Here is a 227,762-nt window from a genome sequence, read left to right as displayed (position 1 = left end):
GAGTTTGCCCGGAGCCCGCACCCGGACGACGTCTGTGCGAAGCGGCGCCGTCACGAGTCCGAGGGATCCGCCCAGATCGGACCCGACGGCGAGAGATCGACGCCGTCGGTGAGAGCGTCGATCTGCTCGAGCTCCTCGGTGTCGAAAGCCGGGCCCGCGATCGCTGCCAGGTTCTCGTCCAGCTGATCGGGACGCGATGCGCCGATCAGCGCCGAGGTGACGACCGGGTCCCGCAGCACCCACTGGATCGCCATCTGCGCGAGGCTCTGGCCCCGCTGCCGGGCGATCTCGTTGAGACCACCCAACAGCGAGCGGCCGTGCTCCGACACCCGGTCGGCGGGAACCGAATTGCGGTTCTGTGCCCGGTCGGCGGCCGCACCGCTGAGGTACTTGTCAGTCAGAAGCCCCTGCGCGAGGGGCGTGAACGCGATAGCCCCCAGACCCTCCTGACGCAGCACGCCGGTGAGGCCATCCTCGACCCAGCGGTTGAGCATCGAGTACGACGGCTGATGGATGACCAGCGGAGTACCGAGACTGCGAGCCACCGCAACCGCGATCGCTGTCTGCTCTGCGGAGTACGACGAGATGCCGACGTAGAGGGCCTTCCCCTGGCGCACGAGCGTGTCAAGCGCCGCGATCGTCTCTTCGACCGGAGTCACCGGATCCATCCGGTGCGAGTAGAAAATGTCCACGTACTCGAGGCCCATGCGCCGCAGCGACTGATCGGCGCTGGCGAGGATGTACTTGCGCGAACCGTAGTCGCCATACGGGCCCGGCCACATGTCGTACCCGGCCTTGGACGAGATGATCAGCTCGTCGCGGTACGGCGCGAAGTCTTCGCGCATCATCCGTCCGAAGTTCGTCTCGGCAGACCCGTACGGGGGTCCGTAGTTGTTTGCGAGATCGAAGTGCGTGATCCCGGAGTCGAAAGCGTGCCTCAGTAGCTTCCGCTGGTTGTCGAACGGGATGTTGTCTCCGAAGTTCCACCACAGTCCGAGCGAGATCGGCGGGAGGTAGAGGCCCGACGTGCCCACCTGGCGGTAGTCGGTGATGGAGTAGCGGTCCTCGGATGCCGAGTAGGGGCGGTGGATGTCGTTTCGGCTGCGCGAGAATCGCTGCTCGTCGGTCATGCTTCGAGGCTATCGCGCAGGCGCCGGGGTTGCTCTGGCGATGCGCAGGAACTGCCCAGCCGTCAACTCCTCGCCGCGGGCAGTCGGGGCGATTCCAGCACGTTCGAGCACGGCGGACGCCTCGAGCGCGCTTCCGCCGAGCACCGCGGCGAGCGCTTGGCGGAGCATCTTGCGACGCTGCTGGAAGGCAGCGTCGATGATGCGGAAGGTCAGCATCCGCTCGTCTTCGGAGCCCAACGGTTCGGAGCGTTCGAAACCGACGAGCACGCTGTCGACATTCGGGACCGGCCAGAAGACCTGCCGCGAAACTGTCCCCGCAAGGCGCCACGATCCCCACCAGGCGGCCTTGGCGCTGGGCGCCCCGTACACCTTCGACCCGGGCGCAGCGGCAAGCCGCTCCCCCACCTCGGCCTGGACCATCACGACCCCCCGGGCGATGGAGCGGAACGTCTCGAGGAAGTGCAGGAGGACGGGAACCGACACGTTGTACGGCAGGTTGGCCACAAGCACTGCGGGGTCGCCGGGGAGGTCCCTCACCCGCAGGGCATCCTGATCGATGACCCGGAGCGCACCGTCTGGAACACCATGAGCGGATGCCGTGGCGGGCAGTCGCTCCGCGAGTCGGTGGTCGATCTCAACGGCGGTCACCTTGGCGCCGGCCTCGAGGATCGCGAGCGTCAGCGAGCCAAGCCCAGGTCCGACTTCGACGACATGCTCCCCGGCCTGGACGCCCGCGAGGTGCACGATTTTTCGCACCGTGTTCGCGTCCACGACGAAGTTCTGGCCGAGCTTCTTGGTCGGGGTGACGTCGAGGTCGGCGGCCAGCGCCCGCACTTCCGCGGCGCCCAGGAGGGTGACGGGCATGCGATCACTGTAGTTGGCTGCAGGCGGGGACTTCGTGAATCGGATGAGGCGAATCCGTCACACGGCGCCGCGGCGGGAGTACGGTGAGTCGCGTGACATCCTCATCTGACGCGCTCCCCACAGGGACGTTCCATCTCAACAGTCCCTATGGTCGCCGTGCCGTCGCCCTGTCCATCGCCGCTGCTGTCGGTGGATTCCTCTTCGGCTTCGACTCCTCGGTCGTCAACGGCGCGGTCGAGTCCATCCAGAGCGATTTCGCCCTCAACGATTTCGTCACCGGATTCATCGTCGCCATCGCGCTACTCGGTTGTGCACTCGGTGCGCTCATCGCCGGCAACCTCGCTGACCGGTGGGGGCGCCTGCGGGTGATGTTCCTCGGCGCGATCATGTTCTTCGTCAGTGCGATCGGAACAGGTCTCGCCTTCTCGGTGTGGGACCTCGGTCTCTGGCGTGTGGTCGGCGGTATCGGGATCGGTATCGCGTCAGTGGTCGCCCCCGCCTACATCGCGGAGGTGGCTCCCCGGCAGATCCGCGGATCGCTCGCGTCGCTGCAGCAGCTCGCGATCACGATCGGTATCTTCGCCGCGCTCCTCTCGGACGCCCTGCTGGAGGGCATCGCCGGCGGCGCGGACAACGTGTTGTGGTGGGGGCTGGAGGCGTGGCGGTGGATGTTCCTGGTCGGCGTCGTTCCGGCCGCCGTCTACGGCATCCTGTCGTTCACGGTTCCCGAATCTCCCCGCTTCCTGATCAGCCAGGGCCGCAGCGACGAGGCCCGCGCCGTCTTCGCACGCCTGGTTCCCGCGGTCGATCTCGACAAGACGATGAACGAGCTGACCCTCGCCATCGAGACCGACAAGAAGAACGCGGGGGTATCGATCCGCGGCAAGGCTCTCGGACTGCAGCCGATCGTCTGGATCGGCATCATCCTGTCGGTGTTCCAGCAGTTCGTGGGCATCAACGTGATCTTCTACTACTCGACGAGCCTGTGGAACTCGGTCGGCATGACCAACGCACCGCTGATCAGCGTGATCACGAGCGTCACGAACGTGCTCGTGACGCTGATCGCGATCTTCCTGGTCGACCGCGTCGGACGAAAGCCGATCCTGCTCACCGGTTCGGTGCTCATGGCACTGTCGCTCGGGACGATGGCGCTGGCCTTCTCGTTCGCTACCGGTACGGGTAAGGACGTCCACCTGGACGGCGCGTGGGGACCCATCGCTTTGGTCGCAGCGAACCTATTCGTCATTGGATTCGGCGCCTCGTGGGGACCGCTCGTCTGGGTGCTCCTGGGAGAGATCTTCCCCAGCCGCATCCGAGGTAAGGCCCTCGGTGTTGCTGCCGGCGCTCAGTGGATCGCGAACTTCCTGATCACCATGACCTTCCCGGTGATGTCGAGCTGGTCGCTGCCGCTGACCTACGGCATGTATGCGACGTTCGCCGCGCTCTCGTTCTTCTTCGTGTTGTGGCGGATCCCCGAGACCAAGGGGATGGAGCTCGAGCAGACCGAGACCCTCTTCACCCGCCCTAAGGCCAAGGCCTAAGACGGGTCAGGCGCGGGCGGATGCTGCGGCGCGCGCCGCGGCGGGGAGGGCGTCGACGATCCGGGCCAGCGCCGCATCGTCGTGCGCGGCGGTGAGGAACCACGCCTCGAACGCCGACGGCGGGAGCGATACTCCCGCATCGAGCATCGCGTGGAAGAACGCCCGATACCGGAAAGACTCCTGCCGCACGGCAGTCTCGTAGTCAGCGACGCCGGTGGCGACATCCTCGCCCCAGAACACGCTGAAGAGATTCCCCGCCCGCTGGATGCCGTGAGCAACGCCCTCGCGTGTCAGAGCGTCCCCCACCGCGGCCGAAAGCTCGTCGGCGGCGCTACCGAGTCGCGCGTAGACCGCGGCATCCGCGAGTCGGAGCGTCGCAAGCCCCGCAGCCACCGCTACCGGATTCCCCGACAGCGTGCCGGCCTGGTACACCGGGCCGAGCGGCGCGAGGAGCTCCATGACCTCTGCGCGGCCCGCGACTGCCGCGACGGGGAGGCCGCCGCCGACGACCTTGCCGAACGTGAACAGGTCGGGCGCGTAGGTCTCGCCCGCGGCATCCTGCAGTCCCCAGAACCCGGCCGGGCCGACCCGGAAGCCGGTGAGCACCTCGTCGAGGATGAGGAGCGCACCGTTGTCGCGACATGCGCGGGCAAGCAGGGCGTTGAAGCCCGGATGCGGCGGGACGACCCCCATGTTCGCAGCGGCGGCTTCCGTAATGACGGCAGCGATGCGCCCCGGGTGCTGGGCGAAGACTCCGGCGAGCGCATCGGGGTCGTTGTAGGGGATGACGACAGTCTGAGCCGCCACGGCCTCTGGCACCCCCGCTGAACCGGGCAGCGCGAGGGTTGCAAGTCCCGAGCCCGCCTGGGCAAGAAGCCCGTCGGAGTGCCCGTGGTAGTGGCCCGAGAACTTCACGACGAGATCTCGCCGCGTGAAGCCGCGGGCGAGGCGAATGGCGGTCATCGTCGCCTCGGTGCCTGTCGAGACGAGCCGCACCCGGTCGACGGCACCTACCCGAGCCGTGATCTCCTCGGCGAGTTCGGTCTCGGCTGGCGTGCTCGCGCCGAACGAGAGACCGCGGGAGGCGGCCTCGGTGACTGCCGCAACGACCTCCGGATGCGCGTGACCGAGGATCGCCGGCCCCCAGCTGGCGACGAGGTCGACGTACTGGCGGCCATCGGCATCCGTCACGTAGGGCCCTCGGGCGGATACGAAGAACCGGGGTGTGCCGCCGACCGAGCCGAAAGCCCGCACCGGCGAGTTGACGCCCCCGGGCATTGCCGCTTGCGCGCGGGCCAAGAGCTGATCGTTGTGGGTCATCGCGCACCCCCCGCGTTGTGCCCGTCGCGCAGTGATCGCCCGACCTCCAGGGCCCAGTACGTCAGGATCGCGTCTGCTCCCGCCCGACGGATGCCGACGACAGACTCGATGATCGCGCGGTCACGGTCGATGGCACCCGCCGCAGCTGCGAGCTCGACCATCGCGTACTCCCCCGACACCTGGTACGCCCACACGGGGATCGGCGAGTGCTCGGCTACGGCCGCGAGAACGTCGAGGTAGGGGCCCGCGGGTTTCACCATGACGATGTCGGCGCCCTCCTCGATGTCGCGGGACGCCTCCAGCAGCCCCTCCCGGCCGTTCGCCGGGTCGAGCTGATATGTCTTGCGGTCACCGACGAGCGTGGATTCCACGGCGTCGCGGAACGGGCCGTAGAACGCAGACGCGTACTTCGCCGAGTACGCCAGGAGCACGACATCCGTTCGCCCCGCCGCATCGAGCGCTTCGCGAACCGCGGCGACCTGACCGTCCATCATTCCCGACAGACCCAGGATCTCGGCTCCGGCGTCAGCCTGGGCGAGCGCCATTGCCGTGTATCTCTCGAGCGTCGCATCGTTGTCGACGCCGCCGTGCGCATCGAGCACCCCGCAGTGCCCGTGGTCGGTGAACTCGTCAAGGCACAGGTCGGCCTGCACGGTGAGCCGGCCCGCAGCTGCAGTCCGGGCAACGCGGATGGCCCGGTTGAGGATGCCGTCGGGGTCGGCGGCCCCGGATCCGACGGCATCCCGGGCAAGGGGCACACCGAACAGCATGATGCCGCCAAGGCCCGCGTCGGCTGCGGCATCCACGACCTGCGGCAGCGTCTCGAGGGTCTCCTGCCGAACACCCGGCATCGTCGCGATCGGTTGCGGTTCGTCCCGCTCTGTCACGAAGACCGGGAGCACGAGCGCGGATGCCGACAGCGCGTTCTCGGTGACCAAGCGCCGCATGGCGGGGGTCTGCCGCAACCGACGTGGGCGGTGAGAGGGAAAGGTCGTCATGCTCGAGTCTCCAACGATCTGTGGGGAAGGGCGGCGATCAGCGCCTCGATGCTCTGTTCGGGGGAAGTCAGCGACACGGTGAGCCCGCGACGCTCGGCATCCCGGGTTGTACCGGGGCCGAGCGAGGCAAGGACCGTGTGCTCGGGGAGGGCGCCGACCTGATGGCTGAGCTCTCGAACGACGCTCGTCGAGGTCAAGAGAACGGTGTCGATCCGCCCCGATCGAAGATCGTCGACGATCGCCTCAGCGAGGTCGACACCGACAGTGCGGTAGGCGATGCAGACGTCCACGTCGTAGCCGCGGATCTCGAGCTCGTCGCTGACCACAGCCATGGCGAGGTCAGAGCGCAACACGAGGCACCGCCCGACGCCCGCCGGATCATGGGCCGAGCACCACTGCTGGGTGAGGCTCAACGCCGACGAGCGCCCGGCAGGAACGAAGTCGACCTCGAACCCGGCATCCACGACGGCGCGGGCCGTCGCACGCCCGACCGCGGCGACGCGTGTGGCAGCAGGAATCTCGACGTCCGCCACGCGGAGGTGTTCGAGCGCGGCGGCACTGGTGATGAACACCCAGTCGTACTCGCCGGCGGCCAGCGCTGCGAAGGAGCGGTCTCGGGCCTGCAGATCCCGCGGGGGTTTTGTCTCGATCAGCGGCGCGATGACAGCCACCGCGCCGCGGTCGGTGAGCAGGCGCGCGACGCGCTCCCCCCACGCTCCGCCGCGCGGCACCAGCACGGTGCGTCCCGCCAGTGGTTCACTCATCGAGTTCATCGACCCCGCGGTCTCGGAGCACCCGCACGACCCGTTCAGCAAGCGCCGCCCGGCCCGCCGGTTCGGCGACGACGGCGACTGGCGCGGCGTCCTCGACACGGATGCTGCGCGACCCGTCACTCCGGTAGACCGTCGCGGCGACCTCCACGCTCTCGCCGTTCTGGATCGCAGAGATACCGACAGGCGCAGCACAGCCGGCTTCGAGCTCTGCGAGCACCGCCCGCTCCACGAGCGCGGGGATCGCGGCGGCTGGATCGTTCAGGCCCCGCAGGGCGCGGCCCAGCTCGGTGGTCGTATCAGCCGTGCGGATCTCGATCGCCAGTGCCCCTTGACCTGCCGAGGTCGGCCACGCGTGCAGGTCGAACAGCTCGGCGATCTCGCCGTCCCGACCGATCCGGCGAAGGCCCGCTTCGGCGAGGACGATCGCGTCATACTCGCCGTCTGTGACCTTGCGCAGGCGCGTGTCGACATTGCCGCGGATGTCGGCGACAACGAGATCAGGCCGCCGCTCCAGCACCTGAGCGGCCCGGCGCGGGGAGCCGGTCCCCACGCGCGCGCCGGCGGGGAGCTCCGCAAGGGTCACGCCGCCGCGCGAACACAGGGCATCGCGCTGACCCTCGCGCTCGGGAACCGCGATCAGCGTGAGGCCCGGGTAGGCAGCGTTCGGCAGGTCCTTGAGGGAGTGCACGATCAGGTCGCACTCCCCCGCGAGCAACGCTTCGCGCAACGCCGTCGCGAACACACCCGTGCCGCCCAGCGACGCGAGAGAACCGGTGGCGACATCGCCGTGCGTCGTGAGGGGGACGAGCTCGACCTCGAGGCCCGACGATGCTGTCAGCATCCGGGCTACCGTTCCGGACTGCGTCATCGCCAGCGTGCTGGCCCGGGTCCCCAAGCGCACGGTCACGGCGTCAACCCCGCGAGTGCCGGGCGGAAGCCCAGCCTGGCGTTCTCGCAGCATCCGGGCCGGCACACGTCGAACCAGGGACCGAGGGACGTGACCCGCTCGCGCTGCGACGCGGGCGTACCCTGCAGCCGCTCCTCGATGAGGTCAACGAGGCCCGCGACGTAGGTGGGCGATGTTCCCGGGGTCGCGGTGCGTACGGCGACAAGACCGAGCTCGGTGGCGGTCTCGATGGCTTCGGTGTCGAGGTCCCACATGACTTCCATGTGGTCGCTGACAAACCCGAGGGGAACGATCAGCACTCCGCGCCGGCCCTGCGCGGGCAGCGCGGCGATCGCGTCATTGACGTCGGGCTCGAGCCACGGCACCGACGGCGGCCCTGAGCGGCTCTGGTACACCAGCTGCCAGGGGCTCTCGGACCCGAGCGTTCGCATGATCTGCTCCGCGACGGCGGTGTGCTGAGCGGCATAGGCGCCGCCCGGCCCGAAGTCGCGGTCGCGCGGACCGGAGCGTTCGGCATCGGCGACGGGAATCGAGTGCGTCGAGAAGAGCACCTCGATCTCGTCCGGCTTCTCGATGCCGTGCTCTCGCAGCTTCTCCAGCCCCGACCGGATGCCATCGACGAAGGGAGTCACGAAGCCCGGGTGATCGAAGAACTGGGCGACCTTGTCGATCTGCAGCTGCTCCCCGACACCCGTCGCCTCGAGCGCATCGGCGAGGTCCTCCCGGTACTGCCGGCACGACGAATAGGAGCTGTAGGCGCTCGTTGCCAGCGCCAGGACGCGCCGGTGATCGTCGGCGTGCAGCTGCTGCACGGCGTCGGCGACGTACGGCATCCAGTTGCGATTTCCCCAGTACACCGGCAGGTCGATGCCGCGCGCGCGAAGCTCGGCATCGAGGGCGGCGACCAGGTCGCGGTTCTGCTGGTTGATGGGTGAGACCCCACCGAAGTGGCGGTAGTGGTGCGCGACCTCCTCGAGGCGCTCGTCGGGGATGCCGCGGCCGGCCGTGACGTTGCGTAGAAACGGGATGACGTCATCCTGCCCCTCGGGTCCACCGAACCCGAGCAGCAGCAGCGCGTCGTACGCGACGGGTTCTTCCACGTGTGCCGGGCCGGATTCCGCCGCGGGCGTCGCACCGCACACCGCAGCCCCCGGCGCGCAGTAGGCACCGGTCGCGTGCGGGGGCTTGGGCCGGAAGTTCTCGGCGGTCACGACAGGACGTCCTCGAGCTCGCCGACCTCGACGCGTCTCCCGGTGAAGAACGGGACTTCCTCACGCACATGACGGCGGGCATCCGTCGCGCGAAGATCGCGCATCATGTCGACAAGGCTCAGCAGGTTGTCGCTTTCCAACGGCAAGAGCCACTCGTAGTCGCTGAGCGCGAAAGTCGAGACCGTGTTGGCCACGACATCACGGAAAGCGCTGCCTTTGCGGCCGTGCTCGGCGAGCATCGCTGAGCGCTCCTGCTCGGGAAGCAGATACCACTCATAGCTGCGCACGAACGGGTAGAGGCAGAGCCATTCGCGGGGTGCCTCCCCGCGCAGGTATCCGGGAACATGTCGCTTGTTGAACTCGGCCTCGCGGTGAACGCCCATGGCACTCCACGTGATGCTCGCCTCGCGCAGCGCCGAGGTGCGACGAAGCCTGCGCAGTGCAGCCTGGAGTGCCGCCGGGTCCTCGCCGTGCAGCCACACCATGAGGTCGGCATCCGCGCGCATGCCGGTGACGTCGTAGAGCCCGCGCAGGGTCACGCCGGCGGCGGGAAGCTCTGCGACCTCGCGCTCCAGGTCACCGAACTCCGGCGCCGCCACACGCGGCACCTCAAGCACCGTGAAGAGGGTGTAGCCAGCGGGCGTCGACTCAGCCTCGGGGCTCGAGGCGGTGGGGGTAGCGGGATCGATCACGATTCCTCCAGTCAGAAGCGGCGGTGCGGGTCAGGAAGCGGTGGATGCGAGCGACGGCGCCGCGAACGCGTGGATCAGGGTTGCGGCGAGCTCGCGCGCGTGCGGCACCACCGAGGCAAGGCCGGTGCCCGCCACGGCGGCGCCGGCGAGGTGCAGGCGGGGGTCAGCGGCGATGACGGGCGTCGTGGACGACGACGAGGACGCATCCCAGCGGCGCACGTGCAGCTCGCGCACGTCCTGCGGCGCCACCGAAACTCCCGTGACGGCGCTGATCGCCGCCGCGACGGATGCCTCATCGAACGCGCCTGTGACGCCGTCGCGCGCCGAGAGCCGGACGACGTGGTGGTGGGGCTCGAGTTTCTCATCGAGCCACTGCCACTTGGCGTTGGCGTGCGTGAGCGCCTTCGCACCGATGGGTGCAGCGTCGGCGATCAGCGCTCCCGTGCCGACCGGGTGAGCATCCAGGCCCGGCGAACGCACGAGCGCGATCGCCAGCTCGACCGGCGTTTCGTCACCATCACTGTGCTCGCCGAGGAGTCGGAGCGCCTCGTCGCGACGGGTGGCGATGACAACGGTTCGGGAGCGGGTCGCGGTGCTGCCGGCATCCACGCTCAGCACCTCGTCGCGTGCCCCGTGGCCCACGCTTTCCCGCGTGCTTTCGGCACCATGGATGCGACGAACCGGGGTATCGAGCAGGATGGTCGCCCCGGCGGCGCGGGCGCGGGCTGCCAGTTCGACGGGCAGCCGCCACATGCCGCCGACGATCCCCGCGACAGCGCTGCCGGGGCGGGGCCCCGCGGCAAGCTCGGCGACGGCATCCGTCAGCGCGCCGGTCTGCATGAACCGCTGCCAGAGCTGCGGGTGCACCACCGAGAGCTTCAGGTCGCGGGCAGAGCGCGAGTAGACGCCGCGGCAGACGGTGTCTACCACCGCGCTTGCCAGGTCATCACCGAGTCGTGTGGCGACGAGGTCGTAGAGCGAAGGCTCCTCGGCGGGCACGGGCAGCACCTGCTCGGCGCGGGGCGGTACGAGCGCCAGGATGTCGGCAGCGCTGGGATCGGCGGGGATCCCCAGGACGCTCTGTCGCGGGAGCGGGGCGCGACGGATGCCGGAGTCGCCGCCGGCAACGAGCCACGCCCCGGCGGGGTTCGGGGCCGTGACAGTGACGGGAAGCTGCCAGCGGTCGATGAGATCTGTCACGCCGGCCGTTCGGGTTGCGAACGACTCGGCACCGGCATCCACAGCGACCTGTCCCGCACCGTCGATGATGACCGGCGCGAGCATGCCGCCCACCCGGTCGGAGGCGGCCACGACGACGGTCCGGAGCCCCGCGGCGGCGGTCTCAGCGGCAACGACCAGGCCAGCCATCCCCGCGCCGACGATGCAGACATCCGCGGGCGACGGTGCTCCCGACGTCTCAGCGGGCATCGTGCACCATCGCGACAAGATCCGTGAGCACGTCAGGATCGGTCTCGGGCGGAACCCCATGCCCGAGGTTGAAGACGTGTGCGCGGGCCGCGCGGCCCGCCGCGATGATCCGAGAGACCTCGGCGGCGCGGACCTCGGCCGGGGCGAACAGCATCGCGGGATCCAGGTTCCCCTGCACGGTGACCGCTCTCCCGATCCGCGTCACTGCCTCGTCGAGATCGATCCGGTGGTCGATGCCGACAACGTCGAGATCCAGGCCCGCGATGTCGGCGAGAAGGTCGGAGGTGCCGACGCCGAAGTGCGAGAGCGGAATGCGCGGCATCCCCGAGCCCGCGGGAGGTTCGATCTGCCGCGCGTGAGCGAGCGCCCTTTCGGAGGCCGGGAGTGCTGCCCGCCGGTACAGGCGCGGTGACAGGGAGCCGGCCCAGGAGTCGAACAACTGCGCGGCGCTGGCACCGGCCTCGATCTGGAGGGCGAGGAACCGCCCGCTGATCTCGGCAAGCCACTGCGTGAGCGCGGCCCATCCTGCCGGGTCCTCGTGGATCAGGCGGCGGGCGGCGAGGTGATCCTTGGAGGGCCCGCCCTCGACGAGGTAAGCCGCGAGCGTGAACGGGGCCCCCGCGAAACCGATGAGCGGGAGGGGCGTGTCGCGGGCGGCAGACTCGTCCCCCAGCATCTCGGTCGTGCGGCGCACGGCGTCGATGATCGACGCGCCCCGCTCGGTGACGGTCTGCGGGTCGATCGCGGTGACCCGCGCGATATCGGCGGCCGTGCGGACGGGCTCGGTGAAGACGGGGCCACGACCAGCCACGATGCGCACATCGACCCCGGCCAGCACCAGCGGCACAACGATGTCGCTGAAGAAGATGGCAGCGTCCACACCGTGACGGCGCACCGGCTGCAGCGTGATCTCGCTGGCAAGAGCGGGGTTCAAGCAGGCGTCGAGCATCGAGCCGGTCTCACGCAGCGCGCGGTATTCGGGAAGGGAACGGCCGGCCTGCCGCATGAACCACACGGGGGTGGTGGCAGGCCGGTGACCGAGGAAGGCGCGGATGAGATGCGAGTCCTTCGTCGCGTGCGCAACGAGCGGATGCTGATCGGAGAGCTGCATAGTTAATCGATATACTAACCAGTCGACGCGAGGAGGAAGCGATGCTGGTCTGCCTATCGGCCAACCACCGGGCTACCCCGTTTGCCTCCCTCGAGCGTCTCGCGGCGGTGGGCGACGACGTCCGCCGCGATATCCCCCTCGCCCACGAGTCGATCGGCGGCGCCGTGGTGCTCGCAACCTGCAACCGGTTCGAGGCCTACCTCGATATCGACCCCGACGAGGGCCACTCGGCTGAATCCGCCGTCACTGCCGCGCTCGGCGAACTGGCCGACGCCTCGGGAATCGCCTACCGAGAGCTGCGCGAGACACTCGATGTCACTGTCGGAAATCGCGTCGCTCATCATCTGTTCGCCGTCGCGTCGGGCCTGGATTCGGTCGTCGTCGGCGAAGACGAGATCGCAGGTCAGGTCACCCGCGCTTACGAAGACGCGCGCGGCGAAGGGATGACGACGCGCGCCCTCGAGCATCTCTTCGAGCGCGCGAAAGAGACATCGCGAACGGTCAAGAACTCGGCGCGGGTGGGTGAATCCGGCCGCTCCCTGGTTCGCCTCGCCCTCGAACTCGCCTCCTCGCGGATCACCGACTGGTCGAGCGCCCGTGTGCTCCTCATCGGAACCGGTCAGTATGCCGCGGCGGCGTTGGCGGCCCTGCGCGTGCGCGGTGCGCGCGGCATCCGTGTTCATTCGGCATCCGGTCGTAGTCCGGAGTTCGCCCAGCGACACGGCCTGATCCCGGTCGACCCTGATTCGTATCACGCCGAGATCGCGTCGGCTGATGTCATCGTGACCTGCACGACCCGGGTCGTGCTCGGCGGCGACGAACTGGATGCCGGTCGCGCCGCGGTGACGGTCGCAGCGGAGCGGCTCCTGGTGATCGACCTCGGCATGCCTCGGAACGTCGCTGCCGACGTTGCGGAACGTCACGGCGTCGAGGTGCTCGACCTCGAGACGATTCGCCTACACGCACCGCTCGACGAATTCGCCTCGCTCGCCGACGCGAAGGCGATCGTCGCCGATGCAGCGCTACGCCACGCAGGAGCGGGGAGGGTCCACGATGTCGCGCCCGCCGTTCGGGCCGCGCGGGCGTGGGTACAAAAGCTCTTGGATGCCGAGATCGCCCGCCTCCCCGAGAACTCGTCCGAGAGTTCCCTGAAGACCGAACGGGCGCTCCGGCATTTTGCCGGCGTGATCATGCATCACATCGTTGCGCGCGGCCATACACTGGCCTCCTCCGGGGAGGGCGAACGCTGGTCAACGGCGGTCGGAACAGTTTTCTCGGAGGCGCCGAATCCCGGCACGTGAGTGAGCATGACCCAGCATCCCGACCAGACACCGATCCCGTTGCCGCGCGCGCGAGTCACGGTGAAGGATGTCGCAGCCAAAGCCGGCGTATCCACGGCGGCGGTCAGTCAGGCACTCAATGGCCGGGGCGCGCTCAGCGCCGAGACGAGGAAGCGGATCCTCGGTGCCGCAACCGACCTCGGGTACTCCCCCGATCGGTACGCCGCAGCGCTCCGGCGCGGGCGGACACTCTCGATCGGGTACGTCGCGTCGCCGCCGCTTGACCCGGTGCGCGAGGCGGCTCAGGCGCAGTACGCCATGCGTCAGCTCAGTGCCCTCGTTGACGCTGCGGCCGCGCACCAGTTCACGGTCACCGTCATCCCCACAGCACGCCCGGAGCTGCTGCGCAGCGCACGGGTCGACGCCGTGTACGCGCCCGACGCGCGTGAGAGCGACCCGCTGCTGGCGATCGCGGCAGCGCAGAGCATCCCGGTCATTACCAACGACCTGCCCCTTCCGCCGGATGCGGGGATGTGGATCCGCACCGGATACGAGGATGCCGCGACCGCAGCCCTCGACCTGCTTGCTGCAAGCGGCGCGGCAAACATCGGGCTTCTCACCGGCGAGCCGGGGCTCCCCCGTCTGGAGATCGGCGAGACCGTCTACGCGCAGTGGTGCGCGGACCGCGGGCAGAACCCGATCGTTGCGCGAGTGGATGCCGCGAGCCTGGAGCTTGCCGGGAGCATCCGCGAGCTCCTCCTGCGCGGGGTTGACGGACTGTTCTCCTTCGCTCCGGAGGGGCCGCGCCTCTTTCTCGACCTCACCGCGCTCGATGTCGTGCTGCCGCGCGACCTTCAGCTTGTCGCCCTGTGCCTGCACGACTGTGCTCTCAATCGACGACTGAGCGTCACCCACGTGTGTGTGCATCCCGAGCACGCGCCGGCACTGCTGTTTCCCGAGCTGGTCGCGGCGCTGGAAACGGCAAGCACGCCGACCTCCCCCGTGGTCCTGCCGTGGGAGCTGGTGGGCGGATCGACCACCCGCGCGGCACCGAGTCACGTTCGTCTGGTCGCCACCTCAGCGGGCGTTGCAGCTCACTCGAACGTGCCGTAGACCTCGATCGTGTTCGCGGCAACCTGAGCGGCAAGCTCATCGACCGGCACGCCCAGTTCCGCGGCCATGAACCGCAGCGTGATGGGCACAAGATAGGGCGCATTCGGCCGCCCCCGGTGAGGTACCGGGGTGAGGAAAGGCGCGTCGGTTTCGACGAGGATGCGCTCCAGCGGGGTCACGGCGAGGGCATCGCGCAGGTTCTGCGCGTTTTTGAACGTGATGTTGCCGGCGAAGGACAGGTAATAGCCACGGTCGGCGGCAACGCGCGCCATCTCGGCGCCCCCCGAGAAGCAGTGGAACACGGTCTTTTCTGGGGCTCCCACGCTCTCGAGCACGCGAAAAACCTCGTCGTGCGCATCCCGGTCGTGGATCTGCATCGCGATGCCGTGTTTCTTGGCCAGTGCGATGTGAGCTTCGAACGATCGGTACTGGGCCGGCTGGCCCGCGGCATCCGTGCGGAAGAAGTCGAGCCCCGTCTCGCCGATTGCGCGCACCCGCGGGTGGGCGGCAAGCTCGTCCATCACCGCGATAGCGGCATCGAGTTCCCCCGCCGCCTCGTAGGTCGGCGCCTCGTTCGGGTGGATCGCGACTGCCGCGAGAACCTGCGGATGCTGCTCGGCAGCCCACACCGCCCAGCGCGAGGACTCCACGTCGCCGGATGCCTGCACGACCCCTGCGATCCCGGCCGAGGCCGCCCGGGCGAGTTGCTCGTCGAGGCTCAGCGGGTCGTCGCCATCCATGATCTCGAGGTGGCAGTGATTGTCGTATACGGCCACCGCGAGCGGCTCGGGCAGTTCAGGATAGGTGAGGTCCCGCCTGCCCGACGCCGACCGCTCCCGCACGTAAGCGCTCGGGTCGTCAGTCATGTCGTTTCGTCTCCTCGCCGCGCTCGTCGCTCAACGAGCGCATGTCGCGTCCGCCCGTTGAGCGAGCGTAGCGAGTCGAAACGCCCCGAGCTGCCGCATCACGCCGGCTGCTCGACCCGGGGGAACAGCGGCGCCAGGCCATTGACCGAGGTGCCCGGCTTCAACTGTCCCCAGGTCCCAGCCTCGCGAAGCGGCTGGTCCTGCAGGCGGCCGATGGTCTCAGCGGCCCCCAGAGCAATCCAGAGCCTCTCGGTCGCGATCGGCATCACCGGCGAGAGCAGCTGTGCGAGAGCGCGCAACCCCTCGGCCGCGGTGTAGAGAACCGTCTCCAGGCGCGGTCGAAGCGCGTCATCCTTTGCGAGCGCCCACGGCTCGTTCTCGGTGATGTAGCCGTTGAGCTCGTCGACGATCGTCCAGATCGCCCCGATCGCCTCGTCGATGCGGAACCGCTCGATCGCAGCATCTGCGTTCGCGGCAGCGTCCGCAACAACCCGCTGGATCGCGAGGTCGGCATCCGTGTACTTCGCGGGCGGCGGCACGATGCCCTCGAAATACCGCTCGATCATCGCGACAGTGCGCGAGGCGAGGTTTCCGAATCCGTTCGCAAGCTCCGCCTGGTAGCGCGCCGACAGGTCCTCCCACGAGAACGAGCCGTCCTGCCCGAACGCGATAGCCGAGAGGAAATAGAAGCGGTAGGCGTCGGAGCCGAAGACGTCGGTGATCTCGGTCGGCGCGATGCCGGTGAGCTTGGATTTCGACATCTTCTCGCCGCCCACCAGCAGCCAGCCGTGCGCGAACACGCCGCGGGGAACCTCGACGCCGGCAGCCATGAGCATCGCCGGCCAGATGACGGCGTGGAAGCGCAGGATGTCCTTGCCCACGACGTGATAGGCCGGCCAACGGCGTGCGAACTGCTCGGGGTCGGATCCGTAGCCGACAGCCGTGGCGTAGTTCAGGAGCGCATCCACCCACACATAGATGACGTGCGAAGGATCCCAGGGCACCTTGATGCCCCAGTCGAACGTCGACCGCGAGATCGAGAGATCCTTCAGGCCGCTGCGAACGAAGGATGCCACCTCGTTGCGCGCCGACTCGGGCCTCACGAAATCGGGCACGCTCTTATAGAGGTCGAGCAAGCGGTCCTGGAACTCGCTGAGCTTGAAGAAGTAGTTCTTCTCCTGCAGCAGCTCCAGCGGCTTCGAGTGGATCGCGCAGACCTTGAGGCCTTCGAACGCGCCAGTGCCGTCCTGGATCTCGGCCTCGGTCTTGAACTCCTCACAACCCACGCAGTAGAGCGCTTCGAACTCGCCGGCGTAGATGTAGCCGTTGTCGTAGATCGCCTGAACGAACTGCGTCACGCGTTCTTCGTGGCGCGCCTGCGTCGTGCGGATGAAGTCGTCGTTGGCGACATCGAGCGTCTTCAGCAGCGGAAACCACGATTCGCCCACGAGCCGGTCGACCCACTCCTGCGGGGTAGCACCGTTGGCGGCTGCAGCCCGCAGCATCTTCTGGCCGTGCTCGTCGGTTCCGGTCAGCATCCAGGTGTCATCGCCTGACTGTCGGTGCCAACGCGCGAGTGTATCCACGGCGACCGTCGTGTACCCGTGCCCGATGTGCGGGACATCGCTCGGGTAGTAGATCGGCGTCGTGATGTAGAAGGAACTGCCGGAACTCACCCGAGAAGTCTAGTTCGGGCCGATGCCGCCCCGCGGGTCTATGACAGCGACGCGTTGTAGAGCTCACGCGAGGAGTGGCCGGATGCCGCGGCGACCTCCGCGCAGGCATCCTTCAGGCGCTTTCCCTGCGCGAGGAGATCTGAAACGTAGGCCACCGCGTCGTCGAACGACATCGCGGGACCGGCGGCGCCACCGACGACGATGACGATCTCTCCCCTGATCCCCTCAGCTGCCCAGGCGGCCAGATCCTCAAGCGGTCCCCGGCGTACCTCCTCGTGGAGCTTGGTGAGCTCCCGGCACACGACGGCGGCGCGGTCGACGCCGAAGATGCCAGCCATGTCAGAAAGGGTCTGCGCGCACCGCGCCGGCGACTCGAAGAACACCATTGTGCGCGGCTCAGCGCGCAGCGCCGACAACGCGCTGCGCCGCTCCCCCGACTTACGCGGCACAAACCCCTCGAACGTGAATCGATCCGTCGGAAGGCCCGAGACTGCCAGGGCCGCGAGAACCGCGCTCGGACCCGGCAGCACACTCACGGCGACCCCGGCCGCCGCCGCCGTGGCAACGACCCCGAATCCCGGGTCACTGATGGTCGGCATCCCGGCATCCGACAGCAGCAGCACGTCGGTATCTCGTGCGAGCTCGACGAGCTCAGCCGCGCGCGCCTTCTCGTTGTGGTCGTGCAGGGCAATCAGCCGGGGCCGGTTCTGGATGCCGAGAGCTGCAAGCAGCCGCTGTGTCGTGCGGGTGTCTTCGGAGGCGACCACCTGGGCGCTTTCCAGCGCTTCGACAAGGCGCCGAGAAGCGTCGCCGAGATTACCGATGGGCGTGGCGGCGAGGATGATCACGGCCCCAGCCTAGGGCTGACGCCTCAGGCTGGGGCCGTGCCCACTCGGCTGACTCAGCTGTTGCCCGAGCGCCGCTTGTTGTAGACGTCGAAGGCGACAGCAAGCAGCAGCACGAGCCCCTTGACCGCCTGCTGCCACTCGATACCGATACCCATGATCGACATACCGTTGTTGAGCACACCGATGATCGCACCACCGATGAAGGCTGCCGAGATCGCCGAGATCGTCCGGCTGCTACCGACCCGACCGACAGGTCGATGTGACCCGCGATGATGACCATCACCGTGCCGATTGCGAGAACCAGGATGTAGCCGTTCTGGACGATCAGGTTCGAGATGTTCTGCGGGCGCAGCAGGATGCCGTCGGTCGTGATCGTGAAGAACACCACGACCGCGATGAGGGCGATGAAGATGCCGTTCTTGCCGAGGTCGCCGAGGATGTTGCTGAACCACCGGGTGAACTTATTGTCGGGCGGGTTGACGAGCGCTCCGGCTGCCGGGGATTCCGTGGCGAGCGCGCTCGTGCAGCGCTGCAGCGACGGTGTCATCGAGCGGGCCAGACTGGGAGACCAGAAGCGCGTGGCGCGCTGCGACCTCGAGAGCGGATGCGACCCGCATCGCCGCGCGCAGATCAGCGCCGACCGCGAAGACGCCGACGGCGCGAACGAGAGCAACCGAGCCCTCGGGTCCCAGCACCCGCGCTACTGCGTCAGCCAGCGCTTCGGGATCGGCACGATCCGTGACCGTGACCGGAACCGGTCCGCCGAACTCTTCGGCGGCAGCGACGGTGAGGCACGGCAGCGAGTCGGCGCGCGCCGCCCACGCCAGCGCATACGGCGAATCTTCCTGCGAATTCTCCCGCTCAGTGGCAGATCACGCCAGGACGAGGGCCTCGTCTCCAGCGATCGGCGCCCAGAGCTCGATGCGCTGCCGTCGAGCCTGGAGACACTCACCGACGTGCCGGCAACATGGGCGGCGTTCGCGACGGAAGCCGGGCTCGCGGGTCCCTGGCGGGCATCGGACGGAACCGTCGCCGGCTTCCGGACTGCCGTTCTCGCACAACGCCGCGGCATCCGTGTGCTGTCTCGAGCACTCGCTGCAGCTCTTCGAATCACCGCCGACCTGGGCCTTGATCTCGTCGTGGACCCGATGACCGCTGGCGCCGTGGCCTTGCACGCACAGGGAGCCGGTCCGTTCGAACGTCGAGCGGTCGTGGCCGGACACACGATTCGGGCGACGGATGCCGACTGAGCATTCGGTAGCGGCCCTGTCCTGGAAGGCGGCGCGCTGCAGATCGCCGGCTTCCTGCTCGGTGTCACCGACGATCCGCCCCGGCCCCCGGCCGCGGCCTCGGCGCCGCCGGAACTCGCAGTCCCGCCCGAATAGGCTGTCACCGTGACCACCATCGTCGACAGCCCCGCGCGTCCGACGGTGTACGACCGTGTCAGCACCCGAATCGCGGCTTCCCCCCGGCTCCAGATCGCGGTGCCGGCGGCGGTGACTGCGATTGCCGGCATCCTGCGCTTCTGGAACCTCGGACACCCGCACGAACTGGTCTTCGACGAGACCTATTACGTGAAGGATGCCTGGTCGCAGTGGAACCTCGGGTTCGCCGCGAAGTGGCCCGATGAAGCCGACGCGCGCTTCGCGGCCGGCGAGACCGACATCTTCCTCGACGATGGAAGCTACGTCGTCCACCCGCCGCTGGGGAAGTTCCTCATCGGCGCCGGGATGGCGTTGTTCGGCGCCGATTCGTCAGTCGGGTGGCGCTTTGCCACGGCACTGTTCGGCACGCTCGCCGTGCTCCTGCTCTATGTCGTTGCTCTCACGCTTACCCGGTCGATCGGTGTGGCGACGGCAGCAGCCGGGCTGATGGCGATCGATGGCCTCGCGATCGTGCTGAGTCGAGTCGCGTTGCTGGACACCTTCGTCATGTTCTTCACCCTGCTGGCGTTCTGGTTCGTGCTGCTGGATCGACGATGGCTTCGCGAACGGGAGTGGCCGCGCCGATTGGCGACGGGACGCTGGGGATCGGAGTCTCGCTGGGGTCCGGTGTTCTGGGCACGGCCGTGGGTTGTCGCGGCGGGGCTTGCCGCAGGAGCCGCGACAGCCGTGAAGTGGTCGGGCCTGTACGTGCTCGCCGGTATCGGGATCTACCTCGTCATCGTCGACGCACTGGACCGCCGCCAGCGCGGCGTGGAGCACTGGCCCGCCGATGCCGCGGTGCGGCAGGGGCCGGTGACCTTCGTGCTGCTCGTGCCGCCGGCACTCCTTCTTTACCTCGCGACGTGGACGGGGTGGCTTCTCACCGACGGCGGATACGACAGGCACACCGTCGACGGCTCGCCGGCTACCGGCTTCTGGTCGTGGGTGCCGCTGTCGCTGCAGAATCTGTGGGCCTACCACCAGTCGATGTACGGCTTCCACGTGGGGCTGTCAGCAAGCCACAGCTACGCGAGCCCCGCATGGCAGTGGCCGCTCCTGGCCAGACCGACCTCGATGTTCTATCACAGCGATGCTCTTGGCGAGGCTGGCTGCACGGCAGCTTCGGGGTGCGTGCAGAATATCTACTCGATGCCGAACCCGCTCGTGTGGTACGCCGCCATCGCAGCCACCGTCTACCTCGTCATCCGGTTCATCCGACGCCGCGACCTCGCCTCGGGCTTCGTCCTGACCGGCGTCGCCGTCACCTGGGTGCCGTGGCTGCTGTATCCCGAGCGAACGGTGTTCCAGTTCTACACGGTCGTGATGCTGCCCTTTCTGCTGCTGGCGCTGGGGATTGCGCTGCGTGATCTCGCCCATCCGGCCGGGGCCAGTCCCGACAGGCGCGTGACGGGTCAGCGGGTGGTGGCCGTCTTCGTCATCGTCGCGGTGGTGCTCTCAGCGTTCTGGTACCCGATCCTCACGGCGACGACCGCACCGTACGACTTCTGGCGACTCCACAACTGGTCGCCCACCTGGATTTGACGCGTAGCGCTCAGTTGACCTCGTCGGGATGCGCCGAGACACGCCCCGAACCATCGCCCGGGTCGATCGCGTCGATTGCGGCGATCTCGGCATCCGTTAACGCGAAATCGACGATGTCGATGTTCTCGGCCAGCCGCTCACGTCGCACCGACTTCGGGAACACGATGTTGCCCTTATCGAGGTGCCAGCGCAGCACGACCTGCGCCGGGGTCTTGCCGTGGGCAGCTGCCGCGTCCGCGACCGCGGGGATCGAGAACAGGTCGTACTTGCCCTGTCCGAGCGGACCCCAGGCTTCGATCCGGATGCCGCGAGCGAGTGCCCACTCGACGACCTCGCGCTGCTGATAGGCGGGGTGAAGCTCGATCTGATCGACCACCGGGCTGACACCGGTCTCGGCGATGATGCGCTCGAGATGGGGCACGAGGAAGTTCGAGACCCCGATGCTGCGGGTAAGTCCCGCATCGCGCAGGTCGATCAGACGCTCCCACGCGTGAACGTAGTTGTCGCGTGCGGGGGTCGGCCAGTGCACGAGGTACAGGTCGACGGCATCGAGCCCAAGCTTGTCGAGGCTTTCGCCGAGCGCGGCGCGAGGCTCGTCGCCGTCGTGGCGGTCGTTCCAGAGCTTGGTCGTGATGAACAGGTCCTCACGCGGGATGCCGCTCTCGGCGATCGCGGCGCCGACTCCCTCTTCGTTGCCGTAGATGGCAGCCGTGTCGATATGCCGATAACCGAGTTCGAACGCCTCGAGCACGGCCCGACGCGTGTCGTCGGCCGGAACCTTGAACACGCCGTACCCGACCTGCGGAATGCGGTTGTCATCGAGAAGCTGCACCGAGGGAATCGTCATGTTCCCAGCGTATGCGGCATGGCACAGCCCGGGAGGCCGTGCATGACGCGAAGAAGACCGCACCGTCGCGCAATATGCTGTGCGCATGTTCAGCTATACCCCAGCGGCTGCCGATCGGGACGCCTGGGGTCTGATCACCGATCGATTCGTCCTGACGATCGCGACCGACGCGGGCCATGCACTGGAGCTGTGGCGGACGATGACCACCCAGGATGCGACGCTGGAGAGCATCCTCGAAGCCCTGGTCACCCGCGGGGTGCGAGTGATCCCCGACTTCGCACTGATCGAACTGCTGGATGCCTCGACCGGCTCGGCTTCCCTCGCCCTGCGCGGTCGAGGACGGGCCGAGGTCGGCAGCTCCCAGCAACAGCGCTACTCGGGCAAGGGCGCGGCCACGTGGGTCGAAGCATCGACGCAGCAGATCGCCGAGCTGACGATCGGCTTGCGCGGAGAGCCCCCCGGGCCGGCGCGACTACCCGTTGAGCGCGGGGTCGTCCGCACCGAGCAGGTCCACTGGGGCATTCCACTTCCGGAGCTCGACATGGCTGTCGAGCAGTCGTCCGAGCCTCGCTGGGCAAGCGGTGTGGTGCCGAGCACCGACCCTGAGGACGGCGAGATCGACGACCGCACGGTGATCGGTTCGCGGGCGGCCGCCCGCGCGGATCTCGACGATGCCACCGTCCTCGGGCAGCGCCGAGTCGAGCCTCGCCTGGCTCTGCACTTCAGGAATGGCCCGCTCATTCCGATCGCAGGGACTGTCGTCTTCGGCCGCTCACCTACGCGCGCGGGCGCGACGACAGTGACCCTGGCTTCGCCGCGACACGAGGTGTCCGCAACCCACGCCGAGGTGGTCGCCGAGGGCGTTCAGCTGCGGCTCCGAGACCTCCGGTCCACGAACGGCACGTTCGTCACTGCAGGAGACGGCCCGACGATCGAGGTGCGCGACCGCGAGATCACGCTCGCCCCCGGCGACCGCGTCGATTTCGGCGACGGCAATATCGCCGAGGTGACCCTGGCACGCAAGGGCCGCCCCTCGGCCGGCGTTGCACGGTCGTGATTCGCATGTGATAGGAAATATTCGAACGGCCAGGGGGAACAAGGGCAGTCACGCATTTGAGCGCGGTACACGCACCCGACGGGGCCGCGCTCACTTCGGGGGGGAAACAATGGCAGGGCGCCTACCAGCGGCGCCGCCGATCCTCAGCGGATTCACCTATGTGAGACCGCTGGGCACCGGCGGCTTTGCCGACGTGTTCCTGTTCGAGCAGAACATGCCTCGCCGCCCCGTCGCCGTCAAGGTGCTGTTGCAAGACATCGTTGACGACGGCCTGCTGCGGATGTTCAACGCGGAAGCCGACGTCATGGCGCGCCTGAGCGCCCACCCCTCCATCCTCACGATCTACCAGGCCAGCGTCTCTGCGGACGGTCGCCCCTACATCGTGATGGAGCACTGCCCGAACTCGATGACCAACCGCTATCGACGCGAGCTCATACCGGTCGCCGAGATCGTCGCTCTCGGCGTGAAGATCGGGTCTGCCCTCGAAACCGCCCATCGCGCGGGTCTGCTGCACCGCGATATCAAGCCCTCGAACATCCTCATGACTGCCTTCGGGGCTCCGGTGCTATCGGACTTCGGGATCGCGGCCTCGATCAATGCCCGCGGCGACGGTGAGGTCTTCGCGATGTCTGTCCCGTGGAGCGCCCCAGAGGTCGTCGACGAATCGATCTCGGGCTCGATCCCTAGCGAGGTGTGGAGCCTCGGAGCGACGATCTACACGCTGCTCGCCGGCCGGAGCCCGTTCGAGATCGCCGGCAGCGGGCAGAACGGGCGGGATCAGCTCAAGGGCCGGATCCGCAAGGCTCAGTACACCCCGATAGGCCGATCGGATGTGCCCCCCTCGCTCGAAGCGGTGCTGCAGCGGTCGATGAGCAAGGACCCCGCACGGCGCCAGGCCTCGGCGGCGCAGTTCGCCTATGAGTTGCAGGTCGTCCAGCACGAGATGGGGCTCCCCTCGACACCCCTCGAGATTGCCGTCGACGAGTGGGCGGCCGCGGGAGCCGCGATCGACTTCCAGGACAACTCGCTGCGCGGCCCAGTCCGCCCCACCGTCGAGCACGCCTCCCGCCGGCCGCAGCGCGCGTCGCGCTCCACCGCGCGCCGGGTGAGTCTGGACGGCACAGTGCTCGCCGGGTCCTCGCCCTCACGACCTGCACGGAGCCGCTGGCTCATCCCGACGATCATCGCGGGCGCGGTGGCGGTCGGCGCCGCAGCGACGGTGACAGTCCTCGCCCTCACGGGGGTGTTCTGAGCGGATGACATCCACCCCGACGAGCCCGACAAGGCCCCGCTGGCGCGCACTCGTAGCCGGTGGGGCAACGGTCGCGGTCGTCGGCCTGGTCGTCGCGGCCGCAGCAGTCTGGCCAGGATTCGATGCACAGGAGACGCCGCTGCAGGATTCGTCCGTGTGGGCGCTGCAGACCGGCGACGGGCGGAACTATGCACGGGTGAACACGGCACTGGGCGAGCTCGTCACGGTCAAGCAGGTCGAGAACCCCAGCAGTCTCGCCCAGACGCAAGGGCATCTGTTCGTCTTCACCGATGGCGACAGCAAGTACGCGGATGTCTCGCTCCCCTCACCTCCCGACATCGACGCCGATGCCGCAGACGTCCTCCAGCCGACCCCGTCCGGAACCAGCGACGTGTCTTCGGCGGGCGACTATCTCGCCTATCTGACCGACACGGGCGACGTCTACGCCGCCCGCCTGTCGACCGGCGGTGCCGCGACGATCATCGACCCGTACGCCGACGTCGTGGTCGAACAGGGGCAGACGCGTCCGCGCATCGGTGCTGATGCGGTGACCGTGACCGACACCGGGACGGTGCTGGCGCTCTCGCTCGCGAGCGGGAGGATGTTCACCGCGGACGCCGCCACGGGCGAGATCACCGACGAGGAGGACGTTGAGATCCCGGCCACCGATGACGTGCAGCTCAGTCGGGTCGGCGGGCGGTGGGTCGTCTTGGAGCCCGCCAGCGGAACACTCTGGATCCAGGGCGTCGATGGTCCGATCTCTCTCGATGTCGATGAGAACGCGCGTCTTCAGAGTCCAGACCCGTCCGCTGCCGAGGTCTCGATCGCCGACGGAAGCGGTCTGGTGACGGTCGCCCTCGACGGTCAGAACACGCAGCGCATTGTCGAGGCCCAGGGTGCGCCCGCGCAGCCGACCTCCGTCGGGGGTGTCCTGTTCGGCGCATGGCTCACAGCCGAAGCTGGCACGCTGTGGTCCTCGGAGTCCGGAGCCACCGACCTCGACTACGCCGGAGCCGCCCTGGACGAGCAGCTGACGCCGGTCATCGCGGCCAACTCCGGACAGGCGATCCTCAACGAGACGACCTCCGGCTGGGTGTGGACGCTGCCCGATGGTGCGCTGGTCGCCTCGTCGCAGTCCTGGCGTGGCGAAGAGGCCGCCCGTCAACAGGAGCAGGACCAGAATGTGACGCCCGACCGCGTCCTCGACCCGCGACCTCCGGTCGCCGAGCCCGACTCCTTCGGCGTCCGTGCGGGGCGGGACGTTGTCCTGCCCGTGCTCCTGAACGACCACGACCCCAACGAGGATGTCCTGAGCATCATCGGCTCGTCGGTGACGGGGCTTGATCCGTCCTTCGGCACGATCCGTGTCGCAAATAAGAGTCAGCAGCTCGTCATCGAGGTCGCAGCGGGAGCCTCCGGCTCCGCGACCTTCTCGTACCGGGTGACGGATGGGACCACGGCCGACGGCCTCAACTCCGAGCCAGCCAGCGTGACCGTCAGCGTCGTCCCGGAGGATGTCAACAACGCGCCGATCTGGTGCGGTGGCGATCCGGGGTGTCTGGCCACGTGGCCCTCGCCCGATGTCCTGCCCGGCGGTACCGTCTCGGTGGACGTGATGGAGGCCTGGGTCGACCCGGACGGCGACCCCGTCTACCTCTCGGACGCCACCAACGGCACCGGCGTGGGAACGGTCGCCGCCGACCCTGCAGGCACGGTCACCTACCAACACCCGGATCCCAACACCACGACGGCGCTGAGCGTGCAGGTCGATGTCACCGTCTCGGATTCCCGTGGCGCGTCAACGAGCCAGCCCCTGTTCATCTCCGTCACCCCGTCGCCACAGCTGTCCGCCGACTCGTTCGCGTTGACCGGGGAACTCGGCCTGCCGATGTCGGTCACCCTGGATGACCGCGTGCACGGCACGAAGGGCGCGGTGTCGTTGACCGCCGTCAAGACGCTCAACGGTTCGACGGCCACCGTCGTCCCGAACTCCTCCGGGCTGTCCTTCACCTTCACCGCCGACCAGCCGGGCTCGCATGTCGTGCAGTACACCGTGCGCGATGACACCGGCGAGATGTCGGCGACCGTGCGGATTACGGTGCTCGATCCCGCGGAAGTCCGCATCTCGACGCCGCCGCTGACCGCCTTCGTCCGACCGAACGAGGATGCCTCGATCGACGTGCTCACCGCAGTCGAGAACCCGTCGGGGCGCGTCCTGCTGGTCAGTGATCTTCGCCCGGAGCCCGCCTCTGGCGCCTCGCTGAGCGTGGACGTCGTCGCACAGAGCCTGATCCGCGTGTCCGGTACCACCGCCGACGGGCAGCCCGGGCAGTTGGGTACGGTCCGGTACACGGTCTCGGACGGGACCGGGGATCCGAACGCCACCGCAACGGGCGAGCTGACCGTCATCCTGCTGCCATCCCCGAGCGCCAAGCCGCCGATCGCGACCGATGACACTGTCACCGTGCGCGTCGGCTCTCTCATCGACATCCCGGTTCTAGCCAACGACACCGCTCCCGCCGGCGCACTTGTCTCAATCGATCCGTCCCAAGTCATCAACGAATCCACTGCCGGACTCGCCTTCGCGACGCCTCGGGTGGTGCGTTACCTCGCCCCCTCCGAGCCGGGCACCTATTCCGTGGCGTATACGATCTTCCGCCTCGGGTTCCCCGAGATGACCGACAGTGCGCGCATCTTCATCACGGTGCTGCCCTCCGATACGAACACCGCTCCCCTTCCCACCGACCTTTCGGGACGGGTGCTGAGCGGTCGTGCGGTGTCGATCCCGTTCGACAGCTTCGGTGTCGACCCCGACGGCGACAGCGTGGTTCTCGACCGCATCGTCACGCAGCCCGCGCAGGGTTCGGCAGCGATCTCGGCCGAGTCGAATGCGATCGTCTACACGAGCAACCCGGGCGCCCGCGGCCAGGATGCTTTCACCTACCAGGTGCGAGACTCCCGTGGCGAGACCGCCGCCGCGACGGTCCGCATCGGCATCCTGGACGAGGCCTCCGACCCGAGCCCGGTGACCTACAGCGACTATGCCCAGGCGCAGGCCGGCGCGTCCAACACGGTCGTGCTGTTCCCGACCGACAATGACGTCGATCCCACCGGGAGCGAGCTGCAACTGGTCGATGTGCGTCCCAACGCCCAACCTGACACCGACGAATACGCGAAGCTCGAGGCGATGATGACCTCGGTGGATACCGAGACGGGGCAGGTCGTGCTCGCGGCGGGGACGGAACTGGGCACCTACTCCTTCTTCTACACCGTACGAAATCGCAGCGGTGACACCGCCCAAGGACTGATCGTCCTCAAGGTCGTGCGCACTCCGGTACCCGACTACCCGGTCGTGCAGGACACAATCCTGACCGCCGAGACCCGTGAGGATCTGCCCATTGGCATCGACGTCGTCACAGGCCGGGTGACCTGGAGCGGCGGCGACATATCGAACCTCACGATGGCTCTCTGGGGCGACTCGACGGCCTTCAGTGCCCAGGGCTGGTCGATCTCGGGAGAGATTCCCGAGGACTCCACACTTGTGCCCTTCCAGCTCTCGGGCACCGCCTTCAACGGGACCGAGGTTGTCACCTACGGGTTCCTCCGCATCCCCGGCGACAACGACATCGAACTGGCGCTTCGTGCCGGATTCACACAGATCGAGGTTGACGAAGAGGGGTCGGTCGACGTCGACATGGCGCAGGCCGTGGCAGTCCCCAAGGGAGAGGAGCTTGTCGTTGACGGCGCCGGCGTCACCTCGACCGGTGCCCGGGCCGGGCAGTGCTCCCTCGAGCGCGGCACGACGATTCGCTATGACGCGGGCGTCGGCGGCCCCTGGACCGACACCTGCACCGTGCCGGTGCGGCTCGCCTCGCAGGAGGATCCCACCTATCTCGCGCTGCGGGTCTCGATCATTGCGAAGGCACCGCAGCCCGAACTGCGCGCCGCATCCCTCAGCGTCAGCCCCGGCGCCGAAGCCGTGTACGACCTGCAGTCGATGACCACCTGGAACGGGGCACCCGACTGGGCCTCGGTCGAGTACGGCATCGAGTACTCCGGCGATCAGTTCGACGTGACGCAGTCCGGCTCCTCGTTGACCATCGTTGCGAAGGATGCATCGCGGCCCGCACGCGAGGAGCCGGTGACCGTGCGCATCCTCAGCCACCCGGATGCCGCGGCAGCGACCCTGGCGCTCACGGTCGGGCCTGCACCCTCGACCCTCCCGAAGGGCGGGACGGCGACCCAGCAGTGCTCCCAGAGCGGTGGCACGACATCCTGCACAATCCAGGTGATCGGCGTGGCAGGCGAGGTCAATCCGCTTCCGGGCACGCCGCTGATGCTGGTCTCGGTGACAAACCCCGAGAACTGCCCCGACGTCACCTTCACAAAGGCCAGCGCCACCGCGGTGACCGCGAGCTGGGCCTCCGATGCGCCGGGCGCTGCCGACTGCACTGGAAGCTTCTCAGTGCAGGATGCGCAACAGCGCGTATCCAGTGGGGATCGCGACGGCACCGTGATCCTCGACCTGCAGGGACTGCCTGCAGATCCCGCACGCATCAACTGGACCAACTACACCGGCGACACAGTGACCCTGCGGGTCAGCTCCGAATCCACGTCGTACCCGGCGGTGAGCGGCTACCGAGTCTCAGGCAGCAACGGTGTTGAAACGACCTGCTCTGCCACGGGCGAGTGCGCCCCGATCTCGGCGACCAACGGTGAGAAGGTCACCTACCAGGCGTGGGCGGTCAATTCCACGGGCGAGTCGCGAACCAGCTCGAGCATCGTGGCCTGGGCGTATCAGGCCCCCGTCGCCCCCGGCGGGATCGAGGCGACTCCTGTGCCGAACCCGCCCGACGGTCTCATCGCAAAGATCACCGTGACCGGGATCGGTCCGACCACGGGCGCCATCCGTCTGACAAGCCCTGTCGGCGAGACCGTCACGGTTTCTGTCCCGTCTGGACAGAACAGCGTCGAGTTCCCCGCGTTCCTTGTCGGCTCGAACACCGCCACGACCGTGACAGCGACGCCTGTCACCCGGTTCGAGGTGCCGCCCGAATCCGTCGTAGCCGGCGGCAGCTCGGATGGGACCTCGGTCTCGGGCGAGGCCTGGGGCATCGGTGCGCCGCTGATCACCGACCCGACTGTCACCGCGAGCACCGACGGCTCCGGGCAGATCCAGGTCGCCGCGACGGTCACGCCCAACGGCGCGGGCGCCACCGTCAAGGCTCGGGCCGTTCTGGCCGGCACGACTTGCACTCCCTCGGGGACGGTCACAGGATCCTCGTTCTCGACGACGCTCGCCGGCACGGTGTGGGAAGCGACGACTGTCGATCTCTGTGCCGAGACCTGGTACGACGGAGTGTCCTTCGGCACGACGAGCTGGACCAGCGGCACCGTCCGCCCCAGCGAGACGATCCCTCCCCCGACCGGGGATACGACCTACTCGATCGCTGCCTCCACTACCGCCGAGGCTCGGGTGCGTGAGTGGAACGACATCACGGCCCCGGCGCTGTCCGCAACTGGCACCTATCAAGTCGTCTTCTTCACGGGTGGGACACCCGTCGCCTCCTTCGACGATGCCTTCCGATACGGTGTGGCACCGGCGCCGCTGACCGCGAAGGCCTGTCTGGCGGGTGGCACCGAGACGTGTTCCGAACCCGTGACGATCTCCCCCGCTGCTGGATCACCGGCCTACCCGGTGCGGATCGAGTTCCCCGCGACCTGCGTCACCGGCGAAGTCTCGGCCGATCAGATTGTCGTTGCGGCTGAGGCAGGTCAATACTCGACGTCCGCGTCAGAAGACACTGAGGCTCACGCAACGTACTCCGTCGAGTTCAGCGGGGCTGTCGTGGCTCTGAGCACCCAGGCCTACACCATCAACTGCACCGCCCCGGATCCGCCGCCCGCTGACTCCGGAACAGAGGGGAGCACCACCCCGTGAGCACCGCACGCCCGAAAGGATCCGCATGACCCTCTCCGCCGAACAGACCAACTGGTTCCAGGAGTCCTTTGACAGCCTGGTCGCCAACGTCGAACAGGTCGTGCTCGGAAAGCGCCATGTCATCGAGCTGGCCTTCACGGCGATGATCTCCGAGGGCCACCTGCTGCTGGAGGATTACCCCGGTACGGGCAAGACGTCGCTTGCCCGCGCCATGGGGCGCACCGTTCAGGGCACGAGCAGCCGCATCCAGTTCACCCCCGATCTGCTTCCCGGCGATGTCACCGGCATCACGGTGTACGACCAGAAGAAGGGTGAGTTCGAGTTCCACATGGGACCGATCTTCGCCAACGTCGTCCTCGCCGACGAGATCAACCGTGCAAGCCCCAAGACCCAGTCGGCCCTGCTCGAGGTGATGGAGGAGGGTCAGGTCACCGTCGACGGCGTGACCCGCCCGGTCGGTACCCCGTTCCTGGTGGTCGCGACCCAGAACCCGGTCGAGCAGGCCGGCACCTACCGGCTGCCCGAGGCGCAGCTCGACCGCTTCCTGCTCAAGACCTCGCTCGGCTACCCCGATCACGCCGCGACCCTCAAAATCCTCGAGGGGACGGCGACAGCCAAGCGCGAAGTCGCCCCCGTGATCACTCCCCAGGGTGTGGTGACGATGGCCGACATCGCCCGCGAGGTGTACCTCAACCCGCTCGTGCTCGACTACATCTCGCGCCTGGTTGAGGCCACTCGAAACGCGACGCAGGTGCGCCTGGGCGTGAGTGTGCGCGGCGCGCTCGCGCTGACAAAGGCCTCCAAGACCTGGGCCGCAGCCCACGGCCGCTCGTACGTCACCCCCGACGACGTGAAGGCGCTGGCCGAGCCGGTCCTCGCCCACCGCCTCATCCTCGACCCCGAGGCGGAATTCGACGGGGTCACCGCGAACGCCGTCATCGGACAGGTGCTTCTGGACACCGTGCCACCTAGCCAGCGCGAGTCCGCGTGAGCTCACACACCGATTCCCGGATCACGCGAACGAGTGGATCGACCGGACGGTCCACCACTCGAACGCGCTATGCCACGGGGGGAACGACGACGGTCGTCGTCGTTCAGGGAATCAAGTTCTGGCGGCGGCTGAGGCAGACGATCACGCGCGCGACACGGGCGGTGACCGAAACGGTCACCGCTGGCGGGTGGATGCTGCTGGCCGCCGCCGCGGTCGGGCTCACGGCCGGACTCATCCTCGGCTGGATCGAGTTTGTCGCCGCCGGCACCATCGCTCTCAGTCTTCTGCTGCTCGCCTCGGTGTTCCTCTTCGGCGGGCGCGCCTACGAGGTGGACCTCACGCTCGCCCATGACCGGGTCGTCGCCGGCGCCGAGGTCAGCGGCGCGATCACCGTGACCAACATCGGCCGTCGACTCGCCCTCCCCGGGGTCGTCGACGTCCCCGTCGGCGAAGGTCTTGTCGAAATAGCCGTGCCCCTGCTGCGGCCCGGGGCAGTCTTCAGCGAACAGGTCGCCATTCCCACCCACCGCCGCGGTGTCATCGCGATCGGCCCAGCCCGCACGGTCCGCGGGGACCCGCTCGGACTGCTGCGACGTGAGACAGCGTGGCAGGACCACCACACCCTGTACGTGCACCCGGTGACCACGGTGATCCCCAGCACCGCCACAGGCTTCGTCCGCGATCTCGAGGGCAATCCCTCGTCTCTCATCGTCGACTCCGACATCTCCTTCCATGCCATCCGCGAATACGTCCCCGGCGATTCCCGCCGCCAGGTGCACTGGAAGTCGACTGCCAAGACCGGCACGCTCATGGTGCGCCAGTACGAGGAATCCCGGCGCTCGCGCATGCTGATCGCGCTCGCCACCGCCGAGACGGAGTTCGCAAACGAAGACGAGTTCGAGCTCGCGGTGAGTGCCGTCGGCTCGCTCGGTGTGCGCGGCATCCGCGACGGCCGTGACGTCGACGTCGTCGTCGGGCAGGAGATACCCGAGTTCGCCAGACGCATCACCCGCGCCGTGCACGAACTGCCGACGGTGAGCGCCCGAACGCTGCTGGATGCCCTGTGCGAGGTCGCCGAGCGCACGTCCGTAAACCCCCTCCTGGATGTCGCCACCTTCGCTGTCGAGGCCCATCGCGATGTCTCGGTCGGATTCCTCGTGTGCGGCTCGACAGTCACCGCGCATACCATCCAATCCGCGGCCGTCGCCTTTCCCCTCAACGTCAGTGTGATCGTGATCGTCTGCGACCCGGCCGCCGAGCCCGGCTATCGGCAATTGGGTGATATCGCCGTGATCACGATCGGACTCCTCGACGACCTTCGCCACATCCTTGCCCGGCGGTCCGCGGCATGAGCGCGCCTGCCGCCCCGATCCGCGACCGTGCGCGCCGCAGAGCGCGCACCTCCGCCCTGCCACGAAGACTGTGGGTCATCGACGTGGGGCTGTTGATCGCACTCGGCGGCGTCGCCGCTGTGGCCGCGTGGCCGATCTACCGCGACCCTTGGATGTATCTCACCGTCGGAATCGGGGTTGTGACGGGAGTCACGATCGCCGTCCTGGCTGCCCGCAGCCGGTGGTCGTGGTGGATCGTCGCCCTCGCTACCGTCGCCGCCTACCTCGTCCTCGGTATCCCCCTCGGGGCGCCGCGGGCACTCACGGATCTCAGCGAACTTCCCGCCGCAGTCGTCGATATCGCCACCGCGCCGGTTACCGGGTGGAAGAACATCCTCACCCTCGACGTGCCTCTCGGCACCTACCAGGCAGTGCTCGCCCCGCTCCTGCTGGTCTGTCTCCTCGCGCCTGTGATCGCTCTGAGCACGGCGTGGCGCACACGTCACTGGGTGTTCGCCGCTCCGCTCGCGCTGACGATGCCGGTCTTCGGCATCGTCTTCGGCTCAAGCGCGGTGCGCGGCATCCTGGAAATCGGACCCGTCACCGTTCCCGGAGTGGTGGAGCTGTCCACGGGCCTGTTCTGCCTGCTCGCATGCGTCGGCTGGTTCGTGTGGCGGACCAACGCCGCGCGCTCCCTCGAGCTGCGCACGGCCGAAACAGCGACCGGCGTGCGCGCCAAGCGCCCCCGCGGCGCCGCGACCGGCAAGTGGCTGCTCGCCGGTGCGATGGCGACCGTCGCGACCGTCGTCGGGCTGATCGTTGCGCCGCTGGCCGTGGCGGGGCAGGTGCGCGAGGTTCCCCGCACCGTCATCGCCCCGGAGTTGCGGATCCGCTCCGAACTCAGCCCCCTCATCACCTACCGCGAGAACTTCGATGACGACATCGTGGACACCGAGCTCTTCCGTATCACCACCGATCCGTCGGTGGACCGCGTGCGCCTTGCCACCCTCAGCTTCTACGACGGGGTCGTCGCGCGCGTCCTTGCCCCGGACGGGCTGGATCCGCTGGCCACCGCGTTCGTGCGACTTCCGACATCGTCAGGTACGGGGACCATCCGCTCGGTGATCGAGATCGGCGCCTACTCGGGGATCTGGGTGCCGATCACCGCCGGGCTCACCTCCGTGGGATTCTCCGGTGCCGATCGCAACCTGCTCGCAGACGGCTTCTTCTTCAGCCCCAACGCCGACATGGGCGTGCAGCTGTCAGATCCGGGCCTTGCCCCGGGCGTGTCGATCTCCCAGACCGCCACGCTGGCCGCTGCCGACGCCCAGGATCCGCTCGTCGGCGAGCCCCGGCTCGACGAGGATGTCATCCCGGATTCGCTCACCCAGTGGCTCGAGCTCCAAGACGTCGCCGATGGCTACGACGGGCTGGTGACTCTCATCGAGCGCCTGCGCGCCCGCGGGTATCTCAGCCATGCACTCACGATCGATGAGGACGTCCCGCCGTTGTGGATGACCCAGCTGGACGACTACTCATTCGAGCCCAGCCGGGCCGGGCATTCGACAGATCGGATCGGGTCGCTGTTCAGCGCCCTCAATGAGCGCCAGAATGACGTCGGCGGCGACGACGACGTTCTGCTGGTTGCCGCTGTGGGTGACGACGAGCAGTTCGCCGTAGCCGCGGCCCTCATCGCCGATCGACTCGGCTTCGAGAGCCGTGTCGTCCTGGGCGCCCGGCTTCACAGCGAGGACGACACGCTGAGTGTCTGCGAAGACGGCAGCTGCGTCGGCGGTGACATCGCCGCCTGGATCGAGATCCGCGACACCGCAGGCGGCTGGATCCCGATCGACACGACGCCCCAGCACGCGAACCCGATCGCGCCCGAGATCGATCAGCGCAACGACCCCCCGATCCCCACCGACGTGCGCCCGCAGCAGGCGGATGCCGTCCCGCCACCGGATGCCTCACCCGCGGATGCCGGCACAGCCGACGACACGGCCGCGCCAGAGAGCGTGGACCTCTCAGACCTCTGGGCAGCGCTGCGCGTGTCAGGAAGCGCCCTGCTGGTCCTCTTCATCCTGCTGGGCCCCCTGCTGGCGATCATTACGGCCAAGACGGTGCGGCGACGCTCCCGCCGTCACGCAGCCGACCCCGCAGACCGGGTGATCGCCGGCTGGGACGAGTATGTCGATGCCGCGGTCGACCGTGGGTTGCCGCTGCCGCACGCGCAGACGCGCTCCGAGCTCGCTGCGCTGTACGACGCGGAAGGCACCGGCGCCGCGGTCGCGCTGGCCTCGTGGGCCGATCGGTCGGCCTTCGCTTTCGAGCAGCCCACCGAAGCCGAGAGCGACGCGTTCTGGAGCCTCGTCGACGCAGAGCGTGCGCATTTGCGAACGGGGCTCGGTTGGTGGGCCAGCCTGCGTGCTCGCATCTCGCTTCGATCCTTCCGCCGCGGCATCCAGACAGCGACCGCGCAGGCAAGAGCAGAGCGCGCCGCCCGCCCGCGCACCTCTGATACCCACACCACCCGGATGACGCGCACGGCGTCGCGGAAGGAGCAACGTTCATGAACGATGGATCCGGCGCAGCCGCCGGGCTGATGGGAGCGGGGATCGTCGTGATCCTCATCGCGATACTGATCCCTCTCGGCATCTATATCTGGACAGCATTGGCACTCGGCGCTGTCTTCACGAAGGCCGGCGAGCCCGTCTGGAAGGCGTGGGTCCCTGTCGTCAACACGTGGACGCTGTACGAGCTTGGCGGCAAGCCCGGGTTCTGGGCGCTGTTGGCCTTCCTGCCAATCGTCAACATCGTCGCGTTCGTCTTCCTCATCATCTCGATCGATACCGTGAACAAGCGATTCGGACGAGGATCGGGGCTGACCGTCCTCGCGGTGTTTCTTTTCCCCATCTGGGCCAGCATCCTCGGGTGGGGAAGCTCGCGGCTGCTCTCAGGGCCGCTGCGCCCGGCATACCCGACGGGTCAGATGCCATCAGACACCCCGACGGCGCCGCCCGCGCCGCCGACCAGTCCGTTCTCACTTGCGGGCGGCGCGGCGGTTACCGCGGCACCTCCGCCACCTCCGGCTCCCCCCGCGCCTCCGGCGCCTCCGGCACCCCCGCGTGGACCCGCGCTTCCCCCACCCCCACCCCCGCCCCCGAGCTCCTCATCGCCCTTCGACGCTCGCCCCGCGTCGCCCTGGCCCGCACCTCCCGCCCCGGCGCCAGCTGCTCCCGCTGCGGCGCCGACCGCCTTCATCCCGCCGCCGCCGCCGTCCGCCCCGAATCCTGCGGAGCAGCCCAGCAGCCTGTGGGCTCCCGCGCCGGCAACGGCACCCGACGTCGCTCCTGCGCCCCCTGTGCCCGCCGCCCCGACTCCCCTGCACATCGACGAGGATGACGAGCGCACCGTGATCTCGCGCTCCAAGCGTCCCTCGTGGCTGCTGACCCTGCCCGACGGCAGCGATGTGGCCATCACCGCAAGTACCGTCATCCTCGGGCGCTCACCGGCGGCCCCGGCCGGGTCGGACGCCCAAGTCATCGCGGTGGTAGACGGCACCAAGACGGTCTCGAAGTCGCACGCTGTGCTGCGTCTGGTCGGCGACACCTGGGTCATCGAGGATTCGGGTTCGACCAACGGCTCGATCGTGCTCGACGAATCCGGCGCCGAGATCGAGGTCACCGCGACACACACTCTCATCGAGACGTTCCAGCTCGGGGACGCGACATTCCGCATCCGCAAAAGTTGAAGGCCACCACGCGCATGACGACGCTGACGATCACCACCGGGGCGCAGACCGATACCGGTCGACGCCGCACGATGAACGAGGACTCGCTCCTCGCCGCATACCCGGTGTTCATCGTCGCCGACGGCATGGGCGGCCACGACGCCGGCGATCGCGCGAGCGCCGCGGTCATCGATGCGTTCCGGCCCCTCGTAGGGGTCGATGATCTCGCACCCCACGATGTCATGGCGGCGGTCCAGCGCGCCCACCACAGTGTCGCGACGATCGCCGACGCTCTCCCCAACGGAGCCGGGTCAACGCTCACAGGGATCGTCGTCGTCACCCAGAATGAGAACCGCTGGTGGCTGGTGCTGAACATCGGCGATTCGCGTGTGTACCGGCTGATCGGCAACACGCTCCAACAGGTGACGGTCGACCACTCGGTCGCGCAGGAACTCGTCGACGGGGGCAAGCTCCGCCGCGAGGATATGGCGACCTACAGCGGCCGCAACGTCATCACTCGGGCCGTGGGAGCCCCCGACAGTGAGGCCGAGTACTGGTTGCTGCCCATCGTCACGGGCGAGCGGCTGCTGATCTGCTCCGACGGGCTGACCGGCGAGCTCCCCGACGAGAGTTTGCGCGCCGGTCTCGCTCTCGGTGGCAGCACCCAGCAGACGGCGACCACTCTGGTGATGCAGGCGGTCGAGCGCGGCGGGCGCGACAACGTGACGGCGATCGTGGTGGACGTCGTCGCCGGCGGCGCGAGCCCCGACTCCGACGACGTCACTGGCGGCATCGGCGCAACCAGCGCAGTTGTCGCCGATCTGCTCCCCGACGAGGACACAGTCCCCTCGAGCAAGCAGCGGGCGCGCGGATGACAGGCTGGACGTACATGCGGGGCGATCATCCCGCGATCATCCAGGGATCGACCTGCGTCGCATTCGGCGGTGTTCACGGCGAGGACCGCGCCCGCGCGGTGCTCCCCATGATGACGGCAGACACGTCCCTCGAGGATCTGCTGGATATCGTGCTCCAGACTGGGATCGGCGCGCTACCGGACTTCTTCGTCGGCAGGGTAGAAGACGGCACGCTGACGGCGATGCTGCGCGGCGCGGCGGTCCTCACAATCGAGGATGATCGGTGGCGCCGCTCCACGGTTGACGGCCTCGGCGCACGGACGTGGCGCGAAGTGGCGTTCGACGGCGTCACACGCCTGGCCGTCTGTTTCGACAGGCAGCTGGTCCGCGCGGATCTGCGCGCGATCCCGGACGACGAGCGCACGGCCCGGCCGGGCGCCCTGGCGATCAGCGAGATCGTCTTTCGCCGGCCGGATGCCCCGCTGCGGCTCATGACGGTCACGGGCGCAGCGCGGGGAGGGCTCAGCGCCGAGACCGAGGACTTCCCCGCGCACCTCTTCGACGACGGATCCAGCGCATCCTCCCCGACTGAGCAACCTGCGACCGTGGCGCAGCACAGCGCTGCACCGGCGCCAACCTCCGCTGGCGACCCCGAGCCGACCTCTCCACCGCAATCGCAAGAGGAGGCCGAGACCGACCGCTACCGGTTCGACGATCTCTTCGGGTCCACGAGATTCTTCGGCGTCGAGGCAGCCGCGGTTCGCGCAGAAGAGGTGGAGGACGAGGTCGCATCCTCGCCCGCCGCCATTCTCCCGACCCCGTCTTCCACTGCTAGAGGACACGCGATGTCACCCGCAGCGTCGGACGAGATGTCGGCCGAGGTGTCGGGCCTTGTCTGCGCGACCGGCCACCCGAACCCACCCACGCGGGCGACCTGCGTCGTGTGCGCGATCCCGCTGACGGGAGCCCAGCCGGCGCGTACGAGTCGACCTCAGGGGATGCTGCGCCTCCCGGACGGACGCCGCCTTCCCATCGACGCGCAGATGATCATCGGCCGCAGCCCCCGCGCAGAGCGGTCGGATAGTCGCACTCTTCCGACCTTGGTGAAGATCGAAGGCGCCTCGACCGACGTCTCGCGCAACCACGCGCGCATCGGTGTGGAGGGGTGGAACGTCGTCATCGAGGATCTGGGGTCCACCAACGGGACGGTGATCCTTGCGACGGATGGAACGATCCGGCGCCTGCGCGGCGGCGAGACCGCACTGCTGACCGCTGGAGTCGTGGTGGATCTGGGAGGCGTGCGCATCCACGTGGAGGATGTGCCGTGATGCCGGGCTACGGCGGGGTGGACATCCCGGGGCTGACGTTCGAGCGGCACCTGGGTGCCGGCGCGTTCGCAGACGTACTGCTCTTCCAGCAGGAGTTCCCCCGTCGCCGGGTCGCTGTCAAGGTCATGCGCGAAGCGGTCACCGATCCCCGCACGCAGGCCTCGTTCGAGAGCGAGGCGAATCTGCTTGCAACCGTGTCCACCCACCCCTCGATCGTCACGGTGTATCACGCAGCGATCACGACGACCGGCCGCCCGTATCTGGTAATGGAGTACTGCTCGCGCCCGGGGCTGGCCGAACGCATCCGCGACCGGCCGCTGAGCGTCCCGGAGATGCTGCAGACGATGATCCGTCTGTCTGGCGCGGTCGAGACTGCACACCGCCACGGCATCCTGCACCGCGATCTCAAGCCCGCCAACGTCCTGACCACCGACTACGGGTGGCCCGCCCTCGGAGACTTCGGCATCTCTGTCGTGGCGGGGCACCCGACCAACAGCGGCGGCGCGATGTCGCTGCCGTGGGCGGCCCCCGAGGTCGTCGGGGGGCACTCCTTCGAGCCGACAGCTGATGTGTACGGGCTGGCGGCCACGGCCTACACGCTCCTCGCCGGCGCCTCGCCGTTCGAGCTCACCGGAGCGCGTGACGTTCCCGCCCTCATGTCGCACATCATGTCCACTCCCGCGCCGAGAATCCCCCGCGACGATGTTCCCGAGGCGGTTCAGCAGCTTCTGGGGATCGCGCTGGCCAAGCATCCGACCGAACGCCCACAATCGGCCTCGGAGTTCGCGCGCGGACTCCAGCGCATCGAGCAGGACATGGGACTTCCGACGACGCACCTCGACATCCCGAGCGCGCAGGACATGCCTGACGACAGCGCCGAGCTCACCCGGCTCTCTCCGCGCGAGACGGCGGTTGTCGCGGGCGCCGTCGCACCGTCCCCTACGCCTCCGGTGGACGACCGGACCGCTATCGCCGGGGCGCGGACAACGATTTCTGACCCCGAGCGCGCCGAGCCCACCGAGCCCACCGAGCCCACCGAGCCCACCGAGCCCACCGAGCCCACCGAGCCCACGATCGCACGCCCGCGGACGCCGGCGGTGCCGGACGAGGCAACGACGATCGCGCCACCACGGGCGCTCCCCGAGCCGATCGATGACCGCACGGCGATTGCCCCCGCGCGCGAACCCGACACCGAGCGCACGGCACTCGCGTCACCACGGACGTCCGATCCGGATCGCACTGCGCTTGCCGGGCGGCGCGCCGACCCCGCCGATCAGACGATCCTCCGCTCCCCCGCCAGTCCGGCTGCTCCGCAAGCTCAGGCGTGGACGCCGCCTCCGGGAGCGCGAATCGCCTACGACCCTGGCGCGGAGTCCGCTGCCCGGACTACGTATAGCATCCGGGAGTCGCTACCGACACCGGCGATCACCCGTCGCGCTGCGCCCGCGCCGCAGGTCGCCCCGACGGGGGGCTCCGCGGCCGCACGCCGTGCCCGTCGGCGGCGGACGACATGGCGACTGATCGTCATCGGCGCCGGAGCGCTGCTCGTCCTGTCCGCCGCCGCCGTCGCTGTGGCACTGCTGCTGGGCGCGGGCTGATGAAGGCGAGAAGCAGGGTGGAGCAGAGGACGCCTCTAGGGGGACGAGACGATGGATGACGACACGACAGCGTCGACGCTGACGATCGACTTCTGCGGCGAGCGCCACGCCTGCACGCCAGGGAGGACCTTCAGCGTCGGCCGCGATGCCGATCTCTGCATCGACGACAACCGCTACCTGCACAGGCGACTGCTGGAATTCGAGTGGGCGTCCGGGATGTGGTGGATGACGAACTGCGGCCAGTCGATCACCGTCGGGGTGGCAACGGCGGACGGCACCTACCAGGCAATGCTGGGTCCGGCCGGCCGCATGCCACTCGTGTCATCGCCGCTGAGCGTCGTGTTCAGCGCGGGCCCGTTCACGTACGAACTCGGGGTCATCCTTGACGGCTCCTCGGCAAATCCGGCGCCGGATGCCGCCTTGCCGGTCTCCACCGTTGCCGACACCGCACTGTCGGCAACGCTCGGCGCCACCACCTTCACCCCGAGCCAGCGGCTGCTGATCATCGCGCTATGCGAACCGATGCTTCGCGACGGGATGGCAGGCGCAAGCCGCATTCCCTCGTCCGCCGAAGCCGCAGAGCGTCTCGGGTGGCCGATCACGACCTTCAACCGCAAACTCGATAACGTCTGCGACAAACTCGACCGCGACGGCGTCCCAGGTCTGCGTGGCGGGGTCGGGAAGCTCGCCCGCAACCGCAAGTCACGCCTGGTCGAACACGCGATCATGGCACGGCTGGTGACACCGACAGACCTGGCACTGTTGGATGCCGGTCAGCCGAGGGATTTCCCACAGACGGCTAGTGGCGGGAGCACGCGATGAGAACGAAGTTGACACTGATCCGCCCGGACGCCACCTACACCGACCTGACCATATTCGTCGACGCGGGCGCACACGTGGCAGACGTCGCTGACGCAATCGCCTCCCGAGACCCGCAGCACTCGACCCTTGGCCCGCAGACGATCACGGTCAACAGAAGCGGAACGTGGAACGCCATCGATCCCACGATGCCCTTTCAAGATGCGGGCATTATCTCGGGATCTCACATCAGCCTGATCGACGCCGGCTCAGAACCCGCACGTCTTGCGATGGCGGCCGGGCAACCGACCGCTCGGTTCCGGGCATCAGGCGGCACAGACGACGCGCGAGTATTCACCGTCACCGGTCGAACGACCTCGATCGGTCGCGGTGAGGCAAACGGCATCGCTCTGACAGACCCATCGGTCTCAAAGTCCCACGCCGTCATCGACATCCTCGATGACGCCGTCACGATCATCGATCAGCAATCGGCAAACGGTCTTGTCATCGACGGAGGCATGCTCTCGCGCGCGACGTTGCGGCCGGGTTGGAGCGTCGCGCTCGGCGACGTGACGCTCACACTCATCGACGTCGTCGGCGTGCCCGGACGCACCCCGCGCGAACCAGCGTCGATTCCGTTCAACCGGTCACCACGCGTCGAGGCACGGTTTCCGGGAACGGAGTTCCCCTCCCCGGAGCCACCCATCGAGCAGGACCGCCAGCCGTTCCCCTGGCTCATCATGATCGCGCCGCTCATCATGGGTGCCGTCTTGTTCTCGATCACGCAGTCGCCGCTATCGATTGCTTTCGTCGCGCTCTCCCCGGTCCTGATGCTCGCAAACTGGTTGACCACTCGTGGAACACGGCGCCGACGCATGCGCGACCAGATCCGCCGATTCGGTGCACAGATGGAATCTCTTCGCACCAAACTCGCCACGTCGCTCACTCTCGAGCACCAGATCCGCCTCAAAGAGGCCCCCTCGACTGACGAGGTCGTCGCCGCGGCCCTCGGCCGGACCGAACTGCTGTGGACACGCCGACCGGAGCACTGGTCGTTTCTAAACGTTCGGATCGGAACGGGGACCCTCGCCAGCCGATCACGCATCGCCGACATACCCGGTCAGGAACGCGCGCTACCCGAGTACGTGGACGAGCTCCGTTCCCTGGCCGACGAATTCGCACTCGTACCCGCAGTTCCTGTGTTCGAGAACCTGCACGACTCCGGCAGCATTGGTGTCGCGGGACCACTCGGAGCCGCGGAGGAAGCCGCTGCCGCCCTGATCACTCAGCTCACCGGACTCCACTCCCCGGATGAGCTGGTCGTCTCGGCAATCGTCGGTCCAAGTACGGGGAACTCCTTCGAGTGGATGCGATGGCTTCCCCACACATCCTCGCCTAGCAGCCCGCTCAACGCTATCCCGCATCTGACCGACAGCGAATCGAGTACGCGTGTTCTCATCGCCGCGCTCGAAGAGCTCGTCGATGCACGTGCACCGGAGTCCAAGCGGGACCCGTACTCCAGGCGCGCCATGGCAGTGTCGGACTCCGCGGTTGCGCGCGCGGCACAGGTCGGCGAGGATGACTCGGCCGCGCTACCACCGTCGATACCCCTACCTGCGATCGTTGTGTTGATCGCGCACGATTGCATCGTGGACCGTGGCCGTCTCGTCCAGTTGATGGAGCGTGCACCGGATGCGGGTGTCTACGGGATCTGGCTCGAAGCCTCGTCGGCTCAGTTGCCAGCGGTGTGTCGCACGTTTCTCGAGTTCTCCACCATCGGGTCCCTCGACGCGCGAATCGGCCACGTGCGCCAGGGAGAGCAGTTCACCCCTGTCCAACCCGAGCGGATCGACCATGAACGGTGCGCAGCATTCGCGCGTTCGCTCGCGCCCGTCACGGATGCTGGCGCCTACTCAGCCGAGGAGTCCGACGTTCCGAGGTCGGTGTCTCTCGTAACCCTTCTGGACTCAGAGCTACTCACGTCCACCGCCGCAGTGATCGACCGCTGGGCGCAGAATGAGTCGCTGATCGATCGCTCGGCAGCGCCCTCCGGTCGCCATCGTCCTGGCAGGCTGCGTGCAATCATCGGGCAAGGCGGGACGGATGCCATGCACCTCGATCTCAGGGTCCAGGGTCCTCACGCACTCGTGGGTGGGACCACCGGATCCGGAAAGAGCGAGTTCCTGCAGACGTGGGTGCTCGCCATGGCTGCCGAGTACAGCCCCGATCGCGTGACCTTTCTCTTCGTCGATTACAAGGGCGGTTCAGCGTTCGCCGACTGTGTGTCCCTGCCGCACTCGGTCGGCCTTGTTACTGATCTCAGCCCGCATCTCGTCCGACGCGCTCTGACAAGTCTGCGCGCAGAACTGCACTATCGCGAGCACTTGTTCAACCGCAAGAAGGTCAAGGACATCCTCGAGATGGAGGGCCTTCGTGACCCCGAGACCCCGCCAGCGCTCGTCATCGTCATCGATGAGTTCGCGGCACTCGTAAGCGACGTTCCAGAGTTCGTGGACGGTGTGGTCGACATCGCCCAGCGAGGTCGTTCACTCGGCATCCATCTCATTCTCGCAACGCAACGCCCTGCCGGAGTGATCCGAGACAATCTGCGTGCGAACACGAACTTGCGCATCGCTTTGCGCATGGCCGACGAGGCAGATTCTGTCGATGTGCTCGGCACGCCAGCCGCAGCTCACTTCGACCCGAGTATTCCCGGCCGCGCGAGCGCGAAGACGGGCCCCGGACGGCTCACGCCCTTTCAGGCCGCCTACGCGGGAGGGTGGACAACCGGCGAGAAGCCCGCTCCGTCGATAGACGTGGCCGAGTTGCGCTTCGGCTCACCCGTGCTGTGGGAAGTGCCCGACACGGAAGACGCTCCACGCGTCTCCGACCCTGGCCCGACTGATCAGACGCGACTGGTACGTAGCATCGGCGAAGCGTTCATCGGCGCCCGCCTACCATCGCCCCGGCGTCCGTGGATGCCCGAGTTGGCGCAGATCTACGATCTGGCACGACTCCCCCAGCGAACGGACACAAAGCTGGTCCTCGGCGTGGCCGACCTCCCCCACCGCCAGGCTCAGGAGCCGGTCTCTTTCCTGCCGGACATCGACGGCCATCTCGCGATCTACGGCACGGGCGGCTCAGGAAAGTCCACAGCTCTACGCACGCTCGCGATCTCCGCAGGCATCACTCCAAGAGGCGGGATCGTCGATGTCTACGGTCTTGACTTCGGATCTGGCGGCCTACGCATGTTGGAACCGCTCCCCCATGTCGGCGCAGTGATCGCAGGTGACGACTCCGAGCGCGTTGTGCGCCTGTTCCGAATGCTCCAAGCGGAACTGACCCGGCGGGCAGCGCTCTTCGGCGAAGCACGCGCGTCGACGATCGACGACTATCGCGCATCCACGGGCAGCGAAGACCTCGCGCGAATCTTGCTCCTCGTCGATGGATTCCCTGCCTTCCGTGCCGAATACGAGGTGGGAGCGGGGCGCGCAGAGTGGTATGCCGCCTTCCTCCAGTTACTCTCGGATGGGCGGCCTTTCGGCATCCATATCGCACTGACTGCCGACCGTGCAGCGAGCGTGCCGTCAGCTGTGGGGGCGTCCATCTCTCGTCGGGTCGTACTCCGCCTGGCCGAGGAGACTGGATACACCCTTCTGAACGTGGAGGACGACATCCTTTCTCCGACCTCGCCGTCAGGCAGAGCGATCATCGACGGGTGGGAGACGCAGATCGCAGTGCTCGGAGGCTCTCGGAGCACGGTTGATCAGGTACGTGCGATCGCCGACCTCGGCGCGACGATCGCCGCGCGGCGACGACCCGCCGAGCAGGTGCGCGCCCTGCCGAGAAAGGTTCTGCTCTCGGAACTCCCGACAGCAGTGGAAGGAGAGCCGGTTCTCGGGATCTCGGATGAGACGCTCGAACCGGTAGGATTCGAGCCAGTTGGCGCAATGCTCATCGCCGGGGCGCCTTCGAGCGGTCGGACGAACGCGCTGCTTTCACTGGCCTCGGCACTGAGCCGAGCTCAGCCGGAGTCTGAACTGTACTTCATCGGCGGTAAAAGATCTCGGCTCGCTGGTCTGGCCCTCTGGACTCAGACAGCACTCGACATTGATGAAACGACCTCGCTTGCCAGAGAGCTCTCAGCTCGGGTCGGTGGCGAGCCTGTCCCGCACATCGCAGTCTTTGTTGAGGGGTTCTCAGACTTCCTCTCGACGCCCGCCGACGCAGCTCTCGTCGAACTCATCAAACTGATCAAGCGCTCCGACCACTTCTTCGTCGCCGAGGCAGAGACTGCGGGCTGGGGCTCCTCCTGGCCACTTCTCGGAGAAGTGAAATCCGCCCGACGCGGCATCATCCTCCAGCCCGACCCGATGGATGGCGACCAGATCATGCGCACGCCGTTCCCAAAGGTCTCTCGCGCGGAGTTCCCGCCCGGCCGCGGCTACCTCGTCCGGGGCGGACGAGTGACGCGGGTTCAGATGCCTTTGGTCGATGGGGAGGACTCCCCATCGACCAAAGGCGGAGGACGTCGCTAGCGTGAGGGACAGACACCGGGGACAGCAGCTTAGGGAGACGACGTGGCGGATCTGAGAATCGATCTCGACGGTCTGGAATCAGCGGACCTGCAACTCGGGCGAGTCGAGCGCGCCTTCGAGCACTCGGACTCGATCGCCGCCGGAGTCGCCGACCTCGTCGGGCACTCGGGGCTGGCAGGCAAGCTCAGCGAATTCTCCAACGCCTGGGACCTCCACCGCGACGACATGCTCACCGGTGTGCGGGCCGTCCGCAAGACGGTGAGGAAAGTTCACGATGAATTCGCGGCTGTGGACCGCGAGCTCGCGTCGAACTTGAACGGGGACGGCAGCTGACATGTCATGGATGAGCCCCATCCCGGGAGATCCCGCAGGCGTGAAGAACGCGGCAGCACGTTACCTGAGCACGGCCGACAGCATCGATGAGGCTGCCAGAGAACTGCTCCGTGTCGCCAACGAGATCCGAACCATCAGCCTGGCTGTCGACCAGGTACGCAGCCAGTCGGCCGAACTGGCCGGCGTGATCGAACGCGCCGAGACTCGCTACCGCGGGACAGGCGACGCACTGCACACCTACGCGGTGGCGCTACAGGAAGCACAGCGGAAGCACGATAGCGCGATGGCGAGCGCTCGAAGCGGCAGTTCCGATCTTGACAACGCCTCGTACTACCGCGACTACTACCGCGAGCTGGCGGAGACACCTGGTCCCGAACAGCTCGAGATGATCGAGAAGTATCGGCACTGGCGCGAAAAGGCAGAAAACGCTCAACACGACGTCGATGTCGCGCACCAGCAGGCGGCAGCCGCCTACGAGGAACGGGATTCCGCCGCGCTGGTTGCCATGAGCTCCATCGTCACGGCCATGGAGGCCTCGGGGCTCAACGACACTCTGTGGGACCATCTGGCCGCAGTCTGGGACGGAATAGTCGAATTCTGGGTGACCGTCGTAATCCCCGCGCTCGAAGCGATCGTCGCCTTCATCGACGAGTACGGCTGGATTCTCGACGTCCTGGCAACGATCTTTACGATCGCCGCAGTCTTCTTCCCGGCTCTCGCGGTCGTCTACGCGGCTCTGCGTCTCATCTCCCTCGCGGTCAACGCACTTGCATTCGTTGCGACGCTTGCCCTCACTTTGTCCGGGCGGAAGTCGCTGGGTGATCTCATCGGCGCGAGCATCGGCCTCGCTCTTGCATTCACGGGAACCATCGGGAAGGGCGCATTCGCCAACGGCTTGCGTAACGTGACCGCGGACTTTCGTTTCGTTACCAGCCCGGCGAGCTGGTCGACACTCGCGCAGCCGCAGCTTGCCTTCCGCACAGTGTTTCAGCTGGAGGGGCTGCACGCTGCGAGCGAGCTCGCGAGCAGCGGGGCTCGGAACGTGCTTACGCACGACACGATGCAGGCGATCATCGATTCGGCAGGGCGCGAAGCGCTCGCCGATGGCCTCAAGGACGCCGCTGGCGGGATCGTCCACGACTACGTTGTAACCAAGGCGATCGAGAACGTGAGTTCGGGGTGGACGGACATGATAGTGGGGGTGTTCGAGAATGTCTGAGACCGCATCACAACATGCCGATGACGTACTCGGCCTGTTCTGGCTGTCCGAACACTACACACCCGAAGCCTGGGCAACGGCGGTCATCGCGGATGAGTTCTCAGCGCAGTACCGCGGACCAAGAGAATCCTTGGAGTCGCTCGATCGGGCCGGCTCTGTTGACGTCGACAGAATCGTCGATGTCCTCGAGCCGATCATGGCGCGTTCCGTGGCCGAAGGGCGCACACTGGCCTCGATGGCGGAGGAAGAGCTGTGAACCTGCCACGTCCTTTCGTCTTCAGCCTGCCAGGAGAGTGGATTCAACTCGCGTCGATCCGCGACGTGAATCTGCTCTCGACCGGCGACTCGCATGTATCCCCCGCGAGACAGCGCAGGCTAAAACGTGAAGTCTCAGCCATGCAGGCCTGGGCTTCCGACACGGCCGCGGCGAGCGTCTGGCTGCAGGTTGTCGACGGTGGTGCGGTCGCGATCGCCGAACTCGCGCTTCGCCCCGCCTCGGCTCCCTCCGCTGCGGCACTCGTGGAGTCCCTTGCACTGAGCCAGCCTGTCGGGTATCGGCGTCAGCTCGTCTCGACGCGGAGCATTAACGTGGCTCCAGGCGTGAGCGTCGCTTACGGTCGGGAGATCATCGCGGGTCCGACGCCGCCTCATCGGCTCGTTGCCTGTTTCAGTGCGTGGCTTTTCGATGATTCGACGCCGGGCGAAGTCTGGAACATGCGAGTGTCTACGCCCCATCTGGACCGCGAAGAACAGATCGCCGAAGCTGGCCTCGCTTCCCTGGCCAGGCTCGCGGAAACCTACCTGGGGGTATCGTGACGACCACTCATGCCGGTGAGGACGTACTCACCTTCATTCTTCCCGGGTCTTGGCTGCGAATCCCGCTCGCGGAGCCGGACGCGCGCAAGGAAGCAATCTCACGCGCTGCCTTGGTCGCCTTTGGGCGCTCCGATGAACACGCCAGCCTCCGGCAAGCGTTTCGGCAAGAACTCACCCGAGCCGCGGTGGCCTCCGCAGATGCCGGAGCCTCCGGCTGGTACATAGCCTCGCAAATCATCGAAGGCGTCCCGCTGCCGGCGACTCTCACCGTCACACTCTCGGAGCCGATCATCGCGCTCTCGCGAAACAATGAGCGCAACCTCCTGCTGCTCCAGACGACAATGAGCCATTTCGAGAAGTCCGGATGGGTTGAAGATCCCTGGCACGACGAAATCGGCAGCTCGGTTGTGGCGCGTCGCGCCAAGACCACCGCGCCTACCTCCGAAGTCAGCGATCTCACGACACTGCCGACATCGCCGACCTATACGGTGATGTATTGGTTGACGGTGCCGCACGAGTCACGGATCGCGACCCTCGCCTTCGGAACAACGCAGCCCACGCTCCGATCAAGCCTACTTGAGCTGTTCGATGCGGTCGTGTCGAGCGTACGTTTCCCCCACTCCGAAACGCAGCCGGACACGCTCCCGCTCGACGGTGAGCGATAATCAAGGGATGACGGTCGCCTTCGACACGGGCAGGGCCCTCACTCTCGGAGAACGCCTCCTGCTGTTCAGCTTCCGACCCAACGGCGGAAAGGTAGCACGGCTCAAATGGGCAGGCGTTGCTGCTGCGATCGCGGGTGGCGCTATCGTCGATCTCGCCCTCCACGGGCTTGTCTCACCCAGTGGCGGTGGCCGCCTCGTGCCGAGATCTGCCACGCAGCACAACGGCAGGCAGGAAGTGCTCAAGGTGATCCAGCGCGACTCGCTACCTCGCGCGGACCGGGATCGGCCCGAACGGTGGATGCGGGACTGCACCCTCATCGCCCGATCAGTGGGACGAGGTCTCGCGGCGCAGGGCATCGGGCGAACGACATGGGCCGGTGGCTATCTTCCGCCCTCGTCTGCCACTGACGTGGCCGGCTGGGCAGCGGTGCGCGCAGCTCTGCTCGATGACATCCCGGCGGACAGCGAGACCGCACTGATCCTGTGGATATTGACGCTTGACGGACTGAACGCGGACTCCGTCTTTTCGAGAGATCCCCTCTCGCACGACGACCCCCACTGGTGGAAACGGGCGTATCGCGTTGCCGCGCCGACCTGGGAGTCCCTCGAGACTGCCGGCGCCGTTCGCGCCGCGTTGTCCGGCATCGCCCAGTACACGCGCTGGAGCCCAAGCCGCGCGTAAGCTCCGTGGGGAGTTCTCCCCATTGGAAGTTCCTCAGCCTCTGGATACTCTCGACTCACAACCCACGGGTGAGCATCATTCCGGGGGCGGAGTGATCGAAAGAATCGGAGACAGCAGTGGCCAACCTCAATGTCACATATGACGAAATGCGTCAGGCCGCGGGGCGCCTGCGCCAGGGCAAGGATGACATTCACAACACCCTCGGCGAGCTGAAGGCTCTCGTGGACAACCTCGTGAGCAGCGGGTACTCGACCGATCTGTCGAGCCCGGCGTTCCGCGACACCTACGACAGCTTCACCACCGGCACCAAGCAGGCGGTTGACGCTCTCGACGGACTCGCGCAGTACCTCGAAGTCGCTGCGCAGACCCTGGAGGAGACGGACTCTTCACTGGCCAACGCGATCAACAGCTGACAGCACCGCCCGACGACGTCTGACGGCGGGGTGGGGGCACTTCGCACCCCACCCCGCCGTCAGACCGTCCACTCGGGCAACAACCCGCAGTAGGTTCACGACACAATGACAATCGCCGATTCCGTCCCGGCGCAGCAGCGGATCGTACGATTCTCGCGCGTGCTGTGGGCGATCGGCATCCTCGCCATCACCGCCATCGTCACATCGACCACCTTCACGTACATGCTCGGCGACGCTATGCGCGTGAACACCTATGCATGGATGCAGACGGAACCGCGTGTGGCAGCAGAAACCGACGCGTCAATGTACGCAGGGAGCGGCGCGATGCTCGTCCCCCTGCCGGAGAGTCTGGTCTCCCGCAGTCCCCTCGTCGTCACTGCGGACGAAGAGGTCGACTATCTGCGCTTCTACGTCACCGGGCCATCGCCCGCGGCAGAACCCGGGGCGGCGCATGCCACCGGCTTTGTGGACGCCTACCGACGAACCACCGTGCTGATGATGGCTCCCGACTCGCTGCTGTGGACCGCGGGCCAGGGGAACTGGACATTGACCTTCGACCAGCTTGATCCGATACGCGTCGACGGTTCGTACAGCGGCAGCGGTTCGCAGTTCCTCATGTATGAGGGACCCGCCGCGAGCGCGACGGCGACCTCGGACGGCGACGGGACCTTCAATATCGAGGTCTTCAGCGACGAGGGCTACGAGTGGGTCGTGAACGACAGCGACTCCGTGCAGACCCGGTTCTCGTGGAATCCGAACCCTCGCATCGTCATGTCGGTACGCACCGAGCACTCGTCGACTCCGTGGACGATCGACTTCGACACACCAGCGGTCTCCAAGTAGGTCTCGTGACAGCTGTCCCTCCCCGTATCCGCACATACTCGGCAGTCCTCTGGATCGTCGGCGCGATCGTCATCGGGGCCATTGCGACGACCACCGTCGTTTCCGCGTTCTCCGGTCCGCCGCGATGGCTCACTGACTTCCCCTGGGAGCAGGATTCCCCGGCCATCGCCGCGCAGAACGGGTCGACCTGGTCCGCGCCGGGGAACGCGATGATCGTCCTCCCCGACGCACTCGCTACCGGCAGCGCCATCGAGGTGCGCCGCACGTCCGGGCAGGGTGAGCTCCTCTTTCTCGGGCAAAGCCCCTCCGCCGAGGCGGCACGCGAAGAGCTCCCGCAGAGTCTCGGCATCCTGGATGCTGTGAACACCGACACCGCGACGTTCGCATCTCCCGGTACCGTGCTGTGGGTGCGCACCGACGGCCCCTGGACCCTCGTCATCGAGCCGCTGCAGGCCGAGACGGTCGACAGCGCCGTCTCGGGCACGGGAACCCGCTACGTGCGCTACGACGGACCGTCGAACACAGCCGAGTTCCGCCACGAGGGCGATGGCACGATCACGGTCGAAGTACTCACCGCCGCCGAGCGGGAAGCGCCCGTCATCTCACTCGGCGTGATCGACCAGCAGCTGACCTGGTCCTCGTCACCGGAGGTCGTCTTCCATATCATCGCCGAACCCGGAGCCGTCTGGAGTCTCTCCATCGATGAGGGGACCCCCTGATGACCATCTTTGCCGCAGCCCCTGCCGGCCCCGCGGCAGCGCGCATCCGTGGCTACAGCATCGCCCTCTGGGCGGTCGGCGTCCTTGCCATCGGCGCCATCATCGGCCTCACCGCTTTCTCGGTCGCGCTCGCCCCCGGCGGCGACTCCGTCTACGCGTGGGAGTCAGACAACCCGCTCGCGGCCACCACGACGGACGGGGGAACGACCTGGGGCGCCGAGGACTCCGCCTATATCGAGGTTCCGGCATCCCTCGGCGACGCTCCCCTCGTCATCACGCTGACGGCGGGCGGTCCGTATGCGACGGTAGGCCTCAGCGCGCCGGGGGCGACGACGGCCGACGGCTACCCGCCACTGGTCGCGGTACTGACCATCGACAAGGACGGCGTTCCCGTGGCGAGCACGCCCGGCAGCCGGCTGTGGGTGACATCCGAGCTCTCCTCCGGCGCTGAGGGTCCCTGGACGGTCACGCTCACCCCACTCCCGGTCACCGACCTCGACGACGGAGAAACAGCAGGCTCCGGCAACGTTGACCTGCGCTACAGCGGCTCCGCGACGACCGCGACGCTCACGCAGACCGGGACCGGACTACTGGCCGTCGAGCTCATCACGCCGACCACGGAGCCCGAGGTTCTCACCGCGGTGGATGCATCCACACTCACGGTGGCGTGGTCACCGGGTGAGAGCGTGGTCCTGCGCATACGATCGGAGAGCACCACGGCATCCTGGACCGTCACGGTCGGCTCCGCTGCCGCCGGTGCCGGGGAGTAGGGGGAAGAGCATGGATGCCGCACGCATCGTTGTGACCGTCCGCGTCGACGGGACGATCGAGGCCGAGACGCACGGGGTGACCGGCGCCGCGTGCCTCGACTACATCGCCCGACTCGAGGACCTCATCGACGCCGGCACGGTCGCGTCGCGCTTCACCGAGGACTACCACGTCACCTCGAGCAGCGCCTCCGTTCACACCGCCACAACCGACGAGGTGAGCGCGTGAGCGTATCGCTGCTGCTCGTGCCCGCGGTGATCGCCGCTGTCGCAGGCTCGACCGCGGCCGGCGCTGCCGGCGCGATCGGCACCCTCGCCTCGGGTTCTGCCGCCCGGAGCGACCGCTCTCTCGTCGTCGCCACGCGCATGCGCGACCTGGGCCTGCTCAGCCAGGCCGTGGTCGACATCCACGGCACTGTCGCCGTCGCCGACGACGGGAACCTGTCGGCGATCGTCGGTGACCTGCGACTGGACATGACGCGTGGGGCTGACGGGATCTGGGCCGCGCACATCGACGCGGCCCGAACGGTCGACGTCGACGAAGCGAATGCCCTCATGCTCGCCCTGGACCGCGCCTATCTCGCGCGCGTGCAGCAGGCCGTTGCCGAACGCATCCGGCAGAACGCGGATGCCGCGGGCTTCCACGTGATCTCGGACACGGTCGAGGCGGACGCCAGCGTGCGCCTCGTTCTGCAGGCGACCACCTCAGTAGGGGGATCATGAGCGCCGACTGGCGGCCCGCGGCGGCCCGCATCAGCGCCGCCCCCTCGATCGGATGGCTGCTGCTCATGAGCCTGTGGCTGCTGCCGATCCTCGGCGGATTCGGGCGGTTCACCTGGCTCGGGTTCGCCGTGATCGGCGCCCTCACCGTACGCACGTCCTGGATCATCACCTCAGGCATCTATGCGCTGGCCGCTGCCGCGATCCCCTTCCTGCCATGGAGCGAGGCCGTCACGTGGGGCTACCCCGCCCTGTGGATCGTTGGCATCATCCACGCGCTTATTGTCAGCCCCTCATGGCTGAACGAGGCCTGGCGACGCAGACAGGGCGGGCTCCCGTGGTTCCGCCCCGCCCCGAGGACATCTCGTCCCGCGCCACCTATGTCGACGCAACCGCCTGGTCCCCGCGCGGTGGATGTCGACACGGGCGTCTTCGGCGTCAGCACCGCCGACTACCTGGCACCCACGCCCGCCCCCGCAATCGGGCCGGCAGCCGCCGCCACGGAGACACACTCGGGGCCGGTCCCGGCGGTGAACGCGCAGCTCGATCCCCAGACCGCCACGGTCGACCAGCTCGCCGCACTGCCCTTCATGGGGCAACCCCGCGCGCAGTACGTCGTCGCGCATCGCGCCGCGCACCCCGTGCGCACGCTCGATGAGCTGATCGCGCTCCTCGCCCTGCAGCCCCATGAGGCGGCCGCGATGCGCGGCTCGCTCACCTTCGCGTCGACGGCCACCGCGACCCGACAGCCACCCGCTGCCGGGGGAAGGATCCTGGATGTCTGAGCACCGCGCATTCCGCGACGAGCTCGCCCTTCTGCTTAAGGCGCGCTTCCCGCTGCTTTACATCGAGTCCTTCGAAGAGGGTCGGGTACTCGCGGAGATCCGCGCGGTAGCCGCAGACCCGGAGCGCATCCGCACTCCGCGCCCGGTGTGGGTGTGGTCGGCGACCTCGGGCCTGGTTGGGCCGGACGGCTCCGCGGTCGCCGCATCCACCGACCCGGGTCGCGCCCTCGATCATGTGGCCGGCCACGATGACCCCGCAGTGTTCGTCTTCTGCGACTTGCATGCCTCGCTCGGCGCCGGTCAGCGTCCCTCAGACCCGGCCGTGGTGCGGCGCCTGCGCGAGACGGCTGCGCTGTTCCAGACCGGCGCCCTCGCCCGGACGCTGGTCATCGTCGCCCCGGAGCTATGCATCCCCACCGACCTCAGCAAGGACGTGACGATCGTCGATTTCGCGCTGCCGACGTCCGAGGAGATCCGCGACACGCTCGAGGCGATGATCGCAGCGAACACCCAGAGCGGCCGCATCCATGTTGACCTCGACGAGCAGGGCCGCGAGCGCCTCGTGAGTGCGGCCCGCGGGCTGACGCTCCAAGAGGCCGAGAACGCGTTCGCCCGCGCCATCGTGCAGGACGGGAGCCTCAGCGCCGACGACGTGCGGATCGTCACCGATGAGAAACGCCAAACCATCCGCAAGTCCGGGGTTCTCGAGTACGTTTCGGCGGACCTCGACTTGGACGACGTCGGCGGCCTGCAGAATCTGAAGCGCTGGCTCACGAAGCGGAACAACTCATGGCTGGCCGAGGCTTCGGCATGGGGCCTGCCCGCCCCGCGGGGGGTGCTCATCACCGGTGTGCCCGGCTGTGGCAAGTCGCTGACCGCGAAAGCCATCGCTGCCGCCTGGCAGCTTCCCCTGCTGCGGTTGGACGTGGGACGCGTCTTCTCGGGTTTGGTTGGCTCCAGCGAGCAGAACATGCGCACCGCCCTGCGCGCGGCAGAGGCGATCGCACCCTGCGTGCTCTGGATCGATGAGATCGAGAAGGGATTCTCCGGCGCGGGAGGCGGCAATGACTCCGGCACTTCGAGCCGCGTGTTCGGCTCATTCCTCAGTTGGATGCAGGACAAGACCGCGCCCGTCTTCGTCATCGCGACAGCCAATAACATCGATGCACTCCCACCGGAGTTCTTGCGTAAGGGCCGCTTCGACGAGATTTTCTTCGTCGATCTTCCCACCGACCCCGAGCGCCGCCAGATCTGGCAGGTACACCTCGCAAAAGCCCTGAGCCGGCCCGCCGTAGCGGGGGCCATCACCCTCGATGAGCCCACCCTCGCTTCCCTCGCCGATGCGAGTGAGGGATATTCGGGAGCCGAGATTGAGCAGGCCGTCGTCGCTGCGCTCTTCGACGCCTATGGCGAGCAGCGACCCCTCATCGTGCCCGATCTGATCCGTGCGGTCGCGACCATGGTCCCCCTCAGCATCACGATGGCACCCCAGATTGCGGGCATCCGTTCGTGGGCGAGTGTTCGCGCTGTCGCCGCGACAGCGTCCGAAGACAGGGCGGGCTACGCACCGTCCAGTTCTGATGCCGAGGCAGACACCGCATCCGGAGAAGCACGTGGGGGCCGACTCGTTGACTTCTGACGTCGTGCGGGTGGCGCGCATCGTGCCGCGCACGGTCGCGGAGGGCCCCGGAGAGCGCTTCGCGATCTGGGTGCAGGGTTGTTCGATCCGGTGCCCAGGCTGCTTCAATCCCCAGTTCTGGGGAGCGCGCGGGGGAACCGAACAGACCGTGCACGATCTGCTGGATGCGGTACCCGTGGATGTCGAGGGCGTGACGCTGCTCGGTGGAGAGCCGTTCGAGCAGCCAGGCCCCCTGGGCGTGTTCGCCGAGCAGGTTCGCGCCCGCGGCCAGAGCGTCATGACCTTCAGCGGCCATACCGTGGCCCAGTTGCAGTCCCGCGCCCAGACCGACGCGGGTGTGGCGCGCCTGCTTGCAGCGACAGACCTCCTCGTTGACGGCCCCTTCGACCGGAACCAGATCGACCGAGAACGACCGTGGGTGGGTTCGCGCAACCAAGGATTTCACGCGTTGTCGCCTCGCTACGACGCTCTGGTGAACCGCTGGCACGATTCTCCGGATCTGCTCGAGGTTCGCGTCCTGCCCAGCGGCCAGGTCGAGATCAACGGGTGGGCTGAGACCCGCGACATCGAGGATCTGCTTCACGGACTGCGGCCGAACGGCCGGATTGGCACGCCGACCGGCAGGACCGCTAGTGTCCTGTCCTAAGAGCGGAGTGCCGCTGCACCCGCTCTTCATCACCCGGGGGGACAAGATGACCGGCGCTCCACCTGCGGTACTCGTCGCGTTCGACACGGCTAGTACGCCCGACCGAATATCGGGAGCCGCGCACATCAGCGCCAGTCGCGTCACGAGCCGGCGCTGGGCGCTCCTTCCGAGCCCGTCCACGCCAGACCACACCCGGTTCGCCGTGTCGCTCAACGGAAACACAATCGGTGAACTCGGCGTCCGGTGCCGAATTGCCGGCGCACGGTGGTCGGCGCTGGTGGAGGTTTCCGGCGACATGTCCGACCCCGAGGTCAGCTCGGGAGTAGGCGCATTCGCGACGGCATTCGCTGACGTCGTGCGTGCCACCGATCCATCCCTGCGTCAGATCGCCGGAACACCCAGCAGTAGCCATCCTCTACCCCCGCCCCCGCCACCTCCGCCGGCGGCGCCTCCTGCGACCGCTGCGTCTGCACAGCGACTGCCCCCGTTCCCGCCGCCGCCTCCTCCACCGCCGCCTCCCCAACCGAATGTCGCGCAGGCCTTCGCAGCGATACCGGCGCCACCTCCACCGCCGCCCGCCACGCCACTCCCACAGCATCAGGTGGCTCCGGCGTTCGCTCCGCCGCCAGCGGCGATACCGGCGCCGCGACCAGAGGCGTGGGCGCCCGCAGCCCCTCCTCCCACGTCTCGTGAGTCCATCGAAGCCGAAGCCGAAGCCGAAGCCGAAGCAACGGTGCTCACACCACGCTCGCGCGCTGCTCGCGCTCCGTCCTGGACGCTGACGCTTTCCGATGGCATGACATTCGCCGTCACCGGCGCAACGGTCATCGGACGACGCCCCACGCCCCCGGCTCTGCACGCCGATGCGGCCACGCTCGCGCTCCCAGACCCGCAGAGGATGCTGTCCAAGACACACGCACTCATCGAGGTCGAAGCGGATGCGATCTGGGTCACCGACCTCGACTCCACGAACGGCACCGACATCATTTCCGGCGACGGCACCGCGCGCACCATCGCGCCACATGAGCGATGCCGTGTGCTGTCCGGCCAGACTGTGTCGTTCGGGGAGCTGCCTGTTCGGGTCGACAGGCCGTGAAGCCGTGCGCCCTGGATGACGGGGAGAAGTCCCCATCGCGTACCGCGAGACCTGGCTGGAATGATCACCCTGACACATCCCTACGAGGATCGGAGCCCCGGTGACCGACGTTTATCGCGAGATCCAGGACCCTGCCACGACGCCCGAGCGGCTTGCAGAGATCGTTGCTACTCACCCGGAGCTGGCGCCCTGGGTACTCCAACACCCAAACTGCTATGACGCACTGCGGGAGTGGATCGCCGCATATGCGACGCCGCCGGGCGGGCCAGCCACTGCAGCCGGCGACGTCTTCTCCACGACGGCATCCAGCGACCCGTTCGCGCGAGCCATCGAGCCTGCCCTTTCGTCGCGCCCCGCAACACCGTTCGGGTCTGCGCCCAGCGCGCAACCGGCGCGGTCTCGCGGACCCTTCTTCCGCCGCCGCGGCATTCTTATCGGAGGATCCATCGGGATCGCCGCAATCATGCTCGTCGGAATCGGTGGGGCTTGGTGGGCGATCTCGGGCCTGACCCGGGGCGCGTCGAGCCCTGAAGGAGCCGTGGCCCGCCTGCTCTCGGGCGTGGAAAACGTCGACCCGGTCACGGTCGCCACCTCCCTCGCGCCAAGCGAGTTCGGCGGGTTTGTCGAACCACTCCAGCGTCTGGCCTCCGCGGCCCCCGGCGAGGATGGCGGAGCCGACATGGCACAGTTGCTGGCTGATGTGCGTGCGTCTGCGGAGCTGAGCTCCACAGCGATGGCATACGAGACTGAGCAGCTCGCGGACGGGGTCGTGCGCGTCTCGTGGACGGACGGCGAGATGCGCCTGTCCGGTGATGAGAGGGAGCTCGCGCGATCGGTGACAGCCCTCTACGAGCCTCTGCTTCGAGCGCAACAGTCCGCGATCTACGGCTACTCGGACGCCGAGATTGACCAAGCGATCGACACCATGGTCGATGGCTGGTCATCGAACGTCGACCTCGATCAGAGCTGGGATGCGCGCGACGCCGCGGATTGGTATGGAGCGGGGCCGATCTCACTCGTCGCCGTCGATGAGGGCAACGGCTGGTACATCAGCCCACTGCTCAGCTTCTACGACCTGCAGTGGCGGCAGTCCGAGGAGCAGGGCTACGTCGATTCCCGCGATCTGGGGGACGCGATCATCGAGGCCGAGGTGTTCGAGACTCCCGAGGTTGCGGCCGAGGAACTTGCCGCCGCGCTGGAATCCGGGCGCATCGAACGGATCGCGGCGACCTTGCCCCTCGCTGAGCGGCGAGTTCTGTCCCTGTACGGCGATGTCGTCAACCTTGAGTACGTCGTCAACGCATACTCCCCGAGCATCGAGACAGCTGATTTCTCGGCGGCGACGAGCGGTGACCGCGCCCGATTGAGCATCGAGGAGCTCCTCGTCGACGTCACCGAGTGGTCCAACGGATACGAACTCCACGATCGGTATGACATCAGCGAGGTCTGCGCCGAGTGGAGCGATGAATACCTCGATTCCAGCTATTCGTCCTGGTGGGACGAATACACCTACTGGACCGACCAGCGCACGGGGAGCGCCTGCCTCGATGATCCCGCGTGGACCGACAGACTCGGCGCGGGCGACGTCGATCTCATCGCCGTGCGCGAGGGCGGTGGGTGGCTCGTCAGCCCCATCGCGACGATCGCCGACGCAGCCTCCATCGCGGTCGATAACGTCATTCCGTACTACGAGTCGGGCGCGCTCGACGAACTCTTCCGCTGACGCATCCTGGAAAGACGCACACCAGATGACCTACCCCGCACCCGAGCAGCCCGCGTATCAGGGACAGTACGTCCCCTATCCCGCCGCACCCGTCACACGAGGACCATCGCCTCTTTCATCGATCCCGGTCTCGGACTGGGTGCGGGATGCAGTAGCCGTCGCCCTCTTGCTCGTCTCCCTCGCGTTGCCCTGGTCGCTCTCGTTCTCATCCGGCGGGCTCTTGGGTGACTCGTTCACCTCGACAGCCGCGACGAGGGTTGATGTACTGCTGATCACGATCCTCTCGGTCCTGTCGGTCGCCGTCACCGTCCTCGCGCGAGCCGGCGCACTCGGGACCGGGCTCACCCCGGGCCGAACCGCCGCCCTCCGGGCGGCCCTGAACGCGCCGTACGCCATCCTCGTGGTTGTCTATATGGTTCTTGACGCCGTTAGTGCCGGAGAGGTTGCCCAATACCTCGGCGTCGGTTCGGGACTGGGTGCGGCTGTCACAGTCGGCTTGGCCGGGGCGCTCTTCGCTGCGACACCACGGCTGCACGAGATCCGCGATCCGCTCAGCGGAGGGCGCCTCGCGCGCGCCGGCGTCGTCGGCGTCTTCGCCGTCCTGGCTGTCATGGCACTCACGATGCTCATCGGGTTCATCCTGCTCCTGCTCGCGATGCCGTGGCAGGCGATTTCGGGCTGGGACGCCGCTGCCGCGATCGTCGCCCTCCTGCTCCAGGATGCCGCGCTCGCGCTTCCCGCCGTCCTCGTCCTTCGACGCTCCCCGACGGCACCTCGAATCGCGGGGTCGGTCGGAATCGCCGTGGTCGCCGGGATCATTATTTCGGCGCTGACGGGCTTCGAGCTCGGCGGTACCCTCAGCTCGCTGCACGGCGGCGGGTACATCCTCGTGTGGTTCGGCGCCTACGCTGCGTTGCTGACGAGCCCTGCACTGCTCGCGTCGATGACTGCACTTCCGCCCCTGAACACCTGGTTCCTCACGGCGAGACAGGCGCTCGTCACGCTCACAACCGTCTCGACGATTCTGGCTGCGTTCGCGGTGATCGCGCTCGTGACCGATCCGTCGAGCGCCATCGGCTTCTCCGTGGGCATCCTGCTCTCTCAGGTTCTTGCCGCAGGCGTCGCGCTTGTCGCACGGATTCACCTTGTCGGTGCGCCTCAGACGTCGCGCACGATCGTCCTGTGTCTCATGGCAGCAGTCGCTGTTGGAGAGATCGTCGCGCTCGTTCTGAGCGCGGTCTCCCCCCGCTACAGTGGCCTCTCCCTCGAACCGGTGCTCTATCTCGCTCTGCTGGGTCTGCCCGCGGTGGTCGCGTACGCCCTGGTGGCGCCGCGCGAGGTTCGAGAGTATTTCGGTACGTTTGCCCCGCCTGCCGCACCGATGGCGTACCAGTACGACGCCGACCAGTACCGGGTCGCTGCGCCGGCTGCTCCTGCTCCGCCGGCGACAAATGCGGCGGCTCCCGCCAGTTCCGCGGACTACTACGCTGCGCGCGCCGCCGACCCGCTGACACCTGCAGAAGAGCTCTACCAGTACACGTCGGACCCGTCACTCTGGCCGTCGCTGGCCGCCAACCCCGCGCTCTACCCAGAGCTGGTGACATGGCTTGCCAGCACCGGCGATCCCCACGTCCTTGCCGTGTTGCGGTCCCGCGGCGCGATCTAGGCTTCTCGCGCCGCTGCCGCGGCCGGCTTAACCGCCGACCGCAGCGGTTACGATCGAAGGCTATGCCCGCGCCAGAACCCGTCATCCTCTACCCGCCGGAGCTGCCCGTCAGCGCCGCCCGGGATGAGATCGCGCGCGCCCTCGAAGACCACCAGGTCGTGATCGTTGCCGGAGCGACCGGATCGGGCAAGACGACCCAGCTTCCGAAGATCTGCCTGGAGCTCGGTCGGGGTCGCATCGCCCACACGCAGCCTCGGCGGATCGCCGCGCGCTCGATCGCCGAGCGGATCGCGAGCGAGCTGCAGGTGCCCCTCGGGGGCGCGGTCGGCTACAGGGTGCGGTTCACGGATGCCGTGAGCGAAGACACGCGCATCACGCTGATGACCGACGGCATCCTGCTCAATGAGATCCACCGTGACCGCCTGCTGCGCCGCTATGACACGATCATCATCGACGAGGCTCACGAGCGGTCGCTGAACATCGACTTCCTGCTCGGGTACCTCCGCCGCATTCTGCCGAAACGCCCCGACCTGAAGGTCATCGTGACCTCGGCGACGATCGATCCCGAGAGTTTCGCGCGCCACTTCTCACCGAAGCCGGAGGATCCCGAGGCGGCTGCCCCGATCGTGGAGGTTTCGGGTCGCACCTATCCGGTCGAGATCCGTTATCGCCCACACGACGAGAACGCCGACGACGACATCGACGGTCTGGTGGCGGCGCTGCGAGAACTCGACCGCGAGGAGCGCGGCGATGTGTTGGTGTTCCTCCCCGGCGAGTCCGAGATCCGCGACGCGATGGATGCCGTTCGCGGCATGTATGCGCAGGATGCCGCGCCCACCGAGGTCCTTCCCCTCTACGGGCGCTTGAGCGCTGCCGAACAGCACCGGGTGTTCGAGCCCTCGACGCGCGCCGGAGTGCGCCGTCGCGTCATCCTCGCCACGAACGTCGCCGAAACCAGCCTGACCGTTCCCGGCATCCGGTACGTCATCGATACCGGCACGGCGCGTATCTCACGGTATTCGGTGCGATCCAAGATCCAGCGCCTGCCGATCGAGGCGATCTCGCAGGCCTCGGCCCAGCAGCGCTCCGGCCGCGCGGGGCGCACGGCGCCGGGTATCGCGATCCGGCTCTACGCCGAGGACGATTTCGCCGCTCGCCCCGAGTTCACCGAACCCGAGGTGCTTCGAACCAATCTCGCCGCCGTCGTGCTGCAGATGATGGCGCTCGGGATGGGGGATGTCACGGCCTTCCCGTTCCTCACTCCCCCGGACTCTCGCGGGGTGAAGGCGGCGATGGACCTGCTGCTCGAACTCCGCGCAGTCTCGGGTGGCAGGCTCACGAAGATCGGCCGAGAGCTTGCCCGGCTCCCCATCGATCCGCGGTTGGCACGGATGCTCATCGAGGCGCGCGAGCGGGATGTGCTGCCGAGCGTCCTGGCGATCGTGGCTGGCCTGTCTATTCAGGACGTCCGCGAGCGTCCCGAAGAGCAGCGCGAGCAGGCCGATCGCCTGCATGCGCGGTTCACCGACCCGACGAGCGACTTCCTCTCGCTCCTGGGTCTGTGGAACTACCTGCACGAGAAGCAGGCAGAGCTCGGCTCGAGTGCGTTTCGACGGATGTGCCGGGCCGAGTTCCTGAACTACGTGCGCGTGCGCGAGTGGGTCGATGTGCACCGACAACTCGCGGATCTCATGGGTGCACGGCGCGCGAAGACGAGGGTCGACGCCGACCCCGATGCCGTCCACCGCGCGATCTTGTCGGGGCTGCTCTCGCAGATCGGCATCCGCGATGACCGCACGACGACGTCCGCAGCCAAGGGTGCAGCTTCCGGGAAGCCACGGCGCCCCACCGCCGAATACCGGGGAGCCCGCGGCGCGCGCTTCGCAATCTTCCCGGGCTCGGGGCTTCGCAAGAAGAGCCCGGATGCCGTCATGGCGGCAGAGCTCGTCGAGACCTCGCGCCTGTTCGCCCGAACGGTCGCAGCGGTCGACCCAGCCTGGGCCGAGGAGCTCGCCGGCGAGCTCGCCCACCGTCAGCTGGGCGAGCCGCACTGGTCTCGATCGGCGGGTGCGGCATCCGCGTACGAGAAGGTGACCCTGTTCGGGGTAGAGATCATCCCGAAGCGCCGCGTGCAGTTGGCCCGCTTCGATCGGCCGCTCGCACGCGAACTCTTCATCCGCCACGCGCTCGTGCAGGGCGAATGGGATGCCGCGAACCTCGACAAGCGCCTCACGGCCTTCGACCGGCGCAACGCGGATCTGCGCCGACGCCTGGAGAAGCTCGAGGAGCGCGAGCGTCGCCGCGACATCCTGGCCGGTGATGAGGCGGTGTTCGCGTTCTACGACGCGCGGATCCCCCGCGAGGTCTTCGACGTCCGCTCGTTCGAATCCTGGTGGCGTGAGACCTCGAACCGCACACCGCGCCTGCTCGACATGGGCGAGTCCGACCTCGCCGAGGGCGCCGCGGCAGCGCGCAGCGACGAGTATCCCTCCCGGTGGACACAGGGCGATCAGGTGCTTTCGCTCAGCTACCGCTTCGAGCCGGGTGCACCCGACGACGGCGTCAATGCTGTGGTACCGGTGGCGCTGCTCGCGGGGCTGCGCGATACCGGATTCGACTGGCAGGTGCCGGGACTACGGGACGACCTGATCGCCGCGCTCATCCGGGCACTGCCCAAGGCCATTCGCCGTCACGTCGTGCCCGCTGCCGACTGGGCGGCTCGGTTCTCGGCAGATCTTGCCGGCGAAGGCCCGGAGGATCACGGCGGACTCCCGCCGACCACCCTTCGGGCAGCCCTCGCAGCACGCATCCAGCGCGTGGCCCACCAACCCGTCACGGCGGACGATTTCGACCTCGAGCGCGTGCCCACCCACCTCGGGATCTCGTTCCGTGTGGTCGACCACCGAGGACGCACGCTGGGCTCTGGACGCGACCTCACGCGGTTGCAGCAGGAGTTGGCCGGGGCTGCCCGGGGTGCTGTCGCATCCTCCCTCTCCGCCCCGAAGCGGCCTCCCGCGCCCGCCCAGCGCGCGCCGCGGCCCTCAGGAGCGAGGCCGGATGCCGATAGAGCGCAGTTCACGGAAGTCTCGGGGCTCACCGACTGGACGATCTCCGAGCTTCCGTCCGTCGTCGACACGCGCGTTGCCGGCGGCGTGGTGCGCGGCTATCCGGTCCTCGTCGACGAGGGAGAGAGCGTCGCGCTGCGGATCGACGCCACTCCGGAGGCCGCCGCGCGAGCCACCCATGCGGGTCTTCGTCGCCTGCTGCTGCTGGCGGTCCCCTCCCCCGCCGCGTACGTGCTCGACCACCTCACCGCCGCAGAGAAGCTCGCGCTCGCGGCATCCCCGTACTCGTCGGCGCGCTCCCTTGTCGAGGACTGCCGGGTCGCCGTGGCAGACGCGGTCCTCGCGCGCTTTCCCGACCCGATCCGCACCCGCGCCCAGTTCGAGGCAGCGCGGGATGCGTTCTCGGCCGACGTGACTGACGCGCTGTTCTCGGCGGTTTCGCTGACCGCCCGCATCCTCACCGCGGCACGCGATGTCGAACGGGGCCTGCGAAACCTCAACGCCATGACGCTGCTTGCCGCGCTCACCGACGTTCGCGGGCAGTTGTCGGGGCTGATCTATCCCGGCTTCGTGTCGGCGGTCGGGCTGGAGCGTCTCGCGCACTATCCGCGATATCTCGCGGCCCTGGTCACACGCACCGGCGGCCTCGCCGACAACCCCGGTCGGGATCGCCAGCGCCTGACGGAGTACGAGCGCGCCGCGGCGATCTATCGGGATGCCGGCGGCACGATTCCGCTCGCCGCTGACGCTCCCGCGACGCTCGTGCACGGTCGCTGGCTGCTCGAGGAGTACCGCGTAAGCCTGTTCGCTCAGACCCTGGGAACTGCCGAGCCGGTTTCGCTGCAGCGGTTGACGAAGGCCTTGGCCGGAGCCTGATCCTGCGCCGCATCCGCCGGCGTCACAGAGCGACACACAACGGGGGCAGTGGCGACGCCGCATGCCACCATGGAAATGTGACCACCGCTGTGCCCGATCCCACCGCGTCGTTCGCGACCGCCCAGGTTCAGGCAGGGTACGTGCCGGGTGTCGCGCAGAACACCGCCGTCGTGCCGATTTACCAGTCCAACGGATACGAGTTCCCCTCCCTCGCCCACGCGCGCGACGTCTTCGCGCTGCGGAGCCTGGGGAATGTCTACAGCCGCAACGCGAACCCCACGCAGGCGGTGTTCGAGCAGCGCATCGCTGCCCTGGAAGGCGGGCGCGCAGCTGTCGCGGTGGCCTCCGGGCAAGCAGCAGCGGCGGCGGCGATTCTCGCGCTGGCCTCGGCCGGCGACCACGTGGTAGCTGCCCGCCAGCTCTACGGCGGCACCGTCGATCTGCTCTCCGACTCGCTCGGGAGCCTCGGAATCGAGGTCACCTACGTCGATCAGGACGACACGGATGCCTGGCGCGATGCGGTTCGCCCAAGCACGCGAGCCTTCTTCGCCGAGACGATCACAAATCCGCTGGCCACCGTGCTCGACATCCGTGCCGTCGCCGATGTCGCCCACGCCGCGGGCGTGCCGCTCGTCGTCGACAACACGGTCGCCTCACCCTACCTCGTGCGTCCCGGCGAGCACGGCGCAGACATCGTCATCCATTCCGCGACGAAGTACATCGGCGGGCACGGAGTGGCGCTCGGCGGGGTCGTGGTCGATATCGGCTCGTTCGACTTCGGCGCCGATCCCGAACGCTGGCCGCAGTTCACGACGCCCTACCCCCGGTTCGGCGACCTCGTGCTGTGGGATCGGTTCGGCGAGCAGGGACTTGCCCTGATCATCTACATCAAGACCCGGTTCGTGCACGATTTCGGAACAACCCTGCCTGCCTGGTCGTCGTTCCAACTCCTCCAGGGGCTCGAGACTCTCGACCTGCGGATGCAGCGCCACTCCGCGAGCGCGCTCGCTGTCGCGCGGTTCCTCGAGCAGCATCCTGCCGTCGAGAAGGTGTGGTACCCGGGACTCGCGTCGAGCCCGTGGCACGCGACTGCCCAGCGCTACCTGCCGCGTGGGGCCTCGTCGGTGTTCTCGTTCGATCTGGCCGGCACCGGGGATGCGGATGCCGACGACCGACGTGTCGAGCAAGTCATCGACGCCCTCCGTGTCATCCGGCTCGTGGCGAATATCGGGGATGCCCGCAGCATGGTGAACCACCCGGCATCCATGACCCATCTTCACCTCACCGCTGACCAGCTGCGCGAGGCCGGCATCTCGCCGCGGACGATCCGCCTCTCGATCGGGCTCGAGGACGAGGCAGATCTCATCGCAGACCTGGCGCAAGCGCTGGCCTAGCTGAACGGGGCTACGACGCTTCGATGAGAGCGCGGTAGAAGCCGATTCCGCGGAGCCACACCTCGACGCGGATCCGCTCGTTGTGCGAGTGCAACGCATCACGCTCGGAGCGGGTCAGGTGGAACGGCGTGAACCGGTAGACGTGGTCGCTGATCGCCGTGAACCAGCGGCTGTCGCTGGCTCCCAGCTGCACGTAGGGCGTCGGGACGATGTCGCCGCCGAGTGTCGAGACGACCGCGCCGGCGATCCGTCGCCACGGCTCTCCTCGCCAGGGCGAGACCGGTGACGGGTTGGATGCGTGACGGATCTCGAGCTCGACCTTCTCGTCGGCCACCGCCCGACGAACGTGCGCCGTCGCGCTGTCGATGGTGTCGCCGGTGAGGAGGCGAATGTTGACCGACGCCTTCGCCGTCGTTGCCAGGACGTTCTCGCCGGGTGCGCCGCTGAGCTCGGTCACGACAGCGGTGGTGCGCACCATCGCGTTGGTCTCGGGTCCGCCGAGGGTGAAGGCGCCGGCAAGCAGCGGGCCCGTAATCTCACCGCGTCGGAACAGGGTCCGAAGCGGTTCGGGAGCGTGGGGCGAGAGCGTGGCGAGCATGGCCCGCACGGGAGGCGCGAGCCTGGTCGGAAACGGCTTGCGCCGCAGCCGGTCGATAGCCCGCGCCAGCCGGGCGGTGGCGGGCATCGCGGGCGGCGTGGATGCGTGGCCGCCCTGTTCGCGGACGGTCATAACGAGCGTCATCACGCCGCGTTCTGCGACACCGATCATCGCGGTGGGCACGTCGACGCCGGGGATGATGCCCTCGACGACGGCGCCGCCCTCATCGAGCACGAGTCCCGGATGGATGCCGCGCTCCTCCAGGTGCGCAACGATTCCCCGCGCCCCGTCTCCCGCCGTCTCTTCGTTGTGACCGAACGACAGGTAGATGTCGCGTGCCGGCGTAAAGCCTTCGGCGACGAGGGTCTCGACGGCTTCGAAGATCGCGACAAGCGATCCTTTGTCGTCGATCGCGCCGCGGGCGTGGAGTTCGGCATCCTCGCCCTCACCCACGATCTCGGCGCCGAACGGCGGATGCTGCCACTCCGCCTCGACCACGGGCACGACATCCATGTGGGCCATGAGCACGAGCGGATCTTCGGATGAGGCGCCCGGCCACCGGTACAGCAGTGAGTGGCGGGCGATCACGTCGCGCTCGAGGCGCTCATGGGTCTTCGGGTACAGGCGCTCCAGGGCGCTGTGGAACTCGTCGAACACCGACGCATCCATCCGCGACTCGTCGGCGTACGACACGGTAGGGATGGATAGGAGTTCTCGGAAGCGATCCAATGGAGTGCTCATGCTTCGAGGCTACTCGCGGCACTGCGCGGGCGGACTACGCTCGAACCATGACTGGACTGCGATGGGGAATCCTGGCGACCGGCGGTATCGCACACGCCTTTACGAGCGACCTGCGGACGGCCGGGCTGACGGTGTCGGCGGTGGGGTCTCGGCGCCCGGATGCCTCGCGGGCGTTCGCTGACCAGTTCGCGATTCCGCACGCGCACGGATCGTACGAGGAGCTCGTCGCCGATCCCGACGTCGACATCGTCTACATCGCAACGCCGCATCCGATGCACGCCGACAATGCTGTGCTCGCGCTCGAAGCGGGCAAGCACGTACTGATCGAGAAGCCGTTCACGTTGACCGGCCCCGAGGCCGAGCGTGTGCGCGAGGTCGCACGCGCCCAGGGGCTGCTCGCCATGGAGGCGATGTGGACGCGGTACCTCCCGCACATGGTGAGGATTCGCGAGATCATCGCCGCAGGAACGCTGGGCGAGATCCGCACCGTTTTCGCCGACCACACCCAGCGGATCTCATCCGACCCGAGCCACCGCCTGAACGCGCTGGAACTCGGCGGCGGGTCGCTTCTTGACCTCGGAATCTATCCGGTCTCGTTCGCCTGCGATGTGCTCGGGAAGCCGGAGACGGTGACCGCTCGCGGCCGCCTCGGTGACACGGGCGCGGATGCCGAGGTAGCGACGATCTTCACTCACGCCGGCGGCGCGGTCTCAACCTCGATCTCGACCTCGCGCGCTGTCGGACCCAATACCGCTCATGTGCTGGGCACTGACGCGCGGATCGACATCGACCGCGTCTGGTACACGCCCACGTCGTTCCGCGTCGTTGCACCCGACGGAGAGGTTCTCGAGGAGTATCGGAGCGATGTGCAGGGCCGGGGGATGCAGTACCAGGCGCTCGCCGCGGAACGGCTGCTCGCCGAGGGTAAGACCGACAGCGACCTGCTTCCGCTGGACGAATCGGTGGCCATCATGCACGTCCTCGACGAACTGCGCGCTCAGCTCGGCGTGCGTTACCCCGGCGAGTAAGCCCGCTCACGCGGCGACCGAGTCCTCCCGGAAGACGGGAAGCCGGCGCTCCGGAGCAACGACGTACTGACGACCGCTCGGTGAGATCCACAGCAGGGACCCGTCTCCGGTCTGGATGACGCGCCACCCACCATGGTGCTTGATCGTATGGTGCCCCTGACAGAGCGGGGCGGTATTCACGACCGAGGTCTCTCCGCCGTCTTCCCACGCAAGCGAGTGATCGATCTGACATCGCGAGGCGGGGACCCCACACCCTGGCGCCATGCATCTGTCGGCGCGCCACTTCGTCAGCGCCACCATGTCGGGCGGGGGTCGATATCGGGTTCTGCCGACGGAAAGGACAACACCGGTCTCGGGGTGGGTCAGCACCCGGATCCACCCCGTCGCGGCCCCGGCAAGTTCCCGCGCCTTCTCGATCGGGATAGGACCGACGCCTTCCACCACGGCGGGCTCATGAGCGCCGTCGCCATCCGCACCGAGCAGGGCGAGCGCGGGTACCGTCACGACAACCGTCGGACGGATGCCCTGCACGTCCTTCGGGTGGGCAGGAACAATTCCGTCGATCAGAAGATCGCACAGGATGTCGGTACGGATCTCGTCCAGCGTGCGGTCATCGGGCTGAGAGCCGCCGCCTTCGCCCCCGACCTGCGCGGCGAGCAATGCCTTGCCCTGTGCTGTGATCCGTCCATGGATCGCGTGAGCTTCGACCGAGGGCAGCAGCGCGTGCAGCCACGACATTCCGTCGGCTTCCGGTTCGACGAAGATTCGGCGGCGGCGCACGGCGTGCTCGTGCTGCACCGACAGGGTGGGCGCGAGTTCCCGATCGATGAGCCGCCGCAGCGCCCGCCGGAACGGCCCGATCGCGAGGGTTTCTGCGAGCTCTCGCACCTTCTCGACAAGCCGCGCCGCAACCTGAGGTTCGAGGGGCGCTAGTTCATCCACGATGATCGTCGCGTGCCGCTCGGTCATGCCCGCGTGTGCGAGCGAGTTCCAGATCGTCGGATACCGGTGCACGAGCGCCTCAGCACGGTACATCAGCATCGCGGCCTGGTTCTCGGTGATCCGGAGGGCTGCGGCGAGCTCAAGCCGCACCGAGCGCTCGATCAACTCCCGCGATCCTCCGCCGTAGCGCGTGACGTCGTCGAGCGCTTCGAGACGCAGCTGGTCGATGCGGGCAAGCCGCTGCGCGGCGAACACCGCCTCCATCGTCGCGACCTCAAGCACAAGCGCCACGGCGTCGGGCTGCGCCGGCACCCAGCCCACCTCCTCGTCGGAGTCGCAGAAGTCACCTTCGCGAACGAAGCAGCCATCGGGGTCGACGGTGTGCGAGTCAGCCCAGGACGCGGCATCCATGCCCAGGGCTTTCTCGCCCGGGTCGGTGGTGCCGAAATCGTCCATATCCCGACACTACGAGGGGGTTCCGACATTGCTCCTCGGCACGAAGGGGTGAAGAGCGGATGCCGTCAGCGGCGCGTCGACCACCACGCCCAGGCAACGAGCACCGGCTGGAAGAACAGTCGAACGAGGCGCTTCGTATCGGTATCGAGGCCGAAGCCGTCGCGCTTTTCGACGTACTGCGAGATGTTGCCCGGGAAGATCGCGATGAAGAACGCCGCGAGGATCGCGCCGACGCGGCGACGTTCCTTGGGCAGCGCGACAAGCGCCGTGCCGAGCATGATCTCGACGACACCGGATGCCACCACTATCGCATCCTCATCGAGCGGCGTGAGCTCCGCAGCCCACGGCGGCACTTGCGCCTGGAACTCCTTGCGGGCCACCGTGAGGTGCGTCACCCCCGCGAACACCATCGCGCCCGCCAGCATCCACCTCAGTACTGTTCGCATGCGCCCAGCCAAACTTCCCGGACCAGGAAAGTCAACGTCGTAGACGGATGCCCCGCCAAAGCCGGCGAGGGTCGCTACCGTTCGGGAGAGATCGCGACCGCGAGCGCCCAAACCACCAGGATCGGCTGGAGGAGGAGTCGCACGAAGCGGCGTGTCTCGGTGTCGAGCAGAGGCGCAGACCGACCCGTCTGCCACTGGTGGATGTTGCCGGGGAATACGGCGACGAAGAATGCCGCGACAGCGGCGCCGAGACGCGCCCGTTCGCGGGGCAGCGCTACGAGCCCGGCGCCGAGCATGATCTCTACAGCGCCGGAGCCGACGACGATCGCGTCCTTGTCGGTGTGCAGGATCCTTGTCGCCCAGTCAGGCACGACGATGCGATAGCCCCGCCGCCCCCACGTGAGGTGCGACACTCCCGCTGCCACGAGGAGAGCCGCGAGGAGCCAGCGAAGCAGCGTCATGCGGTGCGGCGGCCCGCGGCCGGGTGAACTTCGACGGGTTCCTCGTGCAGGCCACGCAGCGCCTGGGAGAGTTCTGGCGCACCCTTCGACAGGTCCCGGTCGAGAGCGCGGAGACGCTTCTCGGCCTCCATGAGCGCCCAGTCACCCTTCTCGGTGACCCGCAGTTCGGATGCCGAGCCGGCGTGAGCTGTCGAATCGTGCACGAACCCTTCGTCGACGAGAGTGCGCACAGCGGTGTGCGCGGTCTGGACGGTGATCTGGGAGCGGCGTGCGAGTTCACTGAACGAGATGCCCGGCATCCCGTAGATGTGGCCGAGCAGGGCATACTTGCGCGTGGTCAGTCCCAGATCCTTGAGAACCGCCCCGAGCTGCGCCTCCCAGATGCTCGACATCGTCAGCAGCGCGATGACCGGGCTGAACCGTCGTTGCTGAGCTGCCACGGGATCTCCTTTTGCGGGACGCCAGATCCTTCATCGTAGCCCGCGCCCTCCCGAACTCACCGGACAGACCGTCGTGGATAAAGACGTCACGCGGCGATGACCGGGAAAAAGGTCCCTACGCCATCCGGCGTCGCTCGTGCCATCATCAGAAAATGGACACCTCGCTATACGAGATCCGGAAGGACCTCAGCAGGGCCCTCGCGGAACTCCACGAGGCCCAGCAGAGCTACCCCGACGACCCCACCCTCCGCGCCATCGACAGTCTGCAGTCAGCTGTCGAACGCATCGCAGACGTGCTGGAGGAGATTCAGTCGTTCTTCGCGCTCCCCGTTCCGACGACGACGGGACCCCAGCCCGTCGCCTCTGGTTCGGGGCATCGGCATCACCGGTAGAGCTCAGGAGCCGCACAACTCCTCAGGCGATGAGCCGCTGCGCCCGTGCCGCCTCGACTAAGGCGTCTTTGTGAGCGTCATCCGCAAGCGAGATCAGGGCAAGCGCCCGCTCCTGCGTCGAGAGGCCTCGCAGGTTCACGACACCGTGCTCGGTCACGACGTGCTCGACATCCATGCGCTCGTCGGTGACGATGTCGACCCGCGGCACGATCGTCGAGACCGCCCCGCCCTTCGCGGTTGACGGGAGCACCACGAACGACTTGCCGCCCCGCGACTTCGCGGCACCGGTCACGAAATCGAACTGACCGCCCGAGCCCGAGTACTGCACGCCCCCGATCATCTCGGCGTTGACCTGCCCGTAGAGATCGACCTGGATCGCCGCGTTCACCGAAATCATGGCGTCGTTACGGGCGATGATCTGCGGATCGTTGACGTAGTCGGCGGGGAAACTCACCATCGACGGGTTGTCGTTCATAAATGCGTAGGTGTGGGCATCCCCGACCGCCGAGGTCCAAACGTGCCGCCGCGGATGCAGAGTCTTGCGCCGCCCTGTGATGACGCCCGACTCGATGAGCGGCACGAACGCCGAGGAGAAAAGCGCCGAATGTATGCCGAGGTCCCGGTGATCCCACAGGGCCGTAGCGACCGCGGCGGGAACCCGGCCGGCACCGATCTGCAGCGTCGCGCCGTCGGGAATGTGCGCCGCGACGTGCGCCGCGATCGCGAGGTCGGCATCCGCCGGAGGCGCCTCGGCGACCTCGGGGAGGGGCGAGGCATGCTCAACGATCGCGTGCACTTCGTCGATGTGGAGCAGGGACTCGCCGAAGACCCGGGGCATGTTCGGGTTCACCTCGACGATCAGGCGGCGGCAGGCGCGCGCGGCGACGCTCGCGTAATCGTTCACGACACCGAACGAGAAGTGACCGCTCGCGTCCATCGGGCTGACCTGCACGACGAACGTGTCGACATCGAGGTGTTCGCGGATCACCCGCGGCAGGTTCGAGAAGTTGACCGGAATGAAGTCGAGGGTTTCGCGGTCGGCCCGGGCGGGATCGGCGATGATGTGGTGATCGCGCCCGGCAACGAAAAACGTATGGGCACGGAGCTTCTCGATCACCCCGGGCTGCAGGATCGTGTCACCGATCGCATCGCCGCCCATGCCGTAATAGAGATCCAGATCGACGAGCTCATCGGCACGCACGCGATCGGCAAGAGCTGCCAGAATCGCCGGCGGCGCCCCGAGGCCCATCGCCACGAGCACCTGCGCGCCCGAAGGGACGGATGCCGCGGCATCCGCTGCCGACATGAGCTTGCGACGGTAGTCATCCTGAACCGGCATCCGTGATCCTCCAGCGCTGTCGCCGACGGATCCACTCTGGCATGACGGGCTGCCGGGATGTCGAGCGCGGGCGCTACTGTCGTGCCATGGCCTCCCGCGTGCTCGCCCCCGACCTTTCCGGCATCGACAAGCCGAAAGGACCTCCGGCGTACTTCCCCAGTATCGAGAAGACCTACGGTCGTCCGGTGCAGGACTGGATCGACATCGCCGTCGAGCGGCTCGACGCCGGCGACGCTCACATGGCAGTTGTCGAGGTCCTCAAGACAGAACACGGACTGGGCCACGGCCACGCGAACGCTGTGGTGGCTTACACGAAGTCGGCGCTCGCGCAGGGCTGAGAGCTCTCTCGGCGCGGGATAGCGTGGATCCAGTGACCCTCGACCTCGACGCGCTTCGCCCATACCCCGATGCTGGCGACCCGGAAAACCAGGCACACGATGCGGCGGATCGGCTGCTGCTCGACGAATCAGCGGAGGCGCGACAAGGAGTTGCGCGGCGCGAGATCACCGTCATCGGCGACACGTTCGGCGCCCTGGCCCTTGCGTGCGTGAGCGATGCCACCGATGGTGTCGTCCGCGTGCACCAGGACTCCCTCGGCGGCGAGCGCGCCCTCGCTGCCAACGCACGGTTGACCGGGCTCCAAGCATCCGTCGCCTCACTCCCTCTCGATGCAGAGGTCGTGCGCGATGCGCGGGTCGTGCTCGTGCGCCTCCCCCGGTCGCTCGAGGCGCTCGGCGACATCGCGGGGCTGATCGCCGCGCACGCCGCGCCCGATGTCGTCGTGTTCGCGGGCGGGCGGATCAAACACATGAGCCTCGGCATGAACAACGTGCTGCGCGAGCACTTCGACACGGTGGATGTCTCGCACGCCCGGCAGAAGTCCCGCGTGCTTATCGCGCGCGGTCCTCACGACGGTCGGGATGCCGAGCCGTCCGCAGGGCGACTGCGCATCGGTGACACGGATGTCGAGGTCCGCGCCTTCGGCGGGGTGTTCGCCGGCGCGACGCTCGACATCGGCACGCGCCTGCTGCTGGATAACCTGCTCGACGCGATTCCCGGGCACACGGACGATCCGGCAATCGACCTGGCGTGCGGGAACGGCATCGTCGGGGCGACCCTCGCGCTGCGGCATCCGGAACTGCGTGTGTACGCGTCCGACGAGTCGGCCGCCGCCGTGGCATCGGCTCGGGCGACCGCCACTGCAAACGGAATCGCCGACCGGATGACAGTGGTTCGCGATGACGCGCTCTCGACCCTGCCCGACGCGAGCGCGTCGTTCATCGCCCTGAACCCGCCGTTTCACCGGGGCGCCGCGATCGACGAAACGATCGCACGACACCTTTTCGCGGATGCTGCTCGCGTGCTGCGCCCGGGCGGGGAACTCTGGACCGTCTGGAACTCGGCCCTGCGCTACCGCCCGTCACTCGAGAAACTCGTCGGCTCAACCCGTCAGATCGCCCGCACTCCGAAGTTCACCGTCACGGCCTCGACGCGTCGCTGAGCCAGGAGTCCGGCGAGCGGAGCATGCCCCGGACAGCGTCGACGATCCGCGGTTCGGCGGCGAACGGCAGAGTCGAGTGGTTCGCCTCGGGCACGGGGCAATAGGCATCCGCACCGAAGGCTGCGAGGTACATGTCGCGCATCGCATCGATCTGTGCCCGAAGCAGCTCGTCGCTGCGATACCGAGCCTGGAGGGGGTCGACGGCGGTGGCGTGGATGACGCGGACCGCGGTGCCCGGCAGCACCGACAGAAGATCCTCGAGCATCTCGGCGAAGTTCGCGACCTCCTGCATCCCGGTAAGGAGTCGATCTTCGCGCATACGCACGTCGATGACGGCGTCTCGCACCTCTGGGTCCAGGTCTTCGAGCATCGCGGACAGCGCTGCTCGCGCTGCCAGCACGTCGATGTCATCGACGGTGTACCTCGTCGACGCGCCGGACTCGATCCGCAGCTCCGGCGGCATCGCACGGTTCCAGTCGCGATGTACGGGGTCGAGCAGCACCACGCCAGCGACCTCGCTGCCGAGTTCCAGCGCGGCTCGCTGCGCGTAGGCGCCGCCGAGCGAGTGGCCCACGAGGATGAATGGCGCAGGGACCCGCAGGGCCTCCAGCAACCGGGCAAGCTCTGCCGTGACCTGCTCGACGGCTCGCGGCAGCGGGACAGGGTGGCTCCACCCCGTGCCGGCGCGGTCGTACATCACCGTCGTCAGGTTACGGCTGAGTGCTGCACTCAGCCCCGAAAACTCAAGTCCGACCGAGCCCGCGCCCGGCAGGAAGACGACACTCGCACGGCTGGCCCCTGCGACCTGTGCCCAGATTTTGACACCATCGATCGTGACGAACTGACCGGATGCTGGTGCCGATTCTCGACGTCTCCGCACTCAGCCCTCGTCCTCGGGGGACGCGGAGTCCGCGAACGGATCGTATGTCCGGCCTCCCTCGACGATCTCGCGGTTGAGCGCGGTGAGTCGGCTCACGATCTGCTCGGGATCCTGCGCGACCGACTTCGGCCAGCCGTAGGCGGCTGCCACAGCTTCGTCGAGGCGGCGGTGCAGCGCGGCGAGATCGGCGAAGCCGCCCTCATCCATGAGGTTATACAGCTTCGTGAGGCCCATGCTGTGCTCGATACAGAGTTCGCTTCGACGGTCGTAGAGCGCGCGGGATGCGGCAGCAATCGTCTCCCGCTGCTCCGGCGTGACGGGGTCGGGCCACGGGAAGGTGTCGAAGACCGTGGTGGGCGTATAGCGAAGTCGCGTCTCAAGCGTCGATGACTGCGCCCAAGCCCAGGAATCGTGTGCGCGTGAGAGCAGGATGCCCATGCTGTAGTCGTCATCAAAGGCGAACACATTCGTTGCGTCGCTGGCGAGCGCCCACGCCTCGACCCACGCGATGAACATCCGCTTCCCATGTCGACCGACCGCGGCGTAGCGTTCGCGTCCGGCGAGAGCAAGCCGCATCTCTCCCCGGGGCCGCCCGAACTGCCACCACTTCGTCTTGAACCCCGGGTCCCGATTCGTGTCACGCTCGGGCTTCACATCGCGGCGCACGATATCCAATGCACGGGGATACCTCGTTGCGTCCTCGAGAGGCATTGATCCGAAATCGATGATCCAGCGACTCGGACTTTGGCGCGGGGATTCCGCGATGTCGTCACTGGTGAGGTAGGGACGAACGACTTCACGGTAGGCGCGCGTTCCATCACCGAGCAGAGAACTCGCAACGTCATCCGAGATCACAAATCCCGCACCCACCGGAATCGGGCCCTGGAAACACTGCCCACGGTTCGCGCCGAGCGTCGCTGGCGGCCACTCCTCTCCAGAATGAGGGCGCAGTGATGGCGAGATGCCCTCTACTGAGGCGCCGTCGAGCTCGAACAGCGTCGGGACCGGCTCGGGGTCCTTGACCCAGTTCACGATGCTGACGTGGACCTTGGCGTCACCCGGCCACTTCTGCGATGACACCGCGTCCGTGATCACACCGCCATTCGCCACGACGTAGTCGAGAGAGGCCACCCGCCCACGGTTCTGGGAGATCGAATTGGTTCCGACCAAGCCCGCGCGCTGGCCAGGCTTCAGCCGGTCCTGAGCGATGCGGAACCAATACACGCACAGATCACGGACGCCGACCCCGAACGTACGTGAGAGCCAGTCGACATAGTCGTCTCCGAGCGACTGGCGCACCAGCTGCGAGCCGAGAAACGGCGGGTTGCCGATGATCGCGTCAACCTCGGGCCAGTCGGTCTGCAGTGCGTCGGCAGGCGTGATACGCGAGAGGTCGACGAGCGGCAGCACGGGCTCAGCCTCGCCGTACCGTTCGATCATCTGCCGGTGCCCCATCCACAGCGTGACCCGCGCGATCATGACGGCGACGCGCTCGATGTCAATCCCGAACAGATTCGACAGCGGATAGAAGGGCAGCGTGCCAGTCGGACGCGGGGCACCGGTTTCTGCGGCGAGGCGATCGATGCGCTGCTTGAGATCGAACTCGAGCCCGCGCAACTCGCGATACGCGACGTACAAGAAGTTGCCGCATCCGCAGGCCGGATCGAGAACGCGGAAGTCGCACAGCTCATCGAGAAGGGTAACCGCCTCGGTAACTGATCCGGTCGTCTCAATCCGCTCGCGCCAGGGACGCACGATGGTCGGCGCGACGATCTTCATGATGTCGGCTTCGTGCGTGTAGTGCGCGCCGATCTCGGAACGGCGGTCATCGCCGAGCACACCTTCGAGAAGAGATCCGAAGATGGTCGGGTTGACCTCGCGCCAGTTGAACTCCGCCGCCTGCTTGAGGTGGAGAAGCTCCGACCGGTCCAGGTAGACGGCGGCAGGTCTGGCAAACAGGTCACCGTTGACGTATCGCGTACCCGCGAAGCGACCCTTGCGGTTGTGGTCGCCCTTCTGATTGAGCAGCTGGAAGAGGTAGCCGATCTCCTTCGCGGAGTCGGGATCGCCCTCCTTCAGCAGCGCCTCGACGGTCGCCTGCAGCGGATACCCCTCGAGCATCCCGAGATCTTCGGCGAACAGACACCAGACCAACTGCATGGTGAAGCGCTGGATCTCATCGACCGGGGCCGCCGACCGGTCGAGCATCGAGCGGTAGAGCTCTGCCACGTGGCGGGCGGCATCTTCGGTCAGCTCGCGGCGATGCTCGCTGAAGACGGGCTCGAGAGACTCGTTCTGCAGGAAGAGCAGCGCGTCGTAGTGCTCGGGAAGCTCCGCGAGCGTGAACCGCGAACGCGGCCGGTTCGGGAAACGACCCGGCTCCCAGATTTCGAACTCCTGGAAGTTGCAGAGCACGACCCACCGGGCAGCCGGCGTATCGGTGGCGGGATCGCTTGACTCGCGCCAGTACCGATCGCGTTGATCGGCGGCCTTCTCCAGGGCAACGCCGGGAGCCTTCATCTCCACGATCATGACGCCCGGCCAGTGGAGGTCCATGAAACCCGCAGAACTGCGGAAGTCCTCGAACCGCGCTCCGACGGACTGGCGATCCGAGCCGTACGCCGCGAACAACTCGTTCAGAAAGGTCTGCGCCTCAGCCCGCTCTGAGCCGGAGTATCCAGACCACCGGCGCACGAACTCGGTGAGTGCTCGCTGAAGCTCCGCGCCGCTGCGGACCGGATCTGTCACCGCTCAGAACATCCGGGTCTTGTTCGGCACGCTGAAGTACGTCTGTTGCACGAACCGCTTGCGCTCGGTCTGGAGCACATCGACGAGGTCCTTCATGGCTGCCTCGGCGTTCGGGTGAGCACCCGATTTGCGGATGCGCTCGAGCGCCTTGCGCGCGCGCTCGAGCGCGTAGTCGAGGTTCGTGAGCACATCCGACACCTCACCCATCGCCTGCTCGCGCGCCCGCTCTTCGGCAGCCACACTGTCAGTGATCTGCTGTGCCATCTCGTCCCCTTCCGATGCGGCGTGAGCTTCACGGTATGCCCCGCCTGCGACGTCGTCAGACGCCGACGCAGGATCTGTGGACATCACCGTTTCTCCACAACCGGATCTAGAAGTCCCAGTCCTCGTCCTCGGTAGCGACGGCCTTGCCGATGACGTAGGACGAACCCGATCCACTGAAGAAGTCATGGTTCTCGTCAGCGTTCGGCGACAGGGCCGACAGGATCGCGGGGTTCACGTTGGTGACCGACTCGGGGAACATGGCCTCGTAGCCGAGGTTCATGAGCGCCTTGTTGGCGTTGTAGTGCAGGAACTTCTTGACGTCTTCGGTCAGGCCGACGCCGTCGTAGAGGTCCTGGGTGTACTGCACCTCGTTGTCGTAGAGCTCGTACAGCAACGAGAACGTGTAGTCCTTGATGTCCTGGCGCTTGGCTTCATCGACCTTCTCGAGTCCCTTCTGGAACTTGTAGCCGATGTAGTAGCCGTGCACGGCCTCGTCACGGATGATGAGGCGGATGAGGTCAGCCGTGTTGGTGAGCTTCGCGCGGCTCGACCAGTGCATGGGCAGGTAGAAGCCCGAGTAGAACAGGAACGACTCCAGCAGGGTCGAGGCGACCTTGCGCTTGAGCGGCTCGTCGCCCCGGTAGTACTCCATGACGATCTGCGCCTTGCGCTGCAGGTTCTCGTTCTCGACCGACCAGCGGAACGCCTCGTCGATCTCCTTCGTCGAGCACAGCGTCGAGAAGATCGACGAGTAGCTCTTCGCGTGCACCGACTCCATGAAGGCGATGTTCGTGTACACCGCTTCTTCGTGCGGGGTGATCGCGTCGGGAATCAGCGACACCGCGCCGACGGTGCCCTGGATCGTGTCCAGGAGCGTGAGCCCCGTGAACACGCGCATCGTGAGGGTCTGCTCCTCGGGGGTCAGCGTGTTCCACGACTGCACGTCGTTCGACAGCGGCACCTTCTCGGGCAGCCAGAAGTTGTTTACCAGACGGTTCCAGACCTCGAGGTCCTTGTCGTCCTGGATCCGGTTCCAGTTGATCGCCTGAACGTGGTCGATCAGCTTGAGCTTCTCTGTCATCAGTTCTCCGAAAAAATCCCAGGTCAGAGCATTAAAGCATGCAGCTGACGCACTCCGTCATGTCCGTACCCTCGAGGGCCATCTGACGCAGACGGATGTAGTAAATGGTCTTGATGCCCTTCTTCCAGGCGTAGATCTGCGCCCGGTTGATGTCACGGGTGGTCGCGGTGTCCTTGAAGAACAGCGTCAGAGACAGGCCCTGGTCCACGTGCTGGGTGGCAGCGGCGTAGGTGTCGATGACCTTCTCGTAGCCGATCTCATAGGCATCCTGGTAGTACTCCAGGTTGTCGTTGGTCATGAACGGCGCCGGGTAGTAGACGCGGCCGAGCTTGCCTTCCTTGCGGATCTCGATCTTCGAGGCGATCGGGTGGATCGAGCTCGTCGAGTTGTTGATGTACGAGATCGAGCCGGTCGGGGGCACCGCCTGCAGGTTCTGGTTGTAGATGCCGTGGGCCTGTACTGATGCCTTCAGCTCACGCCAGTCATCCTGCGTGGGGATGTGGTGGCCGGCGAACAGCTCGCGCACCCGCTCGGTCTGGGGCACCCACTCCTGCTCGGTGTACTTGTCGAAGAACTCACCCGACGCGTAGGTCGAGTCGGCGAAGCCCTCGAACGCCGTCCCCCGCTCGATCGCGATCTTGTTCGACGCCCGCAGCGCGTGGAACAGCACCGTGTAGAAGTAGATGTTCGTGAAGTCCAGACCCTCTTCAGAGCCGTAGTGGACGTGCTCGCGAGCGAGGTACCCGTGCAGGTTCATCTGACCGAGGCCGATCGCGTGGGAGCGGTCGTTGCCGTCCTCGATCGAGCGCACCGACGAGATGTGGCTCTGGTCGCTGACCGCGGTGAGGGCACGGATGGCCGTGTCCACCGTGAGACCGAGGTCGCCGCCATCCATCGCCAGGGCGATGTTCATCGACCCGAGGTTGCAGGAGATGTCCTTGCCGATCTGGTCGTACGAGAGGTCCTCGTTGTAGGTCGTCGGGGTGTTGACCTGCAGGATCTCGGAGCACAGGTTCGACATGTTGATCCGGCCCTTGATGGGGTTGGCCCGGTTCACGGTGTCTTCGAACATGATGTACGGGTAGCCGGACTCGAACTGGATCTCGGCGAGGGTCTGGAAGAACTCTCGCGCGTTGATCTTGCTCTTCTTGATGCGCGGGTCATCGACCATCTCGCGGTACTTCTCGGTGACCGAGATGTCGCCGAACGGCACACCGTAGACGCGCTCGACGTCGTAGGGCGAGAAGAGGTACATGTCCTCGCCGTTCTTGGCCAGCTCGAAGGTGATGTCGGGAACGACAACCCCGAGCGAGAGGGTCTTGATACGGATCTTCTCGTCAGCGTTCTCGCGCTTGGTGTCGAGGAACTTCAGGATGTCGGGGTGGTGAGCTGACAGGTAGACAGCGCCCGCGCCCTGACGTGCCCCGAGCTGGTTGGCGTAGCTGAAGCTGTCTTCGAGCAGCTTCATGACGGGGATGATGCCGCTTGACTGGTTTTCGATCTGCTTGATCGGGGCTCCAGCCTCGCGGATGTTCGAGAGCAGCAGCGCGACACCGCCGCCGCGCTTGCTCAGCTGCAGGGCGGAGTTGATGCCGCGGGCGATCGACTCCATGTTGTCTTCGATGCGCAACAGGAAGCACGAGACGAGCTCACCGCGCTGCGCCTTGCCGGTGTTCAGGAACGTCGGGGTTGCGGGCTGGAAGCGGCCCGAGATGATCTCGTCGACAAGTTGGGTAGCCAGAGCCTCGTCGCCGTCGGCAAGACCGAGGGCCGTCATCACGACACGGTCTTCGAAGCGCTCGAGGTAGCGCTTGCCGTCGAAGGTTTTGAGCGTGTAGCTCGTGTAGTACTTGAAGGCGCCGAGGAAGGTCTCGAAACGGAACTTCTTCTCGAACGCGTGGTCGTGCAGCGACGAGATGAACTCGAATGAGTACTTCTCGAGCACGGCGGGCTCGTAGTACTGCTTGTCGACCAGGTAGTCGAGCTTCTCCTTCAGCGAGTGGAAGAAGACGGTGTTCTGGTTGACGTGCTGCAGGAAGTACTCACGAGCAGCACGCTTGTCGGCATCGAACTGGATCTTCCCGTCCGGGCCGTACAGATTCAGCATCGCGTTGAGCGCGTGATAGTCGAGCCCCTCGAAACGGGCCTCCGTCTTGAATGCCATGTCTGTCACTGCAGCTTCCACCATCGTTCCAATCCTTCGCTTACGCGTGTGACGTCTTCTGACGTGCCGAACAGTTCGAGCCGGTACAAGTGCGGCACGTGACACTTGCGGCTGATGATGTCGCCGGCGGCGCAAAAGGCGTCGCCGAAGTTGGTGTTTCCCGCGGCGATGACACCACGGATGAGTGTTCGGTTCTGCTCGACGTTGAGGAACCGGATGACTTGCTTGGGGACCGCACCCCGCTCCTCGCCGCGACCCTGGCCTCCCCCGTAGGTGGGGGTGACCAGGACGAAGGGCTCATCGACGAGGAGCATCGGCTCGGATGCGAAGAGCGGGATGCGCTCAGCGCGCATACCCAACTTCTCGATGAAGCGCGCCGTGTTCTGCGAAACGCTCGAGAAGTACACGAGCAACGGCGTCTCTGTCGCGATCGCCGTGCTCATGGCTCAGGCGAGGCGCGAAGCGAGCTCGTCGATCTTGTCGGGGCGGAAGCCCGACCAGTGGTCCTCGTCGGTGATGACGACGGGGGCCTGCAGGTAGCCCAGCGCCTTGACCTGCTCGAGGGCCGCGGGGTCCTGCGAGAGGTCGAGAACTTCGTAATCGATGCCCTTGGAATCCAGCGCGCGGTAGGTAGCAGTGCACTGCACGCAGGCCGGCTTGGTGTAGACCGTGATCGCCATGTTAGATCCGTTGTCCCCTCAAAATCCTTCGTCGAACCGGCAGCTCCCCCACCGGGAGTCCAATACTACATATGGGTGCCGACATCAGATAGCACCACAAGGGGTAGTAGTTACATTCGTGTAGTTTTCCACCGCTCTCCTCAGATACAACGCGATTTGTCCACCGTTTCATCCACAGATCGACGAGTCCGCGAAACCTGGGAGAAGCCTGAAATCACGGGGTTTCGGGTGCCTGCATCCGTCATCCCTCCACAGCGCGACGCTACGGCGATCCACCGACATCGAATTCGCCTGTGGATTGCGCTCCCGGCGTGTCGCGGCATCCGTCCACGCGCCGCGTCGTCCGTGTTCCGATATCGCCGAACCGGTTCGGCACGTCTATCGTGGGAAGGTGGCGGGTTATGGAGAACTGCTGCGCACTCCGGGGGTCGCGCGCATCATCGCGGCGCAGCTGACGGCACGCTTCCCGAACGGGATGACGAGCCTGGCGATTCTGCTACACATCGAGCAGGTCACGGGCTCCTACGGCTCCGCAGGACTCGTGCTGGCCGCGACATCGGTCGGGCAGGCAGTCGCGGGTCCTATCACCAGCAGGTGGATGGGTCTGTGGGGCATGCGGCGGGTCCTGACCGTGACCCTCGCCATCTGCGCTGCAGCGATCGCGTGTATCGCGGCGTTCACCCTCCCCCTGCCCGCCTATATGGTGCTGGGGCTCATCGCCGGCCTATCCACCCCGCCGGTGCAAGCAGCGGTTCGCACCATCTACCCCAAGATGGTCAACTCGCGACAGGTGACGCCGCTCTACTCGCTGGATGCCTCGCTCCAGGAGATCATCTGGGTCGTCGCACCCGTTCTCATCACGTTCGTTGCGACGCAGATCGGCACTGTCCAGGCCCTCGCACTCATCGTCGTCGTTCTGCTGGGCGGCGGCGCCTGGTTCATCCTCTCCCCCGAGGTCGGGCGGGTACGCATCCCTCGCAGTCGCCGCAGCTTTGGAAAAGTGCTCGGCAAGCCCGCGGTCTTGCTGGCAACCGTCGTCGGCTTCCTCCTGATCGGCGCGTGCTCCGCCGTCGAGGTGGGAGTGGTATCCACCTTCGGGCACGAGGGAATCGAGGCGGGTCTCGTGCTCGCGGTCTTCGCCATCGGCAGCCTCGCCGGCGGTCTCTCCTTCGGTCACATTCCGATCGGACCGTGGGCGACAGCCCGGCGGATGCTGATCGTCGCGGCGGGACTCAGTCTGACGATGATCTCGCTCAACGCGTGGTGGCTGGGAGCAACGCTCGCTGTCGCCGGTCTGGGCGTCGCGCCAGCACTCGCGGTGATCTTCGCCATGACCTCTGCGAGCGTGAAGTTCAGCGAAACCGCCGAGGCCTACGGCTGGATCGGAACCGGGCAGCTCATCGGTGCCGCCGCGGGTTCCGCTGTCGCGGGCTTCCTCGTCGACGGCGCGGGCCCCCAGGGTGCCTACCTCGCGGCAGCGCTGTTCGCAGCCACCGGCGCGATTGTGGCTATCGTGTTCGTCCGCGGCTTCCCTGACCTGCGCGATCGGGACCCGAGCCCCATCCCGGATACCGAGCCCGTCCCCACGATCACCTGATCCGCCCCTCACCCGTGACCGCGATGACACTGCCCTCTGGGCGGAACACGATGGCTCTGACGCGCTGCGCGCGGCGGTGACTGTGGCGCGGGGATCGCTCCCCGATGCTTCGTTCGCTCCGGCTGCACTCATCGATCGCGTGCGGCTGCTCACGACCCGGTGGCTGACAGAGATGGTGCCCGTCGAACAGCGGCTTCTGGCGACATCCGGAATGCTCATAGCTCGGGTCTCCGCGGGAGAACGCGAACGTGCTGAGGACCTCGGGGGCTACCTCATCGGCAATGCCCCCGAACTCGAAGCACACAGCTCAGCCTTCGATCGAAGCCTCTTCTGGTCGGCCCTCAGCGAGGTGGCGATAACGCAAGGCGTGGCCCGGGAGGCTGCGGCACTGGCCTACCGCGCCCAGCAAGCCGCCGTCGTTTCGGGGGACGCTGCGGCCGACGCGGCCAGCGCACTGGCGAACGCGATTGCCGAGTTTGGCCGCTATCCCGACGACCCGCAGTTCGCATCGACGGCAACGGTGGTCGCAGGGATGTCGGCCGTGGCGCGCGACGACGCCGCCGGGGCCATCGCCGCTGCCCAGCCGGCCATCGGGGGAATGGCTGACGAACGCGTTCTGCCGAGGGTGCGAGGGTTCGCGCTGGGTATCGTCGCGGACGCTCACCTGCTGCGAGGCGAGCCGCTGCGGACTCTCACCCTGCTCGAGGGCGTCGACTCGAACCGGGAGCACACGCTCTGCTTCGACATGCAACGGGCCTCGGCCCACCTCGCTCTCGGAAAACCGCTGAAAGCGCTGCAGACGACGCGGGCGTGTGTGGCGATGGGGGCGCGCCAGTCCGCGACGGGGCGTGGCGCTGCCGGCACTCACGCGACGCGAACAGGATCTGGCGTGGCTGCTGCAGGGCGATGTTTCGGTCGCGGAACTGGCTCGGCAGTCCTTCGTGTCTCCCAACACGGTAAAGACGCACCTTCGCCGTCTGTACGCCAAGCTCGGGGTGTCATCCCGCGACCAGGCGGTTGCAACGCTCGAGCGCGGAGGCTTCTTCGAGCGAATTGCACCGGCACAGGGGCGGGAGCCGCTCCCCCGGTGCCTCAGACGCCCTCATCCTGACCCGCGCGTTCACCGCGCGCGCCTACGATGAACCCGTGACCTACACCCGGCTCGCCTGGACGCTTCTCGCCATTGCGCTACTGATCGTCGCGGTCTTCGAGAGCATCGGCCACGGATGGGTCACTGCCGGGATCATCATCGTGTTCGCGGTGCTCCCCGACATCGCCCTCATCGGAGCGTTCGGCGACCAGCGCGGCATCCTGCGCCCCGAGCGCGTCCCGTTCTACAACTGGTTGCATCAAGCGTGGATCCCGGCGCTGCTGTTCTTCCTCGGCGGCTCCATGGCGTATCTGTGGGAAATGCGGGATGTCGGACTGCCGCTGTTCTGGTGCGGAATGGGCTGGCTGCTTCACATCGCGCTGGATCGGACTTTCGGGTTCGGGATGCGAGATCCCGACGGCACGATCATTCCCGTCGGCACATACGGGCCGCGCGGGCGCTGAGAGGATGCCGAAGCCATGACCACTCCCCTCGTTCTGCCTCGGCAGGGGTGGGGTGACCCGTCATCCTCCCGCCGAGCACTGCTCGTTCACGGTCTGGGATCCACGGGCGCCCTGATGTGGCGTTTCGGCGTAGAGCTGAGCGAGCGCGGCTGGTTTGCCGAGGCCGTCGATCTGCGCGGGCACGGGCGCGCCCCGCGGGCACTCGACTACACGATCGGCGCTTATGCTGCGGACCTGGCACTCTGCCGTCCCCACGATGAGATGCCGTGGGATCTCGTCATCGGCCACTCGCTGGGCGGCGCGGCAGCGGTCGTTGCTGCAGCATCCGTCCCGGACTGGACTGACCGACTCGTACTCATCGATCCCGCGATCCAGCTCGATGAGCCGGACGGTGAGCACGTGCGCGAGAGCCAGCAACGCCAGTTCGACGACCCGAGCGCCGACGCGGTGCGCGCCGAGCATCCGTCGTGGCATCCGCTGGACATCGAACTCAAAGTGCAGAGCATCCAGCAGGTCAGCCGCTGGGCGGTCGAGCAGACGAGCGAGCAGAATCCGGAATGGGATGTACGGCTTCCTGCGTTGTCCCTGGATGTGCCCATCCATGTCATAGCCGGCGACCCCACCGTGTATGCGCTTTTCCGCGGCGACATCGTCGAGCAGTTGCTGACCCGGCCGTCCATCACGATGTCAGTCGTCGAGGGAGCCGGGCACTCGCCGCACCGCGATGCGCCCGACCAAACGATGCGCCAGCTTTGGGAGGCCCTCGCATGACTGCGGCGACTTTCGACCCGGCATCCGTGCTGCCCGACGCACTGCTCGAGCAGTTCCGCGAGCGCGCGGCGCAGCACGACAGCGACAACACCTTCCCGCACGACGATCTCGCCGACCTGAGGGATGCCGGTTACCTCGCGCTGTTCGCCCCGACGGAGTTCGGCGGGGCGGGCCTCGGCCTTGCCGAGGTGTCGCTGCTGCAGCAGCGCCTGGCCACCGCAGCACCGGCGACGGCGCTCGCCATCAATATGCACCTCGTGTGGACCGGTGTCGCGAAAGCGCTCGCCGATCGCGGGATCGACGACCTGCGCTTCGTCCTCGAGGGCGCCGTGGCGGGCGAGATCTTCGCGTTCGGCATCAGCGAGGCCGGAAACGACCTCGTGCTCTTCGGCAGCGACACGGATGCCGCCCCGCAGCCGGACGGCTCGTATGCCTTCACCGGTACGAAGATCTTCACCTCCCTCGCCCCGGTCTGGACGCAGCTGGGCCTCCACGGCCTGGACACGACCTCTCCCGACGGCCCGAAGATGGTCTACGCCTTCGTGCCGCGGTCCGAGGAGGATGCCGGGCGAATCGCCACGCGCGACGACTGGAACACACTCGGCATGCGCGCCACGCAGTCCCGCACGACGCAGCTGCGCGGGGCAATCGCAGCCGCAGACCGGGTCGTGCGCCGCATCCCGGCCGGACCGAACCCCGACCCGATCGTGTTCGGCATCTTCAGCGTTTTCGAGATCCTGCTGGCTTCGGTCTACACCGGAATCGCGCGGCGGGCACTGGATGTCACTGTCGAAACCGTCGGCACGCGCCGGTCGAAGAAGACGGGACTGACCTACAGCCAGGACCCCGACATCCGGTGGCGGATCGCCGACATGGCCCTCGCGTACGATGCCCTGCCCCCGCAGCTGGAGGCGCTCAGCCGCGACATCGACACGCTCGTTGATCACGGGCCGCGGTGGTTCTCGCTCCTGTCGGGCGTGAAGCACCGCGCCGTCACGATGGCCAAGGCGGTCGTGGATGACGCGATCCTCGCGGCCGGCGGATCGAGCTACTTCGCCGGGAGTGAACTCAGCCGGCTCTACCGCGACGTACTGGCAGGGATGTTCCACCCGTCGGATCCAGAGTCTACTCACGCCACGGTTGCGACAGCCTGGCTGGGGCCGGTCTCGGGTTGAACTCTCGCGCTTCCTGATCGGCGCGACCCGCGGCGTGTGAGGATGTGGGAATGGCACGCACGCCAACCTCCGCGCTGAGCCCCGCCGACCAAGCGCGGCGACGGGGGCTTCGCACGATGAAGTCCGTCGCTCTCGGCGCCTTGCTCCTCATGGCAGTCCTGTTCCTCGTCGGGTTCATCGGCCAGCAACAGGTGCCCGCGCTCGCATACCTGCGCGCGGCAGCCGAGGGCGGGATGGTGGGAGCTCTCGCCGACTGGTTCGCGGTGACGGCGCTGTTTCGGCATCCGCTGGGGATCCCCATCCCCCACACCGCGATCATCCCGCGTCGCAAGGATGAGATCGGGCAGTCACTCGGAGAGTTCGTCGAGACCAACTTCCTTGCGACGGATGTCGTGCGCACCAAGCTCGAATCGACTTCCATCGCGGCCCGCCTGGGTGCATGGCTGAGCGACCCCGCGCACGCGGCGCGGATCGGGTCTGAAGCGGCAGCGATGGGTTCCGGCATCCTTCGCGCCCTGAGCGACGACGACGCGCAGGAGGTCATCACCGCCCTCGCCCGCGAGCACCTCATCGTGCCGGAGTGGTCGCCGGCGATCGGCGAATGGCTCGGCCGCATCGTCGACGCCGACGCCCACCGAACCGCCGTCGATCTCGCGGCCGAGAACGTCGACGAATGGCTTGCGAACAACCGGGATGCCTTCACCGGTCTCGTGTCGGGACGCCTTCCCTCGTGGGTGCCGAGCATCGCCGCGCGCCTGGTCGACGAGACCGTCTATTCCGAAGCCGTCGGGTTCGTGCGGGCCGTGCGTACCAACCCCGAGCATCCTGCCCGCGCCGCGATCACCGCGTACCTCACGCGCCTGTCCGAGAGCATGCAGCACGACCCGCAAACTATTGGGCGGTTCGAGGATGCCAAGCTCGCGATCTTCGACAGCCCGCGCGTTCGTGACCTCGCCACCCATGCCTGGAGCACGGCTAAGTCCGGCCTGCTCGACGCCCTGGCGGATCCGGAGAGCGGCCTTCGCACCCAGGTCGACAGCGCCCTTCGCGACATCGGCGAACGACTCGCGCGCGAACCCGAGCTGCAGCGCCGCGTCGATACCTGGGTGACGGATGCCGCCGTCTTTCTCGTCGACCGCTACCGGCACGACATCGCCTCGCTCATCACCGACACCGTGGAACGGTGGGATCCTGCCGAGACGACCGAGAAGATCGAGCTCATGGTGGGCCGCGATCTGCAATACATCCGCCTCAACGGCACGATCGTCGGCGCCCTCGCGGGCCTTGCGATCTACACGATCGCGCACGCCCTGTTCGGCTGATCGCGAGCTCCGCGCTCAGACACGGTCAGACGACGCGGATGACCGTCCCGCCGGTCAGATCGACCAGCTGCGGGAACGTCAGCGGAAAGACCGTGTGCGGCGTGCCGCCGGCCGCCCAGATCTCGGGGAACGCGGCGAGATCCTCATCGACGATCGTCACGAGCGGCGCCGGATGGCCCGTCGGCGCAACTCCTCCGATCGCCTGGCCCGTCGCCTGACGCACCTGATCGGGGGTCGCACGGGTGATCGAGGTCCGACCGAGCCGCGTCGCCAAGCCCTTCGTATCGACGCGGTGAGCGCCGCTGGTCATGACCAGAAGCGGCTCTCCATCGGACCAGAAGACCAGGCTGTTGGCAATAGCCCCCACCTCGACTCCGAGGGCTTCGGCTGCGAGCGCCGCAGTGGAAGCAGCATCCGGGAGCACAACGATGTCGCCGGGAATCCCTGCGGCCCGGATCGCGTCGTGGACGAGGCGGCTGCGGGCAGGAAGGTGATCAGACATGATCTGAGCCTAGGGCGAGCAGCGAGCGCGCCGGATATCCTGTGCCCATGAGCTTCTTCGGCGGCGGGTCGGGCAACGACAGGAACAAGATCACGCCCGCACGCATCACGATCTGGGTCGTCGTCGCCGGTGTCGGCGTGTATCTGGTCGTTTCGGGCCTGGTCGGCATCCTCTCGGGCGGAAGCTGACACGCACACGGATGCCGCGGCACCAGCCACCGGCATCCGTAGGCTTGCCGCGTGGGAGTCTGGCTCGCCGCGCTGAGCGGCCTGATCGGCGGCGGCGCACTGTTTGTCGGCGCCGGCGTCGCGTGGTTCGTGAAGGTGCCACGGCTCGTCGTCATGGCGATCATGGCGTTCGGCGCCGGCGTGCTGATCTCGACCCTGGCCTTCGAGCTGGTGGCCGAAGCCGCTGACGGTGGCGGCATCGTTCCGACCGCTGCCGGCTTCCTCGGCGGCGCCGTGATCTACATCGTGGCCGACTGGGCAGTTTCACGCCCAAAGCCCGCAGCTACCGAATCCCGCAACATCGCTAAGCGCCGCGGGAAGGGCAAGGCCGCGCTTTCTGCCGGAGGCGCAGCGATCGCGATCGGGTCGCTCATCGACGGCATCCCGGAGTCCGTGGTCTTGGGACTCTCGGTGCTGCAGACGGGCAGCCTCAGCATCCCGATCGTCGCCGCGATCGCGATCAGCAACATCCCCGAGGGGCTCTCGTCGACGGCGGCGTTCAAGCAGGATGGGAGCCGCGGCCGCACTGTGGCGTTGCTGTGGGGCGGGATCACTGCGGCATCCGTCGTTTCGGCGGTTGTCGGATACCTGGCCCTTCAGGCCGCGCCGCCCGAGCTCATCGCCATTATCACGAGCGTCGCAGCAGGCGCTCTGCTCGCCATGGTCGCGAACACGATGATCCCCGAAGCGTTCGAGCGCCTTCACTTCCTGACGGGCCTGTGGGCGACCCTCGGTTTCCTTCTCGCGTTCGTCATGCACGAGCTGAGCTGAAGCGCGGTCGAACCTCAGCCCTTGCCACCGGGCGGGCCGATGATCAGCAGGCTCACATAGAGAACGACGACAGCCGCGGCGATGAGGATGCCGAGCATCCACGGGCGGCGAAAAAACCAGCGCAGCGCGCGGTCATACCAGGCGTCATCGCGCGGGTCGTCGGTCTGCTCGAGGCGCCAGGTTCCAGCGAGCGATCCGCGCCGGTGCAGCCAGATCTCCGTCGGGATCGTGGCGTACGGCACGACGGCACTGACGAGACCGACAACCGTCGGCCACACCCGCCATCTGTTGTTCAGTGCGACCAGGATCACCGTGGCGCCGTAGGACAAGAAGATGAAGCCGTGGATGCCGCCCCCGATCGTCACGGCGAGCGCGAGCTCCGGATTCACAGCGCGGGTGATGAGCGCCGCGATGAGGAGGGTCCACGAAGTCGCCTCAAGGATGGCGAGGGTGCGAAAGAGGGAGAGCGGAGTACGGAACACACCTTCAGCATACCTGAAGGAATCGCGACACCCTCACCCCAGCGATCCGGGTATATAGTTGCGTCTGGTCAACCATCTTCCCGGGCGCTCTGCCCTTCTTCTCTCGTGAGGCACCATGTCAACTGCTGCAGTTCGCCCAGCCGCCGGCGCTCCGGTGATGACACACCGAGAGATCCTCGTGGTCATCTTCGGCCTCATGGCCGGTATGTTCCTGTCCGCGCTGGATCAGACGATCGTCGGCACCTCGATCCGCACGATCGGCGACGACCTCAACGGGCTGAGTCTGCAAGCCTGGGTCACGACGGCGTACCTCATCCTCGCGACGATCTCGACCCCGATCTACGGCAAGCTCTCTGACATCTTCGGCCGTCGCCCGCTGTTCATCATCGCGATCGGGATCTTCATCATCGGCTCGATCTTGGCCAGCTTCTCGCAGTCGATGGTGCAGCTTGCCGTGTTCCGTGCGATCCAGGGCCTCGGCGCCGGTGGCCTGATGTCGATGCCGCTCGCGATCATGGGCGACATCCTCGCGCCCCGCGAGCGCGCCCGCTACCAGGGATACTTCCTTGCGGTCTTCGGTATCTCCTCGGTCATCGGCCCGCTCATCGGGGGCCTGTTTGCCGGCGCCGACCAGATCCTGTGGATCGACGGATGGCGCTGGGTCTTCCTCATCAACGTGCCGATCGGCATCGCGGCCCTCGCAGTCGTGTTGCGCTTCCTTCACATTCCCCGCCATAGCGGCCCCCGCTCGGTTCGCATCGACTGGTGGGGTGCTGCAGCCGTCATCGTCGCCCTCGTGCCGCTGCTGCTGGTTGCCGAGCAGGGCCGAGAGTGGGGTTGGGACTCGGCCATCGCCATCTCCTGCTACGTGATCGGTGCCATCGGCATCCTGGCCTTCGTGCTCATCGAGCGGGCGATGAAGGATGACGCGATCATCCCGCTGAAGCTGTTCGGCTCGCCCACGTTCTCGATGGCGACCGTCATCGGCGTGTTCGTCGGCTTCGGAATGTTCGGCGCGATGCTGACGCTCCCCCTGTACTTGCAGCTTGTCCTGGGTTCAACCCCGACCGAGAGCGGCCTGCAGCTTCTGCCGATGATCCTCGGCCTCATGGTCTCGTCGATCGTGAGCGGCCAGCTCATCGCGCGCACCGGCAGGTACCGCATCTTCCCCATCACGGGCACCGCGTTCATGGCGCTCGGCTACTTCGTCTTGACGTTCATGCAATACGACTCGTCGTACTGGATGATCGCCGGCGCGATGCTGCTGCTGGGGCTCGGGCTTGGGCAGCTCATGCAGACCCTGACGATCGCGAGCCAGAACTCCGTGGGCGCACGCGACATGGGTGTAGCCACGAGCGCCTCGACCTTCTTCCGTCAGATCGGTGGAACCGCTGGAACTGCGGTGCTACTCTCGCTGCTGTTCACGGTGCTGCCCGCCAACGTGCAGACCGCGTTCCAAAACGAGACGAACCTGTCGGGCGCCCTGAACGCTGCGCTGACTCCCGAGATCGCGAACGCTCCCGAGAACGCGGCGATCATGCAGACGATCTACACCCCGATCGTTTCGGCCGTCACGGATGCAACCACCCAGCAGATCGAGCAGGGGCTGCAGCAGGCAACGGATGCCGCCACTCAGGCGGTCGCCGACCAGGTCGCGGCAGGGACCATCCCGGCATCCGCGCAAGAGGCAGCCACCGCAGCTGCCGTCGCGCAGGCACAGGCCGCGGCGACGGCGCAGATCGAGGAGCAGATCCCGGTCGCGCAGATCACAAGCGACGGCACGGTCACGCTCGACTTCTCCGATGCCGCGGACCGCGAGGCCTTCGTGGCGCAGATCCTCCCGCAGATCGAAGAGCAGCTCGCGAACGGCGCAGACAGCTCGCTCGATAGCAGCACGATGGATGACACCTCGTTCCTCACCGGCGCCAACCCGGCACTCGCGGAGCCACTGCTCATCGCCTTCAACGAGTCGACGGTGCTCGTCTACTGGGTCGGGATGTACGTCGTTCTCATCGCCTTCGTGCTCTCGCTCTTCTTCCGTACCCCGCCGTTGCGCGACCGCTCAGCACTGCAGGAAGCCGCCGACGACGAGGCGATGCTCGCGACCGCCGCGGCCGAGGAGTTCGGCGCGATGGTCACGCCCAGCACGGCAACGGGCCCCGTACCGACGAGCGCAGGCACCCGCAGCTAGCCCACTCTCACTGCCGCGACATAGCCAAAGCAGACCACCTCCGTAACGCTTGATTGCGGTCGATGACGCTGTGCGTCGAACCATGACGCCCCGCGGCGCTTCGTGACGACTGGGTTGGGCCCGTGACGCGAAGGCCGACACCATGGGCGGCATGTCCTTGACTGCACTCGACAGTTCCGTCGCACTCGACGATGTCGTCGACGCGCACTCCCGCGCCGGGGGAACCGTCGACCTCGTCAACCTTGGTCGAACCTTTCCCGGCCCCGATGGCGGTCGCGCTGTGCTTCGCGCCCTCACGCTCCAGATCCGCGGTGGCGAGATCCTCACGATCGTCGGGCCCTCCGGATGCGGCAAGTCGACCCTCCTGCGGGTGATCGGTGGCCTCGACCGTCCGACGGCCGGAGAGATCACCGTCTCTGGGCATCCGGTCATCGACACCGATTCCCGTACCGCCATCGCCTTCCAGGAGCCGCGGCTGCTGCCGTGGCGCACGATCGCCGAGAACGTCGAACTCGGACTGCCGCGCGGCACCGGCCGCCGAGCCGCCCGCGCGCGGGTTTCCGAGCTGCTCGACCTCGTCGGGCTCACGGCATCCGCTGAGCTGCGTCCGCGACAGGTCTCGGGCGGCATGGCACAGCGCGCCTCCCTCGCGCGCGCGCTCGCTCGCGGCCCCGAGGTGCTGCTGCTCGACGAGCCCTTCGGCGCCCTCGATGCCCTGACGAGGCTCCGGATGCAGGATCTGCTGTTGCAGGTCCACGCCGCAGAACCGACCACCGTGGTCCTTGTCACGCACGATGTCGAGGAGGCGCTCTTCCTCGCCGATCGCGTGCTGCTGCTGCGTACGCTGACGGTCGGCGACAACACCGGATCGGTAGCGCGCATCCTCACAGCACCGGGCGCGCGTCCTCGTGACCGAGCCGATGCGGCGTTTGCCGATCTACGCGCAGAACTCCTCACCGGCCTCGGCGTCGACACCCACCACGCTCCCCTCCCCTAATCCACCCTCGCACTGCACCCCTCATCAATGGAGACACCCATGCCCTCGCGCACCACTCTCGGCATCCGTGCCGGCCTCATCCTGCTCACCACCGCCGCCGTCGCCCTCGGCACCACCGGATGCCTCGCCGGCGAAAACGCGTCGGCTGCCCCGGCCGCGTCCGGCGACACCGCCTGGTCGTCCGAAACGCTCACCGTCGACTTCGCGACCTACAACCCGCTGAGCCTCATCGTCCGCGACCAGGGGCTCATCGAAGCAGCGCTCGGCGACAGCGTGACCGTCGAGTGGGTGCAGTCGGCCGGTTCGAACAAGGCTAACGAGTTCCTGCGCGCCGGATCGGTCGATGTCGGTTCCACAGCGGGCTCCGCGGCGCTGCTGGCCCGGGCTAACGGATCGCCGATCCAGGTGATCGACATCTACTCGCAGCCCGAGTGGTCGGCGATCGTCGTGCCCGCCGACAGCCCCATCCAATCCGTGCAAGACCTGGCCGGGGCCTCCATCGCCGCGACCGCTGGCACCGACCCCTACTTCTTCCTGCTACAAGCCCTCGAGACCGAGGGCCTGTCGATCGACGATGTCGAGGTGCAGAACCTGCAGCACGCCGACGGTCGTGCCGCGCTGGATGCCGGATCGGTGGATGCCTGGGCGGGCCTCGACCCGATCATGGCGGCCGCGGAGGTCGAATCCGGTGCACGCCTGATTTACCGCAACGTCGACTTCAACTCCTACGGCTTCCTCAACGCGACCGAGCAGTTCCTCACCGACCACGCCGACCTCGCCCAGGTTGTCGTGGATGCCTACGAGCAGGCTCGCGGCTGGGCCCTCGAGCACCCGGATGAGACCGCAGCACTCCTGGCAGAGGTGTCGGGTATCGATCCGGATGTCGCCGCCACGGTGATCACCGAACGCTCGAACCTCGCGGTCAGCGGCATTCCGGGACCTGCCCAGCTCGCCGTGCTGAAGAAGATCGCGCCCGTCTTGGTCGCCTCGGATGCCGTCCAGGGCGGACAGTCGGCGATCGATGACGCTCTCGCCACGATCATCAACCCGACCTTCGCTGAGAAGGCCACGCAGGGCTGATGAGCGCGGAAACTGCTACCCGGGGCGGTGAGCGTCTGACCGACGCCGCCGCCTCGGCGCCACGCACTCTCTGGGACCGCCGGGCGACCAGAATCATCGGCGGTCTCATCCTGCCGCTTCTGATCCTCGCGCTCTGGCAGGCCGTCACGGTCTCGGGACTCATCCCGCCCTACCGACTCCCTCCACCGGCGACGGTGCTCGATGCCGCCGTGCAGCTCGCCCAGAGCGGCGACCTGTGGATCCACGTCGCGATCTCGCTGCAGCGCGTCTTGCTGGGCTTCGCGATCGGTTCTGTCGTGGGTCTCGCGGTCGCGGCGATCGTCGGGCTCACCCGTGCCGGCGACATCCTGCTGAGCCCGTCGCTTGCCGCCGTGCGGGCAATCCCGTCGCTCGCGCTCGTCCCGCTGCTCATGCTGTGGATGGGGATCGGCGAGGACTCCAAGGTGACGCTGATCGCGATCGGCGCCTTCTTCCCCGTCTTCACGACCGTCAGCGCCGCGTTGCGCCAAGTCGACCCCCACGCGGTCGAGATGGCGCGATCGTTCAGCCTGCGGGGATTCGACCTCTTCCGCACCGTGCAGCTACCTGCCGTGGTGCCCTCGATCATGTCGGGCCTGCGGCTCGGGCTCGCGCAGGCGTGGCTGTTCCTCGTGGCGGCTGAGCTGCTGGCGGCAGCCATGGGCCTCGGCTTCCTGCTGACCGACTCGCAGTCCACGGGCCGGGTCGACCGCATCCTGCTCGCGATCGTGCTACTCGCGCTGCTCGGTACCCTGACGAACGCACTCCTGAGCGTCGCCCAGAAGCTCCTGCTGCGGCGGTGGATATAGGTCGCGGCGGCCGCCAGCGCTGCTCGATATCGCTTCGTGTTCACCAGAAGGACAGCCCGGCGTGACATGCTGCATCCGTGATCACCGCGCGACCTCTGGCCCTGCTGGTCACGGCAGGAGTCTGCTTCGTGCTCGCACTTCTCGTGGGATGGGCAGCCGTCAGCTACCCCGTCGAAGCCTCTGTCTGGGACGCCACCTATGGCACCTTCGCCTACGTTGAGCGACCCGGCAGCGAGATTGTGCTCGCGCTGGGCGGCCTGCTGGCCCTCGCGCTGAGTGCCGCGGCGCTTCTGGCCTTCATCCGCGCCATGGGCCGCACATCGCGCGTCACACGCACGAGGTAACCGTTCGCGCCACATTGGCTCGGGTCTCCCGTCGCCCGGCGGCTGCGTCGAAGCGCGGAACAGTTGGCCCAGGTTGCCCCCTCACGGCTGGGAAACGACGAGATCCGTCAACAATTTGGTGCGCTGTGACGGCCCCACCTGTCAACGAAACGCGTCCCGCAGTTAGTTGAAAGCGACCTATGACGCGAATCAAGAGAGACCTATGTCTCGAGACATCACACGGTGGACCTGAGGGGATTCGAACCCCTGACCTCCTCGATGCGAACGAGGCGCGCTACCAACTGCGCCACAGGCCCGTGAACCCAGTAACACTATCACGCACGCCCCGGCGGACTGAATCGCTGGAGCCCCTAAGCGCTGGCGGCGCGGCGGCTCAGCAGGTCGCGCACGTGAGCTTCGATCTCGGCGTCGTCGACGTACCCCATACGCGCGAAATCCACTCCTGCCGCAGCGGCAGTCTCCCGCGCAGGTGCAGCGACGGATGCTGCCTGCCGTGCGCGTTCACGCTCGGCGCGAGCGCGGTCAATCGTGGGCGGCGCAGCGGCTTCCGCACGCTGGCGCATTGCCTCATCCAGCGCCGCTCGGCGAAGAGCCTCGCGCGCTGCAACACCGTCGAGTGTCGCGGCGGCGCGGGATCCGGATGCCGCGGTGAGGGGCTTGGGCAGCTCACGCGGCGCCCACTGGCGTGAGACGGGAAGGGCGACATCCTGCACCGCGGGGGCTGCCCGCACGGGAGCTTCCACGGTGACCTCGGACCGCACCGCTGCACGCGACGAAACTCGCGCCATCTGCACGAGCATCGTGGCACAAACCGCAAGGATGCCCGCCGACCACCACAGCAGAGTCTGCGATCCGGTCGTAGCCAGGAGCCACGCCCCCCATCCGAGGAAGGCGACCGCAACAAGCCCGACGATTGTGGTCAACAGCCGCGCACGGCGGCGAGCGCGAGCGCGGCGGGCTGCGGGATGCGACTTCGCGACAACGAGTTCGGCGCGGGCCTCCTCGACGGCTGCCTGCTCACGCTCAGCGGCGGCAAGCTTGGCGAGCCGCTCACGTTCGGCTAGTGCGCGCTTGGCTTCGCGCTGCTGCGCTTGTGCCGTGCGGGTGTTGAGTTCGAGCCGAACCTCGTCGGGCGTCTCGCTCGTCTCAGCGAGGACACGCAGCGCCTGGTTCAGCCGAACGGCGTTTCGTTCGGCAGCATCGTACTGACGACGCTCGTACCAGGAAGGCACGAGATAGACGAGCCACAGGAGCACGGAAACCGCGACGATCACGCCGCCTCCGAGTACCTGCCCATCCATGATCCATACGGTATGCGACGAGGGCGCACGATCCCGGGAGCCCGCGACGTGTGTCTGTCTCGGTTTGCGCCAACCGGCACCGATTCAGACGGGCATCCGGTCTTCGGGCGGAACTGTCGCGGCATCCGGCGGCACCCGCCCCGCCACCCACCGGCGCAACACACCCTCGGGAACGTCCTCGCGCACCAGGGCGAAGGCGTAGTGGTCACGCCAGTCACCGTCGATGTGGATGTAGCGACGCCGATACCCCTCATAGCGGAAGCCGAGCTTCTCAACCACCCGCAGACTCGCCCGATTCTCGGGACGGATGCAGATCTCAACCCGATGCAGGTTGAGTTCTCGGAAGCAGATGTCGGTGGCGAGGGCGACCGAAATCGGCGTCACGTTGCGGCCGGCGAACTCCTCGGCGATCCAGTACCCGATCGTCGCAGAGGCAAGGGAACCCCGAGCGATCCCCCAGACGTTGAGCTGTCCGGCGCACTGCCCCTCGTACTCCATCACGTAGGGCACACCGGCTCCCTCGCGATGCTGCTGCAAGAGGCGACGGATGCTGAGCCTCATGTCGAACGAGACCGGCCCATCGGGGCTGGTCGCCTCCCACCGCCGCAACCACGATCGATTGTCGAGTAGCTGCTGCTGCAGAACGCGGGCGTCGCGCGGTCGGATGAGACGAATGGATACCGGACCGTGGTGGAAGGGCGACGTCAGATCCACGTGACCCTCCCACCCGGGCGGCGCTACAGGGTCGCCGCGAAATCCTTCAACCAGGGCTTCAGCTCGGCGCCAAGGTCTTCACGATCCGAGGCGAGCTGAACGATGGCCTTGATGTAGTCCACCTTATCGCCGGTGTCATAGCGACGCCCGCGGAAGATTACACCGCGCACGCCGGGCCCGTTGGGGTCCTTCGCGAGCTCTTCGAGCGCGTCGGTGAGCTGGATCTCGCCACCCTTGCCCGGCTCGGTGTGCTCGAGAACGTCGAACACGGTCGGCGCGAGGACATAGCGACCGATGATCGCAAGGTTCGAGGGGGCGTCTTCTTTGGCGGGCTTTTCGACAAGGCCGCCCACGGTGACGACATCCGGGTCATCGGTGGGCTCGGCGACGGCGCACCCGTAGAGGTGGATCTGCTCGGGGTCGACCTCCATGAGCGCGACGATCGCGGCACCCGTGCGCCGGTGCTCATCGAGCATCTTGGTCAGCAGGGGGTCGCGCTCGTCGATCAGGTCATCACCGAGGAGGACGGCGAACGGGTGGTTACCGACGTGCGACTTCGCACGCAGCACTGCGTGGCCCAGGCCCTTGGGCTCACCCTGGCGCACCATGTGCACCTCGGCGAGGTCCGAGGAGTGCTCGACGGCCGCCAGCTTCTTGCCGTCGCCCTTCTCGCGCAGCTTCTCTTCGAGCTCGGGAACCGAGTCGAAGTGGTTGGCGATGTTGTTCTTGTTACGCCCGATGATGATCAGCACATCCTGGATGCCAGCAGCCGCGGCCTCTTCCACGACGTACTGGATCGCCGGCTTGTCAACCACCGGCAGCATCTCTTTGGGCATGGCTTTGGTGGCAGGAAGGAAGCGAGTGCCGAGACCCGCCGCGGGAATCACTGCCTTGAAGGGGAGATCAGACATGACCCTCACTCTACCGAGAGGCTATGAACACGATGTGACGGATACGCGACGCGCCGTCACCCCTTGACATCGGGGGCCGGAGCCTGTCTGCGCACGCAAGCAGCCTAGAATCTACGCATGTCTGATGCGATCGCCGATGCCAAGCGTGCGATGCGCGCGGACCTTCGAGAGCGTCGACAGACGCACTCCGAAACCGCCCGGGAAGCCGCCGCCGAAGGCATCCGCTCCCAGCTCGATGCCCTCGTGGAGCGCTCGGGCGCAACATCCCTCTCGTGCTTCCTGTCGACGACAACCGAGCCGGGCACGCGAGAGTTCGTGAATGCCGCCATCGACCGCGGCTTGCGCGTCCTGCTCCCTATCACCCGCGCCGACGGGCTCCTCGACTGGACGGTCGCCGAGCGCGACGGCAGCGAGGTCGAGGGGCTGTTCGGGATGCCCGAGCCCACCGGCGAGCTCCTCGGCCCGATCGCTGTGAACGACGTCGACCTCATGATCATCCCCGCCGCCGCCGTGGACACCACCGGCATGCGGCTCGGCTGGGGTCGCGGCTATTTCGATAAGACGATCGGCTCGATGGAGCGCTGCCCGCCCGTCTACGCCGTCATTTTCGACGACGAACTCGTGCCCGCTGTTCCGCGGGACGTCCACGACCAACCGGTCACCGGCGTGGTCACGCCGACCCGTATCGTCGACCTGCATCCTCACCGCTGAACCCTCGCACCCACCGAAAGACCACCGATGCCCACCTATGCCTACGCCTGCCGCCAATGCGGCCACCGATTCGAAGCCGTGCAGTCCTTTACGGATGCCTCCCTCACCGAGTGCCCGGAGTGCGGCGGATCACTTCGCAAGGAGTACGGATCGATCGGCGTGACCTTCAACGGATCCGGCTTCTACCGCACCGACTCACGGGCGGGTAGTGGCGGCAAGGACTCCGGCGGCTCGGGATCGAAGGAATCCGGCTCGAAGGACTCGGGATCGAAGTCGGACAGCTCGAGCTCATCGTCGAGTTCAGGTTCGTCGTCAGGGTCGAGCGCCTCGACGAGCACCGCGACCACCTCCAGCTGACGCTCGACACAACGAAGGGACCACCATGATCAAGGGATTCCGGGAGTTCATCCTCCGCGGTAACGTCATCGACCTCGCGGTAGCCGTCGTCATCGGCGCTGCCTTCACCGGCATCGTCAACGCGATCGTCTCCGGTCTGATCAATCCCATGATCGCCTACGTGTTTCAGGCGGAAAGCCTCAACGGACTCACCTGGGATGTGCCGACGCTCATGGGTGGAACCACCACCTTCGCCTGGGGAGCGATCATCGGCGCGGTCATCAACTTCCTCGCGGTAGCCGTGGTCGTCTACTTCGTCTTCGTCATGCCGATGAACAAGCTCAAGGAGCGCGCCGCTGCTCGCGAGCAGCTGCCGCCCGAGCCCGAGCCGATGCCGAGCGAAGCCGAGATCCTCATCCAGATCCGCGATCTGCTCCAGAAGCAGAACGACGCGGCGCCGCCGAAACCCTGACGCAGCGTCAGTAGTGCGGAGGGACGTCGGCTCGTAGGCGGTCGTCGTTCGGGCCGGTGTCAGACGAGGTCGAGGGCGCGTCGGCGTCGGCGTCGGCATCCGGGGTTTCGGGGGCGACATCCGTGCCCGGGGCCGGAGTCAGACGTGCGCGACGTGATCCGGGAACGCGCTCGACGCGCTGACGCTCGTCAGGCGACGACATCGATCGGCTGCGTGTCACCCTCAGCAACGGGCGATTCGACGGTTACGCCGAGGATGCCGGCGATGCGCTGTGCGACGCCGCCGGGGTCGCTGTACAGGTCGAACGAGTGCACGCGCACGTAGTGCCAGCCGAGGCGCCGCAGAATCTGGGGCCGCAGCCGCAGCGACTCGCGCAGCGATCCGCCGATGGTCTCGGGATCGCTTTCAGCGACGACGGCCTTGCCCTGGTGGTGCGCGACCAGCGGAAGCAGGCCTCGGTAGTTCACCTCGACTGCAACCCCCAGGCGGCGCAGCTCCTTCGCGAGCGAGAGCATCAAAGGGTCGCCGTCATCCTCGTGCCGCGAGACTCGAGCGCGACGCTCAACGTCGCCGAGGATCGACATGAGGGATGCCGCCCCGTGCGCCAGCCGGCCGTCATCAACGGCACCGGGACGGATGCAGGACACGATCACCATCGAGCGGCGAGCGCGCGTCATCCCCACGGTCAGCAGCCGCTCACCGTCGGAGGTCGAAAGATCACCGAAGTCGCTGAGGACGCGCCCGTGTCGGGTGAGCCCGTACCCGAGCGAGAAGATGACGCGGTCGCGGCTCTCGGCCACCGACTCTTCGAGCGTGAGCACCGAGAACGGCTCGGCGGAGTCACGGGCGACGAAGTCGGCGACATCAGACCGACCCGCGAAGGCGCGGTCAACGGCAGCACGGATGCGGGCAGCGTGCTTCGCGCTGGCCGTGATGACCATGAGCGACTCGGACCCGCGGTTGACGGCGTGCTCGACCACGAGAGTCACGACGCGCTGAACCTCGGCATCCGGGCTCTCGACAGCGCCGGACTCGGGGTCGGGAACTCCGATGCCCCCCTCGACGTAATCCACCGAGAGGCTTCCGCGTCCGAGGTAGGAACCGGCCCAGGGCAGGGAGACGATCTCGCCGCCGTAGAACGCACCGTTGACGAGCTCCGCGAGGTCCTCGCCGCCCGCGCGATAGCTGCGCGTGAGCGTCTCGACCGGCAGGATCTCAGCAAGGCGCTCGAACACGCTCGCGTCGTCGAACGGCTGCTCCGGCTCGTCGTCGACGGTCGGCGAGCCGGCGGCGACACGGAACGCCGTCGGCTTCTGCGTCACGGGATCACCGAGCGCCACGATCTGTCGGCCGCGACGGATCGCGGGGGCAGCCTCGGCAAGGCTCAGGGACGCGGCATCCGAGATGATGACGACATCGAAGACGAGGTCGTCAGGGATCGCGGGCACGTCGTAGGGCGAGGCCAGCCACACCGGCGCGAGCGAGCGCATGAGTGTGGGCGCTGTCGACACGACGGCTCGCGGTGAGGTTCGTCCCTCGCGCAGCGCCTGCTTCAGCGCTGCCGCCTCGTGGGGCTCATCGACGATTCCGACTCGCCACTGCGTTGCCAGCTGCGCGGCAAGAAGCTGCCCGGATGCCGCGGCATGCGCTTCGTCGACCAGCCGGAAGTCTCGCTCCAGGCGGTCGACGACTGCCGTATTGGCACCGAGAAGCGCCCGGTCGCTGCGCAACAGATGCTCGAGCGCCGACTGCCACCACGCATATTCGAGCTCACCCGCGACCTGCTGTTCGGGCACGTGCCGCACCGAAAGATCGAGGAGCAGCGGCTCAAGGCCCAGGGATGCCAGTTCGCTTCGCAGGCTCGCGCGTTCCATGAGGTTCTCGAACACCTCCGACTCGGCTGCCAGCCCCGCGAGGGTGCGCACGAGGGTCTTCACCGGAAGCGAAGACAGCGCCTGTGACCCCGAGCGCCCGAGGACGGCATCCAGCTCGCTGAGTTCGGCATCCACGCGCTGCCAGGCAACCGCGACGTCTGCAAGGCCGAGCGGGATGTCGGGAACGACGTTCGCCTCGACATAGCGCTGCCACTGCTGACGCTGCTTCTGAATGCGAAGAAGCGCCTCGTACATGTCGCCGACGTGCACGCCGGGGCGCACGTACTCGCGAGAGAGACGTCGAAGCCTGCGGCGATCGGCGCCGCTGAGGGTCGATGTGTCCCGGCGCGGCGCGTGAGCCTGAATGAGGTCACCGATGGGCCGTTCGAAGACCGTCGGGCTGAAACGGTCGAGAGAGTCCCGGATGCCCTGCAGCAGCCGCAGGTACTCCCCCAGCTCACCGACACTCTCGAAGGGGCGCATGTGCGTCTGCCCGAGCAGCACATATCCGCGCTCCAGCAGATGCGGAAGGTCCATGCGGTGGAGCTTGCCTGCCAGGGCGTGCGCCGAGCGCGCCTGGTCGGTCGTGGCAAAGCTCACGCCGTACCAGGGCGAATCCGAGGGGCCAATCCGGAATTCGCCGAGACGCGCAGCCGAGGCAAGCTTCGCGGCGGCATCCTCGCGACCCTTTGCGAGCCGCACGAGAGTCTCGATATCCAGGCGTGCGGTCGTCGTCGGGGGTTCCTCGCGCTGGGCGAGCGCCGACAGTTCCCGCAGGATGTCGAGCACGGAGGTTCCGAGGGCATCGTGGCGATCGGCCAGCGATGACCGGTAATCGCGCAGCACGGTGCGAAGGCGCACGAGCGCGTCGTCGATCTCGGAGACCTTGGGAGCGACGGCCTTCTCGTTGCGTCCGATCGCGCGGACGAGATCCCGCTGCAGTTCGGTCGGCGAGACGGCAAGGCCCGGCAGCCCGACGCCCGCGAGTCGGTGACGAACCCCGTCGAGTGTCGAGCGGCGAGCGCTGACGACGAGGACCCGCCGCCCTTCGCGCACGAGCGCTCCCACCGCGTTGATGACGGTCTGGGTTCCGCCGGTACCAGGCAGGGTGTGAACGACCAGGGATTGACCAGCAGCGACCCGTGCCAGCACAGCTTCCTGCTCGGCGTCGGCATCCAGCAGCAGTGTGTCGGCAGCCGGCACGCGCTCGTCGGGCCCGGGCATCACCGGAATCGGGCGCCGTAGCGTCACTGCCTCCCGATCGGCGGGGTGACCTGCGAGGGCATTCAGGACCGGATGATCCAACTGAGCCGAGTCGCGTACCATCGCGGACCCGACGTCCACAAACGTCGAGACGACGAGGCGCGGCTTGACCATGAACGACGGAATCTGCGCCATGAGCGCACGCAGGTGATCGATCACCGGCTGCGGCTTGAAGACGCCCTGATCGTAGGCAAGACCCGACAGGGCGTCACCGTCGAGTTCGATGCCGAAGTGCATCCGCATCGCGCGCAGGAGTTCGGGATTGACCTGGAAGCTGCCGTGCAGCTTCAGTTCGAAGTCGGTGTGGTGCCGGCGGATGGCCAACGGACGCAGCAACACGGGGGCTATGCAGTCAAGTCCCCCGAGACGCCACGATGCGATCCCGACAGCCAGGCGCACGGCATCGATCCCCCGGGCAGTCCGCAGCTCGACGTTCTTCGTTGTGATCCGCTCCGCAGCCCGACGAGCGGTGCCGAGGGCGACTTCGTCGCGGAACAGGCCCGACAGCAGCGTCGATCGTCCCGTGATGAACTGCGGAAGGCTCCCCGGATGCGCCTTGGTGATCTCGATTCCGGCATCCGGAGTATCGGAGAAATGCAAGAGCGCCGAGCGACCACCGAGATCCGCCGCCTGGGCGCGCAACCTCTCGCGCTCCTCCTCGGCGATGTGAACGATCGTCGCGTCGGTGTCAGCGAGGGTCAGGTCTGCGGGATCCACAGACACCGCACGCATCGCACCATCGGCGCCAAGGATGACGCCACCTTCTGCTCGCACCACACGGTCAGACTAGGTTGCGGTCTCGATGCGTCCCGGTAACGCACCACGAGTGTTGCGGTATTGCGCGACACGCCGAATCCGTCAGGGCTTCCTCCCCCAGAGCCGATGTGGCACTACTGTCCACCGCGCGCCACCCCCGGCGGCATCCGAACCAGCGTCAATGGACAGGATGGAGACATGCCTCCCGTAGCCGTCTCCTCGAGATACCTCTTGCACCCCACTCCCCTCGGAGACGTGCTGATCGTCAGCACGCCCGACGCAGTCATCTCGTGCCACCCCGTCTACGACAATCCGGGGGATGAGCTCGCGGCCCTGACGGTGGCGCTTCGGGCCGAGCCGAGCCCCGGAACCACGGATGCCGCACTGCAGCTTGCCGCGCAACTCGACGAGTACTTCGCTGGCGATCGGACGGCGTTCGAGGTGCCACTCGACTGGGCACTCGTGCGCGGCTTCACGCGCGATGCGCTCGAGGCTGTGGCGCGAATCCCATTCGGCGAGACTGCCGGCTACGGCGAGGTCGCTGTCATGGCTGGGCACGCGCGGGCTGCGCGGGCGGTCGGCACGGCATGCGCGACGACACCGTTCTCGATCGTCGTTCCGGTTCACCGCGTCATCCGCGCCGACGGGTCGATCGGAGAGTACGGCGGCCACCCCGAAACAAAGCGGTTCCTCCTCGACCTCGAATCCCACGTGCTCGAGCGAGAACAAGCCGGCCGCGCCGTGTAGGCCGGCGCGACCGGCGGGATCCCCGGGTTCGACCGGGGATCCCGCACTGCGCACCGACGAAACACCGGTGGTAGCCTCATCGCTACTGAATTCGGCGACAGTGACGTCCTGGACCGACGCGGTCGTCCCGACACGAGGCGGTCGATGTGGCCCTGCGATTCTCATCCGAGACGGAGCAGAAGTTACTCGCGCGCGCAGTCGACAGTCTTCCCCGCGTCACGAAGTTCCCTGTCGCCTTCGGCGGGCTAACAACCGACGGACTCCTGCCGGTCACCGCGACGGCCGGGACGCGAACTCGATCGCTTGCCGGACTCGTCGTCCAGCCCGAACGGGGCCTCGGCGGCCGGTCGCTCGTCGAAAAGCGCGCGCGGCTCGCGATCGACTATCGCACCGCACGGGGTATTACTCACGACTATGATCGTGCGGTTCTCGGCGAGGGAATCTCTACGCTGTTCGCGGTTCCCGTGATGGTCGATGGTCAGGCGCGCGGAGTTCTTTATTGCGGCTCGTGGGCAGAATCCGCCGTGGGCGAGGTCGTGGCGCGCGCAGCATTCTCTGTTGCCGACTCTCTCGCCACCGAACTGCGGGTGAGAAGCGAAATCGATCGCCGTCTATCGAGCTTTGCGACACCTGCATCCACGGATATCGGCAGTGCCGCGCGCGAAGAGTTGCGAGAGAGCTACGCCGAAATACGGAGTATTGCCGCCTCGATTTCGGATGAATCGGTGAAACGTCGACTCCAGGCCATCGAGCGCCGACTTGCCGCATTGAGCGGTGACGGTTCAGCCACCACTCTGGACGTGCGCCTTTCTCCTCGAGAGGTCGATGTCCTTGCGAGCGTCGCCCTGGGCGCGACGAATGCGGAAGTGGCGGCATCCCTCGGACTCCGAGAAGGAACGGTCAAGTCCTATCTTCAGTCGGCGATGTCGAAACTGGATGTCTCCACCCGCCATGCAGCTGTGACAAAGGCACGACGCGCGGGAATTCTGCCGTAATTCGGGGTCCGGTCGCGAAAGAACGGAATTCACCCCGCGATGGACTTTATCTCCCGACTCAGGGATGCATTCGCAATACACTCGACATATGGCACGCAAAATCGTTCATCAACTCGTCGATGATCTCGACGGAACCGTTCTGGAGATCGGCGAAGGAGAAACATTGACGTTCTCCCTCGACGGCGTCGCATACGAGATCGATCTCACCGACGCGAATGCCGCAGCGTTGCGGGATTCGCTGGCGCCGTATGTCTCGGCCGGACGCCGAATCTCGGCGTCGCACAGCGCATCGGCGGCGGGACGCAAGCGCCGGCGTTCGGGCCAGCAGGACTACAGCGCCGTGCGCGCGTGGGCCAAGGAGAACGGGTACTCCGTCTCGGAGCGCGGACGAGTTCCGGCATCCGTTCTCGAGGCCTATAACGCCGCCAACTGAACCGGCGATGGAGCCTCAACCCGCTGCGTCCTCATCGCGCGTGGTCACCGTCGGCGGCCGTGCGATTGGCTATCGCGTATTCGGCGACACGAGCTCATCGCGAACCGTCATCAGCGCCCACGGCGGCCTGGTGAGCGGGTGGGATTCGTCAGCCTACGACGACATCGCCCGCGATCGCGGCATCCGGATCGTCTCACCCGACCGTCCCGGGGTCGGAATGAGCGATCGCGACCCGCAGCGGTCGATTCTGTCGTGGGGACAAGAGGATGTCGGCGCCGTTCTCGACGACGTCGGCGCGGCCGATGCCGTCGCGCTGGGCTGGTCAGCCGGCGGGCAGTACGCGTTAGCGGCTGCTGTGGCGCAGCCCGACAGGATCCGGGGCGTCGTCGTGATCGCTGGCGCGCTGCCGCTCGACGACGCCGACACTCTCCGCGAGCTGGGCCGCATGGACCGGCGGCTCATCACCCTGTCGCGGCGCCTCCCCGCGACAGCCCGCAGCTACTTCCATGTGATGCGGCGGATGCTGCGCCGCAGACCCGAGCAGGTCGAACGCCTCTCAGAGAAGTCGCTGGGGCCTGCCGATGCGGCGATCATTCGCGCCCGCTCCGAGTGGTACACCGCCTGCATGCTCGAGGCAGTGGGGCAGATCGACGGCGCGGTCGACGAATATCGGGTCTTCGGTGCGCCGTGGGGCTTCGCGCTGGCCGATGTCACGGTGCCGGTCACGCTGATCCAAGGTGATGCAGACCAGCTCATCCGACCCAGCTGGGCATCCCGGATGGCGGCAGCGGTGCCCTCGGCAACGCTCGTGAGCTTTCCCGAGGCCGGACATTTCGTCGGCCTCGCCTATCCGGATGCCGTGATGACGGCCCTCGATCAGCACTTCGGATGATTTCCGAGACGATCATCCTGCGGCGATAAGGCCCTGGCTCTGAAGCACCCACGCCAGGTAGGGCGCGATGTGCTCCGCATACGGAACCGTCAGGTGCGTCTGGTCGTACTTGGTCGGCAGCGTCCCAGCGAACGCAGGGCAGATCCCTTCCCAGCAGCTGAACGGCAGCGCGTCGACGACGTGGTCACCGGATGCCGCCGCTGCAGCAACCGTCGCGTCCCACATCGCGATCCAGGTGTCGTCAACCGCGGACGCACACGCCGACGGCGACGACACCGGCGAATAGCAGGCACCGAGATTCACTCCCTGCGGCGGCGGCACCAGGTAAACGACACGGCCCGGCATCCCGTAGGTGGCAGCCTCGGACTGCGCAGCCGCGACGAGATCCTGCGCCGACAGATCCGTTCCGTCTGTCGAGCGTCCGAGGGTGAAGGCGTTCGACACGATAACGAGGGAGGGCTGATCAGCCGCGATCAGCTGCCGAACGACGTCCTTGCGTTCGGAGCATGCCGCCATGATTCCGTCGCCGTCGTTCTGCACGAGGACATCGGTGAAACGGCATCCGTACAGCCCCACCGTGGTCGCGGAGATCGTCCCGCCGCTGTTGTCGGCCAGCGACCGGAGTGCCGGGGCGTAAGCCATCGCCGTGGAGTCGCCAACGAGGTAGAGGTGGGTCGGCGCGTCAGCGCTCCCCCACGTGCACGCCGCCGGATCAGGCGTCACGGTCGGCGAGAAGCAGTCGTGCGCCGGGTTGGCGCCGGATGACTGCGCCATGACCTCGTCGAGGGAGGGATGAAGCTCGGGCCATGACGTCGCCGCGACTGCTGCGGCAAGCTCGGCCTGCAGCCGTGCTGTCGGGTCAGCCGCCGGCTGGGGCGGCGCGGGAGCAGAAAAAGCCGGCGGCTGAATAAGCGGGCCAGCACCGGAGGTCGAGTACACCCACGTCGCAGTTCCCAGCGCGACGGCGAGCAGACCCGCCGTAGCGAGGAAGATCTGTGCCCCGAATCGTTCACGCCACAGCCGACCGGGCGCTGCCTCGGGTGCGCTCACCGACTCGGCGTCGGCGGGCGAGGCAGGACCACGCACGAGCTGCTGCGGCGGGATTGCTGCAGGGCCGCCCGAGACAGCAGGCGTGTTCGGAGGAACTGAAAGCGCCGACGCAGGCATCGGCCGCCGACTGTCAGGGAAGTACCGGGTTCCCGGTGTCCATCCCGCCGGCCGAGTCGAGGCCACGCCACCGCTCGCCGGCGTGCCGTTCGCCGCCGCCGGCTGCAGCGCGGCCCGCTCGGATGCCGCCCGATCCGACGGGGCCGGCATCCGAGCCCCCAGCCACGGCGCGTATCGCAAGGGCTGCTCGACGATGAAATACGAGGCAAGGCTCAGCACGGCGATGGCCCCGAGCACGATCCAGATTCTCTGATCGGACTCAGAGAGCAGCACGGCGGCGAAAACGATGACGGGAAAGTGCCACAGGTAGAGCGAGTAGGACATGTCACCGACGAACACGCTCACGGAGTTGCTGAGCGGAAACAGGTGCCTCTGCCGTGGATCTCCCGCGACGCCACCGGCAAGCACAAGGCAGGTGGCGACAACCGGAAGCGCGGCCCACGGCGCGGGGAAGCCGGCAGCGGTGGGTTCGATGAACAGGACTGCCGTCACCGCACCGGCAAGCCCCAGCCATCCCATCACGATTCCGAGAGCTCGCGGGATTCGGGTAAGCACCGGAACCGCCGCAGCAAGCAGCGCCCCCGCCGCGAGTTCCCACGCCCGCGTCAGCGTCGAGAAGTAGGCGAGGGTGGGGTGCGCCTCGGTCTGCGTGAGCGCCCAGGCGAAGGATGCCGCGACAATCGCTCCCGCAGCGATTCCCACAACCACTCGTGCCGCAGCGCCTCGCCGTGCCGCAACGGGCACGAGCAGCACGAGGATGACAAGCAGCCCCGGCCATGCGAGGTAGAACTGCTCTTCCACCGACAGCGACCAGAAGTTCTGTAGGGGTGAGACGGCATCAGCGGCGTGGAAATAGTCGGTGCCCTGGGCGGCGAAGCGCCAGTTCGATACGAACAGCGCTGCGCTGATGGCATCCCACAGGGTCTGATCGGCCCGCACGGTGTTGAACAGCGCAAACGCAGCGCCGACGACCGCACCCAGGGTCACGAGCGCCGCGGGAAGGATGCGACGTGCACGGCGCGCGTAGAAGCCGCCCACGGAGACGCTGCCGTAACGGCGAATCTCGGAGAGCAGCATCCCGGTGATGAGAAAGCCCGAGATCACGAAGAAGATGTCGACACCGACGAATCCCCCAGCGGGCCACCCGACGGCGTGCGCGCCGAGCACCGCCAGGACGGCAAGCGCACGGAGGCCCTGAATGTCGCGGCGTGGGACTGTCTGAGGAGGGGAATCGGGAGTCATGGCGAAGCCGCCGACAATTGTATGGGAGCGTTTCCACTGCTCTGCGCGTGACCCCGGCCGCGCCGCCGCTTCAGCGCGAGTCTGGTGGGTTCGGCAGGGTGACCCGCACCCGAGCGCCGCCGAGCGGCGAGTCCTCGATGGCAATGCGTCCACCGTGGGCCTGCAGGATGCGGCGGCAGGTAGCAAGACCGAGTCCCAGCCCGTCGACCCCCTCCGCATTGCCGCGGTCCATCAGATCGAACACACGCTTGCGCAACTCGCGAGGCACTCCGGGCCCGTTGTCGTCGACGACGATGAGTGAACCCGAGGACGTTCGTGTTCCCGTCACCTCGACGTGCGGCCTCATGCCAGCTGCTGCCGCAAACTTCACCGCGTTCGCGACGATGTTCTGGATCACGACTCCGAGGAGCGTGCGATCAGCCCAGACCTCAAGATCGGCATCCACCGCGATCGTCGCTGACGACTCGGCGATCGGCACACGAAGATCCGCGATGACATCCGCGGTCAGCTCATCCAGCTGCACCGATTGAGGATGCGGCGCCGCCGATCCGCGCCGTGCGTACTCCAGCAGATCAGCGATCATGGCAGCCATCCGGTCAGCCGCGGACTCGGCGTGCGCGAGGGAGCGGGCGGCTTGTGGCGCCAAATCGATGTCGGGACTGTCGGACGCCAACTCCAGGTATCCGGTCAATGCGGTGAGCGGATTGCGAAGATCGTGGCTGATCTGCGCCGCAAACTGGGTGAGCATCTCGTTGGACGCAGTGAGCTCACGCGTCGCGCGCCGGAGTTCGAGGACCTCGATGACCTGCCCGGCGAGGATCTCGAGGGCGCGCTGGGCCTCGGGATCGAGGTCGCGGACGGTCTCGTCGAAGACACAGAGCGTCCCGATGATCGCACCGTCAGGCGTCACGAGCGGGCTCGACGCGTAGAAGCGCACGCTTGCGATCTCGCCCACGACGAACGGGTGCGCTCGGAATCGAGGATCCCGCCGGGCATCCGTGACCACGATGGGGGCTCGATCCGCGAGAACGGCGGCGCACATCGAGTCCTCGCGGGCGCAGACTGCCGGTTCGAGACCGAACGCGGCGACCTGGTGCTGAAAGCGATCATCGATGATGTTGATCACGGCCTTCGAGACTCCGCACAACATCGCCGCGAGACGTACGAGCCCCTGGAGCTCCGACGCGGGCGGGCAAGCGATGACGTCGTAACCGCTGATTGCCTCAATCCGGGCAGCCTCATCGACGATGGTCATCCGTCGCTCCTCTCACCCCGGTCCGGTTCAGGATACGTCGCCCGAGGTGCCCGACGGCCGGAGTCGCCGCTGTCGGCGCCGCTAACTCCGCAGAATTGCGCGGACTTCGCAGCATCCGGCACAACGGATGCGAACAAGCGGCGATTCTGCGGAGTTAGGGACGGTCAACGACTCCGCCCCGCGAGCTCGGCGCCGGCCACTGACATCCCGGCTGGCGACCCCTACGCGCGGAAGCGTGCGAGGAACTCCTTCGTGCGGGCTTCGCGCGGCGCCTCGAACACCTGGGCGGGCGTGCCCTCTTCGAGCACACGGCCCTCATCGAGAAACAGCACGCGATGGGCGACGTCGCGGGCGAAGGCCATCTCGTGGGTAGCCATGAGGATCGTCGCACCGTCTTCGGCCAGCTGACGGACCAGGCCGAGCACCTCGCCGACGAGCTCCGGGTCGAGGGCCGAGGTGATCTCGTCGAGTAGCAGTACCTCGGGGTCGGTAGCGATAGCGCGGGCCAGCGCCGCCCGCTGCTGCTGTCCACCCGAGAGACGGTCGGGATGCTCGTGCGCGAACGCTGCGAGCCCCACCCGGTCAAGCAGCACCTTCCCTCGTTCCTCGGCATCGCGCCGTGGCACCCGTCGCACAACCCGCGACGCGAGGGTGACGTTATCGAGCACGCTCAGGTGCGGGAACAGGTTGTACCCCTGAAAGACGGTGCCGAGCCGCGAGCGCACGCGGTCGGCATCCACGCGCGGATCGGAGATGTCGTCGTCACCGAGCAAGATGCGCCCGTCGTCGATGCTCTCGAGCAGGTTCAGACACCGCAACAGAGTGGACTTACCCGAGCCACTCGAGCCGATCACTGCGACGACCTCGTGGCGGGAGAGCTCGAGTGATACTCCCCGCAGCACGGGCTGATCGCCGAAGCTCTTCCACAGGCCCTCGGCCCGCAGCACGGCGCTCATAGGACGGATCCCGCCTGCTCGCGGCGCTGCAGTTTCGCGGTGTACCAATCCGCCACCCGGATCGTCGGGATGGCGAGCAGGACGAACAGGATGCCCGCCACGACGTACGGCGTGAAGTTGTACGTGAGTGAGACCTCCGAGCGGGCGGCGGCGATGGCATCCACAGCCCCGAGGATCGAGATCAATCCGACATCCTTCTGCATCGAGATGAAGTCGTTCATCAGGGGCGGTGTCATCTTGCGCAGAGCCTGCGGCAGCACGACATGCCGGAGCGTCTGCACGTGCCCGAGCCCAAGGGCGCGCGCGGCGAGGCGCTGCGACGGATGCACAGCCTCGATGCCGGCACGGATGACTTCAGCGACGTACGCCGAGTAGGTGAGGGTGACTGCCAGCACCGCGAGGATCACGGGCTCGATCCGCTCACCCACGACCGTCGGGATGCCGAACCCGACGAGGTAAAGCACGATGATGAACGGGAACCCGCGAAACAAGTCGGTGTAGCCGGCCGCGAGCACCCGCAGCGGAAAGAACACCGGTCCGCGCAGAGTACGCAGCACCGCGACCGTCAGCGCGACCACACTCACCGTGATCACCGACAGCCCCAGCACCTGAAGGTTCAGCAGGAACCCGTCCCACACCTTCGGGAGCGACTCGATTGCGATCCGCGGGTCGAAGAACGATTCCTGCACGGCAGCCCATCCGGGCGTCCGGATGACCGTCAACCAGACGATGGCGGCGAACACCACCGTCGAGGCGACCGCAAGCAGCACAGAGCGCTGCGACCGCCGGCGCCGATAGGCGCGGCGGTCGAGCTCGAGCGCGCTGGGCGGCGGTGGGCCGTCCGCGGTGGGGGCGGGAGTGGTCACTGCAGGATCGGAACGCCCTGCTCGGCATCCAGCCACTGGTCGGTGATCTGCTGCAGCGTGCCGTCGGCGCGCAGTTCGTCGATCGCTGCTGAGACGGATGCCGTCAGCGGCGAGTCCTTCGCCAGAACCACGCCCCACTCATCGGCGATTCCGCCGAGGGGCAGCTGGCCGACGATGAAGGAGTTCTCGATGTACTGCGACGTGGCAAGGAACGCTGTCGGAAGATCGATCACGAACGCGTCGATCTGCCCCGCCTTGAGGGCTGCGACGGCATCCTCGTTCGATGAGTACAGCTGTGTCGTCGTGTCGGGCTGCACTACCGCGTCGATCGTCTGCGCGCTGGTCGAGCCAGACATTGCGCCGAACACGAGGGACTTCAGCCCGTCGAGGTCGCTGACACCCTCTGCCGGCCCACCCTCCAGTGCGACAACAGCCTGCGCCGCCGAATAGTAGGGCGACGAGAAATCGACGGCCTGCTTGCGTTCGTCGGTGATCGTGTACTGCTGGATGTTGAAGTCGAAGTCCTTGGGACCGGGGGCGATCGCTGCCTCGAAGCTCGTGCGCACCCATTCGACGTCCTCGGCGGCGAAACCGAGCTTGTCGGCGATCGCGTAGGCGAGAGCGGCCTCGAATCCTTCACCCGAGGCCGGGTCGTCGCCAATGACGTACGGCTCGTAGGCGGTCTGCCCGGTTGCGATCGTGAGCTTGCCGGGCGTGACGTAGCCCGCATCGGCTGAGTCTGCCTGCTCGCTCGAACTCGAACAGCCGGCCAGGGCGAGCGCCGAGACTGCGACTGCTGCTGCGACGGCGAGGATGCGGGCGCGGGATGCGCCAAAGGGACGGGACACGGGGCCTCCAGGTGTGGGTCGGCGCACTGATGCTGTGATGCGCCGTTGTTCCATCATCCGTCGTTCCAAGGCTGCGGGACCAATTGCGCGGCGCTTTCTTACGACGCCGCGTCGACGCCGACCTAGTCGAAGTCGGCCGCGACGGCGTTGCGGTGGTATTCGAAGATCAGGCTCGTGCGGGTGGATGCCACGCTGTGGCGAGCCGAGAGGTGATCGACGACGAAGCGGCGCACCGCCGACGAATCCTCGACCGCGATGTGGACGAGGAAGTCGTCAGCACCGCCGAGAAAGAAGACCTGGATGACCTCAGGGATTCGCCGCACCTCTTGTGTGAAGGCGCGGATGCTCTCTTGGCGCGCACCGGGACGCAGTGTCACTCCGATGACAGCCTGCAGCCCGCGCCCGAGGGCACCCTGGTCGAGGGCAGCGTGAAAGCCTGTGATGACACCGCGGTCCACGAGAGCGCGAACACGCGTGTGCACGGTTGATGGCGCAAGGCCGATCGCATCGGCGAGGGCCGCGTTGGTCATCCGACCGTCGGCGGACAGCAGCGCAACGATGCGTTCGTCGATCGGGTCAAGCTCCGTACTCATTTCGAATATTCTTCGTCATAAGTGCTAGTCGACCAAGTTTTCTTCGTTGCGGTGTCACCAGAACCCCGCTATATGGCTCGATTTCTTCGATCTGAAACATTCCGAGCAGAAGATCGTGCGATTCTCTGTTCGACGGCGAGCTGTGTGGCCGCGCTCAAGGAAGAACGGAGAAGATCATGCGGATCGGCGTACCCACCGAGATCAAAAACAACGAGAACCGCGTCGCCATGACGCCGGCAGCAGTCGACGCCCTGGTACGTCGCGGTCACACCGTGACGGTTCAGCGTGGCGCGGGCCTGGGTAGTGCGTTCACGGATGATGCGTATCGCGCCGCCGGCGCGCAGATTGCCGACACGGCCGAAGAGACCTGGGGCGGCGCTGAGATGGTCGTCAAGGTCAAGGAGCCGATCGCCCCCGAGTACGGGCTGCTGCGCGACGATCTCACCCTCTTCACCTACCTGCACCTCGCAGCCGACCGGCCGCTGACTGACGCCCTGATGAACGCCGGCACAACAGCCGTCGCCTACGAGACCGTGCAGACGATAGACAAGGCACTCCCTCTTCTCGCCCCCATGAGCGAGGTCGCCGGCCGGCTCTCGATCACCGTGGGCGCGCAGGCCCTGATGAGCCCGTCGGGTGGACGGGGGATGCTGCTCGGCGGCGTGCCCGGCACCCCCAAGGCAAAGGTCGTTGTGATCGGCGGCGGTGTCGCTGGAGAGCACGCTACCGCGAATGCGCTGGGCCTCGGTGCGAACGTCACTGTCATCGACATCTCGCTGCCCAAGCTCCGCGCCCTCGAAGCGCGCTTCGGCGGCGCCGTCGAGACCCGCGCCTCGACCCGGTACGAGATCGCCGAACAGCTGGCCGATGCCGACCTCGTCATCGGCTCGGTGCTGATTCCCGGAGCCGCAGCCCCCAAGCTCGTCACCGACGAGATGGTCGCCGCCATGAAGCCCGGCTCGGTACTCGTTGACATCGCGATCGATCAGGGCGGATGCTTCGAAGGCTCACACCCGACGACCCACGACAACCCCACTTTTGCCGTGCACCAGTCGCTGTACTACTGCGTGGCGAACATGCCGGGGGCTGCACCCCACACCTCCACACGCGCGCTCGGCAACGCGACCCTCCCCTACATCGCGACGATCGCTGACCACGGCTGGGATGCGGCATCCGAGGCTGACCCGGCACTCGCGCGTGGACTCAACGTGCGGGGTGGCGTCGTGGTAAACGAGGGAGTGCGCGCCGCCTTCGGTATGTGATCCCTCCTGGGCCGGAATACCCTCCGGGGGTATCCTCGTTGTGGTCGAGAGTACGCCGACGACCCAAGGAGTGACGGCCATGAGCGGTTCGCACGAGCACCACCACACGGCAGCGACAGGGCGCGTCGAACACGATGAGCGCGCAGAGCACGAGAGTCGCGCGGGCCACGGATCGCACGGCGGTCATGGTGGACACGCGGGGCATGGCGATCACGTCGCGCAGTTCCGTCGCCTCTTCTGGATCAACCTCGTCATAGCGATTCCGGTCGTCGCCTCATCGCCCATGTTCGCGATGATCCTCGGCTACGCGGTGCCGGACTGGGCGCTGGTCGTCGCGCCCGTCCTGGGAACCGTCATGTACGCCTGGGGCGGCTGGCCGTTCCTCAGCGGAGCGATCTCGGAACTGCGCTCGCGCACGCCGGGGATGATGCTCCTGATCGGACTGGCCATCACGGTCGCCTTCTTCGCCTCCTGGGGCGCGACTCTCGGCGTCCTGGACCATGCCCTCGAGTTCTGGTGGGAGCTGGCGCTCCTCATCGTGATCATGCTGCTCGGCCACTGGATCGAGATGCGCTCACTTGCGCAGACCACGTCAGCACTCGACTCACTCGCCGCGCTCCTCCCCGACGAGGCAGAACGCGTGGAGGGAGACCAGATCGTCACCGTCTCCCCCGCCGATCTGCGCCTGGGTGATGTCGTCGTGGTGCGACCCGGCTCGAACGTTCCGGCAGACGGAAAGGTCATCGATGGCCGTGCTGACATGGACGAGTCGATGGTCACCGGAGAGTCCCGACCTGTCTCTCGCGGCGTCGGCGACACCGTCACCGCCGGTACCGTGGCCGTCGACTCCGGTCTTCGCATCGAGGTCACCGCGACAGGCGACGACACGGCACTGGCCGGCATCCAGCGCCTTGTTGCGGAGGCTCAAAACTCGACATCCCGCGCGCAGCGGCTCGCCGATCGCGCCGCGGCCCTGCTGTTCTGGTTCGCGCTCGGCTCTGCCGTCATCACCGCCGTGGTCTGGACACTCATCGGCGACGCCGACTCAGCGGTGATCAGGTCGATCACCGTGCTCGTGATCGCCTGCCCACACGCGCTGGGCCTCGCGATTCCGCTCGTGGTATCGATTGCGACCGAGCGGGCCGCGCGGGCCGGCGTCCTCGTGAAGGATCGGCTGGCGCTGGAGAGCATGCGTACCGTCGACACCGTGATGTTCGACAAGACCGGCACGCTCACCGAAGGCGCCCCTGCTGTGACGGCGATTGAGACCGCGGGCGCGTGGCACGACGACGACGTGCTCGCACTGGCGGCCGCTGCCGAGAACGCGAGCGAGCACCCGCTGGCCGCGGCGATCATGCGCGCGGCGGCCGACCGCGGCATCCGTGTCCCCCAGGCTACCGACTTCTCGTCCTCCCCCGCCGTCGGCGTCACTGCCACGGTCGACGGACACGAGATCCGCGTCGGCGGGCCCCGGATGCTGGAGCAGCTGGGCGCCGATGAGGTCGGCGCCGCGGCATCCTGGCGAGACAAGGGGGCCATCATCCTGCACGTCGCGCGTGACGGGCAGGTGATCGGCGGGCTGGCACTGGCTGACCGCGTGCGACAGGAATCTCGCGAGGCCGTTGATGCGTTGCACGCCCTCGGCATCGACGTCGTGATGATCACCGGCGATGCTCAGAGCGTTGCCACCACCGTCGGCGACGAGCTCGGGATCGACCGCGTCTTCGCGCAGGTGCGCCCCGAAGACAAGGCCGACGCGGTGCGCGAACTCCAGCGCGAGGGCAAGCGCGTCGCCATGGTTGGCGACGGCGTCAACGATGCTCCGGCTCTCGCACAGGCCGACGTCGGCATCGCCATCGGTGCGGGAACGGATGTCGCGATCGCGTCGGCCGGGGTGATCCTCGCGACCTCTGACCCACGCTCCGTGCTGTCGGTGATCGAGCTGTCGCGCCGCACCTACCGGAAGATGACGCAGAACCTGTGGTGGGCGGGTGGCTACAACCTCATCTCGGTTCCACTGGCCGCCGGCATCCTGGCCCCGATCGGTTTCGTCCTGCCCATGTCAGTCGGTGCGATCCTGATGTCGCTGTCCACCGTCGTCGTCGCTCTCAATGCCCAGCTTCTACGACGCATCGACCTCGATCCCGCTTCCGCTGTTCGCGCTGCACTGCGTCGGTAGCCGCGGGTGGGTATCAGCGCAGTGCGCGCTGATACCGCCTGCGGGCGATCAGCTGCGCCACCCGCAGCACGGGGTACGCGAAACGCCAGATGCCGCGGCTCGCGGGCGCTGTGAGTGACCGGATGCTGAGGTAGACGGCCTGACCCTCGCGGTAGACGATGAACGCCTCCTCGCCACGAACCGGATGACCCGGCAGAGCCACATACGAGAAGCCGACCCGATCGGGTTCACGAATCACGTGACGCACCTCGACAGGCTCACGAACCGAGACGGGTCCGAGTCGCGCCGTGATCTGCAGCCGCTCCCCGGGGATCACCTCGCGCGGATCGGGCACGCGGAATCCGCTGCGGGTCTTCACACCCCAGCGGAGCACCTCGCGGCGAGCCGCCTCCCAGACCTCCTCGCCCTGCCCGATGAGGGTCGTGCTCTCGGCAGCGCGGTACGGGTAGGACTCGCCCGGCTCCCAGGCGGCAGCACCGGGATCGGTCGTCGGGCCGAGGCCGAGCCGGTCGAGCAGATGCGCGTTGCGCACACGGATGAGTCGCCGCAGGTAGGGCACAAGCACAGCACGTTCGGCGAGGATGCCGAAAATCGGCGAAACGAGATCGATGGTGTCGGTCATGATCGTCACACCGGTGACGTCATCGAAACGATGCTCGTGACGAAACGAGCGGAAAGGCCCACGCACCTGTTCGTCAACGAACCGCGTTGGCCGGTCGAGCGCCGTGATCCGCGAGGTCATCGTGAACCAGACGCCGAAGTGGCGGGCTCGCCACGTGACCTCCTGACCGAGGCCGATGTGGCCTGAGAGGACGCCCGAGATCGCCCGCTCGCCGGATCGCTCCATCGAGGCGACATGGGCATCGATGTCGAGCGAGACATCGAAAAGCTCCTCCGCGACCACGGCGGCGCGCGTACGCACGACGAAACGACTGGCCACGGTTCGATCATGCCTGAGGGACGTGCCGCGCAGCCCCGGGCTGGACATCCACACGCCTGCGAGGATGGGGGAATGACGTGGACGGATCGGCTGGGTGAGTTCGGAATCTGGCGACGCAGCACCGAGATCGACGAAACACTGGCCGTGGAGATCGAGCGGCTCGGGTACGGCACGATCTGGCTCGGCGGCTCTCCTGCCGCCGATCTCCTTGAAGCGGAGCGACTGCTCGACACCACCGAGTCGATCGTGCTGGCCACCGGCATCGTGAACATCTGGATGTCGGATGCCACCGAACTCGCCGAGTCGTATCATCGCATCGTCGCGCGGCATCCCGGCCGGCTCCTGCTCGGTATCGGCTCAGGTCACCGTGAACGCCAGCACGAACGCGCCCGGCCGCTGGAGGCGATGAGCAGCTATCTCGACCTGCTGGATGCCGAGGGCGTGCCTCGGGAAGACCGGCTACTCTCCGCGCTCGGGCCCCGGATGCTCGAACTCGCCCGCACCCGCAGTGCGGGGACGCATCCCTACCTCACCCTGCCCGCGCAGACCGCCGAAGCCCGCGAGACGCTGGGGGACGGGGTCCTTGTCGCGCCGGAGCAAACCGTCGTACTCGATACCGACCCGGTGTCCGCACGCAAGGCCGCACGCGCGTTCCTCACGCCGTATCTCGGCCTGAACAACTACACCAACACCATGAAGCGAGGCGGGTTCAGCGATGATGACGTTCAGGGATCGGGATCCGACGACCTGGTAGATCGCATTGTGGTCCATGGAGACGCCGCGACCCTTCTCGATGGGCTCCGCGCTCATCTGGATGCCGGTGCCGACCACGTCTGCGTCCAGGGTGTGCCGAGCGACTCAGCGCTCGAGGTGTATCGCGCTGTGGCACCGAACCGGGGTGCGGTCACGCGCTCCTGAGCGGGCTGGCAGCATCGTCGCTGGCTCCAGCTACATTCCGGCGCGGCTCACAGGGGTGCTCGCGCCTCAACCCGCGACCGTAGGCCGCGCCCAGCAGGCCCGCGGCGACGAACGTGCCGGCGGAGACCCCGAGGCTTGCCAGGCTGGCGGAGATCATCGCGCCGATCGCGAGACCCAACATCCACCCGGTACCCGAGAGGCGGGCGAGCAGAGCGACTAGCCCGAAGACCAGTCCTGCCGCCGCCACGGCTGCGGCGGGCCCCACGGCGAGATACCAGTAGTGGAGCGAGTCGATGCCGGGCGGCGTTGACGACACAAGCGCACCCGAGGCGTACCACGTCCATCCGAGGACCCACGCGACGCTCGCCACGGCGAGAAGAGCGAGCACGAGCCGAGCCAGAACGTCTCGAACGACCAGGTGTGCGATCACGGCGCCGACGACGGCGAACACAAGGGGACCGCAGATCAGGATGATTCCGGGAATCAGGTAGCTGATGCCGTCCGCGCACACCCACGACCCGTTCGCCTCGACCTGAGAAACGCCAGACTCGACGTAGATGCCGCACTGCACATGCAGCTGGGCTCGGAGCAGGAATATCGAGCTCGCGCCGCCGATGGGAAGGAGCATGGCTGCTCCCAGCGGCCACAGCGCGATACCGCTGGGAATGTGATCGCGCCGCGCCGGCTGAGGCAAGGTCGGAGCCCGCCATTCGGCGACAAGCGCTAGACCGAGTGCGACGATCGCCGCGACGACCCCCGCGAGCGCGGCGATCCACAGCACCCCCCGAAGAAACAGCATCCACAGCAGCGCCAGCGACACCATCGCCGTGGCGACGGATGCGGTCAGCGTCACGGCGGCGACGCGAACGTGGGGCGACGGTGACACGTAGGTGTTCATCCCAGCCAAGACCGCCAAGCTCAGCCCGGCGGCGATCGCGGCCGCCGCGGCGCCAGCGACGCCGAAGGTCAGCGCAACACCCCACGGTGCCGCTGACCCCACGATCTGAACGACCATCAGGCCAAGCGCCGCACCCACGACAGTGCCGACGATGAGTGCTGGCCACGTCGCGCGCGAGTACGCCGACCGCAGCCTCTCGGCATTCGTAGCCATAGCATCCCGCCTTCTCCCGCACCGAGTTCCGTGGACCTCGGTCGAGCAGCTAAGCTACTATCGTTTTTCGATAGATTGCAACCGATAAACGATAGGAAGACGCGGATGCGGAACGTGGTGATTGTGGCGACCAAAGCCCTGATCGTGGCGTTGTTCGCCGCGATCGTGTTCGTGCAGGTGGCTTACGTTCCCGCCAACGCCAGGAGCTTCGCACAGGCCGCGCCCGAGTTTGCAGCCCTCGAGCTTCCCGGCATCCTCTTGGTTGACGCGCTCCTGCTGTGCGGTCAGGTCGTGCTGGTCTGCGTGTGGGCGCTTCTGTCGCTCGCTGCGGAGGACCGTATCTTCGACAACGCCGCGTTTCGGTGGGTCGACATCATCATCGGCAGTATTGTCGTCGCCGGCTTGCTGATCGTCGCCGGCCTCGTTGTGCTCGATGCAGCGAGCGCTGGTGGGCCTTTCACGGCGCTCGCTGGACTGATCTCACTCATCTGTGCCGCGGGTCTTGCCCTCGTGGTTGTCGTGATGCGCGGCCTACTTCGCCAGGCCACGCAACTGCGCCAGGACCTGTCTGAGGTCGTCTGATGGCCATCGTGATCGATCTCGACGTCCAACTCGCGAAGAAGAAGATGAGCGTTTCGGAGCTCGCCTCCGCCATCGACATCACCCCCGTCAACGTGTCGGTCCTCAAGAACGGTCGAGCCAAGGCCGTGCGCTTTTCCACACTCGATGCCATTTGCCGCGTGCTGGAGTGCCAACCCGGCGACATCCTGCGGTGGGAACCCGACGAGGCCGGCGTCAGCGGCGGCGAGTGAGCGGGTGAGCACCACCTCGGGCGTCGCTACGCGGGCGATCAAAGCGCTCGCGATCCTTACTCTCGTCGTCGGCACAATTGTGCTGTGCGGAGCCACCGTTCTGTTCGTGATGCTGAGCGGCGACGTCGGCTACGACAAACCGGTGACAGCGGCCGGGTGGCTGGAAGAGATCGCCGAAGCCGCGTCAGCCAGGAGCTCAGCGTCAGCGATCCTCAGCGTCCCCCTGATCGTGGTGTGCGCCATCATCGCCATCGCCGCGTGGAGACGATCCGTTGACTGGTTGGCAGCCGGCCTGGTGTGCGGTGTGCTCCTCTCGGGCTCGCTCGTGCTCGTCGCGTGGGGAGACGACAATGTCGACAGGCTCACCGAGATGGCCGCATCCGCGATCGGCAACACTGCCGCGATCCTGCCGCCGGGAGGCACGACGCCAGCACCGGATCCCCTGACTGTCACGCAGGCGCGAGACGAGATCACGCGGATGCTTCACGCCACGATCGAGGCGAGCACGCGGCCCCTTCGGACACCGGAGGACGTCCCCGTTACAGTCCACCAAACGCCTGTCTCGGCAGTTCCCTGCGGCGAGGTCGGATCTCGACTGACCGTTGACCTGGCGTTCCGCACGGGTGACAATGCCGCCTCGGCGACCCGCATCCTGGCAGCCTGGGACCGCGCTGGCTATCTGCCCGACCGTGCGATGCAGGAGGACATTCGCTACAGCACTGAGCTGCCCATCGAGCGGATGAGCATCCGTGACAGCACGTCGGTCGACGGGATGCTTCACCTCAGGCTCGAGACCGCGTGCGCCGTCGAAGCTACGCGGTGAAGCTCTTGCCGGGCCAGTAGGCCCACTCGACGAAATGCTCGGCTCGCCCGTCGGGCGCGAAGTCGAGCTCCCAGAGGTCGAGGTACTCCTGCTCAGGGTCGCGATACGTGACCCGCACGCGCACGACAGCGTGAGAGCCATCAACCGTCACCGACTGGATCTCCATCTCGAACGGTTGCGGATCGTTCCAGAAATCCTCGATCGCTTCGTGCCCGACGAGCGGTTTTTCGTATGGTGACGTGAGGTAATGCGCGTCCTCGGTGAAAAGATCGCGCACCGCTGGCGCATCGCACTCACGCCAGGCTCGCTCATACTCCTTAACCCAGCGCCCGACGGCATCCGTATCCATGGCTGCCACCTTCGCACACGGCGATCGTTACGGAAAGTGCCCCTGGAGAGACTCGAACTCCCAACCGTTTCCTTAGGACGGAACTGCTCTTCCATTGAGCTACAGAGGCTGGCTGCTCCAGTCTAGGCGGCGTCGCTGACCCGACCGAGCCGATCAACGTCCCAACGTGGGAATCCCCTGGGTATGGCGCTTGTGAGGTTGCGAGCGTTGCCAACTCTCGGAATCGTGGCTGGCCCAGAGACCGCAACGGAAGGAGAGCACCCATGCTCACCATGACCGACACCGCCGCTGAGGCCGTCAAGACGATCGTCGCCCGCGTGCCGCAGGCAGCTGACGGCGGTCTGCGCATCCGGGATGCTGGCGCCGAGACCGGCTTCGAGCTCAGCGTGGCACCCGCACCCGAGCCTGACGACACCGTCGTTGTGACCGAGGGCGCTCGCGTGTTCCTCGACACCGCAGCGTCGCTTGCGCTCAATGATCGCGTCCTGGACGCGCAGCTCGAGCAGGACGGCACCGTCCGCTTCGCGCTCGCCGCACAGGGCTGATCCCCCAGCGATATAGCGGCCCCCGATGACTTCGGTCGTCGGGGGCCGTCTTGGCGGATGGCAAGCGGTCCAATCGGCGGATGCTGGCTCGCGGCGCGACCACGAGACCGTGTGTTTTCGCGGATCGCGTGCACGACCGGCCACGCGCGGCAGGGTGGCCGTGGGGTGCGGCATCCGTGACGGGGTGACATGGAGGCGGAAGGGAGCCACCGTGTCCGTCATCATCCTTGTTCTGTTCATCGCGGCGATCACCACGAGCGTGATCGCTCTCGCGCGCTCGGTCATTCGCGACGGCCACGGACGGCGCCCCGAGGTCGGTTCCTACGACTCGCGACGCCCGACTTTGTGATCACACAGAGACCAACTTCGCGCACAACCGAAGCATCACGGGTCGTCGCGGATCCGGACCACCACCTTGCCAAGCGCGCGACCGTTGCCATGATGCTCGAGCGCTTCCCGCGTGTGGACGAGGTTGTACTCGGCGTCGATCGGCACCTGGATCTCGCCGGCGGCGCACCGGGCTGCGAGCGGCTCGAACCGCGCAGGCCCAGTCGGCACGGCGAGCGCGCCCAGCCGAGTCCCACTGACAAGACCGACAAGCGCGCCGACGGTCAGCATCCGTATCAACACACGGGTCGTGCCGCCGACGACAAAGCATCGCCCGCCCGGGGCCAGCGCCCGTCGGTAGGCGAACACCGATCGGTACGCGACGAGGTCGATAACGAGGTCGTAGGGCCCGGTGCGGGTGAAGTCCTGCTCGCGGTAGTCGATGGTCTCGTCGGCACCCATGAGCCTCATGAAGTCGAGCTTCCCGGCGTTGTCCACCCCGGTGACATGCATCCCGGCGGCTTTCGCGAGCTGAAGCAGGAACGCTCCCGACCCACCACCTGCTCCATTGACGAGCAGGCGGGAACCCGGGCGGGCCTTGGTCATCGCCTCGACGGCGATCTCCCCAGGCTGCGGGATCGCGGCGGCCTGGGCGAAGCTCAGCTGTGCCGGTTTTCGAGCGAGGGCTGACTCCGGAGCGACGGCATACTCGGCAAAGCCTCCCTTGCGTTCGAGGATGTCACCGTAGACCTCGTCGCCGACCGCGAACCGGGAGACGCCCCGACCGATGGCGACGACCATGCCTGCAATGTCCGAACCGAGGATGCGTCGCACGGGCCTGGTGAGCCCGCCGATGCGCGCGTAGAAGGGGTCGCCGCGCAGCGTCTCCCAGTCGCTCAGGTTGACGGAGGTCGCCACGAGCTGCACAAGCACCTCACCCGCGGCGGGCCGCGGCACGGGGACCTGCTCGACCCGGAGGTTCGAGGGCGGTCCGTACGCGTCATACACGACGGCACGCATGGTGGCAGGCAGCGCCTCGACGTGTTCGGGATCGCTCACGACGCCAGCTTAGGGAGATCAGTGGAAGTCTCGCGAGCGGTGCTGCACCCCGACACGCAGGTCCTCGAAGCGGTCGGCGAGCACGTTCGTCACCCCCTCGGGCGAGCGTTCCAGCATCCCCCGCACGATGAGCGCCGGAGCATCCCGCGCAACCCGCCGATAGCGGTTCCAGACCCCGACCGAGCAGATGACGTTGACGACACCGTGCTCGTCCTCGAGGTTCAGGAAGGTGATTCCGGATGCCGTCGCCGGCCGCTGCCGGTGGGTGACGAGTCCCGCGACCTCGATGCGGCGCCCGGTTTCGTGGCTGCGGATCTCCCGGGAAGTGAGCACTCCGCGTGCGTCGAGAGGCGCGCGATAGTGGGTGAGCGGGTGGTCGTCGGTCGAGATGCCGGTCGCCCACAAGTCGGCGGCGAGAATGTCGTAACTCGTCGGATCGGTGAAGAGGGGCGGCTGCACCGACACCAGCGAGTCAGGCAGGTACTCGGCGCGATCCTGAGCTGCGGCCCCTGCGAGCCACACCCCCTCGCGGCGCGAGATGCCCAGTGACTCGAACGCGCCAGCGGTCGACAGTGCCTCGAGCTGCACCTCGGTCACCCCCGTTCGGCGCACGAGATCACGCAGATCGCGGAACGGCCCGTGCGCATCCCGCTCGGCGACGATGCGCACGGCGGTCGGCTGCCCAACGCCCTTGACCCCCGCGAGCCCCAACCGCACCGCGAAGTTCCCATCGCGGCGGTGGGCTGCCGACTCATCCGGCGCATCACGATCGAACGGACCCACCGGCGGCTGGGTGCGGTGCGTGCAGGCATCCATGCCCGTGGGCGTCGGCATCCGTACGAGAGGGCATGGCGTTTCGGGAGGTTGTGACCGTTCGGGAGGTTCAATATTCCCCGCAGCATCCTCCCGAGCGTCCTGCCCCTCCCGGATGAGCGGAGGGACGGATGCCGGATCTGGCATCAACGGCTCGACCCCGGCCCACACTCCCGAGGCGTGTAGATCGGGGCGGCGCACCTCCACGCCGTGGCGGCGGGCATCCGAGACGAGGGTCGCCGGGGAGTAGAACCCCATCGGCTGCGCGCGCAGCAACCCGGCAAGAAACGCTGCCGGGTAGTGCAGCTTGATCCACGAGCTCGCGTACACGAGCAACCCGAAAGAGAGGGAGTGCGATTCGGCGAAGCCGAAGTTCGCGAAGGCCTGGATCTTGGCGTAGATCGCATCGGCTTCCTCACCGACAAGGCCGTTGCGCGCCATCCCCTCGTAGAGTTTCTCGCGCAGCGACTCGATACGCTCGAGCCCGCGCTTGGATCCCATCGCCCGGCGCAGCAGGTCGGCATCTTCGGGGGTGCACTCGCCGATCGCGACGGCCATCTGCATGAGCTGCTCCTGAAACACCGGCACCCCGAGCGTGCGTTCGAGTACCGGCTTGAGCTTCGGGTGAGCGTAGGTCACCGGCTCCTGCCCGAGCTTGCGTCGCACGAACGGATGCACCGCGCCGCCCTGAATCGGACCGGGACGGATGAGGGCGATCTCGATCACCAGGTCGTAGAACCGCCGCGGCTGCAGGCGCGGAAGAAGTCCCATCTGCGCGCGCGATTCGACCTGGAACACCCCGATCGAATCGGCCCGGCACAGCATGTCGTAGACCGCGGCTTCCTCCTTCGGCAGGGTCGACAGCTCCCAGTCCTCCCCCGTCGCCTCGCGGATCATGTCGAAGCAGTACTGCAGCGCCGCCAGCATCCCGAGGCCCAGCAGGTCGAATTTCACGAGACCCATCCAGGCTGCGTCGTCTTTGTCCCACTGGATGACGGTGCGGTTCTCCATGCGCGCGTGCTCGATCGGCACGACCTCGCCGACGGGCCGCTCGGTGAGCACCATCCCTCCCGAATGGATGCCGAGATGCCGAGGCGCCTTCATCAGCTCCCCCGCGTAGGCGATGACCTGACTCGGGATGTCGTGCTCGGGGCCGCTCTCCAAGGAGCTCCCCCACCTCTCCACCTGCTTGGACCAGGCATCCTGCTGACCCGGCGAGAAGCCGAGGGCCTTGGCCATGTCTCGCACGGCATTCTTGGGCCGGTACTGGATGACGTTCGCGACCTGCGCGGCGCGGTCCCGTCCATAGGTCGCGTAGACCCACTGGATGATCTCTTCGCGCCGGTCGGAGTCGAAGTCGACGTCGATGTCGGGCTCCTCATCGCGCAGGCTCGAGAGGAACCGCTCGAAGGGCAGGTCGTAGGCGATTGCGTCGACGGCGGTGATGTCGAGCAGGTAGCAGATGGCGCTGTTGGCCGCCGACCCCCGCCCCTGACACAGGATGCCGCGCCGCCGCGCCTCTTGCACGATGCCGTGCACGATGAGGAAGTAGCCGGGGAAGTCCTTCATCTCGATGACGCCGAGTTCCCGTTCGATGCGGTCACGGTCCTTCGGCGACAGATCGGGATACTTGCGGGGCGCCGCCTCCCAGACGAGGTGTCGCAGCCACGTCATCGGCGTGTGTCCCTCCGGAACCGGCAGCTTCGGCAGGGCGGGCTTGGCCCGGCGCAGCGGAAAGGCCAGCTCGTCGGCAAGGGTCACGGTGTTCGCCACCGCACCCGGATAGCGGCGAAAGCGCTCGGCCATCTCGGCACCGGAACGCAGGTGCGCTCCCGCGTGGGAGGGAAGCCACCCGTCGAGCTCGTCGAGTCCCCGGTTGGCGCGCACCGCGGCCACAGCAGCCGCAAGCTGCGCGCGCTCGGGAGCTGCGTAGTGCACATTGTTCGTCGCCAGCAGCGGCAGCCCCCGGTCTGCGGCAAGGGCGGCGAGGATGTCGTTGTCCCGCGTGTCCGAGGGGTTGCCGTGGTCAATCAGCTCGACGTGCACAGCGCCCGGTCCGAAGAGGGCCACGAGCTCGTCGAGGGCGGATGCCGCAGCATCCGGACCGCCCTCGGCCAGAGCGCGACGCACTGCTCCTTTGCGGCATCCGGTGAGGACCACCCATTCCGACCTGCCCCGCGCACCGGTGAGTCCGTCGAGGCGCTCCTCGCCGCGGGCAAACGCTGCGAGCTGTTCGAGCTCGTAGTGCGGGCGTCCCTTCTCGGCTCCCCGCAGTTGAGCGCGGGTCAGGGCCGAGGCCAGCCGGTGATACCCCTCCTCCCCCCGAGCCAGCACGAGCAGGTGGTCCCCGACCGGATCGGGCTCGCCGTTTTGGGGCTTCGGCAGCGCCAGCGAGAGCTCGGCACCGAACACGGTCTGCAGCTGCAGCTGTTCGGCAGCTTCGGCAAAACGGACGATGCCGTAGAACCCGTCGTGATCGGTGATCGCGAGCGCGTGCAGGCCGAGCCGCTCGGCCTCTTCGGCGAGGTCCTCGGGCGAGGAAGCCCCGTCGAGAAACGAGAACGAGGAGTGCGCATGAAGCTCGGCATACGGCACGGCCTGAGCGGGGCGCTGGATCGGCGGGGCGACATACGGCCCGCGCTTGTGCGACCACGCCGGGCTGTCACCCCCGTCCCCGGGTGGGGGTGTCGGCCTGCGTCGGTCACTGAGCAGCCGCTCCATCTCGGACCACGGCACCGAAGGATTGTTGAACCCCATCAGTCGTAGCGTCCTTCGGCATGCCACGCGCCCCGCTCGCACACCAGCAGCCACGCGGTCTGGTCGGCATCCACGATCTGGAACCGATGAGCCCGCCGGGCCCGCTTCTGATCCCACCCGCGCTCGATCACCGGCCACGGCCCCGCCCAGGCTGTCACCGCGCGGCGCCGACCCGTCTCGATCAGCAGCGTCGGGGTACCGGTGAGGTGCCCTCGCTCGTCGACCGAGACGGTGACCCCGGAAGCCGAGACCACCTCGACCGCGACCGGGTCGGCGAACACCGTGGCAGGCAGCGGATCGGGGAGACTGCCCGGCCAGGGTCGCGCCCGCTCAGCGGCCAGCGTGCGGTGATCTTTCGGCAGGCGATCACCCCACGGCACCCACACCTGCCGCTCGGCCAGCCACCGGCCCCCACCGATCGCCGGGGTCACGACCCCCCGGTGGCCGAGCATCGCCTGCACGCGAGACAGTGCGTGATGGACCCGCTCTTCGGGACCGGAACCGAAAATCGCCGGAGCGTGGTGGGATGCGGCATCCACCGCCTCGGGAGAGATCCGCACGAGTCCGACACCGGTAAGAAGGTCGGTTGCGTCTTCGGCGAGTTGCCAACGCACCCGGTCGACGATCGCGGCGGCATCGAACGACCCCGGATGCAGCCATACCCGCTCGCTGCGCTCGCCGCGCTCGCCGACCAGCTCGATGCGCACCTCGGTGCACACCAGGTCGATCGCCCCGAGACCCGCGATGAAGGCATCCGCGCTCTGGCGCACCCCGAACGCGACCTGCTCGGCAAGCTCGAGCGGCGGTTCGAAAGCGATCTCACGCGCGAGCTCGGGCGGCGGCTCACGGGGCTCGATCTGCCGCGAGTCGCTGCCTGCGGCCAGCGCCCGGAGTCTGACTCCTCGCTCACCCAGCCGCTCGTGCACACGCTCTTCGGGCATCGCGGCGAACGCGCCCAGGGTCTGGATGCCGAGGCGTGCGAGCAGGTCGACGATGCCGGATCCCGGGTCTGCATCAGCGAGCGCGGCGACCGACAGCGGGGCGAGAAACGCGGATGCCGCTCCCTCCGGCACGACGCGGATGGGATCAGCTGCCGTGGTCGCACTGCGTGCAGCCTGCTCGGCGGTGAACGGACCGTCGGCAACCCCGATGCGTACATCGACGAGGCTGAGTTCCCGCATCCGTTCGAGGAGGACCCGCGCCGCGGCAGGCTCCCCACCGTAGTAGCGGGCGGGGCCGCGGGCACGGATGGCACACAGCCCGGGGCGGATGATCTGCACCCCCGGCGTGCGTTCTTCGAGCTGAGCGACGACGGGCGTGAATGCGCGATGATCGCGTACCGGGTCGGACGACACGATCGCAAGGGCCGGGCAGCGTGCCTGCGCATCACGCCGACGCAATCCCCGGCGTACCCCGTCACGCCGTGCCGCGGCAGAACAGGCGACAACGAGATTCTTCTCGATCACGGCGATCGGGTCGGCAGGGTCGAGCGGATGCGGCCCGTCTCGGGTCAGGGCGACGACCGGCCAGTCCGGCATCCAGACCACGAGGCTTCGCGTCGGAGCCCGCAGGGATGAGTCGGCAGGCATGTCACCCGGCTTCCCGGACAGATAGGGCTTCCCGAACAGATAGGGCTTCCCTAACAGATAGGGCTTCCCGAACTGACAAGACCTCCCGAACCGACAACGCCTCCCGCTCACTTGCGCCGCGCACTGCGGGAGAAGTCCCTCGAGCAGCGTCGACCACCCCTCCAGGAGCCGGGAGCAGCACGGGTCCTCGTCGGGGGGTCGACAGCCGCCGACTTGCCACTGTGACGGTGACCTCTCGCGCATCCAGATATCCGTGCCCGCGACCGAGCCCGCTCCAGCCCGGGTCGCTCACCGACAGCGACGCTTCGGCCTGCGGCCACGGGCCCTGCACGAGCAGCACACCATCTCGATCGCGCAGGCGTGCCGCGAATCGGGCGGCATCGGCATCCGACACCCGCCCCGGCGGGCGCACCGCAACCACGGGCAGAACCTCGGCGACCGTCGCCGCCACCGCGAGCCACCGCGAGCCCGGGTCGGGAATCATCACGAGCCGCGACAGATCCACCCCGAGCCGCTCGGCGGCCTCGGCGCCCAGGTGCGGCATCCCGACGACCCCGCACCAGGAGCCCGCCTGCGAAGGCGGCGCGAGCAGGGCGAGCAGGAGCGAGACGGATGCCGAACCCGGAGCAAGCGTGTACACCGACCCGGGTCGCAAGCCGCCACCGGGAAGGAGTCGCGACAGCGCCGGATAGGCCGGCAAGGCCGGAGCATCCAGGGATCGACCCTGCACCTGCTCGACCTTCGCGCGGAGGCGATGCACCTCGGCCAGCCGGTCACGGACGTCGGCGATGGCCTCCGCGCGCTGTGCTCCCATGATCGCCCTCACTCCCACAGGTTAGAACGCATGTTCTAATGCGTCAATGCGATGAGAGCACGATACGTGAGGCATCCGACATCTGAACCTCAGGTACGTCGGAGCTTATCTCTTCCGTCGGAGGATCCAGTCCAAATGATCCGACAGAACCGGATCCCTCCGACATAACGATCAAGAATAGATACTTTGTTCTAACCTTGAAGGCAGGGTTGAAGGTTCAGACCTCAGGCCGGGATGATCTCGGCAGTGGTGGCGATACGCGCGAAGCCGCCACCCTGCAGCACGAGTGCCGTTCCGGCCATGAGCTCAGCCGCCGACCGGCGCACGACACCGAGCCCCGGGATCTCTTCTTCGAGATCGAACGTGCGCGTCGCATCCAGCACGACGGTCACGTCGTAGCCGAGGTTCCCCGCCATCCGAGCGGTGGTTTCAACGCACATGTTGGTCTGGATGCCGCACAGCACGAGCTCATCGATCCCCCGCTCCTGCAGACACCCATGCAGGTCGGGCTCGCCATAGAACGCAGAGTTCACGTTCTTGGTCACCAGCACCGCGGCATCCGCGTTCGCCACGGCATCAACCAGCGCGTTGCCTGGGTTGGATGGATGCAACGGAGATTCGGGATGCCGAGAGTCGTGCCGTACGACAACCACCGGCTCCCCCGCGAAAGCGTCGATCAGTCGTGCGACATTCGCCTCGCAGTCGGGATTTGCCGTCGGACCCCAGAAGTCGAGGTCATCGAAGCCCCGCTGCATATCGATCACCACGAGCGCGCGCGTCATGATCACATCCCACCACGCCGCGTCGACACCGAACCGACGCAGTCAGATCTTGGCCGAAATCAGCGGATTCTCGTCTGACATGGACGAAACACCCTCACCGTGGCATGTGCTCTGTGAACCCGCCACCGGCGGATCCTCGACGATAGGAGAGTGCCCATGGACGATCTCGACGAGAAGCTGCGGCACGCTCGCGTGAACACCGACGATCCTGCGATCGTCGCGGCGGTGACCGCGCTCGCGGCAGAACGCACACGCCCCACGCCGCGACGCCGTCGCATCCTCGGACCCGCCATCGGCGTCGGCGCAGCACTCGTGCTCGTCGGCGGCGGCGCAATGGCGGCTGGCGGCTGGGCGCCCTGGAACATCACCGATCCGGACATCTCGTTCACCCGCACGTGGACGGATGTCAATGGCAACTTCATCGGCACCTGCGAGACGCGCTTCAAGTCCGATCAGTTCCCGACACAGGAAATCCAAGATGCCGCTCGCGCGTACCTTGCCGATCTAGACATCGCAAATATGGCGCCGGACGCCGAGCACGTCGCAGCGCGGCTTCTCCAGCTCGATCGACCGGACGATCTCCCGACGCTGATCGCAGGAGCCAAAGTCTCGGACTACGACGTACGGCTCGTATATGGACCGCAGCCGGACCCCTCAGTGACGGACGCTGAGGTCCTCCAAGAGAGTCTTGCCCTGAAGGTCTCCGGGGCACTCGCAGAGTCTCTGCTCGCCCGGTGGCCCTCCGAATTGTCCAATGGCGTGGAAAGCAGTAGCGAGACCCAGTGCTCGACCGATCCGACCGAGAGCCCCGCGCCGTGACCGATGACGACGCCCGCTCCGCGCTCACGGAGTACGCGCCGCGGATCCTTGCGTACTTCCTCCACCGGGTCGCGTCGAAAGAGGACGCCGCGGACCTGACGAGCGAAACACTCCTACAGGCGTGGCGCTCCCGCCGCCGGATGCCAGCCGCCATCGACGAAGCCCGCCTGTGGCTGTTCGGGGTGGCGCGTAACGTGCAGCGACACCACTGGCGCAGCATCCGCACCCGAGACGACCTGACCCGGCGCCTCATCGAGACGCTCGATCAGGCGCCGGCGGCGGGGGCGGATGCCGGGCTCGACGTGCGCCGTGCGGTCGAGTCCCTACCCGCAGCTCAGGCAGAACTCATCCGGCTCGTGCACTGGGACGATCTCACGATCGAGGATGCGGCGAGGCTGTTGCGGATTCCGGCGTCGACGGCGCGGAGTCGCTACTCGCGGGCGAAGGAACTGCTGCGCGAAGCCCTGCGGGAGCATCCACCTGAACCGGCACCTTCACCCGCATACTCGGGAGGATCTGGTCACTCGGGAGGACGGATGCAGCATCCGCGCCCTCCCGAGGAGCCATCCCCTCCCGAGGGTGCGCCCACCGCGGCGTCACCGCGCCCAGCACGATCCCGGTGAGCACGAGCACGAGCACGAGCCCCGCGACCTGCGTCACACCGAACGGCTCCCCCGCCAGGAAGACGCCCAGTGCCACGCCGGTCACGGGGTTGAGCAGCCCGACGAGGCCGACGGTCGCGGCGGGCAGGCGCCGCAGACCCGCGAACCAGACGGCGAAGGCAAGCGCTGTGGACACGAGCGAGAGATAGGCGAACCCGACGAGTGAGGTCGGCGTCAGCGCGGGCGGCGGGCCGCCGACGATCAGCGCGACCGGCAGCAGCATGAGCCCACCGGCGGTCAGCTGCCACGATGCCATCGTGAGCCCGGGGATCTCGTTGCCCCACCGGCCCGTCAGCACGAACCCGAGCGAGGACGAGATCATGCCGCCGAATGCGGCGACCAGCCCCCAGCCGTCGACCGGCTCCCCGCCCACACCGACCAGCAGCGCGACCCCGGCGAGCCCGATCCCCGCACCGATGGCCGCGAGCACACGCGGCCGCTGACGGCGCAGCATCCACGCCAGCAGCATCATGGCGGCAGCTGAGGCCGACATTACTGTCGCCGCAACGCTCGAGGGCAAGCGCTGGCCGGCGATGTAGACGAGCACGAAGAAGCCGCCGACGTTGAGGATGCCGAGCACCGCGGCGCGCCACCACCACGCTCCGTGTGGCAGGCGGCACGAGATCAGCAACAAGATCAGGCCCGCGGGCAGGGCACGAAACAGCGCACCCCACAGCGGAGCGTCGGCGGGCAGGAACTGCCGCGTGACGAAGTAGGTGCTTCCCCAGGCGATGGGGGCGATCGCGGTCAGCAAAAGCCACCGCCCGGATTTATCTTCCATGGAAGCTAATAAGGCCTTCCGTGGAAGATTTGTTCCCGTATCGTGAATCCATGGATGCCGCCTCCGACCGCGTCGCACAGATCCAGGCCGAGTGGCACCGCGAGCGCCCCGACATCGATACCTTCCCCCAGGGCGTCATCGGGCGTCTGCACCGCATCGGACTGCTCCTGGACCGCCGCCTGGACGAGGTCTACGCGAGCTTCGGCCTGAGTTCCGCGGAGTTCGATATCCTCGCGACCCTGCGACGGGCCGGCGCTCCCTACCAGCGCCGTGCGGGCGAGCTTGCCGACCACACCATGGTCACCAGCGGCGGCCTCACCAAACGCGTCGATCGCCTGATCGCCCGCGGCCTCGTCGAGCGCCGACCCGAGGCATCCGATGCGCGCGGCAGGCTCATCGGCCTGACGGATGCCGGACTCGCCCTGATCGACGAGGCATTCACGGCGCACATGGCCGGCGAGCACCGGATCATCGAGGAACTGGGGGCGGATGCCGAAACACTCGAGCCGATCCTGCGCCGCTGGCTCGGCATCCTGGAGCAGCCCGCGTAAGAGTCAGGCAGCGAGCGCGAGATAGGGCTCCCACGACGGGTCGGTGCGATCGGTCCCCCGCACCGTCCACTGCGCTCCGCGCGGCGCCCCGGGCGTCAGACGCAACTCCCACCCCATCTCCTGGGGTGTGCGGTCGCTCTTGAGGTTGTTGCACTTGAGGCAGCACGCCACGAGGTTCTCCCACGAGTCAACGCCGCCTCGCGAGCGGGGCAAGATGTGGTCGATCGTGGATGCGGACCTGCCGCAGTATCCGCAGCGATGCGCATCACGGCGTAGCACCCCGCGACGGGTCACCGGAATCGTGCGTCCGCCGGGAACCCGAACGTAGCGGCTGAGCAGGATGACTGCGGGCCGATCGTGCGCACCATCCGTCCCCCAGACCGGATCCTCCGGGATGTGCTCGATGACGGTGGCTTTCTCGTTCATGACGAGCACGAGCGCCCGCTTGAACGACACGACGGCCAGCGGTTCGTAGCCCGCATTCAACACCAGAGTGCGCATTGCTGTCCTCTCGAACGGCCCGAGACGGCTTCCCGGGATTCTTCGACGTTCGACGTGGTCAGAGGGCGTAAGGCATGAAAAAAGGCGCTGTCTCTACAGACAGCGCCCTGGAACCACAGCGAAGCTGCGGTGTCCGAGAACATGATGCCGAAGGACGAGGCGCCCCAGTGCAACCGTGGTTCGGCTGCGCGGTGTGCTGCCCATCGGACTCTCTCCCGTTCTCTTACACGTCGCGACCAGGGTAATGCACCTCACAGCGCCCGAGGCGCAACGGCGGTGAACGGAACGTAGCGTGTCGAAGAACGGACAGCTGGTCAGCCAGCGTTGGCCTGCAGCCACGCCATGGGGTCGACGAGCGCGCCGCCGACTCGCACCTCGAAGTGCAGGTGCGTCGTGGTTGCCGAACCGGTCTGACCCATCAGACCGATCATCTGACCGGCAGACACTGTCTGGCCAGCCTCGACGGTACGGCTTCCCCACATCATGTGCGCATAGAGCGTGGTCACGACCTGACCACCAATGACCGAGTCGATCACGACGGCGTTTCCGTAGCCGCCGAGGCCATCCTGCGCGGCGCGTACGATGCCGTCCGCCGCTGCGAAGATCGGCGTTCCGCCCGAGTTGAGCATGTCGAGGCCATTGTGGTTCGGACGCGTCGGGGTGCGGAATCCGTTGATCGCCCAGTCGCTGTGGAAGCTCGCAACGGGCCAGCGCACAGCACCCGAGCCCGGCGCCACCATGTTGATGTTGACGGATGCGGAACTGGAAGCGAGCGACGCTGCGGAACGAGCTGCTGCGGCCGCCGCTTCTTCGGCTTTCTTCTTCTCGATCTCTTCGGGCGTCGTCGCCGAGTAGCTCTCCCGGTTGAGGTCAGTCGTCGTCGCATCGGACGCGATCACGATCGACTGAGCGTCACCTTCGGCAACCTGCTGCAGGGTGACTGACTCGTCGGTCTGTTGGAAGGCGCCATACGCCGGCAGGGCGACAGTGGCCACGAGACCACCGACGATCGCGAGGGTGGCGATGTTCCGGACCGGGCCTCGGGGGCTGGCCTTGGGGCCCTTTCGTGCGGGGCGGGCCACGGATGCCGCGGGTGTGGGCTTTACTGCGGGCTTGTCCACGCCTCCGCGACGGATGCGAGCAAGACGCGAAGTTTTCCTGGTCGTCGCGCCCTCGGCATCCACCGGGGTCGAATCGTTCTCTTCAGCCAACTAAGTCCTCCGGCGCCTCTGCGCCGGAGCGCCGGCTCGTCACGTTTCGGTGCGGAAGCTGCGCTCCGCTCGATCACGGGTTCACCGTTCGAATGACGAGCCGCGAGGCAATTCGATCGGGGTCCGAGGTCGTGCTGGACTCGCTCGGACTGTACGAGGCTACCCGAAGGTAACGAACATGTCACGCTGGCGGCCGGAGATAACCCGTGATCGCGCGGTGTGGAGGAACGGATGTCGCCCCTCGGGCCCCGTCGTCACGCGTGGTCGTCGACGAGGAAGATGTGACCGGCTACCTCGACAGGCAGCTCAAGGCCTTCGTCGGAACCGTCCATCTCAACCAGGACGTATCCCTCGTTGTAGCGATAGCTCCCATGCGCCCCGGGGAGCACCCCGGCTCCCTTGAGCTGCTGCAGCAACTCGGGATCGACCTGGGCGGGTTCGGCGAGCCGACGGATCGTTCCCGTGATCGGCTCCCCGGCGGCGTCGAGCTTTCGAACGAGCCCGACCACACCGGACTCGAAGGTCAGTGCCGGGACGTCACCAAGCTGGTCGAGCCCGGGGATCGGGTTCCCGTAGGGCGATTCGGTGGGGTGATCGAGCAACTCGACGAGACGGCGCTCGACCTGTTCGCTCATGACGTGCTCCCACCGGCACGCCTCATCGTGCACGTAAGCCCAGTCGAGTCCGATGACGTCGGAGAGCAGCCGCTCGGCGAGGCGGTGCTTGCGCATGACATCAATGGCCTTCTGGCGTCCGAGGTCGGTGAGCTCAAGGCTCCGATCCTCGGTGACGACGACCAGACCGTCCCGCTCCATGCGTCCGACCGTCTGCGAAACCGTCGGCCCGGAGTGCCCGAGTCGCTCGGAGATCCGCGCCCGAAGCGGAGTAATGTTCTCTTCTTCGAGCTCGAGGATCGTGCGAAGGTACATCTCCGTCGTGTCGATGAGATCAGTCATGCGGGATCCTCGTGTCTGCATCCTCGTGGGGGTAAGACGAGCCTAGCCTTTTCCCCGGCCCCCGGTCCGGGCCTCCCTCGGCGCAACCCTAGAATCAGGACATGGTCGAGTTGCCCCGAGAACTGCTTCCCGCTGACGGCCGATTCGGCTGCGGACCCTCGAAGGTCCGTGGCGCTCAGCTCGAGGCTCTCGTCACGCGTGGGGCCTCTCTGCTGGGAACGTCGCACCGACAGGCCCCGATCAAGAACCTCGTCGGGAGCACCCGCGAAGGGCTGGCCGAGCTGCTACGCGCACCCGAGGGGTACGAGGTCATCCTCGGTAACGGCGGATCGACAGCATTCTGGGATGCCGCAGCATTCGGCCTCATCGAGCGTCGCAGCCAGCATCTGGCATTCGGGGAGTTCGGTTCGAAGTTCGCCGCCGCCGCGAAAGCACCGTGGCTGGAGGCACCGGATGTCCGCAAGACCGAGCCGGGCACCGGCGGTGTCTCCGAACCGGTCGAGGGTGTGGATGTCTACGCGTGGCCGCACAACGAGACCTCGACGGGCGTTTCTGCTCCCATCGCCCGCGTCACCGCTGACTCTGGTGCGCTGACAGTCATCGATGCGACGAGCGCCGCGGGTGGCATCGACTTCGACGCCGCCCAGGCCGATGTCTACTACTTCGCGCCGCAGAAGAACCTCGGCTCCGACGGTGGGCTCTGGTACGCCCTGGTCTCTCCGGCAGCGATCGAACGGATCGAGCGGATCGCGGCATCCGACCGCTACATCCCCGAGTTCCTGAGCCTGAAGAACGCGATCGACAACTCGCGACTGAACCAGACTCTCAACACCCCGGCGGTAGCAACCCTCCTCATGCTCGATGAGCAGGTGCGGTGGATCCTCGACAACGGCGGACTCGCCTGGGCCGGGGCCAAGACCGCTGCCACGTCGGCGGCGCTGTACGCGTGGGCCGAGGCAACGGCGTACACGACGCCGTTCGTCACGAACCCCGCTGACCGCTCGCCTGTCGTCGTCACGATCGACTTCGACGAGAGCGTGGATGCCGCAGCCATCGCCAAGAGCCTGCGCGAGAACGGCATCGTCGACACCGAGCCGTACCGCAAGCTCGGGCGCAATCAGCTGCGCATTGCGACCTTCGTTTCCATCGAGGAGGACGACGTGCGCCGGCTCATCGGGGCGATCGAATACACCGCCGACCGACTCTAGGGCGCCCCCGCCCAGACTCGCGACGAGCGTGGCCCCACCTGGCGTCCAGCAGCGCCCCGATACACTGCCTCGTGCCCGAAACCCTGCTGAACCCTGGCCGCGATGCCGAGCAGCCGGCATCCATCGATCCGGTCGAACTCGAGATCGCACTGCGCGTCATCAACGCCGCTTCCTCGCTTGACCCCGAAGACCCGGCCTACATCGCCCTACGCCACCAGACCAGCAAGCTCTACAAGGACGTCAAGCGGCAATCGCGCAAAGAGAAGCGCAAGCGCATCGCCGAGGCCGACCGCACGGTCGTCGCTGCCACCGCGACAGGCGCCCCCGACCGTATCGACGACGAGACGCGCGGCATCCCGCTCGCTGCCCGCACCTCGATGCCGTTCGCCGGCGAGCTGATCAAGGCACGCGCCTGCTACATCTGCAAGCAGGACTACACGCTCGTCGACGCCTTCTATCATCAGCTGTGCCCAGACTGCGCGTCGATGAGCCATGAGAAGCGCGATGCACGCACCGACCTCACCGGCAAACGCGCACTGCTCACCGGCGGCCGCGCCAAGATCGGGATGTACATCGCGCTGCGGTTGCTGCGCGATGGCGCCCACACCACGATCACCACGCGCTTCCCGCGCGACGCCGTGCGCCGCTTCTCGTCGCTGCCCGACAGCGCCGACTGGATCCACCGCCTCAAGATCGTCGGCATCGACCTGCGCGACCCCGCCCAGGTGATCGGCCTTGCTGACTCGGTGGCATCCGATGGTCCGCTCGAGATCCTCATCAACAACGCAGCCCAGACCGTGCGTCGCTCACCGGGGGCCTACAGACCCCTGGTGGAGGCCGAGCTTGCCCCGCTTCCCGATGGACCTCTGCCTGAGCTCGTCACCTTCGGGCACACCAACGACGCCCATCCCCTCGCACTCGCGCAGTCGGTATCCGCACATCCGATCCTCGCTCCAGCCGCGCGCACGGCCGATGAACTCACCGCGGAGGCGCTGGCGGCCGGCTCCGCGTCGATCGAACGCCTGAAAACCGGCACCGCGATCGACGCAGGCGGACTCATCCCCGACGAGGACCGCATCAACAGTTGGACCCAGCACGTCGACCAGGTCGAGCCCCTCGAGATGCTCGAGGTGCAGCTGGCCAACATGACCGCGCCGTTCCTGCTCGTGAGCCGCCTGCGCTCGGCGATGGCTGCATCGAGCGCGAGACGGAAGTACATCGTCAACGTCTCCGCGATGGAGGGCGTGTTCGGCCGCGGCTACAAGGGCCCCGGCCACCCGCACACCAACATGGCCAAGGCCGCACTGAACATGCTCACCCGGACCAGCGCGCGCGAGATGTTCGAGACCGACGGCATCCTGATGACCGCGGTCGACACCGGCTGGATCACTGACGAGCGGCCGCACTTCACCAAGGTGCGCCTTGCTGAGGAGGGTTTCCATGCCCCGCTCGACCTCGTTGACGGGGCGGCGCGCGTGTACGACCCGATCGTGCGCGGCGAGGCCGGCGAAGACCTGTTCGGCATCTTCCTGAAGGACTACCGCAAGGGCTCCTGGTAGTCAGGCGGGCAGAAAGTACTCGCGGGCGAGCGGGGCAATCTCGATCCCGGATGCCGTGCCGGCGGTGACCCAGCGCAGCTCGGCGATCTCGGCAGCCGGTTCGGGCCGTTGATCGCCGATGTCGACGCGGAAAACGTCGGCGACGACCTCGAAGCCCGGTTCGTTGGCCGCACTCGCCGCGAAGCTGCCAAGCGCCTCCAAGGCGTCGGAGTCAACCCGGAGGCCCACCTCTTCGGCGAGCTCGCGCATGAGCGTCTCGGCCGGGGTCTCATTCGGCTCTGGCTTGCCACCGGGCTGCATGAACGCCGTCGTCCCGGCCTTGCGCACGAGCAGCAGCCGCCCTTCGGCGTCAGTGATCACCGCGGCCGAGACATGAATGCGGCGCGGGGCAATGGCATCCGAAGTCATCCCCGCAGGTTAGTCCTCGTCACCGTTGTCGAGGTCACCGCTGTCGAGGTCACCGCTGTCGAGATCGTCGTTCGAGTCGTCATCGAGCTCATCGATATCGACACCGTCGACGTCTCCGCTGTGCAGGAGCCGCGACCCGTCCTCGTCGAAGTCGTCGGCATCAAGATCATCGACATCATCGAGGTCGTCGTCCTCGTCGTCGGTGTCCTCGTCCTCGTCGGCCTCGTCGGAGTCGTCATCCTCATCACCGGATGCCGTCTCGGCAGCAAGCGCCGCCTGAGCAGCCTGGTAATCAGCCAGGCGCACCGCCCACGGCACCCATTCCGGTGCGAGCAGCGCCTCGTCGCCGGGCAGCAGCTCAGCCTCAAGAACGGTGGGTTCTTCTTCGTCGACCCGCGCGACGCTCACCGTCCAGAACCACCCCGGGTAGCCTCGCAGCGTCGTCTCGAACCGGAGCGAGACGACGCCGTCGGGCTCGACGGTGTAGCCGGCTGCGGGGCCGACGGTGGCCGCCGGAGTGATCTCGTGCAGCGCCGCCAGGGCGAGGTCGTGTGCGGCAACCAGCGTCGGGTCAGGCGTCGAGCTCATCGGCCACCTTGCGCAGCACGGCGGCGACCTTCGCACCGTGTGCACCGCTCGGGTAGCGACCGCGTCGCAGGTCCCCGCCCACACCGTCGAGCAGCTTCACGAGATCCTCGATGATGATCGCCATGTCGTCGGCGGGCTTGCGGGAGCGCTTGGCGAGGCTGGCGGGCGCTTCGAGCACCCGCACTGACAGCGCCTGCGGGCCGCGCTTTCCGTCGGCGATACCGAATTCGAGGCGCGTGCCAGCCTTCACCGTCGCCCCAGCGGGCAGCGCGGTGGCATGAAGGAAGACATCCTGTCCTTCGTCGGAGGAGATGAAGCCGAAGCCCTTTTCCTCGTCGTAGAACCTGACCTTGCCGGTGGGCATGGGAAACCTCGTTCTGAACGGCGCCGCAGCGGGGCGGCAGGAGTGACGCAGGGACCGATCGATCCCGCGGTTAAGCCTAGAGCACCGCGACGGAGTAGTCTGGGGCGGATGAGCACGCGTAGCCCTGGCAGCGACCTTCCGGTTCGCACGATCGACCGCGTGCTCGCGTCGATGTCTCTCGGACTGCTCGCGCTCTCGGTTCTGTCGTTCTTCGCGATTCTCATCGGCTCCGCGTCGCACGCCGATTTCAGCACCGGCCTGTGGCCCGCTGTCGGCATCATCGTCTACATCGCCCCGATCCTCGCGTTCGCGATGCTGCTGACGGTGCTGATCATGACGTTCGTGCGAAGGGCGCGGGCGAACCGGAGCGAATAGATGGCGGGCGACGAGCGAACCCTCGCCACCTGGCTGGCATCGCTCGATGACAACGCCCTCGCAGACCTGTTCACCCTGCGTGGCGTCTCACCCGCGGCATCCTGGCGCGACTTCTTCGATGCCGCCGAAGCGCTCCTCGATTCAGCGTCGATAGACCGGGCGCTGGCACGGCTCGATCGTCGCGAACTGGCCGCGCTCGTCGCCGCCGGCGCCGGGGATGTCGCCACCGAGACCATCGTGACCTGGGGACTGGCACGCCCTGGCGGCGAGATCTACGCCCCGGTGCGGGAACGAATCGCTGCGCTCTCGAGCACCTCCGGTCTTCCGGATCCGCCCGCCGACGTTGCCGAGACCGCAAGCGGGTCCCGCGGGCCCGCCACGGCGTCGGCAGCCGAGACCGCGAGCGCCGCAGAGCGGATCTTCACGGCATCCGCATCGCTGGCCGACGTACTGTTGGCGGCCCTGCACGTACCGCTGACCCTCACCGGCGCAGGCGCAGTCAGCGCCGCAGACCGCAAGCGCCTCACCGAATCTGGCGCGATCAGCGCGCCCGAAGACCTCGACGATCTGATTGCCGCAGGCCTGGCAGCAGGGCTGCTCACGCCGATCGGACGAGAGCTCGTGGTCACCGCCACGGGCGAACAGTGGCTGGATGGCGGCACCGTCGCCCGATGGACTGCAATCGCCGATGGCTATCGCCGCAGTCTCCCGGCCGGCCTGCGCACCCCACAGGGTGGAGTCCTCGACCCTGCGGGCTGGACGGGCATGTACCCACTGAGCCCTGAATGGCCGGCGCGGGCGGCAGCGCTGCGGCAGACGGCGCAGCGGTGGGGCATTCTCACGCCAGACGGGGCGGTTCCACCGTGGTCGCGTGGCCTCGTCGAGGGCACAGCTCTCGACACTGATGCTTTACGCGATGCCCTTCCGGCCGAAATCGACCGGATCTACCTGCAAGCGGATCTGACAGCTGTCGCTCCCGGCCCTCTTGCCCCGCGGCATGACCTGCGCCTCCGCAGGATCGCGCGGCGCGAGTCCCGCGCGCAGGCCTCGACATACCGCTTCACGGCGGAGTCGATCGGGGCTGGCCTCACCGACGGAGAGAGCGCCGAGTCGATCCGCGAATTTCTGCGCAAGCTGTCGCTCACGGGGATTCCCCAGCCGCTGGACTACGTCATCGAAACGACAGCCTCCCGGCACGGTTCGATCACAGTCCGCTCGGATGCCGCGAGCCCCAACACGATCGTCGAGAGCAGCGATGCGCACCTGCTCGATCTCGTCGTCATCGACCAGGCCCTGCGCCCCGTCGGCCTGGTGCGCCACGGCGATGTGCTCGTGAGCCGCGTCGGGCGTGACCACCTGTTCTGGGCGCTGGCCGATGCCCGCTACCCCGTTGTCGCGCTCGACGAGCACGGAGCGCCCGAGTCACTCCGGCGCCGAACCGCAGCGCAGTCTGCGTCAGCAGAACCGGCGGGCGATGTCTACGCGCGTCTCATCGGGTCGCTGCGCGCCTCGGGCGGCGACGGCGACGCCGCCTGGCTTGAGCGCGAACTCGAGCAGGCGGTGCGCACGAAGTCGATCATCGTGGTCACGGCACAGATCAGCGCCGCCGAGACCCGCACCTTCACGCTGGAGGCTACGGGGCTCGGCGGTGGCCGGCTCCGCGGCAGAGACCGGGGCGCGGATGTCGAGCGCACCCTCCCGATCTCGACCATCGTGAACGTCGCGCCTGCCTGAGGGCCGTCCGCACCGCCACCCCGCGGGTAGACTGGACCGCTATGGCTGACGGCCCCCTCATCGTGCAAAGCGACCGGACAGTGCTGCTGGAAGTGGCACATCCGGATGCCGAATCCGCACGCCACGAACTCGCGATCTTCGCCGAACTCGAGCGCGCCCCCGAGCACATCCACACGTACCGCATCACACGGCTCGGCCTCTGGAACGCACGGGCAGCCGGGCACACCGCCGAAGACATGCTGGGCACCCTGGACCGGTGGACACGGTTCCCGGTTCCACCGTCGGTCGCGATCGACATCCGCGAAACCGTCGGCCGCTACGGACGCCTCGTGATCGAGCGCGACACCGTCGACGGATCCGAGGAGCCTGCCCTCGTGCTGCGGTCGACGGATGCCGCGGTGCTGGCCGAGGTCACGAAGAACAAGCGCATCCAGCCACTGCTGGTGGGGCGCCCCTCCCCTGACACCTACGTCATCGACGCCTGGGCGCGCGGACAAATCAAGCAGGAGCTGCTGAAGATCGGCTGGCCCGCCGAGGACTTTGCCGGGTACACGCCGGGTACCCCGCATCCGATCGACCTCGCCGAGCAGGGCTGGCACCTGCGGCCCTACCAGCGGCAAGCAGTGGATGCCTTCACCGACGGCGGTTCGGGAGTGGTCGTGCTCCCCTGTGGCGCGGGGAAGACGCTCGTGGGAGCCGGCGCGATGGCCGACACCAAGACGACGACGCTGATCCTGGTCACCAACACGGTCAGCGCCCGGCAGTGGCGCGACGAGCTTCTCAAGCGCACGAGCCTCACACCCGAAGAGATCGGCGAGTACTCGGGGCAGGCCAAAGAGGTCAAGCCGGTCACGATCGCGACCTACCAGATCCTCACCGCCAAGCGGAAGGGAGAGTATGCGCACCTCGCGCTGCTCGACGCTTTGGACTGGGGTCTCATCGTCTACGACGAGGTGCATCTGCTGCCCGCTCCCGTGTTCAAGCTGACTGCCGACCTGCAGGCTCGCCGCCGCCTCGGTCTCACGGCAACGCTCGTGCGCGAAGACGGCCGCGAGGGGGATGTGTTCAGCCTCATCGGACCCAAGCGGTTCGATGCCCCGTGGAAGGAAATCGAGTCGCAGGGCTTCATCTCCCCCGCCGCCTGTTACGAGGTGCGCGTCGACCTTCCTGCCGGCGAACGGCTCGAGTACGCGGCGGCCGCTGATGACGAACGCTACCGGCTCGCAGCCACCGCCCCGGCGAAGATCCGGGTCGTCAAGGACCTCGTTGCCCGGCACGCCGGCGAGCAGACCCTCGTGATCGGCCAGTACCTCGACCAGATCGACGAGATCGCGCAGGCGCTGGACGCCCCGCAGATCACGGGCGCCACCCCGGTCGATGAGCGTGAGGAGCTCTACCGCGGCTTCCGTGAGGGGCAGATCCCGGTGCTCGTGGTCTCGAAGGTCGCGAACTTCTCGGTGGACCTGCCCGAGGCATCCGTCGCCATTCAGGTGTCGGGCTCGTTCGGGTCACGGCAGGAGGAGGCACAGCGCCTCGGTCGGCTTCTGCGCCCCAAGCAGTCGGGGAACACGGCGAGCTTTTACACCCTCATCGCCCGCGACACGGTCGACCAGGATTTCGCCCAGAACCGGCAGCGGTTCCTTGCCGAACAGGGCTACAGCTACACGATCCTGGATGCCGACAAACTCGCCGCGTAGGCGGCCTCGCCCGGCATCCATCTTCCGGAGGTAGGCGATCTCGCCAAGGTAGGTGGATGCCTGCCTGAAACGTCCTGCGCCGCGGATTCTTCCGACGCTCAGGAGGACGGAAACCGCCGATCCGCGCGATATCCAGCATCCGCACCGGCGACATCACGATAATGGGGGCATGAGCGCACCCCGCATCCTCGTCGTCGACGACGAGCCGAACATCCGAGACCTGCTGGTGACGAGCCTGAAGTTCGCGGGCTATCAGGTCAAGGCAGTCGCCAACGGCGCACAGACGATTTCGGCAGTTCTCGAAGAGGAACCCGACCTCATCCTGCTCGATGTCATGCTGCCGGACATGAACGGATTCAGCGTCACCAAGCGACTGCGCGGCGCCGGGTATACCGCACCGATTCTGTTCCTGACGGCCAAGGACGAGACAGAAGACAAGATCACGGGTCTGAACGCCGGCGGAGACGACTACGTCACCAAGCCGTTCAGCCTTGATGAGATCGTCGCGCGCATCCAGGCCATCCTGCGTCGCACGATGCAGACCGACGAAGAGTCGATCATTCGCGCCGGCGAGCTGACGATGGATCAGGACACGCACGACGTCTCGGTCGGGGATGTCTCGATCGACCTCAGCCCGACAGAGTTCAAACTACTGCGCTACCTCATGCTCAACCCGAACCGGGTGCTCTCGAAGTCGCAGATCCTCGACCACGTCTGGGAGTACGACTTCAACGGGGATGCCGGCATCGTCGAGAGCTACATCTCGTACCTGCGACGCAAGATCGACCCGTACTCCTCCGAGCCGCTCATCCAGACCAAGCGCGGATTCGGCTACATGCTGAAGGCAGGCAAGTCGGCGTGAGGCATCCGTCGGAGTTGGCGTGAGCAGCACGACCGACAAGACCGACGCCGTCACCGGGTGGTGGCGCAGCCTCAGCCTGCGCGCCAAGGTGACAGGCGTTGCCGTGTCGATCCTTGCTCTCGGGCTCATCGCGACCGGCATCGGCACGACGGTGTTCCTGCGTAGCCAACTCTTGGCGAGCGTCGACACGCAGGTGTCGCAGCTTGCCGGGGCGGGCGTGAGCGCACTGTTCGACATCGACCTTCTCGCTGATCCCGCCTTCGTCCCGAAGGCCGAGTCAGTTCCGACCGATTACTTCGTCGCCATCTACAACCAGGATGGCGACTTCATCGCAAGCGCCGGCGGCGGACGACAGATCAATGAACCCGACTTTCCCACCGAATACCTGCCGACCGAGACCTCTGTAACCCAGCAGCAGGAACCGTTCACGATCCCCGGCACGATCCCCGGCACAGAGTTCCGCGCGGCATCAGCTCTCATCGAAGTCAAGGGCACCACGGTCTTCTACACGCAGATAATCGCAGTTCCGTTGACAACGGTGACCCAGACCCTCGCCACCTATCTCGGCATCTACAGCATCCTCTCTGTCATCACGATCGTGCTCGGCGCCATCGCGATCCGGCTGCTGGTCACGCTCGCGTTCCGGAGCCTCACCCAGGTCGAGAACACGGCGATGGAAATCGCGGCCGGCGATTTCGGCCAGCGCATGACCGACATTGCCCCCGCCACCGAGGTCGGCAGGCTCAAGACCGCGATCAACGCCATGCTTGGCCGTATCGACGCCGCGCTCGCGCAGCGAGATGCCACGGTGCGCCAGATGCGCCGGTTCGTCGGCGACGCCTCGCACGAGCTGCGCACGCCGCTGGTCACGGTTCGTGGCTACGCCGAGCTGTACCGGATGGGAGCCATCCGCACCGACCACGACGTCGCCCAGTCGATGGAACGGATCGAGAAAGAGGCCATGCGCATGGGCCTGCTCGTGGAAGACCTCCTCGCCCTCGCCCGGCTCGATGAGCGCCGAGACATCGAGTTCGCCCCGGTCGACCTGCGACCGCTTGCCCGGGATGCCGCGCTCGATGTTCGCGCTGCCTCTCCCCAAAGACCTGTGGCTGTGATCGATACGACCATCGTCGAACCGACCGAGCCGCGTCCGCCGCAGACCGAAACCGACACCCTCGAGACACCCAAACGGCCGCGGTCCGCCTTCAGCCGCGCGGGCTCCATCCTGCTGCGTCGCCGCCCGAGGGACGCGCGCGGCACGGCGCCGACCACCGAGCAGATCGTCATCGGGCCCCTGGATCTCGGGCCGTCGTCGTCGGCGCCCGTTGCGCTCCCCCCGATCGTGCTCGGCGAGGAAAACCGCATCCGTCAGGTGATCACGAACCTCATCGGGAACGCTCGCCGGTTCACCGCTGAGGACTCCCCTATCGAGCTTCGCATCGGAGTGGATGCCGCGGCGCAGTCGGGCTGGATCGAGATCGTCGACCACGGTGAGGGAGTGCCGGATCAGATCAAGGACAAGATCTTCCAGCGGTTCTGGCGCGCCGATACGTCACGCACGCGAGAGACCGGCGGATCCGGGCTCGGGCTCTCGATCGTCGCCTCGATCGTGGAATCGCTGCATGGCTCGGTACGGGTGATGGACACCCCCGGTGGCGGCGCGACCTTCCGTGTCGGCTTCCCTCTCGCCAGGCACCTCGACCCGGCCGATCACGCCTTCCTCGAAACGCAGCCGCTGGACCGCCTCCCGTCTGACCTGCGGAGCGATCCCCCGGCCTGAGCTCGCCCACCTCGAAGGGTTCCTCCCCAGGACATGTACATCGGTGGCATGTACGAGCGTGAGCGTCGGCTGGCGATTCCTTTCGGGTCACGACGTAGCGTGTCGTCCACACTCACGACACCCGGAGGTTCTTGTGGCCATCTATTCCGTCGACAGCGACGCGGTCCTTGCCGCAACGGCTGGTGTGCGGGCCACCGCAGACCGCGTTCGCGCCGAGACGCATACCATGCTCGCCCAGCTCACCGGCCTGCAATCACAGTGGACCGGCGCGGCATCGCTTGCCTTCGCCGGCGTCATCGACCAGTGGTGCGCAGCCAACGCGCAGGTCGAACAAGCCCTGGGCGCGATCGGGGTCGCCCTGGAGACCGCAGGGCACCAGTACGCGGATGCCGAGCAGATGACCCTCGGCCTGTTCCGCTGATCGCACCAGAAACGACCGAAGGCCCCTCCACATGGGAGGGGCCTTCGGCGTGAAATGCAGCAAGCAGGACTCAGAAGTCCATGCCACCCGACGGGTCGGCGGGCATGGCCGGAGCCTTCTCGGGCTTGTCGGCGACGACGGCCTCGGTCGTGAGGAACAGCGCGGCAATCGACGCGGCGTTCTGCAGAGCCGAGCGGGTTACCTTGGCCGGGTCGATGATGCCCTGTGCGAACAGGTCACCGTACTCACCCGTTGCAGCGTTGAGGCCGAATCCGGGCTCGAGCTCGGAGACCTTGTTGGCCACGACACCGGGCTCCATGCCTGCGTTGAGGGCGATCTGCTTCAGCGGCGCCTCGATGGCAACGCGCACGATGTTCGCGCCCGTTGCCTCGTCACCGGTCAGCTCGAGAGTCTCGAACGCCTTCTTGCCGGCCTGGATGAGAGCGACGCCACCACCGGGGACGATGCCCTCCTCGACGGCTGCCTTCGCGTTGCGAACGGCGTCCTCGATGCGGTGCTTGCGCTCCTTGAGCTCGACCTCGGTCGCAGCTCCGGCCTTGATGACGGCAACACCACCGGCGAGCTTCGCCAGGCGCTCCTGCAGCTTCTCGCGGTCGTAGTCGCTGTCGGTGTTGTCGATCTCACGACGGATCTGGGTCACGCGACCCTCGATGAGCGCGGCGTCGCCGGCACCCTCGACGATCGTGGTCTCATCCTTCGTGATGATGACCTTGCGTGCGCGGCCGAGGAGGTCCAGCGTCGCGTTCTCGAGCTTGAGGCCCACCTCTTCGGTGATGACCTGGCCACCCGTGAGGATCGCGATGTCCTGCAGCTGAGCCTTGCGGCGGTCGCCGAAGCCGGGAGCCTTGACAGCAGCCGACTTGAAGATGCCACGGATCTTGTTCAGCACGAGGGTAGCGAGAGCCTCACCCTCGACATCCTCAGCGATGATCAGGAGTTCCTTGCCGTCCTGGATCACCTTGTCGACGATCGGCAGCAGATCCTTGATGTTCGAGATCTTCTGGTTCGCGATCAGGATGTAGGGGTCTTCGAAGACCGCTTCCTGACGCTCCGGGTCGGTCACGAAGTAGGGGTTCAGGTAGCCCTTGTCAAAGCGCATACCCTCGGTCAGCTCGAGCTCGGTGCCGAACGTGTTCGACTCCTCGACCGTGACGACGCCTTCCTTGCCGACCTTGTCGATGGCCTCGGCGATCAGGGCGCCGATCTCGGGGTCAGCGGCGGAGATCGACGCGGTAGCGGCGATCTGCTCCTTGGACTCGACTTCCTTCGCACCAGCGAGCAGCTCATCGGTGACAGCCTTGACGGCCTTCTCGATGCCCTTCTTGAGCGAAATCGGGTCGGCGCCGGCCGCGACGTTGCGCAGGCCCTCGCGCACGAGCGCCTGAGCGAGCACGGTTGCGGTCGTGGTGCCGTCACCAGCGACGTCGTCGGTCTTCTTGGCGACTTCCTTGACGAGCTCCGCGCCGATCTTCTCGTACGGGTCATCAAGCTCGATCTCCTTGGCGATCGAAACACCGTCGTTCGTGATGGTGGGGGCTCCCCACTTCTTCTCGAGAACAACGTTGCGACCGCGGGGGCCGAGCGTCACCTTGACGGCGTCGGCGAGGGTGTTCAGGCCGCGCTCAAGGCCACGACGGGCCTCTTCGTCGAAAGCGATCATCTTTGCCATGTGTGTCGTCCCTCCCGGACGGGGCTAGGTCTTAGCACTCACCGATCTGGAGTGCTAACCCATTCTGGCACTCGCCCATGGGGAGTGCAAGCCGCGCACGATGAAGACGACGAAGAGACGGATGCCGCGGCATCCGTCTCTTCAGAAGCGTGGTGGGCGCGGCCTCTAGACCACGCGGACCGACTCCGCCTGCGGGCCCTTCTGACCCGTCCCGACGGTGAATTCGACCTTTTGGCCCTCTTCGAGAACACGGAAACCGGTCATATCGATGTTCGAGTAGTGGACGAACACGTCTTGACCGTCATCGACGGTGATGAAGCCGTACCCCTTCTCGGCGTTGAACCACTTCACGGTGCCTTGGGCCATGCGAACTCCTGATGCTGGTGGGACACCGTCATCGTATTCACCGGGATCGACCCGATACGGCCCTCGCGCGAAGTATTGACACGCGCGTCTTCACCTTGTTACGGCCCGGAAACACGCGGGCCGCGCGGGTCAGTCCGTGGGCTCGGGAGTGGGGACGCCGGCCGCGGTGCGGTCGAGACCGATCACGATCGCGAGTTGCTGCGTGGCACCCTCGTCGGTCTCGGTCGCAGGGTCGTCGGTCGGCTGGTAGATGGTGCTTTGGGCCACGGCCGCGCCGCCGATCACGTTCGCGAGGCCGAGCGCCGCGGCATAGTCGGCATCCGTCGCGTAATAGACGGTCGTCTCGGGGAAGTCGTCAGTGCCTGCCTGCCCGGCCAGAACAGTGTCGGGGGCCCACCCGGCGGCGATGAGCTGATCTTTCAGCTGCGTAGCAAGCCCGGTCTCGGGCGTCGCATTGAGGATCAGAACCGAATACGAGGTGTCGACGACGGGGTCCACCGTGACGGTCGGTGTGGGTTCGGGAGTGGGCTCGGGAAACAGCACGATGCGCCCCGAGACCACGAACATTGCGAAGATCCCGACAGCGATCAGGATGACGGTGGCAAGCGCCGCCCAGAAGAAGACGACTCCGCCGCGCATGTGCGGCTGCTCAGCACGGTGCGCACCGACTCGACCGACGTCCTCGGGCAGGTCGTCGAATCGATCGCGCGGGAACTCGGAGGTCGGCATCAGACGATCGTACCGATGCCGCCTACGGAAACCGTGCGCGTCCGCCCGGCAGAATCCGCGCTCGCTGCACCGGAGCGCTTGCTTCCCCGGGCGCTGTCCCGGAGCCGACGCAGGCGCCCCATCAGCAGCGGGTCGTACGCCTGCGCATCGACCGAGTCCAGCATCCGCACCAGCAACTGGTAGTAGCGGGCCGGCGACATGCCGAGCGTCTGCCGGATCTCTTCTTCTTTTGCCCAGCCGCGAAGACGGCACGACGACTCGAAGTCGAGGATCGCGCGCTCACGCTCGTTCAGGGGCACGGTGAGAGGCTATCGGCGAGCGCCGACATCGTGAGCGCGCCACTCCACCCATGCGCCGAGTGGGTCGACCACGGCAAGAGCGCGATTATCCATCCCTAAGACGAAGCCGGGCCAGTTCGCAGAATCCGCGCCCCAGCGGTCGTGGAGCCCGGGCGGATCGATCGAGATCCAGTGCGTGCCGGGGCGTGCGGATAGAACGGCGTCGATCTGGTCGAACAGTGCGATCCGCCCGGTGCGAGGGATGTGGGGCAGCACCCCGGGGGTGGTGATGACCAGCGTGGCGTCGGCGGGTGACTCGGCTGCAACCTCCACAAGAGTGCCGTCGGCGGCCGCATCCCCTGAGATAAGCGTCGGTGGGTCCTCACGCACGACGTCGAGCGCCGCGACGATCCGCTCGCGTCTCCCCTCCTCCCCCGGCCAGACGAGCGATGTCAGAAACCGGCGGTCCGTGTCGGATGTCGCATCCCGTGGCGCCAGGTCGATGCCGGCGCGCCAGACGATCTCGGGCAGATGCAGGGTCGGCACGTCCTGGGCGCGGCTGCGAAGCACGACCGGCGAGGGACCGCCGGTCGGGTCGAGGTCCTGTCCGTTCTCGTACCGGTAGGAGTATCGATCGGGGTAGAGACACAGTCCCGCGCTCGCGCCGACCTCGAGGAGCGCGATCGGGCCGTCAATGAGGCTCAGCGCCGGCAACAGAGCCGCGCATCGCAGCGGCTCGTTGGTCTGCAGCCCCCGCGCCGCGCACTCGGCCGCCACATCGTCGATGTTCGCCGCCAGCCACTGCGCCCAGGCCGTGTAGCCGCCGTCCGCCGCTCCCAGCATCCTGGTCACCGCGAACACGAGCGGAGGCTGTCGCCGATCGGCGCGGATGCGGGCAAGAAGCCGCTGCGTAGCGGGATCGGCTGCCACACCCGTGGCCCATTCCTCATACAGAGCGGAGCGGCCCGGCGCCTCGTCGGTCGCGAAGCGGCGGTAGCGCTCCGCGACGCTGCTCGCTTCGGCATCCAGGGATGACACCATGCCCCCATTGTGGAACAGCGCCCCGGCGGGTCGGTGACGCGCCCCTCGTCCTATCCCTCGTCGCAACGGCGAACGACACGCACGACACGCCGGGCGCGGATGCTTCGAGCCGGGGTGTCGCGCGGATGCTGCGCCGTTGCGACCGAGGCTGGCGCACCGAACTCGAGGCCGATCTGCCGCGTCAGGCGGAACAGTCCGTCGCCACTTCGTGTTGACTTGGGTAAGGAGGAACAATGTCCTATCGCACCGAGAAGTCCGAGTCCGAGTGGCGCGCAGAGCTCAGCGCCGAACAATACGCGGTTTTGCGCGAAGCGGCAACCGAGCGTCCCTGGACCGGTGAACTGCTCGACGAGAGTCGCGCCGGTCTGTACGCCTGCGCTGCGTGCGGCAACGAGCTGTTCAAGAGCGGCACGAAGTTCGACTCGCACTGCGGGTGGCCGAGCTTCTACGAGTCGGTTCGCCCCGAGGCTGTCGAGCTCATCGAAGACCGCACCCACGGTATGGTGCGCACCGAAGTGCGGTGTGCGCAGTGCGGCTCTCACCTCGGGCACGTCTTCCCCGACGGGTTCGGAACACCAACCGGCGACCGCTACTGCATGAACTCGATTGCGCTGACCTTCACACCCGAAGAGTCCTGACAGCCCGTCGGCCTCACGCCCGCGCCCCCGGCCGCGCGTGAGGCCACGGCACGACCACGATGGCAACCGACGCAACGGCGATGAGAGCCACCACCACCTCGTGCCCCAGGCCGGGGCTCGCCGGCGCCGGCCAGATCGCATCCAGAACAAGAGCAGTCGCGAGCTGCCCGACCACGGAGCCGAGCACGAGCAGCAGCACGCCCGTGCGGCGAACAAGAGCAGCAGACAGCAGGATGTAGCCGACTCCCAGCGCTCCGCCCGTGTAGGGCCACGGATCGCTCGGCCACTGCTCGGGCAACCCGACGACGGCAACGTGGACCGCAGCGATCAGCACCAGTGCGATCGTTCCGCCGAGGAAGTTGACCGCGGTCGCAGCTATCGCTGACCCGGTCGCGCCGCGAAGCCGACCGTTCGTTGCCTGCTGCCAGGCAACGCCGCCCCCGGCGAGGACCGGCAAGAGCAGCATCCACCACGGCACGCCGGTGAGGTTCCCACCCGTCACCGAGATCCCCACGGCGAGAAGGGCGACCGCGCCGCCGACAACTCGCCGAATCGTGACCGGTACTACGCCCGACGGCCCGTAGCCGACGCGGTCGATGAGGATGCCGAAGACGATCTGGCCGGCGACGAATCCGACGGTGAACAGCGACACACCGATGATTCCCGCGGTGATGCTCTGGCTCGACACCGTGAAAGCTCCCGCCAGTCCGCCCGCCAGCATCCACCACCGGATGCCGCCCCCGCGGATGCCCTCGCGCAGCGAACGGAGCCCGCGACGACCCGCGGGCGTGAGGGCGGCAATAACGGCAATGAGCACCAGACCGGAACCGAACGAGAACGCCGCGGCAAGAGTGCTGTCGTCGATGCGGTGACCAAGTTGTCCGTTCGCGCGCACCTGGAGCGCAGTGAGAGCACCGACGAGGGCAGTACCGAGGAGCCCGAGGGCCATCGCTGCTCTGCCGGACGTCACCGGTTCATTCTGCCGGACGGGGCGCGGCTGCAGCCGACGACGGGACGTGGACCCGTGACCGCCCGATGACAACGTCGAGTCGGCATCCGATCGCGACAGCCGGCTAGCTAGACGTCGAAGTGTGTGGAGCCGACGACGGGACTTGAACCCGTAACCGCCCGATGACAACGTCGAGTCGGCATCCGATTGCGACACCAAGAAACTGGAGCCGACGACGGGACTTGAACCCGTAACCGCCCGATTACAAGTCGGGTGCGCTACCAATTGCGCCACGTCGGCAGAGCGCCCAGTCTATCGGGCGCCGAGGTACGCAACGCCTCAGGGGGTGGGCGTCGGCGTTGGTGACGGGGTCTGGTAGTACGCGTCAGAGTCGATCGTCAGCACGAACTGGGCGAACTCCTTCGGGTTGTCGAGTGCGCCCACGTACACGGAGCCGTTGACGAGAACGAGGGGCGTACCGGTGAGCTGTACGCCGTCCGTGTCGGGGATCTCCTCGACCGCGCGCTCGGTTGCCTTCTTCGCCCACGAGAGGAAGTCGCCTTCCTCGATGCAGGCCCGCACGACCTTCGGGTTCGACACCCCGGATGCCTGCGCGATGTCGGCCAGTTCGGTGTCGGAGTACCCATCGGCGTCGACATCCGGCTGCTGCTCCAGCAACGCGTTGTTGAACTTGAAGAACGCTTCGGGGGCGTGGGTGGCAACGCACGCAGACGCCGCCGCTGCGCGCAGCGAGTACTTCGTACCGTTGGACTTCGCTGTGAGCATCGCGACCGGGTAGTAGGTCAGGCTGACCGCACCTTCGTTGACCCATGTCGACAGCTGCGTCGCGTTGGCGAGCTGGAACTCGGCGGAGCCGGTCGAGAGGTAGTCGACGTAGACCCGGATCTCGATTTCGGGTGCGTCGGTGACGACAGGGGTCGGTTCGGGCGTCGCGGTAGTGGTCGCACCGGCCTCCGTAGATGTGCTGTCATCGACGCCCTCCTGCGCGACGACCGCACCGCCGACGTCGGTCACGGCGAATCCGTCGGCCTTGGCCGCAGCGGGACTGAGCGCACTGGTCGAGGTGGTCGAGGTGACTGCCCACGTGACCGACACCGCAACGACGGCGACAACGGCGACGATTCCCACGCCGATGATGCCGGCACGGATGCGGCGCGCTCGCGTCTGCTTCGCGTGAACCATCTGCGCCTTCTCGCGGACCGCTTCGCGACGGTCGCGAGCCTCGGGCGCCGCGGGCTGTTCGCCGCTGGGCGTCTGATCGCTCGACATGAAACCTCTTCACACAACAAGGGGTCGGGCTGCACCCGACGGGGGCCGTGGCATCGGCCGGGAGATGTCGCTCAGGTAACGACCGCCGCCCACGATGCTAGCCAGAGAGCCTGGGAAAAGCCCAGACATGGCGCCTCTTCAGGTGTGACTTCGCCTGGAGAACCAGCACCGCTCGAGGTGAAGCTACTCGTCGGCTTCTTCCTGCTTGCCGCGCATGACCAGCAGCGGGTCGGGTGTGCCCACGACCTCGAGATCCTTGTCGTCGTAGTCGAACTGGCCCAGGAAGAACTTCATCGCATTGACCCGCGCCCGCTTCTTGTCGTTGGAGCGGATGATCGTCCACGGCGCGTATTTCTTGTCGGTACGACGGAACATCTCCTCCTTCGCGACCGTGTATTCGGCCCACTTGTCCAGCGAGGCGATGTCCATCGGCGAGAGTTTCCAGCGCCGCACCGGATCGAGCTGGCGCAGCGCAAACCGGGTGCGCTGTTCGGTGCGCGAGACCGAGAACCAGAACTTCGTCAGATGGATGCCGGACTCAACCAGCATCCGTTCGAACGAGGGTGTCTGCTCCATGAACGTCTCGTACTCCTCATCGGAGCAGAAGCCCATCACTCGCTCGACGCCAGCCCGGTTGTACCAGGACCTGTCGAACATCACGATCTCGCCGGCGGTCGGGAAGTGCTGGATGTAGCGCTGGTAGTACCACTGGCCCTGCTCTCGATCACTCGGTTTCGCCAGGGCCACAACACGCGCGGTGCGGGGGTTCAGGTGCTCAGTGAACCGTTTGATCGTGCCACCCTTGCCCGCGGCATCCCGGCCTTCGAACAGGATGATGGCGCGCCGACCGGTGTCTTCGAGCCAGTACTGGAACTTCAGCAGCTCCACCTGAAGGCGATACTTCTCGAGTTCGTACTCGTCGCGGGTCATCCGGTCGGCATAGGGATACCCCTCCTGCCACGTGTAGACGGGGTTGCCCTCGGGATCGATCAGATCAGGGTCGGGGGTGTGCCCGTCACGCACGGTGTACCCGTTCTCGCGCAGATACTCGATGTAGGCGCGCATGTCGCCGGCGGGAACGTTCTCGAACATGGCAACCTCCGACGGCGCGGTCTGCATCGGGTGCGCCGTCTTCGCATTCTCACTCACCGGAGTGCGAAGCACGAGACGTGGCGCCACGGCGGGGTGAACATCCGGTGACGAACAACCTCGCCGCCCCTGCGATCGGCCGTGCGAGGCTGGGGTCATGAGAATTGTGGTGACCGGCTCGACCGGAAAGCTCGGAAGCGTTGTCGTTCGGGAGCTGAGCGCGGCGGGGCACGAGGTGATCGGGTTTGACATCGCGGGCCGCCCCCAGCCGGGCTTCCTGCAGGTCGACCTCACCGATTACGGGCAGGTGATCGACGCCCTCGCGGGCCTCGGCGATCGCGACGAGCGCGGACTGGATGCCGTCGTTCATCTCGCCGCCATCCCGGCACCCGGCATCCGCTCCGAGGTGGCGGTCTTCCACAACAACATGGCGGCGACCTTCAACGTCTTCTGGGCGAGCGTCAGGCTGGGCATCCGACGCCTCGTCTACGCCTCCAGCGAGACCGTTCTGGGCCTGCCCTTCGACGTGCCGCCGCCGTACGTTCCGGTCGACGAGGAGTACGAGCCGCGCCCCGAGAGCGTGTATTCGCTCGTGAAGACCCTCGAAGAGCGGATGGCGCGGGAGCTGGTGCGGTGGCATCCCGATCTGTCGATCACGGCGCTTCGGTTCTCGAACGTCATGGTTCCGGACGACTATGCCGTCTTCCCCGGTTTCGATGATGATGCACGGGCGCGCAAGTGGAACCTGTGGGGGTACATCGACGCGCGTGACGGGTCGCAGGCGATCGAACGTGCGCTCGAGGTCGCGCCCATCGGATTCGAGCAGTACATCATCGCCGCCGCCGACACCGTGATGTCGCGTCCGAACGCCGAGCTACTGGCCGAGGTCTTCCCCGACGTGCCGGTCGCCCGCGAGGGAGGACCAAACGAGACGCTGTTGTCGATCGAGAAGGCCAAACGGATGCTGGGCTACGCGCCACAACACTCCTGGCGCGACGGCAACTGACGGCGAGGCTCCCAGGTGGGAGTGGCATACTGAACGATGCGCCCGATGACGGGCGTGCGGGCCAAGCCCCCGCTCATCCTCACAACGGATCGTCCGGCACGTACCTGCCGGTGAAGGAGAAGAAGAAATGGCGTCAGTCACCTTTGACAACGCAACCCGCCTCTACCCCGGCGGAACCCGCCCCGCAGTCGACAAGCTGAACCTCGAAGTGGGCGACGGTGAGTTCCTCGTCCTGGTCGGCCCCTCCGGTTGCGGTAAGTCCACCTCGCTGCGCATGCTCGCCGGCCTCGAAGAGGTCAACTCGGGCCACATCCGCATCGGCGAGCGCGACGTCACCGACGTCCCGCCGAAGGACCGCGACATCGCGATGGTGTTCCAGAACTACGCGCTGTACCCCCACATGACCGTCGCCGAGAACATGGGCTTCGCCCTGAAGATCGCCGGCGTCAACAAGGATGAGCGCGCCTCGCGTGTTCTCGAGGCAGCCAAGCTCCTCGATCTCGAGCAGTACCTCGACCGCAAGCCCAAGGCCCTTTCGGGTGGTCAGCGTCAGCGTGTCGCGATGGGCCGCGCGATCGTGCGTCAGCCCCAGGTGTTCCTCATGGACGAGCCGCTGTCGAACCTCGACGCGAAGCTCCGTGTGCAGACCCGTACGCAGATCGCGTCGCTGCAGCGACGCCTCGGCGTCACCACCGTCTACGTGACCCACGACCAGACCGAGGCCCTCACGATGGGTGACCGGATCGCGGTGCTCAAGGACGGCATCCTGCAGCAGGTCGGCAGCCCGCGTGACCTGTACGAGGCCCCGAAGAACGTGTTCGTCGCCGGCTTCATCGGCTCCCCCGCCATGAACCTCTTCCCGGTCGACGTCGTCGAGGGCGGTGTCAACTTCGGCACACACCTGGTCCCTGTCGAGCGCGATGTGCTCGCCAAGGCCACCGGTAAGGAGCTGACGATCGGCGTCCGCCCCGAGGACATCGACGTGTCCCCTGCCGATGGCAAGGGCCTCTCGGTGGTCGTGGACCTCGTGGAAGAGCTCGGCGCCGACGGCTACCTGTATGGCCACTCGGAGATCGACGGCAAGCGGACGGACATCGTCGCTCGCGTCGACGGCCGCAACCACCCGAACGCGGGCGAGACCGTCGTGTTGGCGCCGATTCTCGACCACGTTCACCTGTTCGACATCGAGTCGGGCGAGCGCCTCTCCGAGAAGGCTGTCGCCTCGGCCTGATCACAACCACCTCGTGACGGCGCGGATGTCTCGGACGTCCGCGCCGTCACGCACGTAAGCCCCCGGATGCGGAGAATCGGATGTCGTCCACGCAGCTTTCGATCACTGCGAGCACCGTCGACCCTGGCCTGCTGACCCTGCCGTGGTCGGTACCGCTCGTGGAGTGGCCGTCCGAAACGATCGTGTCGCTCCCCAAGGGCATTTCCCGCCACACCGTGCGGTTCGCGAGCCTGTCGGGCCGGGTGGTGGCGATCAAAGAGACCACCGAGGAAATGGCCCGGCGCGAGTACGACATGCTCGGCAACCTCGACCGGCTGGATGCGCCGTGCGTCGACCGTGTTGCCGTGATCGCAGGGCGCCGTGACGAGAACGGCGAACCGCTGCCGGCTGCACTGGTGACCTCTCATCTCAAGTTCTCGCTCCCCTACCGGGCGCTGTTCACGCAGGTCCTGCGACCGACAACGGCAACCCGCCTCGTCGACGCCCTCGCGGTGCTCCTGGTACGCCTCCACAACGTCGGGTTCTTCTGGGGTGACGTGTCCCTGTCGAACACGCTCTTCCGCCGTGATGCGGGAGCCTTCGCGGCGTACCTCGTTGACGCCGAGACCGGTGAGCTGCACGAAAGCGGGCTCACTGCCGGGCAGCGCGAGCACGACCTGGATGTCGCGCGCACCAACATCGCCGGCGAGATCATGGATCTCGAGGCCGGCGGGCGTCTTGAGGGCGGGGTGGATGCCGTTGAGATCGCCGACGGCATCATGAGCGCGTACCGGTCGCTGTGGCGCGAGCTCACCGAGATCGAGACGTTCGAGGCGCGAGAGGCGTGGCGCATCACCGAGCGCGTCGAACGACTCAACGAACTCGGCTTCGACATCGGCGAGATGTCGATGCAGACCACAGCCGACGGGACCCGCGTGTCGATCCAGCCGAAGGTCGTGGATGCCGGACACCACCAGCGCCGCCTCCTCCGTCTTACCGGGCTCGACGTCGAGGAGAACCAGGCTCGGCGACTGCTCAACGACCTCGACGAGTTCCAGGCGCGCGGCTCACGCGCGGGCGATGACGAAGAGATGGTCGCCCACGAGTGGCTCACCCGGGTCTTCGAGCCCGTCATCCGGGCAATCCCCTTCGACCTGCGCTCCAAGCTCGAACCGGCTGAGGTGTACCACCAGTTCCTCGAGCACCGGTGGTACATGTCGCAGGCCCGCGGGCAGTCGGTCCCCGTTGCCGAGGCCGTCACCAGCTACATCGACGATGTGCTGAGATTCCGCCGCGACGAAGCAACGGTGATGGGCCCGCCCACCGACACCCTCGCGATCCCGATCGTGACGGATGCCATCCCGATCAGTTCCGGCCCGTCGACCGGTCCGACCGACTGGCGCGACCTGGTCTGAGCGGCGCCTGCTCAGTAGCCGACGGTGAAGCGGCCGCGCACGTGCTGCGGGTTCTCGATCTCATCGAGCACCGCGACGGCAAGGTCGGCTCCCGAGATGAAGGACTCGCCGTCGGCATCCGTGACGATGACGTCACCGCCGGTGCGGTAGGTCCCCGTGCGCTCCCCCGGGTTCCACGCGCCGAAGCCACCGGCCGGGTGGATGAAGAACCAGTCGCGACCCGAGGTGTCGGCCTGCAGGTCCTCGAGGATGTCGATGGCTTCCTGCGCTTCGGGTTTGAACTCCTCGGGGAAGCCGCTGTCGATCACGCGCGGCCCGCCGGGAGCGACGAGGCTCCCGCCTGCACCACCGATGATGCCGATGCGCACGTCGCCAGGGAGTACTGAGAGAAGCTGCTGGATCGCGGGGCGAACTTTGCCGAGCATGTCTCCGCGACCGGGGATCGCGTTGACGATGACATCGACGCCTGCGAGCTCCGCAACAAGACCCGGGATATCGAGCAGGGTCCCCTCGATGTACGTGGCGCCGTGGATCCGCTCTGCCGGCGCGACCCGCGCGACGGAAACAACAGTGTGGCCGCGATCAACCGCTTCCTTCACGATGTGTGATCCGGCGTAGCCGGTTCCTCCGAGTACTGCGATGCGGGCCATGGTGATCCTTCCGTCGATGGAGCGGCAGAGGGCCGCCCGGGAAACCAACCCCGGGCGCTGCTCGCCGTCTTCCATTCTCGCGCGGGCGCGGGTCTCGCGCGATACGGCCCCGGCGCTGCGCTCAGATGAGGATCGAGACCGGGTTCTCGATCCGTCGCTGGAACGCAGCAAGCCACTGTGCTGCCAGAGCCCCGTCGAGCACGCGGTGATCAGCAGAGAGGGTGACTGTCATCATCGTCGCTACCTCGAGGGAGTCATCCGAACCCACGACCGGCCGCTTCTCGGCCACACCGACAGCGAGGATGCCCGCATGGGGTGGGTTCAGGATCGCGGAGAACTCGCTGATCCCGTACATCCCGAGGTTCGACACCGAGAACGAGCCGCCCTCGAGTTCGTGCTGCTTGATCCGCCCGGCACGGGCACGGTCGGCGAGGTCACGGACCGTGGCGCTCAGTACGCTCAGCGGCATCCGGTCGACTCCGCGCACGACGGGTGTGAGAAGACCCCCGTCCACGGATACGGCTACCGCGATGTCCACCGATGAGAACTCGCGCTCGCGACGGTCCGGCATCCACTGATCTCTCGCCCGGCTCCACGTCGACGGACGCCTCCCCTCTCGCGTCCCCGACTGCCTGCGCCGCATCCACGGGGCGTACCTGTTGCAGCGGCGCGGCCTCGGGCGTCGTTTCGTCGCGCGCTACGTCGGCAGGGTGCGAACCCGCATTCGAGGCTCCCGCGGCAGCGATCGCCTCATCAGCTGATTCACCGGGCGCGCCGAGCACCGCGATCGACGAACCGACACTCGTGGACTCGCCCTCGGCGATGAGGAGCGCGGCAACGACGTCCGCTTCCTCGGCCTCGTACTCCACGACGGCCTTCTCGGTCTCGATCTCGGCGATCGGCTGCCCCTTGGCCACCTCATCGCCGACGGCCACCAGCCACGACTGCACGGCTGCAATGCCTGTGCCGGTGGCGATCTCAGGCATGCGGATGATCGTCGCCATCATCGGCCTCCCCACGCGGCACGCACCCGGTCGAGTCCGGCGATGACCTCTTCGGTCCGCGCGATGGCGGCTCGCTCGAGCACCCGGGAGATGCTGGGACTCGCTTCGCCTCCCGTCACTCGCTCGACGGGCTGGTCAAGCCAGTCGAACAGGCGGTGCTGGATCTCGTCGGCACGCCACGCCCCGCAGGAGGTACCGCGGGTGCCCTGCTCAACGATCAGGACGGCGTTTGTCTTGCGCACGCTCTCCTCGATGGTCGTCCAGTCCAGCGAGGCGCGGTCGAGCCAGCGCAGGTCGATGACCTCCGCGTCGATGCCGGTCTGCTCAACGGCTTCGAGCGTGTGCCCAACCATCGACAGGTAGCTGAGTATCGTGACATCCGAGCCCTCACGGCGAACCGCGGCGCGGGCCGGGGGGCAGGATGCCATCGAGCTCGCCCTCGGGCACGGCGGATGCTGTGTTGTACAGATCGACGTGTTCGATTACGAGCACCGGGTCATCGGGCGCGAGCGCAGCGTTCATGAGGCCGACGTAATCCGCGGCGGTCGAGGGCGCAACGATCCGCCAACCGGGCGCCGTTGCGAACAGGCCCGCAGGATCCATGAGATGTTGCGAGCCGTATCCCGACCCCATCGCGACCTTGGTGCGCAGAACCAGCGGAACGGGGTTGTCTGCACCGAACATGTGCCGAGCCTTGCCGACCTGGTTGAAGACCTGATCGGCCGCCACCCACATGAAGTCGGGGTACATGAACTCCACGACCGGCCGGAACCTGCCGTCGAGAGCTAGTCCGCCCGCGAGCCCGAAGAAGCCGCTCTCACTGATCGGGGTGCCAACGACCCCCGGCGAGGTGCTTATCCGGGTTGGGGTGTGCGGTGTCTGCGGGTCGGATGCCACCGAGTTCGGTCGGGGACTCGTCCTCGCCCAGCCGCCGGTCACCCTCGGTCATGAGTTCGCCGGCACCATCGAGCAGGTCGGTCCGGGAGTGTCCGAGCTGAAGGTCGGCGCAACCGTCGTCTGCGGCGCCGGACTCTCGTGCGGCGAGTGCAAGATGTGTCGTGCGGGGCGCACGAATCTGTGCACGTCGTATACGACCTTGGGTTTCCACCACGACGCGGGCCTCGCCGGATATGTCGTCTGCCCCGCCGAGATCGTGTGGGATGCCTCAGCCAGCGGGCTGACGCTCGACACGCTCGGCCTCGCTCAGCCGATGGCCATCGCGGTTCACGCGGTTCGGCGATCCGGCTTGCAACCGGGCCAGGATGCCGTTGTCTTCGGCGTGGGTGGCATCGGTGCCTTCATCACGCACGCTGCGGCGGCGACCGGCGCGCGCGTGCTAGTTACGGACCTCAACGCACCGCGACTGGAACTGGCGCGGGCTCTCGGTGCTGCCGACACCATCCAGGCGGGAGGTCAGAGCCTGCGCGAAGCGCTCAGCGAACGCGGAATCGTCCCCGACGTCTTCTTCGAGGTATCCGGGTCTGCGCCGGGACTCGCGTCGGTCCTCGACGCTGCGAGCCCTGGCGCGACCATCGTCCCGGTCGGCATCCAGCGCGGTGAGCCTGCACTGCCGCTCGGCTCGTGGACCCTGCGCGAATACACGATCGTCGGCACGGTGGCTCACGTGTATCGAGACGACATTCCCGAGGCCGTTCGACTTATGGCTGCGCGCGGCGAGTGGTCGGATGTCGCCGCTGACGTCCTGCCGCTGGATGAGGTTGTCGACGCGGCGCTTCAGCCCTTGCTCAGAGGCGCGCCGGGCCAGGTCAAAACACTGATCGACCCGTGGACCGACGGGCGCAGAGCCGCCGTTCACGGCAGCTCACAGGACTGACTAGGACGACCCGCCCGGCAGCCATCCGCGTCAGGGCAACCGTTCCACTGCGCGCAGCACATCGACGGCGGATGCCGGCGAGGCGGGCTGGGATGTGACACCCGGAGCTACCGGCAGCGCCTCATTCTGCGGTCTCCGACCGAACACGAACCAGACTCCGCGGGCAATGCTGTCCGAGTGGTTCACGAACAGGTGCGGCCGCATCGAGTCGAAGCTCAGGGAATCGCCGGGGTGCAGCACGTACGTATCGACATCCAACTGCAGGGTGAGCTCACCCTCGAGAAGGTACGCGTACTCGACTCCCGCGTGGCGCATGAGCCGGTCCTCCACGGAACTGCTGGCGCCGGGCTGGTACGTCACCAGCAGCGCATCGGCAGGGAACACTGGCGAGCTTCTCCCAGCGAACGCCGTTCTCCATCTCGATCACCGGGTACTCGGCAGCGCGCCCGACGGTTGACGCATCCGGTGGCGTGGGAGCTGGGGCAACCGGCGACGGGCCCGCGGTGGGAACGTTACCGACCAGCTCGTCCAACGACACTCCGAGGTGGTTCGCCATGGCGAACAGAGTCGAGACCGACGGCTGCGTCTTGCCGATCTCGACCTGCGAGATCAGCGAAGCGGATACGCCAAGAGCCTGCGCCAGCGAGCGAAGGCTCATGCCCTTGGCGGTGCGCACCTCGCGGTGCTTGGCTCCCAGGCCCTCGGTCATGATCTCCCACCAGCGCAGCCACTGGTCAGCCGAGAACGTCCGCTCATTTAGGGCGGGACCCGTGCACAGCCGTGGACCGCCGCGTCCTACGTCAGCACGGTTCCGCGGTCGACCGGCAGGTTCACAGCCGAAACGCCTCGGTTGCGCAGCAGGAACTGGGTGGCGTCGACCACATCGGCCATTGTCGCGAGTTCGCCACCCGGAGTGTGTCGCTCGTACTGTTCCAGAACTCCTTCGGGCTTTGATGCCCAGAACGGGCTGTCGCCGATGATCCCCGGGTGGATCGCGTTGACACGGATCGGCGCCAGTTCGAGCGCGAGGGCGTTGATCAGACCCGTGACGCCGCCATTGATGGACGAGACGGTGGTCGACCCCGGGTATGGCAGATCCTTCGCGCGCCCGCCGAACAGCACGATCCCCGTATCGACGGTCGGTGCCATCCGGTCCAGGAGCGCTCGAACGGTGGCCGAGTACCCGACGAGTTTGAGCGTGACCAGTCGGACCGCACGATCGATGTCATGGCGAAGCCGCGTACGAAGCGCTGGCAACCTCACCGGGTCGCTTCGTCTTCGCCTACGGCAACCTCGCCGGCTCACCCTGGGAGTGGACGGCTGACCCCGCGATCCAGGATCTTCTGGTTCGCTCACGGGATGACTCCCGCATGTTCGGCACGCAGATCGCCTTCGACGTGCCGAACTAGGACGACGCTTTCCCTGAGCTTGCCGCGTACCGCGTAGCCGAGGAGCTCGGACTGCCCGTGACGACCCATGCCGGGGTGTGGGGTGCGACCAACGACTGGGGCATCCGCAACGCCTACCACGCCGGTGTCATGAAGGAGGGCTACACGTACGTCCACGCGGCATCCTTGTCGGCGGAGTCCTACCAGAAGATCGCGGCGACAGGCGGAAACGTCTCACTGGCGACGGAATCCGAGGACACCTGCGGCCAGGGCTACCCACCGGTCCATCAGCTGCGGCGGTACGGCATCCCGGCATCGCTGTCGGTGGACACCAGCGTGTGGTTCAGCGCCGACCTGTTCTCGGCGATGCGAGCTACCGTGAACGCCGACCGTGCCCTGGAGCACTACCACGCCCACCAACTCGAGCCTGCAGAGACCGTGACTCATGTCAAGCTTCGCGCCGAGGAAGTCGTTCACATGGCCACCCGCGGTGGAGCCGCCGCGATCGGCAAGGACCACCTCATCGGGTCGCTCGAGAAGGGCAAGCTCGGCGATGTCGTGCTGCTCAAGAACGATGCGTCGGCCACCTGGGCGCCGCTGATCAACCCTGGGGCCAGATCGTCTACCAGGCACAGCGCGGTGACGTGCACACGGTGCTGATCGGCGGTGAAATCGTCAAGTCCAGCGGCGGCGTCGATCTCGGCGCCGCCGCTGAGTTCGTTCGGGCCTGCCTATTCGGCCCGCAGAGTCGATACCTGGTACAGCGCGACGGATGCCGCGATTCCGGCGTTCAGGGACTCGGTAGCTGCCGAAATCGGGATCGACACGATCTGGTCGCACGTCTCGGTCACGAGGCGCGAGAGCCCCTTGCCTTCAGAGCCGACGACGATCACGACGGGTCGATCGGCGAGCTCGAGCGCGGGAAGTGACACGTCGCCGTCGCCATCGAGGCCGAGCACGAACACGCCCTGCTTCTTGAACTCCTTGAGCGTTGTCGTGAGGTTCGGGGCGATGGCCACCGGAATACGGGCTGCAGCTCCCGCCGAGGTCTTCCACGCCGCCGAGTTGACCCCGGCTGAGCGGCGCTGCGGGATGATGACACCCTGACCGCCGAAAGCTGCGGTCGACCGGATGATGGCGCCAAGGTTTCGCGGATCGGTCACGCCGTCCAGCGCGACCAGCAGCGGCAGCTGGCCCGTGCCGATCACCTTTTCCAGCAGGTCCTGCGGGTGCGCGTACTCGTAGGGCGGCACCTTGAGGGCCACCCCCTGGTGCACGCCGTCAAAGCCCGCCATCCGGTCGAGTTCGGGCCTCGTGACCTCGAGCACGGGAATCTCGCGGTGCGCCGCGATCGAGAGCATCTCTTTGACGCGGTCATCCATCTCCACCCGCTGGGCGATGTAGAACGCGGTAGCGGGGATGCGAGCCCGCAGCGCCTCGAGGACGGAGTTGCGACCGGTCACGGTCTCAGTGTCATCGTTCTGCTTCGGCCGCCCACCGCGGTTCGGGTTCGAGCCCGCGGCCCGCGCTCCGGGTCGCCCCGTGCCCCCGGCGGCGGCGTAGCGCTCCTGCGCAGCCTTTCGCTTGCCGGCAACGTGCCAGCTGCGGTCCTCGGCTTTGGGAGTCGGACCCTTGCCCTCGAGAGACTTGCGGCCCAGCCCACCGGTGCCTTTGGTTGCACCCTTCTTGGTGGACTTGCGTGCGCCGGGGCGCCCTGGCTTGCTCATGCGATACTCCAATGCGTTCCGTCGGGCCCGTCTTCGAGGGTGACCCCGGCAGCCGCGATCGCGTCGCGGATGCGGTCAGCTGCGGCCCAGTCTTTCTCTGCGCGCGCGCGAGCGCGCTGCTGGATGAGTTCTCGCAGCAGAGCGTCCAGTGCAGGCGCCTCCGCGCCCGAACCCGATGCCCACTGCGGGTCAAGAGGGTTGAGTCCGAGGATGCCGGTCAGAGTGGCAACCTCTCCCGCCAGCGCTCGTGCAGTCTCGGTGTCGCCGGCGTCGAGGGCTGTGTTGCCCTCGCGGACTCGCTCGTGGACGACGGCAAGGGCCTGCGGGACGCCGAGGTCGTCATCCATCGCTGCCGCGAACGCGTCGTTACCGTACGAGAACCAGCCATAGTCACCGTGCCGCCCCACCCGCTCGAGGAAGGTACGGATGCGGTCAAGAGCAGCCTCGGCCTCGTCGAACGACTTGGGCGAGAGATCGAGGTTCGAGCGATAGTGGGCGGCGGCCAGGGCGTAGCGCACGACGAGGGGATCGTGCTCGTCCAAGACATCCCGCGCCAGCACGAAGTTCCCAAGCGACTTGGACATCTTCTGGCCCTCGACCGTGACCAGTCCGTTGTGCACCCAGTAGCGGGCGAATCCGTCGCCTGCCGCGCTGGACTGAGCGAGTTCGTTCTCGTGGTGCGGGAAGCGCAGGTCGAGGCCACCACCATGGATGTCGAACTCGGCGCCGAGGTAGCGGCGCGCCATGGCCGAACATTCGATGTGCCAGCCCGGACGACCTCTCCCCCACGGGGAGTCCCACGTCGCATCCGCAGGTTCGTCCGGCTTCGCGCCCTTCCACAGCGCGAAATCGCGGACGTCGTGCTTGCCCCGCGGGTCGGCGTCGGCAGCAGGCGCCATGTCGTCGATCGCCTGACGCGTCAGATCGCCGTATGCAGCCCACGAGCGCACGTCGAAGTACACGTCACCGGCGGCGTCAGTTCCGGGCTCCGCCGCGTAGGCGTGACCCGCGCCGATCAGCTGATCGATGAGCGCGATCATCTGCGGGATCGATCCGGTTGCCCGGGGCTCATACGTCGGCGGGAGGATGCCGATCGCAGCATAAGCGGCGGCGAACTCCCGTTCGACCCGGTAAGCGAGCGCCCACCACGGTTCGGAATCGGTAGCGTTGGCCAGCACCTTGTCGTCGATGTCGGTGACGTTGCGTACGAAGGTCACCCGGCCGTGGCGCTGGGTCAGCCAACGCCGCAGGATGTCGAAGGCGAGCGCGCCGCGAAGGTGGCCGATGTGTGGCCCGGACTGCACGGTAGGTCCACACACGTAAACGGTGACGTTGTCGGGATCCAGCGGCGTGAACAGACGCAGCTGCTGAGCGCGGGTGTCGTAGAGCTGCAGGGCGCCCCGCCGCTCAGTCGTCACCGCATCCGTCATCCCTTCAGCCTACCGGCGGGGCCCTCATAAGCCGCCCCGGTGACCGCAGCCACCACGCCGGACAGGCTCTGATCTGAGGTAAAACTGTGGACGTGACCTCCTCCCCCGCAGCGCTCGAGATCCGCCTCGATGACCTCACCGGCGAACCGACCCGAGCGCTGATCGCAGCTCACCTATCGGACATGCGCTCGATCTCACCCGAGGAGAGTTGCCACGCTCTGGATCTGAGCGGGCTTCAGCAGCCCTCCGTCCAGGTGTGGTCAGCCTGGCTCGACGGCGAACTTGCCGGCGTCGGCGCGCTTGCGCAGCTCGACGCAGCCAACGGCGAGCTCAAGTCGATGCGTGTCGCAGACAGCCACCGGGGCGAGGGTATCGGGCGCGCAATGCTGGAGCACCTGATCGGCAGAGCGCGCCAGGTCGGAATGTCGGCGCTGTGGCTCGAGACGGGCTCGACACCGGAGTTCTTTGCAGCCCAGCGACTGTATGAGTCTGCGGGCTTCGTTCGCTGCGAGCCGTTCGGCAGCTATGTGCTTGACCCGTATTCCGTCTTCATGACGAAGAAGCTGTAGCGACGGATGGCCTCGGGCTAGCGCGCGGGAACCACCAGGGCCACGGCGAAAGCAGCGACTCCGTCCCCAGTCCCGGTGAAGCCGAGCCCGTCAGTCGTTGTGGCCGAGACCGACACTGGCGCACCGCCGAGGGCTCGGGAGAGCACAGTCTCTGCCTCGGCACGCCGCCCGGCAAGCCGGGGCCTGCGCGCCTGCACCTGGACCGAGACGTTGCCGACGCGGAAGCCCGCCTCGCCGAGCAGCGCGAGAGTCCGACCCAAGAAGGCCTCAGCGTGGGCTCCGTGGTACTCCGGACGGTCGGTGCCGAAGTGGGTGCCGATGTCGCCGAGCCCTGCCGCCGCCAACAGCGCGTCGACGATCGCATGGGCCACCGCGTCTCCGTCTGAGTGCCCCGACAACGCCTGCTCGCCCGGCCACTCGAGCCCGGCGAGCCACAGGGATCCCTCACCACCAAAGGCGTGGACATCGGTTCCGATCCCCAGGCGCGGAAGTACCGGCGTGCTCGCCGAAACAACGGAGTGCGGCAGGGGCGAAACGAGGGCGCGGGCGCGGTCGAGGTCGGCGCTGGTTGTGATCTTGAACGCGATCGCGTCGCCGGGGACTGTCGTGATCGCATGACCTGACGCGGCGACGACTGCCGCGTCATCCGTGAACTCCTCGCCCGCGGCAGCGTATGCAGCCTCGAGAATGCCACGGGGAAACCCTTGCGGTGTTTGTGCCGCAGACAGACGAGACCTGTCGACGACACCCACGATGGCGTCCCCGTCCATCTGCCGGATCGTGTCGACGACAGGCATGACCGGGACGACGCCGGCGGCGCCGGACTCGAGTGCGCCGATCACCCGATCGAAAACGTCGGGTGGAGTGAGAGCCCGCGCAGCGTCGTGCACCAGGACGTACTCGATGTCGCCCCACAGTGCGCTCAGGCCGGCAGCCACGGATGCCTGCCTGGTGGACCCACCGGCGACGACGGTCACAAGGTCTCGCCGGTCCCCAGCGGCTTCCTCGGCATCCGTCAGCGCATCGCCCTCGCGACCGCTGGGCGCAACAACGATGACCTGCATCGGCGGCGCCGCGAAAATGCCGCGCAGACAATGGCGCAGGATCGTGTGGTCGTCGAGCCCAACGAAGGCCTTCGGAACTCCAGCATCAAGCCTGGTACCTGATCCCGCAGCGACGACAATGACTGCGACGCGGGGAACCGGGATGATGCTCACGGATGCCACGCTACAGCGCGGCACCACCCACTCAGGAGGCGAGAACCTCGTCGAGCAGGACGCTTGCCTTCTCTTCGTCGGTCTTTTCGGCCAGAGCGAGCTCGGAGATCAGAATCTGCTTGGCCTTGGCCAGCATGCGCTTCTCACCGGCCGAGAGTCCGCGATCTTGATCACGGCGCCACAGGTCGCGCACGACCTCGCTCACCTTGATGACATCACCCGACGCGAGCTTCTCGAGATTCGCCTTGTAGCGGCGCGACCAGTTCGTGGGTTCCTCGGTAAACGGGGCGCGCAAAACATCGAAGACGCGCTCAAGACCGTCCTTGCCGATCACATCACGGACGCCGACCAGGTCGACGTTCTCCGCCGGGACCTCAATGATCAGATCGCCTTGAGTGACGTTGAGTTTCAAGTACTTCTTGGTCTCGCCTTTGATGACGCGTTCCTTGACCTCGATGATTGTTGCGGCCCCGTGGTGCGGGTAGACAACCGTCTCGCCAACCTCAAAAAGCATGGAGTTATGTTCCTTTCGGCAAACTCCAGAATACCACAGGGCGCATACGCTAGAGTTCGCCACCCATGCGCCCGACCCGGTGGTCACGAGCTTCAGCGAGGCGTAAGCCGGCGGTTCACAACCCCGTAGAATGCATCGTGAAGCCGTCATCCGCTCAAGGAGGATCCGTGAAATCGCGCCTCATCGCGTCGCTCGTTGTGGGCACCGCCCTCGTCCTCGGAACCTCAGGATGCAGCCTGATCTCCGCGCACGCGACGACGATCGAGTACTCGGCAGCCGAAGGAACCAACGTCCCGGACGAGTCGGGTCCCGTGCAGATCCGCAACACGGTGATCGTTGCGAACGACGAAGGCACCGAGGGTAACTTCCTCGCCGCATTCATTAACAACACTGACGAGACCTACGTCGTGCACATCGACTTCGCCGATGGCGTCACCGAGCAGGTCATCGTCCCGGCGGGATCCGTCAAGAGCCTTGGCGAGGATGCGGACCCCATCCTGATCCGCGAGCTGAACACTCCCCCGGGAGCCACACTCTCGGCATCCTTCCAGTCCGGCGACGGCGTCACCTCGGTCGTCTCGGTGCCGGTGCTGGGCGGCGAACTCGAGTACCTCGCGCCGTTCGTGCCCTAAGTCCCCGAACCACAAGACGTCGGCCCCGCCTCTGGTGAGAGCGGGGCCGACGTCTTGTCGGATGCCGAGGCGTTTCAGGACTCGAAGCGGTAGCCGAGCCCGCGGACGGTCACGAGCATGGTCGGGTCGCTCGGGTTCTTCTCGATGCGTGAGCGGATGCGCTTGATGTGGACATCCAGGGTCTTCGTGTCACCGAAATAGTCGGTTCCCCACACGCGGTCGATGAGCTGACCGCGGGTGAGCACCCGGCCCGCGTTGCGCATGAGAACCTCGAGGAGCTCGAATTCCTTCAGCGGCATACTGATCTCACTGCCGTCCACCGCAACCGTGTGGCGGTCGATGTCGAGCGTGACGCGGCCGCCTTCGAGGAGACGGTCGTCCAGGTCAGCCTCGGCAGTGGCCAACCGACGCAGCACTGCTCGCATTCGAGCCAAGAGTTCACGGGCCGAATAGGGCTTTGTCACGTAGTCGTCGGCGCCGAGTTCGAGCCCCACGACAATGTCGACCTCGGAGTCCTTCGCGGTGAGCATGATGATCGGAACGGACGACGACGCACGCAGCTGCCGACACACCTCGGTCCCGGGCATCCCGGGAAGCATGAGGTCGAGCAGCACGATATCTGCCCCCAGCTCGCGAAACGAGGCCAGGGCCGTGGGACCGTCTTCAGCGATCTCGACCTCATATCCCTCACGGCGCAGCAGATAGGCGAGCGGGTCGGCGAGGTCTGGCTCGTCCTCCACCAGTAGCACGCGAGTCATGCGGTTTCTCCATTTCCTTCTCGGACCGCGGCGGCGTTTGTCTCCGGCGCGGCCGTTCCGTTCAGCGCAGTGGTGGCGCCGCTCGTGGTCAGTGAAGCATCAGAAGCCAGCGGCCTCTTCTGCTTCTTCTTGACCTTCTTCTCCTTACGGGCGCGCTTGCGCGGTGGCCCGTCGAGCGGCGAATCGATGAGGGGAAGCCGAATCGTGAAGGTCGAGCCGCGGCCCTCGCGTGACCACAGGCGAACGTCGCCGCCGTGGCGCTGCACGGCGTGCTTGACGATCGCCAGGCCCAGACCGGTTCCGCCGGTCCGGCGGGAGCGAGCTTGGTCTGCGCGGTAGAACCGTTCGAAAACGCGATCCTGGTCTTCTTCAGAGATTCCGATTCCGCGGTCGGTCACGGCGATCTCGACGACCCCGTCGGCTGTCTTGACCCCGATCCCGACGCTCGACCCCTTCGGCGAGTAGGCGATCGCGTTGGCAATGAGGTTGCCGACGGCCTCACTCAGGATCTGGGCATCGCCACGAACGAACAGACCCCGCGTGCCGCCACGCACCAGCTGCACTTCCGCGGAGTCTGCCTGGATCGCGTGGGCCTCCACGGCAGATGCGATGATCTCATCGATCGAGGCGTCCCGTTCATCGTTGAGCTCATCTGCTGCCTGCAAGCGTGACAGGTTCATGATTCGAGATGTGAGAGTCGCCAGTCGTGTCGCCTCGGCAGACAGCCGGGAGGCGAACACTCGGACCTGCGCGGGGTCGTCGGATGCCGATTCGATAGCCTCGGCCAGCAAGCTCACTGCACCAACCGGTGTCTTGAGCTCGTGACTCGTGTTGGAGACGAAGTCGCGCCGCATCTGCTCAACCCGCTCCTTCTCAGTGATATCGCGCAGCACGAGCAGCATCAGCCGGGAAGTGAGGGGGGTTGCCCGCACGGTGACCAGGCGCAACTCTCCCGGCCCGGTGCCCCGGCGAATGCGGAAGGTCGCGTTGGAGGCGGCGTCAGCATCGCTGACCCGGCGTGCGACTCCGCGCAACTCGGGGGTCGGCAGCAAGCGCCCCTCAGTCAGCTCGAAGGGCGCCGCGGATGCCGACGCCGCGATGATCACACCTGCCGAATCCAGGACTACCGCGGGATCGTCGAGTCCGTGGAGGACCACTCGCGCACCCTCGGGAACATCCATGCCCGCGCCGTACTCGGCGCGCTCGCGAGCCCGCAGCGCCAACAGGATGAGGGTAGCCAGACCCGCACCGATCAGCAGCCCCACCAGGAGGCCGAGCAGGGCGATCTGCGCAGGTTGCATGGAAACAGCGTACGGGCGGCCCGGAGGACGACATTGCGAGCGGTGCTCGCGCCCACCTCGGGCGCGTCACTATTCACCGGAGCGGCACTGTCCGTTAACCTTCGGTGGCGAGAATCACTGGGTCGTCTGGCGTCTGCCGGTCGACAACACACGAAAGGGATCGGAATGCGCGAAGTCTTCCACCAGTCGCTCGAAGATGTGCAGAACCGTCTCGTTGAGATCTCCGGGATGGTCACAACCGCGATCGAGAAGGCGACAACGGCGTTCAAGACCAGCGATGTCGCCCTTGCCGAAGAAGTGATCGCGGCCGACGCCGAGATCGACGACAAGGCCCACGAGCTTGACGAGATCGCCATCGAGATCATGGCCCGCCAGCAGCCGGTCGCCCGCGACCTGCGGATCGTCGTGATGGCCCTGCGGGTGAGCGCCTCGCTCGAGCGCATGGGCGACATCGCCGAGCACATCGCTCAGCTGACGCGGCTGCGTTTCCCCGAGCGCGCCATCCCCTCGGGTCTGAAGTCGACGTTCCAGAAGATGGGCGAACTCGACGTCGAAGCTGCCCGCAAGCTCACTCAGCTCCTCGACACCGAGGACCTCGCGATCGCCGACCAGATCCGTGACATCGACAACCAGGTCGACGATCTGCACGTGAGCGTCTTCGAGAAGGTCCTCAGCGACAGCTGGTCGGGCGAGCCCGCACAGACGGTGGATGCCACCCTCGCGAGCCGCTATCACGAACGTTTCGTCGACCACGCTGTCTCGGTCGCCAAGAAGGTGCAGTACCTGGCTGAAGGTGGCGAGTTCTACGCCGGCGACGGGGCCAGCTCGGGAGAGTAACTCTTCCTCTCGCACTCACGAGAAGAGCGGATGCCTCACGCGAGGCATCCGCTCTTCTCGTCTCTACCGACAGGCTGTTACTTCTTTCCCTGGGCAGCGACTGCAGCTGCACCGGCAGCGGCAGCCTCCGGGTCGAGGTACTCGCCGGGACCGAGGGGGACGAGGTTCTCGTTGAGGCGGTAGACCAGCGGGATGCCGGTCGGGATGTTGAGCTCGGCGATGTCGGCGTCGCTGATGCCGTCGAGGTGCTTGACGAGGCCACGCAGCGAGTTGCCGTGCGCGGTCACGAGGACGGTCTTGCCGGCACGCAGGTCGGCGGCGATGTCGCTCTCCCAGTAGGGCATCATGCGGTCGATGACGAGCTTGAGGGATTCCGTGCGCGGCACGTCGCCATCGATCCCGGCGTACCGAGGATCGTGGACCTGGCTGAACTCGCTGTCATCATCCAGCGGCGGCGGCGGCACATCGAACGAGCGGCGCCACAACATGAACTGCTCGGGCCCGAACTCTTCGAGGGTCTGCGCCTTGTCCTTGCCCTGCAGCGCGCCGTAGTGCCGCTCGTTGAGGCGCCAGGTGCGCTTCACGGGAATCCACAGGCGGTCTGCGGCATCCAGCGCGATGTTGGCGGTCTGGATCGCGCGGCTCAGGAGCGACGTGTGCAAAACGTCGGGAAGGATGCCCTGCGCGGCCATCAACTCGCCGCCCCGGCGGGCCTCGGCCTGCCCCTGTTCAGTGAGCCGCACATCGACCCATCCAGTGAAGAGATTCAGCTCGTTCCACTCGCTCTGGCCGTGTCGGAGAAGGATCAACGTGTATGGCTCGGTCATGGCCCTCATGATATCGGGGGGAGGTGTCGCGGCGGTTGCGAGGTAGGCCGTGAAAGCTCCCCCCGCCGCACACCGGGAACGCTCGGAGCGCTGGCATCATGGGGGCGTGCCCTCTCCTCGTTCAGCGCCCACCGGGCGCCCGACGCGGGGGACGACGGGCACGAATCGGTTGCGCCGCGTCGATCGGTGGATTGCGCGGCATCCGGTGCTCCGTGTCGCATCCGACCCGCTGGTCGTCGATCTCGGGTACGGCGCGACCGGCACCACGACGCTGGAGCTGGCGGCACGCCTGTCGCCGGTCAGGCCCGACATCGATGTCCTGGGGCTGGAGATCGACCCGGCGCGCGTCGAGCGGGCACGCGAGCAGCTGCGGGCGGTCCGCGCCGGTCTCACGAGTTTTGACCCTGACACCCGGGTTTCGTTCGCACGAGGGGGTTTCGAGATTCCGGCGCCCCGACGTCCGACCGTCATCCGCGCGCTGAACGTCCTGCGTCAGTACGACGAGTCGGAGGTCGCGGCGGCCTGGTCGCACATGGCCAGTCGCCTGGCGCCCGACGGACTGCTCGTCGAAGGCACCTGTGATGAGATCGGGCGCGTCATGACCTGGGTCGTTATCGGACCGGATGCCGCGCCGCGCTCCCTCACGGTATCGCTGCGCCTGGCAGGGCTCGACTCCCCGGCGGTCGCCGCCGAGCGCCTCCCGAAGGCCCTCATCCACCGCAACGTCCCCGGTGAGCGGATCCACACCTTCCTCGCCGATCTGACGCGCGAGTGGGAGCGGGCCGCGCCGCTGTCGACGTTCTCGCCCGTCCAGCGGTGGCGCGCAAGCCTGCAGGCAATGCTCGACGCGGGCTGGCCGCTCACCGGACGTCATCGGTGGCGGCTCGGCGAAGTCACCGTCCCGTGGACCTCGGTTACGCCGCGCTGAGCGGGCGACTCAGATGCGGGGGACGGCGTGCGCGGCATCCTCGCCCGACATGCCGGCCGCGGTGAGCAGATCCACGGCAAGCGGTCGAAGCGCCGCAATGAGGTTCTGATCACCGAGCGTCGAGTCGGGAAGGACCGCGGCAGGATCCAGCCGCACCGCGACAGCGCGGAGTGCCTCACGGGCGACCGGCTCCAGTGAAATGTCACGCATCGACTGCGCGATGAGGTCTGCGCCGCGGCCGAGGTCAGCCAACAGATCGGCAGCGACGGCGCGGGGCTGCCGGTCATCGACGAGGTACACCGTGCGCCGAGCGATCACCCGAAGGTTGCGGCAGGCAAAGTCCATCGCCTGCCAGATGCGCTGGTGGCGCGCGATCTCGTGCCGCTGCGAGCGCAGGAACGGCGAGATGCGAGCGATCCCCATGCCCGATTCGAGCGTGAGCCGCCAGTCGTCGATGTCGGCCTGCAGGGCCCGGGCCTTCTCGAGGCCTCGCTGCGCGCGAACGCGGTCGCCCCGGCGGAGGGCCCGGATGATGGTCTCGGTGGCGCTCTGGAAGCGGGTGAACAGCACCTCGCCGGAGGCGACCTCCGTGCGCTGCGGGCTGCGCGGGATGAGCGCCGTCACGAGCAGCGCCGCGATTCCGCCGACGACACCGTCGATCAACCGCAGCATCGGCGAACTGGTCGGGATGATCATGACGATGAGCGACTGAAGCGCCGCCGCTATCGCAAACCCCGGCTGGGGCGAGAGGAAGCGCGCGACGGCGAGGGTTGCCGCAAGCGCGAGGCCCAGCTGCCACCATCCGCTACCGGCGACCAGGAGCAGCAGCTCGGCCACGAGGATGCCGATGATCATGCCGATCACGGTCTCGAGCACGCGACGCGGCCGAGCATCACGCACAAGCCCGAGGCTCGAGACGGTCACCGTCGCGGCCAGCAGTGGCGCGGGGTGTCCGAGCACGTATGCGGCGAAGGCATACGCGCCCGTTGCCGCGACCACGATCTGGACGATGGCGATGGATGACGAACGCAACCGCATCCATCCCGGCCGCGGGCTGAACCTACTCCACCAGCGCAGACGCACCGGGAGAGTCAACGGCGCCGTCTCGTCGGGCGCCGCCTGCCGCGGCAAGCCCGGGTCTTGCCCCGCGCTCACGACCCGGACGGCGCTGCGGCGCTCGCGCGCCGAGAGAGCCGAGGTAGCCGGGGCACGGATGCTGCAGCACCGGCCTCGGGCGGGACGATCGTCTCGAGCCGGGCGGAGACAGCTCCCTCCGCCGTCTCGACAGTGGCGTCGCCGTCGGGAGTTGTACGCCTCACGAGAGCCAGTCCGATGGGTCCGTCATCCATGTGGAGGGCGACCGAGGTGAGGACACCCACCTCGCCACCTGCGACGCGAACCTCGGACCCCGGCGGCGGCAAGATGCTGTCGGCACCGTCGAGGTGCACCGCCACGAGGCGCCGAGGAGGGTGACCGAGGTTGTGGACCTTGGCGACCGTTTCTTGGCCGCGATAGCACCCCTTGCTCAGGTGCACGGATGTTCGCAGCCAGTCCAGTTCGTGGGGCAGCGATCGCTCGTCGACCTCACGCGCCCAGCTCGGCCGCCACGCGGCAATGCGCAGGGCTTCGACGGCGAGTACGCCGGCCAGCGCCACCTCGCCCGCTGCCGCAGCTTCGGCGATCCGGTCGCGCTCGGAAGCCTCGACGACGATCTCGGTCCACGCCCACGCCTGCCCCGGATGCTCACCGACCGCGTACCCGTACCCGCCGGCTGTGACACCCGGCCAGGGGTCACGCCAGATAAGCGGAACGCCCGCGGGCGAGAACGCTGTGAGCCCGGCGGTGTCGGGTGAGACCGCACCGACAACGGCTACCTCGTCGACGAGCCGTATCTCGACCCGCATCCGGAACCGCATCTTCGTCAGCCACGCCACGAGCGATTCGGCATCCGCGGTGTCGACCAGGAGCCAGGCAGTCTCGCCGTCGTCCACGATTCCGGCGGCGTGCTCGATGTGGCCGTTCGGATCCAGAATGAGCAGCTCGCTGCTTTCCCCCGGCGCGAGCCCGGCAACAGCCTGCGAGGTGATCGAGTCGAGCCACGAGAGCCGGTCAGGTCCGGCAACACTGACCACTGAGCGGTTCTCGAGCGGAGCGACAGCCTCGCCCTTCACGAGTCGGCGCTGCTCGACGAGGGGGTTACCGACGTGCACCAGGATGCCGTCCTCGACCACAGCTCCGGGTACCCGCTGGAATGCGGATGCCATCAGTCGACCTTCGCGAGCCGCGCCGAGGCGTGGGAAGCGAGCGCGCCCCCGAGCGCCGCGATATCCCACGCCCAGAGCAGGTGAGCGTCGACCAGTCCGTACATGCGGGTCGCCGCGGAGTACGACTTCGCCGATGCGGTGCGGATGACGGCATCGGTGGCGATGTCGATGCGGGGACCGCGGATCTGCCCGAGATAGAGCTCGCACACGCCATCGGAGTGCACGAGCGAGACCTCGATCTCGAACCCTCCCTCGGGGGTTCGGAGGGCCTCGACATCGTCGACTGTCAGCGGCGAGCTGGCGGCGGCAGCCGGCAGCAGGCCGGGCCCGGGCATGGCGTCGGTCGCGGGAATCGCCAACCGCCAGTATCCGGTCTCACTGACCAGGGCTGTGCGTGGCCCGGCAGGATCGTCGGCGTCCAGCAGCCACGCCTGAGCCGAGTAGTTGAGATGGTCGCCGCCGTCGTGGCTGAAACTCACCCGGTGATGGAACTCACCGGTGAAGTGCGTGCCGTCGGTGTCGTAGTCGATGACACCGGTCCCCTCCCATACGCCCACCAGCCACGACAGTGGCGCAAGCTCGGCGGGGAGGTCGGTGGGAAGATCGATCACGGCGCGTCAGCGCTGGCCGCGGTACAGATTCTTCACGACGACACCCGAGACGAACACGATCGCGAGCGACGCGAGCGCAAGAAGGCCCACGAAGAAGAGTTCGAGCGCTACCAGGTCCATAAACCCACTCTATCCCGGATTCGCCGCACCCGACGGGACTGCGCTCCTGACCTGTCAGACACCCGACATGCATTGAGACACCGCGCGCGACGGAGTGTCTCACGCAGACTCGGGTGCCTCGGTCTGAGCCCCGGCTATCGGGGGACTATCGAGGCGAGCCCGAACCCGAGGCTGATCACGCCGAGCACGATCGCCGCACCCAGGGTGCTCAGCGCGACGCGCTCGACGAAGGCCTGAGACCGACCGTAAGCCAGCTGCACCCCAAAGGCCAGCACGACACACAATCCGAGAGCCACGCCGAGCCAGGCGATCCGCCACTCGGCAGGCACAAAGAAGCCGATGATCGTGCCGGCGACCGCAGCGGCCACCCAGACAGTGACGATCCCGCCGAAGGCACGGCGTGGAGCAAGCGGTGGCAGGTCCATCGCCCCATTGTCTCCTATGCGCGGAGGACACCCTAAACTGAGGGGCGCGGTGCGCCTCCGGCACCGGGAGGATGTCAGCGTGGCACAGCTATTGGTTCTGAGTTCCGCCCCAGGCGGAGGAGCAGCCCTGCCCGCGCTCGAGTTGCTGAGTCACCGCACGCGCCAGATACCCGCCGAACCCGCCCAGCTGGTGAATGCGCCCAGCGCCGACATCGTCTTCGTGGATGCCCGCACCGATCTCGTGGGAGCGAAGTCGCTGTGCAAGATCCTCGGGACGACAGGACTGGATGTCCCACTCATCCTCATCGTGACCGAGGGTGGCCTCACCGCAGTTTCGCCGGATTGGGGCGTCGATGACGTCATCCTGGTCACGGCGGGCCCGGCCGAAGTCGATGCGCGGGTGCGCCTGGCGATTGGCCGGATGGCGAAAGAACAGGTCTCCACGCGTATTCAGACCTCGGGCATCACGATCGATGAGTCGTCATACTCGGCCAAGGTCCATGGACGCCCGCTCGACCTGACCTACAAGGAGTTCCAGCTTCTCCACTTCTTCGCCACCCACCCGTCGCGGGTCTTCACCCGCGAACAGCTGCTCAGCGAGGTCTGGGGCTACGACTACTTCGGGGGCACCCGAACCGTCGATGTGCACGTCAGACGCCTCCGGGCAAAGCTCGGCGACCTCGAGCAGCTCATCGGCACCGTGCGCAACGTCGGATACCGCTTCAACGTCTACGAGGATGACGCACCGCCGCCGCCGCGGGAGCGCACCGACGCCTGACGACAAAAACTGTTCACGCGCGAGTCACGTAGCGCTGACAGGATGGACCCATGATCGACCACGAGGTTCTCGACACCGGACTCGGCGACGAAGATGACGACGACTTCGACTCAGCGGCAGCCGCCGATGATCTCCTGCCCATTGACCGCTTCCTGGATCGTGAGCTGAGCTGGCTCGCGTTCAATCAGCGCGTCCTGGAGCTGGCAGAGGATCCGGGTCTGCCGCCGCTGGAGCGAGCGAACTTCCTCGCGATCTTCGCGAGCAACCTCGACGAGTTCTTCATGGTCCGCGTCGCGGGGCTCAAGCGTCGCATCGTGACCGGACTTGCGGTGCCGACGAACATCGGCACCTCCCCCGAAGGCGCCCTCGCCGACATCTCGGAAGAGGCGCACCGGCTGCAGTTGCGCCACGCTGACGCGTGGAGCCGCCTGGTCGCACCGGCTCTCGCGGAGGCCGGAGTCGAGTTCGTCTCGTTCGCGTCACTCGGCGACGACGAGCGTTCCCGCCTCTCCGAATACTTCCATGACCAGGTCTTTCCTGTTCTTATGCCGCTGGCGGTGGACCCAGCACACCCCTTCCCTTACATTTCAGGCCTCTCGCTGAACCTGGCGATCCGCATCCGCAACGCCCGGACGGGGCGTCAGGAGTTCGCGCGTCTGAAGGTGCCGCCGATGTTGCCCCGGTTCGTCGAGATCTCGCGCGAGGGTGACCGGGTGCGATACCTCGCACTCGAAGACCTCATTGCCAACCACCTCGGTGACCTCTTCCCGGGGATGGAGGTCCTCGACCACCACGCGTTCCGCCTCACCCGCAACGAAGACATGGTCATCGAAGAGGACGAGACCGAGAACCTCATCCAGGCCCTCGAAGCAGAACTCATGCGTCGCCGGTTCGGTCCCCCGATCCGTCTCGAGGTGACCGAGGACATGGACGAACTGACTCTGAAGCTCCTCATCAGCGAACTCGACATCACCGAGCAAGAGGTCTATCGGATTCCGGGGCCACTGGACCTGCGGGGGTTGTTCGGCCTGAGCCGCCTGAATCGGCCCGAACTCAAGTACAAGCCGCACCTACCAACCACCGCCATAGCGTTCCAGCCGGGCGACAACAACGAGCGCTCCGACATCTTCAGCGCCATCAGAAGCGGAGATGTGCTGGTCCACCACCCGTACGAATCGTTCGCGACCAGCGTCCAGGCCTTCCTCGATCAGGCAGCCAAGGATCCGCAGGTCCTCGCTATCAAGCAGACGCTCTATCGCACCTCGGGCGACAGCCCCATCATCCAGTCGCTCATCGACGCTGCCGAAGCAGGCAAGCAGGTTCTCGCCCTCGTCGAGGTGAAGGCCCGCTTCGATGAAGCCGCCAACATCGTGTGGGCACGCAAGCTCGAGAAGGCCGGCGTCCACGTCGTGTACGGCCTGGTCGGGCTCAAGACCCACTGCAAGCTGGCCCTGGTCATCCGCGAGGAGGAGGGCACGCTCCGCAGTTACTGCCACATCGGCACCGGCAACTACAACCCCAAGACCAGCCGGATCTACGAGGACTATGCGCTCTTCACGGCCGATGAGCAGGTCGGGCGAGACCTCACGCGCCTGTTCAACGAGCTCTCGGGCTATGCGATCGAGAAGAAGTTCAAGCGCCTGCTGGTCGCGCCGCTGCACCTGCGCAAAGGGCTGCTGCGCCTCATCGAGTCCGAGCGCCGCAATGCCGCCGAGGGCAAGCCCGCACGCATCCGGATCAAGGTCAACTCGATGGTCGACGAGCAGATCATCGACGCGCTCTACCGCGCGAGTCAGGCCGGCGTTCCCGTGGAGATCTGGGTGCGAGGCATCTGCTCGATCAAGCCGGGAGTGCCGGGACTGAGCGAGAACATCACGGTGCGCAGCATCCTCGGTCGGTACCTCGAGCACTCGCGGATCTTCGCGTTCCACAACGGCGGCGAGGAGCAGATCTACATCGGGAGCGCCGACATGATGCACCGAAACCTCGACCGCCGGGTCGAGGCGCTCGTGCGGGTGACCAACCCAGCCCACCTTGGCCAGCTGATGACGTTCTTCGATCTCGCGATGAGCGAAGCCACCAGCTCCTGGTGGCTCGACCAGACGGGCACGTGGGTTCGCCACCACCTCGACGAGCACGGCAACCAGCTTGCCGACCTGCAAGACCTGACGATGACCGATGTGCAGAACCGGCGACGGGCGCGAGCCACACGATGACCGACACTCTCACCGTTCCCGACCCCACCATGTCAGAGAACATCGTTTACGCAGCCGGCGGCGTTCTCTGGCGCCTGGTCGAGGGCAAGCTTCGCATCCTGCTGATCCACCGCACCCAGTACCGCGACGTGACCCTTCCCAAGGGCAAGGTCGATCCCGGCGAAACCCTCGCCGAAACCGCGGTCCGCGAGATCCACGAAGAGACCGGTATCCGCGTCTCGCTGGGGGTCCCCGTGGGTGTGTCGACGTACCACATGCCCTCCAAGCGCAACAAGGTTGTGCACTACTGGGCGGCTGAGGCCACGGATGCCGCGATCAAGGCCTCGTCGTTCGTCCCGAACAAAGAGATAGCCGCACTCGAATGGGTCTCGGCGAAGAAGGCCCGAGCGAAGCTCAGCTACCCGGTCGATGTCGAGATCCTGGACAAGTTCCTCGAGATTCGCGACAAGGATGTGCTCAGAACCTTCCCGATCATCGCGCTGCGTCACGCCAAGGCAGTACCGGCCGACGAATGGGACGGATCGGATGCCTCGCGTCCCCTGGCTCCGCGCGGGCGCAAGCAAGCAAACGCCCTCGTGGGTCCGCTCCTCGCGTTCGGTGCTCGCCGGATCGTATCGAGCCCCGCGGTTCGGTGCGCCAAGACCGTCACGCCGCTCTCGGCTGCGCTTGGTCGCCGCGTCGATTTCTCGCCGCTGATCAGCCAGGACGCGTGGGAGGAGGGCGCGACAGACGCCCGCACGGTGGTCGGAGCGCGCGTCCGATCCCGCAAGCCCGCGGTGCTCTGCAGCCACGGGCCCGTGCTTCCCGAAATCATCCAGGAACTCGCGATGGCAACCGGGTCGCTGATGGGTTCGCACCTGGGCAACGCGTCGGGGCTGTCACCGGGCGGATTCTCGGTCGTGCACCTGTCCACCGACAACCCGGGCTCAGGGATCGTGGCGATCGAGACGCACCAGCCCTCCGTGTGAGCGGACTGATCCGGCTCGGGTGGGCAATGGTCCCGGACCGTGGCCCCCGCCGCGAGGTCGCGTGGCAGCTCGTGCGAGAACTGATCGGTCAGCCCGGCATCCGGATCTCGAACCGATGCCCGCGGTGCGGCGCCGACCACGGTCCCCTTGAGGTCGAGGGTGCGGCGGTGACTGCGAGCGTGTCCTACGCCGCGGAATGGGCGGTGGTGGCGGTGGCGCCCGCTGCCGCCGGGACCGTGGGGGTGGATGCCGAACCCGAGGTCGACCCCCGGCGCGACCGTACGGGCCTGACCGGGGTTCTCGGCGCAGGACCCGCCACGACGCGCGACTGGGTGCGCGTAGAGGCCGCACTGAAGGCCGACCGGCGGGGGCTGCGCGTCGAACCGGGGCTCGTGCGCGTGACTGGAACCGACGGCACTGACGATGAGACCGGCGCGTCATGGCGCGCCCGAGTTCCCGGACGCGCGAATGCCATCGACGGCTGGGACCTCGACGGACCGCCGGGGATCCTCGTCAGTACTGCGCTGGCCAGCCTCGAACCTGCCGACCGCTAGCGCGCGGACTTCTTCTTCGCCGGGCGCTTGGGGGCATCCGGTCGCGGCGGCAACGGCGGCAGCGGGCCGGCATCCAGCCAGGCATCCAGGAGCACCTCGAGGTCGTGGCCGGCGTCATGGACGAAGCGACGGAAGTCGTCGGTCGTGACACACGCGTTCACGTACGCGCGGCACCAGCCGTGCAGGAGATCGAAGAACTGCTCGTCGCCGATCGTCAGGCGCACGGCGTGCAGGGTGAGCGCCCCGCGTTTGTAGACCCTGTCATCGAACATGAGGTCAGCGCCGGGATCGCTGATGACGAGGTTTTGCGCGAGATCCGCGAGTTTCGCATGAGCCCGGCGGGCAGCGGCATCGGCGGTATCCGCGCCGATCGCTTCGAACCAGAGCCACTCCGCATAACACGCGAATCCTTCGTTGAGCCAGATATCGCGCCACCGCGCCACCCCGACACTGTTGCCGAACCACTGGTGGGCGAGCTCATGAGCGACCAGTCGCTCCGAGTCCGGGTCGAGGTGGTTCACGCCGAAGACGGCGGTGCCCTGCGCCTCGAGCGGGATCTCGAGCGGATCTGCCGTTACCACGATCGTGCAGCTCTCCTGCGGATACGGTCCGAACCGCTCCTCGAAGGCGGCCATCATGCGCGGCAGCGGACCCAGAGCCCGCTTCACGTCGGCGCGCAGGGACGGCGGTGAGGCAACGACGATGCGCTCATCGAGCCGGTGCGACTCGAACTGTCCGACATAGACGGCGACGAGGTACGTCGCCGTCGGCACACCGATCGCGTATTCGGCGGTGACCTGACCGCCCGCACGGGTGCGTGACTGCAGCACGCCGGTGGCGACAGCCGTATACTCGGCATCCGTCGTGACCCGGATGCCGTACGTCGCGCGATTGTCGGGACGATCGTTGCACGGGAACCATGTGGGGGCGCCGATCGGCTGTGACGCGACGAGGGACCCCTCGGTGAGCTCCTCCCAGCCGATCGTCCCCCAGCGGGATCGACGGGGGGCTGGTGCGCCCGCATACTCGATCGTCAACGTCAGGGTCTCCCCCGGGTGCATCGTGCGAGGCAGCGTGACGCGGAGCTTCCGCGGGCCCTGGGTGTGCGGGGTCCGTCGCTGCCCCTCGATGCGCACCCGGCTGACCCGAAGGCCGACGAGATCGAGCGCGATCGAGGATGTCGCAGCCAGGATCCGGATGCGGAGGCTCGCGCGTCCCTCGAGCCTGTTGGTGCGGACGCGGTAGCTCAGATCGAGCGCATATGCGTCGACGTCGAACGAGAGGTCGCCACTGTGAGGCGTATAGGTGTCGTGAGCAGGGACTTCATCCCGATCGACGCCGTCTCGGCGACCGGTATCGCTCACGGGGCCGCCTGATACGCGCGGATCTTCACCGCACGCCACGGGCCGATGGGATTCCCACTCCACCGCGAGCCGACGGGGACACTCTCCCCCCGCATGACCAGCGAGGCAGGTCCAACGGTTGCGTGAGCACCGATCGAGGCCGCGGGCAGGATGACCGAGTGCGGCCCGAGCGTTGCACCGGGTTCGAGGGTGACGGCATCCATACTCATGATCCGATCATGAAACAGGTGAGTCTGCACAACGCATCCCCGATTGACGGTGGATCCGTCGCCGAGGTGCACGAGGTCGGGCTCGGGCAGCCAGTACGTCTCGCACCAGACTCCGCGGCCGACGCGGGCGCCGAGCGAGCGCAGCCACACGGCAAGTGCTGGGGTTCCGGATGCTGCGCGAGCGAACCAGGGAGCAGCGACCATCTCGGTGAAGGTGTCGACCACCTCGGTGCGCCAGACGAAACTCGACCACAACGGATGCTCGCCCGCACGGATCGGGCCGACGAGGATCCACTTGGCGGCAGTCGAGACTGCTGCTGCCACCGCACCGGCGGCAAGCATGACAATGCCCGAGAGGAGCACCGTCCACCACGGTCCGATGCTGTTCCACAGGGCTGCCAGGGCCATGAGCACGCCGAAACCGATGAGCCCGGTCACGAAGACGGGAACGACTCGCGAGAGCTCCCAGAGGCTCCGCGCGATCCGCAGAAGAACGGGCGGCTCGTAGGTGCGTGACTCATCGACGCTGGCAGCCACGCGTCGCAGGCGCACGGCCGGGGACCCGAGCCACGACGATCCCGCCTTCGCCTTCGCCGGCGCCGCGGAGAGCACAGCGATGAGGCCGTCCTTGGGCACCCGGTGCCCGGGTGCCACCATCCCGGAGTTTCCGACGAACGCGCGCTTGCCGATCCTGACGTGATCGACGCGCATCCACCCGCCGCCGAGCTCGTACGAGGCGACCATCGTGTCATCGGCAAGGAACGCGCCATCGTCGATCGTGGTCATCGACGGGATCAGCAGCACCGTGGATGCCTCGACGTTACGCCCGACCGATGCTCCCAGCATCCGCAGCCAGATGGGAGTGAACAAGCTCGAGTAGAGGGGGAACAGCACCGTGCGTGCCGAATCGAGAAGACGCTCGGTCGTCCACACCTGCCACCCCAGGCGGCTCCGCACCGGAAAAGTTCCCTCGCGAAGGCCGAGCGAGAGCAACCGCACCGCGATCACGACGGTGCCCGCGAAGACCGCACCGGCGATCAGGATGCCGGGCACGAGCCACGCGAGGCCGACGAGTGCCGCCGCCGCGAGTGTCTGCGCCTCCTGCATCGCGAGCACCATGATGCCGGCACCGGCGGCGAACGCGACGATCGGCAGCAGCGCCAACGCGAGTGAGGAAGCGATATAGGCCCAGAGCCACCGGTGCGGAGCCGGCGCATGTTCCGCGGGCCAATCAGCGGGAGGCTCCCCGACGCGCACCGCGGGAGAGCCCGCCCACGCCTGATCGGGCTTGACCCGTCCGAACACCGCCGAGCCGGGCGCAACGCGCGCGCGCTGACCGATCTTGGTGCCGGGGGCGAGCGTGCTGCGGGCGCCGATGACGGCATCCGCATCGATCCGGATGCCGCCCACACGCACGGTGTCACCGTCGACCCACGTGCCGCTGAGATCGACCTCGGGCTCGATAGCCACGTTGTCGCCGACCTGCAGCATCCCGGTGACCGGCGGGAGGGTGTGCATGTGGACGTCTCGGCCGATCGAGGCGCCCAGCGCCCGGGCGTAGTACGTGACCCACGGCGCTCCCACGTACCCGACACCGTCGACCTGGTCGGCGATCTGCTCGGCAAGCCACAACCGCAGGTGAACGCTGCCGCCACGCGGATAGTCGCCGGGTTCCAGCCCTGCGAGCAGGGTTCGCGCCGCGATCACCGCGATCGCCATGCGACCGAACGGCGTCGCGAAGACGAGCAGGCCGATCACGAGCACCCACCACGGCACGGTCGGAAGGAACGCGAAGCCACCGCCGAGCTGCAAGAGCATGCTCGCGGTGAGGAGATACAGCAGCCAACGGATGCCGGACAGGATGAACAGCGGCGCCCCGAGCAGGGTCTGGACGATCCGTGTGCCTGCCGGGGTTGGTGTCGCGCGGTGATACTCGGCGGCAGACGCGTCAGCGGCAGCATCCGTCTGCGGAAGCAAGGAAGCCATCGCTCCGAGACGCGGCATGTCGTAGATGTCGGCGACCGTGAACTCGGGAAGCCGCGTGCGCACGCGCGAGGCCAGTTGTGCCGCCGCGAGCGACCCGCCGCCGAGGTCGAAGAAGTCTGACGCGCGGCCTTCGGCGGGAACGCCGAGCACCGCCTGCCACTGTTCGGCCAGCCACGCCTCGTTCTGGGACAACCCCGTGGCCGGTTGCTCGGCTCCCGCAACCGGCCACGGGAGCGCCGCACGATCGACCTTCCCCGAGGTGCGCGCCGGAAGGTCGGGGAGCAACGCGAACAGGGGCATGATGCCGGCGGGCAGGCGGTCTGCCAGCGACGCTCGCGCTGCGGCGCGATCAAACTCCTCGGGCTCGTCGACGACGATGTATCCGACCAGGACGGGATTGCCTGCCTCCGAGGTGCGGACGGCAGCGGTCGCCGCCGTCACGCCGGGAAGATCCTGGAGGGCGGCCTCAACCTCACCGAGTTCGATGCGCCGCCCGCCGATCTTCACCTGATCGTCGGCGCGTCCGAGAAAGACGAGACCCTCGGGTTCGTATCGGACGAGATCGCCCGAGCGATACGCGCGATCCCACCCCAGCGTCGGCATGGGAGCGTACTTCTCGGCATCCTTCGCGGGATCGAGGTACCGAGCAAGCCCGACGCCGCCGATGATGAGCTCGCCGCTCTCCCCCTCCGCGACCCGGTTGCCCTCGGCATCCACCACCGCAAGTGACCAGCCCTCGAGCGGAAGCCCGATACGGACCGCAGCGTCGGGCACGAGCGGCGCGGCGCACGAGACGACGGTGGCCTCGGTAGGGCCGTACGTGTTCCAGACCTCGCGGCCCTCGGCGGCCAGGCGCGTGCCGAGTTCCAGCGGCACGGCTTCGCCACCGAAGATCAGCAGCCTGACATTGTCGATCGTCGAACTCGGCCACATCGCGGCGAGTGTCGGCACCGTCGAGATGACCGTGATGCCCTGGCGCGCGAGCCAGTTCGCAAGGTCGACGCCCGAGCGCACGAGCGCACGCGGCGCTGGAACGAGGCACGCGCCGTGCGCCCACGCGAGCCACATTTCCTCGCAGGAGGCATCGAAGGCCACAGACAGCCCCGCCAGCACCCGGTCTGAGGTGCCGAGCGGCTCATCCTGCAGAAAGAGGCGGCTCTCGGCATCCACGAACGCCGCAGCACACCGGTGCGTGACCGCCACGCCCTTGGGAACCCCGGTCGAGCCCGAGGTGAAGATGATCCACGCGTCGTCATCCGGTGCGGGCTGGGCGAGGATGTCGAGCGCTCGCGTATGCCCCGCGGGAGCCTCGCCGGCGAACAGGTCCTCGTCATCGTCGGTGGGGTCATCGACGGTCGGGATCTCGGATGTGACGTCAGACGGGGCGATGCCTGCCCCGCCTGCATCTTCGGGGGACTGAGCGCTCGGAGAGTAAAGGCCACGACCCGTTATGACACCCCGAACCCCCGCTTCACCGAAGACGAGTGCAGCGCGTTCCTCGGTGTCATCGGCGTCGACCGGAACGTACGCGGCTCCGGCTGCCATGACGCCCAGGATCGCGATGTAGAGCTCCTTGGTTCCCGACGTCATGCGAATGCCGACCCGATCACCGTGCCGGACCCCCGCGGCCGAGAGGCGCGAAGCGGTGAGCGCGACGCGCGCGGCCAGCTCGCGGTAGCTGACGGCGGGGCCAGCGCCGTCATCGATCGCTGAAGCCTCGGGATGGCGACGCACCGTCTCTTGCAGGATGTCGATGAGCGTCCGCGGCGGGGCGGCATGAGCGGCCCTATCGAGGATGGCCGCCTGGTCGAAAGTCACGTTCCGACGGTACCGGCGCGCGTCGTACAAGGTGGGGGGAACACTGCAGACAGCCCGAGGCCGTTTACCTGCTGTTCACCTCTACCAACCGATCCCTTAAGAGTCCCTGTCTACCGTCACGTGGGTGCCCTGCACCGGGCCGCCACAGATACCCCGACACAGTGAAGGATTCACAGTGAAGATCAACCGCTTCGCCCAGCTGGGCGCTGTCGCCGCCGTCGCCACCCTCGCGCTGGCTGGCTGCGCCTCCAACGAGTCGAACGGCGGCTCCACCACCGAGCCCACCGAGTCGACCCTCTCGGGCACCATCGGCGCGACCGGCGCTTCGTCACAGACCGCCGCGCAGGAGGCCTGGGTCGCGAACTTCCAGACCGCCAACCCTGACGTGACCGTCAACTACGAGCCCACCGGTTCGGGCACGGGCCGCGAGAACTTCATCGCCGGCGCGAGCAACTTCATCGGCTCGGACCGCGCCTTCAAGATCGACGAGATCGCCGAGAGCACCTTCGCCGCCTGCGCCGACGGCGGCTCGGCCGGCATCGTCGAGATCCCGGTTTACATCTCGCCCATCGCCGTTGCGTTCAACCTCGACGGTGTCGAGTCGCTGAACATGACCGCCGACGTCATCGCGGGCATCTTCGCTGGCACGATCACCAACTGGAACGACGCGGCTATCGCGAGCCTGAACGACGGCGTCGAGCTTCCTGACCTCGCGATCTCGCCCGTGCACCGCTCCGACGACTCCGGTACGACCGAGACCTTCACCTCCTACCTGTCGGCTGCGGCGCCCTCGGTCTGGACCTACGAGCCCGACGGCGAGTGGCCGATCACCGGTGGCGAGGCTGCGCAGGGTACCTCGGGTGTCATCGACGCGACCAAGAACGGCAACGGCACCATCACCTACGCCGACGCTTCGCAGGTGGGCACCCTCGGCACCGTGTCGGTCGGCGTCGGCGGCGAGTTCGTCCCCTACTCGGCTGAGGCCGCGGCGATGATCGTCGACTCTTCGCCTGAGCAGGAAGGCCGTACCGAGGGCGACATCGTCTTCGACATCGACTACGCGACCGAAGAGGCCGGGGTCTACCCGATCGCTCTCGTGAGCTACGAGATCGGCTGCGTCGAGTACGAGGACCCCAACGTCGCTGAGCTCGTGGCCGCGTACTTCACCTACATCGCCAGCCCCGAGGGCCAGGATGCTGCCGCCGAGAACGCCGGCTCGGCTCCGATCTCGGACTCGCTGCGCGAGCAGGTCAACGCCGCGATCGCCCTGATCGGCTGATCAACTCCCTCTCGGCCGCCCCGTTCGGTACATTCACGATGTACTGAACGGGGCGGGCTGAGCGAAAGAGCCGGTTTCACCGGAGCTTTCGCTGAGCCTGACCCGGACTCGACACGAAGGACACACGGATGGCGACGACCACGGACGCGGGACCCGAAGCCCCGGCGAAAATCCACGCCAAGAGGCGGCCCGGGGACATCGTCTTCTCGGGGACCGCACTCGGGGCGGGGATCATCATCCTGGCTGTTCTCGCTGCTGTCACGATCTTCTTGGTCATCGAGAGCATCCCGGCGTTTGCGACTCCCGCCGACGAGAATCCGCTCCTGAAGGGCAAAACCTTCCTCGAGTACACGTGGCCGCTCGTGTTCGGCACGATCTGGTCTTCGATCCTCGCGCTCGTCATGGCAGCGCCGCTCGCGATCGGCATCGCCCTGTTCATCTCGCACTACGCCCCGCGTCGCGCAGCAGCCGTCCTCGGATACATCATCGACCTCCTCGCTGCAGTCCCCTCGGTCGTGTTCGGCCTGTGGGGCGGCCTGGTTCTCGCGGGGTTCGTGCAGCCCTTCTACGTGTGGCTGAACACCTACCTCGGGTGGATTCCGCTGTTCAGCGGCCAGGTGTCAGCCACCGGTCGCACGATCCTCACCGCCGCCCTGGTGCTGGCCATCATGGTGCTGCCGATCATGACCGCGATCTGTCGCGAAGTGTTCCTCCAGACACCGGTGCTGCACGAAGAGGCAGCGCTGGCACTCGGCGCCACCCGCTGGGAAATGATCAAGATGGCAGTGCTGCCTTTCGCTCGCGGCGGCATGGTGTCGGCGGCGATGCTCGCACTCGGTCGAGCGCTCGGCGAGACGATGGCCGTCACGATGGTGCTCTCGGTATCGGGAGTCGTGACCTTCGAACTGCTGACTGCCACCAACCCAACGACGATCCCGGCGAATATCGCCCTCCAGTTCCCCGAGGCGTATGGCACAGGCGTGAGCCTGCTGATCGCTACCGGCCTCGTCCTGTTCGTCGTCACCTTCGCCGTCAACGCGATCGCTCGCTGGATCGTCAACCGCCGCGCTGAGTTCTCGGGAGCCAACTGATGTCCACCGCAACCGCCACGGCGACGCGTCCGAGCGCCAACAGCTTCTCGAACGGGCGGCTTCCGAAGGGGACGAGCTGGCTCCTACTCGCGGGCTCCCTCATCGTCATGGGCCTGGTGTTCTTCCTCCTGAACATCGACCAGCCCGTCGCGAACTACAACATCGTGGCCGCCGCCTTCCTCGGCGCGGTGCTCTACGCCATCCTGATCTTCGTCGTCGCCTCGATCGTTGAAGGACGCCGCAACGCGACCGACCGCTTCATCACCGCGGTGGTCTCGGCGGCATTCGTCGTCGCGCTCCTTCCGCTGATCTCGCTGCTGTTCACGGTTCTGGTCAACGGGCTCGCCCGATTCGACATCGAGTTCTTCTCGTCGTCGATGCGCAACGTGATCGGCGACGGCGGTGGTGCGCTGCACGCGATCGTTGGGACACTGCTGATCACACTGACGGCGACGATCATCTCGGTTCCGATCGGCCTCATGACCTCGATCTACCTCGTCGAGTACGGCAACAGCGGCAAGCTCGCCCGCGCAATCACGTTCTTCGTCGACGTCATGACCGGCATCCCCTCGATCGTCGCTGGTCTGTTCGCTTACGCCGTGTTCGTGATCTTCTTTGGCGCCGGATACTCCTCGGGCTTCGAGGGCGCCATCGCGCTGAGCGTTCTCATGATCCCGGTCGTGGTCCGCTCCTCCGAAGAGATGCTGCGCCTGGTTCCCAACGAACTGCGCGAAGCATCCTTCGCGCTGGGCGTTCCGAAGTGGCTCACGATCGTGAAGGTCGTGCTCCCGACATCCATCGCCGGTATCACGACCGGTGTCATGCTGGCGATCGCCCGCGTCATCGGTGAGACTGCTCCCCTGCTGCTGACCGCCGGCTACACGCAGAGCATGAACTGGAACATCTGGGATGGGAACATGATGACCCTCCCGGTGTTCGTCTACAACCAGTACGCCAACCAGGGAACCAACCCCGACGCCGCGATCTCGCGTGCGTGGGCGGGGGCCCTGACCCTGATCCTCATCGTCATGGTGCTCAACCTCGCCGCCCGCTTTGTCGCGAAGTTCTTCGCGCCCAAGACCGGTCGCTGAACCCGAAGGAATATCCGTGTCCAAGCGCATCGATGTCAACGACCTCAACGTCTACTACGGCAACTTCCTCGCCGTCGAGGGCGTCTCGCTCACCATCGAGCCCCGCTCGGTGACCGCCTTCATCGGCCCCTCCGGTTGCGGCAAGTCGACCTTCCTTCGCACCCTGAACCGGATGCACGAAGTCATCCCGGGCGCGCGCGTCGAGGGTGAGGTGCTGATCGACGGTGACAACCTCTACGGCGCCGGAGTCGACCCCGTGCTCGTTCGTCGCCAGGTCGGTATGGTCTTCCAGCGCCCAAACCCGTTCCCCACCATGTCGATCCGCGAGAACGTGCTTGCTGGCGTGAAGCTGAACAACCAGCGGATGTCCAAGAGCGATCAGGATGCTCTCGTCGAGAAGTCCCTGCAGGGCGCGAACCTCTGGAACGAGGTGAAGGACCGTCTGGACCGCCCCGGATCGGGTCTGTCGGGTGGTCAGCAGCAGCGTCTGTGCATCGCTCGCGCCATCGCGGTCGAACCCGACGTTCTGCTCATGGACGAGCCCTGCTCGGCCCTCGATCCGATCTCCACCCTCGCGATCGAGGACCTCATCGAGGAACTCAAGAGCGAGTACACGATCGTCATCGTGACCCACAACATGCAGCAGGCCTCGCGTGTGTCCGACAAGACCGCGTTCTTCAACATCGCCGGCACCGGCAAGCCGGGCAAGCTCATCGAGTACGACGAGACCACCACGATCTTCACCCGCCCCAAGGTCAAGGACACCGAAGACTACGTCTCGGGCCGCTTCGGGTGAGCATCCGTTTCGGACGGGGGCGTGGCCGTTCGGCCCCGCCCCCTCCTTCGTTTTGGCCGCGCCCGCACCTCGGTCGCACCGGCGCCGCGCCCGCACCTGCGCTTCGTCGCAACGGCGCCTCGGTCGCAACGGCGAACCCTTGCGCCGACACGCCGACCCACGGCATCCGTCACCGGCGTGTCGCGCACACCCTGCGCCGTTACGACACGGCGTCTCGGGACCGGTGCGTGACCGACGGCTCGGAAGCGCTCCTCCCCATGGGGTCGGGGAGCAGTGATTCACACACTTGTGGTTCCCGGATGACTCGAGGACACGTGATCCGCACAGCATGACAGGGTGTGTGATGCGCCCCTCGCCGTGATGACCGTGGCGGAACTGCGTGCTCGCGGCTTCGGGTATCCCTGGGTGCGTGCCGCGCTGCACGGGGGCGCGATCACACGTGTGCGCCGGGGAGTGTACGCACGCCCCGGGGCTTGCCGCGACCTCCTGCTCGCGACCGCTCACGGTGGCACCTTGGCCTGTGTCTCTGCAGCGCGGCATCTCGGCCTCTGGGTGCTCGACGATGCAACCGAAGTCCATGTCTGGCTCCCCTCCCGACACTGCTACGACCACGACGGATGCGCGTGTATCGAGCACTGGGATGACGGCCGAAGCGGCGTCGGAACGGCGGCACCGCCTCTGCGTCAGATCCTGCGACAGATTCTGCGCTGCCGCGGAGTCGAGGAGTTTTTCATCGTGCTCGAATCCGCACTGCGACAGCAGCGGGCCGACGCGGCTGACCTGCGCTGGCTTCGGCGTCATACGAACGCTGCTGCGCGAGAGGCCATTGACCTGGCCCGTACGGATGCCGACAGTGGCCTCGAGTCTCTCCTCCGCTGGCGCTTACGCCACCTCGGCTTGAGCGTGCGAACGCAGGTATCCGTTTTCGGCGTCGGCATCGTGGATGCCGCTATCGGCGACCACCTGCTGATCGAAGTGGACGGCCGTGACAACCACGAGGGCATCCACATGCGCCACAAGGATCTTGTCAGGGATGCGAACGCCGCGATCTGGGGCTACACGACGCTCCGCTTCGATTACTCCCTCGTCGTACACGACTGGGACCTCGTCGAGGCCGCGATCCTTGGCGCGCTCGGCAGCCGGCTGTCGTAACGGCGCATCGATCTGCCGACACGCCGGGACGCGGCATCCGTCGCCGCGTGTCGGGCAAACCATGCGCCGCTGGAACCGGCGCCGCTGCAATAGCGAGTGCGCGAATGCGCCGCGGTCGACTCCGGGCCCCGCGTCGTAACGGCGCATCGATCTGCCGACACGCCGGGACGCGGCATCCGTCGCCGGCGTGCCGGGCAAACCATGCGCCGTTGCGACGATGAGGAGCGGGCCCGAGGGACGGGACGGATGACCGTCAGTCGCGCGGGCTGAGGAGGTAGGCGTTCAGTTCTGCCGTGAAGGCGGCATCGGCCGGAATCGATGCGCCGTCGAGTGCGGTGATGGGGGCCGCGAGCCGAACGCTCGACACGAGCCATGCCGCGTCGACACTCGACAGCGTCTCGGTCAGGATCTGCTCATATCCCGTTTCGTAGCCCCGCTCCTCGAGGTAGGCGAACATGCTCAGTTGCGTCGTGCCGTGCAGGATGCCGCCGGTCGGCGCCGGAGTGATGAACCGGTCCCCACGGCGCAGCACCAGGGATGCCGTGGGAGCCTCAAGCACGAAGTGGTCGGTGGTGACGAAGATCGCGTCATCCGCCCCCCGACGATGAGCCTCACGAAGGGCGGCCATGTTGACGGCGTACGAGAGCGTCTTTGCACCGAGCAGCAGCCAGGGCGCCCGTGCCGGGACCGTGGAGTCATAGCCTCGATCGAGGGTGACGACACGGATGCCGCGCGTGCGCGCAGTCGTGAAGTCAGCCGCCGGCGCGAGCGTGACCCACGCCGTGGGCGTCGGGCCGTGCTCGATGCCGCGGCTGAGGATGAGTTTGATGACCGACTCCCCCGCCGGAGCGTGCGCGGCGACCGCAGCGATAGCCGCCCGCCACTGCGCCAGGTTCGGCGCCGGAAGGTCACAGATGCGCGCGGAGTGTGCGAGCCGGTCGAGGTGGGCGCCTACTTCCTGGGGGTGACCGTCGACGACGCCGATCGACTCGAAGATCCCATCGCCGCGTTGCGTGCTCAGCTCGCCGACGCTCAAAGCGGGCGCCGTGGGATCCACCGACGCGAACGTGTCGGCGAAGTCGGTGCGGTCGGCATCCGCCTCAACGGGCTGGATCATGAGGGCGAAAGTCGTTGCCATGCGATGAGCCTACGCGGCGGGAATACCCGTCCCGGTGAGCCCGCTAGACTGTCATAGCCGGGCCGCAGTAACCCCGGGCTCCATCTTCTGCCGCTACGAGCGGCCATGCGCCGAGAGGCGTTCTGCGGCCCGGCACTTCTGTGCCGGGGCACAGGGCGCCTCTCGTCCCGCAGGGGCCCACCAGCACGGTGGCGTTCTGCGGCTCGGCACTTCTGTGCCGGGGCACAGGGCGCCTCTCGTCCCGCAGGGGCCCACCAACACGGTGGCGTTCTGCGGCCCGGCACTTCTGTACCGGGGCACAGGGCGCCTCTCGTCCCGCAGGGGCCCACCAGCACGGTGGCGTTCTGCGGCCCGGCACTTCTGTACCGGGGCACAGGGCGCCTCTCGTCCCGCAGGGGCCCACCAGCACGGTGGCGTTCTGCGGCCCGGCACTTTCGTGTCCGGGATGCCGGACGTGGCCCGATCAGGTGAGGGATTCGCGGCGCCAGAGGGCCGCGCAGGCGCTCAGATCGGATGCGTAATCGCTCAGGCGCAGTGCGCGCGTGGTGAAGGCTGCGCTGCGATCGGACTCGGTCGCGTCGTAGTCGTCGGCCAGGTAGGTCGCGCCGGCAGCCTGCACACGGCAGAACGCGGCGGCGCGATCGAGAGCTACCGCGAAGTCACCGCGGAAGAGCCCGCGCAGGATCGTGTCGACGAGCGTGACGAGCTCGTCGGGGCTTGCCGGCACGGGAGCCCCGGCGATCAGGGCATCCGCCGTGTCGAGGGCGGCGCGGCCGCGCTCGTAGGTGAGAGCCGCCGTGCTCGGGTCGTCATGGATCATCAGCTGCACGAGGTAGAGCCGCCACAGCGCCCCGGGCAGAGTCTTGGCCGGTGAGCGCGACCACAGCTCTGCGATGTCATCGATCCCGTGCTCGGCAGTGAAGGCGATGAGGCGCTCGACAACTGCATCGTCGGGCTCGGCACGGACGCGCGAGAGTAGCGCCTGTGCCGTGGAGTGCGCGACGCGAGAGACCTCTGCGGGGTCCTCGGCAGCGAACAGCCGGTCGAACAGCTCGGCAGGTCTGCGAACGGGCTTGTGATAGGGCCGGGGGTCGTCACTCACCCGCTCCAGGGTAGTCGCGATGGGCGTCGCTCAGGTCGGGATGGCGACAACAGCGTCCGAGGTCGGCTCGCCCGTCGGGGAGCCACCGGCAGGCTCGATCGTGATGGCGATGGTGTCGCCCGGCTCCATCTCGCCGTCGAGGATCCAGGTTTCGGTTCGCTGCCCACTCGCTGCGAACGCACCGGCGGGGATCGGAGACTCGTCGCCTCTCACGAACCACAGTTCGTAGCTCTGGTCGTCGGCGATCTGCGGAAGTCCGTTTGAAACGATGACGGCCTTTCCGACCGAGTCTGCCCAATAGAGCGTGGACTCGCCGCCACCTTCGATCTGCGCCGTCGCCGACTGCGCATCCGGTGCCGACTGAACCTCTTGTAGCGCGACGACCTCGGGCGGGCGATTCGCCCAGTCGTTGATGCTGACGGCGGTGAAGCCGAGCGCGACGAGAAGAACGAAGGATGCCGCGATAGCGAACATGCTCCGCATCCAGCGCGTGCGGGACTGCGTCTGAATAGCGCCGGTGCTCGGCGCCGGTGTCGCGCCGAGCGGCACGGCATCCGTCTGCGGCGCCAGCGCGACCCGCGTGAGGATGTGGTGGCGAAGCTCGGCGGGCGGATCGACCTCGGGCGCGTAGTCGGCAAGCGCGGCAGCGGTCTCGAGGTCGCGCTCGGCGATGCCGCGCCACTCCGGATGCATCGCGAGAGCCAGGTCGAAGGCCTGCTGCTGCTCAGCGTCGAGAGCGCCGAGGGCAGACGCCGCCGACAGCTCGGCGAACTCCTGCTCGTTCATGAGGCCACCCCCATTTCTGCTCTCAGGCGCGACAAGCCGTCACGCATCCGGGTCTTCACTGTTCCCAGCGGCGCCCCCACCAGTGCCGCAATCTCGCTCTGACTGTAACCCCCGAAATACGCGAGGGTGAGGGCCTCGCGTTGTGATTCGGGAAGGGCGGTGAGTGCCTCTGTTACTCGTCGGCTCTCGATCCGCAGTTCCGCCTGCTCGGCGACGCCATCGTGAGCGACGTCGATGTCACGGAACCCGACCCTGATGTCGCGATCGACGCTCGCCTGCGAAGCCCGCACGCGGTCGACGGCTCGGCGGTGTGCGATCGTGAGCACCCAGGATCTGCCCTGGCCTTTGTTCGGAGCGAAGCGCGCGGCGGATTGCCACACCTCCAGGAATACCTCCTGCAGAACCTCCTCGCTCTGCGAGCGGTCGACCACGACGCGCAGGATGAGTCCGAAGACCCGAGACGACAGCATGTCGTAGAGGCTCGCGAAAGCCTCGTGATCGCCGTGCGGGATGCGCTCAAGAAGCTCCGCGACGTGATCGACGGCGCCCGCCCCGTCGTCTGGCACGTCCATGCCGTCGATCACCATGGGTCCAGCATGCCGCAAGAAATTCCCATCCGATGTCGACGCGCTTCCGAAGACCCCTGTGTAGGCCGCCACGAGCGGACGACCACGAGCCCTGACGAGGCTCCGACAACACCGGAGGAACAATGTTGATCACCAAGAAGTCGCGCGTCGCAGCTGGCGCCTCGCTGGCGTTCGTCGCCGCACTCGCCCTTTCCGCCTGCTCCACCGCCAGCACGGGGGACATGGACGACGAGATGGCGCAGACGCCGATGACCGAGCAGACCACCCCCATGGATGACATGGAGGAAATGGATGCCACCGCCTACCTCGTGGGCTCCGGCTGCGCTGCGTATGCCGAGGCTGTGCCCTCGGGCGCCGGCTCCGTCGATGGCATGGCGATGGACCCGGTTGCCACCGCGGCATCCAACAACCCGCTACTGACCACGCTCACCGCAGCAGTGAGCGGCGGACTGAACCCCGACGTGAACCTCGTCGACACCCTCAACGGTGGCGAGTTCACTGTCTTCGCTCCGGTCGATGACGCGTTCGCGAAGATCGACCAGGCCACGATCGACACACTGTCGACCGACTCGGATCTGCTGACCTCGATCCTGACGTACCACGTCGTTCCCGGTCAGATCCTGCCCGAGGACCTTCCCGGCACCCACACCACGGTGCAGGGCGCTGACGTTGAGGTGACCGGTTCGGGCGACAACCTCATGGTGGGCGACGCCATGGTCATCTGCGGTGGCGTTCAGACCGCCAACGCTGTCGTGTACCTCGTCGACACGGTGCTCATGCCTCCCATGTGAGCGCCTGTCGGCGATCCCCCAGGGTGGAGGGACGCGAGGCCGCCGTCATCTTCGGATGCGGCGGCCTCGTCGTTTCTGTGGCATGCGCCGCGCCTCGATTCATTCGCCGGGCCGCCGCCACACGACACCCGGGAACCGTCCGAAGTCGCCGTCGAACGTCACGACCTCTGCGCGATTCTCGATCGCTAGAGCGGCGAGGTGAGCATCCATGACGAGGTTTCCGCCGGTTCCCACGTCGGCGAGAAGCATGCGCATCCGATCGGAGTGTCCGGCGCCGGGCTCGGGGCTGATGACGCTGGGTCGATTCATCCACCCATTGAGGATGTCGAAGGCGTCATCGACCGGCAGTGGATTCGGGTAGATCCGCGAACTTGTGGCCAGGCGAACAAACGCCAACGCGCAAACCCACGGGATCGCGACAGTCTCCCGCGAGCTCAGAGCCGTGTCGAGCCACGTCTTCGCCCGTGCGTGATGACGCGCATCGGCGTCCACGGCATAGAGCAGGACGTTGGCGTCAACGAGTTTCACTTCGCGAGCTCTTGCTTCTGCATGATGGCCTCGTCTTCGAGGTCGGCCGCGACAGCCAGAGCACGGTCCAAGGGGACTCGAGCCTCGCCGAACCTGTGAACCGGAGTTTCGTAAGCGTCCACCGGATCGGGGTCCAGACCAGCGAGTATTGCCGAGTTCACCGCATCCTTGAACGAAAGGCCACGTTCGCGCATGACCCTGCGCACGGCTTCCTCAGCAGCTGAGGTCAGCGTGATCGTGGTTCGCACATCTGCATCTTAGCATCACACGATTTGATGCGTTGATGCAGCGCATGAGACGCTCCGCAGCAGTGTCGCAAATCGGATGCCGCGCACGAAGTAGGCTGGGAGGTCTGGGGCCTGTAGCTCAGTCGGTAGAGCATCGGACTTTTAATCCGCGGGTCGAGGGTTCGAGCCCCTCCGGGCCCACCATGTCACGACCGGGCGCGTTGGCGTTCCGAAAGGACGGACTCGGCGCTCTGTAGCGTTGCGGTCAGCCGCGCGAGTTCGGCGTCATCGACAGAAAGAGCCGAGAGCAAACGCGCCCATGCCGCTCGAACGCGGGCGAGATGGTCGCGCGACTCGTCGGTGACGGTGATGCGCACGGTGCGTCCGTCGCGCGGGTCAGGGTTCCGGCGAATCAAGCCCTTTCGCTCCAGCTCGCGCAGCGTCGTACTGGCATTGCTGCTCTTGAGGGAGAGGTCGGCGGCAAACCCGGACGATGTAATACCCGGATTCCGGTCGATGTGCTGCATCGCGAGCGCCTCCAGCGGCGTGAGCGCGATCGCACCCGACTCTTCAGGCGTGAGGGCGTGCAGCTTTCGCGCCACGCTCAGCACGACATCCGCAAGGTCGGCAAGCGCATCGACTCTCGTCATTCTGCTATCCTTACATACCTATTTCTACATAGCTATCTAGTGAGGGGCAGCATGCCCGAGACGACTCCCCGATCGGCAGTGAGCGCGCCGCTACTCATCACGCTCGCACTCTTGTCGACTGCCGCACCGTTCGCCACCGATCTGTACCTCTCTGCGTTCCCGGCAATGACCGCCGACCTCGGCACGACTGCCGCTGGAGTGCAGTTGTCGCTCACCGCGTTTCTGCTCGGCGCCGGCATCGGCCAGCTCGTGTTCGGGCCACTCTCCGACCGCGTGGGCCGGTACGGCCCACTGCTTATCGGCCTTGCTCTCTACATTGCAGCAAGCGCCGCAGCAGCGCTTGCCCCCACGATTACTGCACTCATCGTCGCCCGTCTCGTGCAGGGCCTCGCTGGCTCGGCCGGGATGGTCATCGGCCGCGCGATTATCTCGGACCTCGCGCACGGCGCCGAGGCAGCCCGCGCCATGGCAATCATGATGCTGGTCGGCGGCATCGCCCCCATCGTCGCGCCGTTCGCCGGAAGCCTGTTGGCCGAGCCGCTCGGATGGCGCGGACTGCTCTGGATCGTGACCGGTGTCGGGGTTGTCACCGTCCCGCTGGTGCTGCTCTTCGTCCGCGAGACCCACCCGCGTACTGTCCGCGAGCAGCACCGCATGCACGCATCCGCACCCGGCGCGCGACTCCTCTCGCGTCGCTACCTGGGCTACGCCGGAGCCTTCGCGTTCGGGTTCGCGACCCTGATGGCATACATCTCGGCGTCGCCGTTCCTGTATCAGTCGATGATGGGCTTCACAGAGGTGCAGTATGGGCTGGCCTTCGCTCTCAATGCCATCGCCCTGACCGCATCCAGCATCGTCGGAACCCGCCTCACCCACCGCATCAGCGTCGCCCGCCTGTTGCAGGTGGGGCTGCTGTGGAACCTCGCTGCCATCCTCGTGCTGCTCATACTGGTACTCACAGGTGTTCCAGCGATCTGGCTCGCCTTACCCGTCCTCGCCGCAGTGGCTTCCGTGGGCCTTGTTCTCGGGAATGCCTCAGCGCTCGCGCTGGATGTCGTGCGTGCGCGCGCAGGCACAGGATCCGCCTGGCTCGGCTTCCTGCAGTTCAGCCTTGCTGGCCTCGTCTCACCGCTGGTGGGAATCGGCGGGGAAGCCACCGCGGTGCCCCTCGCCCTCACGATGCTTGCGGCATCCGTCGTGGCGAACGCGGCTTTCCTCATCGCGCGAGGTGCACCGGAACGCGGGCGCAACCCGCAGCCGCAGCTCCCGGCGACGACCTGAGAGCGTTCAGCACAGTTGCCGCCTCCTGCGCGCGACGGGACGGGTTAGGCCGATTCAACAGGATCGCCAACACGAAGGGTTCCGCCGCCACTCTCGGGAAGGAGGAGCACTCCCAGAGTCGGCGCGGACTGCCCGAACTCTCGCGTAAGGATGCGCAGCAGCGGGGCATCCTGCAGCCCGGTGTCGGGGTTCGCCATGATCGCAGCGCACCGCACGATAGGCCGCTGGACTGCGAAGATGACGTCGCCGATCCGAACCCTCCCCTGCCACTCAAGCTCGCGCCACGGCGGAATGCCCTCGATCACGACATTCGAGCGGAACCGGCGATCATCGACAACGGCATCGGCGGCGCGACCGAGGTCCACGACGGATGCCGCCGCATGAACCGACACATACCCGCGGGGCCGATCCTGAAACTGCGAGGTCACACCGTCACCGATAAGGCGCAGGGGAAGCCTCCCCGGGCGCTTGAGATGCCGCACGTCGGGAGTCTCACGCAGCCACGCGGTGACGGCATCCTCGATCTGGCGGCGACCCGCGTCGTCGAGCACGGCATCCACGAGCACGCGCTCGCCGTCACGGATCGCGAGGTGACCCCGGTCGCTGTCGTAGCTCAGCCGCAGGCGCGCGAGCGAGGGCATATCCATGAGCGCAAGGCCGCGTTTCTTCGGCCAGTACTCGAGCCCCTCCTCGTCCTCGGGCTCAACGGCATCCGCAAACCGGAAGGCGAGCACCCGATCACCCTCGACGCGCCCGTCGTCCTGCACCACGATCCGCTCGCGCGGTTCCGGCGTGAATCCCTTGACCGGGTAGCGATAGAGGGCGGCGACAGATGCCATGCCGCCATCGTGCCACGCGCGTCACCCGATACCGTCCAATAGACTGCGATCAATGGATGTCGGAACGGATGCCGCGCTCACATCGCTGGGCGACCCGACCCGCGCCCGCATCCTGAACCTCATGCGCTCGTCGCCTGACGGTCGCGTGCTCGTCGGACGGCTCGCGACCGAGCTTGGACTGCGCCAGCCGACCGTCAGTCACCACATGAAGACCCTCCTTGCCGACGCGATCGTGATCCGCGAGCCCGAGGGACGCCAGGTCTGGTACTCGATCGCACCCGATGCCGCCGACCGCGTCGATGCGATCCTGGGTCGGCCACGCGAGGCGGCATCCGTCGATCTGGACCGAATCGTGACTGACCTCGACGCGCGATTCGGCGAGCGCGTCGACGCCCACCGGATTCGCGAGGTCGTCACCGACAGCCACGAACGTCTCTCGGCGACGGATGCCCCGCTCCTGGCATCCCGCACCTTCTCGTTCGCCGCGAGCAGGCTCGACGCGCTGGCCACGGCATCAGCGAGACCGTCGGATACCACCCCGAGCGTGCTGTTCGTGTGCGTACAGAATGCCGGCAGATCACAGCTCGCGGCCGGCATCCTGCGCCACCTTGCCGGCGACACCGTCACGGTGCGCACAGCCGGATCCGAACCGACGACCGACGTCCGTTCCACAATCGTGACCGCGCTGGATGAGATCGGAGTCTCGATCGGCAACGAGTTCCCGAAGCCACTGACCGACGAAGCAGTTCGCGCCGCGGATGTCGTCATCACAATGGGATGCGGCGACGCCTGCCCGATCTATCCCGGAACGCGATACCTCGATTGGGAGCTCGAGGATCCCGTCGGCAAGCCCCTCGCAGCCGTGCGCGGCATCCGTGACGACATCGACCGACGTGTCAGGGAGCTTCTTGCGGAGCTCCGCTCCGGCGAGAAAGTGAACACTCGCTGAACCAGCGCCGTCACGGCTTCCCAAATAGATAGATAGCCATCTATGCTTTTCTCATCCCGAGAAAGGTGAACCCCATGTCGACAACCCCTCCCGTCGTCCTGTTCGTCTGCGTCCACAACGCCGGCCGTTCGCAGATCGCCGCCGGATACCTGCAGGCCCTTGCCGGCGACCGCGTCGAGGTCCGCTCCGCCGGATCCCAGCCGAAGGATCAGATCAACCCCGTCGCCGTGCAGGTTATGGCCGAAGAGGGCATCGACATCGCGAACAACGCGCCAAAAGTGCTCACTGTCCAGTCCGTGCAGGAGTCCGACGTCGTCATCACGATGGGATGCGGCGACGCCTGCCCGATCTACCCTGGCAAGCGCTACGAAGACTGGCAGCTCGACGACCCCGCCGGTCAGGATGTCGAGACCGTGCGCCGCATCCGAGATGAGATCCGGGGCCGCGTCGAGAGCCTGCTGTCCGAGATCGCGCCCGCAGCGTGACTCTCGCTCCCCTGGTCCGCCGCGCGATCGCCGAGTTCCTCGGCACCGGACTGCTCGTCACGGTCGTTGTCGGCTCAGGCATCATGGCAACGCGGCTGACGTCGGATGTCGGCATCCAGCTGCTCGCCAACAGCATCGCCACGGCGCTCGGGCTGTCGGTTCTGATCTTGATGTTCGGCACGATCTCAGGCGCTCATTTCAACCCGGCTGTGTCGCTCGTGGACTGGTTCCTCGGGCGCCGCCGCCGCGTCGGGCTCTCAGCACCGATGCTCGGGATCTACGCGCTCGTCCAGATCGCGGGAGCCGTCGGCGGAGCCGTTCTCGCCAACGTCATGTTCGATGTTCCGACGAGCCTGTCAACCACCGACCGCGCGACCCCGGCAACGCTGATCGCGGAAGTCGTCGCGACCTTCGGACTCGTGCTGCTCATCGTCGCCCTCGCCCGCACCGGGCGCGGCGCGGCAGCAGCCCCAGCCGTGGGCGCCTATATCGGCGCGGCGTACTGGTTCACCAGCTCGACCTCGTTCGCCAACCCCGCCGTCACGATCGGGCGCCTGTTCACCGACACCTTCGCGGGGATCGGGCCGTCGTCGGTGCTTCCATTCATCGCCGCGCAGCTTGTCGGCGCAGCGCTCGCGGTCGGCGCTGCGATGCTCCTCTTCCCGCACGTCACGGATGCCGCCGAAGAGATCGTCATCCCGCACACGGATGCCGAAGCCGATGCCTCGGCCGTTCACCCTCGCGATCGTCCTGCCTCGTAGAATCCGGCCGTGACCGCAGGCGCCCCCGATACCGCCGCCGCTTCGTCTCGCGGTTCGGTCGCCGAAGTGTTCTGGGCTTTCCTGCGCCTGGGTGTCACCTCGTTCGGGGGCCCCATCGCCCACCTCGGCTACTTCCGTGACGACCTCGTGGCACGGCGCCGGTGGATGACCGACAAGGCGTACGCCGACCTCGTCGCCCTGTGTCAGTTCCTGCCCGGCCCCGCCTCGAGCCAGGTCGGCTTCGCGATGGGCCTGCACCGCGCCGGCCCGCTTGGCGCCCTCGCCGCGTTCCTCGCTTTCACGTTGCCCTCGGCGATCCTCATGGTCGCCTTCGCGTTCGGCGCCACGCTCTTCGAGGGTGCCGTCGGTATCGGGCTGCTGACCGGGCTAAAGATCGTCGCGGTGGCGATCGTCGCGCAGGCGGTCTGGGGAATGGCGAAGACCCTCGCCCCCGATGCCCGGCGCGCCTCGATCGCCGTCGTCGCGGCAGTCGTCGCGCTCCTTCTCGCGGGGTCGATCGGACAGGTCCTCGCGATCGTTCTCGGCGCGGTCGCCGGTCTCCTCCTGTACCGATCCGTACCGACAGCGCTCGGCGACACCGGTCTCATGCGCTTCCCGGTATCGCGCACAGCGGGAATCACCACCCTGGTTGCGTTCGTCGTCATCCTGCTCGGGATGCCGATTCTCGCCGCGCTCACCGGCGGCGGCGCACTCACCCTGTTCGACACGTTCTACCGCGCCGGCGCTCTCGTCTTCGGCGGCGGCCACGTCGTCCTTCCGCTGCTCCAGGCGGGTGTGGTCGAGACCGGTTGGGTAAGCCCCGAGCAGTTCCTTGCCGGCTACGGCGCGGTGCAGGCGATGCCCGGGCCGCTGTTCACCTTCTCGGCCTACCTCGGTGCGCTCTCAACCGTCGGGCCGGGCGGCGTGCTGGGCGCCGCTATCGCGCTGGTCGCGATCTTCCTCCCCGGCTTCCTGCTGCTGGTCGGTGTGCTGCCATTCTGGAACGCGCTGCGCACCCGAACCTGGATGCAGTCGCTCATGCGCGGCGCGAACGCCGCCGTGGTCGGCATCCTGGCCGCAGCCCTCTACGACCCGCTCTTCACGACGGGGATCGTCGGCGCAGGGTCGTTCAGCCTCGCACTCGTGTGCTTCGTTCTGCTGGTCGCCTGGAAACTGCCACCCTGGGCAGTCGTGATCGTCGGGGGCGCCGGCGGAATCCTGCTGACGGTTCTGCGTATCGCGTGAAGGCCGCGTGAGCAGGCCTGAAGCTCTCACGCACCCCACCCCGAACCGCTGCAGCGGACGTACGATGGCGCCATGCCGTACATCCTCGGAGTCCTGGTCCTCGCCGTCGCCGCCGCGATCGGCGTCTCGTGGCGGTTCCTGACGGCAGATGAGCGCACCAAGCCACACAACGACATGTTGCGCGCCGGTCAGTCACCCGAGATCAGGCCGAACGACGCGGCCCTGCGAGCTCAGGGCAAGGCGGCGTGGACGCGGATGTCGGGCGGCGCCTGAGCGAGCCCCGCTTCAGATCGGGATCTCGACCAGTTCCGCTCCGGCGTACGCGACCTCGGCGAGCGCGGCGTCACTCGACTCGGCAGCAACCCCCGCGATGAGGTTCGTGATCACCCGCACCCGCCTGCCGTGAGCAATGGCATCCAGAGCCGAGGCCCTGACGCAGTAATCAGTGGCGATCCCGGCCACATCCACCTCGAGGATGCCGTGCTCGGTCAGCAGATCCGACACCTTGGCGCCGTCATCCGTCGTCCCCTCGAACAGCGAGTAAGCCGGTTCACCCTGCCCCTTCTTCACATGGTGGGTGACGGATGCCGTGTCGAACGCCGGATCGTACTCGGCGCCCTCCGTGCCGCTGACGCAGTGGACGGGCCAGGTGTCGACGAAGTCGGGCTCGGGATGAAAGTGCCCGCCATTGTCATGATCGGCATGATGCCAGTCGCGCGAGGCGACGATGATGTCGTACTCCTCGGCGTGCGTGACGAGGTATCGCGAGATCCGTTCGGCAACGGCATCCCCGCCCTCGACACCGAGCGCCCCGCCCTCGGTGAAGTCGTTCTGGACATCGACGATGAACAGTGCCTTACCCATGCCTCGAGGCTACGCTCGTTCACCCGTCGTCGGAATGCCGGGACTCCCGCACCGCACGACGACTGAGCGGCTGCGACGCCCCCTCGGTCGGGCTTGCCCCCACGGGTTGAGGCTCGCGCGGGTCGCGGACCGTACCGTCGGTCTCGGGCCCATGCCGCCACAGCTTGGAGGGCCACCAGATCGCCCGCCCGATGTCGTATGCCAGGGCGGGCACGAGCAGGGAACGCACGACGAAGGTGTCGAGCAGCACACCGAATGCGACGATGAACGCCAGCTGGGCGAGGAACAGGATCGGGATGACTCCGAGCGCCGCGAAGGTCGCGGCCAGCACGAGACCGGCAGAGGTGATGACGCCGCCCGTTGCGACGAGACCGCGCAGGATGCCGCGCCTCGTCCCGTGCACGAGCGATTCTTCGCGCACGCGAGACATCAAGAAGATGTTGTAGTCGACGCCGAGAGCGACGAGGAACACGAATCCATACAGCGGGACCGCCGGGTCTGCGCCCGGGAATCCGAGGACGTAGTCGAAGACGAGCGCGCTGACGCCCAGAGCCGAACCGAACGACACGACAACCGTGAGGATCAGCAGGACCGGCGCGAGCACTGCGCGCAGGAGCAGCATCAGGATCAGCAGGATGACGACCAGCACGATCGGGATGATGACGGTGCGATCTCGGATCGAGGTGTCGTTCGAATCGACATCCGTCGCCGTGACACCGCCGACCAGCGCGACACCGTCGCCGAACTCGTCGGTGAATGCGACGCGAAGATCGCGCACAGTCTGCTCCGCCTCGACCGAGTCCGCGGCATCCGTCAATGTCGCGATCACGAGCACGTCACCGTCCGAAACCGTGGGATTCGGGGCCGGAGTACCCGGCGGCCCGACCGCCGTGAAGACCGGCTCGCCGTTCTCGACCGAGACCGGCGCCTGTCCACTCGGTGAGTCCTCGGAAGCGACAGAGACCGAGTCGATACCGGCACTGTCATCGAGGACGGTGACGGCAGTGGCGAGTTCGCTCTCGGGAACGATGACGTACACGGGGCTGCCGGATCCCGCCGGGAAGTACTCGGCGAGCACATCCTGGCCGTCTCGCGCCTCGGAGTAACCCAGGACGAGGTCGCTGGATGCCACCCCATCCGCTTTGAACTGGGTGACGCCGAGCGCAGCAACCAGCAGCGCAATCGTCGTGATGATCCAGACCGGGCGCGACCGTCGGGCGATGAGTCGCGCCTGGCGTGGCCAGAATCCCTTGACCGGCTTGGTGAAGTCGTCGGGAAGCTCCGCCAGACCGTGCTTCGGGATGAACGGCCAGAAAGCTACGCGGCCGAAGAGGGCGAGCAGCGCCGGCAGGAAGGTCAGGGCAGAGAGCATCGCGAACGCGATACCGATCGAGGCGATGGGGCCGAGCGCCCGGTTGGTCGCAAGATCGGATAGCAACAGGATGAGCAGACCCGCGATCACAGTGCCGCCCGACGCGAGGATCGGCTCGAACGATCCCTTCCAGGCGCGCAGCGTCGCGTTCCATCGGGGCTGACCCTCGCCAATCGCCTCTCGGAACCTCGCAACATAGAGCAGCGCATAGTCCGTTGCCGCACCGATGACGAGGATGAACAGGATGCCTTGAACCTGCCCGTTGAGAACGAACACACCGGCGTAGGCGAGCCACCACACCACCAGCAGCGCGACCGTCAGCGCGAAGGTCGAGGTCATCAGCACGAGGATCGGCAGGAGGGGCGATCGGTAGACGATCACGAGGATGACGAACACCGCCACCAGCGCGACGATGAGCAACAGTCCGTCGATGCCAAGGAAGCCCTTGACGAGGTCGGAGGTGAAGCCCGCCGGCCCCGTAACCCACCCCTCGAGCGGAGCCTGCAGCTCGTCGGCGACGAGAGTGCGGATCTCTTCGACAATCTCGCGCACTTCACCCGACGAGTCGATCGGGATGAAGACCTGCACCGCTTCGCCGTCATCCGAGACCACCGGTGGCGATACGCCATCGAGCACGCCGTCGATGTTTGCGATGTCGTCGACGAGGGTCTGAACCTCGGCGAGTTGGTCATCGGTGAGCTCACCGTCGCCCGTGACAACGAGGACGGCGGGGATTGCTTCGTCACCCAAGAAATCCGGCAGTCGCTCGGCCACGCGCGTTGCGTCCGCGCTCTCCGGGAGGAAGCTCGACTGGTCGTTGCTGGCGACCTCGTCGACCTTTCCGAAGTAGGGTCCGCCGACCGAGCCGACGACCACCCAGATCAGGACGAGAAGTGCGGGGATGCCGATTCGCAACCACCGCGACGGACGCAGACGCTCTTTCACTGGACCCATATCGCTAGTTTATCTAGCTAATGGGGTGCAGACGCAACCCCTATCGTGGACGGATGGTATCGGCATCCGTCGCTCTCGTGGGGGCGTTCGTGTACGGAGCCGCGGATTTCTTCGGCGGGTTGGCGGCTAGACGCTTGCGCTCGATCGTCGTGACGGCGACCGCCGCCCTGAGTGGGCTCGTTGTTCTGTTCGCGCTGGTACCCCTCCTCGGGGCGAGGTGGAACATCGAGGATGTCGCCTGGGGTGCCCTCTCCGGCGTCTTCGGCGTGATCGCCATCGTCTTGCTCTACGCGTGCCTCGCGATCGGCCCCATGAGCATCCTCTCTCCCGCGACCGCAGTCACCGGGGCTATCGCACCGATGATCTGGGGTCTCACGATCGGAGGTGAGAACCTCACAATCACGGGATACGCGGGGCTCGGCGTCGCCTTGGTCGCCGTTGTGCTCGTTGGGTTCATTCCCGGTCAAGGGGCAGTGAGGCCGTCCGGGCGCGGACTCGTGATGGCCGTGGGGTCAGGGCTCGCTATCGGGGCTTTCCTCATCGCTCTCGATCAGGCCGGCGACGACAGCGGTCTGGTGCCGATGATCGCCAACCGAGCGACGAACTCGCTCATCACGACGATCGTCGTCACGGTGATGATCATCTCGGCCGTGCGGCACGGACAAGGCGCAGCATCCGCCCTGCGAGCGGGCGGGACCGAGCTCGGCGCCACACCCACCGGCCACGCCGATCTCGAGCACGCGCGCATGAACGTGATGACCCCGACGCGATCCGGTCCTGCAGGTTGGGGACTCGCCGTCGTGTGTGGCGTGCTCGATGTCATCGCGAACGTTCTGCTTCTGGCCGCCCTACGCCTCGGGGATCTCTCTATCGTGGCGGCACTTACTGCGCTCTACCCGGCCGGGACAATCCTGCTCGCCGCCGTCGTGCTTCGCGAGCGCGTCGCGGCCGTCCAATGGCTGGGTCTTGCCCTGGCCCTGAGCGCCGGCGTGCTGCTGGCGCTTGCCTGAGGCAGGCTCAGCCCTCGAGGAACAGCAGCACGACCGAGACGACAAGGCCGATGAGCGCGAGCGCCGCGAAGCCTGCGGTCAGGCGAGCAAGCGAGCGCACCAACGGCGACGTCCGGGAGACCCGGACGGTATCGTGCCGGCCGAGGCGCGCCCACAGCTCGACCTCTTCATCGTGCACGGTCGCGCCGGGCGGGAGCGGGGCTTCGCCCAGGATGCCGCTCTCGTCGAACCACCGCACCACCTCTCCGGCGGGCGTTGTCGTAACGACGGCCCGGACAGGCACCCAGGACCCATCGGCGACCCAGACGATCAACGCCATGATCCCGAGAAGAAGAGCCGCGCCAAGCCCGATCCAGGTGTAGATCTCGAGAGCAATAGCAAGCGCGGGGGGCACGGTGCTCATTCTCGCAGGGAGCGAGGGCTCGCTCCCCCCACGATGAACGAAAGAGACCGCCCTACGGACGGTCTCTTCTCGTTCAGAGCCACCTAAGGGAATCGAACCCTTGACCTATTCATTACGAGTGAATCGCTCTGCCGTCTGAGCTAAGGTGGCGTGATCGCTCGCGCGATGCACGATCAACGATCTTACCGTGTCCCCACCCGGCCTGTGACCACGGGTCGCTACTCGCAGACGAGGCCGTCGGGCGGCACGATGCCGTCGATGAAATAGGCCTCGATGGCGTCATCCACGCAGGCATTGCCCTTGTTGTACCCGGTGTGCCCTTCACCCACACGTGTGATGAGCACGCCCGACTCGAGTTGATCGGCCAGCGCGACCGACCAGTCGTAGGGTGTGGCGGGGTCGCCGGTCGTGCCGATCACCACGATCGGCTCAGCTCCAGCCGCCGTGATCGGCTCCCGAACACCGGTCGGCGCATAGGGCCACACCTCGCACAGGTCGACACCTTCCCAGTAGGGGGCGATGGTCGGGGCCTGCTGGGCGATAGCCGCCTGAGAGGCAGCGTGCTCGGCATCCGTCTCGTCGGCCGGGTAATCCATGCAGTTGTAGGTGAGGAACGCCTCGGTCGAGTTGTCGAGATACTGTCCGTCCTGGCGGTTGTAATAGAAGTCGGCGAGAGAGAACGCGGCGCTCGCATCGCCCTGCAGCACATCGGTGAGCGCCTGCGTCAGGTACGGCCAGCTCTCTTGCGCGTACAGCGCGGTGACGATCGCCGTCACCAGCGAGTCGGCACCCAGCATCCGGCCGTCGCTGTTGGGGATCGGGTCGCGGTCGACGCTTGCCAGCAGGATCGCGAGGTCTCCCATGGCTTCATCAACCGAACCACTGAACGGGCAGTCGCTCTGCCCCACACACGAGGCCATGTAGGCACGGAGCGCGTTCTCGAAGCCAATAGCCTGTTGCGTGGACACATCCAGCCCGCTCAGCGAGGGATCGATCGCGCCGTCGAGCACGAGACGGCCGACACGATCGGGGTAATGCTTCGCGTAGGTGGCCCCAAGGAACGTCCCGTACGAGTAACCGAGATAGTTGAGCTTTTCGTCGCCGAGCACGGCGCGCAGCAGATCCATGTCCTGCGCCGCATTCTCGGTAGTGATGAAGGGCAGGATGCCGTCGCTGTTCTGCTCACACGCGGCAGCGAACGTCTTCTGCCGCTCAACGACGAACGCGTCCCATTCCGCGGATCGGCGCTGCCCGGGCGGGATGTCGAAGACGAACGAATCCATGCCCGCGGCATCCAGGCAGGTGACGGCAGTGGATTCGCCGACGCCCCGAGGATCGAACCCGATGACGTCGTAGTTCTCTTGCAGAGCCTCTCCGACGGCGAAGTCCAGCGAACTGCGCACGAGATCCACGCCGCTCGCTCCCGGCCCGCCGGGATTGGTCAGAAGGGACCCGAGCGGTTCGCCGTCGGTTGCGGCGTGACGGATGACGGAGAGATCGATCGTCCCCGCCTCAGGGTCGCTCCAGTCGAGGGGTGCCGTGACGGTGGTGCAGTCGAAGTCGCCACCGCAGTCGGTCCAGTCGAGCGTCTGCTGATAGAAGGGCAACAGGTCTGCGGCTACCCCGTCGGTGATCGGCGTTGGCGAGCGGTGCGGGGCAGCGCTCTGATCCGGCATCGGGATGAGGTAGCACCCGGCGAGCGCGACAGTTGCCGCTACCGCCAGGGCGCTCGCGGTCAGGATGCGTCGAGTGAGGCGTGTGGTCATGGTGTCCTTCCCGACGAGACGGTGATGAGCAGGCTCTCGAGAGCGAGGGTGGGCGCGACGTTCTGTTCAAGGTTCCGGCGCGTGCGAGCGATCTCGTCGAGCACGACGAGCGTCCGCTGCGGCGACCACGCCCCCGCGAGGGCCCGGAGGTCGGCATCCATCTCCCGGTTGATCAGGATGCTCTCCCCTGCCGCGTCGACCCTGCCGAACTGGATCATGAGCACATCGCGGTACAGAGACTGCAGATCTGTGAGGACACGATCGATACCGTCACGCAGGCTCCTGGTCGCGCGGCGCTTCTGATCCTCTTCGAGCGCGGTGATCTGCGCCCGGACGGCGGGGGGAATAGCGGCACCCTCTGCGATCCCGAGGGTGCGCTTCAGGCTCTCGCGTTCCGCCTCGTCGCGCTCGACGGTGAGCGCCTTGGCGTCATCCGTCGCCGCCTGAACGATGCGACCCGCCACATCGACGGCATCGCCGACACTTCGGACGCCGAGCGCCGCGCGCAGCGTCAGGTCTCGACGGGCGCGAGCCTCGGCATCCATGGCAAGGCGCTGCGCCATCCCGATGTGCCGTTGCGCGTGTCGGGCTGACTGCTCAGCGGTGACCGGATCGGCTCCCGTGCGCTGCGCGATGAGCGCCGCCACATCGGCGACATCGGGCTCGCGCAGGCGCACCACCCGCACCCGGGAACGGATGGTGGGAAGAAGGTCCGCGTCGCTGGGTGCGCACAGCACCCACACGGTGCGCTCGGGGGGCTCTTCGAGCGCCTTGAGCAGAACGTTGGAGGTGCGCTCGGCCATCCGGTCGGCATCCTCGACGATGATCACCCGGTAGCGACCGAGCGAGGGGGCGAAGTACGCGCGCTCGACGAGCTGGCGCGCTTCATCGATGCGGATGATGACCTGCTCGGTGCGGAGCACTGTCACGTCGGGGTGGGTGCGCGCGATCACCTGACGCATCGTCACTTCGTCGCCCGGGTCCGCAATGAGTGCTGCCGCGAACGCCGCAGCGAGGGTCGAGCGGCCAGAGCCGGGTGGACCCGTGATCAGCCAGGCGTGCGCGAGTGAGTCGGGGTCGGATGCCGCGGCCTGGAATTGCGCGACGGCCTCCGGCTGCCCCCACACGGCGCCCCACGGAACTACCTGTTCGGGGGGCGCTTGCTGCATGCAGACCAGCGTAGCTGCGGCATCCGACGATCTGCCGTGAGTCACCGGGGCGGCCTACGTCACCGAGCGAGCAGAGCCGTCACCCTCGCGCGGACCGCCTCGGCGATCTCGCCTGCCGGGAGCGAGGCATCCAGCACGAGGAAGCGCTCGGGTTCAGCGGCAGCCAGCGCAAGGTACTCGGCACGCACGCGGGCATGGAACTCGTCACGCTCTGCCTCAAGCCGGTCAAAGGGCTTGTCGGCGGCGTCGAGCCGCGCGCGAGCTGCCTCGGGGTCGAGATCCAGCAGCACGGTGAGGTCAGGAAGCAACCCTCCGGTAGCCCAGAGCGACAGGTCGCGGATCTCGTCGCGACCCAATACCCGACCCGCGCCCTGGTAGGCGACGGACGAGTCGAGGTAGCGGTCCTGGATGACTACCTCGCCCCGCGCGAGAGCCGGGCGCACCACCGTGGCGATGTGATGAGCTCGGTCGGCTGCGTAGAGCAGCGCTTCGGCACGCGGCGACACCTCGCCTCGATGGTGCAGGACGATGTCACGGATGAGCACACCGACCTCGGTCCCGCCGGGTTCGCGCGTGCGCACCACGATGCGGCCCTCAGACTCGAGCCAGTCGCGAAGCAGGCTTGCCTGCGTGGTCTTGCCCGACCCGTCACCGCCCTCGAGGGTGATGAACAGTCCCGGTGAGGTCACTTCTTGGCCGTCGTCTTGCGCGTCGTCGTGGCGCGCTTGGTCGTGCGCTTGGGTGCTGGCCCCTTCGCGCGTTTGTCAGCGAGCAGCTGCACGGCACGCTCGAACGTCACATCATCGACCTGTTCACCGCGCGGAATCGTCGCGTTGGTCTCACCGTCGGTGACGTAGGGTCCGAACCGGCCGTCGCGCAAGCGGATCGGCTTGCCGCTGGTCGGGTCGGCCTCGAACTCCTTGAGCGCACTCGACGCGCGGCGGGCACCGTACTTCGGCTGGGCATAGAGTTCGAGCGCCTGCTCGAGCGTGATGTCGAAGATCTGCGCCTCACTCTCGAGCGAGCGCGAGTCGGTGCCCTTCTTCAGGTACGGACCGAATCGACCGTTCTGCGCCGTGATCTGCTCGCCCGAGGCGGGATCCTCACCCACGACACGCGGCAGATCGAGCAGGCGCAGCGCCGTCTCGAGGTCGATCGTGTCCACCGACATCGACCGGAACAGTGACGCCGTGCGGTTCTTCGGGGCAGCGCTCTTCGCGGTGGACTTCTTGCCCTTCGCCGCGGGCGCCGGCTCAGCCGGTGCTGTCTCGAGAACCTCACCGGTCTCCGGGTCAACGACCGCGGCGGCCTCGGGCTCGGTTTCTTCGATGTAGGGGCCGAATCGGCCATCCTTGACGACGACGAGCTTGCCGTTGGCGGGGTTCTCGCCGAGGACGCGGTTGCCGGCGACCGGGGCGTCGATCAGTTCCTGTGCCTTCTCGGGCGTGAGCTCGTCGGGCGCGAGGTCGTCGGGAACGTTGACGCGGCGCGGGTCGGCATCCGGGTTCGCAGGGTCGATGACCTCGAGGTAGGGCCCGTACTTGCCGACACGCAGGGTCACGGTGTCGCTGATCGGACGCGCGTTGAGCTCACGCGCGTCGATGTCGCCGAGGTTGTCGACGATGTTGCGAAGGCCGACGTGGGCATCCGAACCGTAGTAGAACTCCTTGAGCCACTCGATGCGCTTCTGCTCACCCCGCGCAATGGCGTCAAGGTCGTCTTCGAGCGCGGCAGTGAAGTCGTAGTCGACAAGCTCCGAGAAGTGCTCTTCGAGCAGACGCACGACGCTGAACGCGACCCAGCTGGGCACAAGGGCCTGACCCCGCTTGGTGACGTACCCGCGGTCGAGGATGACGTCGATGATGCTCGCGAACGTCGACGGGCGTCCGATGCCCTTCTCTTCGAGCGCCTTCACGAGGCTCGCCTCGGTGTAGCGGGGCTTGGGGCTCGTGCTGTGGCCCTTGGGCTCGACATCCGTGAGACTCAGCACATCGCCGACCGCGAGCGCCGGCAGCGACTGGTCGTCGGAGCGGTCGGCATCGGCACGCTTTTCGTCGCGGCCCTCTTCGTAGGCTTCGAGGAAGCCCTTGAAGGTGTAGACGGTTCCGGATGCCGTGAACTCGGCCTTCTTGCCATCGGCATCGAGGGCCAGCGTGACGGTGGTGGTCTCGTACTTGGCATCCGACATCTGGCTGGCGATCGTGCGTTTCCAGATGAGGTCGTACATGCGCTCTTCGTCGCGGTCGAGCTGGCCGGTGACCTCGCTCGGGCGGCGGAAGAACTCACCCGACGGACGGATCGCCTCGTGCGCCTCCTGCGCGTTCTTGGAGTTGTTGCGGTACGTCCGCGGGTTCAGCGGCACGGCCTTGTCGCCGTAGAGCTCGACGGCCTGCGTGCGCGCGGCGGTGACCGCCTGCGCCGACAGGGCCGTCGAGTCGGTGCGCATATAGGTGATGTACCCCTTCTCGTAGAGGCGCTGAGCGACGCTCATGGCGTGTTTCGCGCTCATCGAGAGCTTGCGGCCTGCCTCCTGCTGCAGGGTCGAGGTCGTGAACGGCGGCTTGGGGCTACGGGTGCCGGGCTTTGCGTCAAGGGCGGTGACGGATGCCTCAGCAGCGGCCTCCACGGCTGCGGCGAGTGCGCGCGCCGCTGCTTCGTCGAGGACGACGACCGCCTTCTTCAGCTGGCCCTTGTCGTCGAAGTCCGCTCCGCGCGCGAGCGATGCGCCGTCGAGGCGCGCGAGGCGCGTCGTGAAGGAAGAGCCATTCTTGCCGGCGAGAGCCTCGACGTCCCAGTAGTCGGCGGGAACGAACGCCATCCGCTCCCGCTCGCGGTCGACGACCATGCGGGTTGCGGCGGACTGCACGCGGCCGGCAGAAAGGGCAGCTCCTTCGCGGCCCGAGCCGACCTTGCGCCACAGCACCGGCGAGACATCCCACCCGTAGAGGCGGTCGAGCACGCGCCGGGTCTCCTGCGCGTCGACCAGGGCAAGGTCGAGGTCTCGGGTCTTGTCGACGGCGGCACGGATCGCATCCTTGGTGATCTCGTGGAAGACCATGCGCTTGACGGGAACCTTGGGCTTGAGCACCTCGAGCAGGTGCCAGGCGATGGCCTCACCCTCGCGGTCCTCATCTGTGGCCAGCAGGACCTCGTCGGCATCCTTCAGTGCGCGCTTGAGTTCAGCGACGGTCTTGGTCTTGCGATCACTGATGACGTAGTAGGGGTCGAAGTCGTTGTCGACGTCGATCGAATACTTCCCGTAGGCCTGCTTCTTTTCGGCCGGGATGTCCTTCTTGCTCGCAAGGTCGCGGATGTGTCCCACCGAGCTGAGCACCTCGTACCCGTCGCCCAGGTATCCCTGGATCGACTTCATCTTCGTCGGGGACTCGACGATGACAAGCTTCTTGCCTGTGGCCAACGAAAGCTTCCTTTCTTCGATGCACACCATACACACACGGCGACACAGCGAAGGCTGAGAGCGCTACGGTGGCGGGCCGGCGCGTGCGGTTGCAGTGACCTCGAACGCGCCGAAGGGAACCGAAACCGACACGGTCGCGATGAGCTCGACAAGCTCGCACGAACGCATCCGTGCTCCCAGCGTGGAAGCGACCTCGGCAGCCCGATCGCAGGGGACACCGGGGACCGCTCCGGATGCGGCATCCGCTGCCGCGAGAGCCGCCGAGTCAGCCGCGCCGGCCACGCGTTGGGCGACGACGGATGCCGCGCCCACGCCCGCCGCCGCCACGATCACCGCAGCACCGATCACCGCAATACCCGCCGAGGCAACGGTGCCCGCCATTACCAGCCATCCGCGAGGGCGCAGCCGCGCGCTGTGACGGGAATCCCGGAAACCGTGCGCGCCGCGGTCACGCACACGAGGTCTCCCTCGTCGCTGATCTCGACCGACGCGCCGGGGACGGCTGCCTGCACGACGGCACTCACGCGCGCGCCGCTTTCGCCGCGTGAGGCAAGGCGCGCAGCGTCGGCAACGGCATCCTGCAACAGAATCTGCCGCCCGGCAGCACCCAGAATCCCGACGGCGAGAAGCACCACAACCGCGACAGCAGTCATCGCGATCGCGAACTCGGCGGCGACCGACCCGCGATCACCGCCGAGTCCGTCGCGGATCATTCGACGCTGAGCGCGCGGCGCACCAGGTCGGTGAGGATGCCGCGCACCTCGTCCGAGCGCATGATCACGACCAGAAGGCCAGCGAAGGCGACTGCGGCCATCGTGGCAATCGCGTATTCCGCGGTGGCGGCGCCGGTCTCGTCCAGAAACAGCTCGCGCGCGGCACGCGAGGTCAAACGGGGCAGTGAGGACATGGGTTCTCCAATCGGTTGTGGAAGCGGGCACAGGAAGTGGGCACGGTCAGGGGAGGGGAAGAGACACGGACGGCAGGATGCTGAGGAACATCGGCGCAACGCCCAGGCACAGGAAGGCCGGGAGCGTGCACACGCCGAGCGGCAGGAGCAGTTTGGTCGACAGGCGAGCTGCGCGCAGGCGACCGTCGACCCGAGCCCGGTGCCGATCCAGCGCGGCAGCGGAGCGCAGCAGTTCGACCGCCGGTACTCCTGCCGCCTCAGAAAGGAGGAGAGTGTCACGCACCGCCGCGGAATCGTCGGCATCCGCGCCGCGCGCGGCATCCACGAGGGTCCGGGCCCGCGACACCGATACGCCGCCGCTGAGCGCTATCGCGGTGAGGTCGGCATCCATTCCCGGCATCACGGCGTCACGGTGAGCGGCAAGCGCCAGCCGCGACGTCCAGCGTCGCCCGGCCATGAGTAGCCCGACGCCGGCCACGGCACATGCCCATCCGGCAGGCTCGCGCAGCAACGTTCCGAGGGGATCGAACCCGAGGGCGAATGCGAGACCGATTCCGACAGCCGGAAGCCAGCCGAGCAGTCGAGCAGTGGACGTCGGTTCGGCCAGAGCGACGCGGATCTCGTCAGCTGACTCCTCGGCATCCCGCAGCACGTCGGCGAAGGAGCGAAGGGCGGGCGCCAGCGGCGCCCCAACCGTCGTCGCGATCGACCACGCCGCAGCCACGTCTCGCCACATTCGTCGCTCTCGTGCGTGGACCGACTCGCCCACCGCATCGACTCTCGCGATGCGGATCCTGCGGCGTGGCTCCGGTGCGGGCTCGACGGCCAGGGCAGCGATCGCGCTGTCAATTCGGGCACCGCCGTCGACGGCATTGACGACCTGCGACGCCTGCAGGTCGCCCTGCTTCGCCAGATGGTCCCAGGCACGAGTCGGGGTGACCCCGGCCTCGAGCAACACAGCGACGCGCAGAACTGTCTCGGCGACCTGCGCTGTCATGACACCTCCTCTATATGGAGGCGACCGTCGGGGCCGAGCGTTGGGCGGCCGAGAGCGCCGATGCGACGGATACCGTCGCGGTCGCGGGTCACGTGAATGACCACTCCGATCGCGCTCGTGACCTGCCGGGCGAGCGCGTTGTCGGTGAGGCCTGCGAGGGCTCCGAGGGCCTCGAGCCTCGCGGGCACATCGGCGAGGCTGTTGGCGTGCACGGTGCCGGCACCACCGTCGTGACCGGTATTCAGCGCCGACAGCAGTTCGCGGATCTCTTCGCCGCGGCACTCCCCCACGACGAGTCGGTCAGGCCTCATCCGGAGCGCTTCGCGCACGAGGCGAGCGAGGCTGATCCCCCCGGCCCCCTCGAGGTTGGGTTGTCGCGCCTCGAGACGCACATGGTGAGGGTGCTCGAGACGCAGCTCTGCGACATCCTCGATCGTCAGGATGCGTTCGTGGCGCCCCGCCTCGGACAGAAGAGCAGACAGCAGTGTCGTCTTTCCCGCCCCGGCGGCTCCCGTGATCAGCACGTTCTCGCGGGCGCTCACGATCTCGCGTAGCCGGTCGCCGACCTCGGCATCGAACATGCCCCGCCGACCGAGCTCAGCCAGCGTGACCGATTGCAGGCGCGGGACCCGGATGGATACGAGCGTGCCACTGACCGAGACCGGAGGAAGGACTGCGTGCACCCGCACACCGCCGTCGAGCCTCACGTCGACGCAGGGGTGCGATTCGTCGATGTGCCGACCACCCGCCGCGATCAGAGAGACCGCCAGATCACGTGCGTCGGTCTCGGCGAGTTCGATACCTGCCGCGCGACGCGGCCCCTGACCTCGGTCGACGAACACCGCCGCACCGTTCACGAAGACATCAGTGGTCTCGGGGTCCTCCAGGTGGGAACGCAGCAGGTTCAGCGACGGATGCCGCAGCCACTCGGCTCCGCGAAGAGACCCGCCCATCCGCGCTCCTGGCGCGCCTCCTCCTGCGCGCCCGGTGACAGACGGCGGAAGCGGAACGAAGAGGTCAGGCATGCCTCGACGGTAGGCATCCGGTTCCTGGCACCCGGCACGCCAGCGCGAGAGCGCGAGCAAACGCGTAGACGAGGCGAGCTGGGGAGGAACACTGCCGGCGCGGCAAGAATGCCCCGACACAAAAGAGGGCGGCATCCCATCGGGGGAGAGGGATGCCGCCGTGCGGCACCGTTATCGGGGGTGGTCGGTGCCGCGATGCCAGAATCAGATGTTCGGCCGCGCACAAGCATACGCAACGAAAGGGACCGTCACAATCCGTTGTGGGAATCTACATCCCCACTTCCGGAGGTAGTGTGCCCGTGCGGTGCTGACTAGCCTTTCGCTAGCTCTCGAGACACGACGAATCACGAGAACACCCTCCAGCCCGCGAAGGAGCGAGCCGAATGAGCAGTCAGATTGACCACCTGCTGAACGAGACCCGACGATTTGCCCCGTCCGCCGCGTTCGCCGAGAACGCGATCGGTGGCGCCGAGCTGTACCAGCGCGCCGCTGACGATCGCGAGGGGTTCTGGGCAGAGCAGGCGCGCGAGCTGCACTGGCACACGCCGTTCACTGAGGTGCTCGACTGGTCGAATCCTCCGTTCGCGACCTGGTTCGCGGATGGCAAGCTCAACGTCGCCTACAACTGCCTCGACCGGCATGTCGAAGCGGGCAACGGCGACCGGGTCGCGCTGCTGTGGGAGGGAGAGCCCGGCGACACGCGCCGCGTCACCTACGCCGAGCTGACCGACGAGGTCAAGCGCCTGGCCAACGTCCTCGAGGGCCTCGGGGTCGGCGAGGGCGACCGGGTCGCCATCTATATGCCGATGATCCCCGAGTCGGTTGCCGCGATGCTCGCCGTCGCGCGGATCGGCGCGATTCACTCGGTCGTGTTCGGCGGCTTCTCGGCCGACAGCCTGCGCGCACGGATCGACGACGCCGGCGCCAAGGTCGTCATCACCGCCGACGGCGGCTACCGCAAGGGCAAGGTGTCGGCGCTCAAGCCCGCCGTCGACGCCGCCCTCAGTGACCGCGGATCGGGGGAGCAAGAGACCGTCGAGCACGTGCTGGTCGTTCGTCGCGGCGAGAACCCCGTCGAATGGACCGAGGGCCGCGACATCTGGTGGCACGACGCCGTGCCTGCGGCATCCGCCGATCACGAGGCAATGCCGTTCCCGGCAGAGAACCCCCTCTTCATCCTCTATACCTCCGGTACCACCGGGAAGCCGAAGGGCATCCTGCACACCTCCGGCGGTTACCTCACCCAGGCCGCCTTCACGAACCGCGTCGTCCACGACCTGCACCCAGAGTCGGATGTGTACTGGTGCACTGCCGACATCGGGTGGATCACCGGTCACAGCTACGTCACCTACGGTCCGCTGGCCAACGGTGCAACGCAGGTCCTCTATGAAGGAACGCCCGAGACCCCGCATCCGGCGCGCTGGTGGGAGCTCGTCGAGAAGTACGGCGTGACGATCCTCTACACCGCCCCGACGGCCATCCGTTCGTTCATGAAGATCGGGCGCACCGCGGTGCAGAAGTTCGATCTGTCGAGCATCCGGCTGCTCGGCTCGGTGGGTGAGCCCATCAACCCCGAGGCATGGATGTGGTACCGCGAGGTCATCGGTGGGGATGCCGCTCCGATCGTCGACACGTGGTGGCAGACCGAGACCGGCGCGATCATGATCTCGGCGCTGCCCGGCGTCACTGAGGCCAAGCCCGGAAGCGCACAGGTGCCGCTGCCGGGAATCGGCGTGGATGTCGTCGACGAGGCCGGCGAACACGTCGGCAACGGGAACGGTGGGCTGCTCGTGCTCACCGAACCGTGGCCCAGCATGCTGCGCGGCATCTGGGGCGACCCGGAACGGTTCGTCGAAACCTACTGGGAGAAGTTCCGCGATCAGGGCTATTACTTCGCCGGCGACGGCGCGCGCCTGGACGAGGACGGCGACGTGTGGCTGCTCGGCCGCGTGGATGACGTCATGAACGTCTCAGGTCACCGCCTGTCGACGGCCGAGATCGAATCGGCTCTGGTCGCACACGAAGCCACCGCCGAGGCGGCAGTTGTCGGGGCATCCGATGAGACCACCGGTCAGGCGGTCGTTGCGTTCGTCATCCTCAAAGAGAGCTTCCTCAAGGCGCACTCCCCCGAGGGCCTCGCTGCGCAGCTGCGGAGCTGGGTCGCCGAACAGATCGGCCCGATCGCCCGCCCGCGAGACATCTACATCGTCGGCGAACTCCCCAAGACCCGGTCGGGCAAGATCATGCGCCGCCTGCTCCGCGACGTGGCAGAGGGCCGCGAGGTCGGCGACACCACGACCCTCGCCGACACCGCCGTCATGTCGGTGATCTCGGCGCAGGTTCGCTGAGCTCGGCATCCGTGGGGTAGGCGAAACCCGCGGGGTAGGACGTTTCGGAACCGAATCGTCCTACCCCGCGATAATTCGTTCGCCCGTGCGGCTCAGGCGAGGGTGAAGACGACCTCGACCTCGACGGGGCTGTCCAGCGGCAGCACGGGCACACCGACGGCAGAGCGTGCGTGACGCCCAGCGTCGCCGAAGACCTCACCGAGCAGTTCGCTTGCACCGTTGATGACGCCGGGCTGCCCGGTGAACTCCGGAACGGATGCCACGAAGCCGGTCACCTTCAGCACGCCGGTGAGCTTGTCCACGCCGCCTGCAGCAGCCGCGGCGGCAGCGATCGCGTTGAGCGCTGACTGTCGCGCATAGGACGCGGCATCCGACGCGGGAACGAGCCCGTGGCCGTCGCCGACCTTGCCGGTGGCCGGCAACGCACCCGAAACGAAGGGGAGCTGACCGGCGGTGTAGACGAGGTCGCCGTGCACCTTCGCGGGGATGTAGGCCGCGACGGGCGGGGCGATCTGGGGAAGATCGATGCCGAGCTCTGCAAGGCGGGCGGAAACGCTCATCGGGTCACTCTCCGAACTGCTGGGCGGCAACGGCTGCCGCATCGAGGCCGGCGTTGGCTGCTCCGCCGCCGGTGGGACGCTTGAAGTATCCGACGAGGCCACCCTCGGGACCAGGCACGACCTGCACCAGCTCCCACCCCTGCTTACCCCAGTTGTTGAGGATCGCAGCGGTGTTATGGATCAGCAGCGGCGTGGTCATGTACTCCCACGTGATCATCGGAGCTCCCGGGGTGGTCGGTGACGGCGAGGGAACGGATGCTTCCCTCATGCCGCGATCTCGCGGGCGCGCGCGAGGCTGTCGAGCCTTCGCACAGGAAGCTCCCTTAGCATCAAGCCTATGCCTGAAACGAAAAGAACGGCTGGCGGTGTGCTCGGCGGCCTCCTCGGAGTGGTCGGCCTCAGTGCCGTCGCAGGAGTCCTCGTCGCCGCAACCGTGACGCCGGCGATCGCCATTTCTGGTGCCGCAGCATCGAGCGCGATCACACTTTTCGACAATCTTCCCAGCGCGCTCGAGATCGACGAGCTGATGCTGCCGACGACGTTCTACTGGATGAACTACGACACGGGCGAGTACGAGGTCATGACGCAGTTCTATGACCAGAACCGCGATCCGGTGACCTTCGATGAGATCGCGCCCGTCATGTACGACGCGATCCTCTCGAGCGAAGACAAGAACTTCTACTCGCATGGCGGCGTCGATCTCGTCGGCACCGCGCGCGCCGTCATCTCCGGCGGCGAGCAGGGCGGTGGCTCGTCCATCAGCCAGCAGTACGTCAAGAACATCCTCATCCAGAAGTGCGAGGCAGAGGTCGGCACCGGCGACAACGCCGACATGACGCAGGAAGAGAAGGATGCCGCCAAGGACGCGTGCTTCACTGACGCGACTGTCGCGAGCGGCGTGGAGGGCTACCAGCGCAAGCTGCAGGAGATGCGGTATGCGATCGCTCTGGAGCAGAAGTACTCCAAGGACGAGATCCTGCTCGGCTACCTCAACATCGCGAACTTCGGTGGTCAGAACTACGGCATCGGCGCCGCCGCACACTACTACTTCGGCGTGAGCCCCGCTGACCTGACGCTCGGCCAGGCCGCGGCGCTGGCCGGCATGGTGCAGACCCCGAACCTCTACCGCCTCGACCGTCCGGATGGGTCCTGGACCGACAAGGACGGCAATCCGATCAACAGCGCCGCTGACGGCTATTCGCTGACCAAGGACCGACAGACCTATGTGCTGACCCGGATGCTCGCCGACGGCAAGATCACCCAGGAGGAGTACGACGCCGCGGTTGCCGAACCGATCGTGCCACAGATCACTCCAGCCGACACCGGCTGTGGCGTCGTTCCCGGTAAGGCCGCGTACTTCTGCCAGTACGCGCGCGGCATCATGGAGAACGACGAGGCCTTCGGTGCGACGAAGGAAGAGCGCACAAAGCTCCTCAAGCAGGGTGGACTCAACGTCTATCTGACGATCGACCGGCGCCTAGAGCAGGCCGCTGAACAGGCGATGACCGAGAACGTGCAGACCTCGATCGAGGGCTACACGAACGGCGACACGGGGCGGCTCGGCGCTGCGACGACGAGCATCGAGACCAAGACCGGCAGGATCCTCGAGATCACGCAGAATACGCTCTTCAGCGAGACCGTCACGGGGGATCCGAACTACTCGTCCCTGGTCTACGCGGGGAATCTGAAGTACGGCGGCTCGAAGGGCTTCGAGGGTGGATCGACGTTCAAGGTGTTCACGCTGTTGGAGTGGCTGCAAGAGGGACACTCGGTCAATGAGGTGATCAACGGCAACGTCCAGGTCTTCAAGAACTTCCGTAACAGTTGCTTCGGCGACATTAGAAACAACACCACGCTCATCAACAACTTCGCCAAGAGCGCCGGCTACGTCGGAACGCCAATGCGGTTCACCGCAGACTCTCTCAACACGGGATTCCTGGCGATGGCCTCGCAGCTCGACATGTGCGGCATCGAGAAGACCGCAGCGAAGATGGGTGTGGTCCGAGGAGACGGCGACCCGGTGCAGGTGCGCGTGCCGTTCGACGTGCTCGGATCGAACAACATTGCGCCGATCGACGTCGCCGCTGCTTATGCGACGATCGCCAACAACGGCGTTTACTGCACGCCGAAGGTTATCGATCGGATCACCGATGCCAACGGCAACGAGGTCGCGCTGCCGGCAGCATCCTGCACGCAGGTTCTCGAGCCCAACATCGCGGCAACCGCCGCCTTCGCACTCCAGGGCGTCATGACTAGCGGCTCAGGTCGGGCGTCCAACCCGTACGACGGCACGCCGATCCTCGGAAAGACCGGTACCCACGAAGCCAAGCAGACATGGCTTGTCGCATCGAGCACGAACGTGACGACCGCGGTATGGGTCGGCAACTCGGACGGCGACGCCGACGTCAGCCGCTGGCCGTGGAACCACCTTTACACGAGGCACTCTGTAGCAAAGCCCATCCTGCGAGCCGCTGACGCCCTCTACGGCGGAGACGGATTCCCCGCACCTGATACCAACCTCACCAAGACCGTCATGTACGATCTGCCGGATGTTGTGGGCAAGAGCGTCGAGGAGGCAACGAAGACGCTCGAGGAAGCTGGATTCCAGGTAATCGTCGGCGAGGCAGTGAACTCGACCCAGGGCGCGGGGATCGTCGCGCAGCAAGACCCCGGCGCAGGCAAGGTCGCGGGCGGCGCGACCGTCACGCTCTACCCCAGCAACGGGCAGGGTGTGACGGTTCCTGCGGTCAGCGGCTCGGTGGATCAGGCCCGCAGCACCCTCCAGGCCGCGGGTCTGAACGTTACCGGCGGCAGCTGCAGCAGCCCCGCAGCGACGGCAACCGTGACAGGCACGAGCCCCGGTGCAGGAACGATGGTCGGGCGCGGATCTACCGTGAACATCAACGTGAACTGCACCGCACCCGGGCCCACGCCCGGACCGACCCCGTGAGTTCACCTCTCGGACGCACCGCCCTCACGACCCTCGGGGTCGTGGGGGCGGTCGGCGTCGGCACTGCAGTCTGGGGAACCGCAGTCGAACGCTACCTGTACACGGTGCGCCGTCACGAGGTGCGCATCTTGCCCGCAGGCTCCGCTCCGCTTCGAATCCTGCACCTCTCCGACATCCACATGGCACCGTGGCAGCGCCGCAAGCAGCGCTGGCTCGCGGGGCTTGCCGACGAGCTCCACCCTGACCTCGTCGTGAACACCGGCGACAACCTCGGCCACGCGGAAGGGCTGACCGGCGTTCGCGCCGCGCTCGACCCGCTGCGCGGCATCCCGGGCGTCTACGTGCACGGATCGAACGACCATGACGCCCCGCTCCCCCGCAACCCGCTGCGCTACTTCTCCGGACCGTCCACGGCCGTCCCGAAGCCCGATCGCCTCGACGTCGGGGCGCTTGACGCGTACCTGCAGAACGAACTGGGGTGGCACGAGCTCAACAACGCCGCAGCATCCTTCGCGGTCGATGACACGCTCATCGCGGCCTTCGGCGTCAGCGACGCCCACCGCCACTGGGACCGGCTCGACGTGCTCCCGCCGCTTGTGGCCGACCTGGAGGCGCAGTCCCCCGCCCTCACGATCGGCGTCAGCCACGCCCCATACCGCCGCGTGCTCGATTCCTTCACGGGGCTCGGCGCCGACATGATCTTCGCCGGGCACACGCACGGCGGACAGGTACGGATGCCCGGATTCGGTGCCCTGGTGGCCAACTGCGATATCCCGCTCGACCAAGCGCGGGGCCTCAGCACGTGGCGCAAGGAGGGACGCTCGGTGCCGCTGCACGTGAGCGCCGGCGTCGGTCATTCGATCTACGCGCCGGTGCGCTTCGCCTGCCGTCCGGAGGTCTCGTTGATCACTCTCACCGCGGTGGATGCCGACGGCGGTTCGGGCGGCGCGCGCTGATCGGGTAGACTCGAACGGTTGCCACGGGGTGTGGCGCAGCTTGGTAGCGCGCGTCGTTCGGGACGACGAGGCCGCAGGTTCAAATCCTGTCACCCCGACGCATTGTCTTGCGGGAGCCGACCAGAAGTCGGCTCCCGCAAGACAATGATCGCGGTGACTAACGGGCCCCCAGCGCCCGAGGCTCCGCGCGACGCGAAGCAGCGCGTGGAGTGGCCCTGGGGCGCACCCCGACCATCGAGCAAGATCACAACAATCAAGACCTGACGGTGTCGTCGCCTCTCCCGGAAGGATCCTGATGGCCACCCCTCCCCGCCTGGTTGCGTTCGACCTGGATGACACGCTGGCTCCCTCGAAGAGCGCGATCGATCCGCGGATGGGAGATCTGCTCGTTGCTCTTGCCGAGCGTGTCGAGGTCGCGATCATCTCGGGCGGGCAGCTCGCCCAGTTCACGATGCAGGTCGTCGACCGTCTTCCCGAGGCCTCAGCTGACACGCTCGCTCGGCTGCACCTGCTCCCCACCTGCGGCACGCAGTACTACCGGCTGAGCACTGACGGTATCGACACGATCTACGCCCACTCGCTCGCCGACGATGAGAAGCAGCGGGCACTCGCTGCCGTCGAAGAAGAGGCCAAGCGCCTGGGCCTCTGGGAGTCGGAGACCTGGGGAGACATCCTCGAAGACCGCGGCTCACAGATCACGTTCTCAGCCCTCGGGCAGCAGGCTCCCGTCGACGTCAAGATGGCCTGGGATCCCACGGGTGAGAAGAAGAACACGCTCCGCGAGGCCGTTGCCGCCCGCGTGCCCGACCTCGAGGTGCGCTCCGGGGGATCGACCTCGGTCGACATCACCGCACGCGGGATCGACAAGGCGTACGGGATGCGTCAGCTCGCCGAACAGACCGGCATCCCCCTCGATGACATGCTCTTCGTCGGAGACCGTCTCGACCCGGACGGCAACGACTACCCGGTCCTCGCGATCGGAGTCACCTGTCAGGCCGTTGAGGGCTGGGAAGACACCGCCGCGTTCCTCGAGGCGCTCATCCCGACGTTGCCTACTCCGTCGGAGCGGTGACCGTCGCGTAATAGCCACGGATGTGGTCGGTCACAGCCGCACGCGCAGCGTCAGCCTGACCGTCACCGATGAGCTCGACGATCCGGTGGTGCTCGTGGCGGAGGCGTACGGCCGCGTCATCCCAGTCGGCGATTCGACGGATGCCGCGCGCCACGTACCCCTCGATGGCGTCGCGTAGGCCCCCCATCATCGCCACCGTGACGCCGTTGCCAGCGGCTTCGGCCAGCGCGAGGTGTAGCTGCGCATCAAGAGCGACGAACTCCTCCGGGCTCAGCGACGTGTCATCCATCGCCCCCAGTACCCGCTGAACATCGACGAGATCGGGTGACACCGCGGTAGCGAGGTCGGCGACGACAGCTGACTCAAGAGCAATACGGGTCTGCACGACATCCTCGACCGCGAAGCTCTGCGCTGCCAGCTGCAGCCGCAACAGCGCCGACATACCACCCGACGGCGTGCCGATGATGATGGCACCGGCGGTGGGGCCGGAGCCCGTGCCCGTGCGGATCAGCCCCATGACCTCCAGCACTCGCAATGCCTCGCGAACGCTCGACCTGCCGACGCCCAGGGTCGTCGCCAACTCGCGTTCTGGGGGCAGGCGATCACCGGGACCGAGTTCTCCGCTCATCAGATCGTTCTCGATCCGGTCCAGCACGATCCGCCAGGCCTTGGCCGGGGCATCCGTCACAGGCACTCCTTCGTCTGCCTCAGGCTACCCAGTGGTCTGACCACCGCCAAACGCGTGCGCGGGATGACCGCGCAAAACCGGGGCGCCGACGCTAGCGTGGGGGGCATGGATCCCCTGCTCATCGTCATCGGCATCGCCGCCGCTGTCTCACTCTTCTGCTGGGTCGCGTCGATCATCACGAAAGACACCTCGTGGGTCGACCGGCTGTGGTCGATCGTGCCCGCGGTCTACGTGTGGGTGTTCGCGGTCGCCGCACTCGTGGCAGGCGAAGAGGCCACGCGGCTTGTCGTGATGGCGGTGCTCGTCACCGCGTGGGGTGCGCGCTTGACGTTCAACTTCGCGCGCAAGGGCGGGTACACGGGGATGGAGGACTATCGCTGGGCGATCCTGCGGGCCCGGATGAGCCCCGCGCAGTTCCAGCTCTTCAATGTGTTCTTCATCGTGCTCTACCAGAACGCCCTGCTCGTGCTGATCTCGCTGCCTGCGCTGATCGCCTGGCAGAACCCGGCACCGTTTACCGGCTGGGATGCCGCGTTCGCCGTGCTCTTCGCGCTCTTCCTCGTGGGTGAGTTCGTCGCCGATCAGCAGCAGTGGGACTTCCACAAGGCCAAGCAGGCCGCGGGCGGGACGCTTGAGCCCGGATTCCTGACGACGGGGCTCTGGCGCTACAGCCGGCATCCGAACTTCTTCTTCGAGCAGGCACAGTGGTGGGCGTTCTACGCGCTCGGCGCCACCGCCGCCGTCACCGCCGGCGCGGGCCTCTGGGGCGGGGTCATCAACTGGACGATCATCGGCGCGGCGCTCCTGACCGTGCTGTTCATCGGCTCCACGGTGTTCACCGAGTCGATCTCGGCATCCAAGTACCCGGCATACACGCAGTACCAGCGGACGACATCGATGCTGCTACCGCTGCCGCCGCGTCAGCGGCCTGCTGAAGCCAACGCCTAGG

The 227,762-nt window shown here is 67.2% G+C and carries 219 protein-coding genes, 6 tRNA genes and 4 pseudogenes (1 of these 229 running past the window's edge); 114 read left to right on the top strand and 115 right to left on the bottom strand.

Annotated elements, in window-relative coordinates; genetic code table 11:
- The 3 genes in view from AADH62_RS10255 to rsmA are tightly spaced (at most 9 nt apart) and all read right to left on the bottom strand, a layout consistent with a single transcriptional unit that may run on beyond the window.
- Positions 1–54 carry the start of a 4-(cytidine 5'-diphospho)-2-C-methyl-D-erythritol kinase gene (locus AADH62_RS10255; protein ID WP_292733870.1) on the bottom strand. It extends 921 nt beyond the left edge of the window, so the window shows 54 of its 975 coding nt (coding positions 1–54); the start codon lies at positions 52–54; the stop codon falls past the left edge of the window.
- Positions 51–1,130 carry an aldo/keto reductase gene (locus AADH62_RS10250; protein ID WP_292725721.1) on the bottom strand — a complete coding sequence of 360 codons (1,080 nt, stop codon included), beginning with the start codon at positions 1,128–1,130 and terminating at the stop codon, positions 51–53. The genes AADH62_RS10255 and AADH62_RS10250 overlap by 4 nt, the downstream gene beginning before the upstream one ends.
- A gap of 9 nt (positions 1,131–1,139) precedes the next feature.
- Positions 1,140–1,994, bottom strand: a complete 855-nt coding sequence (rsmA, locus tag AADH62_RS10245; protein WP_292733866.1) for a 16S rRNA (adenine(1518)-N(6)/adenine(1519)-N(6))-dimethyltransferase RsmA — start codon at positions 1,992–1,994, stop codon at positions 1,140–1,142.
- 92 nt (positions 1,995–2,086) lie between these two features.
- Between rsmA and AADH62_RS10240 the strand changes: the two genes are divergently transcribed.
- Positions 2,087–3,535: a sugar porter family MFS transporter gene (locus tag AADH62_RS10240; protein WP_341579391.1), complete on the top strand. Its 1,449-nt coding sequence runs from the start codon at positions 2,087–2,089 to the stop codon at positions 3,533–3,535.
- A gap of 6 nt (positions 3,536–3,541) precedes the next feature.
- On the opposite strand, the gene hemL is transcribed toward AADH62_RS10240, so the two are convergent.
- The 8 genes from hemL to hemE are packed head-to-tail and all read right to left on the bottom strand — an operon-like array spanning position 3,542 to position 11,975.
- Positions 3,542–4,855 (bottom strand): glutamate-1-semialdehyde 2,1-aminomutase, encoded by a 1,314-nt coding sequence (gene hemL, locus AADH62_RS10235; protein ID WP_341579390.1) that lies wholly within the window; start codon positions 4,853–4,855, stop codon positions 3,542–3,544.
- Positions 4,852–5,853 (bottom strand): porphobilinogen synthase, encoded by a 1,002-nt coding sequence (hemB, locus tag AADH62_RS10230; RefSeq protein ID WP_341579389.1) that lies wholly within the window; start codon positions 5,851–5,853, stop codon positions 4,852–4,854. The genes hemL and hemB overlap by 4 nt, the downstream gene beginning before the upstream one ends.
- Positions 5,850–6,617, bottom strand: coding sequence for a uroporphyrinogen-III synthase (locus tag AADH62_RS10225; RefSeq protein ID WP_341579388.1), 768 nt, complete (start codon positions 6,615–6,617; stop codon positions 5,850–5,852). Before AADH62_RS10225 ends, hemB begins: the two co-directional genes overlap by 4 nt.
- Positions 6,610–7,587 carry a hydroxymethylbilane synthase gene (gene hemC / locus AADH62_RS10220; protein ID WP_425355668.1) on the bottom strand — a complete coding sequence of 326 codons (978 nt, stop codon included), beginning with the start codon at positions 7,585–7,587 and terminating at the stop codon, positions 6,610–6,612. The genes AADH62_RS10225 and hemC overlap by 8 nt, the downstream gene beginning before the upstream one ends.
- Complete coding sequence (locus tag AADH62_RS10215; protein ID WP_425355667.1) at positions 7,530–8,744, bottom strand: ferrochelatase; 1,215 nt, start codon at positions 8,742–8,744, stop codon at positions 7,530–7,532. Before AADH62_RS10215 ends, hemC begins: the two co-directional genes overlap by 58 nt.
- Complete coding sequence (hemQ, locus tag AADH62_RS10210) at positions 8,741–9,436, bottom strand: hydrogen peroxide-dependent heme synthase (RefSeq protein WP_341579386.1); 696 nt, start codon at positions 9,434–9,436, stop codon at positions 8,741–8,743. Before hemQ ends, AADH62_RS10215 begins: the two co-directional genes overlap by 4 nt.
- Positions 9,437–9,466: 30 nt before the next feature.
- Positions 9,467–10,864 (bottom strand): protoporphyrinogen/coproporphyrinogen oxidase, encoded by a 1,398-nt coding sequence (locus AADH62_RS10205; RefSeq protein ID WP_341579385.1) that lies wholly within the window; start codon positions 10,862–10,864, stop codon positions 9,467–9,469.
- Positions 10,854–11,975, bottom strand: coding sequence for a uroporphyrinogen decarboxylase (gene hemE, locus AADH62_RS10200; protein ID WP_341579384.1), 1,122 nt, complete (start codon positions 11,973–11,975; stop codon positions 10,854–10,856). The genes AADH62_RS10205 and hemE overlap by 11 nt, the downstream gene beginning before the upstream one ends.
- A gap of 41 nt (positions 11,976–12,016) precedes the next feature.
- Here hemE and AADH62_RS10195 point away from each other — a divergent pair, with 41 nt between their 5' ends.
- Positions 12,017–13,276: a glutamyl-tRNA reductase gene (locus tag AADH62_RS10195; RefSeq protein ID WP_341579383.1), complete on the top strand. Its 1,260-nt coding sequence runs from the start codon at positions 12,017–12,019 to the stop codon at positions 13,274–13,276.
- 6 nt (positions 13,277–13,282) lie between these two features.
- Positions 13,283–14,368 carry a LacI family DNA-binding transcriptional regulator gene (locus AADH62_RS10190; RefSeq protein ID WP_341579382.1) on the top strand — a complete coding sequence of 362 codons (1,086 nt, stop codon included), beginning with the start codon at positions 13,283–13,285 and terminating at the stop codon, positions 14,366–14,368.
- Here the strand turns inward: AADH62_RS10190 and AADH62_RS10185 are convergent.
- The 5 genes and pseudogenes from AADH62_RS10185 to AADH62_RS10165 all read right to left on the bottom strand — a co-directional run.
- The gene (locus AADH62_RS10185) at positions 14,350–15,234 is read right to left on the bottom strand and encodes a TatD family hydrolase (protein ID WP_341579381.1); all 885 of its coding nucleotides are present in this window, start codon (positions 15,232–15,234) and stop codon (positions 14,350–14,352) included. The two genes, AADH62_RS10190 and AADH62_RS10185, sit on opposite strands and share 19 nt — an antisense overlap.
- Positions 15,235–15,332: 98 nt before the next feature.
- The gene (gene metG, locus AADH62_RS10180; RefSeq protein ID WP_341579380.1) at positions 15,333–16,910 is read right to left on the bottom strand and encodes a methionine--tRNA ligase; all 1,578 of its coding nucleotides are present in this window, start codon (positions 16,908–16,910) and stop codon (positions 15,333–15,335) included.
- Positions 16,911–16,948: 38 nt separating this feature from the next.
- Positions 16,949–17,758, bottom strand: coding sequence for a 16S rRNA (cytidine(1402)-2'-O)-methyltransferase (rsmI, locus tag AADH62_RS10175; RefSeq protein ID WP_341579379.1), 810 nt, complete (start codon positions 17,756–17,758; stop codon positions 16,949–16,951).
- A 53-nt stretch (positions 17,759–17,811) separates the two neighbouring features.
- Positions 17,812–17,937: a hypothetical protein gene (locus AADH62_RS10170; RefSeq protein WP_341579411.1), complete on the bottom strand. Its 126-nt coding sequence runs from the start codon at positions 17,935–17,937 to the stop codon at positions 17,812–17,814.
- A gap of 50 nt (positions 17,938–17,987) precedes the next feature.
- Positions 17,988–18,197, bottom strand: a pseudogene (locus AADH62_RS10165) (sugar ABC transporter permease); the annotation flags it as partial.
- Between AADH62_RS10165 and AADH62_RS10160 the strand changes: the two are divergent.
- Complete coding sequence (locus AADH62_RS10160) at positions 18,115–19,008, top strand: hypothetical protein (protein ID WP_341579410.1); 894 nt, start codon at positions 18,115–18,117, stop codon at positions 19,006–19,008. The pseudogene AADH62_RS10165 and the gene AADH62_RS10160 overlap by 83 nt on opposite strands.
- A 144-nt stretch (positions 19,009–19,152) precedes the next feature.
- Entirely contained in the window at positions 19,153–20,724 is a 1,572-nt protein-coding gene (locus AADH62_RS10155) for a dolichyl-phosphate-mannose--protein mannosyltransferase (RefSeq protein WP_341579378.1), read from the top strand.
- A gap of 10 nt (positions 20,725–20,734) precedes the next feature.
- On the opposite strand, the gene AADH62_RS10150 is transcribed toward AADH62_RS10155, so the two are convergent.
- Positions 20,735–21,571 (bottom strand): aldo/keto reductase, encoded by an 837-nt coding sequence (locus tag AADH62_RS10150; protein WP_341579377.1) that lies wholly within the window; start codon positions 21,569–21,571, stop codon positions 20,735–20,737.
- Between the two features lie 85 nt (positions 21,572–21,656).
- On the opposite strand from AADH62_RS10150, the gene AADH62_RS10145 reads away from it, so the two are divergent.
- The 32 genes from AADH62_RS10145 to AADH62_RS09990 all read left to right on the top strand — a co-directional run bounded on the left by AADH62_RS10145 (position 21,657) and on the right by AADH62_RS09990 (position 65,056).
- Positions 21,657–22,628 carry an FHA domain-containing protein gene (locus AADH62_RS10145; RefSeq protein WP_341579376.1) on the top strand — a complete coding sequence of 324 codons (972 nt, stop codon included), beginning with the start codon at positions 21,657–21,659 and terminating at the stop codon, positions 22,626–22,628.
- Between the two features lie 109 nt (positions 22,629–22,737).
- Positions 22,738–23,880 (top strand): serine/threonine-protein kinase, encoded by a 1,143-nt coding sequence (locus tag AADH62_RS10140; protein WP_341579375.1) that lies wholly within the window; start codon positions 22,738–22,740, stop codon positions 23,878–23,880.
- Positions 23,881–23,884: 4 nt separating this feature from the next.
- Complete coding sequence (locus tag AADH62_RS10135) at positions 23,885–29,821, top strand: Ig-like domain-containing protein (protein ID WP_341579374.1); 5,937 nt, start codon at positions 23,885–23,887, stop codon at positions 29,819–29,821.
- Positions 29,822–29,846: 25 nt separating this feature from the next.
- Positions 29,847–30,812, top strand: a complete 966-nt coding sequence (locus AADH62_RS10130) for an AAA family ATPase (RefSeq protein WP_292725671.1) — start codon at positions 29,847–29,849, stop codon at positions 30,810–30,812.
- Positions 30,809–32,164, top strand: coding sequence for a DUF58 domain-containing protein (locus AADH62_RS10125; protein ID WP_341579373.1), 1,356 nt, complete (start codon positions 30,809–30,811; stop codon positions 32,162–32,164). The genes AADH62_RS10130 and AADH62_RS10125 overlap by 4 nt, the downstream gene beginning before the upstream one ends.
- On the top strand, positions 32,161–34,716 hold the full coding sequence (locus AADH62_RS10120) for a transglutaminase domain-containing protein (protein WP_341579372.1): 2,556 nt from the start codon (positions 32,161–32,163) through the stop codon (positions 34,714–34,716). Before AADH62_RS10125 ends, AADH62_RS10120 begins: the two co-directional genes overlap by 4 nt.
- Positions 34,713–35,894, top strand: coding sequence for a DUF5684 domain-containing protein (locus AADH62_RS10115; protein ID WP_341579371.1), 1,182 nt, complete (start codon positions 34,713–34,715; stop codon positions 35,892–35,894). The genes AADH62_RS10120 and AADH62_RS10115 overlap by 4 nt, the downstream gene beginning before the upstream one ends.
- Positions 35,895–35,908: 14 nt before the next feature.
- Positions 35,909–36,748, top strand: a complete 840-nt coding sequence (locus AADH62_RS10110; RefSeq protein ID WP_292725663.1) for a PP2C family protein-serine/threonine phosphatase — start codon at positions 35,909–35,911, stop codon at positions 36,746–36,748.
- Positions 36,745–38,055 (top strand): FHA domain-containing protein, encoded by a 1,311-nt coding sequence (locus AADH62_RS10105; RefSeq protein ID WP_341579370.1) that lies wholly within the window; start codon positions 36,745–36,747, stop codon positions 38,053–38,055. Before AADH62_RS10110 ends, AADH62_RS10105 begins: the two co-directional genes overlap by 4 nt.
- Positions 38,055–39,653: a serine/threonine-protein kinase gene (locus AADH62_RS10100; RefSeq protein WP_341579369.1), complete on the top strand. Its 1,599-nt coding sequence runs from the start codon at positions 38,055–38,057 to the stop codon at positions 39,651–39,653. Before AADH62_RS10105 ends, AADH62_RS10100 begins: the two co-directional genes overlap by 1 nt.
- A gap of 51 nt (positions 39,654–39,704) precedes the next feature.
- Positions 39,705–40,475, top strand: a complete 771-nt coding sequence (locus AADH62_RS10095; RefSeq protein ID WP_341579368.1) for a hypothetical protein — start codon at positions 39,705–39,707, stop codon at positions 40,473–40,475.
- Positions 40,472–44,989 carry an FtsK/SpoIIIE domain-containing protein gene (locus AADH62_RS10090; protein WP_341579367.1) on the top strand — a complete coding sequence of 1,506 codons (4,518 nt, stop codon included), beginning with the start codon at positions 40,472–40,474 and terminating at the stop codon, positions 44,987–44,989. Before AADH62_RS10095 ends, AADH62_RS10090 begins: the two co-directional genes overlap by 4 nt.
- Before the next feature lie 42 nt (positions 44,990–45,031).
- Complete coding sequence (locus AADH62_RS10085) at positions 45,032–45,322, top strand: hypothetical protein (RefSeq protein ID WP_341579366.1); 291 nt, start codon at positions 45,032–45,034, stop codon at positions 45,320–45,322.
- A 10-nt stretch (positions 45,323–45,332) separates the two neighbouring features.
- Positions 45,333–46,541, top strand: coding sequence for a hypothetical protein (locus AADH62_RS10080; RefSeq protein ID WP_300591549.1), 1,209 nt, complete (start codon positions 45,333–45,335; stop codon positions 46,539–46,541).
- Positions 46,534–46,797: a hypothetical protein gene (locus tag AADH62_RS10075; RefSeq protein ID WP_341579365.1), complete on the top strand. Its 264-nt coding sequence runs from the start codon at positions 46,534–46,536 to the stop codon at positions 46,795–46,797. Before AADH62_RS10080 ends, AADH62_RS10075 begins: the two co-directional genes overlap by 8 nt.
- 140 nt (positions 46,798–46,937) lie before the next feature.
- Entirely contained in the window at positions 46,938–47,357 is a 420-nt protein-coding gene (locus AADH62_RS10070) for a hypothetical protein (RefSeq protein ID WP_292725648.1), read from the top strand.
- Positions 47,354–48,022 (top strand): hypothetical protein, encoded by a 669-nt coding sequence (locus tag AADH62_RS10065; protein ID WP_341579364.1) that lies wholly within the window; start codon positions 47,354–47,356, stop codon positions 48,020–48,022. The genes AADH62_RS10070 and AADH62_RS10065 overlap by 4 nt, the downstream gene beginning before the upstream one ends.
- 7 nt (positions 48,023–48,029) lie before the next feature.
- On the top strand, positions 48,030–48,704 hold the full coding sequence (locus tag AADH62_RS10060) for a GPP34 family phosphoprotein (RefSeq protein ID WP_300591547.1): 675 nt from the start codon (positions 48,030–48,032) through the stop codon (positions 48,702–48,704).
- Positions 48,705–48,820: 116 nt separating this feature from the next.
- Positions 48,821–49,117 (top strand): WXG100 family type VII secretion target, encoded by a 297-nt coding sequence (locus tag AADH62_RS10055; protein WP_292725642.1) that lies wholly within the window; start codon positions 48,821–48,823, stop codon positions 49,115–49,117.
- Between the two features lie 105 nt (positions 49,118–49,222).
- Entirely contained in the window at positions 49,223–49,960 is a 738-nt protein-coding gene (locus tag AADH62_RS10050) for a hypothetical protein (protein ID WP_341579363.1), read from the top strand.
- A 5-nt stretch (positions 49,961–49,965) separates the two neighbouring features.
- Positions 49,966–50,679 carry a hypothetical protein gene (locus tag AADH62_RS10045; RefSeq protein ID WP_341579362.1) on the top strand — a complete coding sequence of 238 codons (714 nt, stop codon included), beginning with the start codon at positions 49,966–49,968 and terminating at the stop codon, positions 50,677–50,679.
- The gene (locus AADH62_RS10040; protein ID WP_341579361.1) at positions 50,679–51,449 is read left to right on the top strand and encodes a hypothetical protein; all 771 of its coding nucleotides are present in this window, start codon (positions 50,679–50,681) and stop codon (positions 51,447–51,449) included. The genes AADH62_RS10045 and AADH62_RS10040 overlap by 1 nt, the downstream gene beginning before the upstream one ends.
- Before the next feature lie 10 nt (positions 51,450–51,459).
- Positions 51,460–51,675, top strand: coding sequence for a DUF2997 domain-containing protein (locus AADH62_RS10035; RefSeq protein ID WP_341579360.1), 216 nt, complete (start codon positions 51,460–51,462; stop codon positions 51,673–51,675).
- Positions 51,672–52,169: a hypothetical protein gene (locus AADH62_RS10030; protein ID WP_341579359.1), complete on the top strand. Its 498-nt coding sequence runs from the start codon at positions 51,672–51,674 to the stop codon at positions 52,167–52,169. Before AADH62_RS10035 ends, AADH62_RS10030 begins: the two co-directional genes overlap by 4 nt.
- Positions 52,166–52,951: a hypothetical protein gene (locus AADH62_RS10025; RefSeq protein WP_341579358.1), complete on the top strand. Its 786-nt coding sequence runs from the start codon at positions 52,166–52,168 to the stop codon at positions 52,949–52,951. The genes AADH62_RS10030 and AADH62_RS10025 overlap by 4 nt, the downstream gene beginning before the upstream one ends.
- Positions 52,944–54,590, top strand: coding sequence for an AAA family ATPase (locus AADH62_RS10020; RefSeq protein WP_341579357.1), 1,647 nt, complete (start codon positions 52,944–52,946; stop codon positions 54,588–54,590). The genes AADH62_RS10025 and AADH62_RS10020 overlap by 8 nt, the downstream gene beginning before the upstream one ends.
- A complete protein-coding gene (locus AADH62_RS10015) occupies positions 54,565–55,236 on the top strand; it encodes a 4Fe-4S single cluster domain-containing protein (RefSeq protein WP_341579356.1) in 672 nt (223 codons plus the stop codon). Before AADH62_RS10020 ends, AADH62_RS10015 begins: the two co-directional genes overlap by 26 nt.
- 796 nt (positions 55,237–56,032) lie before the next feature.
- On the top strand, positions 56,033–56,332 hold the full coding sequence (locus AADH62_RS10010) for an FHA domain-containing protein (RefSeq protein WP_292725626.1): 300 nt from the start codon (positions 56,033–56,035) through the stop codon (positions 56,330–56,332).
- A gap of 100 nt (positions 56,333–56,432) precedes the next feature.
- On the top strand, positions 56,433–58,055 hold the full coding sequence (locus AADH62_RS10005) for a hypothetical protein (RefSeq protein ID WP_341579355.1): 1,623 nt from the start codon (positions 56,433–56,435) through the stop codon (positions 58,053–58,055).
- 25 nt (positions 58,056–58,080) lie between these two features.
- On the top strand, positions 58,081–59,721 hold the full coding sequence (locus AADH62_RS10000; protein ID WP_341579354.1) for a hypothetical protein: 1,641 nt from the start codon (positions 58,081–58,083) through the stop codon (positions 59,719–59,721).
- Between the two features lie 62 nt (positions 59,722–59,783).
- The gene (hrpA, locus tag AADH62_RS09995) at positions 59,784–63,662 is read left to right on the top strand and encodes an ATP-dependent RNA helicase HrpA (RefSeq protein ID WP_341579353.1); all 3,879 of its coding nucleotides are present in this window, start codon (positions 59,784–59,786) and stop codon (positions 63,660–63,662) included.
- A 77-nt stretch (positions 63,663–63,739) separates the two neighbouring features.
- Complete coding sequence (locus AADH62_RS09990) at positions 63,740–65,056, top strand: O-acetylhomoserine aminocarboxypropyltransferase/cysteine synthase family protein (protein WP_341579352.1); 1,317 nt, start codon at positions 63,740–63,742, stop codon at positions 65,054–65,056.
- Between the two features lie 10 nt (positions 65,057–65,066).
- Here the strand turns inward: AADH62_RS09990 and AADH62_RS09985 are convergent, their stop codons facing one another.
- Positions 65,067–66,395 (bottom strand): M20/M25/M40 family metallo-hydrolase, encoded by a 1,329-nt coding sequence (locus tag AADH62_RS09985; RefSeq protein WP_292729946.1) that lies wholly within the window; start codon positions 66,393–66,395, stop codon positions 65,067–65,069.
- Positions 66,396–66,442: 47 nt separating this feature from the next.
- Here AADH62_RS09985 and AADH62_RS09980 point away from each other — a divergent pair, with 47 nt between their 5' ends.
- Positions 66,443–67,423 carry a Gfo/Idh/MocA family protein gene (locus AADH62_RS09980; protein WP_300590409.1) on the top strand — a complete coding sequence of 327 codons (981 nt, stop codon included), beginning with the start codon at positions 66,443–66,445 and terminating at the stop codon, positions 67,421–67,423.
- Between the two features lie 6 nt (positions 67,424–67,429).
- Here AADH62_RS09980 and AADH62_RS09975 read toward each other — a convergent pair whose 3' ends face one another.
- From AADH62_RS09975 to AADH62_RS09960, 4 genes are all read right to left on the bottom strand, one after another.
- The gene (locus AADH62_RS09975) at positions 67,430–68,821 is read right to left on the bottom strand and encodes an HNH endonuclease signature motif containing protein (RefSeq protein ID WP_341579351.1); all 1,392 of its coding nucleotides are present in this window, start codon (positions 68,819–68,821) and stop codon (positions 67,430–67,432) included.
- 65 nt (positions 68,822–68,886) lie between these two features.
- On the bottom strand, positions 68,887–69,267 hold the full coding sequence (locus AADH62_RS09970; protein WP_341579350.1) for a hypothetical protein: 381 nt from the start codon (positions 69,265–69,267) through the stop codon (positions 68,887–68,889).
- Between the two features lie 74 nt (positions 69,268–69,341).
- Positions 69,342–69,728 (bottom strand): hypothetical protein, encoded by a 387-nt coding sequence (locus AADH62_RS09965; RefSeq protein WP_341579349.1) that lies wholly within the window; start codon positions 69,726–69,728, stop codon positions 69,342–69,344.
- Entirely contained in the window at positions 69,725–70,168 is a 444-nt protein-coding gene (locus AADH62_RS09960; RefSeq protein WP_341579348.1) for a MarR family transcriptional regulator, read from the bottom strand. Before AADH62_RS09960 ends, AADH62_RS09965 begins: the two co-directional genes overlap by 4 nt.
- A gap of 152 nt (positions 70,169–70,320) precedes the next feature.
- Here AADH62_RS09960 and AADH62_RS09955 point away from each other — a divergent pair, with 152 nt between their 5' ends.
- Positions 70,321–70,560: a hypothetical protein gene (locus AADH62_RS09955; RefSeq protein WP_331792134.1), complete on the top strand. Its 240-nt coding sequence runs from the start codon at positions 70,321–70,323 to the stop codon at positions 70,558–70,560.
- A 22-nt stretch (positions 70,561–70,582) separates the two neighbouring features.
- Here AADH62_RS09955 and AADH62_RS09950 read toward each other — a convergent pair whose 3' ends face one another.
- A complete protein-coding gene (locus AADH62_RS09950) occupies positions 70,583–71,899 on the bottom strand; it encodes an acetyl-CoA hydrolase/transferase family protein (RefSeq protein ID WP_341579347.1) in 1,317 nt (438 codons plus the stop codon).
- 86 nt (positions 71,900–71,985) lie between these two features.
- On the opposite strand from AADH62_RS09950, the gene AADH62_RS09945 reads away from it, so the two are divergent.
- Entirely contained in the window at positions 71,986–72,237 is a 252-nt protein-coding gene (locus AADH62_RS09945) for a DUF4287 domain-containing protein (RefSeq protein WP_341579346.1), read from the top strand.
- A gap of 32 nt (positions 72,238–72,269) precedes the next feature.
- Complete coding sequence (locus AADH62_RS09940; protein WP_341579345.1) at positions 72,270–73,400, top strand: class I SAM-dependent methyltransferase; 1,131 nt, start codon at positions 72,270–72,272, stop codon at positions 73,398–73,400.
- On the opposite strand, the gene AADH62_RS09935 is transcribed toward AADH62_RS09940, so the two are convergent.
- The 7 genes from AADH62_RS09935 to nrdH all read right to left on the bottom strand — a co-directional run bounded on the left by AADH62_RS09935 (position 73,378) and on the right by nrdH (position 81,217).
- Positions 73,378–74,280, bottom strand: a complete 903-nt coding sequence (locus tag AADH62_RS09935) for an alpha/beta hydrolase (RefSeq protein WP_341579344.1) — start codon at positions 74,278–74,280, stop codon at positions 73,378–73,380. The two genes, AADH62_RS09940 and AADH62_RS09935, sit on opposite strands and share 23 nt — an antisense overlap.
- On the bottom strand, positions 74,281–77,028 hold the full coding sequence (locus tag AADH62_RS09930) for a DNA methyltransferase (RefSeq protein WP_341579343.1): 2,748 nt from the start codon (positions 77,026–77,028) through the stop codon (positions 74,281–74,283). It lies immediately after the preceding gene.
- Between the two features lie 3 nt (positions 77,029–77,031).
- On the bottom strand, positions 77,032–77,292 hold the full coding sequence (locus AADH62_RS09925; protein WP_300591350.1) for a hypothetical protein: 261 nt from the start codon (positions 77,290–77,292) through the stop codon (positions 77,032–77,034).
- 106 nt (positions 77,293–77,398) lie between these two features.
- Positions 77,399–78,373, bottom strand: a complete 975-nt coding sequence (gene nrdF / locus AADH62_RS09920; RefSeq protein ID WP_341579342.1) for a class 1b ribonucleoside-diphosphate reductase subunit beta — start codon at positions 78,371–78,373, stop codon at positions 77,399–77,401.
- Positions 78,374–78,404: 31 nt separating this feature from the next.
- Positions 78,405–80,537: a class 1b ribonucleoside-diphosphate reductase subunit alpha gene (gene nrdE / locus AADH62_RS09915; protein ID WP_300591351.1), complete on the bottom strand. Its 2,133-nt coding sequence runs from the start codon at positions 80,535–80,537 to the stop codon at positions 78,405–78,407.
- Between the two features lie 5 nt (positions 80,538–80,542).
- The gene (gene nrdI / locus AADH62_RS09910; protein ID WP_341579341.1) at positions 80,543–80,980 is read right to left on the bottom strand and encodes a class Ib ribonucleoside-diphosphate reductase assembly flavoprotein NrdI; all 438 of its coding nucleotides are present in this window, start codon (positions 80,978–80,980) and stop codon (positions 80,543–80,545) included.
- A gap of 3 nt (positions 80,981–80,983) precedes the next feature.
- Positions 80,984–81,217 (bottom strand): glutaredoxin-like protein NrdH, encoded by a 234-nt coding sequence (nrdH, locus tag AADH62_RS09905; RefSeq protein WP_292709002.1) that lies wholly within the window; start codon positions 81,215–81,217, stop codon positions 80,984–80,986.
- A 391-nt stretch (positions 81,218–81,608) separates the two neighbouring features.
- Here nrdH and AADH62_RS09900 point away from each other — a divergent pair, with 391 nt between their 5' ends.
- The 6 genes from AADH62_RS09900 to AADH62_RS09875 all read left to right on the top strand — a co-directional run bounded on the left by AADH62_RS09900 (position 81,609) and on the right by AADH62_RS09875 (position 87,636).
- The gene (locus tag AADH62_RS09900; RefSeq protein WP_341579340.1) at positions 81,609–82,814 is read left to right on the top strand and encodes an MFS transporter; all 1,206 of its coding nucleotides are present in this window, start codon (positions 81,609–81,611) and stop codon (positions 82,812–82,814) included.
- A gap of 812 nt (positions 82,815–83,626) precedes the next feature.
- Positions 83,627–83,956 carry a helix-turn-helix transcriptional regulator gene (locus tag AADH62_RS09895; protein ID WP_341579339.1) on the top strand — a complete coding sequence of 110 codons (330 nt, stop codon included), beginning with the start codon at positions 83,627–83,629 and terminating at the stop codon, positions 83,954–83,956.
- Positions 83,957–83,960: 4 nt separating this feature from the next.
- Positions 83,961–84,368 (top strand): DUF4260 family protein, encoded by a 408-nt coding sequence (locus AADH62_RS09890; protein WP_341579338.1) that lies wholly within the window; start codon positions 83,961–83,963, stop codon positions 84,366–84,368.
- Between the two features lie 15 nt (positions 84,369–84,383).
- A complete protein-coding gene (locus AADH62_RS09885; protein WP_341579337.1) occupies positions 84,384–85,139 on the top strand; it encodes an alpha/beta hydrolase in 756 nt (251 codons plus the stop codon).
- Positions 85,136–86,314, top strand: a complete 1,179-nt coding sequence (locus AADH62_RS09880; protein WP_341579336.1) for an acyl-CoA dehydrogenase family protein — start codon at positions 85,136–85,138, stop codon at positions 86,312–86,314. The genes AADH62_RS09885 and AADH62_RS09880 overlap by 4 nt, the downstream gene beginning before the upstream one ends.
- Before the next feature lie 50 nt (positions 86,315–86,364).
- Positions 86,365–87,636, top strand: coding sequence for a DUF445 domain-containing protein (locus tag AADH62_RS09875; protein WP_341579335.1), 1,272 nt, complete (start codon positions 86,365–86,367; stop codon positions 87,634–87,636).
- Positions 87,637–87,661: 25 nt separating this feature from the next.
- Here AADH62_RS09875 and AADH62_RS09870 read toward each other — a convergent pair whose 3' ends face one another.
- Positions 87,662–88,138: a YbaK/EbsC family protein gene (locus AADH62_RS09870; protein WP_341579334.1), complete on the bottom strand. Its 477-nt coding sequence runs from the start codon at positions 88,136–88,138 to the stop codon at positions 87,662–87,664.
- A gap of 47 nt (positions 88,139–88,185) precedes the next feature.
- On the opposite strand from AADH62_RS09870, the gene AADH62_RS09865 reads away from it, so the two are divergent.
- Positions 88,186–88,326, top strand: a complete 141-nt coding sequence (locus tag AADH62_RS09865; protein WP_341579333.1) for a hypothetical protein — start codon at positions 88,186–88,188, stop codon at positions 88,324–88,326.
- A 51-nt stretch (positions 88,327–88,377) separates the two neighbouring features.
- Entirely contained in the window at positions 88,378–89,136 is a 759-nt protein-coding gene (locus AADH62_RS09860; RefSeq protein ID WP_341579332.1) for a ZIP family zinc transporter, read from the top strand.
- A 14-nt stretch (positions 89,137–89,150) separates the two neighbouring features.
- Here the strand turns inward: AADH62_RS09860 and AADH62_RS09855 are convergent, their stop codons facing one another.
- Positions 89,151–89,618: a DUF3817 domain-containing protein gene (locus AADH62_RS09855; protein ID WP_341579331.1), complete on the bottom strand. Its 468-nt coding sequence runs from the start codon at positions 89,616–89,618 to the stop codon at positions 89,151–89,153.
- Between the two features lie 157 nt (positions 89,619–89,775).
- Here AADH62_RS09855 and AADH62_RS09850 point away from each other — a divergent pair, with 157 nt between their 5' ends.
- From AADH62_RS09850 to AADH62_RS09830, 5 genes are all read left to right on the top strand, one after another.
- Positions 89,776–91,809 carry an MDR family MFS transporter gene (locus AADH62_RS09850; RefSeq protein WP_425355671.1) on the top strand — a complete coding sequence of 678 codons (2,034 nt, stop codon included), beginning with the start codon at positions 89,776–89,778 and terminating at the stop codon, positions 91,807–91,809.
- 151 nt (positions 91,810–91,960) lie between these two features.
- Positions 91,961–92,806 (top strand): ABC transporter ATP-binding protein, encoded by an 846-nt coding sequence (locus AADH62_RS09845; RefSeq protein WP_341579329.1) that lies wholly within the window; start codon positions 91,961–91,963, stop codon positions 92,804–92,806.
- 39 nt (positions 92,807–92,845) lie between these two features.
- Positions 92,846–93,886 carry an aliphatic sulfonate ABC transporter substrate-binding protein gene (locus tag AADH62_RS09840; protein ID WP_341579328.1) on the top strand — a complete coding sequence of 347 codons (1,041 nt, stop codon included), beginning with the start codon at positions 92,846–92,848 and terminating at the stop codon, positions 93,884–93,886.
- Complete coding sequence (locus tag AADH62_RS09835) at positions 93,886–94,713, top strand: ABC transporter permease (protein WP_341579327.1); 828 nt, start codon at positions 93,886–93,888, stop codon at positions 94,711–94,713. The genes AADH62_RS09840 and AADH62_RS09835 overlap by 1 nt, the downstream gene beginning before the upstream one ends.
- A gap of 77 nt (positions 94,714–94,790) precedes the next feature.
- Positions 94,791–95,057 (top strand): hypothetical protein, encoded by a 267-nt coding sequence (locus AADH62_RS09830; RefSeq protein WP_341579326.1) that lies wholly within the window; start codon positions 94,791–94,793, stop codon positions 95,055–95,057.
- A gap of 223 nt (positions 95,058–95,280) precedes the next feature.
- Here the strand turns inward: AADH62_RS09830 and AADH62_RS09825 are convergent.
- From AADH62_RS09825 to galU, 4 genes are all read right to left on the bottom strand, one after another.
- A tRNA-Ala gene (locus tag AADH62_RS09825) sits at positions 95,281–95,353 on the bottom strand.
- 54 nt (positions 95,354–95,407) lie between these two features.
- Positions 95,408–96,358, bottom strand: coding sequence for a large exoprotein (locus tag AADH62_RS09820; RefSeq protein ID WP_341579325.1), 951 nt, complete (start codon positions 96,356–96,358; stop codon positions 95,408–95,410).
- An 84-nt stretch (positions 96,359–96,442) separates the two neighbouring features.
- Positions 96,443–97,072, bottom strand: coding sequence for a GNAT family protein (locus AADH62_RS09815; protein WP_331792163.1), 630 nt, complete (start codon positions 97,070–97,072; stop codon positions 96,443–96,445).
- 23 nt (positions 97,073–97,095) lie between these two features.
- Positions 97,096–97,983: a UTP--glucose-1-phosphate uridylyltransferase GalU gene (gene galU, locus AADH62_RS09810; protein ID WP_292709034.1), complete on the bottom strand. Its 888-nt coding sequence runs from the start codon at positions 97,981–97,983 to the stop codon at positions 97,096–97,098.
- A gap of 117 nt (positions 97,984–98,100) precedes the next feature.
- On the opposite strand from galU, the gene AADH62_RS09805 reads away from it, so the two are divergent.
- Positions 98,101–98,694, top strand: coding sequence for a 5-formyltetrahydrofolate cyclo-ligase (locus AADH62_RS09805; RefSeq protein ID WP_292709036.1), 594 nt, complete (start codon positions 98,101–98,103; stop codon positions 98,692–98,694).
- A gap of 27 nt (positions 98,695–98,721) precedes the next feature.
- Positions 98,722–98,862 (top strand): annotated as a pseudogene (locus AADH62_RS14605) (FmdB family zinc ribbon protein); the annotation flags it as partial.
- A 14-nt stretch (positions 98,863–98,876) separates the two neighbouring features.
- Here AADH62_RS14605 and AADH62_RS14600 read toward each other — a convergent pair.
- Complete coding sequence (locus tag AADH62_RS14600; protein ID WP_425355673.1) at positions 98,877–99,041, bottom strand: hypothetical protein; 165 nt, start codon at positions 99,039–99,041, stop codon at positions 98,877–98,879.
- Between the two features lie 35 nt (positions 99,042–99,076).
- Here AADH62_RS14600 and mscL point away from each other — a divergent pair, with 35 nt between their 5' ends.
- A complete protein-coding gene (gene mscL / locus AADH62_RS09795) occupies positions 99,077–99,502 on the top strand; it encodes a large conductance mechanosensitive channel protein MscL (protein ID WP_331792164.1) in 426 nt (141 codons plus the stop codon).
- Between the two features lie 7 nt (positions 99,503–99,509).
- Here the strand turns inward: mscL and AADH62_RS09790 are convergent, their stop codons facing one another.
- Both AADH62_RS09790 and AADH62_RS09785 read right to left on the bottom strand, forming a co-directional pair.
- On the bottom strand, positions 99,510–99,704 hold the full coding sequence (locus AADH62_RS09790) for a hypothetical protein (protein WP_300594597.1): 195 nt from the start codon (positions 99,702–99,704) through the stop codon (positions 99,510–99,512).
- Positions 99,691–103,371, bottom strand: a complete 3,681-nt coding sequence (locus AADH62_RS09785) for an AAA family ATPase (protein ID WP_341579407.1) — start codon at positions 103,369–103,371, stop codon at positions 99,691–99,693. The genes AADH62_RS09790 and AADH62_RS09785 overlap by 14 nt, the downstream gene beginning before the upstream one ends.
- A gap of 222 nt (positions 103,372–103,593) precedes the next feature.
- On the opposite strand from AADH62_RS09785, the gene AADH62_RS09780 reads away from it, so the two are divergent.
- The 4 genes from AADH62_RS09780 to AADH62_RS09765 all read left to right on the top strand — a co-directional run bounded on the left by AADH62_RS09780 (position 103,594) and on the right by AADH62_RS09765 (position 106,462).
- Complete coding sequence (locus tag AADH62_RS09780; RefSeq protein ID WP_331792165.1) at positions 103,594–104,142, top strand: methylated-DNA--[protein]-cysteine S-methyltransferase; 549 nt, start codon at positions 103,594–103,596, stop codon at positions 104,140–104,142.
- Between the two features lie 146 nt (positions 104,143–104,288).
- Complete coding sequence (locus AADH62_RS09775; protein ID WP_341579324.1) at positions 104,289–105,137, top strand: LuxR C-terminal-related transcriptional regulator; 849 nt, start codon at positions 104,289–104,291, stop codon at positions 105,135–105,137.
- An 88-nt stretch (positions 105,138–105,225) separates the two neighbouring features.
- The gene (locus tag AADH62_RS09770; protein ID WP_292709046.1) at positions 105,226–105,570 is read left to right on the top strand and encodes a histone-like nucleoid-structuring protein Lsr2; all 345 of its coding nucleotides are present in this window, start codon (positions 105,226–105,228) and stop codon (positions 105,568–105,570) included.
- A 40-nt stretch (positions 105,571–105,610) separates the two neighbouring features.
- Positions 105,611–106,462 carry an alpha/beta fold hydrolase gene (locus AADH62_RS09765; protein WP_341579323.1) on the top strand — a complete coding sequence of 284 codons (852 nt, stop codon included), beginning with the start codon at positions 105,611–105,613 and terminating at the stop codon, positions 106,460–106,462.
- A 12-nt stretch (positions 106,463–106,474) separates the two neighbouring features.
- Here AADH62_RS09765 and AADH62_RS09760 read toward each other — a convergent pair whose 3' ends face one another.
- The 6 genes from AADH62_RS09760 to AADH62_RS09735 all read right to left on the bottom strand — a co-directional run bounded on the left by AADH62_RS09760 (position 106,475) and on the right by AADH62_RS09735 (position 113,389).
- Positions 106,475–108,871 carry an acyltransferase family protein gene (locus AADH62_RS09760; RefSeq protein WP_341579322.1) on the bottom strand — a complete coding sequence of 799 codons (2,397 nt, stop codon included), beginning with the start codon at positions 108,869–108,871 and terminating at the stop codon, positions 106,475–106,477.
- A 70-nt stretch (positions 108,872–108,941) separates the two neighbouring features.
- Positions 108,942–110,126: a GAF domain-containing sensor histidine kinase gene (locus tag AADH62_RS09755; RefSeq protein ID WP_341579321.1), complete on the bottom strand. Its 1,185-nt coding sequence runs from the start codon at positions 110,124–110,126 to the stop codon at positions 108,942–108,944.
- A 221-nt stretch (positions 110,127–110,347) separates the two neighbouring features.
- Positions 110,348–111,082 carry an amino acid ABC transporter ATP-binding protein gene (locus tag AADH62_RS09750; protein ID WP_341579320.1) on the bottom strand — a complete coding sequence of 245 codons (735 nt, stop codon included), beginning with the start codon at positions 111,080–111,082 and terminating at the stop codon, positions 110,348–110,350.
- A complete protein-coding gene (locus tag AADH62_RS09745; RefSeq protein WP_292709054.1) occupies positions 111,079–111,948 on the bottom strand; it encodes an amino acid ABC transporter permease in 870 nt (289 codons plus the stop codon). The genes AADH62_RS09750 and AADH62_RS09745 overlap by 4 nt, the downstream gene beginning before the upstream one ends.
- A complete protein-coding gene (locus AADH62_RS09740; RefSeq protein ID WP_292709055.1) occupies positions 111,945–112,796 on the bottom strand; it encodes a transporter substrate-binding domain-containing protein in 852 nt (283 codons plus the stop codon). Before AADH62_RS09740 ends, AADH62_RS09745 begins: the two co-directional genes overlap by 4 nt.
- 122 nt (positions 112,797–112,918) lie before the next feature.
- Entirely contained in the window at positions 112,919–113,389 is a 471-nt protein-coding gene (locus AADH62_RS09735) for an Lrp/AsnC family transcriptional regulator (RefSeq protein ID WP_292709057.1), read from the bottom strand.
- Positions 113,390–113,565: 176 nt separating this feature from the next.
- Here AADH62_RS09735 and ald point away from each other — a divergent pair, with 176 nt between their 5' ends.
- Together ald and AADH62_RS09725 are read left to right on the top strand one after the other, a co-directional pair.
- The gene (ald, locus tag AADH62_RS09730; protein WP_292709059.1) at positions 113,566–114,651 is read left to right on the top strand and encodes an alanine dehydrogenase; all 1,086 of its coding nucleotides are present in this window, start codon (positions 113,566–113,568) and stop codon (positions 114,649–114,651) included.
- A gap of 79 nt (positions 114,652–114,730) precedes the next feature.
- A complete protein-coding gene (locus tag AADH62_RS09725; RefSeq protein ID WP_331792170.1) occupies positions 114,731–116,830 on the top strand; it encodes a heavy metal translocating P-type ATPase in 2,100 nt (699 codons plus the stop codon).
- A gap of 13 nt (positions 116,831–116,843) precedes the next feature.
- Here the strand turns inward: AADH62_RS09725 and AADH62_RS09720 are convergent, their stop codons facing one another.
- Positions 116,844–117,770 (bottom strand): DUF1990 family protein, encoded by a 927-nt coding sequence (locus tag AADH62_RS09720; protein ID WP_341579319.1) that lies wholly within the window; start codon positions 117,768–117,770, stop codon positions 116,844–116,846.
- 72 nt (positions 117,771–117,842) lie between these two features.
- Here AADH62_RS09720 and AADH62_RS09715 point away from each other — a divergent pair, with 72 nt between their 5' ends.
- Positions 117,843–118,688 (top strand): LLM class F420-dependent oxidoreductase, encoded by an 846-nt coding sequence (locus tag AADH62_RS09715; RefSeq protein WP_331792172.1) that lies wholly within the window; start codon positions 117,843–117,845, stop codon positions 118,686–118,688.
- Here the strand turns inward: AADH62_RS09715 and AADH62_RS09710 are convergent.
- A complete protein-coding gene (locus AADH62_RS09710) occupies positions 118,675–119,799 on the bottom strand; it encodes a hypothetical protein (protein WP_341579318.1) in 1,125 nt (374 codons plus the stop codon). The genes AADH62_RS09715 and AADH62_RS09710 overlap by 14 nt on opposite strands.
- Before the next feature lie 105 nt (positions 119,800–119,904).
- Between AADH62_RS09710 and AADH62_RS09705 the strand changes: the two genes are divergently transcribed.
- From AADH62_RS09705 to AADH62_RS09695, 3 genes are read left to right on the top strand one after another with little or no spacing between them, the layout of a single operon-like run.
- Complete coding sequence (locus AADH62_RS09705) at positions 119,905–120,381, top strand: DUF2975 domain-containing protein (RefSeq protein ID WP_331792174.1); 477 nt, start codon at positions 119,905–119,907, stop codon at positions 120,379–120,381.
- On the top strand, positions 120,381–120,611 hold the full coding sequence (locus AADH62_RS09700; protein ID WP_300590618.1) for a helix-turn-helix domain-containing protein: 231 nt from the start codon (positions 120,381–120,383) through the stop codon (positions 120,609–120,611). Before AADH62_RS09705 ends, AADH62_RS09700 begins: the two co-directional genes overlap by 1 nt.
- A gap of 4 nt (positions 120,612–120,615) precedes the next feature.
- Positions 120,616–121,434, top strand: coding sequence for a hypothetical protein (locus tag AADH62_RS09695; protein ID WP_341579317.1), 819 nt, complete (start codon positions 120,616–120,618; stop codon positions 121,432–121,434).
- Here AADH62_RS09695 and AADH62_RS09690 read toward each other — a convergent pair.
- Positions 121,424–121,783 carry a nuclear transport factor 2 family protein gene (locus AADH62_RS09690; protein WP_292735547.1) on the bottom strand — a complete coding sequence of 120 codons (360 nt, stop codon included), beginning with the start codon at positions 121,781–121,783 and terminating at the stop codon, positions 121,424–121,426. The two genes, AADH62_RS09695 and AADH62_RS09690, sit on opposite strands and share 11 nt — an antisense overlap.
- A 37-nt stretch (positions 121,784–121,820) precedes the next feature.
- Positions 121,821–121,892: transfer RNA gene (locus AADH62_RS09685), tRNA-Arg, on the bottom strand.
- A 154-nt stretch (positions 121,893–122,046) separates the two neighbouring features.
- Between AADH62_RS09685 and AADH62_RS09680 the strand changes: the two genes are divergently transcribed.
- Together AADH62_RS09680 and AADH62_RS09675 are read left to right on the top strand one after the other, a co-directional pair.
- On the top strand, positions 122,047–122,328 hold the full coding sequence (locus AADH62_RS09680; RefSeq protein WP_195692006.1) for a Fe-S cluster assembly protein HesB: 282 nt from the start codon (positions 122,047–122,049) through the stop codon (positions 122,326–122,328).
- Between the two features lie 211 nt (positions 122,329–122,539).
- A complete protein-coding gene (locus tag AADH62_RS09675; protein WP_292735550.1) occupies positions 122,540–122,677 on the top strand; it encodes a hypothetical protein in 138 nt (45 codons plus the stop codon).
- A 35-nt stretch (positions 122,678–122,712) separates the two neighbouring features.
- Here AADH62_RS09675 and AADH62_RS09670 read toward each other — a convergent pair whose 3' ends face one another.
- The 5 genes from AADH62_RS09670 to AADH62_RS09650 form a co-directional block, all read right to left on the bottom strand.
- Complete coding sequence (locus AADH62_RS09670; protein ID WP_292735552.1) at positions 122,713–123,714, bottom strand: NAD(P)-dependent alcohol dehydrogenase; 1,002 nt, start codon at positions 123,712–123,714, stop codon at positions 122,713–122,715.
- Between the two features lie 18 nt (positions 123,715–123,732).
- Complete coding sequence (locus AADH62_RS09665) at positions 123,733–127,284, bottom strand: error-prone DNA polymerase (protein ID WP_341579316.1); 3,552 nt, start codon at positions 127,282–127,284, stop codon at positions 123,733–123,735.
- Complete coding sequence (locus AADH62_RS09660) at positions 127,284–128,873, bottom strand: DNA polymerase Y family protein (protein WP_341579315.1); 1,590 nt, start codon at positions 128,871–128,873, stop codon at positions 127,284–127,286. The genes AADH62_RS09665 and AADH62_RS09660 overlap by 1 nt, the downstream gene beginning before the upstream one ends.
- Before the next feature lies 1 nt (position 128,874).
- Complete coding sequence (locus tag AADH62_RS09655; protein ID WP_425355666.1) at positions 128,875–129,699, bottom strand: hypothetical protein; 825 nt, start codon at positions 129,697–129,699, stop codon at positions 128,875–128,877.
- A gap of 212 nt (positions 129,700–129,911) precedes the next feature.
- Positions 129,912–130,469 (bottom strand): cysteine hydrolase family protein, encoded by a 558-nt coding sequence (locus tag AADH62_RS09650; protein WP_341579314.1) that lies wholly within the window; start codon positions 130,467–130,469, stop codon positions 129,912–129,914.
- Positions 130,470–130,625: 156 nt separating this feature from the next.
- On the opposite strand from AADH62_RS09650, the gene AADH62_RS09645 reads away from it, so the two are divergent.
- Together AADH62_RS09645 and AADH62_RS09640 are read left to right on the top strand one after the other, a co-directional pair.
- Complete coding sequence (locus AADH62_RS09645; protein WP_341579313.1) at positions 130,626–131,288, top strand: hypothetical protein; 663 nt, start codon at positions 130,626–130,628, stop codon at positions 131,286–131,288.
- A pseudogene (locus AADH62_RS09640) lies at positions 131,252–131,695 on the top strand (RNA polymerase sigma factor); the annotation flags it as partial. The gene AADH62_RS09645 and the pseudogene AADH62_RS09640, both read left to right, overlap by 37 nt.
- Here the strand turns inward: AADH62_RS09640 and AADH62_RS09635 are convergent.
- A complete protein-coding gene (locus AADH62_RS09635) occupies positions 131,661–132,731 on the bottom strand; it encodes an EamA family transporter (protein ID WP_341579312.1) in 1,071 nt (356 codons plus the stop codon). The pseudogene AADH62_RS09640 and the gene AADH62_RS09635 overlap by 35 nt on opposite strands.
- A 50-nt stretch (positions 132,732–132,781) precedes the next feature.
- On the opposite strand from AADH62_RS09635, the gene AADH62_RS09630 reads away from it, so the two are divergent.
- Positions 132,782–133,282: a MarR family winged helix-turn-helix transcriptional regulator gene (locus AADH62_RS09630; protein ID WP_300590803.1), complete on the top strand. Its 501-nt coding sequence runs from the start codon at positions 132,782–132,784 to the stop codon at positions 133,280–133,282.
- 3 nt (positions 133,283–133,285) lie between these two features.
- On the opposite strand, the gene AADH62_RS09625 is transcribed toward AADH62_RS09630, so the two are convergent.
- The 3 genes from AADH62_RS09625 to AADH62_RS09615 form a co-directional block, all read right to left on the bottom strand.
- Positions 133,286–133,783, bottom strand: a complete 498-nt coding sequence (locus AADH62_RS09625) for an HNH endonuclease (RefSeq protein ID WP_341579311.1) — start codon at positions 133,781–133,783, stop codon at positions 133,286–133,288.
- A 314-nt stretch (positions 133,784–134,097) separates the two neighbouring features.
- The gene (locus AADH62_RS09620; protein ID WP_341579310.1) at positions 134,098–134,994 is read right to left on the bottom strand and encodes a M23 family metallopeptidase; all 897 of its coding nucleotides are present in this window, start codon (positions 134,992–134,994) and stop codon (positions 134,098–134,100) included.
- 254 nt (positions 134,995–135,248) lie between these two features.
- Entirely contained in the window at positions 135,249–135,950 is a 702-nt protein-coding gene (locus AADH62_RS09615; RefSeq protein WP_341579309.1) for a metal-dependent transcriptional regulator, read from the bottom strand.
- 101 nt (positions 135,951–136,051) lie between these two features.
- Between AADH62_RS09615 and serC the strand changes: the two genes are divergently transcribed.
- Both serC and AADH62_RS09605 read left to right on the top strand, forming a co-directional pair.
- Positions 136,052–137,158 carry a phosphoserine transaminase gene (gene serC / locus AADH62_RS09610; RefSeq protein WP_341579308.1) on the top strand — a complete coding sequence of 369 codons (1,107 nt, stop codon included), beginning with the start codon at positions 136,052–136,054 and terminating at the stop codon, positions 137,156–137,158.
- A gap of 71 nt (positions 137,159–137,229) precedes the next feature.
- Positions 137,230–138,717 (top strand): SDR family NAD(P)-dependent oxidoreductase, encoded by a 1,488-nt coding sequence (locus AADH62_RS09605; protein WP_341579307.1) that lies wholly within the window; start codon positions 137,230–137,232, stop codon positions 138,715–138,717.
- Here AADH62_RS09605 and AADH62_RS09600 read toward each other — a convergent pair whose 3' ends face one another.
- From AADH62_RS09600 to AADH62_RS09590, 3 genes are read right to left on the bottom strand one after another with little or no spacing between them, the layout of a single operon-like run.
- A complete protein-coding gene (locus tag AADH62_RS09600) occupies positions 138,718–139,125 on the bottom strand; it encodes an NUDIX hydrolase (RefSeq protein ID WP_341579306.1) in 408 nt (135 codons plus the stop codon). It abuts the gene before it with no gap.
- Positions 139,126–139,134: 9 nt separating this feature from the next.
- Complete coding sequence (locus tag AADH62_RS09595) at positions 139,135–139,713, bottom strand: DUF3027 domain-containing protein (protein WP_341579305.1); 579 nt, start codon at positions 139,711–139,713, stop codon at positions 139,135–139,137.
- Entirely contained in the window at positions 139,697–140,077 is a 381-nt protein-coding gene (locus AADH62_RS09590; protein WP_341579304.1) for a cold-shock protein, read from the bottom strand. Before AADH62_RS09590 ends, AADH62_RS09595 begins: the two co-directional genes overlap by 17 nt.
- Positions 140,078–140,185: 108 nt before the next feature.
- Between AADH62_RS09590 and AADH62_RS09585 the strand changes: the two genes are divergently transcribed.
- The 6 genes from AADH62_RS09585 (at position 140,186) to AADH62_RS09560 (ending at position 146,946) form a co-directional block, all read left to right on the top strand.
- Positions 140,186–140,452: a multidrug ABC transporter ATPase gene (locus tag AADH62_RS09585; RefSeq protein ID WP_341579303.1), complete on the top strand. Its 267-nt coding sequence runs from the start codon at positions 140,186–140,188 to the stop codon at positions 140,450–140,452.
- A complete protein-coding gene (locus tag AADH62_RS09580) occupies positions 140,453–142,186 on the top strand; it encodes a helicase-associated domain-containing protein (RefSeq protein WP_341579302.1) in 1,734 nt (577 codons plus the stop codon).
- 41 nt (positions 142,187–142,227) lie between these two features.
- Complete coding sequence (locus AADH62_RS09575; protein ID WP_341579301.1) at positions 142,228–143,883, top strand: DNA repair helicase XPB; 1,656 nt, start codon at positions 142,228–142,230, stop codon at positions 143,881–143,883.
- Between the two features lie 169 nt (positions 143,884–144,052).
- The gene (locus AADH62_RS09570) at positions 144,053–144,745 is read left to right on the top strand and encodes a response regulator transcription factor (protein ID WP_341579300.1); all 693 of its coding nucleotides are present in this window, start codon (positions 144,053–144,055) and stop codon (positions 144,743–144,745) included.
- A 19-nt stretch (positions 144,746–144,764) separates the two neighbouring features.
- Positions 144,765–146,525, top strand: a complete 1,761-nt coding sequence (locus tag AADH62_RS09565) for a HAMP domain-containing sensor histidine kinase (RefSeq protein WP_341579299.1) — start codon at positions 144,765–144,767, stop codon at positions 146,523–146,525.
- Between the two features lie 133 nt (positions 146,526–146,658).
- Positions 146,659–146,946: a WXG100 family type VII secretion target gene (locus AADH62_RS09560; protein ID WP_341579298.1), complete on the top strand. Its 288-nt coding sequence runs from the start codon at positions 146,659–146,661 to the stop codon at positions 146,944–146,946.
- Between the two features lie 70 nt (positions 146,947–147,016).
- On the opposite strand, the gene groL is transcribed toward AADH62_RS09560, so the two are convergent.
- The 5 genes from groL to AADH62_RS09535 all read right to left on the bottom strand — a co-directional run bounded on the left by groL (position 147,017) and on the right by AADH62_RS09535 (position 151,050).
- The gene (groL, locus tag AADH62_RS09555; protein WP_341579297.1) at positions 147,017–148,636 is read right to left on the bottom strand and encodes a chaperonin GroEL; all 1,620 of its coding nucleotides are present in this window, start codon (positions 148,634–148,636) and stop codon (positions 147,017–147,019) included.
- 165 nt (positions 148,637–148,801) lie between these two features.
- On the bottom strand, positions 148,802–149,002 hold the full coding sequence (locus tag AADH62_RS09550) for a cold-shock protein (protein WP_228176859.1): 201 nt from the start codon (positions 149,000–149,002) through the stop codon (positions 148,802–148,804).
- A 129-nt stretch (positions 149,003–149,131) separates the two neighbouring features.
- Positions 149,132–149,731, bottom strand: a complete 600-nt coding sequence (locus AADH62_RS09545) for a LytR C-terminal domain-containing protein (protein ID WP_341579296.1) — start codon at positions 149,729–149,731, stop codon at positions 149,132–149,134.
- Complete coding sequence (locus AADH62_RS09540; RefSeq protein WP_341579295.1) at positions 149,731–150,030, bottom strand: DUF3263 domain-containing protein; 300 nt, start codon at positions 150,028–150,030, stop codon at positions 149,731–149,733. Before AADH62_RS09540 ends, AADH62_RS09545 begins: the two co-directional genes overlap by 1 nt.
- Before the next feature lie 9 nt (positions 150,031–150,039).
- Complete coding sequence (locus tag AADH62_RS09535) at positions 150,040–151,050, bottom strand: DUF2332 domain-containing protein (protein ID WP_341579294.1); 1,011 nt, start codon at positions 151,048–151,050, stop codon at positions 150,040–150,042.
- Positions 151,051–151,283: 233 nt separating this feature from the next.
- On the opposite strand from AADH62_RS09535, the gene msrB reads away from it, so the two are divergent.
- Positions 151,284–151,688: a peptide-methionine (R)-S-oxide reductase MsrB gene (msrB, locus tag AADH62_RS09530; protein WP_341579293.1), complete on the top strand. Its 405-nt coding sequence runs from the start codon at positions 151,284–151,286 to the stop codon at positions 151,686–151,688.
- Positions 151,689–151,701: 13 nt separating this feature from the next.
- Here the strand turns inward: msrB and AADH62_RS09525 are convergent, their stop codons facing one another.
- The 4 genes from AADH62_RS09525 to ppk2 form a co-directional block, all read right to left on the bottom strand.
- On the bottom strand, positions 151,702–152,658 hold the full coding sequence (locus AADH62_RS09525; protein WP_341579292.1) for a DMT family transporter: 957 nt from the start codon (positions 152,656–152,658) through the stop codon (positions 151,702–151,704).
- A 203-nt stretch (positions 152,659–152,861) separates the two neighbouring features.
- Positions 152,862–152,937, bottom strand: a tRNA-Thr gene (locus tag AADH62_RS09520).
- Positions 152,938–152,976: 39 nt separating this feature from the next.
- On the bottom strand, positions 152,977–153,927 hold the full coding sequence (locus AADH62_RS09515) for a DsbA family protein (protein ID WP_341579291.1): 951 nt from the start codon (positions 153,925–153,927) through the stop codon (positions 152,977–152,979).
- A gap of 183 nt (positions 153,928–154,110) precedes the next feature.
- Positions 154,111–154,992, bottom strand: coding sequence for a polyphosphate kinase 2 (ppk2, locus tag AADH62_RS09510; protein WP_425355670.1), 882 nt, complete (start codon positions 154,990–154,992; stop codon positions 154,111–154,113).
- A 181-nt stretch (positions 154,993–155,173) separates the two neighbouring features.
- Here ppk2 and AADH62_RS09505 point away from each other — a divergent pair, with 181 nt between their 5' ends.
- From AADH62_RS09505 to AADH62_RS09495, 3 genes are all read left to right on the top strand, one after another.
- Positions 155,174–156,022: an NAD(P)-dependent oxidoreductase gene (locus AADH62_RS09505; RefSeq protein ID WP_341579289.1), complete on the top strand. Its 849-nt coding sequence runs from the start codon at positions 155,174–155,176 to the stop codon at positions 156,020–156,022.
- A gap of 127 nt (positions 156,023–156,149) precedes the next feature.
- Complete coding sequence (locus tag AADH62_RS09500) at positions 156,150–157,253, top strand: ABC transporter ATP-binding protein (RefSeq protein ID WP_292709123.1); 1,104 nt, start codon at positions 156,150–156,152, stop codon at positions 157,251–157,253.
- A gap of 80 nt (positions 157,254–157,333) precedes the next feature.
- Positions 157,334–158,647 (top strand): DUF4032 domain-containing protein, encoded by a 1,314-nt coding sequence (locus AADH62_RS09495; protein WP_341579288.1) that lies wholly within the window; start codon positions 157,334–157,336, stop codon positions 158,645–158,647.
- An 11-nt stretch (positions 158,648–158,658) separates the two neighbouring features.
- Here AADH62_RS09495 and AADH62_RS09490 read toward each other — a convergent pair whose 3' ends face one another.
- The 5 genes from AADH62_RS09490 to AADH62_RS09470 all read right to left on the bottom strand — a co-directional run bounded on the left by AADH62_RS09490 (position 158,659) and on the right by AADH62_RS09470 (position 161,198).
- Complete coding sequence (locus AADH62_RS09490; protein ID WP_341579287.1) at positions 158,659–159,297, bottom strand: NAD(P)-dependent oxidoreductase; 639 nt, start codon at positions 159,295–159,297, stop codon at positions 158,659–158,661.
- 121 nt (positions 159,298–159,418) lie between these two features.
- A complete protein-coding gene (locus AADH62_RS09485) occupies positions 159,419–159,811 on the bottom strand; it encodes a 2-oxo acid dehydrogenase subunit E2 (RefSeq protein WP_341579286.1) in 393 nt (130 codons plus the stop codon).
- The gene (locus AADH62_RS09480; protein WP_341579285.1) at positions 159,732–160,301 is read right to left on the bottom strand and encodes a biotin/lipoyl-containing protein; all 570 of its coding nucleotides are present in this window, start codon (positions 160,299–160,301) and stop codon (positions 159,732–159,734) included. Before AADH62_RS09480 ends, AADH62_RS09485 begins: the two co-directional genes overlap by 80 nt.
- Positions 160,301–160,729 carry a transketolase C-terminal domain-containing protein gene (locus AADH62_RS09475; RefSeq protein ID WP_341579284.1) on the bottom strand — a complete coding sequence of 143 codons (429 nt, stop codon included), beginning with the start codon at positions 160,727–160,729 and terminating at the stop codon, positions 160,301–160,303. Before AADH62_RS09475 ends, AADH62_RS09480 begins: the two co-directional genes overlap by 1 nt.
- Positions 160,689–161,198, bottom strand: coding sequence for a hypothetical protein (locus AADH62_RS09470; protein ID WP_341579283.1), 510 nt, complete (start codon positions 161,196–161,198; stop codon positions 160,689–160,691). The genes AADH62_RS09475 and AADH62_RS09470 overlap by 41 nt, the downstream gene beginning before the upstream one ends.
- Here AADH62_RS09470 and AADH62_RS09465 point away from each other — a divergent pair.
- Complete coding sequence (locus tag AADH62_RS09465) at positions 161,131–162,135, top strand: zinc-dependent alcohol dehydrogenase (RefSeq protein ID WP_341579282.1); 1,005 nt, start codon at positions 161,131–161,133, stop codon at positions 162,133–162,135. The two genes, AADH62_RS09470 and AADH62_RS09465, sit on opposite strands and share 68 nt — an antisense overlap.
- Positions 162,136–162,165: 30 nt before the next feature.
- Here the strand turns inward: AADH62_RS09465 and AADH62_RS09460 are convergent, their stop codons facing one another.
- The 3 genes from AADH62_RS09460 to AADH62_RS09455 form a co-directional block, all read right to left on the bottom strand.
- Positions 162,166–162,519: a cupin domain-containing protein gene (locus AADH62_RS09460; RefSeq protein WP_341579281.1), complete on the bottom strand. Its 354-nt coding sequence runs from the start codon at positions 162,517–162,519 to the stop codon at positions 162,166–162,168.
- Positions 162,407–162,844 carry a helix-turn-helix domain-containing protein gene (locus tag AADH62_RS14595; protein WP_425355665.1) on the bottom strand — a complete coding sequence of 146 codons (438 nt, stop codon included), beginning with the start codon at positions 162,842–162,844 and terminating at the stop codon, positions 162,407–162,409. Before AADH62_RS14595 ends, AADH62_RS09460 begins: the two co-directional genes overlap by 113 nt.
- A gap of 86 nt (positions 162,845–162,930) precedes the next feature.
- Entirely contained in the window at positions 162,931–163,398 is a 468-nt protein-coding gene (locus AADH62_RS09455; RefSeq protein ID WP_341579280.1) for an SDR family oxidoreductase, read from the bottom strand.
- Positions 163,399–163,580: 182 nt separating this feature from the next.
- Here AADH62_RS09455 and AADH62_RS09450 point away from each other — a divergent pair.
- A pseudogene (locus AADH62_RS09450) lies at positions 163,581–164,183 on the top strand (amidohydrolase family protein); the annotation flags it as partial.
- 71 nt (positions 164,184–164,254) lie between these two features.
- Here AADH62_RS09450 and rlmB read toward each other — a convergent pair.
- Complete coding sequence (gene rlmB / locus AADH62_RS09445) at positions 164,255–165,250, bottom strand: 23S rRNA (guanosine(2251)-2'-O)-methyltransferase RlmB (protein WP_341579279.1); 996 nt, start codon at positions 165,248–165,250, stop codon at positions 164,255–164,257.
- Positions 165,247–166,680 (bottom strand): cysteine--tRNA ligase, encoded by a 1,434-nt coding sequence (gene cysS, locus AADH62_RS09440; protein WP_341579278.1) that lies wholly within the window; start codon positions 166,678–166,680, stop codon positions 165,247–165,249. The genes rlmB and cysS overlap by 4 nt, the downstream gene beginning before the upstream one ends.
- 92 nt (positions 166,681–166,772) lie before the next feature.
- On the opposite strand from cysS, the gene AADH62_RS09435 reads away from it, so the two are divergent.
- A complete protein-coding gene (locus AADH62_RS09435) occupies positions 166,773–167,249 on the top strand; it encodes a GNAT family N-acetyltransferase (protein ID WP_341579277.1) in 477 nt (158 codons plus the stop codon).
- A gap of 17 nt (positions 167,250–167,266) precedes the next feature.
- Here the strand turns inward: AADH62_RS09435 and ispD are convergent, their stop codons facing one another.
- Positions 167,267–168,466 (bottom strand): 2-C-methyl-D-erythritol 4-phosphate cytidylyltransferase, encoded by a 1,200-nt coding sequence (gene ispD, locus AADH62_RS09430; protein WP_341579276.1) that lies wholly within the window; start codon positions 168,464–168,466, stop codon positions 167,267–167,269.
- Between the two features lie 31 nt (positions 168,467–168,497).
- Complete coding sequence (locus AADH62_RS09425; protein ID WP_195692045.1) at positions 168,498–168,980, bottom strand: CarD family transcriptional regulator; 483 nt, start codon at positions 168,978–168,980, stop codon at positions 168,498–168,500.
- 167 nt (positions 168,981–169,147) lie between these two features.
- Here AADH62_RS09425 and AADH62_RS09420 point away from each other — a divergent pair, with 167 nt between their 5' ends.
- Positions 169,148–169,612: a DNA modification methylase gene (locus AADH62_RS09420; RefSeq protein WP_341579275.1), complete on the top strand. Its 465-nt coding sequence runs from the start codon at positions 169,148–169,150 to the stop codon at positions 169,610–169,612.
- 74 nt (positions 169,613–169,686) lie between these two features.
- Here the strand turns inward: AADH62_RS09420 and AADH62_RS09415 are convergent, their stop codons facing one another.
- Both AADH62_RS09415 and AADH62_RS09410 read right to left on the bottom strand, forming a co-directional pair.
- Positions 169,687–170,370 carry a response regulator transcription factor gene (locus tag AADH62_RS09415; protein WP_341579274.1) on the bottom strand — a complete coding sequence of 228 codons (684 nt, stop codon included), beginning with the start codon at positions 170,368–170,370 and terminating at the stop codon, positions 169,687–169,689.
- On the bottom strand, positions 170,367–171,671 hold the full coding sequence (locus AADH62_RS09410; protein WP_341579273.1) for a sensor histidine kinase: 1,305 nt from the start codon (positions 171,669–171,671) through the stop codon (positions 170,367–170,369). Before AADH62_RS09410 ends, AADH62_RS09415 begins: the two co-directional genes overlap by 4 nt.
- Before the next feature lie 165 nt (positions 171,672–171,836).
- Here AADH62_RS09410 and phoU point away from each other — a divergent pair, with 165 nt between their 5' ends.
- Positions 171,837–172,508: a phosphate signaling complex protein PhoU gene (gene phoU / locus AADH62_RS09405; protein ID WP_341579272.1), complete on the top strand. Its 672-nt coding sequence runs from the start codon at positions 171,837–171,839 to the stop codon at positions 172,506–172,508.
- 77 nt (positions 172,509–172,585) lie between these two features.
- Here the strand turns inward: phoU and AADH62_RS09400 are convergent, their stop codons facing one another.
- A complete protein-coding gene (locus tag AADH62_RS09400) occupies positions 172,586–173,335 on the bottom strand; it encodes a phosphoglyceromutase (RefSeq protein ID WP_341579271.1) in 750 nt (249 codons plus the stop codon).
- Positions 173,336–173,441: 106 nt separating this feature from the next.
- Here AADH62_RS09400 and AADH62_RS09395 point away from each other — a divergent pair, with 106 nt between their 5' ends.
- Positions 173,442–174,263 (top strand): class I SAM-dependent methyltransferase, encoded by an 822-nt coding sequence (locus tag AADH62_RS09395; protein ID WP_341579270.1) that lies wholly within the window; start codon positions 173,442–173,444, stop codon positions 174,261–174,263.
- A gap of 9 nt (positions 174,264–174,272) precedes the next feature.
- Here AADH62_RS09395 and AADH62_RS09390 read toward each other — a convergent pair whose 3' ends face one another.
- The 4 genes from AADH62_RS09390 to AADH62_RS09375 all read right to left on the bottom strand — a co-directional run bounded on the left by AADH62_RS09390 (position 174,273) and on the right by AADH62_RS09375 (position 177,683).
- Positions 174,273–175,418 carry an FUSC family protein gene (locus AADH62_RS09390; protein WP_341579269.1) on the bottom strand — a complete coding sequence of 382 codons (1,146 nt, stop codon included), beginning with the start codon at positions 175,416–175,418 and terminating at the stop codon, positions 174,273–174,275.
- On the bottom strand, positions 175,415–176,527 hold the full coding sequence (locus tag AADH62_RS09385; RefSeq protein ID WP_341579268.1) for a folate-binding protein: 1,113 nt from the start codon (positions 176,525–176,527) through the stop codon (positions 175,415–175,417). Before AADH62_RS09385 ends, AADH62_RS09390 begins: the two co-directional genes overlap by 4 nt.
- Positions 176,527–177,138 (bottom strand): FABP family protein, encoded by a 612-nt coding sequence (locus tag AADH62_RS09380; RefSeq protein WP_341579267.1) that lies wholly within the window; start codon positions 177,136–177,138, stop codon positions 176,527–176,529. The genes AADH62_RS09385 and AADH62_RS09380 overlap by 1 nt, the downstream gene beginning before the upstream one ends.
- A 254-nt stretch (positions 177,139–177,392) precedes the next feature.
- Positions 177,393–177,683 carry a hypothetical protein gene (locus AADH62_RS09375; RefSeq protein WP_341579266.1) on the bottom strand — a complete coding sequence of 97 codons (291 nt, stop codon included), beginning with the start codon at positions 177,681–177,683 and terminating at the stop codon, positions 177,393–177,395.
- Positions 177,684–177,762: 79 nt separating this feature from the next.
- Here AADH62_RS09375 and AADH62_RS09370 point away from each other — a divergent pair, with 79 nt between their 5' ends.
- From AADH62_RS09370 to AADH62_RS09355, 4 genes are read left to right on the top strand one after another with little or no spacing between them, the layout of a single operon-like run.
- The gene (locus AADH62_RS09370) at positions 177,763–178,461 is read left to right on the top strand and encodes a response regulator transcription factor (RefSeq protein ID WP_341579265.1); all 699 of its coding nucleotides are present in this window, start codon (positions 177,763–177,765) and stop codon (positions 178,459–178,461) included.
- 50 nt (positions 178,462–178,511) lie between these two features.
- Positions 178,512–180,677, top strand: a complete 2,166-nt coding sequence (locus AADH62_RS09365) for an RNA degradosome polyphosphate kinase (protein WP_341579263.1) — start codon at positions 178,512–178,514, stop codon at positions 180,675–180,677.
- 29 nt (positions 180,678–180,706) lie between these two features.
- The gene (locus AADH62_RS09360) at positions 180,707–181,645 is read left to right on the top strand and encodes an NUDIX hydrolase (RefSeq protein WP_341579406.1); all 939 of its coding nucleotides are present in this window, start codon (positions 180,707–180,709) and stop codon (positions 181,643–181,645) included.
- 26 nt (positions 181,646–181,671) lie between these two features.
- Complete coding sequence (locus tag AADH62_RS09355; protein ID WP_341579261.1) at positions 181,672–182,199, top strand: chemotaxis protein CheY; 528 nt, start codon at positions 181,672–181,674, stop codon at positions 182,197–182,199.
- On the opposite strand, the gene AADH62_RS09350 is transcribed toward AADH62_RS09355, so the two are convergent.
- A complete protein-coding gene (locus tag AADH62_RS09350) occupies positions 182,196–183,563 on the bottom strand; it encodes a M1 family metallopeptidase (RefSeq protein ID WP_341579259.1) in 1,368 nt (455 codons plus the stop codon). The two genes, AADH62_RS09355 and AADH62_RS09350, sit on opposite strands and share 4 nt — an antisense overlap.
- A complete protein-coding gene (locus AADH62_RS09345; protein WP_341579257.1) occupies positions 183,560–187,576 on the bottom strand; it encodes a Pls/PosA family non-ribosomal peptide synthetase in 4,017 nt (1,338 codons plus the stop codon). Before AADH62_RS09345 ends, AADH62_RS09350 begins: the two co-directional genes overlap by 4 nt.
- 175 nt (positions 187,577–187,751) lie before the next feature.
- On the opposite strand from AADH62_RS09345, the gene AADH62_RS09340 reads away from it, so the two are divergent.
- The 5 genes from AADH62_RS09340 (at position 187,752) to AADH62_RS09320 (ending at position 192,985) form a co-directional block, all read left to right on the top strand.
- Positions 187,752–188,855: a phosphate ABC transporter substrate-binding protein PstS gene (locus tag AADH62_RS09340; protein ID WP_341579255.1), complete on the top strand. Its 1,104-nt coding sequence runs from the start codon at positions 187,752–187,754 to the stop codon at positions 188,853–188,855.
- A gap of 128 nt (positions 188,856–188,983) precedes the next feature.
- Positions 188,984–189,946 (top strand): phosphate ABC transporter permease subunit PstC, encoded by a 963-nt coding sequence (gene pstC, locus AADH62_RS09335; RefSeq protein WP_341579253.1) that lies wholly within the window; start codon positions 188,984–188,986, stop codon positions 189,944–189,946.
- Positions 189,946–191,037: a phosphate ABC transporter permease PstA gene (pstA, locus tag AADH62_RS09330; protein WP_341579251.1), complete on the top strand. Its 1,092-nt coding sequence runs from the start codon at positions 189,946–189,948 to the stop codon at positions 191,035–191,037. Before pstC ends, pstA begins: the two co-directional genes overlap by 1 nt.
- A 16-nt stretch (positions 191,038–191,053) precedes the next feature.
- Positions 191,054–191,833 (top strand): phosphate ABC transporter ATP-binding protein PstB, encoded by a 780-nt coding sequence (gene pstB / locus AADH62_RS09325; protein ID WP_341579249.1) that lies wholly within the window; start codon positions 191,054–191,056, stop codon positions 191,831–191,833.
- 336 nt (positions 191,834–192,169) lie between these two features.
- Positions 192,170–192,985, top strand: coding sequence for a DUF559 domain-containing protein (locus AADH62_RS09320; protein WP_341579247.1), 816 nt, complete (start codon positions 192,170–192,172; stop codon positions 192,983–192,985).
- Positions 192,986–193,238: 253 nt separating this feature from the next.
- Here the strand turns inward: AADH62_RS09320 and AADH62_RS09315 are convergent, their stop codons facing one another.
- The 4 genes from AADH62_RS09315 to sigK all read right to left on the bottom strand — a co-directional run bounded on the left by AADH62_RS09315 (position 193,239) and on the right by sigK (position 196,598).
- Entirely contained in the window at positions 193,239–194,123 is an 885-nt protein-coding gene (locus tag AADH62_RS09315) for an aminodeoxychorismate lyase (RefSeq protein WP_341579245.1), read from the bottom strand.
- A gap of 463 nt (positions 194,124–194,586) precedes the next feature.
- Positions 194,587–195,225 (bottom strand): DNA-directed RNA polymerase subunit beta, encoded by a 639-nt coding sequence (locus tag AADH62_RS09310; RefSeq protein WP_341579244.1) that lies wholly within the window; start codon positions 195,223–195,225, stop codon positions 194,587–194,589.
- A 30-nt stretch (positions 195,226–195,255) separates the two neighbouring features.
- Positions 195,256–196,011 (bottom strand): anti-sigma factor, encoded by a 756-nt coding sequence (locus AADH62_RS09305; RefSeq protein WP_341579241.1) that lies wholly within the window; start codon positions 196,009–196,011, stop codon positions 195,256–195,258.
- On the bottom strand, positions 196,008–196,598 hold the full coding sequence (gene sigK, locus AADH62_RS09300; protein ID WP_341579240.1) for an ECF RNA polymerase sigma factor SigK: 591 nt from the start codon (positions 196,596–196,598) through the stop codon (positions 196,008–196,010). The genes AADH62_RS09305 and sigK overlap by 4 nt, the downstream gene beginning before the upstream one ends.
- Before the next feature lie 122 nt (positions 196,599–196,720).
- Between sigK and AADH62_RS09295 the strand changes: the two genes are divergently transcribed.
- A complete protein-coding gene (locus AADH62_RS09295; RefSeq protein WP_341579238.1) occupies positions 196,721–197,389 on the top strand; it encodes a fasciclin domain-containing protein in 669 nt (222 codons plus the stop codon).
- 99 nt (positions 197,390–197,488) lie between these two features.
- Here AADH62_RS09295 and AADH62_RS09290 read toward each other — a convergent pair whose 3' ends face one another.
- Positions 197,489–197,917 carry a type II toxin-antitoxin system VapC family toxin gene (locus AADH62_RS09290; RefSeq protein ID WP_341579236.1) on the bottom strand — a complete coding sequence of 143 codons (429 nt, stop codon included), beginning with the start codon at positions 197,915–197,917 and terminating at the stop codon, positions 197,489–197,491.
- Complete coding sequence (locus AADH62_RS09285) at positions 197,914–198,165, bottom strand: antitoxin (protein ID WP_341579234.1); 252 nt, start codon at positions 198,163–198,165, stop codon at positions 197,914–197,916. The genes AADH62_RS09290 and AADH62_RS09285 overlap by 4 nt, the downstream gene beginning before the upstream one ends.
- Positions 198,166–198,272: 107 nt before the next feature.
- On the opposite strand from AADH62_RS09285, the gene AADH62_RS09280 reads away from it, so the two are divergent.
- Positions 198,273–198,348 (top strand) — tRNA-Lys (locus AADH62_RS09280).
- Between the two features lie 2 nt (positions 198,349–198,350).
- Here AADH62_RS09280 and AADH62_RS09275 read toward each other — a convergent pair.
- Positions 198,351–198,794 carry a MarR family winged helix-turn-helix transcriptional regulator gene (locus AADH62_RS09275; RefSeq protein WP_341579232.1) on the bottom strand — a complete coding sequence of 148 codons (444 nt, stop codon included), beginning with the start codon at positions 198,792–198,794 and terminating at the stop codon, positions 198,351–198,353.
- 51 nt (positions 198,795–198,845) lie between these two features.
- On the opposite strand from AADH62_RS09275, the gene AADH62_RS09270 reads away from it, so the two are divergent.
- The gene (locus AADH62_RS09270) at positions 198,846–200,075 is read left to right on the top strand and encodes a multidrug effflux MFS transporter (RefSeq protein ID WP_341579230.1); all 1,230 of its coding nucleotides are present in this window, start codon (positions 198,846–198,848) and stop codon (positions 200,073–200,075) included.
- A 44-nt stretch (positions 200,076–200,119) separates the two neighbouring features.
- Here the strand turns inward: AADH62_RS09270 and AADH62_RS09265 are convergent, their stop codons facing one another.
- The gene (locus AADH62_RS09265) at positions 200,120–200,914 is read right to left on the bottom strand and encodes an MOSC domain-containing protein (RefSeq protein ID WP_341579228.1); all 795 of its coding nucleotides are present in this window, start codon (positions 200,912–200,914) and stop codon (positions 200,120–200,122) included.
- Positions 200,915–200,966: 52 nt separating this feature from the next.
- Between AADH62_RS09265 and AADH62_RS09260 the strand changes: the two genes are divergently transcribed.
- The 5 genes from AADH62_RS09260 (at position 200,967) to AADH62_RS09240 (ending at position 204,627) form a co-directional block, all read left to right on the top strand.
- The gene (locus AADH62_RS09260) at positions 200,967–201,863 is read left to right on the top strand and encodes a metalloregulator ArsR/SmtB family transcription factor (RefSeq protein ID WP_341579226.1); all 897 of its coding nucleotides are present in this window, start codon (positions 200,967–200,969) and stop codon (positions 201,861–201,863) included.
- Between the two features lie 74 nt (positions 201,864–201,937).
- Complete coding sequence (locus AADH62_RS09255; RefSeq protein ID WP_341579224.1) at positions 201,938–202,348, top strand: arsenate reductase ArsC; 411 nt, start codon at positions 201,938–201,940, stop codon at positions 202,346–202,348.
- Positions 202,345–203,109: an aquaporin gene (locus AADH62_RS09250; protein ID WP_341579222.1), complete on the top strand. Its 765-nt coding sequence runs from the start codon at positions 202,345–202,347 to the stop codon at positions 203,107–203,109. Before AADH62_RS09255 ends, AADH62_RS09250 begins: the two co-directional genes overlap by 4 nt.
- A gap of 9 nt (positions 203,110–203,118) precedes the next feature.
- Positions 203,119–204,354 (top strand): chromate efflux transporter, encoded by a 1,236-nt coding sequence (gene chrA, locus AADH62_RS09245; protein ID WP_341579220.1) that lies wholly within the window; start codon positions 203,119–203,121, stop codon positions 204,352–204,354.
- Positions 204,355–204,426: 72 nt separating this feature from the next.
- Positions 204,427–204,627, top strand: coding sequence for a hypothetical protein (locus AADH62_RS09240; RefSeq protein ID WP_341579219.1), 201 nt, complete (start codon positions 204,427–204,429; stop codon positions 204,625–204,627).
- Between the two features lie 12 nt (positions 204,628–204,639).
- Here the strand turns inward: AADH62_RS09240 and AADH62_RS09235 are convergent, their stop codons facing one another.
- Together AADH62_RS09235 and AADH62_RS09230 are read right to left on the bottom strand one after the other, a co-directional pair.
- Complete coding sequence (locus AADH62_RS09235) at positions 204,640–205,218, bottom strand: isochorismatase family protein (protein ID WP_341579217.1); 579 nt, start codon at positions 205,216–205,218, stop codon at positions 204,640–204,642.
- Between the two features lie 19 nt (positions 205,219–205,237).
- Positions 205,238–207,544, bottom strand: coding sequence for an MMPL family transporter (locus tag AADH62_RS09230; protein WP_341579215.1), 2,307 nt, complete (start codon positions 207,542–207,544; stop codon positions 205,238–205,240).
- A gap of 53 nt (positions 207,545–207,597) precedes the next feature.
- Here AADH62_RS09230 and AADH62_RS09225 point away from each other — a divergent pair, with 53 nt between their 5' ends.
- The gene (locus tag AADH62_RS09225) at positions 207,598–208,554 is read left to right on the top strand and encodes an EamA family transporter (protein ID WP_341579213.1); all 957 of its coding nucleotides are present in this window, start codon (positions 207,598–207,600) and stop codon (positions 208,552–208,554) included.
- Between the two features lie 7 nt (positions 208,555–208,561).
- On the opposite strand, the gene AADH62_RS09220 is transcribed toward AADH62_RS09225, so the two are convergent.
- From AADH62_RS09220 to AADH62_RS09170, 11 genes are all read right to left on the bottom strand, one after another.
- The gene (locus AADH62_RS09220; RefSeq protein ID WP_341579211.1) at positions 208,562–208,957 is read right to left on the bottom strand and encodes a hypothetical protein; all 396 of its coding nucleotides are present in this window, start codon (positions 208,955–208,957) and stop codon (positions 208,562–208,564) included.
- Positions 208,958–209,034: 77 nt separating this feature from the next.
- Positions 209,035–209,107 (bottom strand) — tRNA-Thr (locus AADH62_RS09215).
- Between the two features lie 68 nt (positions 209,108–209,175).
- Positions 209,176–210,723 carry an alpha/beta hydrolase gene (locus tag AADH62_RS09210; RefSeq protein WP_341579209.1) on the bottom strand — a complete coding sequence of 516 codons (1,548 nt, stop codon included), beginning with the start codon at positions 210,721–210,723 and terminating at the stop codon, positions 209,176–209,178.
- Complete coding sequence (locus AADH62_RS09205; protein ID WP_341579207.1) at positions 210,720–211,892, bottom strand: DNA polymerase III subunit delta'; 1,173 nt, start codon at positions 211,890–211,892, stop codon at positions 210,720–210,722. The genes AADH62_RS09210 and AADH62_RS09205 overlap by 4 nt, the downstream gene beginning before the upstream one ends.
- A 59-nt stretch (positions 211,893–211,951) precedes the next feature.
- Positions 211,952–212,581 carry a dTMP kinase gene (gene tmk, locus AADH62_RS09200; protein ID WP_228178012.1) on the bottom strand — a complete coding sequence of 210 codons (630 nt, stop codon included), beginning with the start codon at positions 212,579–212,581 and terminating at the stop codon, positions 211,952–211,954.
- On the bottom strand, positions 212,578–215,310 hold the full coding sequence (gene topA / locus AADH62_RS09195) for a type I DNA topoisomerase (RefSeq protein ID WP_228178011.1): 2,733 nt from the start codon (positions 215,308–215,310) through the stop codon (positions 212,578–212,580). The genes tmk and topA overlap by 4 nt, the downstream gene beginning before the upstream one ends.
- Positions 215,311–215,373: 63 nt before the next feature.
- Complete coding sequence (locus tag AADH62_RS09190; RefSeq protein ID WP_341579205.1) at positions 215,374–215,691, bottom strand: Rv3654c family TadE-like protein; 318 nt, start codon at positions 215,689–215,691, stop codon at positions 215,374–215,376.
- Complete coding sequence (locus AADH62_RS09185) at positions 215,691–216,023, bottom strand: TadE family type IV pilus minor pilin (RefSeq protein ID WP_228178009.1); 333 nt, start codon at positions 216,021–216,023, stop codon at positions 215,691–215,693. The genes AADH62_RS09190 and AADH62_RS09185 overlap by 1 nt, the downstream gene beginning before the upstream one ends.
- Positions 216,020–216,217 (bottom strand): DUF4244 domain-containing protein, encoded by a 198-nt coding sequence (locus AADH62_RS09180; RefSeq protein WP_228178008.1) that lies wholly within the window; start codon positions 216,215–216,217, stop codon positions 216,020–216,022. The genes AADH62_RS09185 and AADH62_RS09180 overlap by 4 nt, the downstream gene beginning before the upstream one ends.
- Before the next feature lie 46 nt (positions 216,218–216,263).
- Positions 216,264–217,214, bottom strand: coding sequence for a type II secretion system F family protein (locus AADH62_RS09175; protein WP_292730410.1), 951 nt, complete (start codon positions 217,212–217,214; stop codon positions 216,264–216,266).
- Positions 217,211–218,167 carry a TadA family conjugal transfer-associated ATPase gene (locus AADH62_RS09170; protein ID WP_341579405.1) on the bottom strand — a complete coding sequence of 319 codons (957 nt, stop codon included), beginning with the start codon at positions 218,165–218,167 and terminating at the stop codon, positions 217,211–217,213. Before AADH62_RS09170 ends, AADH62_RS09175 begins: the two co-directional genes overlap by 4 nt.
- A 455-nt stretch (positions 218,168–218,622) precedes the next feature.
- Here AADH62_RS09170 and acs point away from each other — a divergent pair, with 455 nt between their 5' ends.
- Positions 218,623–220,587: an acetate--CoA ligase gene (gene acs, locus AADH62_RS09165; protein ID WP_341579202.1), complete on the top strand. Its 1,965-nt coding sequence runs from the start codon at positions 218,623–218,625 to the stop codon at positions 220,585–220,587.
- Between the two features lie 92 nt (positions 220,588–220,679).
- Here the strand turns inward: acs and AADH62_RS09160 are convergent, their stop codons facing one another.
- Both AADH62_RS09160 and AADH62_RS09155 read right to left on the bottom strand, forming a co-directional pair.
- Entirely contained in the window at positions 220,680–221,147 is a 468-nt protein-coding gene (locus AADH62_RS09160) for a RidA family protein (RefSeq protein WP_228178004.1), read from the bottom strand.
- 4 nt (positions 221,148–221,151) lie between these two features.
- Complete coding sequence (locus AADH62_RS09155) at positions 221,152–221,364, bottom strand: DUF4177 domain-containing protein (RefSeq protein WP_228178003.1); 213 nt, start codon at positions 221,362–221,364, stop codon at positions 221,152–221,154.
- Positions 221,365–221,484: 120 nt separating this feature from the next.
- On the opposite strand from AADH62_RS09155, the gene AADH62_RS09150 reads away from it, so the two are divergent.
- The 4 genes from AADH62_RS09150 to AADH62_RS09135 all read left to right on the top strand — a co-directional run bounded on the left by AADH62_RS09150 (position 221,485) and on the right by AADH62_RS09135 (position 226,125).
- The gene (locus tag AADH62_RS09150; RefSeq protein ID WP_341579200.1) at positions 221,485–224,097 is read left to right on the top strand and encodes a transglycosylase domain-containing protein; all 2,613 of its coding nucleotides are present in this window, start codon (positions 221,485–221,487) and stop codon (positions 224,095–224,097) included.
- Entirely contained in the window at positions 224,094–225,053 is a 960-nt protein-coding gene (locus tag AADH62_RS09145) for a metallophosphoesterase (RefSeq protein ID WP_341579198.1), read from the top strand. Before AADH62_RS09150 ends, AADH62_RS09145 begins: the two co-directional genes overlap by 4 nt.
- A 24-nt stretch (positions 225,054–225,077) precedes the next feature.
- A tRNA-Pro gene (locus AADH62_RS09140) sits at positions 225,078–225,151 on the top strand.
- Between the two features lie 197 nt (positions 225,152–225,348).
- On the top strand, positions 225,349–226,125 hold the full coding sequence (locus AADH62_RS09135) for an HAD-IIB family hydrolase (protein ID WP_341579197.1): 777 nt from the start codon (positions 225,349–225,351) through the stop codon (positions 226,123–226,125).
- On the opposite strand, the gene AADH62_RS09130 is transcribed toward AADH62_RS09135, so the two are convergent.
- On the bottom strand, positions 226,106–226,813 hold the full coding sequence (locus tag AADH62_RS09130; protein WP_341579195.1) for a FadR/GntR family transcriptional regulator: 708 nt from the start codon (positions 226,811–226,813) through the stop codon (positions 226,106–226,108). The genes AADH62_RS09135 and AADH62_RS09130 overlap by 20 nt on opposite strands.
- A gap of 105 nt (positions 226,814–226,918) precedes the next feature.
- Between AADH62_RS09130 and AADH62_RS09125 the strand changes: the two genes are divergently transcribed.
- On the top strand, positions 226,919–227,761 hold the full coding sequence (locus AADH62_RS09125) for a DUF1295 domain-containing protein (RefSeq protein WP_341579194.1): 843 nt from the start codon (positions 226,919–226,921) through the stop codon (positions 227,759–227,761).
- The last annotated feature ends 1 nt before the right edge of the window (position 227,762 follow it).

Source organism: Microbacterium schleiferi, from assembly GCF_038150145.1.
GTDB classification, from domain to species: domain Bacteria; phylum Actinomycetota; class Actinomycetes; order Actinomycetales; family Microbacteriaceae; genus Microbacterium; species Microbacterium schleiferi_B.
Note: the sequence above shows the minus strand (reverse complement) of the source record. Positions and strands in the feature narration are given on the sequence as shown.

What these genes read in the sequence shown, in the direction of transcription:
- AADH62_RS10250 (WP_292725721.1), bottom strand. Translation starts at nt 1,130, where the DNA reads ATGACCGACGAGCAGCGATTCTCGCGCAGCCGAAACGACATCCACCGC.
- rsmA (WP_292733866.1), bottom strand. Translation starts at nt 1,994, where the DNA reads ATGCCCGTCACCCTCCTGGGCGCCGCGGAAGTGCGGGCGCTGGCCGCC.
- hemL (WP_341579390.1), bottom strand. Translation starts at nt 4,855, where the DNA reads ATGACCCACAACGATCAGCTCTTGGCCCGCGCGCAAGCGGCAATGCCC.
- hemB (WP_341579389.1), bottom strand. Translation starts at nt 5,853, where the DNA reads ATGACGACCTTTCCCTCTCACCGCCCACGTCGGTTGCGGCAGACCCCC.
- AADH62_RS10225 (WP_341579388.1), bottom strand. Translation starts at nt 6,617, where the DNA reads ATGAGTGAACCACTGGCGGGACGCACCGTGCTGGTGCCGCGCGGCGGA.
- hemC (WP_425355668.1), bottom strand. Translation starts at nt 7,587, where the DNA reads ATGCTGCGAGAACGCCAGGCTGGGCTTCCGCCCGGCACTCGCGGGGTT.
- AADH62_RS10205 (WP_341579385.1), bottom strand. Translation starts at nt 10,864, where the DNA reads ATGCCCGCTGAGACGTCGGGAGCACCGTCGCCCGCGGATGTCTGCATC.
- hemE (WP_341579384.1), bottom strand. Translation starts at nt 11,975, where the DNA reads ATGCAGCTCTCCGATCAGCATCCGCTCGTTGCGCACGCGACGAAGGAC.
- AADH62_RS10195 (WP_341579383.1), top strand. Translation starts at nt 12,017, where the DNA reads ATGCTGGTCTGCCTATCGGCCAACCACCGGGCTACCCCGTTTGCCTCC.
- AADH62_RS10190 (WP_341579382.1), top strand. Translation starts at nt 13,283, where the DNA reads ATGACCCAGCATCCCGACCAGACACCGATCCCGTTGCCGCGCGCGCGA.
- AADH62_RS10185 (WP_341579381.1), bottom strand. Translation starts at nt 15,234, where the DNA reads ATGACTGACGACCCGAGCGCTTACGTGCGGGAGCGGTCGGCGTCGGGC.
- AADH62_RS10160 (WP_341579410.1), top strand. Translation starts at nt 18,115, where the DNA reads ATGCCGTCGGTCGTGATCGTGAAGAACACCACGACCGCGATGAGGGCG.
- AADH62_RS10150 (WP_341579377.1), bottom strand. Translation starts at nt 21,571, where the DNA reads ATGACGATTCCCTCGGTGCAGCTTCTCGATGACAACCGCATTCCGCAG.
- AADH62_RS10145 (WP_341579376.1), top strand. Translation starts at nt 21,657, where the DNA reads ATGTTCAGCTATACCCCAGCGGCTGCCGATCGGGACGCCTGGGGTCTG.
- AADH62_RS10140 (WP_341579375.1), top strand. Translation starts at nt 22,738, where the DNA reads ATGGCAGGGCGCCTACCAGCGGCGCCGCCGATCCTCAGCGGATTCACC.
- AADH62_RS10135 (WP_341579374.1), top strand. Translation starts at nt 23,885, where the DNA reads ATGACATCCACCCCGACGAGCCCGACAAGGCCCCGCTGGCGCGCACTC.
- AADH62_RS10130 (WP_292725671.1), top strand. Translation starts at nt 29,847, where the DNA reads ATGACCCTCTCCGCCGAACAGACCAACTGGTTCCAGGAGTCCTTTGAC.
- AADH62_RS10120 (WP_341579372.1), top strand. Translation starts at nt 32,161, where the DNA reads ATGAGCGCGCCTGCCGCCCCGATCCGCGACCGTGCGCGCCGCAGAGCG.
- AADH62_RS10115 (WP_341579371.1), top strand. Translation starts at nt 34,713, where the DNA reads ATGAACGATGGATCCGGCGCAGCCGCCGGGCTGATGGGAGCGGGGATC.
- AADH62_RS10110 (WP_292725663.1), top strand. Translation starts at nt 35,909, where the DNA reads ATGACGACGCTGACGATCACCACCGGGGCGCAGACCGATACCGGTCGA.
- AADH62_RS10105 (WP_341579370.1), top strand. Translation starts at nt 36,745, where the DNA reads ATGACAGGCTGGACGTACATGCGGGGCGATCATCCCGCGATCATCCAG.
- AADH62_RS10100 (WP_341579369.1), top strand. Translation starts at nt 38,055, where the DNA reads ATGCCGGGCTACGGCGGGGTGGACATCCCGGGGCTGACGTTCGAGCGG.
- AADH62_RS10095 (WP_341579368.1), top strand. Translation starts at nt 39,705, where the DNA reads ATGGATGACGACACGACAGCGTCGACGCTGACGATCGACTTCTGCGGC.
- AADH62_RS10090 (WP_341579367.1), top strand. Translation starts at nt 40,472, where the DNA reads ATGAGAACGAAGTTGACACTGATCCGCCCGGACGCCACCTACACCGAC.
- AADH62_RS10080 (WP_300591549.1), top strand. Translation starts at nt 45,333, where the DNA reads ATGAGCCCCATCCCGGGAGATCCCGCAGGCGTGAAGAACGCGGCAGCA.
- AADH62_RS10075 (WP_341579365.1), top strand. Translation starts at nt 46,534, where the DNA reads ATGTCTGAGACCGCATCACAACATGCCGATGACGTACTCGGCCTGTTC.
- AADH62_RS10070 (WP_292725648.1), top strand. Translation starts at nt 46,938, where the DNA reads ATGCAGGCCTGGGCTTCCGACACGGCCGCGGCGAGCGTCTGGCTGCAG.
- AADH62_RS10060 (WP_300591547.1), top strand. Translation starts at nt 48,030, where the DNA reads ATGACGGTCGCCTTCGACACGGGCAGGGCCCTCACTCTCGGAGAACGC.
- AADH62_RS10050 (WP_341579363.1), top strand. Translation starts at nt 49,223, where the DNA reads ATGACAATCGCCGATTCCGTCCCGGCGCAGCAGCGGATCGTACGATTC.
- AADH62_RS10040 (WP_341579361.1), top strand. Translation starts at nt 50,679, where the DNA reads ATGACCATCTTTGCCGCAGCCCCTGCCGGCCCCGCGGCAGCGCGCATC.
- AADH62_RS10035 (WP_341579360.1), top strand. Translation starts at nt 51,460, where the DNA reads ATGGATGCCGCACGCATCGTTGTGACCGTCCGCGTCGACGGGACGATC.
- AADH62_RS10025 (WP_341579358.1), top strand. Translation starts at nt 52,166, where the DNA reads ATGAGCGCCGACTGGCGGCCCGCGGCGGCCCGCATCAGCGCCGCCCCC.
- AADH62_RS10020 (WP_341579357.1), top strand. Translation starts at nt 52,944, where the DNA reads ATGTCTGAGCACCGCGCATTCCGCGACGAGCTCGCCCTTCTGCTTAAG.
- AADH62_RS10010 (WP_292725626.1), top strand. Translation starts at nt 56,033, where the DNA reads ATGACATTCGCCGTCACCGGCGCAACGGTCATCGGACGACGCCCCACG.
- AADH62_RS10000 (WP_341579354.1), top strand. Translation starts at nt 58,081, where the DNA reads ATGACCTACCCCGCACCCGAGCAGCCCGCGTATCAGGGACAGTACGTC.
- hrpA (WP_341579353.1), top strand. Translation starts at nt 59,784, where the DNA reads ATGCCCGCGCCAGAACCCGTCATCCTCTACCCGCCGGAGCTGCCCGTC.
- AADH62_RS09985 (WP_292729946.1), bottom strand. Translation starts at nt 66,395, where the DNA reads ATGAGCACTCCATTGGATCGCTTCCGAGAACTCCTATCCATCCCTACC.
- AADH62_RS09980 (WP_300590409.1), top strand. Translation starts at nt 66,443, where the DNA reads ATGACTGGACTGCGATGGGGAATCCTGGCGACCGGCGGTATCGCACAC.
- AADH62_RS09975 (WP_341579351.1), bottom strand. Translation starts at nt 68,821, where the DNA reads ATGGACGATTTCGGCACCACCGACCCGGGCGAGAAAGCCCTGGGCATG.
- AADH62_RS09970 (WP_341579350.1), bottom strand. Translation starts at nt 69,267, where the DNA reads ATGCGAACAGTACTGAGGTGGATGCTGGCGGGCGCGATGGTGTTCGCG.
- AADH62_RS09965 (WP_341579349.1), bottom strand. Translation starts at nt 69,728, where the DNA reads ATGACGCTGCTTCGCTGGCTCCTCGCGGCTCTCCTCGTGGCAGCGGGA.
- AADH62_RS09955 (WP_331792134.1), top strand. Translation starts at nt 70,321, where the DNA reads ATGGACACCTCGCTATACGAGATCCGGAAGGACCTCAGCAGGGCCCTC.
- AADH62_RS09950 (WP_341579347.1), bottom strand. Translation starts at nt 71,899, where the DNA reads ATGCCGGTTCAGGATGACTACCGTCGCAAGCTCATGTCGGCAGCGGAT.
- AADH62_RS09945 (WP_341579346.1), top strand. Translation starts at nt 71,986, where the DNA reads ATGGCCTCCCGCGTGCTCGCCCCCGACCTTTCCGGCATCGACAAGCCG.
- AADH62_RS09925 (WP_300591350.1), bottom strand. Translation starts at nt 77,292, where the DNA reads ATGGCACAGCAGATCACTGACAGTGTGGCTGCCGAAGAGCGGGCGCGC.
- nrdF (WP_341579342.1), bottom strand. Translation starts at nt 78,373, where the DNA reads ATGACAGAGAAGCTCAAGCTGATCGACCACGTTCAGGCGATCAACTGG.
- nrdE (WP_300591351.1), bottom strand. Translation starts at nt 80,537, where the DNA reads ATGGCATTCAAGACGGAGGCCCGTTTCGAGGGGCTCGACTATCACGCG.
- nrdI (WP_341579341.1), bottom strand. Translation starts at nt 80,980, where the DNA reads ATGAGCACGGCGATCGCGACAGAGACGCCGTTGCTCGTGTACTTCTCG.
- nrdH (WP_292709002.1), bottom strand. Translation starts at nt 81,217, where the DNA reads ATGGCGATCACGGTCTACACCAAGCCGGCCTGCGTGCAGTGCACTGCT.
- AADH62_RS09885 (WP_341579337.1), top strand. Translation starts at nt 84,384, where the DNA reads ATGACCACTCCCCTCGTTCTGCCTCGGCAGGGGTGGGGTGACCCGTCA.
- AADH62_RS09880 (WP_341579336.1), top strand. Translation starts at nt 85,136, where the DNA reads ATGACTGCGGCGACTTTCGACCCGGCATCCGTGCTGCCCGACGCACTG.
- AADH62_RS09875 (WP_341579335.1), top strand. Translation starts at nt 86,365, where the DNA reads ATGGCACGCACGCCAACCTCCGCGCTGAGCCCCGCCGACCAAGCGCGG.
- AADH62_RS09870 (WP_341579334.1), bottom strand. Translation starts at nt 88,138, where the DNA reads ATGTCTGATCACCTTCCTGCCCGCAGCCGCCTCGTCCACGACGCGATC.
- AADH62_RS09865 (WP_341579333.1), top strand. Translation starts at nt 88,186, where the DNA reads ATGAGCTTCTTCGGCGGCGGGTCGGGCAACGACAGGAACAAGATCACG.
- AADH62_RS09850 (WP_425355671.1), top strand. Translation starts at nt 89,776, where the DNA reads ATGACACACCGAGAGATCCTCGTGGTCATCTTCGGCCTCATGGCCGGT.
- AADH62_RS09845 (WP_341579329.1), top strand. Translation starts at nt 91,961, where the DNA reads ATGTCCTTGACTGCACTCGACAGTTCCGTCGCACTCGACGATGTCGTC.
- AADH62_RS09840 (WP_341579328.1), top strand. Translation starts at nt 92,846, where the DNA reads ATGCCCTCGCGCACCACTCTCGGCATCCGTGCCGGCCTCATCCTGCTC.
- AADH62_RS09835 (WP_341579327.1), top strand. Translation starts at nt 93,886, where the DNA reads ATGAGCGCGGAAACTGCTACCCGGGGCGGTGAGCGTCTGACCGACGCC.
- AADH62_RS09820 (WP_341579325.1), bottom strand. Translation starts at nt 96,358, where the DNA reads ATGGATGGGCAGGTACTCGGAGGCGGCGTGATCGTCGCGGTTTCCGTG.
- galU (WP_292709034.1), bottom strand. Translation starts at nt 97,983, where the DNA reads ATGTCTGATCTCCCCTTCAAGGCAGTGATTCCCGCGGCGGGTCTCGGC.
- AADH62_RS09805 (WP_292709036.1), top strand. Translation starts at nt 98,101, where the DNA reads ATGTCTGATGCGATCGCCGATGCCAAGCGTGCGATGCGCGCGGACCTT.
- mscL (WP_331792164.1), top strand. Translation starts at nt 99,077, where the DNA reads ATGATCAAGGGATTCCGGGAGTTCATCCTCCGCGGTAACGTCATCGAC.
- AADH62_RS09790 (WP_300594597.1), bottom strand. Translation starts at nt 99,704, where the DNA reads ATGTCGTCGCCTGACGAGCGTCAGCGCGTCGAGCGCGTTCCCGGATCA.
- AADH62_RS09785 (WP_341579407.1), bottom strand. Translation starts at nt 103,371, where the DNA reads ATGCGTGCGGTGTCTGTGGATCCCGCAGACCTGACCCTCGCTGACACC.
- AADH62_RS09780 (WP_331792165.1), top strand. Translation starts at nt 103,594, where the DNA reads ATGCCTCCCGTAGCCGTCTCCTCGAGATACCTCTTGCACCCCACTCCC.
- AADH62_RS09770 (WP_292709046.1), top strand. Translation starts at nt 105,226, where the DNA reads ATGGCACGCAAAATCGTTCATCAACTCGTCGATGATCTCGACGGAACC.
- AADH62_RS09760 (WP_341579322.1), bottom strand. Translation starts at nt 108,871, where the DNA reads ATGACTCCCGATTCCCCTCCTCAGACAGTCCCACGCCGCGACATTCAG.
- AADH62_RS09755 (WP_341579321.1), bottom strand. Translation starts at nt 110,126, where the DNA reads ATGACCATCGTCGATGAGGCTGCCCGGATTGAGGCAATCAGCGGTTAC.
- AADH62_RS09750 (WP_341579320.1), bottom strand. Translation starts at nt 111,082, where the DNA reads ATGAGCGCCGTGCTGCGGGCCGAGGGCCTGTGGAAGAGCTTCGGCGAT.
- AADH62_RS09735 (WP_292709057.1), bottom strand. Translation starts at nt 113,389, where the DNA reads ATGAGTACGGAGCTTGACCCGATCGACGAACGCATCGTTGCGCTGCTG.
- ald (WP_292709059.1), top strand. Translation starts at nt 113,566, where the DNA reads ATGCGGATCGGCGTACCCACCGAGATCAAAAACAACGAGAACCGCGTC.
- AADH62_RS09725 (WP_331792170.1), top strand. Translation starts at nt 114,731, where the DNA reads ATGAGCGGTTCGCACGAGCACCACCACACGGCAGCGACAGGGCGCGTC.
- AADH62_RS09715 (WP_331792172.1), top strand. Translation starts at nt 117,843, where the DNA reads ATGACGTGGACGGATCGGCTGGGTGAGTTCGGAATCTGGCGACGCAGC.
- AADH62_RS09710 (WP_341579318.1), bottom strand. Translation starts at nt 119,799, where the DNA reads ATGGCTACGAATGCCGAGAGGCTGCGGTCGGCGTACTCGCGCGCGACG.
- AADH62_RS09705 (WP_331792174.1), top strand. Translation starts at nt 119,905, where the DNA reads ATGCGGAACGTGGTGATTGTGGCGACCAAAGCCCTGATCGTGGCGTTG.
- AADH62_RS09700 (WP_300590618.1), top strand. Translation starts at nt 120,381, where the DNA reads ATGGCCATCGTGATCGATCTCGACGTCCAACTCGCGAAGAAGAAGATG.
- AADH62_RS09690 (WP_292735547.1), bottom strand. Translation starts at nt 121,783, where the DNA reads ATGGATACGGATGCCGTCGGGCGCTGGGTTAAGGAGTATGAGCGAGCC.
- AADH62_RS09680 (WP_195692006.1), top strand. Translation starts at nt 122,047, where the DNA reads ATGCTCACCATGACCGACACCGCCGCTGAGGCCGTCAAGACGATCGTC.
- AADH62_RS09665 (WP_341579316.1), bottom strand. Translation starts at nt 127,284, where the DNA reads ATGGGGTTCAACAATCCTTCGGTGCCGTGGTCCGAGATGGAGCGGCTG.
- AADH62_RS09660 (WP_341579315.1), bottom strand. Translation starts at nt 128,873, where the DNA reads ATGCCTGCCGACTCATCCCTGCGGGCTCCGACGCGAAGCCTCGTGGTC.
- AADH62_RS09650 (WP_341579314.1), bottom strand. Translation starts at nt 130,469, where the DNA reads ATGACGCGCGCGCTCGTGGTGATCGATATGCAGCGGGGCTTCGATGAC.
- AADH62_RS09645 (WP_341579313.1), top strand. Translation starts at nt 130,626, where the DNA reads ATGGACGATCTCGACGAGAAGCTGCGGCACGCTCGCGTGAACACCGAC.
- AADH62_RS09635 (WP_341579312.1), bottom strand. Translation starts at nt 132,731, where the DNA reads ATGGAAGATAAATCCGGGCGGTGGCTTTTGCTGACCGCGATCGCCCCC.
- AADH62_RS09630 (WP_300590803.1), top strand. Translation starts at nt 132,782, where the DNA reads ATGGATGCCGCCTCCGACCGCGTCGCACAGATCCAGGCCGAGTGGCAC.
- AADH62_RS09625 (WP_341579311.1), bottom strand. Translation starts at nt 133,783, where the DNA reads ATGCGCACTCTGGTGTTGAATGCGGGCTACGAACCGCTGGCCGTCGTG.
- AADH62_RS09615 (WP_341579309.1), bottom strand. Translation starts at nt 135,950, where the DNA reads ATGACTGATCTCATCGACACGACGGAGATGTACCTTCGCACGATCCTC.
- serC (WP_341579308.1), top strand. Translation starts at nt 136,052, where the DNA reads ATGGTCGAGTTGCCCCGAGAACTGCTTCCCGCTGACGGCCGATTCGGC.
- AADH62_RS09600 (WP_341579306.1), bottom strand. Translation starts at nt 139,125, where the DNA reads ATGACTTCGGATGCCATTGCCCCGCGCCGCATTCATGTCTCGGCCGCG.
- AADH62_RS09595 (WP_341579305.1), bottom strand. Translation starts at nt 139,713, where the DNA reads ATGAGCTCGACGCCTGACCCGACGCTGGTTGCCGCACACGACCTCGCC.
- AADH62_RS09590 (WP_341579304.1), bottom strand. Translation starts at nt 140,077, where the DNA reads ATGCCCACCGGCAAGGTCAGGTTCTACGACGAGGAAAAGGGCTTCGGC.
- AADH62_RS09585 (WP_341579303.1), top strand. Translation starts at nt 140,186, where the DNA reads ATGAGCACGCGTAGCCCTGGCAGCGACCTTCCGGTTCGCACGATCGAC.
- AADH62_RS09580 (WP_341579302.1), top strand. Translation starts at nt 140,453, where the DNA reads ATGGCGGGCGACGAGCGAACCCTCGCCACCTGGCTGGCATCGCTCGAT.
- AADH62_RS09575 (WP_341579301.1), top strand. Translation starts at nt 142,228, where the DNA reads ATGGCTGACGGCCCCCTCATCGTGCAAAGCGACCGGACAGTGCTGCTG.
- AADH62_RS09570 (WP_341579300.1), top strand. Translation starts at nt 144,053, where the DNA reads ATGAGCGCACCCCGCATCCTCGTCGTCGACGACGAGCCGAACATCCGA.
- groL (WP_341579297.1), bottom strand. Translation starts at nt 148,636, where the DNA reads ATGGCAAAGATGATCGCTTTCGACGAAGAGGCCCGTCGTGGCCTTGAG.
- AADH62_RS09550 (WP_228176859.1), bottom strand. Translation starts at nt 149,002, where the DNA reads ATGGCCCAAGGCACCGTGAAGTGGTTCAACGCCGAGAAGGGGTACGGC.
- AADH62_RS09545 (WP_341579296.1), bottom strand. Translation starts at nt 149,731, where the DNA reads ATGCCGACCTCCGAGTTCCCGCGCGATCGATTCGACGACCTGCCCGAG.
- AADH62_RS09535 (WP_341579294.1), bottom strand. Translation starts at nt 151,050, where the DNA reads ATGGTGTCATCCCTGGATGCCGAAGCGAGCAGCGTCGCGGAGCGCTAC.
- msrB (WP_341579293.1), top strand. Translation starts at nt 151,284, where the DNA reads ATGTCCTATCGCACCGAGAAGTCCGAGTCCGAGTGGCGCGCAGAGCTC.
- AADH62_RS09515 (WP_341579291.1), bottom strand. Translation starts at nt 153,927, where the DNA reads ATGTCGAGCGATCAGACGCCCAGCGGCGAACAGCCCGCGGCGCCCGAG.
- ppk2 (WP_425355670.1), bottom strand. Translation starts at nt 154,992, where the DNA reads ATGCGCGCCTACATCGAGTATCTGCGCGAGAACGGGTACACCGTGCGT.
- AADH62_RS09505 (WP_341579289.1), top strand. Translation starts at nt 155,174, where the DNA reads ATGAGAATTGTGGTGACCGGCTCGACCGGAAAGCTCGGAAGCGTTGTC.
- AADH62_RS09500 (WP_292709123.1), top strand. Translation starts at nt 156,150, where the DNA reads ATGGCGTCAGTCACCTTTGACAACGCAACCCGCCTCTACCCCGGCGGA.
- AADH62_RS09495 (WP_341579288.1), top strand. Translation starts at nt 157,334, where the DNA reads ATGTCGTCCACGCAGCTTTCGATCACTGCGAGCACCGTCGACCCTGGC.
- AADH62_RS09490 (WP_341579287.1), bottom strand. Translation starts at nt 159,297, where the DNA reads ATGGCCCGCATCGCAGTACTCGGAGGAACCGGCTACGCCGGATCACAC.
- AADH62_RS09480 (WP_341579285.1), bottom strand. Translation starts at nt 160,301, where the DNA reads ATGGCGACGATCATCCGCATGCCTGAGATCGCCACCGGCACAGGCATT.
- AADH62_RS09475 (WP_341579284.1), bottom strand. Translation starts at nt 160,729, where the DNA reads ATGGCATCCTGCCCCCCGGCCCGCGCCGCGGTTCGCCGTGAGGGCTCG.
- AADH62_RS14595 (WP_425355665.1), bottom strand. Translation starts at nt 162,844, where the DNA reads ATGACCGAGGGCCTGGGAGCCAAGCACCGCGAGGTGCGCACCGCCAAG.
- rlmB (WP_341579279.1), bottom strand. Translation starts at nt 165,250, where the DNA reads ATGAGCAAGCCAGGGCGCCCCGGCGCACGCAAGTCCACCAAGAAGGGT.
- cysS (WP_341579278.1), bottom strand. Translation starts at nt 166,680, where the DNA reads ATGACGGATGCGGTGACGACTGAGCGGCGGGGCGCCCTGCAGCTCTAC.
- AADH62_RS09425 (WP_195692045.1), bottom strand. Translation starts at nt 168,980, where the DNA reads ATGCTTTTTGAGGTTGGCGAGACGGTTGTCTACCCGCACCACGGGGCC.
- AADH62_RS09415 (WP_341579274.1), bottom strand. Translation starts at nt 170,370, where the DNA reads ATGACTCGCGTGCTACTGGTGGAGGACGAGCCAGACCTCGCCGACCCG.
- AADH62_RS09410 (WP_341579273.1), bottom strand. Translation starts at nt 171,671, where the DNA reads ATGCAACCTGCGCAGATCGCCCTGCTCGGCCTCCTGGTGGGGCTGCTG.
- phoU (WP_341579272.1), top strand. Translation starts at nt 171,837, where the DNA reads ATGCGCGAAGTCTTCCACCAGTCGCTCGAAGATGTGCAGAACCGTCTC.
- AADH62_RS09400 (WP_341579271.1), bottom strand. Translation starts at nt 173,335, where the DNA reads ATGACCGAGCCATACACGTTGATCCTTCTCCGACACGGCCAGAGCGAG.
- AADH62_RS09385 (WP_341579268.1), bottom strand. Translation starts at nt 176,527, where the DNA reads ATGGCATCCGCATTCCAGCGGGTACCCGGAGCTGTGGTCGAGGACGGC.
- AADH62_RS09375 (WP_341579266.1), bottom strand. Translation starts at nt 177,683, where the DNA reads ATGGACCTGCCACCGCTTGCTCCACGCCGTGCCTTCGGCGGGATCGTC.
- AADH62_RS09365 (WP_341579263.1), top strand. Translation starts at nt 178,512, where the DNA reads ATGATCGACCACGAGGTTCTCGACACCGGACTCGGCGACGAAGATGAC.
- AADH62_RS09360 (WP_341579406.1), top strand. Translation starts at nt 180,707, where the DNA reads ATGTCAGAGAACATCGTTTACGCAGCCGGCGGCGTTCTCTGGCGCCTG.
- AADH62_RS09355 (WP_341579261.1), top strand. Translation starts at nt 181,672, where the DNA reads ATGGTCCCGGACCGTGGCCCCCGCCGCGAGGTCGCGTGGCAGCTCGTG.
- pstC (WP_341579253.1), top strand. Translation starts at nt 188,984, where the DNA reads ATGGCGACGACCACGGACGCGGGACCCGAAGCCCCGGCGAAAATCCAC.
- pstA (WP_341579251.1), top strand. Translation starts at nt 189,946, where the DNA reads ATGTCCACCGCAACCGCCACGGCGACGCGTCCGAGCGCCAACAGCTTC.
- AADH62_RS09315 (WP_341579245.1), bottom strand. Translation starts at nt 194,123, where the DNA reads ATGGCAACGACTTTCGCCCTCATGATCCAGCCCGTTGAGGCGGATGCC.
- AADH62_RS09305 (WP_341579241.1), bottom strand. Translation starts at nt 196,011, where the DNA reads ATGAACGAGCAGGAGTTCGCCGAGCTGTCGGCGGCGTCTGCCCTCGGC.
- sigK (WP_341579240.1), bottom strand. Translation starts at nt 196,598, where the DNA reads ATGGTGATCGACGGCATGGACGTGCCAGACGACGGGGCGGGCGCCGTC.
- AADH62_RS09295 (WP_341579238.1), top strand. Translation starts at nt 196,721, where the DNA reads ATGTTGATCACCAAGAAGTCGCGCGTCGCAGCTGGCGCCTCGCTGGCG.
- AADH62_RS09275 (WP_341579232.1), bottom strand. Translation starts at nt 198,794, where the DNA reads ATGACGAGAGTCGATGCGCTTGCCGACCTTGCGGATGTCGTGCTGAGC.
- AADH62_RS09270 (WP_341579230.1), top strand. Translation starts at nt 198,846, where the DNA reads ATGCCCGAGACGACTCCCCGATCGGCAGTGAGCGCGCCGCTACTCATC.
- AADH62_RS09265 (WP_341579228.1), bottom strand. Translation starts at nt 200,914, where the DNA reads ATGGCATCTGTCGCCGCCCTCTATCGCTACCCGGTCAAGGGATTCACG.
- AADH62_RS09260 (WP_341579226.1), top strand. Translation starts at nt 200,967, where the DNA reads ATGGATGTCGGAACGGATGCCGCGCTCACATCGCTGGGCGACCCGACC.
- AADH62_RS09255 (WP_341579224.1), top strand. Translation starts at nt 201,938, where the DNA reads ATGTCGACAACCCCTCCCGTCGTCCTGTTCGTCTGCGTCCACAACGCC.
- AADH62_RS09240 (WP_341579219.1), top strand. Translation starts at nt 204,427, where the DNA reads ATGCCGTACATCCTCGGAGTCCTGGTCCTCGCCGTCGCCGCCGCGATC.
- AADH62_RS09235 (WP_341579217.1), bottom strand. Translation starts at nt 205,218, where the DNA reads ATGGGTAAGGCACTGTTCATCGTCGATGTCCAGAACGACTTCACCGAG.
- AADH62_RS09230 (WP_341579215.1), bottom strand. Translation starts at nt 207,544, where the DNA reads ATGGGTCCAGTGAAAGAGCGTCTGCGTCCGTCGCGGTGGTTGCGAATC.
- AADH62_RS09225 (WP_341579213.1), top strand. Translation starts at nt 207,598, where the DNA reads ATGGTATCGGCATCCGTCGCTCTCGTGGGGGCGTTCGTGTACGGAGCC.
- AADH62_RS09220 (WP_341579211.1), bottom strand. Translation starts at nt 208,957, where the DNA reads ATGAGCACCGTGCCCCCCGCGCTTGCTATTGCTCTCGAGATCTACACC.
- AADH62_RS09210 (WP_341579209.1), bottom strand. Translation starts at nt 210,723, where the DNA reads ATGACCACACGCCTCACTCGACGCATCCTGACCGCGAGCGCCCTGGCG.
- AADH62_RS09205 (WP_341579207.1), bottom strand. Translation starts at nt 211,892, where the DNA reads ATGCAGCAAGCGCCCCCCGAACAGGTAGTTCCGTGGGGCGCCGTGTGG.
- AADH62_RS09190 (WP_341579205.1), bottom strand. Translation starts at nt 215,691, where the DNA reads ATGGCGGGCACCGTTGCCTCGGCGGGTATTGCGGTGATCGGTGCTGCG.
- AADH62_RS09185 (WP_228178009.1), bottom strand. Translation starts at nt 216,023, where the DNA reads ATGATCCGCGACGGACTCGGCGGTGATCGCGGGTCGGTCGCCGCCGAG.
- AADH62_RS09180 (WP_228178008.1), bottom strand. Translation starts at nt 216,217, where the DNA reads ATGTCCTCACTGCCCCGTTTGACCTCGCGTGCCGCGCGCGAGCTGTTT.
- AADH62_RS09175 (WP_292730410.1), bottom strand. Translation starts at nt 217,214, where the DNA reads ATGACAGCGCAGGTCGCCGAGACAGTTCTGCGCGTCGCTGTGTTGCTC.
- AADH62_RS09170 (WP_341579405.1), bottom strand. Translation starts at nt 218,167, where the DNA reads ATGGGCGGGTCTCTTCGCGGAGCCGAGTGGCTGCGGCATCCGTCGCTG.
- acs (WP_341579202.1), top strand. Translation starts at nt 218,623, where the DNA reads ATGAGCAGTCAGATTGACCACCTGCTGAACGAGACCCGACGATTTGCC.
- AADH62_RS09160 (WP_228178004.1), bottom strand. Translation starts at nt 221,147, where the DNA reads ATGAGCGTTTCCGCCCGCCTTGCAGAGCTCGGCATCGATCTTCCCCAG.
- AADH62_RS09155 (WP_228178003.1), bottom strand. Translation starts at nt 221,364, where the DNA reads ATGATCACGTGGGAGTACATGACCACGCCGCTGCTGATCCATAACACC.
- AADH62_RS09150 (WP_341579200.1), top strand. Translation starts at nt 221,485, where the DNA reads ATGCCTGAAACGAAAAGAACGGCTGGCGGTGTGCTCGGCGGCCTCCTC.
- AADH62_RS09135 (WP_341579197.1), top strand. Translation starts at nt 225,349, where the DNA reads ATGGCCACCCCTCCCCGCCTGGTTGCGTTCGACCTGGATGACACGCTG.
- AADH62_RS09125 (WP_341579194.1), top strand. Translation starts at nt 226,919, where the DNA reads ATGGATCCCCTGCTCATCGTCATCGGCATCGCCGCCGCTGTCTCACTC.